This is a genomic window from Xanthomonas sp. NCPPB 3959 (assembly GCF_056675575.1).
The window spans coordinates 1-164,710 of the sequence record NZ_JBWWVR010000013.1 but is presented as its reverse complement, the minus strand read 5'-3'; the positions used below and the strand labels follow the sequence as shown (position 1 = coordinate 164,710).

Annotated in this window: 144 protein-coding genes and 3 pseudogenes; 73 read left to right on the top strand and 74 right to left on the bottom strand. The window is 63.1% G+C overall.

Translation table 11 applies throughout. The features are described from left to right. Window positions 1–286: 286 nt before the first annotated feature. On the bottom strand, window positions 287–1,684 hold the full coding sequence (locus tag AC1KVG_RS16215; RefSeq protein ID WP_481095065.1) for a site-specific integrase: 1,398 nt from the start codon (window positions 1,682–1,684) through the stop codon (window positions 287–289). A gap of 349 nt (window positions 1,685–2,033) precedes the next feature. On the opposite strand from AC1KVG_RS16215, the gene AC1KVG_RS16210 reads away from it, so the two are divergent. The 7 genes and pseudogenes from AC1KVG_RS16210 (at window position 2,034) to AC1KVG_RS16180 (ending at window position 8,819) form a co-directional block, all read left to right on the top strand. After that, window positions 2,034–2,165 carry a hypothetical protein gene (locus AC1KVG_RS16210; RefSeq protein WP_481095064.1) on the top strand — a complete coding sequence of 44 codons (132 nt, stop codon included), beginning with the start codon at window positions 2,034–2,036 and terminating at the stop codon, window positions 2,163–2,165. 166 nt (window positions 2,166–2,331) lie between these two features. Next, complete coding sequence (locus AC1KVG_RS16205) at window positions 2,332–3,075, top strand: hypothetical protein (protein WP_481095063.1); 744 nt, start codon at window positions 2,332–2,334, stop codon at window positions 3,073–3,075. Between the two features lie 252 nt (window positions 3,076–3,327). Continuing rightward, complete coding sequence (locus AC1KVG_RS16200) at window positions 3,328–3,822, top strand: sigma-70 family RNA polymerase sigma factor (protein WP_176342022.1); 495 nt, start codon at window positions 3,328–3,330, stop codon at window positions 3,820–3,822. Then, window positions 3,812–3,976: pseudogene (locus AC1KVG_RS16195) on the top strand (FecR/PupR family sigma factor regulator); the annotation flags it as partial. The gene AC1KVG_RS16200 and the pseudogene AC1KVG_RS16195, both read left to right, overlap by 11 nt. 93 nt (window positions 3,977–4,069) lie before the next feature. Continuing rightward, entirely contained in the window at window positions 4,070–4,795 is a 726-nt protein-coding gene (locus tag AC1KVG_RS16190) for a FecR family protein (RefSeq protein ID WP_481095069.1), read from the top strand. 71 nt (window positions 4,796–4,866) lie between these two features. Continuing rightward, a complete protein-coding gene (locus AC1KVG_RS16185; RefSeq protein ID WP_481095062.1) occupies window positions 4,867–7,629 on the top strand; it encodes a hypothetical protein in 2,763 nt (920 codons plus the stop codon). Window positions 7,630–7,667: 38 nt separating this feature from the next. After that, window positions 7,668–8,819, top strand: a complete 1,152-nt coding sequence (locus AC1KVG_RS16180) for a cytochrome-c peroxidase (protein WP_481095061.1) — start codon at window positions 7,668–7,670, stop codon at window positions 8,817–8,819. Between the two features lie 11 nt (window positions 8,820–8,830). On the opposite strand, the gene AC1KVG_RS16175 is transcribed toward AC1KVG_RS16180, so the two are convergent. After that, window positions 8,831–9,235, bottom strand: a complete 405-nt coding sequence (locus AC1KVG_RS16175; protein ID WP_481095060.1) for an energy transducer TonB — start codon at window positions 9,233–9,235, stop codon at window positions 8,831–8,833. A gap of 855 nt (window positions 9,236–10,090) precedes the next feature. Here AC1KVG_RS16175 and AC1KVG_RS16170 point away from each other — a divergent pair. Then, window positions 10,091–10,315, top strand: a complete 225-nt coding sequence (locus AC1KVG_RS16170; protein ID WP_047125868.1) for a hypothetical protein — start codon at window positions 10,091–10,093, stop codon at window positions 10,313–10,315. A 280-nt stretch (window positions 10,316–10,595) separates the two neighbouring features. On the opposite strand, the gene AC1KVG_RS16165 is transcribed toward AC1KVG_RS16170, so the two are convergent. Further along, window positions 10,596–11,042 (bottom strand): winged helix-turn-helix transcriptional regulator, encoded by a 447-nt coding sequence (locus AC1KVG_RS16165; protein ID WP_327197160.1) that lies wholly within the window; start codon window positions 11,040–11,042, stop codon window positions 10,596–10,598. A 213-nt stretch (window positions 11,043–11,255) separates the two neighbouring features. On the opposite strand from AC1KVG_RS16165, the gene AC1KVG_RS16160 reads away from it, so the two are divergent. Next, window positions 11,256–12,389 carry an MFS transporter gene (locus AC1KVG_RS16160; protein WP_481095059.1) on the top strand — a complete coding sequence of 378 codons (1,134 nt, stop codon included), beginning with the start codon at window positions 11,256–11,258 and terminating at the stop codon, window positions 12,387–12,389. Window positions 12,390–12,578: 189 nt separating this feature from the next. On the opposite strand, the gene AC1KVG_RS16155 is transcribed toward AC1KVG_RS16160, so the two are convergent. After that, window positions 12,579–12,995: a hypothetical protein gene (locus tag AC1KVG_RS16155; protein ID WP_481095058.1), complete on the bottom strand. Its 417-nt coding sequence runs from the start codon at window positions 12,993–12,995 to the stop codon at window positions 12,579–12,581. Beyond that, window positions 12,992–13,270 (bottom strand): hypothetical protein, encoded by a 279-nt coding sequence (locus AC1KVG_RS16150; RefSeq protein WP_223647820.1) that lies wholly within the window; start codon window positions 13,268–13,270, stop codon window positions 12,992–12,994. Before AC1KVG_RS16150 ends, AC1KVG_RS16155 begins: the two co-directional genes overlap by 4 nt. Window positions 13,271–13,752: 482 nt before the next feature. Here AC1KVG_RS16150 and AC1KVG_RS16145 point away from each other — a divergent pair, with 482 nt between their 5' ends. Beyond that, window positions 13,753–14,232, top strand: coding sequence for a JAB domain-containing protein (locus AC1KVG_RS16145; RefSeq protein ID WP_481095057.1), 480 nt, complete (start codon window positions 13,753–13,755; stop codon window positions 14,230–14,232). 102 nt (window positions 14,233–14,334) lie between these two features. On the opposite strand, the gene AC1KVG_RS16140 is transcribed toward AC1KVG_RS16145, so the two are convergent. After that, on the bottom strand, window positions 14,335–14,751 hold the full coding sequence (locus tag AC1KVG_RS16140) for a hypothetical protein (protein WP_481095056.1): 417 nt from the start codon (window positions 14,749–14,751) through the stop codon (window positions 14,335–14,337). A 147-nt stretch (window positions 14,752–14,898) separates the two neighbouring features. On the opposite strand from AC1KVG_RS16140, the gene AC1KVG_RS16135 reads away from it, so the two are divergent. Continuing rightward, entirely contained in the window at window positions 14,899–15,540 is a 642-nt protein-coding gene (locus AC1KVG_RS16135) for a DUF1629 domain-containing protein (protein ID WP_481095055.1), read from the top strand. Between the two features lie 35 nt (window positions 15,541–15,575). Further along, window positions 15,576–18,158 (top strand): XVIPCD domain-containing protein, encoded by a 2,583-nt coding sequence (locus AC1KVG_RS16130; RefSeq protein ID WP_481095054.1) that lies wholly within the window; start codon window positions 15,576–15,578, stop codon window positions 18,156–18,158. 171 nt (window positions 18,159–18,329) lie between these two features. On the opposite strand, the gene AC1KVG_RS16125 is transcribed toward AC1KVG_RS16130, so the two are convergent. Together AC1KVG_RS16125 and AC1KVG_RS16120 are read right to left on the bottom strand one after the other, a co-directional pair. Further along, window positions 18,330–19,574 (bottom strand): HNH endonuclease, encoded by a 1,245-nt coding sequence (locus AC1KVG_RS16125; protein ID WP_481095053.1) that lies wholly within the window; start codon window positions 19,572–19,574, stop codon window positions 18,330–18,332. Window positions 19,575–20,219: 645 nt separating this feature from the next. Next, window positions 20,220–20,546, bottom strand: a complete 327-nt coding sequence (locus AC1KVG_RS16120; protein ID WP_481095052.1) for a hypothetical protein — start codon at window positions 20,544–20,546, stop codon at window positions 20,220–20,222. Window positions 20,547–20,804: 258 nt separating this feature from the next. On the opposite strand from AC1KVG_RS16120, the gene AC1KVG_RS16115 reads away from it, so the two are divergent. Together AC1KVG_RS16115 and AC1KVG_RS16110 are read left to right on the top strand one after the other, a co-directional pair. Further along, window positions 20,805–22,403, top strand: coding sequence for a MobA/MobL family protein (locus AC1KVG_RS16115; protein ID WP_481095051.1), 1,599 nt, complete (start codon window positions 20,805–20,807; stop codon window positions 22,401–22,403). Window positions 22,404–23,052: 649 nt separating this feature from the next. Then, window positions 23,053–24,363 (top strand): hypothetical protein, encoded by a 1,311-nt coding sequence (locus AC1KVG_RS16110; protein ID WP_481095050.1) that lies wholly within the window; start codon window positions 23,053–23,055, stop codon window positions 24,361–24,363. A gap of 303 nt (window positions 24,364–24,666) precedes the next feature. On the opposite strand, the gene AC1KVG_RS16105 is transcribed toward AC1KVG_RS16110, so the two are convergent. From AC1KVG_RS16105 to AC1KVG_RS16085, 5 genes are all read right to left on the bottom strand, one after another. Beyond that, window positions 24,667–25,029 (bottom strand): hypothetical protein, encoded by a 363-nt coding sequence (locus AC1KVG_RS16105; RefSeq protein WP_481095049.1) that lies wholly within the window; start codon window positions 25,027–25,029, stop codon window positions 24,667–24,669. Window positions 25,030–25,229: 200 nt separating this feature from the next. Continuing rightward, window positions 25,230–25,901 (bottom strand): hypothetical protein, encoded by a 672-nt coding sequence (locus AC1KVG_RS16100; RefSeq protein ID WP_481095048.1) that lies wholly within the window; start codon window positions 25,899–25,901, stop codon window positions 25,230–25,232. Window positions 25,902–26,316: 415 nt separating this feature from the next. Then, window positions 26,317–26,907 carry a DUF4145 domain-containing protein gene (locus tag AC1KVG_RS16095; protein ID WP_481095047.1) on the bottom strand — a complete coding sequence of 197 codons (591 nt, stop codon included), beginning with the start codon at window positions 26,905–26,907 and terminating at the stop codon, window positions 26,317–26,319. 113 nt (window positions 26,908–27,020) lie between these two features. Then, the gene (locus AC1KVG_RS16090; RefSeq protein ID WP_481095046.1) at window positions 27,021–28,025 is read right to left on the bottom strand and encodes a reverse transcriptase family protein; all 1,005 of its coding nucleotides are present in this window, start codon (window positions 28,023–28,025) and stop codon (window positions 27,021–27,023) included. Beyond that, window positions 27,991–28,302 carry a helix-turn-helix domain-containing protein gene (locus tag AC1KVG_RS16085; protein WP_081004867.1) on the bottom strand — a complete coding sequence of 104 codons (312 nt, stop codon included), beginning with the start codon at window positions 28,300–28,302 and terminating at the stop codon, window positions 27,991–27,993. Before AC1KVG_RS16085 ends, AC1KVG_RS16090 begins: the two co-directional genes overlap by 35 nt. Window positions 28,303–29,856: 1,554 nt before the next feature. On the opposite strand from AC1KVG_RS16085, the gene AC1KVG_RS16080 reads away from it, so the two are divergent. Continuing rightward, a complete protein-coding gene (locus AC1KVG_RS16080) occupies window positions 29,857–31,671 on the top strand; it encodes a DUF885 domain-containing protein (RefSeq protein WP_481095045.1) in 1,815 nt (604 codons plus the stop codon). Window positions 31,672–31,840: 169 nt separating this feature from the next. Here AC1KVG_RS16080 and AC1KVG_RS16075 read toward each other — a convergent pair. Continuing rightward, window positions 31,841–32,134: pseudogene (locus tag AC1KVG_RS16075) on the bottom strand (methyl-accepting chemotaxis protein); the annotation flags it as partial. Window positions 32,135–32,227: 93 nt separating this feature from the next. Between AC1KVG_RS16075 and AC1KVG_RS16070 the strand changes: the two are divergent. Then, window positions 32,228–32,521 carry a hypothetical protein gene (locus AC1KVG_RS16070; protein ID WP_006449167.1) on the top strand — a complete coding sequence of 98 codons (294 nt, stop codon included), beginning with the start codon at window positions 32,228–32,230 and terminating at the stop codon, window positions 32,519–32,521. A 167-nt stretch (window positions 32,522–32,688) separates the two neighbouring features. Here the strand turns inward: AC1KVG_RS16070 and AC1KVG_RS16065 are convergent. Next, a pseudogene (locus AC1KVG_RS16065) lies at window positions 32,689–32,853 on the bottom strand (transposase); the annotation flags it as partial. A 405-nt stretch (window positions 32,854–33,258) separates the two neighbouring features. On the opposite strand from AC1KVG_RS16065, the gene AC1KVG_RS16060 reads away from it, so the two are divergent. Continuing rightward, a complete protein-coding gene (locus AC1KVG_RS16060; RefSeq protein ID WP_481095044.1) occupies window positions 33,259–35,187 on the top strand; it encodes an alpha-L-fucosidase in 1,929 nt (642 codons plus the stop codon). A 279-nt stretch (window positions 35,188–35,466) separates the two neighbouring features. Here AC1KVG_RS16060 and AC1KVG_RS16055 read toward each other — a convergent pair whose 3' ends face one another. Next, window positions 35,467–36,174 carry a TetR/AcrR family transcriptional regulator gene (locus AC1KVG_RS16055; protein WP_481095043.1) on the bottom strand — a complete coding sequence of 236 codons (708 nt, stop codon included), beginning with the start codon at window positions 36,172–36,174 and terminating at the stop codon, window positions 35,467–35,469. A 64-nt stretch (window positions 36,175–36,238) separates the two neighbouring features. On the opposite strand from AC1KVG_RS16055, the gene AC1KVG_RS16050 reads away from it, so the two are divergent. Together AC1KVG_RS16050 and AC1KVG_RS16045 are read left to right on the top strand one after the other, a co-directional pair. Then, entirely contained in the window at window positions 36,239–37,567 is a 1,329-nt protein-coding gene (locus AC1KVG_RS16050) for an NtaA/DmoA family FMN-dependent monooxygenase (protein WP_481095042.1), read from the top strand. A gap of 36 nt (window positions 37,568–37,603) precedes the next feature. Continuing rightward, window positions 37,604–38,344 (top strand): NADPH-dependent F420 reductase, encoded by a 741-nt coding sequence (locus tag AC1KVG_RS16045; RefSeq protein ID WP_481095041.1) that lies wholly within the window; start codon window positions 37,604–37,606, stop codon window positions 38,342–38,344. 115 nt (window positions 38,345–38,459) lie between these two features. On the opposite strand, the gene AC1KVG_RS16040 is transcribed toward AC1KVG_RS16045, so the two are convergent. Continuing rightward, window positions 38,460–39,509, bottom strand: a complete 1,050-nt coding sequence (locus tag AC1KVG_RS16040) for an SDR family oxidoreductase (protein ID WP_481095040.1) — start codon at window positions 39,507–39,509, stop codon at window positions 38,460–38,462. Between AC1KVG_RS16040 and AC1KVG_RS16035 the strand changes: the two genes are divergently transcribed. Then, the gene (locus tag AC1KVG_RS16035) at window positions 39,393–39,899 is read left to right on the top strand and encodes a TetR/AcrR family transcriptional regulator (RefSeq protein ID WP_481095039.1); all 507 of its coding nucleotides are present in this window, start codon (window positions 39,393–39,395) and stop codon (window positions 39,897–39,899) included. The genes AC1KVG_RS16040 and AC1KVG_RS16035 overlap by 117 nt on opposite strands. A gap of 43 nt (window positions 39,900–39,942) precedes the next feature. Here AC1KVG_RS16035 and AC1KVG_RS16030 read toward each other — a convergent pair whose 3' ends face one another. Continuing rightward, the gene (locus AC1KVG_RS16030) at window positions 39,943–40,860 is read right to left on the bottom strand and encodes a LysR family transcriptional regulator (RefSeq protein WP_481095038.1); all 918 of its coding nucleotides are present in this window, start codon (window positions 40,858–40,860) and stop codon (window positions 39,943–39,945) included. A 172-nt stretch (window positions 40,861–41,032) separates the two neighbouring features. Here AC1KVG_RS16030 and dctA point away from each other — a divergent pair, with 172 nt between their 5' ends. Continuing rightward, window positions 41,033–42,331 carry a C4-dicarboxylate transporter DctA gene (dctA, locus tag AC1KVG_RS16025; RefSeq protein WP_481095068.1) on the top strand — a complete coding sequence of 433 codons (1,299 nt, stop codon included), beginning with the start codon at window positions 41,033–41,035 and terminating at the stop codon, window positions 42,329–42,331. Window positions 42,332–42,359: 28 nt separating this feature from the next. After that, on the top strand, window positions 42,360–43,523 hold the full coding sequence (locus tag AC1KVG_RS16020) for a mandelate racemase/muconate lactonizing enzyme family protein (RefSeq protein WP_481095037.1): 1,164 nt from the start codon (window positions 42,360–42,362) through the stop codon (window positions 43,521–43,523). A 43-nt stretch (window positions 43,524–43,566) separates the two neighbouring features. On the opposite strand, the gene galA is transcribed toward AC1KVG_RS16020, so the two are convergent. From galA to AC1KVG_RS16000, 4 genes are all read right to left on the bottom strand, one after another. After that, window positions 43,567–46,134, bottom strand: a complete 2,568-nt coding sequence (gene galA, locus AC1KVG_RS16015; RefSeq protein WP_481095036.1) for a beta-galactosidase GalA — start codon at window positions 46,132–46,134, stop codon at window positions 43,567–43,569. Then, a complete protein-coding gene (locus AC1KVG_RS16010) occupies window positions 46,131–47,342 on the bottom strand; it encodes a glycoside hydrolase family 53 protein (RefSeq protein ID WP_481095035.1) in 1,212 nt (403 codons plus the stop codon). The genes galA and AC1KVG_RS16010 overlap by 4 nt, the downstream gene beginning before the upstream one ends. Before the next feature lie 160 nt (window positions 47,343–47,502). Then, complete coding sequence (locus AC1KVG_RS16005; RefSeq protein WP_481095034.1) at window positions 47,503–50,190, bottom strand: TonB-dependent receptor; 2,688 nt, start codon at window positions 50,188–50,190, stop codon at window positions 47,503–47,505. Between the two features lie 376 nt (window positions 50,191–50,566). Continuing rightward, window positions 50,567–51,952: a short-chain fatty acyl-CoA regulator family protein gene (locus AC1KVG_RS16000; RefSeq protein WP_115038339.1), complete on the bottom strand. Its 1,386-nt coding sequence runs from the start codon at window positions 51,950–51,952 to the stop codon at window positions 50,567–50,569. A gap of 125 nt (window positions 51,953–52,077) precedes the next feature. Between AC1KVG_RS16000 and AC1KVG_RS15995 the strand changes: the two genes are divergently transcribed. From AC1KVG_RS15995 to AC1KVG_RS15965, 7 genes are all read left to right on the top strand, one after another. Further along, window positions 52,078–53,583, top strand: a complete 1,506-nt coding sequence (locus AC1KVG_RS15995) for a CoA-acylating methylmalonate-semialdehyde dehydrogenase (RefSeq protein ID WP_481095033.1) — start codon at window positions 52,078–52,080, stop codon at window positions 53,581–53,583. A gap of 10 nt (window positions 53,584–53,593) precedes the next feature. Further along, entirely contained in the window at window positions 53,594–54,775 is a 1,182-nt protein-coding gene (locus AC1KVG_RS15990) for an acyl-CoA dehydrogenase family protein (protein WP_481095032.1), read from the top strand. After that, entirely contained in the window at window positions 54,772–55,569 is a 798-nt protein-coding gene (locus AC1KVG_RS15985) for an enoyl-CoA hydratase (RefSeq protein ID WP_481095031.1), read from the top strand. The genes AC1KVG_RS15990 and AC1KVG_RS15985 overlap by 4 nt, the downstream gene beginning before the upstream one ends. Further along, window positions 55,569–56,756: an enoyl-CoA hydratase/isomerase family protein gene (locus AC1KVG_RS15980; protein ID WP_481095030.1), complete on the top strand. Its 1,188-nt coding sequence runs from the start codon at window positions 55,569–55,571 to the stop codon at window positions 56,754–56,756. Before AC1KVG_RS15985 ends, AC1KVG_RS15980 begins: the two co-directional genes overlap by 1 nt. A 156-nt stretch (window positions 56,757–56,912) precedes the next feature. Beyond that, window positions 56,913–57,815: a 3-hydroxyisobutyrate dehydrogenase gene (gene mmsB, locus AC1KVG_RS15975; protein ID WP_481095067.1), complete on the top strand. Its 903-nt coding sequence runs from the start codon at window positions 56,913–56,915 to the stop codon at window positions 57,813–57,815. A 562-nt stretch (window positions 57,816–58,377) separates the two neighbouring features. Next, window positions 58,378–59,343, top strand: coding sequence for a cation diffusion facilitator family transporter (locus tag AC1KVG_RS15970; protein WP_481095029.1), 966 nt, complete (start codon window positions 58,378–58,380; stop codon window positions 59,341–59,343). Between the two features lie 169 nt (window positions 59,344–59,512). Next, the gene (locus tag AC1KVG_RS15965; RefSeq protein ID WP_481095028.1) at window positions 59,513–60,796 is read left to right on the top strand and encodes an aspartyl/asparaginyl beta-hydroxylase domain-containing protein; all 1,284 of its coding nucleotides are present in this window, start codon (window positions 59,513–59,515) and stop codon (window positions 60,794–60,796) included. Window positions 60,797–60,808: 12 nt separating this feature from the next. On the opposite strand, the gene AC1KVG_RS15960 is transcribed toward AC1KVG_RS15965, so the two are convergent. Continuing rightward, complete coding sequence (locus AC1KVG_RS15960) at window positions 60,809–62,311, bottom strand: sulfotransferase family protein (RefSeq protein ID WP_481095027.1); 1,503 nt, start codon at window positions 62,309–62,311, stop codon at window positions 60,809–60,811. Window positions 62,312–62,471: 160 nt separating this feature from the next. Here AC1KVG_RS15960 and AC1KVG_RS15955 point away from each other — a divergent pair, with 160 nt between their 5' ends. From AC1KVG_RS15955 to AC1KVG_RS15945, 3 genes are all read left to right on the top strand, one after another. Continuing rightward, a complete protein-coding gene (locus tag AC1KVG_RS15955) occupies window positions 62,472–62,930 on the top strand; it encodes a hypothetical protein (protein ID WP_481095066.1) in 459 nt (152 codons plus the stop codon). 40 nt (window positions 62,931–62,970) lie between these two features. Next, window positions 62,971–64,542, top strand: a complete 1,572-nt coding sequence (locus AC1KVG_RS15950; RefSeq protein ID WP_481095026.1) for a tetratricopeptide repeat-containing sulfotransferase family protein — start codon at window positions 62,971–62,973, stop codon at window positions 64,540–64,542. Window positions 64,543–64,942: 400 nt separating this feature from the next. After that, entirely contained in the window at window positions 64,943–67,795 is a 2,853-nt protein-coding gene (locus AC1KVG_RS15945) for a TonB-dependent receptor (protein WP_268212293.1), read from the top strand. 170 nt (window positions 67,796–67,965) lie between these two features. On the opposite strand, the gene AC1KVG_RS15940 is transcribed toward AC1KVG_RS15945, so the two are convergent. Further along, window positions 67,966–70,047 (bottom strand): 3-hydroxyacyl-CoA dehydrogenase NAD-binding domain-containing protein, encoded by a 2,082-nt coding sequence (locus AC1KVG_RS15940; RefSeq protein WP_481095025.1) that lies wholly within the window; start codon window positions 70,045–70,047, stop codon window positions 67,966–67,968. 235 nt (window positions 70,048–70,282) lie between these two features. Between AC1KVG_RS15940 and rpoE the strand changes: the two genes are divergently transcribed. From rpoE to recO, 9 genes are all read left to right on the top strand, one after another. Then, a complete protein-coding gene (gene rpoE, locus AC1KVG_RS15935) occupies window positions 70,283–70,903 on the top strand; it encodes an RNA polymerase sigma factor RpoE (RefSeq protein ID WP_043908138.1) in 621 nt (206 codons plus the stop codon). Further along, window positions 70,900–71,781 carry a sigma-E factor negative regulatory protein gene (locus tag AC1KVG_RS15930; RefSeq protein ID WP_481095024.1) on the top strand — a complete coding sequence of 294 codons (882 nt, stop codon included), beginning with the start codon at window positions 70,900–70,902 and terminating at the stop codon, window positions 71,779–71,781. Before rpoE ends, AC1KVG_RS15930 begins: the two co-directional genes overlap by 4 nt. A 109-nt stretch (window positions 71,782–71,890) precedes the next feature. After that, window positions 71,891–73,477: a DegQ family serine endoprotease gene (locus tag AC1KVG_RS15925; protein WP_481095023.1), complete on the top strand. Its 1,587-nt coding sequence runs from the start codon at window positions 71,891–71,893 to the stop codon at window positions 73,475–73,477. A gap of 190 nt (window positions 73,478–73,667) precedes the next feature. After that, window positions 73,668–75,458 carry a translation elongation factor 4 gene (gene lepA, locus AC1KVG_RS15920; RefSeq protein WP_006449892.1) on the top strand — a complete coding sequence of 597 codons (1,791 nt, stop codon included), beginning with the start codon at window positions 73,668–73,670 and terminating at the stop codon, window positions 75,456–75,458. Window positions 75,459–75,562: 104 nt separating this feature from the next. Then, window positions 75,563–76,363 carry a signal peptidase I gene (lepB, locus tag AC1KVG_RS15915; RefSeq protein WP_016903795.1) on the top strand — a complete coding sequence of 267 codons (801 nt, stop codon included), beginning with the start codon at window positions 75,563–75,565 and terminating at the stop codon, window positions 76,361–76,363. Beyond that, window positions 76,364–76,771 carry a DUF4845 domain-containing protein gene (locus tag AC1KVG_RS15910; RefSeq protein WP_026064646.1) on the top strand — a complete coding sequence of 136 codons (408 nt, stop codon included), beginning with the start codon at window positions 76,364–76,366 and terminating at the stop codon, window positions 76,769–76,771. It abuts the gene before it with no gap. Further along, window positions 76,761–77,441: a ribonuclease III gene (gene rnc, locus AC1KVG_RS15905; RefSeq protein ID WP_023903249.1), complete on the top strand. Its 681-nt coding sequence runs from the start codon at window positions 76,761–76,763 to the stop codon at window positions 77,439–77,441. The genes AC1KVG_RS15910 and rnc overlap by 11 nt, the downstream gene beginning before the upstream one ends. Beyond that, window positions 77,438–78,337 (top strand): GTPase Era, encoded by a 900-nt coding sequence (era, locus tag AC1KVG_RS15900; protein WP_023903250.1) that lies wholly within the window; start codon window positions 77,438–77,440, stop codon window positions 78,335–78,337. The genes rnc and era overlap by 4 nt, the downstream gene beginning before the upstream one ends. 27 nt (window positions 78,338–78,364) lie before the next feature. Next, window positions 78,365–79,087 (top strand): DNA repair protein RecO, encoded by a 723-nt coding sequence (recO, locus tag AC1KVG_RS15895; RefSeq protein WP_481095022.1) that lies wholly within the window; start codon window positions 78,365–78,367, stop codon window positions 79,085–79,087. 117 nt (window positions 79,088–79,204) lie between these two features. Here the strand turns inward: recO and AC1KVG_RS15890 are convergent, their stop codons facing one another. Continuing rightward, window positions 79,205–79,927: a response regulator gene (locus AC1KVG_RS15890; protein ID WP_023903252.1), complete on the bottom strand. Its 723-nt coding sequence runs from the start codon at window positions 79,925–79,927 to the stop codon at window positions 79,205–79,207. A gap of 157 nt (window positions 79,928–80,084) precedes the next feature. On the opposite strand from AC1KVG_RS15890, the gene rlmD reads away from it, so the two are divergent. Beyond that, complete coding sequence (rlmD, locus tag AC1KVG_RS15885; protein ID WP_481095021.1) at window positions 80,085–81,419, top strand: 23S rRNA (uracil(1939)-C(5))-methyltransferase RlmD; 1,335 nt, start codon at window positions 80,085–80,087, stop codon at window positions 81,417–81,419. Between the two features lie 70 nt (window positions 81,420–81,489). On the opposite strand, the gene AC1KVG_RS15880 is transcribed toward rlmD, so the two are convergent. After that, window positions 81,490–82,137, bottom strand: a complete 648-nt coding sequence (locus AC1KVG_RS15880) for a hypothetical protein (RefSeq protein ID WP_481095020.1) — start codon at window positions 82,135–82,137, stop codon at window positions 81,490–81,492. A gap of 95 nt (window positions 82,138–82,232) precedes the next feature. Between AC1KVG_RS15880 and AC1KVG_RS15875 the strand changes: the two genes are divergently transcribed. The 9 genes from AC1KVG_RS15875 (at window position 82,233) to AC1KVG_RS15835 (ending at window position 90,412) form a co-directional block, all read left to right on the top strand. After that, window positions 82,233–82,757, top strand: a complete 525-nt coding sequence (locus tag AC1KVG_RS15875; RefSeq protein WP_481095019.1) for a CYTH domain-containing protein — start codon at window positions 82,233–82,235, stop codon at window positions 82,755–82,757. Window positions 82,758–82,829: 72 nt separating this feature from the next. Beyond that, entirely contained in the window at window positions 82,830–83,513 is a 684-nt protein-coding gene (locus tag AC1KVG_RS15870; protein WP_316694500.1) for a DsbA family oxidoreductase, read from the top strand. A 15-nt stretch (window positions 83,514–83,528) separates the two neighbouring features. Further along, on the top strand, window positions 83,529–84,563 hold the full coding sequence (locus tag AC1KVG_RS15865; RefSeq protein WP_481095018.1) for an NAD(P)/FAD-dependent oxidoreductase: 1,035 nt from the start codon (window positions 83,529–83,531) through the stop codon (window positions 84,561–84,563). 4 nt (window positions 84,564–84,567) lie between these two features. After that, window positions 84,568–86,133, top strand: coding sequence for a cryptochrome/photolyase family protein (locus AC1KVG_RS15860; protein WP_481095017.1), 1,566 nt, complete (start codon window positions 84,568–84,570; stop codon window positions 86,131–86,133). 195 nt (window positions 86,134–86,328) lie between these two features. Next, window positions 86,329–87,333 carry a beta-N-acetylhexosaminidase gene (gene nagZ, locus AC1KVG_RS15855; protein ID WP_481095016.1) on the top strand — a complete coding sequence of 335 codons (1,005 nt, stop codon included), beginning with the start codon at window positions 86,329–86,331 and terminating at the stop codon, window positions 87,331–87,333. Continuing rightward, window positions 87,333–87,887 (top strand): hypoxanthine-guanine phosphoribosyltransferase, encoded by a 555-nt coding sequence (locus AC1KVG_RS15850; RefSeq protein WP_176340633.1) that lies wholly within the window; start codon window positions 87,333–87,335, stop codon window positions 87,885–87,887. The genes nagZ and AC1KVG_RS15850 overlap by 1 nt, the downstream gene beginning before the upstream one ends. Before the next feature lie 86 nt (window positions 87,888–87,973). Continuing rightward, window positions 87,974–88,726 carry an S-methyl-5'-thioinosine phosphorylase gene (locus AC1KVG_RS15845; RefSeq protein WP_115038373.1) on the top strand — a complete coding sequence of 251 codons (753 nt, stop codon included), beginning with the start codon at window positions 87,974–87,976 and terminating at the stop codon, window positions 88,724–88,726. 87 nt (window positions 88,727–88,813) lie between these two features. Beyond that, window positions 88,814–89,020 carry a transcription antiterminator/RNA stability regulator CspE gene (gene cspE / locus AC1KVG_RS15840; RefSeq protein WP_003488188.1) on the top strand — a complete coding sequence of 69 codons (207 nt, stop codon included), beginning with the start codon at window positions 88,814–88,816 and terminating at the stop codon, window positions 89,018–89,020. Between the two features lie 96 nt (window positions 89,021–89,116). Next, window positions 89,117–90,412: an FAD-dependent oxidoreductase gene (locus AC1KVG_RS15835; protein WP_481095015.1), complete on the top strand. Its 1,296-nt coding sequence runs from the start codon at window positions 89,117–89,119 to the stop codon at window positions 90,410–90,412. A gap of 78 nt (window positions 90,413–90,490) precedes the next feature. Here the strand turns inward: AC1KVG_RS15835 and pdeM are convergent, their stop codons facing one another. From pdeM to AC1KVG_RS15780, 11 genes are all read right to left on the bottom strand, one after another. Next, window positions 90,491–91,135: a ligase-associated DNA damage response endonuclease PdeM gene (gene pdeM / locus AC1KVG_RS15830; RefSeq protein WP_481095014.1), complete on the bottom strand. Its 645-nt coding sequence runs from the start codon at window positions 91,133–91,135 to the stop codon at window positions 90,491–90,493. Then, window positions 91,125–93,620: a ligase-associated DNA damage response DEXH box helicase gene (locus AC1KVG_RS15825; RefSeq protein ID WP_481095013.1), complete on the bottom strand. Its 2,496-nt coding sequence runs from the start codon at window positions 93,618–93,620 to the stop codon at window positions 91,125–91,127. Before AC1KVG_RS15825 ends, pdeM begins: the two co-directional genes overlap by 11 nt. Beyond that, entirely contained in the window at window positions 93,617–95,221 is a 1,605-nt protein-coding gene (locus tag AC1KVG_RS15820) for an ATP-dependent DNA ligase (protein ID WP_481095012.1), read from the bottom strand. The genes AC1KVG_RS15825 and AC1KVG_RS15820 overlap by 4 nt, the downstream gene beginning before the upstream one ends. Beyond that, window positions 95,218–95,451 carry a hypothetical protein gene (locus AC1KVG_RS15815; protein ID WP_481095011.1) on the bottom strand — a complete coding sequence of 78 codons (234 nt, stop codon included), beginning with the start codon at window positions 95,449–95,451 and terminating at the stop codon, window positions 95,218–95,220. The genes AC1KVG_RS15820 and AC1KVG_RS15815 overlap by 4 nt, the downstream gene beginning before the upstream one ends. Beyond that, the gene (locus AC1KVG_RS15810; RefSeq protein ID WP_481095010.1) at window positions 95,448–96,458 is read right to left on the bottom strand and encodes a ligase-associated DNA damage response exonuclease; all 1,011 of its coding nucleotides are present in this window, start codon (window positions 96,456–96,458) and stop codon (window positions 95,448–95,450) included. The genes AC1KVG_RS15815 and AC1KVG_RS15810 overlap by 4 nt, the downstream gene beginning before the upstream one ends. A 205-nt stretch (window positions 96,459–96,663) precedes the next feature. Further along, window positions 96,664–97,029 carry a hypothetical protein gene (locus tag AC1KVG_RS15805; protein ID WP_168958337.1) on the bottom strand — a complete coding sequence of 122 codons (366 nt, stop codon included), beginning with the start codon at window positions 97,027–97,029 and terminating at the stop codon, window positions 96,664–96,666. Then, window positions 97,026–97,601: a bactofilin family protein gene (locus AC1KVG_RS15800; RefSeq protein WP_317060137.1), complete on the bottom strand. Its 576-nt coding sequence runs from the start codon at window positions 97,599–97,601 to the stop codon at window positions 97,026–97,028. The genes AC1KVG_RS15805 and AC1KVG_RS15800 overlap by 4 nt, the downstream gene beginning before the upstream one ends. Window positions 97,602–97,698: 97 nt before the next feature. After that, window positions 97,699–99,408, bottom strand: a complete 1,710-nt coding sequence (locus tag AC1KVG_RS15795; RefSeq protein ID WP_481095009.1) for a diguanylate cyclase — start codon at window positions 99,406–99,408, stop codon at window positions 97,699–97,701. A 261-nt stretch (window positions 99,409–99,669) separates the two neighbouring features. Next, window positions 99,670–99,996, bottom strand: a complete 327-nt coding sequence (locus AC1KVG_RS15790; RefSeq protein ID WP_481095008.1) for an XAC1346 family secretion chaperone — start codon at window positions 99,994–99,996, stop codon at window positions 99,670–99,672. A 258-nt stretch (window positions 99,997–100,254) separates the two neighbouring features. After that, window positions 100,255–100,596, bottom strand: coding sequence for a hypothetical protein (locus tag AC1KVG_RS15785; RefSeq protein ID WP_039528386.1), 342 nt, complete (start codon window positions 100,594–100,596; stop codon window positions 100,255–100,257). A gap of 122 nt (window positions 100,597–100,718) precedes the next feature. Then, a complete protein-coding gene (locus AC1KVG_RS15780) occupies window positions 100,719–101,894 on the bottom strand; it encodes a thiolase family protein (RefSeq protein WP_481095007.1) in 1,176 nt (391 codons plus the stop codon). 173 nt (window positions 101,895–102,067) lie between these two features. Between AC1KVG_RS15780 and AC1KVG_RS15775 the strand changes: the two genes are divergently transcribed. After that, window positions 102,068–104,920, top strand: coding sequence for a S8 family serine peptidase (locus AC1KVG_RS15775; RefSeq protein WP_481095006.1), 2,853 nt, complete (start codon window positions 102,068–102,070; stop codon window positions 104,918–104,920). Between the two features lie 43 nt (window positions 104,921–104,963). Here the strand turns inward: AC1KVG_RS15775 and AC1KVG_RS15770 are convergent, their stop codons facing one another. The 3 genes from AC1KVG_RS15770 to AC1KVG_RS15760 form a co-directional block, all read right to left on the bottom strand. Continuing rightward, window positions 104,964–106,064: a Glu/Leu/Phe/Val dehydrogenase dimerization domain-containing protein gene (locus AC1KVG_RS15770; RefSeq protein WP_023903276.1), complete on the bottom strand. Its 1,101-nt coding sequence runs from the start codon at window positions 106,062–106,064 to the stop codon at window positions 104,964–104,966. Between the two features lie 156 nt (window positions 106,065–106,220). Beyond that, window positions 106,221–107,489, bottom strand: coding sequence for a 2OG-Fe(II) oxygenase (locus tag AC1KVG_RS15765; protein WP_481095005.1), 1,269 nt, complete (start codon window positions 107,487–107,489; stop codon window positions 106,221–106,223). A gap of 8 nt (window positions 107,490–107,497) precedes the next feature. After that, on the bottom strand, window positions 107,498–108,025 hold the full coding sequence (locus AC1KVG_RS15760; protein ID WP_074057006.1) for a YgjP-like metallopeptidase domain-containing protein: 528 nt from the start codon (window positions 108,023–108,025) through the stop codon (window positions 107,498–107,500). Between the two features lie 176 nt (window positions 108,026–108,201). On the opposite strand from AC1KVG_RS15760, the gene AC1KVG_RS15755 reads away from it, so the two are divergent. Next, on the top strand, window positions 108,202–108,375 hold the full coding sequence (locus tag AC1KVG_RS15755; RefSeq protein WP_006452844.1) for a DUF1328 domain-containing protein: 174 nt from the start codon (window positions 108,202–108,204) through the stop codon (window positions 108,373–108,375). Between the two features lie 196 nt (window positions 108,376–108,571). On the opposite strand, the gene AC1KVG_RS15750 is transcribed toward AC1KVG_RS15755, so the two are convergent. Continuing rightward, window positions 108,572–108,826: a DUF2789 domain-containing protein gene (locus tag AC1KVG_RS15750; protein WP_006452845.1), complete on the bottom strand. Its 255-nt coding sequence runs from the start codon at window positions 108,824–108,826 to the stop codon at window positions 108,572–108,574. Between the two features lie 131 nt (window positions 108,827–108,957). On the opposite strand from AC1KVG_RS15750, the gene AC1KVG_RS15745 reads away from it, so the two are divergent. Then, window positions 108,958–109,224 carry a DksA/TraR family C4-type zinc finger protein gene (locus tag AC1KVG_RS15745; RefSeq protein WP_115038393.1) on the top strand — a complete coding sequence of 89 codons (267 nt, stop codon included), beginning with the start codon at window positions 108,958–108,960 and terminating at the stop codon, window positions 109,222–109,224. A 15-nt stretch (window positions 109,225–109,239) separates the two neighbouring features. Here the strand turns inward: AC1KVG_RS15745 and AC1KVG_RS15740 are convergent, their stop codons facing one another. Together AC1KVG_RS15740 and AC1KVG_RS15735 are read right to left on the bottom strand one after the other, a co-directional pair. Next, window positions 109,240–109,833: a mechanosensitive ion channel family protein gene (locus AC1KVG_RS15740; protein ID WP_043889057.1), complete on the bottom strand. Its 594-nt coding sequence runs from the start codon at window positions 109,831–109,833 to the stop codon at window positions 109,240–109,242. A 72-nt stretch (window positions 109,834–109,905) separates the two neighbouring features. Next, entirely contained in the window at window positions 109,906–110,154 is a 249-nt protein-coding gene (locus AC1KVG_RS15735; protein WP_481095004.1) for a hypothetical protein, read from the bottom strand. Window positions 110,155–110,341: 187 nt separating this feature from the next. Between AC1KVG_RS15735 and AC1KVG_RS15730 the strand changes: the two genes are divergently transcribed. From AC1KVG_RS15730 to AC1KVG_RS15720, 3 genes are read left to right on the top strand one after another with little or no spacing between them, the layout of a single operon-like run. Continuing rightward, a complete protein-coding gene (locus tag AC1KVG_RS15730; RefSeq protein ID WP_481095003.1) occupies window positions 110,342–110,929 on the top strand; it encodes an RNA polymerase sigma factor in 588 nt (195 codons plus the stop codon). Continuing rightward, a complete protein-coding gene (locus AC1KVG_RS15725; protein WP_481095002.1) occupies window positions 110,926–111,462 on the top strand; it encodes a hypothetical protein in 537 nt (178 codons plus the stop codon). The genes AC1KVG_RS15730 and AC1KVG_RS15725 overlap by 4 nt, the downstream gene beginning before the upstream one ends. 11 nt (window positions 111,463–111,473) lie before the next feature. Further along, the gene (locus AC1KVG_RS15720; protein ID WP_481095001.1) at window positions 111,474–112,358 is read left to right on the top strand and encodes a DUF4097 family beta strand repeat-containing protein; all 885 of its coding nucleotides are present in this window, start codon (window positions 111,474–111,476) and stop codon (window positions 112,356–112,358) included. 74 nt (window positions 112,359–112,432) lie between these two features. Here the strand turns inward: AC1KVG_RS15720 and AC1KVG_RS15715 are convergent, their stop codons facing one another. From AC1KVG_RS15715 to AC1KVG_RS15700, 4 genes are all read right to left on the bottom strand, one after another. Then, a complete protein-coding gene (locus AC1KVG_RS15715; RefSeq protein WP_010366034.1) occupies window positions 112,433–112,618 on the bottom strand; it encodes a hypothetical protein in 186 nt (61 codons plus the stop codon). 232 nt (window positions 112,619–112,850) lie between these two features. Next, window positions 112,851–114,206: an Hsp70 family protein gene (locus AC1KVG_RS15710; RefSeq protein ID WP_481095000.1), complete on the bottom strand. Its 1,356-nt coding sequence runs from the start codon at window positions 114,204–114,206 to the stop codon at window positions 112,851–112,853. A gap of 124 nt (window positions 114,207–114,330) precedes the next feature. Beyond that, a complete protein-coding gene (locus AC1KVG_RS15705; protein WP_104549896.1) occupies window positions 114,331–114,804 on the bottom strand; it encodes an FKBP-type peptidyl-prolyl cis-trans isomerase in 474 nt (157 codons plus the stop codon). Between the two features lie 289 nt (window positions 114,805–115,093). Then, window positions 115,094–116,158 (bottom strand): cation diffusion facilitator family transporter, encoded by a 1,065-nt coding sequence (locus AC1KVG_RS15700; protein ID WP_481094999.1) that lies wholly within the window; start codon window positions 116,156–116,158, stop codon window positions 115,094–115,096. A gap of 115 nt (window positions 116,159–116,273) precedes the next feature. On the opposite strand from AC1KVG_RS15700, the gene AC1KVG_RS15695 reads away from it, so the two are divergent. Further along, window positions 116,274–116,609 (top strand): zinc ribbon domain-containing protein YjdM, encoded by a 336-nt coding sequence (locus AC1KVG_RS15695; RefSeq protein ID WP_115038409.1) that lies wholly within the window; start codon window positions 116,274–116,276, stop codon window positions 116,607–116,609. A 115-nt stretch (window positions 116,610–116,724) separates the two neighbouring features. On the opposite strand, the gene AC1KVG_RS15690 is transcribed toward AC1KVG_RS15695, so the two are convergent. The 3 genes from AC1KVG_RS15690 to AC1KVG_RS15680 all read right to left on the bottom strand — a co-directional run bounded on the left by AC1KVG_RS15690 (window position 116,725) and on the right by AC1KVG_RS15680 (window position 120,275). Further along, complete coding sequence (locus AC1KVG_RS15690) at window positions 116,725–117,516, bottom strand: hypothetical protein (protein ID WP_481094998.1); 792 nt, start codon at window positions 117,514–117,516, stop codon at window positions 116,725–116,727. A gap of 212 nt (window positions 117,517–117,728) precedes the next feature. Next, window positions 117,729–118,784: a L,D-transpeptidase gene (locus tag AC1KVG_RS15685; RefSeq protein WP_481094997.1), complete on the bottom strand. Its 1,056-nt coding sequence runs from the start codon at window positions 118,782–118,784 to the stop codon at window positions 117,729–117,731. A 372-nt stretch (window positions 118,785–119,156) separates the two neighbouring features. After that, complete coding sequence (locus tag AC1KVG_RS15680; RefSeq protein WP_481094996.1) at window positions 119,157–120,275, bottom strand: alkene reductase; 1,119 nt, start codon at window positions 120,273–120,275, stop codon at window positions 119,157–119,159. Window positions 120,276–120,496: 221 nt separating this feature from the next. Between AC1KVG_RS15680 and AC1KVG_RS15675 the strand changes: the two genes are divergently transcribed. The 7 genes from AC1KVG_RS15675 to AC1KVG_RS15645 all read left to right on the top strand — a co-directional run bounded on the left by AC1KVG_RS15675 (window position 120,497) and on the right by AC1KVG_RS15645 (window position 125,903). Then, window positions 120,497–121,702, top strand: a complete 1,206-nt coding sequence (locus AC1KVG_RS15675; protein WP_481094995.1) for an MFS transporter — start codon at window positions 120,497–120,499, stop codon at window positions 121,700–121,702. Window positions 121,703–121,851: 149 nt separating this feature from the next. Next, the gene (locus AC1KVG_RS15670; protein ID WP_104549902.1) at window positions 121,852–122,022 is read left to right on the top strand and encodes a hypothetical protein; all 171 of its coding nucleotides are present in this window, start codon (window positions 121,852–121,854) and stop codon (window positions 122,020–122,022) included. A gap of 226 nt (window positions 122,023–122,248) precedes the next feature. Then, window positions 122,249–122,704 carry a PA2169 family four-helix-bundle protein gene (locus AC1KVG_RS15665; RefSeq protein ID WP_023903298.1) on the top strand — a complete coding sequence of 152 codons (456 nt, stop codon included), beginning with the start codon at window positions 122,249–122,251 and terminating at the stop codon, window positions 122,702–122,704. A 268-nt stretch (window positions 122,705–122,972) separates the two neighbouring features. Beyond that, on the top strand, window positions 122,973–123,575 hold the full coding sequence (gene thpR / locus AC1KVG_RS15660) for an RNA 2',3'-cyclic phosphodiesterase (protein WP_481094994.1): 603 nt from the start codon (window positions 122,973–122,975) through the stop codon (window positions 123,573–123,575). A 35-nt stretch (window positions 123,576–123,610) separates the two neighbouring features. Next, window positions 123,611–124,216 (top strand): HD domain-containing protein, encoded by a 606-nt coding sequence (locus tag AC1KVG_RS15655; RefSeq protein WP_481094993.1) that lies wholly within the window; start codon window positions 123,611–123,613, stop codon window positions 124,214–124,216. A 62-nt stretch (window positions 124,217–124,278) separates the two neighbouring features. After that, window positions 124,279–124,461 carry an oxidoreductase-like domain-containing protein gene (locus AC1KVG_RS15650; RefSeq protein WP_023903301.1) on the top strand — a complete coding sequence of 61 codons (183 nt, stop codon included), beginning with the start codon at window positions 124,279–124,281 and terminating at the stop codon, window positions 124,459–124,461. A gap of 68 nt (window positions 124,462–124,529) precedes the next feature. After that, complete coding sequence (locus tag AC1KVG_RS15645; protein ID WP_481094992.1) at window positions 124,530–125,903, top strand: virulence factor; 1,374 nt, start codon at window positions 124,530–124,532, stop codon at window positions 125,901–125,903. Between the two features lie 1,155 nt (window positions 125,904–127,058). On the opposite strand, the gene mprF is transcribed toward AC1KVG_RS15645, so the two are convergent. Beyond that, window positions 127,059–129,623, bottom strand: coding sequence for a bifunctional lysylphosphatidylglycerol flippase/synthetase MprF (gene mprF / locus AC1KVG_RS15640; RefSeq protein WP_481094991.1), 2,565 nt, complete (start codon window positions 129,621–129,623; stop codon window positions 127,059–127,061). Between the two features lie 260 nt (window positions 129,624–129,883). Between mprF and AC1KVG_RS15635 the strand changes: the two genes are divergently transcribed. Further along, window positions 129,884–130,591, top strand: coding sequence for a DUF998 domain-containing protein (locus tag AC1KVG_RS15635; protein WP_481094990.1), 708 nt, complete (start codon window positions 129,884–129,886; stop codon window positions 130,589–130,591). 10 nt (window positions 130,592–130,601) lie between these two features. Continuing rightward, window positions 130,602–130,949, top strand: a complete 348-nt coding sequence (locus AC1KVG_RS15630; protein ID WP_023903305.1) for a RidA family protein — start codon at window positions 130,602–130,604, stop codon at window positions 130,947–130,949. A 246-nt stretch (window positions 130,950–131,195) separates the two neighbouring features. Here AC1KVG_RS15630 and AC1KVG_RS15625 read toward each other — a convergent pair whose 3' ends face one another. The 18 genes from AC1KVG_RS15625 to gloA2 all read right to left on the bottom strand — a co-directional run bounded on the left by AC1KVG_RS15625 (window position 131,196) and on the right by gloA2 (window position 150,383). Next, entirely contained in the window at window positions 131,196–132,266 is a 1,071-nt protein-coding gene (locus tag AC1KVG_RS15625; protein WP_481094989.1) for an SAM-dependent methyltransferase, read from the bottom strand. Window positions 132,267–132,283: 17 nt separating this feature from the next. Next, the gene (locus AC1KVG_RS15620; RefSeq protein WP_006451780.1) at window positions 132,284–133,066 is read right to left on the bottom strand and encodes a DUF1295 domain-containing protein; all 783 of its coding nucleotides are present in this window, start codon (window positions 133,064–133,066) and stop codon (window positions 132,284–132,286) included. After that, window positions 133,063–133,608 (bottom strand): DUF2878 domain-containing protein, encoded by a 546-nt coding sequence (locus tag AC1KVG_RS15615; RefSeq protein WP_481094988.1) that lies wholly within the window; start codon window positions 133,606–133,608, stop codon window positions 133,063–133,065. The genes AC1KVG_RS15620 and AC1KVG_RS15615 overlap by 4 nt, the downstream gene beginning before the upstream one ends. Continuing rightward, the gene (locus tag AC1KVG_RS15610) at window positions 133,605–134,900 is read right to left on the bottom strand and encodes an SAM-dependent methyltransferase (RefSeq protein ID WP_229009275.1); all 1,296 of its coding nucleotides are present in this window, start codon (window positions 134,898–134,900) and stop codon (window positions 133,605–133,607) included. The genes AC1KVG_RS15615 and AC1KVG_RS15610 overlap by 4 nt, the downstream gene beginning before the upstream one ends. Next, a complete protein-coding gene (locus AC1KVG_RS15605) occupies window positions 134,897–135,775 on the bottom strand; it encodes a DUF1365 domain-containing protein (RefSeq protein ID WP_481094987.1) in 879 nt (292 codons plus the stop codon). The genes AC1KVG_RS15610 and AC1KVG_RS15605 overlap by 4 nt, the downstream gene beginning before the upstream one ends. After that, window positions 135,775–137,025, bottom strand: coding sequence for an NAD(P)/FAD-dependent oxidoreductase (locus tag AC1KVG_RS15600; RefSeq protein WP_481094986.1), 1,251 nt, complete (start codon window positions 137,023–137,025; stop codon window positions 135,775–135,777). Before AC1KVG_RS15600 ends, AC1KVG_RS15605 begins: the two co-directional genes overlap by 1 nt. After that, on the bottom strand, window positions 137,022–138,020 hold the full coding sequence (locus AC1KVG_RS15595; protein WP_481094985.1) for an acyl-CoA desaturase: 999 nt from the start codon (window positions 138,018–138,020) through the stop codon (window positions 137,022–137,024). Before AC1KVG_RS15595 ends, AC1KVG_RS15600 begins: the two co-directional genes overlap by 4 nt. A gap of 223 nt (window positions 138,021–138,243) precedes the next feature. After that, window positions 138,244–139,080 carry an anti-sigma factor domain-containing protein gene (locus tag AC1KVG_RS15590; protein WP_162498257.1) on the bottom strand — a complete coding sequence of 279 codons (837 nt, stop codon included), beginning with the start codon at window positions 139,078–139,080 and terminating at the stop codon, window positions 138,244–138,246. After that, the gene (locus AC1KVG_RS15585) at window positions 139,077–139,640 is read right to left on the bottom strand and encodes a sigma-70 family RNA polymerase sigma factor (protein WP_023903315.1); all 564 of its coding nucleotides are present in this window, start codon (window positions 139,638–139,640) and stop codon (window positions 139,077–139,079) included. Before AC1KVG_RS15585 ends, AC1KVG_RS15590 begins: the two co-directional genes overlap by 4 nt. Window positions 139,641–139,698: 58 nt before the next feature. Then, window positions 139,699–140,067, bottom strand: a complete 369-nt coding sequence (locus AC1KVG_RS15580; RefSeq protein ID WP_023903316.1) for a hypothetical protein — start codon at window positions 140,065–140,067, stop codon at window positions 139,699–139,701. Window positions 140,068–140,152: 85 nt separating this feature from the next. Continuing rightward, window positions 140,153–140,938, bottom strand: coding sequence for a hypothetical protein (locus tag AC1KVG_RS15575; RefSeq protein ID WP_046931879.1), 786 nt, complete (start codon window positions 140,936–140,938; stop codon window positions 140,153–140,155). 117 nt (window positions 140,939–141,055) lie between these two features. Next, window positions 141,056–141,487 (bottom strand): Rnf electron transport complex subunit RnfB, encoded by a 432-nt coding sequence (rnfB, locus tag AC1KVG_RS15570; protein WP_481094984.1) that lies wholly within the window; start codon window positions 141,485–141,487, stop codon window positions 141,056–141,058. A 1-nt stretch (window position 141,488) separates the two neighbouring features. After that, window positions 141,489–142,079: an HAD family hydrolase gene (locus AC1KVG_RS15565; protein WP_481094983.1), complete on the bottom strand. Its 591-nt coding sequence runs from the start codon at window positions 142,077–142,079 to the stop codon at window positions 141,489–141,491. 315 nt (window positions 142,080–142,394) lie between these two features. After that, window positions 142,395–144,485: a methionine--tRNA ligase gene (gene metG, locus AC1KVG_RS15560; RefSeq protein WP_481094982.1), complete on the bottom strand. Its 2,091-nt coding sequence runs from the start codon at window positions 144,483–144,485 to the stop codon at window positions 142,395–142,397. Between the two features lie 249 nt (window positions 144,486–144,734). Then, the gene (locus AC1KVG_RS15555) at window positions 144,735–145,184 is read right to left on the bottom strand and encodes a DUF2147 domain-containing protein (RefSeq protein ID WP_006450214.1); all 450 of its coding nucleotides are present in this window, start codon (window positions 145,182–145,184) and stop codon (window positions 144,735–144,737) included. Between the two features lie 105 nt (window positions 145,185–145,289). Beyond that, a complete protein-coding gene (locus AC1KVG_RS15550) occupies window positions 145,290–148,880 on the bottom strand; it encodes an ABC transporter permease/M1 family aminopeptidase (RefSeq protein ID WP_481094981.1) in 3,591 nt (1,196 codons plus the stop codon). 12 nt (window positions 148,881–148,892) lie between these two features. Beyond that, window positions 148,893–149,786 (bottom strand): ABC transporter ATP-binding protein, encoded by an 894-nt coding sequence (locus AC1KVG_RS15545; protein ID WP_006450216.1) that lies wholly within the window; start codon window positions 149,784–149,786, stop codon window positions 148,893–148,895. Between the two features lie 207 nt (window positions 149,787–149,993). Continuing rightward, entirely contained in the window at window positions 149,994–150,383 is a 390-nt protein-coding gene (gene gloA2, locus AC1KVG_RS15540) for an SMU1112c/YaeR family gloxylase I-like metalloprotein (protein ID WP_481094980.1), read from the bottom strand. 410 nt (window positions 150,384–150,793) lie between these two features. Here gloA2 and mmuP point away from each other — a divergent pair, with 410 nt between their 5' ends. Together mmuP and mmuM are read left to right on the top strand one after the other, a co-directional pair. Further along, entirely contained in the window at window positions 150,794–152,191 is a 1,398-nt protein-coding gene (gene mmuP / locus AC1KVG_RS15535; RefSeq protein WP_481094979.1) for an S-methylmethionine permease, read from the top strand. After that, window positions 152,188–153,150 (top strand): homocysteine S-methyltransferase, encoded by a 963-nt coding sequence (mmuM, locus tag AC1KVG_RS15530; RefSeq protein WP_481094978.1) that lies wholly within the window; start codon window positions 152,188–152,190, stop codon window positions 153,148–153,150. Before mmuP ends, mmuM begins: the two co-directional genes overlap by 4 nt. A gap of 6 nt (window positions 153,151–153,156) precedes the next feature. On the opposite strand, the gene AC1KVG_RS15525 is transcribed toward mmuM, so the two are convergent. After that, window positions 153,157–155,097, bottom strand: coding sequence for a DUF885 domain-containing protein (locus AC1KVG_RS15525; protein ID WP_481094977.1), 1,941 nt, complete (start codon window positions 155,095–155,097; stop codon window positions 153,157–153,159). A gap of 151 nt (window positions 155,098–155,248) precedes the next feature. On the opposite strand from AC1KVG_RS15525, the gene AC1KVG_RS15520 reads away from it, so the two are divergent. Next, entirely contained in the window at window positions 155,249–156,145 is an 897-nt protein-coding gene (locus AC1KVG_RS15520; protein ID WP_481094976.1) for an AraC family transcriptional regulator, read from the top strand. Here the strand turns inward: AC1KVG_RS15520 and AC1KVG_RS15515 are convergent. The 3 genes from AC1KVG_RS15515 to AC1KVG_RS15505 all read right to left on the bottom strand — a co-directional run bounded on the left by AC1KVG_RS15515 (window position 156,111) and on the right by AC1KVG_RS15505 (window position 158,389). Beyond that, window positions 156,111–156,701 carry a LysE family translocator gene (locus AC1KVG_RS15515; RefSeq protein WP_481094975.1) on the bottom strand — a complete coding sequence of 197 codons (591 nt, stop codon included), beginning with the start codon at window positions 156,699–156,701 and terminating at the stop codon, window positions 156,111–156,113. The two genes, AC1KVG_RS15520 and AC1KVG_RS15515, sit on opposite strands and share 35 nt — an antisense overlap. A 232-nt stretch (window positions 156,702–156,933) precedes the next feature. After that, window positions 156,934–157,710, bottom strand: coding sequence for a queuosine precursor transporter (locus AC1KVG_RS15510; RefSeq protein WP_481094974.1), 777 nt, complete (start codon window positions 157,708–157,710; stop codon window positions 156,934–156,936). Between the two features lie 4 nt (window positions 157,711–157,714). After that, window positions 157,715–158,389, bottom strand: a complete 675-nt coding sequence (locus tag AC1KVG_RS15505) for a DUF502 domain-containing protein (RefSeq protein ID WP_023903330.1) — start codon at window positions 158,387–158,389, stop codon at window positions 157,715–157,717. Between the two features lie 155 nt (window positions 158,390–158,544). Here AC1KVG_RS15505 and AC1KVG_RS15500 point away from each other — a divergent pair, with 155 nt between their 5' ends. Then, window positions 158,545–159,912, top strand: a complete 1,368-nt coding sequence (locus AC1KVG_RS15500; RefSeq protein WP_481094973.1) for a hypothetical protein — start codon at window positions 158,545–158,547, stop codon at window positions 159,910–159,912. 902 nt (window positions 159,913–160,814) lie between these two features. Here AC1KVG_RS15500 and AC1KVG_RS15495 read toward each other — a convergent pair. Beyond that, window positions 160,815–162,389, bottom strand: coding sequence for an alginate export family protein (locus AC1KVG_RS15495; RefSeq protein ID WP_481094972.1), 1,575 nt, complete (start codon window positions 162,387–162,389; stop codon window positions 160,815–160,817). A gap of 342 nt (window positions 162,390–162,731) precedes the next feature. Here AC1KVG_RS15495 and AC1KVG_RS15490 point away from each other — a divergent pair, with 342 nt between their 5' ends. After that, complete coding sequence (locus tag AC1KVG_RS15490) at window positions 162,732–163,094, top strand: PadR family transcriptional regulator (protein ID WP_162498259.1); 363 nt, start codon at window positions 162,732–162,734, stop codon at window positions 163,092–163,094. Then, on the top strand, window positions 163,091–164,002 hold the full coding sequence (locus tag AC1KVG_RS15485) for a sensor domain-containing protein (protein ID WP_176340578.1): 912 nt from the start codon (window positions 163,091–163,093) through the stop codon (window positions 164,000–164,002). Before AC1KVG_RS15490 ends, AC1KVG_RS15485 begins: the two co-directional genes overlap by 4 nt. Window positions 164,003–164,710: the final 708 nt, after the last annotated feature.

Genomic DNA, 164,710 nt, shown 5'->3' with positions numbered 1-164,710 from the left:
GGTGCTTGCGGTGCTGCGAAGTGTTCGAAAGATTACTTTGCCAGGTCGGCGTTGATTGAGGAGAGATTGCAGATGTTCGGCAGTAGGCGTGCTGGTGATGCTCATGATTGAATTCCGAAAGGGTGGAGAAGGAAGGGTGGAGAAGGGCGTTGAGGTTTGAGCCGGCTGCGTCAGTCGTTTGGCCTCCGTCTTCAGTTGCCCAACAACGGGGGTCGAAGCAGGCGACATAGCGGTGGCGACAGCACCGCAACAAGGTTGCAAAACCGGACATCAGGGCAGGGCACGGTCAGGGGTAAAACTTTTGCTTGTCCCGCAACCGCTCCTTGAACTGCCCTCGCTCGTATTTCGGAAGCACCACCGGCGGGTTGAACCGTTGCAGCGCCGCCACTTGGCGGGCCCGCTCTTCGGGGTTCTCTGTGGTTTGATAGAGGTTCAACACAGGGAAGCGGTTGTTCTCGGAGTGCCCCGTAATCGTAGCCACGTCCTCCTGCGGAACCCGGGCATGCTTGAGCTTGGTGGAAAGTGTGTGGCGGAAGGCATGGAAACCAAGCCCTTTTCCAAAGCCTAGCTTCTTGAGGTAGGCGCTGAACTGGATGACCAAGCCTTGACTGTAGCGGGCATTGGTTTCCCCCGACGCCTCGCAGACACCCGCAGAGAGATGGGGAAACAGCCGCGGATGGCCACATGCTTTGATGTCCTTGATGAAGTCGAGAAAGCCGGCATCGAGCACCGCCTGATGGATGGGAATCCGCCGGAGGGCGGAGGCTCCTTTCACTGTCTGGCGTGTCTGGAAGTGTTCGTTGCCTGCCAAGTCATCGTCGACCGTGAGCTGGATAGCGATACACCAGGTCCCGTTCTCGTTCACGATGTCGTGGACCTTGAGTTGCGCGATTTCGTTGACGCGCGCGCCGCTGTAAAGGGCCAAGATGGGACACCACCAGCGATGGGGCCATTTCTTTGCCCAAGCGACGAACGCGTCGGGGTCGAAGATCTTCTGAAGTTCTGCTTCCTCCAGGAATCGCTCAGCTTTCTTGCCACGGCTTGGGTCGGTCACCAAGTTCTTCTTGATCTTCCCCATCGCCGTCATGGGGTTTCCAGGAATAGCGCGGGTAGCCACCAAGCGTCGGAAGAAGTTGGTCAGGCAAAGGTTGTGCTTCTTGAGAGTGGCGTGGGACACGCCTTGAACCCCGTTGGCTTGGCCCAGCGCAATCACTTGGTCGACCGTCATCGCGCGCAGTTTGGGATCCTGCAGCAAAGCGGAGGGTGCCCATCGCAAGAGGTCCCACAGGCGCTCAACGTGGGTGTGGTCAATACGGGAAACGGGGATGTCACCGCACGTCAGCAGCAGCAGGTTTAAGGTCCGGGCATAGTCCTTGACGGTGGCAGATTTCAAGTAACGGCGGCGCTGGTGCAATGAGAAGTCTTCGATCTCGATAGACAGGAGGCGACCAGGGCTGCCGGGCGGCAGCAGCTCGGCGTATCGCGTGCCGTGCTTGCCACTCCGGATGCGGGCAGTCTTGCTTAAAACCGTATTGATAAGGTCCTGGGCATTGAACGCGCCCTCGCGGTTGGTGATTGTGATCTTTTCAAACGTTACTCGGCCAATCTTGATCCCTTCCAAAACAAGGCCGCCGTTTGGTGTGTCGATGTAACTGCTGATGATGTCGTTAAGTGGGTGAGTCACTGCGTTGCTTCCATTGTTTACAATGGAAGTAGGGATACGACGATCTGCTCAAACGTCAATCGAAATTGAACGGCTTTTTATTTCCTCATGCAAACTCCGGGGGCGACTAAGTAAAGTCCTTCCTAGGCCGGAAGATCCGATCTATTTCGTTTGAAGAAAACTATGCGCAGCAAGGGTTTTCAAGGGTCAAGTGCTCGCGACTTATTAGTCATAAGCATACTGTTTAATTTTTATGGGCGAGCCAGAGGGGCTTGTTTGTTAGCTTATAATATGTACCATTCTTAAATTCCCGGAAATATTTGTTAGTATTATTTTGAGATACTGAGTGTGATTAAGGAAATTGACTAACATGGGTCGCTTCGTAGGCGTGGCATTGGACTACCTCCGAGCGGACCGCGCGCTGTTCGTCAACAGCCAGTGCTGCATCCAGCTCAACGAAGGTGCCAACCCGGACACGAGCGGTCCGCACTGCTATTGCTAGGTAACGGCATGCCGTGCGGGGAACTGGCTTTGAAATTTCTGCTAAAGGTCTCGGTCCCAAAGGCGATTCATGGTCATCATATACGTGCGCCATGGCTGCCAATGGCAGCGTGTGAGAAACGGCGTAATTGGTCATTCCATGCTGTCTAATTCGGTAAGAGGCGCCAATGTCTAATGAAGGTAAATGTCTGAATCACATCTTTCGCGTCGCTTTAGTCCTGGCGATTTGTATAACGCCACCTATCGCTCAGGCAGCTCCGGCTGATGGCATTCCAGCCGGTGATTGGCGCGGAATCCTGCCCGCTAGCGGGGCAGGGGGGGCGGTTTATGTCCGCTTGAGCGAGCGCGCTACAGGTGCCAGCGGCCCCCAGGTCGCGGACTTGCAGTTTGGGCCTCCCTTCAACTGCGCTCTTGAGTTGCGGGCGCAGAACGATGGTTACGTAATGCTGTCGCGCAAGGGTGGCAAGTTTTGTGATGCGCAGACTGGTAGACAGGCTCAGCTTCGGGTGTTGGATGAGACAGCAGAGAGCATAGAGCTCACACTGCTGGGACATGAGCAGCCTCTGGTCGTCACCCTGGACCAGAAAAGGGAAGGGTTGGCTGAAGCGGGTCGCTGGCGAGGTGCGGGCCTTATCGCCGCACAGTTAGAGATTGTTGCGACCAGCGTCCGGCCTGGGGACGTGCTTGGTCGCCTGCGCTATGGCGCTCCTAGGGATTGTCAAGTCGAGTTGCGATACGCCGGCCGCGTCGATGGTGCGTTGACCACATGGATCGGCGCTAATGACCGCGGATATTGCCGTCAGCTCAGCGACGGCCAAGCCGCCATGCAGATTCGTCCGGATGGCAGCGCGACGCTTTCGATGTTCGTCAAGGGTCAACGCGACACGCTACTTTTTGAGCGTGTGCCTTGATGCGCGCTAGGTATCGCTACGCACACTACCGCGCCAGCAATCACGTTCCTTGAGGATGCTGTGCCCTGGCGCTATCGTTCCTGGAACCGTGGTGCTTATGAAGATCCGACTGATCAGTGAAGAAACGCGCCAAACGCGTGTGGTGACCATCATCGGTAGTCAGACAATGCATGATGTGTCACAATTGAGAATCAATCTCATCTTTGGGTCAGCCACGTGGTTTGAAGCCGCCCTCGCTTTCAGGGGTTCTTCATGGCTGTCGACCACTCATTGCTTGCCTCGCTTTACCGCGATCATCAGCCTTGGCTACAGCGCTGGGTCGGTGGCCGGGTTGGGTCTCGAGAGGTTGCGCAAGACCTGACGCAGGACACCTTCACTCGCTTGCTCAGTGGGCGCGACCTTTGCGGATTGAATGAACCACGCGCGTTCCTAACGACGGTGGCCAAGGGCCTCATGGCTAATTGGTTTCGTCGCCAATCGTTGGAACGTGCCTACTTGGAAAGCTTGACTGCGCTTCCCGCTGCAATCGTGCCATCAGAAGAGGAGCGAGCGATCGTCTGCGAGGCGCTTTGCCTCATCGATGCAATGCTCGAAGGGTTACCTGTGGCTGTGCGTCAAGTCTTCCTGCTGGCCCAGTTTGAAGGCCTTGGGTATGGCGAGATCGGCTGCAAGCTTGACCTGTCGCTGAGCACCGTCAAGCGACATATGAAGCGTGCTTGGCTCGCATGCCTGGCCTATGCGCCCTGACGACACCAAGTCCCCAACGCCACTTGATCCCTGCGTGCTCGAGCAAGCCGCCGAATGGGTCGTGCGATTAGGAGAGCATGGTGGAGCTCAGGACCAAGCTGCCTGTGAGCGTTGGCAGCAACAGCACCCCGACAACGCACGGGCATGGCGAAGGGTTGAAGAGCTCTTGGGGACCATTAACGCGGTCCCACCTTCGATTGCACGTCCCGTATTGGATCGCCCCAAGCACCCGGGACGTCGCTTAGCCATGAAGCACTTAGGCGCCTGGCTACTCGCTGCCCCGGCTGGGTGGCTTGCCTGGCAACTGTGGGAACAATCGAACTGGGATCAACGCTTCACGACGGGCACTGGGGAGTGGCAGCACCAGCACCAGCAGCTCGCGGACGGAACCCAGATAGAGCTCGATTCCGGGACTTCGCTGGACGTTGCATATGGTGCAAAACAACGCCTGCTGCGCTTGCAACAAGGTCAGGTGCTGATCAGGACCGCGCCAGACACCATGCCCTCACCGAGACCCTTTCGGGTTGCCACGACGCACGGATATATGCAGGCATTGGGCACACGCTTCAATGTGCGCGTTGGAGAGTGTCGAACACATTTGGCGGTGTTCGACGGCGCGGTGCGCATTGAGCTTGGAGGGAAGACTCGCTCGTCCTGTCGAGTAGATGCGGGCTTTGCGGTTTGGTTTGACCGCGATCGCTGCGTCATCGCTCCGAAGCCAACCGAGCAATTGACAGGCTGGTCAAAGGGCCTGTTGGTCATCAATGCCGAGCCACTCGGACAGGTGCTTGAAGAGCTTGGGCGCTATCGCCATGGCGTGCTGCGCTGTGATCCGTCTGTGGCGCATCTCTTGGTGTCAGGTGTGTTCCCACTGGCTGATATCGACCAGAGCCTCGACATGATCGCCCAGACACATGGCTTGGCCATCGAGCGCCGAGCCAACGGCTGGTGGACGACGGTCGTCCCAAAATAAATAGCAGTCGGAATGACCCTTTTTTCAATCTCGCGGGGCAAGTGAAAGAACCCCTATTGTTGAGCGCTGTCATGCGTCGTTTTTGCCGCCCCCTGCGGATTCGTCTTCTAGTCCTGGCCCTGGCTACCGTCTCAAGCTCGGCGTTTGCCCAGGCAATGCCCACTCGATTGCCTGCGGGGCCGCTGGGCGCAACGCTCACCGCGTTTGCCACTGAGCGCGGGGTCGCATTGTCTTTCGATCCCGCCTTGACCGAGGGGCTGACTGCGCCATCGATCGAGGGCAGCATGACCGATCGCGAAGGCCTGGAGCGGCTGCTATCGGGTTCGGGACTGCGCTTGCTTGTACGCTCCAATGGAAGCTACACACTGCTTCGCGCACCTGCTGCGAGTAGCGGAATCATTCCACTGTCACCCTTGCGTATCGGAGCGCAGCGCACCTTCCCTTACTCGGAGGGAATTGCACTGGATCAAGCCTACATTGATGCAGCGCCTCGGGGAGAAAGCGATCTCGCCACGCTACTGCGCATCAACCCCTCAGTGCAGTTCAGCGACACAGCCAGAAGCTCGCGCAATGCCGGCGAGATCCGCCCGGCAGATTTCAGCATCAACGGCGCGCCGTTTTACCAGAACCTGTTCCTGATCGATGGCATCAGCTTCAATAACGACATCGATCCGGTCTTCAACAACGCTGACCACTATGCTGATGTCCCTAGCCAGTCACAGGGCATCGCGGTCGATACCGATCTGCTCGAAGGCGTCACCGTCTATGACAGCAACGTGCCGGCAGCTTTTGGCAACTTCACTGGTGGCGTGGTAGACGCACAAACCCGTAAGGCAGGCGACCGTTTACACGGCAAAGTCTGGTTTCGCATGGCGCGTTCGGTTTGGAATGACATCATCATCCCTCAAGGGCAGGAGCAGGACTTCGAGCAGTCAGCAACCAGCGATTTCCAGCCTGAGTTCGACAAGTTCAAATTCGGGGCGCGGCTGGAAGGGCGGACCAAGAGCGGCATTGGGCTGATTGGGACTGTCATGCAGACTCGCTCGGAGATCCCCCTTCGAGGCTATACCTCGGGGGATGTGAGCAGCAGCGATGCCAATAGCAAAACCCAAACCCGGCAGAACACAGCGACGTCCTTGTCGGCCGATTGGAAAAGCGATAGCGGCATTGAACTCGGCGCCAGCATCACCTATGCGCCGACCGATGATCGTTATTTCATCCAAAGCGCCAAGAACTCGTGGTTCGATCTGAAATCGGGTGGTCCTGTTGTCGCGCTGCGTGCCAACGTCGAGCGTGGGGCCTGGACCATGCGCAATACCTTGAGTTACAGCGATTTGGAAAGCTCCCGGCGAAGCCAGGTCGACTACTGGAAGTCATGGGCCAAGTCACGGGAATTCGATTGGGGGGTTAACAACAGCAGCCGGGAAGGAAGCTGGGGCAATGTCGATCAGCATGATCGCAAGTTGGGCTATCAAGCCCAGTTTGATCGGGAGCCCATTGCCTGGGGAGCGACCGAACACAATGTGCAGCTCGGCATGTCTTTTCAGCATCGAGAGGCGAACTACGAGCGCCTCAATGACCACTACAACTACCTGCAACCCTATGCCACCACAAGCTGCACCAGTAGCAATGGCGCAGTGGACACTGACAGCTGCTCGCTGTCACCGGTCCTGACCTCTGTCACCGGAACGGTTGTCGCCGGGCGTGGTCAATACTTTCGCCGGCAAACCACCTATCAAGCAGGAGAGTTTAAGGTCAGCGGGCAGGCTTATGCTGCGTGGCTCCAAGACGACGTGCGCCTTGGAAACGTGAGCCTTCGTGGTGGTGTGCGTCTGGACCAAGACAGCATTTGGGACAAGACCACGCTCTCTCCACGCTTGGCCGCGTCCTGGGATGTATTCGGCGACAAGACCACGATCCTGACGGGTGGGCTCAACCGCTATTACGGGCGAAACTTCTTTAGCTATCTGCTTCGTGAGGGACGTGAACGCCTGACTCTGGTCAAGACGCGCACGAGCGCGCGCACGGCATGGGAGAGTATCGAGGGCACATCTGCTGGTTCGACCAACCGGCTGAGCGATGTGGACATCCCGTATACCAATGAATGGACCATCGGACTGGATCAGCGTTGGAAAGGACTGGATCTGAGTCTGAAGTATGTCAGTCGTGATAACCGCGATGAGGTGCTGCGACAATCGGTTCGAAGTAACGATCCGTCCGGCGCATTCACCAGTAGCGTCTATGAGTATGTGAACAACGGGCGCAGCAGAAGCGATGTCTACACGCTGAGTGTGAGCCCTGAAAACAGCCTAGTCTGGGGTCCAAGTCGGACCCAAGTGCAGTTTGCCTTCGACTACACCGACACCCGGCGAAATTACAGCAACTACCAAACCAGCTGGAGCGATGAGAGCGACCAGTTGGTGCTCTACAAAGGCAACCGGGTTTGGCTCTACGATCTGCCGGCGACCGACTTCGCGCGCAAGTGGACAGCACGCCTGTCAACGCAGTCGCGCGTGGATATCGGACCAGGCGAACTTCTCTGGAGCAATTTTTTGCGGTATCGCGATGGGTTTCGCGACATCGTGCAGCAAGGAAGTGAAGACGTCGGTGGCGAGGTCTATGACGTCTATCGCGATGTGAGCTATCCACGTGCCTTCACCGTGGACACCACACTCGAATACAGCTTCCGCTTGCCATCCGAGCAGCAGCTCTATGTGCGTGTGGAAGCCATGAATGTGCTCAATCGCATCAACAAGGTTGCTGGCACAACATCGTCATCGTCTTACTTTGAGCAAGGGCGCAGCTACTGGCTGGAAGCGGGCTATCGGTTCTAATGAAGATGAGTCTGCCAATGCTGTTGGGTGGTTGAGAGGTGGCACGCGTTGAGTCGCCACGTTGGCGTTGGTGGCTGGTGCTGGCCGCATGCTGTGTTGCGGGCCCTGCCGTGCCGGAGAGGACGAACACGCTCGTTCCTTCGGACTGCCGGGCAACGCTCGCCTTGTCATCCAACAGCGTGGATGTTGCGTGTCTGCGCCTGGCTTACGCAGGGCTACAAGCGTCGTGGCCGAAGCCTGAGATCTCCGAGGGCGCGGTGTGGCAAGAACTTGCTCCCTTACCCGCGAGGGCCCCGGCACCCGCTGATAACCCAACAACAGCGCAGAAAGTTGCTCTTGGAAGAAAACTCTTCGAAGACCCCCGACTATCGAGCTCAGGACAGATCGCGTGTGCAAGCTGCCACGATCCAGAGCTTGGATGGGGAGATGGGCGCAGCGTGTCCTTTGGCCATGATCGACAACAAGGACGACGCAACGCGCCAAGTGTGGCCATGTCTGGTTTCGCCGAGTCACTCTTCTGGGATGGACGTGCCGGGTCGTTGGAAGAGCAGATCCGCCACCCCATCGAAGACGGCAAGGAAATGGCATTTTCGTCTCCTGCCATGGTGGAGCGACTCAATCGAAGTGATGACTATCCCGGCGAGTTCGGACGCGTGTTTGGTTCATCACGTATCACGGAGAAAGACATTGCTCAGGCGTTGGCAGCCTTTGAGCGAAGCTTGGTGCCTCGCGCCAATCGCTACGACCGATTTCTACAAGGGCAACGGGAGCTGTTGACCGATCAGCAGCTGTGGGGCTTGCATCTTTTCAGAACCAGAGCCCGCTGCATGAATTGCCATAGCGGTCCGACGCTTGCCGACAATCGTTTCCACAATCTTGGGCTTCATTTCTATGGACGTCAGCGCCAGGATCTGGGCCGGTATGAGGTCACCCAGGATGTTCGAGACAGTGGGAAGTTCCGCACGCCGTCACTGCGCAATGTGCGGAAGACAGGGCCCTACATGCATACAGGTGGTTTCGCGGATCTACGAAGTGTAATCAACGCCTACAACGCAGGCATGCCAAGGCCAAAGCCCAAAGGCGAGCAGGGCGATGATCCACTCTTCCCGAAACCTGATCCCTTACTGCGGCCCCTTGGCCTACAAAAAGAAGAGCGCGACGCCATCGTGGCGTTCTTGGAAACGCTTTGAAGGCCTGCTTCTTATTGCAAGAAAAATTCTACGGGCACTTCCAGTTCCACCGGATCGGGCAACGAGTGGGGCGGCCGAGGAAGCGGCTGTGCTCGGGCAAAGGTGCCTAAGGCTTCATCATCAAGGGCTAGGTAGCCGCTCCCAAGGTGCACCCGTGCGGCAAGCACCCGGCCTTGATGATTGACCAGAGCGCGCACGAAGACGACACCTTCTTGTCGATGTGCCCTGGCGGCAGTTGGATAGCGACGGAAGCGCTGCAAGCGTTCCAAAACGCGCCCCTCCCAATTTGGGTCTGTCATTCCGGCAGCAGGAGCTGGCGGAGCAGGGGGCGCGGCTGGAGCAGCAGCCTGCGTCAGGGCAGCGTCTTGCTCAAGTGACGCTGCCATTGAATGTTCGACAACATCGGACAGCGGCATTGGACTAATGCTGGGTAACGAGGTGGGCGTGGACTGCCGTGTCGCATGCTCGACAGGGGGCGCCTCTAAGCGAGGTGGGGACGAAGAAGTGGTCCGTGACTGTTGTGGAACTTGTTTGGGTGCCGGGACTGGTGCGACCGGTGTGGGTGGCACTGCTGCAGGAAGAAGGGTAATGCGCATTCGAACCTCTTCCTGAGTCGGAACGCTGGCGTCAAAGCGCGTCTGATCAAGCACAAGCCACGCAATGAGTGCATGGATGACAACCGTCGCAACGCCCGCAGTAAGCCTTTGCCAGCGACTCTCCTGTGTGGCAAGGGCATGGATGGAAGAAAGAGCGGTAGCGGAGGGCACGGTGTAAAATGCAAACGAGACTCGTTCTATTTTATACGCTGGGCACGTTAGGTGCGATGCGCTTTAAGCAGAAGTGTGTCTTGCGTGATGTATGTAATCGCATTTGAAGAGCATCAAGTCGCCAAGAAACGCGGCTGTAGTCCAAAGCCTCTGGCATAGATGATGGGCTGTGAGTTCGATCGCTTTGCGAAGGATTTCTCCGCCTGGATGACGCGTAGTTCAGAACTTCCTGACATCCCGAAGGGCGCGAGACCTATGGTTTCAGGAATGCCGGCGGCGCAATCTGATTCTGCCGGACGCGGGACCGATGGTCGCTCACCTCGCGGGACGCATGAGCAGCGTCGTGCCGGCAACCCACGAGTATTTCTGTTGAGGTTGCGTCCATGCGGTCTGGCGGCATCTGTGTGAAACAGAGCACCCAACTCTCGCCTACGTCAGGTCCTTACTGGAGGAGGCGCGGCCACGGTCTCAGGCGATGCGACAGCGCTGCCGATACTGGAGATCATGGACCGAGCCAAGTTGCGCATCCACCTCAATCAACTAGACGCAGCAGTGCCGGCACTTCGGGCATCGAGTCCTGATCGCCGCCACTTTTGGCGAGCTTTTACAGTTATGGCGCAGCTCATTGAAGCGAAGGCACAAACGTCGAAAGATGCTGAGTTCGTCAAACGACGCATCGACGAAATTTTGGCTTGGCATGGGCTAGCGGACACGGAAGGCGAAGGTTGAGGTCAGGCGGTTGTTAGGCCGCGCTTACTGAGCCTGTGCTCGACACATAGCACGCAGTCATCCAGTGCTTGGCGTAGTCATACGCAGCGCTTCGATCAGGGAAGGCAACACTGGGGACTGGGTAGCGGTGAAGCGTGATGCCGCCGGGCCTGGAAATTAAGAGCTCTGGAAGGAACTTTCCGTCAGACGGGGTGATGTCTGGGGCTTTTTTATGTCGGAGATATGGGGCTCATATTTGATCATCATCGAAGGGGAATTTTGGCAACTCAAAAATTTTTCCTTAGATTACCTTCCGAACTTGCATAGAAGCAGGCAGCAGCAGAGAGCCGTCTTTTGCCTGAAGCGTCATGCGCGGGACCTTCTTGCCCGTGCGCTTGTCGATCAGCACCGAATGACGTTCGCCTTGCTCAAAAAGATGGTCTTCGCCCCACTGTCGCAATGCCACCACGACGGGGAAGAGGCTGTCTCCCTTTGCCGTTAGCACGTATTCCTGATAAGCCGTGCCGTCAGATGCATCTTGCATTCCAAGGATGCCCGCATCGACCAGCTTGTGCAGCCGATCGGAAAGGATGTTGCGCGCCACACCTAAGCTTCGCTGGAAATCGCCGAAGCGGCGAACACCATCGAAGGCATCACGCACGATCAGGAGCGCCCATCGATCCCCAATGAGATCGACCGATCGCGCAACCGGACAATGCTCGTCACCAAGGCGCTTGCGAGGGGGCATGGAGTCTCCGAAGCCGGTAAACAAGAAATCAATGAAGTTGCACTTTAAAACCACATTGCTTAGCATTCAACTAGTATTGATTTGCAACTAGATTGGATGAAAGTCATGGGGATTTCTGTCGCATCACCACCGTCAAGCGGTCCTTCAACGGTTCCGTCTGCGAACATGCCCCGGCACTTGCTCTGGCTGTTTGCGGTTGCAAGTGGACTGAGCGTGGCAAATGTCTACTACGCTCAACCGCTGCTTGACACGCTGTCCCGAGACTTTGGCATCAGCTATGCGGCCGTGGGTGGGGTCGTTACAGCGACACAAGCCGGTTGTGCGCTGGCATTGCTGTTGCTGGTGCCGCTGGGCGACTTGGTGAATCGTCGTCGCCTGATGTCAATGCAGCTTCTGGCGCTGGTGGTCGCACTTGCCGTCGTGGCCATGGCGCGATCCGCGCCTGCACTGCTGGCAGGCATACTTGCCGTAGGCTTATTGGGCACAGCAATGACGCAGGGACTTATTGCCTATGCGGCCAGTGCCGCCGCGCCCCATGAACGAGGCCGCGTGGTCGGCGCAGCGCAAGGCGGCGTGTTCATTGGTCTGCTGCTGGCGCGGGTGTTTGCCGGTGGTGTTAGCGATTTGGCAGGCTGGCGCGGTGTGTATTTCTGCGCCGCTTTCCTGATGGTTGCGATTGCACTTCCGTTGTGGCGGTGGCTGCCAGCGTTGACACCGCCATCCCAAACGATGAGTTATCCGCGTCTGATCTCTTCGATGCTGACGCTGCTGCGTCAAGAAAAGGTCTTGCAAGTGCGCGGCATGCTGGCGCTGTTGATGTTCGCCACATTCAACATTTTTTGGACTGCGCTGGTGCTGCCCTTGAGCGCGCCGCCTTATCGCTTCTCACATACGGCCATCGGTGCCTTCGGTCTGGTCGGTGTGGCAGGCGCCTTGGTTGCTGCGCGTGCAGGGCAATGGGCGGACCACGGTCATGCTCAGCGCACCAGTGCAGCAGCGCTTACGGTGTTGTTCATGGCCTGGTGGCCTCTGTCGCTGATGGAGTGGTCATTGTGGGCGCTGGTCATTGGCATCGTGCTGCTCGATATGGGAGGCCAAGCGCTACATGTCACGAACCAAAGCTTGATCTTCCGCACCAGGCCTGAGGCGCATAGCCGCTTGGTTGGCCTTTACATGCTGTTCTATGCTGCAGGCAGCGGACTGGGTGCAATCGGCGCGACCGTCACCTTTGCCCATGCAGGTTGGCAGGGTGTGTGCCTACTGGGCGCGGCAGTCAGTCTTTTGGCACTGCTGTTCTGGTGGGCGACAAGGTGGGGCGACACCCGCATTGCGAGCATCGAGTCCTGACCGCTGCCATTTCTTGCGAGCGTTCGCGGGCACGGCTCAGTTCATTGAAGCGGATGTGATCATGTCAAAAGATGCTGAGTTCGTCGGACGATGTCTCAACGAAATCTTGGCTTGGCATGGGCTCACCAGCACTGACGAACCAAGCTAAAAGCGCAAATGGCCAAGGCGCTGCAAGTTGAACACGCTTGGCTACCGCCCGCCCTGAAACTTGAACGTGAAACGAGCGGCAGATGCTGGGACGGCCTCCCCACTGAGGGGCACGGGTGCGGCGTCCACCAGCGTCAACATGCCATCCGCCACAGGGACCGGCATACCCAACGTGAGATCGATCTGCTTAGACCAGCCGCCGCCCATCACGGTCGTCCTGACGATCAACCGGCCTGCCACGACGCATTGAACGTCGACCGGGCAACGACTGTCCTCAATGACGTGATCGGGGCGCACCTTGGGGCCATTGACCGCCGCAATCTCGCCCAGACGCACGGGGCCTTCGATGGGCGGGCTAGTGACGGGGCCAGTCGCTGCGCACGCGGCAAGTGAGGCAACCAAAAGCATCGAAAGCACCAAGCTGCGCAAGTGGCGGAAACGCTTCATGGCGGTGGTCATGCTCTTGTGTTGTGAAGATAGAAGCTGATGTTCTCGGCGAGCTGCGCATAGGCCTCGATCGCGTCAATGTGATGGAGCATCACGTCACCGTGGTGCTTGCGCGTGAGCGCCAGCATCGCGGTCTCAAACTCCAAGGCTTCAGCGGGCAGGCCAACCACCTCGAAGGCGGCAGCCAGTGCTAGATGAAAGCGCTGCTCGTCAAGCGGATGAAAGGTGTGCCACGTTTCCACGCGCATCCACGGGTCCAGGGCGGCCTTCAGTCGTTCATTTCCCATGTCTCGGTGCCAGTCCGAAGATGCATCGAGTGTCCCACAGCGTAACGATGTTTCGCTGAGATGCGTGCCTCAGCTACTGCGCCCGAAATGCGTTGAGCATGAATGCTTTTCGTGGGCCAACGCTCAAGGCTGCTGGCGCTGGCAGCTGGCAGCGGATTGCAAGCGGCGGGATACGGCAGTGGGCGGTAAGGCGAGTGCAGCAGATGGCAATGGCACGCGAGCAGCATGGCAGTCCTCTTGGTGTTTCAACCACGGCCATGAGAGTCGCGCATCACTAGCTCTCCATCAGCGCTGGGCCTCTGAAAGGGACCTTAGCTTCGCTGGCCCGACCGCAAGGACAGGCCTCCTTCTCGGCGCTGGCGCTCTGTTGCGGCCCTTCGCTGTGCGCCGCTTGCGCGGTGCTCGCTCTCGGGTGCGGTAGGGCCGAACGCTTCGCCTGTCGGTTCCCACGAGGCGCACAACGCGCTGGTGGAGAAGAACCGATGAAGCGCACCCAAGACCTGAAGGCTCAATACCAACTCCAGATGGACGAGGAGGGCATCTTGCTCGCCGCCGCGACCATCTTGGAACAGCGGCTTCAACGGCAAGGCCGCATCCACAGTCCCGACCAAGCTGGCAATTACCTGGTTGCCCGCTGCGCTCACCTCCCACACGAAGTCTTCGGGGTCGTCTTCCTGGACAACCAGCACCACATCATTTCTACCGAGCACTTGTTCACCGGCACCATCGACGGCTGCGAAGTCTATAGCCGGGTCGTCGCCAAGCGTGCCTTAGAGCTCAACGCCGTCGCCCTCATCTTGTTTCACAACCATCCGAGCGGCAATCCAGAGCCGAGCGAAGCGGACCGCAAGGTCACCCAGCGCCTGCAGGAAGCCTTGGGCCTTCTGGACATCCGAGTGTTGGACCACTTGGTCATCGGCGGCCAGAAGAGCGTCAGCCTGGCGGCAAGGGGGTGGGCATAGCCCGCCCCCTCATACCTGTCCCTAGAAGCAGACGACAGCGGCAGTCCCGTGCTGCCGCCCTCAAGGTTCACATCCACCAAGCCACGGCTCCTCTTAAGAGCCTTATTTCTTGCTCGGAATAAGGGCCACAACAAGCTTGGTCCCTTTGGGTAGTTCCGCGCGCAGTTGCGCTTCCATGACTCCATCTTTCAAGTCGAACCAAGGGTCCATGTAGCCGCCTGGAACCTTGAGCAGGTAGTGATAGCTCGCGTATCTGACCCGGCTGTGGATACACACGATGGTGCCGCTGGGCAGCTTCGCGGGAGGATTCCAGTCGGCAACAACCTTTACATCTTTCTTGTAGAGAGCATTGGCGATTTCATCGATCTCAAAGCCTTTTGGCTTATCGTTTATGCCTGCCGACTTTTCTTTCTCTAGCAAGCGCTTTGCCCGCTGGTATGAGATGTCCAAGATCGATGCCGCGCAGGCAGCCGCACAACCCCATTCGTCTTCCTGCGATACAAGTTCGTATTTCCGCATGCGTCCTATCCTTGTCTGAGGTTGCTGCATTGTATGGCTATCCATACAGCTGGAAACGGCCGCGCTCAGCTGTCCATGGCGAAGGGTAGGGCGGTAGACTCTTGGGCAGAGCAATGGGTTGACACCCCCATGGAGGAGACCGGATACATGGAAAAGAAGACGATCAACGAACCCAAGGTCGGTGAGTTCTTCCAGTTGCGTCCCGATGCCCGCCGAGGCGGAAAAGGCCACGGCGTGGTCTTCGAGAACGAGAAGGCATTGCTGTCGCCTCCGCGGCTCATCTTGAAGCCAGACGAGGGTGGGTTTCCTCCGTTGCGCGAGACTCCGCGCTTGGTCTACATCCCCAGCGAAGGGGAGTTGCCGCAGGACCTGGAGGGCGGCTTCAGTGGCTATTGGTTGGTCTCCCAACGGCTCCGCCAAGTGATGGAGTCTGTGGACGCAGATGCCTTCGTTTTCAATGACGCCGACTATCGCTTGGCCGATGGCTCCAAGGGGCCGACGGTCTTCCTCTGCGATGTCGTGCGGACGTTGGATGCCTTGGACGAGGACGCCTCCGAACTCGATATCAAGATCAGCGATGACTATGAGGACGGAAAGTATTACAGCTTGGCCGGCGGGAGTCGTTTGGCTTTCAAGCGTGACGTGCTTGGAAAGGCCCACGTTTTCAGGCTTCCCTTCCATGGTGGTGTTTTTTGCGATCGGGCGTTCAAGGACGCTGTTGAGGCAGCGGGGATTGGCACTGAAGGCCAATCAGACGGCCTCTGGTTCTACGACGTAGTGAACCGTTGACGCGAGCCGCAAGCCAACAGGAAGGAGCCTGAGTCATGCCGAACTATCGGACGCTTTTTCAAGATCACCACAACATCGAGCAGCAAACGCTCAAGAACAGCGAGTTGCTGGCGAAGCTTCAAGAGACGGGCCGGTTCGACATTCACGCCCCAGAGAATCGCCTGTTCTTGCCGTCCGATCCGCAGTTCGCTCAGGCGTTGGACATTACGCCGCACAGCGGCGGTCCTCTTGGTGCTTACCAAGATGGCGTGATTGAGCGCTTGGACGAACTCCAGGCGACGCGGGATGGTCGCGCCGCCTTGCGTGGCGACCCTGAGGCATTGGACCGCGTTGCCCAGCGTGTGGAGCAATTGCGCGACACCATCAAGGTCGGCTTGATCAATGGCGACTTGAACACCAACACGCCAGTGGGGCTTTCGCCCTCACAGGCGAGCGCGAAAGTTCAGAACTTTTTCCGTGACACCCCGGGCTATCACCAGGCCCACGCTCCACAGATCGATGCCCTGAAAGGTTTCACGGGAGTGGACCACGGCTGGGGAGGCGTGGCGAACTCTGAGTCCCGCATTGTCACCGCGCTTGATCAGATCCAGGTCAGCAATACGTCCATTGCGCGTGGCGGGAATCCAACGCTGCAACGAAGTGGGCTCTCGGTTGCCATCGCCAATGCCCATCACGGCGGACGTGTGGTGCTGTCAGAGCAGGGCATCCTCAAGGTTGAGCAAACCTTGGGTGAGGAAGCCGCACAAAACCTCCGTGTGCCGCGCGGGCAGCGCGGTGATGTCGCCATGCAGCTGTTGATGGGCGAGGCCTCTGCTCGGGGCCTGACCCGTGCTGGCGGACTTTTGACCACGGGCACGGATGCGGTCATGACCGCGCGCACGGCGTCCGCGCTGATGGAGCAGGGAAACACCACGGCCGCACAGTCGGAAGTTCAGCATGCCATTGCTCGAAACGCGGGCGGCTGGGCTGGTGGTGCGTCCACGGCAGCCGCGCTGGGCAGCAGCGGTGGCTTTGTGCCCGCGGCTCTGGTGGTCGGCGACGCCGTCTTGATGAGCAAGGCCTTTGACAAAGGCGCCGATTTGCTGGACAACCGCGCCATCTACCACCAGACCGACAAGGCCGGTGTGGATTGGCAATTCAACGGCCGGGATTGGCAGCGCCAGGGCGCTTTCGAGCGCGGGGCCGATGGACGAGACACTCCCAGTCAGGCTCCGGTGGGCGCCAGCTACGCCAAGTCCCAGGAACTGGGCGCCGTGGCAAACGCCAAGGCGGCCGAGTTGGCGCTGGGCAAGGCACAGCCGCCGCAGGATCCCTTCAATCTCCCGGCCAAGCCTGGGGACCAGACGGGACTGGACAACCAGAACTGGCAGCGCAACCCGGCTACCGAGTCCTGGGAGCGCCAGGTCAAGACCGGCGTAGCGGGGGCAAACGACCGGGGCATAGACGAGCAGCAGACCGCTACCCCGGCGCAGGCGCAGCGTTTGAATCAGGAATCCCTGGCTCGGATCGAGAACAACATTTCCACTGGTCGCGAGGCCATCGCCCAGGCCTATCTGGAAAACCATGCCGCTCAGCGGTCACAGGATTACGGGGTGGCGGTGCCGGCAGCAGTGGAAAGCGCCCGGGCCAAGCCCGACCAGGTCCAGGGCCATAACGGCCAGCTCTACCAGCGAAACGACACCGGGCAATGGGCTGGCAAGGACGGGGTGGCTACCGGCAACTTGGCAGTGGAGTTGGAACTCACCAACCAGATGCGCCAGCCCTCGCTGGAGCATGCCCAGGAGACCCTGACAGCCATCCAATCGCGGCCAGCGCCTACGCCGGCGCAGATGGAGCACAACGAGCTCCTGCATCGATACCGGGCCGCGGGTGTCGACCTCAATGCCCAGGAGAACAACCTCCAGGCGGTGGAGTTGGCCACCCAGCGCACCAAACAGGCCGAAGGCCTCGCTGGCCCGACGATGCAGCAGTTGAAGCCGAACGAGCAGGGGCAATACGGCTATGACAGCCCGATTGCCCACTACCAGACCGGACCCGATGGCGTTGCCCATCAAGTCGCGGTCACCACCGCTGAGGAGCTGCGCCAAGCGAAGGCTGAACTCGGCCAGCCTGCCATGGCGCATGTGCCGATGCTTGGAGCCGTATCGGTGACCGGGCCAGGGCGCAGCGAAGAGCAGGAGGCCGAACCGGCGCTGGAGAAGGCGGCGCCCAGCCAGATGCTGGCCGACAATCCCGCGCACCCGGACCACTCCACCTACCAGCAGATCCATTCCTGGGTGAGGGGCACGGGCAACTGGAACGAGGAAGAGAGTCGCAACGTGTCGGCGTCGCTCTACAAGCAGCAAGCCGAAGATTCGCTGTTGCAAAGGGTCGACCGGGTGACCGGAGGCCTGGGAGACAATGGCGCGCAGAACGTCTTCGCGGTCTATGCGCCCTTCGGGGACAAAGGACCGTTCTTCCATGCCCACGTGGATGGGCGCGAGGCCTCCCAGCAACCGGCCCAGCAGAACCTGCAGCAGGCGGAGGTCATCAAGCAGGACCAAGTGCGCCAGCAGGCATTGGAACAGACCCAGCAGCAGACAGCCCAGCAGGAGCAGGGGCCCAGAATTACGATGTAAAAACGGAATGCTCGCGCGGTTTCCATCCGATGGTGAAATAAAGATTCAACATGTTTGAGAGTAGGCAAAACCTGCGGGAGGCACCTGCTGGTATCAGGGGGCACCGCAGAAGAGGAAAAGCCACACCCTTGAAGTTGCAATAGCCCACAAGGTGTGGCGACTCCGAGGAGCTTAGGCGGTCACATGCAGTCCGCTCTTTGCCTTAGCCAGCCGGGCATGGTTAGCCAGGTGCTCCGGATTAGGATGCAATGAGTGAGCGCTGGGGAGACGCAGAAACTTCCCGTCTAAATCTTCGTAGTCGGTTCCTATCAGGGAGGGAGCTACTGCAATGTGGAACTCTGGGGTGACCCAAATAAGTCCAAGATCAAACAACGTGTGGATGTCTGCGCGTAAAAGCAGTCCGTTGTCTATCCGGTTCGTATGATCTCCTCTGTAAGGGCAAATGTGAGCAGCCTCTAGCACTGCTATTGCGTTGCTTCCAGTGATGGCGCAGCGTCGCTCGTAGGCCTCAAGTAGCTGATCCCTGAAAGTGGATTGGCCCCGCCGTTGGGCCACTGCTGTAAGGGCCCACACGCGCGCGTCATAATCCGAGTCGAGAGGCGGTAGGTGTTCAAATGCATGGCCCAAGGCCTCGGTCTCGGCCAAGACGATTTCGCTCTCTGGAAGCTGCACTGCTTCCCAGTCGCCTTCCCCGTTCCGTTGCAAATCCCAGTGCCCATGAATTTCTGGCCTGAAGACTTGATATGTCACGCTGCGACGCTTTCCGTGGCGGAACAGCCGGTCTCTTGGATGCCCGGAGTCAGAGTGCCAGTTCTTTCTTGATTTATCGAAATGCCGCCTATTGGCATCGTTAACCGTCAAAAAAGACAGATTGGCACCCAAGTCTGAGTGGTCTTCTTCGCGATAGTTTTGGCTCAGCCAATGTTGAATTTGAGCAAGAGAAGAGGGCTCTTGGAGTGCCGCCACGGCCTCAGCAACATGCCAATACTTCGCCGAGACTTTTCGCCGACGTTCGTCTTCGCCAATGGGTAGCTGGCCGGTATGCTCGAAGGTTAGCTTAAATCCGTCAGCTTCGAGCGTCTCAACCCGCCCAACCAACGTGAAGTCGGGTTCGAAATCGTTTGTCAAACGTGTGGCGTTTCCCAACTCGACCTCTCGTGGGTCATCGGACGATGCCACAACGACGCGGATGGGAATGTTCTGCTCAAATGACAGTCGTAGGTGCTTTAGAAACGTGTGCTTTCCGGCACCTTTCCAGTAAGTCGTGCCACTCTCATAGCTCAACCTTCCGGGCGAGAAGTCATGTTCCCAGAGGCTGACTATCACCTGCCTTGGCTCTTCTGAGATTGCCGAATAGGTGAACTGCGGATTGAGCAGCTCTACGCCGTATTGGCGGAAAGCTTGAGTGATGCGCATGCGATTCCCTTTTCTAAATGGCACCAAGCGACTGGTGGTTACATCAAAATAGGTTTGGTTTTTCTGAACTAGGTTTGAGCGGATGCCCGGTCATAATAGCGACGTCGGCGCAGGGACTACCATGGCGCATGATTTGAGATTCAACGAGCTCGGATGCCATTTGTTCTTTGCAATTTTTCGACTCACTCTCGCTAAGTAGGCCTCGGGCGAGGGTGGCGGCGTAATCCTATGCCGTCTTTGGTTGCACACAACGTGCGCAGCAACGACGTTCTCTGGCGTGTCACCTCCTCCATCTTGCTTTGCGAGCAGATGCTCCGCCGAGCATTGGAACGGCCGCGCAGAGCGCGGGCGCAAGCCCAGTTCGTCTGGCGAGGAGAGCCACATCGGACGGCGGCAGTAGAAGCAGCGGCCTGCCTGGGCGTGAAAGGCTTTGGTGCGAAGGGTTTTGAGGCGTTTCTTGCTCATGGGAAGCTCCGGAATCGAAAGGATTCCCGTGCCCCCATTGGGTGGACCTCGGGCACCCGGAGCCATTGGCTATGCGGGCACAACACCGGGGGATTTCCCACTTGCAGTCACTTTGTAGCTCAACTTTTGGAAGGCCGCAACTTATCGCCCCGCAAGCAAACGCGAGCTTTGAGAACCAGGTTAGTGCGTTCTTGGGCTTTCGTCGGCGCTGGCGACCGCCATTCGCAGCCCTCCAAGCGAACAGGCGTGGTTCCGAGTTGCGTGATCATTTCGATTTTCCACGTGGGCCAGCAACGCGCCTAACAACTCGTTGTCCTCTAGCGCTTCTGCCCCTGCTAGGAAAACAATCTCTGCAACCCGATTGCGTCGTTTGCTTTCCTCGCGGCGCTTCATTTCCTTCGCTTTCACGGCGTGACGCTGATTGGCTAAAAGCTCCTTCGCTTGAAGTTGAGCCAGTCGTTCCGTTGCGCGTTGAATTTGATCGTGATAGTGATTCGTGGTGGTCATGCGTTGCTCCGGTAGTCCAGCCTTGAGTGAACCAGGGAAAAGCGTCCCGTCAAGTTTCCAGCGGCTCCGAATTTTTCGTGTCGCCGAAACTGAAAAGATCTGAAAAATAAGAACTTTTAAGAACAAGCAAGAGCGCACTGATGCAATGTCTGCGACATAGCGCGCGCCAGGTGCTACGCCCCCGGACCCCCAAGCGCTCCGCGCTTGCGCAAATCAAAAGCCGCGGCATAAAGGGAGCAACCTCATCCGGAGCTGTGCATGGCCATCTACCACTCTCGCGTCAAAGTTTTTAGTCGTTCCCGCGGCGATTCCGCTGTCGCCGCTGCCGCTTATCGCGGTGGGCTGCTTCTCATCGATCACATCACCGGCCAGCGCCACGACTACCGCCGCCGCGGCGGTGTCGTGGAGACCATCTGCCTGGTCCCACAGGACGCGCCCGACTGGGCACTTGTCCCTGCCGTGCTCTGGCCGAAAGCCGAGGCGGCGGAGAACCGCAAGAACTCGGTGGTGGCCCGCGAGTTCGAGGTCGCCTTGCCCCACGAGCTCAACGACGAGCAGCGGTCCGTGCTCGCCACGGCCATCGGCCAAGCGCTTGTCGCCCGCTACGGGTTTGCTGTGCAAGCCAGCATCCACTCGCCGGGCTCCCGTGACGGCCTGAACCATCACGTCCACCTCCTCGCCACCACGCGGCGGTTGACCAGCGACGGCTTTGCCGAGAAGACGCGGGAGTTGGATGGCGGCGCGTCGGGGAAGATCGAGATCGAATGGGTTCGCCACACCATGGCTTCCACGATCAACGAGCACTTAGCTGCTGCCGGCATCGATGCTCGGGTCGACCATCGCCGCCTGGAGGTCCAAGCCGAGGAAGCTCTGGCTCGCGGTGACTGGGCTGAAGCGATGGTGTTGTCTCGTCAGCCCACCAAGCACATGGGCAAAGCGGCCTCCGCCCTCGAACGCCGGGGCGTGCTTACAGAGCTGGGCGCCGAGAACGCGCGCATCGTTCGAGAAAACGAAGAAGCTTTCGAACAATTGCTAGCTCGAGCTGAGCAAGAGGGCAGAGCAGTTCCAGGCTCCAATGGTCATAGCCATGACCAAGCGCAGCGCGACCGTCGACGCCGGGCGGGCTCCAAGAACGACCTCCGAACTTCTGTGCCTGGATTGGAAATCCACGGGCTTCGAGGCATGCGCCTGTCCGAAGCGCTTGGTTGGTCTGCAGAAGAGATGGAACCTCGACCAATGCGCTCCATCGGAGAGTTGGTCATGGAAGCGGCTCGTGACCTGGCAGAGATCCTCTCGACTCGGTCCGACCTAGTGTTGGTGGCAACTCAGCGATTGTTGCGGAACTGGACGGCGCAAACGGCGACGTTTGTCGACAACGCCGACCTTCGCCGAGGACTTGATGGGCTGGTCGAACGACTGGGCCGCCTCAAGCGCAGCATGGTGAAGTTCGCCCAACGAACCAGCGCCTTGGGGCGTGCGAAGAAGCTCTTCCACCTAGCTGAGCAGGCATGGGAGCAGTTCAACGGCGACCATCCCCGTCCCGATGGCGAGTGGTCCTCTCAAGAATGGGAAAAGCGACGAGGACGGCGGTTGGCCCTGCTGGAAAAACGCACAGCCGAACTGGCGACAGCCCGGTCAGCGGTCTCCGAGCAGCGGTGGAACGACTACGAGAACGAGATTGAGATCCGCGCGGCTCAAGTGGAACAGTGGAGCGAAGCGATGCTCGCACGTCCAGAGCCTGAAATCGTCCATGGCTCTGTTGCATCTATCGACGCTACTCCAGCCATGCCCAAGCCTTCGCCGATGCCAGTGTCAGTGCCAGCGCCGCAACTAACACGCCGCCGGCCGCGCCCCTGATAGACACTTGAAGCTCCACACTATGCGCCATAAGGCGTAGAAGTGATGCTATGACTAAACTAAGCCTATGGCGGCCGAAGCTGCGCCGAAGTTCAACCCACCTTCGAATGCATACTGTTTCCATATGCTTCATTGGCTCAATGTCAAGGATGAGGCTATTTCTAGCCAAACGCCGACGGTCTGGGGATGATCGAAGCTTGGTAAGAAGAATTGTGTTAGTTGGTTGACCATGGAATGTTCCACGTCAAGGCAGGCCAAGGCAATGTCGAGTCATGATCTGCGACCTCACCTGGACGTATGCTGCTTGCGTCGGCGAGTGCGTCAGAGTGAAGCGAACCGCTTCGCGAAACGTGTCGTGCAGTTAAGCTGCGCGGAAATTTGATGATCTCACCGCACTGCGTGACTAGAAGATTGCGATTCCGACTCTGGCCGCAGAGCGCCATCCGACCATTTGCAGCCTTCCCTAGCAATCGGCCATGTCGACCCCTCGATTCCTGCAGAAGGGAGTCTGCAAACTTGGTAATCTCCTAGTTCTGGGTTCTAGGCTCACGACTTCGTCCATAAACAAGACGTGTGCGTGAGAGTGCCAATTTATTGGAAAGTCAAGCCGAAAGTCGTCCCCATAGCGAAACGCTTACTGCAAACTGACATGTCTATCTATCAAGAACTTGCGATACCCCCTGAACTAGAGATTTTGATGGCTCAGGAACTCGCCGTCGCCTTGGCTGCCAAGTATGTAGGGTTTTGTTTTGAAGCATTCGAAGTTCAGTGGTCGGGCACCAGTCACGAGCCGCGCGCCTTATGTTCTGTCTCTGGCATTCATCTGCTGATCTCTGGCGAGCCGGAGCAGCGTCGGGCTTACATTGAAAAGCGAATAGCCGTTCTTTGCGCACGAGCTTATGCAGCTATGCTCGTCTTGACGCGCAGGGTAAATGCCGAAGGGCAGCCCCCCTCGGGTAATGAGTTCTGGCAAATCCTCCAAGATAACGGAGACCGTTTCCGTGTGGAAGAGCTGTGCGCAGCCTATTTGATAGAGAGCAAAGACAGTACAGAATCGAAAAATCTGGAAGAGGAATTTTTCGAAAGACAGAACCAATATATCCTCCGATTCGGCCTGGATACTCTCGCAAAATTGCTCACGGAGAAGGAATTTCTTTCCTTCGTTGAACAATCGCTGAGAAACTTTAAGCGTTCTAATGCATTGTTTCAGACAATGATCGACGCTGAACTTTTGGAGCGCTACGAGCCGGGTGTTCCTACGCTGGAGATCAGAGAGAGGGCGCGCCTGTCTGAGCAGCCAAGCTACCTCTCAACGGACTTTAACGGTCTGATACAGTCACGTTCCGAGGAAGATGATGACGCATCTCGACGATGCCTCGTGGCCCATGAGCTCGGGCACTGGCTGGCCGCTCGGTATGTCGAAATTCCTACATCGGGAGTTGAGTTAAATTTGGCAGAGTGTGTTGGGTTTTGCACCGTTTTCGTAGGTCTTCCTGCATTTCATTGGTCGCTTGAGTGCTACTTGAGCGCCCGTATAGCGGTGCTGTGTGCTGGTTCCTACGCTGACTGCTGGTTGCGCCATCCAGACAAACGCTGTGCCATCGGTGGCGTGTTTTATAGCACTTTGTGCCGTAAGACTGGCATGGGCGATTTCGCCAAGCTAATGGAGTTGTATCTGTTGTATAGAACAATAGCGCGGTCGGTTAATGTGCGGCGAGATTTGGCTTCTCCACCATGTGGTAATGAAATCCTTTCCGTGCTGACATCGTTACTACGGGAATTTAAGTTGTATGAGTCTCTGAGATCGCCGGGGTTCGAAAATTTTGCGAAACAGATATTCTGTGAAGCGAAGCTGTCAGGAATGATTTCTTCAAATGCGCCATCGCAATTTATTGAGTTTAAAACAGCGAGGCTTGATGCTTCCTGCGCCGAACATGGTATCTCAAGAAATGGCGAGTGAATTACGAACTTGAGTCGCCTTCGATGCAATTTGCGCCGACACGGAAGTAAGGCAGATTGGGGTCTGTAGGTATTGACGGACGGTTAATGAGTGATCTCCTTGCCGTAAGCGAGCACGTTCTTTCTGCCGCGCGTTGCACAAGCCTACGATTCGAAGCTTTTCTAAGCTGCCGGTCCAAAAATGTGGAGCTCCGTAACACGGGCGCTCCCCCTTGATTCTGTTAGTCCGTCTGACGTGTTCTTTGAGCACTTATGGATTATGGACATCAAAAGCCCAGCAAATGCTGGGCTTTCTTCTTAGGTCTTAACGCCGGGGGCGAGGACGCAGGTCTATGCGTTCAATCCCAGCGGGCTCCTTGGGGCGGGGGACGTTGTCCTTGTTCTTCTTTTTGCGCGCCTCTCGCCATTCCTCGATGGAAGCGGGCATGGTCGGCACAACGCTGCGATCGACAGCCGCTCGTTTGACGAGGATGGGCTGGGATGGGGCCATGGTCGATGCCTGGGTTTGACCGACCGGCCCTGGCCCGCCGAGCCTCAGCAGCTCGGCCGCCAGGTCGAGCGCGTATTGGATGTCCTCCACTTCTTGAGGGGGAAGGCGCGTAGTGCGTTGCTGAAGGAGGTGGCCGAGCAAGCGACTGGCGATCTGAATCTGCGTCTGGTGGTGCATGGGTGCTCCTGTGTTGGGTGAGCACTCATAAAATCAGTTAGCTCTTTTCACGCAAGAGCTCGCTTGGTGCGTCACTTCACAGATCCGTTGACTTTTTCCGCCGGAATTTTATGAAAGGTATTAGCTTCCTTCTGTCGCGTATTAGGCAATTGCTCGGTCCCGCTAATTCAGCACCGATACGAGTTTAGTATGCATCTCTGTCAAGACTGTTTTTTGTCCGACTCGATCCGATCAGCGGCGAGTGCCAATAACCCTGAAATTCGTTCAATCCTACCTGTGTATACAATCACGGCCAATGTGCCAAGCAGGATGCCAAGACTCCCAGAGAGGACGAATGGCGGAATAGCTTGGAGCTTGCCCCAAAGGGCCGCCTTCTCCCCAGCATCTTGTAAGTTGATCACCAACACCCCGATGGCAGTGAAGACGGTTGTCATGTTTGTCCGTCTCGTCAGCAACTTGACTCTCAAGTCGAATAGTTTCGAGCGCTCTCGCAGTTGAGCAGGGTCGCACCGAGCCCACTCTGTAATTGTGTCCTGATCTCTGCGGATGCCTTCGTCTATCTGCAAAGCCGCTATTCGAAAGCCAGATTTTAGAGATAAGAACAGATCGACAATCTGGGAAATAGCCCACGTTAGTGCAGTGATGACGATTGAGCAAATAAGAACGAGTATCAAAAACTTGGCAGTAGCATCAGAAATCAGCTCAAAGCCGACGAGTCCTGCAACGATGAGAAGTAAAACGGCGACAAGCGCCAATACAAAGAAAGCGACCAACTCTATTTTATCGACCGTAGAACGCCTCCTGGCTGGGGCCTTCGTCTTCATTAGTAGCTCAGCCGTGCTAGGGATTGGTGCAAAGAGGTGATCAATCATGCTTGTATCTCCGCAAAAAGAAGTTCATGAATTTTCGCTTAAGAATTTTATTACGGCTTCAGACCCACCGGCGGACACTGACTGAAAGTCTCAGTTCGAGTAGCGGCAGACCTGGCGGCTCAGGCGGAAATGAGCTGTCCTGTCCTGTAGCTTTGGCTTTTTTTGTTCGGTTCGCGCGCTATTGCCGCACAGGGCTCGGTATCGAGAGCAAGGCATCGCAGTAAACGATCGTTAGCCGGGCCGCGATGCTTGGCCGGGCTTCTATGTTGTGGCGAAGGGATGGAAATATCATGTTGCTTGACCAGTAATCAACCGATGGCTCTACGTCCCGCGATTGCTGCAATATGCGCATTCGTGAGGTCATCTAAAAAAGGAAGGGGCCTCGAAGATATTGCTAAGATTAGATGCGCTGAGGCTAGCTCTTCTTCTTTTTAGGGCGTTGAGGTATAGCGGCCGAAATCTGTCCTATGGGAAGTTCAAAGAAATTTCTTCGAAGGAACTGCTCTAGAACATGAAGCAGGATTGATAGTTGCTCGTCGTCCGGACTCCATCCGCGATGTGCAGCAGCGTTGCCCGCATTCACAGCAACTTGCATGTGCTCAGCCTCTACCTTTCCTAACCGCCCATCCTCCAATAGGGTTTCTATCTTTTTATTGAGTTCTAAGCTCTCTTCGATCCCGAGTAGGAACGTTGTCCTATCAAAGGCAGTCCGAAGGCCGATGGCCGTAAGGACGTTCAAGTTGTTGGCTTTGGCAACATACATTTCATGGACGACCTGTGAGAGGACGCTGTCCTTTCGATACAGATCCCATGTCCAGTCTGGCTTCTCAGACTTGGGCTCTGGCGGTGGGTAGACGGAAACCGTCTTCGGGTAGATCATTTCATCTTGACCGGATTCAGGATCAAACTTTACGTCCCAGTCTTCTGAGTGCCAACTCTCAATCTTGTAGAAAACTGTCTCGCATCCACGACAGCGGAGAAGTTGATGGCTCGCGCCTCCCCACATTGGATGCTCCGGATGCGTATGGTCTTCGCTCTCTTCTGTTAGGTCATGCAAAAGATCACAAGATCGCTCTCCACCGCATCGTGGACAGGGAGTTCGGACGATGCGTTGGTCACTCACGTTGCAATCTCCGGCTCGGTCTTGACTGGACGAGCAGCGGCTCGACGTCGACGCCTTGGCGGAGGTAGCGTGCTTCGTAGCTTCTTGGCCTCCGCCTTCAAGCTTTTTCCGCGTTCTTGATCAAGATTTCCTATGTTTTCGAGCTGACCTACCAGTCCACGTTTGGCCTTGATGGTTGCCCGACCGCTCTCAATCTCAGTCCGAGCCTCATGCATCTCCTTGTGCTTTTTGTTTGGGGCTCGACTGATGCCATGGCGAAACGCCCGGCCCGTGACGACCTTGGCGCGGGTCTTCCGAAATAGTTTTGCCTTCTCAACTTTCGAGCTAAAGCCGAACCTTCTCAGCAAACGATCCAGCCACTGGATATCGCCGTGTCCGATTGTGTCTCCAGTGATGGCGACATCATCCACATAAAGCGTGAAAGTGCCTCCCTGATTGGCTACACGCTGGGCGATTAGGTCAAACATGTCACGGCAGGCCCAAAAAGAGACAAGAACGCTGGCCGGGGATCCAGTTGCCAACTTCCCTTGATAGCAGACCAAGTCAGCCATCGCATCTGCAACATCTCCCGGGCATTGGAAGACGTTTCTGAAAAGCCTGAAGACACGTTGACGTGTGATGCTGGGATAGAAGTCGGAGACATCAACCGTTACGGTTGCCCCCGCCGCGAGCATGTGCTGCTCAGAGTTGGAGAGGTGAGATCGCTTGGGGATTCCTGAGTGAAGATAGTCCGGCACGCGGACTTGCTTGAGCAGCACGTTAAGCCGCTTCTGAAGCGGCTTGATGACCTCACTCGGGGCTTGAATCAGGCGCATCTTCCCCGTCCTTGGATGAGCCTGGTGGAACTCGCTGAAGTTATCCGGACGTTTGCACAGGGCACGAAGGGCACTCGGTGAGCCCTTCCATTCAAGAAATCTTGCGAGTGCCTTTAACGTCGGCAGCCGATAGAGCGCCGAAGAACTAACGTCATAGCGATTCGCGCTTTTTCGGGGAAGCGTCATGGTCGGTGTCCAGGGTCCATTCCAGAACTTTCATCAGCCTCTTGGCGTTCCTTTGTCGGCGCTCCGAGGGGCCCTCGATTGCTTCGGCGAAGCTTAAGAACGTCGAAGGTGGCACATCGAATACTTCTGCAAACTTGTGTAGAAGCTCCACTGACGCGGCTTTTTTTCCTGACTCAATCTCAGAAAGGTGGGAGCGTGATATGCCCAGGCGCTCCGCTAGCTCACCTTGTTGCATTCGGTGAACCTCGCGGACCGTCTTTAAAGCCTTGTGGAGCATTTTCCTCTCTTCCTGCATGCGTAGATAAAAAGGAGGGTGCTACTGATTGGTCTTAGAGTCCAAACTTTCCGCGCCGCGCTCAACGATCAACGTGGTCATACACCTTCCACACAATCATCAATAGACGGAACAACCAGGGACCGCAAAAAACTCGTTTGAACCATTTCAGCAGCAGCTGGCGTTTGTCATCTTTCCTGTCAACATTTGAAACCATGTTGGTGTCCTCGATGCACCTCACCGGGGTGGAGAGGCTCCGTTGCTACATCGAGAATGGGGGACGCCAGTTATTACCCTCCTCCAATCTATGGCTGCGAGCCGTTGCCGCAGCCACCTGACCCTTCCCGATGGTCCCGACCGTTGCCGGCCGCCGACGCGTCGCTCGGAGTGTTTTGGGCTCCTCGCCCTCGAGTAGTTGCCTACTCACGCCATGGCACGGATTGTTGCTCCCCTGGATGACGACGTCAGAGTAGCAGTCATTTGCTGAAATGTCGCTAAGAGCGACATGATGTCGTCAAATTTGTTCAGTGATCGGTCATTTTTATGTTGCGACCGTGTTGCGACAGGTTGGCATTGCTGGCTAGGCCTTTGCACAAAAGCCTTGCTGCACTAGGCTTCAGAGCAATACGATCACCATACGCCAAGAGTGCTTCATCAGCGGGGTGTGCTCGACTGCTCCGCTGGTGGTCTTGGATTTGTCTTTTGAATCAGTGCTTTGCAAGAAACGTCCTTCCAGGGTGTGCGGTCGATCAGGGCGGTCGCTGCGACAAGCGAGTTCCGTGTTGCGCCGCCGTTGCGGCGCCGTTGACGGCATCAATCGACGGTGCGACGCAGTGGGGAGAGCCCAGAGCAGCGTGTTGCATTGGAGCGGCAGACTGCGCGGCCCGGATGCAAGTTTAAGCGCACCGGCTTAAAAATCCTCGTGCCCGGCCGACAATGCGCCACGCGCGGTGCGGCGAACGACTCATGGCGGCGGATCGCGCGGCCTGAAGCGCTGAGGACGGCACGCGACCGGCGCAAGTTGGTCGGCAGAAAGCGTGCTCCGAGGCAGTCTGAGGGGCGGCATGTTGGCGGAGACGCGCCATCGAAAATCGAAGCACGGATGTCATCGTCGGCTCGCAGCCAGTTGACGCCTATTCGGGCAATGGGGCACCCGTTTGGACCGGAGTGCGAATCGCGGCGCCGGTCGAGCAGATGTGGCCAGTTGCTGTGACCGCCCGGCTGGATGCGTCGCGATCTCACAGCGTGTGCCGTCACTAGGTGATCAAAGCGGCGCGAGTGATGACTGGCTTCGTCCGCAAATGCGTGGAAGTGCCGCCTTTAGCAGTCGATGGCGCTAAACGCGAAGCCACGCCGACTGCGATCGGCCGCGCGATGACGACTGCTCTAAGCTGCGGTGATTGCACGAAGCCTGCCGATGCGGCTATGTGCCCGACGCAGGCATCCAGCGCGCGCGCGTGCCAGATCCAGTGGGTTGCGAGCAAAAATTTCGTGTGTTTTCGATAGCGCTGATGCGTGTAGCTGCGCATGGACCGTACGTGTTACTTGGAGTAATTCATGCATCTTCTACGTCCCCTTGCCGTCGGTCTGCTGACGGCCGCGTTGTTCACCGCCTGCAAGCCGGCGCCGCCTGCCGAAAACAAGGTGGCAACCTCAACACTCGGGCAGACAGCTGAACAGGCAGCCAAGGCCTTCGACGCGCTGCTTGACGCGCAGTGGCAACACCAGCTCAAGCAGGCCCCGGAGTTCGCGAGCACCATCGGCGACAAGCGCTACAACGATCGCTGGAGCGACTACTCGCTACAGGCCGTGCCTGCAGAGCGCAGCGCCGTGGCGGGTCTGCTCAGGCAGTTCGAAGCGGTGGATGCCGCAGCGCTGGACCAACAACGTCAACTCAGCCTGCAGATGATGCTCGGCCAGCTGCGCGACACGCTGGACGGTATCGACCTGAAGACCTACGAGATGCCGCTGGACCCGATGCAAGGCATCCATCTGACGCTTGCCGGCTACAGCGACAGCTTCCCCTTCGACACCGCCAAGGACTACCAGGACTACATCAAACGACTGCAGACGCTTCCTGCGGTGGTCGATCAAGTCATCGACGTCTCGCGGCAGGGCGCCAAGGATGGCCTGATGCCGCCGCGCTATCTGCTTGAGCGCGTGCCCGAGCAGATTGACGGAATCGTGGCTCAGCGTGGCGCGCAGAACCCATTTGCCTCGCCATTGGAAAAACTCGACGGCGTGGTGCCCGCCGATCAGCGCGATGCGCTCAGGAAGCAGCTGCTTGAAGCGATCGACCAGCAGGTCCGCCCGGCCTACGCCAAGCTGTCCGCGTTCGTGCGCAATGAATACGCCCCACAAGGACGTGCGCAGGAGGGGCTGTGGTCGCTTCCTGATGGCGAGAAACTCTATCAATACCTGGTGCGTACCCAGACCACCACCGATCTGACGCCTGAACAAATCCACCAGATCGGGCTGCAGGAGGTTGCGCGCATCGAAGGCGAGATGACCGTCATTGCCAAGGCGCAGGGTTATGCGGACCTGGCCAGCTTCCGCAAGGCGGTGGCAGCCGATAAGCGCCGCTTCGCGACCTCCAGCGAGCAGCTACTGGAGCAATACCGTCACTACGTCGCGGGAATGCAGCGGGAGCTTCCAAAGTTATTCGAGCAGGTGCCGAAAAAGCCCCTGGAAGTTGAGCCGATGCCGGCATTCCAGGGTAAATACCCGCCCGCCCGTTACCTGCAAAGCAACCCGGAAAGCAGCAAGCCGGGCGTGCTGAGAGTCAATATCAGCGACGTCGCTCACCGCACGCTGATCAACGTTGAAACTATTGCTTATCACGAGGGCGTGCCAGGCCATCACCTGCAGGTCTCGCTTACACAGACGCTACCATTGCCGCCGTTCCGCCAGCAGGGTGGGTATAACGCCTACGGCGAGGGGTGGGCACTGTATGCCGAGCGCTTGGGCAAGGATGTCGGGCTCTACAAAGATCCCTATAGCGACTACGGCCGGCTATCGGCTGATCTATTGCGCGCCAATCGATTGGTGTTGGATACCGGCGTGCACTACAAGCGCTGGAATCGTCAGCAGATGGTGGACTTCTTCCACGCGCATCCATCCGACGACGAGGCGAGCATGCAGTTCGAAATCGACCGCTACATCGTGTGGCCAGGCCAGTCGTTGGGATACAAGGTGGGGCAACTGCAATTCATGGCGCTGCGTGCAGAGGCGCAGAAAGAACTCGGCGATCGTTTCGACTTGCGCGCATTCCATACTGCAGTGCTCGGCGACGGCGACATGCCGCTTGCGATGTTGCAGCAGCGCGTGCGCCAATGGATCGCGAAGGTCAAAGCGCATCAGGTGGCAAAATAGGTGAGCCCGGTGTGCTCTTGCGTACCAGCTTGCGGCACATGCTGGTCGCAGTAGCACGGAGGGCAAACGGTCAAATGGTGCAGTTACCTGAGTAAACGAGGGCTGACGTCGGGCCGATATGTACCGACGCAAATCCCAGAGAAATCATTGATTGCTTGAGTCAAAAAGCCGAGCGTGCGGCAGCCGTTGCCTGTTCCACCAGCGCGGCATGCTGCTGCGTGGTTTCGTCCATCCGGGTGACAGTGAGGTCGACCTGTTCGCTACCGGCCGACTGCTTCTGCGATGTGGCGGAAATCTCGCCCATGATGTCGGTGACGCGCTGCACGCTGGCGACGATCTCGGCCATCGTGGTGCAGGCGCTGTGCACCAGTGCCGAGCCTTCGGCGACGCGCTCGACTGCATCGTCGATCAGGCTCTTGATCTCCTTGGCCGCAGCCGCGGAGGGTTGGGCGACCTTGCTGACGATGTCCCGCCCTGCGAGCCGACGCCGACTGCACAGTGTTCTTGCAGCCGCCGCGCTACAGTCACCGACCCACCATTACGTACGACACGCCGCATGGATAACCGCAATCAGGAATGGATGCAGGCCGTCACCGACGCACTCAGCGATCTGCTCGCCGCGCGCGTGGCGCAGGCCACGCTACTGGAAGCCATGCTGGTCTCGCATCCAGATCCGGTCGCCCTGAGAAAAGCATGGGACGAACTGTCGTCTCAGCGCATCGCAGTCGTTGCACAGAACAAGGCAGTCGCCTCGGTGGAACGGCCAATGGATGAATACACGCTGGAACAATTCCAGGCCTGGGAAGAAAAATTTCGCCGCTACTTTCCGCGTGATGTGGATCTGCGATAGGTGCACGATCTAGCGTTTTCGCTGTCGTCAAAAATGAAGGCGAAAGACGGCGCGCAGTGCATTTCCTTGACGCCTGCATGCTTGCGCCGATGGTGGAAGCTCTGCACAACCCGCCAAGATCGTTGAGGTTCAAATGGAACCGCCGAGTTGAAGCGTGTCGTCGGCTTGAGCTTGGTGAAACCACGCAAGATGGGGATCTCGTGCAGCGCTTCGTCCAGTGCTGGATCGCTCAACGCATACCGCCGCGATAGCAGATGCATCCGCAACATCGCCGCTAGTGTGTACGGCTGCCGGCCTGGGCGTTCTGATACCTGGGGGTGGGGCTCGGGCAGCTCGATCACTTGCTGCTACGCCACGATCTATGGACTCCCAGCAAGTCAGTGCCAGCCAAAATGAGAAGTCTACGGTCAATGTTGATGACAAAACTTGACAGGTGTTAGCCCGCTCAAGCTGTCGTGCGGTCTTTGTTGGTTGTCGTTGGCCGGACATTGTTTGTCTTGTTCGCGGAGCTCGCGTCGCGTGTGGAAAATGCATGGATATGCGAGCACCAACACGGCAGCGTGGGCCGGGGCAAGGCCGTCAAGCCACGAACGCTCGCGGCTTGCTTCGCATGCGCTTCAACGCCGGCCGTGCTGGGGGCATCCCGTGTGCGTGCACAGCCGTCTATTGCTTCGGAATGACGACTCTTCGCTGTTGGAAAAGCTAAGATCGAAGCTTGTGCAAAGTCGGAGGCGCTAATGATCGATCGTCGTACGTTTCTTGCCACGGGTGTGGTGGCCGCTAGCGCCAGCTTCAGTGCATCGGCAGCGCGCCTCGCGCAGGCGCCGCGCGCCAACGGGCCGGCACCGTGGGGTGCGCTGCCCAGCAAGCGACAGCTGCGGTGGCATCGGTGGGAGCAATACGCCTTCGTGCATTTTGCGATGAACACCTTCACCGACAAGGAATGGGGCTACGGCGACGAGGATCCGCGCAAATTCGATCCCAGCGATTTTTCAGCCGATCAAATCGTTGCTGCTGCCAAGGCCGGCAATCTGAAAGGGCTTATTTTCACGGCCAAGCACCACGATGGGTTCTGTCTTTGGCCGACACGCTTGACCGAGCATTGCATTCGCAACTCGCCCTACAAGAACGGCAAGGGTGACATCGTCGGGGAGATGGCAGCGGCGTGTCGACGCGCCGGCCTGGCGTTCGGCATCTACCTCTCGCCCTGGGATCGCAACCATGCCGAGTACGGCCGCCCCGGCTATCTCGACTATTTCCGCAAGCAGATCGTCGAGCTCTGCACCGGCTATGGCGACCTGTTCGAGTTCTGGTTCGACGGCGCCAATGGCGGCGACGGCTACTACGGCGGAGCGCGCGAATCGCGCAAGATCGATGCGCCCGCGTACTACAACTGGCCACGGATGATCGAGCTGGTGCATCAGCATCAGCCGATGGCCTGTACCTTCGACCCGCTCGGCGCCGATATCCGCTGGGGCGGCAACGAGGACGGTATCGCCGGCGATCCATCCTGGCCGACCATGCCCAATGCCCCGTATACCCAGGAAAACGGCAATTCCGGCGTGCGCGGCGGGGCGCTATGGTGGCCGGCCGAAACCAACACGTCGATCCGCCCGGGCTGGTTCTACCACGCCGATGAAGACGGCAAGGTGCGTAGCCCGGAGAACCTGGTGCGCTATTTCGACACCTCCGTCGCGCGCGGCACCAACATGAACCTCAATCTGCCGCCCGACCGACGCGGCCGCATCGCCGACCACGACGTGGCGGTGCTGCAGAGTTTCGGCGATGCGATCCGCGCCAGCTTCGCCATCGATCTGGCCAAGGGTGCCAGGGCCAGTGCCAGCGCGTCGCGCGGCCCGGGGTTCGAGCCGGCGCGCGTGCTCGACCGCCAGCCGGACAGCTACTGGTCTACGCCTGACGACGTCACCACGCCGACGCTGACGCTGGAGCTATCGGCGGTGCACAGCTTCGACTTGATCCGGCTGCGCGAATACCTGCCGCTGGGTGTGCGCGTTACCCGCTTCGCGGTCGAAGCCGAGGTCGATGGGCAATGGCGGCGGCTGGCCGAAGCGCAATGCATCGGTGCACAGCGCATCGTGCGGCTAGATCGCCCGGTTGCCGCACGCCGGGTACGCCTGATCGTGCTTGAGGCGCCGGTGTGCCCGGCGATCAGCGAATTCGCGCTGTTCCGTGCCGTTGCGCCAGTGCCGGTGGCGCGGCCGACGGCGAACGCGCCGGATGTGTTGTCCTCCGCTGGCTGGCGCATCGTCGAGGCCAGCGCGCCAGGGGCGGACAAGTTGCTCGACGACGATGCCGGCACGATCTGGATCACGCCCGCGCCCACGCCCGGCCATCCCGCGCAGGCGACCATCGACCTCGGCGCGCTGCGTCAGGTTGCCGGTTTCAGCCTGACGCCCTCGCGCACGGTGATGAACGGTGCGGCGCCACCGAAGGGTTATCGCGCCGAGACCAGCGCAGATGGCCAGCACTGGCAGCCGGCCGGCGCCGGCGAGTTGTCCAATATCGCCTATGCGCTCTCGACTCAGCGCCTGAATTTCCCCGAGGTCCGCCAGATCCGCTACCTGCGGCTGTCGTTCGCGGAAACGGCGGTACCCGCCGAGCGGCTGGCGATCGCGGGTATCGGTGCGTTCTCGCGCTTGCGATGAGGGCTTGCACTCCCTCGCGGCCACGCGCCGCGAGGGGAAGCATCCGGGTTGACGGAGTTTCGCGGAATTGAGACGCGTCAAGCGAGGCGATGGAGCTAGACGTCGCCGCATTCAGATCACGTGGCGAACCTGCATCGTGAACCGCCTTGTCCAGAGCTTCCCAGGCGTGTCCAAATTGCGCGGTTTGCGGGATTGCGCACCGCTTGCATGATGACGCGCAACCGCGCAACCGCGCAACCGCGCAACCGCGCAACCGCGCACTCGCTTTTGTTGGCCGCTCTAAGTCGGAAGCGCCCACCCTGAGCGCAAGACCTCCAGCAGCACCGGCCGGGCGTCGCTGTCCGCGCCGCCGCTTGCAGCTCCTGCCCATGCAATCGCAAGCGCGGCAAGAAAGATGTCGCGGCCGGTCAACGCTGCCCGCGCCTGACCAGAGCGCTGTGCAGCCGCAAGGAAAACGCTTGAGGCCTCGACCATGGAGGTGCACGTCGGCATCAACACCGAACTGGGTTGGGACCACGCGGCACGGAGCGGTTCCGGGAGGCCTTCGTAGGCGCTCATCCAGGTTCCCAGCGCTTCAATCCATCGCTGCAGCGCATGCCCTGGTTCGCGCTCTTCGGCGGTAATGGCGGTACGCACTTGCTCAAGGTTGGCGTAATGCGTTTCGAGTAGCGCTGCCAGCAGGGCGTCGCGGGTAGGGAAGTGGCGATACAACGTCCCCGGGCCAACGCCTGCTCGCTTGGCAATGCTGTCCATCGATACGTCGATGCCTTCCTCGGCAAAGGCTTCGCCGGCCACCTCAAGAATGTGGGTCTTGTTGCGTTGGGCATCGGCTCGGGGAGGGCGTGGCTGAACGTCGGGGGGCATGGTCGGCAGGTCTGGCGCTTGATATCCGGAGTGTATCTCCATATATTTCTTCGCAACAAACGGAGGGGCTCTCCTTTTGCGGGCGTTGTGCAACACAAGGCGTTGCAAACGAAAGATGGCCACGTTCGTCGACTCGCTGGCTAGTCGCCGGCCGACTCACGAACCACAGCCACAGGGTGAGAAACGCATGCGCACGTCCAAGACGATGATCATTGGCCTGCATCTGGGCAATGGCTACGGGTCCCAATCAGGGGCCTGGCGCATGCCGTGGGTCGACCCGACCAACTACACCAGCTTCGATGCCCGCGTGCGCCAGGCGCAAGCCGCCGAGCGCGGGAAATTCCAGTTCATCTTCCTGCCGGATGGCCCGAGTGCCGTTGCCGATATCGACAACGAAGCGCCGCACTTCAATCTGGACGTGATGATGACCCTGGCTGCGGTGGCGCGCGGCACCGAGCGTATCGGTCTGGTGGCCACCGGCTCAACGACGTTCAACGAACCGTTCAACCTTGCACGGCAATTCAAGGCGCTGGACATCATGAGTCATGGGCGTGCCGGCTGGAACGCGGTGACCTCCAGTGGCGAGGACGTCGCTGCGAACTACGGGCGAACACTTCCATCTAGCGCTGAGCGCTACGCACGCGCGCACGAGGTCGTGCAACTGGTGCAGGCCTTGTGGGGCAGTTGGGGAAAGGACGCCTGGTTGCACGACCAGGCCGCTGGGCGGTTTGCAGACGGCGCGCAAATAGCGCCGATCAACCTGCAGGGCAAGTTCGTCGGTTCCCGTGGGCCGTTGTATATCCCACCCTCGGAGCAGGGACAGCCGGTGATCTTCCATGCGGGCGGCGGCCCGAACGCGCTGACGCTGGCCGGACGCTATGCCAGTGCCGTGATCGGTGCCAGTTTCAGTATCGAAGACGCTCGGGCGCAACGTGCGGCGTTCCGTCATGCTGCCGAGCAGGCCGGCCGCGATCCGGACGAGATCAAGTTCATTCCAGGGCTGATGACGACAATTGCGCCGGACCGCCGCGCGGCATTGGATCGCCGGATCGCACTGACCGCGCAGACGTTTCCTCAGCGGCTGGGTTACCTGCAACAGATGCTCGGGGTGCGTTTGGATCCCACTGCGCTCGACCGGCCGCTGTCGCCGGCGCAACTGGCTGCGGCACGCCCGTCATCGCAGGATCCTCGCTCGCCAAAGGCGTTGCAGATCGCGCGTGAGGGTTGGAGCCCGCGCGACATTCTGGCGCATGGCGTCATCGATTATCACCCGGTGATTGTCGGCCCGGCGGTCGAGGCGGCCGATCACATGCAGGCCTGGTTTGAGGCAGATGCGGCCGATGGCTTCTGGATTTCGCCGGATATCAACGACGACGGCATCGATGCCTTTGTCGATGGCGTCGTCCCGATCCTGCAAGCGCGCGGTCTGTTTCGTCGCGATTACCGGGGCCGCACGCTTCGCGACCACCTGGGCGCATCTGCCCAATACGGCCGCGATCCACGCATCACTGCTTGAGCAACAAAACCCCACCTATTTTTGAATGGAGCGAACATGAAAATCGGCATCATTGGCGCAGGCAACATCGGTGGCACGTTGGCGCGCAAATTCGTAGCAGCAGGGCACATCGTCAAACTGGCTGGATCCAAAGGCCCCGACAGCATTCGCGAACTGGCCGAAAAGATCGGTGCAGAGCCTGTCACCGCTGCAGAGGCGGTCGAGGACGTGGAGGTGATCGTGTTGTCGATCCCGTTTGCCAAGATTCCCGAGGTTGCCGGCCTGTTCTCCACCGTGCCTGCGGAGGTGGTGGTGATCGATACTTCGAACTACTACCCGCAGCTTGGCACCCGGATCCTGGAAGTCGAGGACGGCAAGCTGGAAAGCGTCTGGTCGAGCGAGCAACTCGGCCGGCCCATCATCAAGGCGTTCAATGCCGTGCTCGCCAAGACGCTGGCCGAGCGCGGCAAGCCTGCAGGCACGGAAAACCGGCTTGCCATCCCGGTGGCGGGCGACAGTCTGGCCGGCAAGGCGATCGCGCAGCAGCTGCTGGACGATGCCGGGTTCGATTCGCTCGATACGGGGAATCTCGCAGATTCATGGCGGCTGCAGCCCGGCACGCCTGCGTATTGCACCGAGCTTTCGGTTGCCGCATTGGCGTCAGCGCTCAAGGCTGCGGTAAAAGGCGATGCACCGCGTCATCGCGACGCCTTGATGGCGGAGTTCTTCGGCGGCGACGCACCGCCAAGTCATGAGACGATCGTTGCGCGCAATCGCGCGGTGAGTGCGGCGCGCTGATCTCCGATGCGCAGAAGCGGTATCTGCGTCCCAGCCTCACGTTAGAGTTGATGAGCCACTGTCCTCAGCACAGCGGGGAGCGCGGTGCTGACGACTCGACTGTTCTGCCACCGTCTTAAAACGTGACCGCAGAAAGCATTCCCAGCATCTCGTCGTAGCTGCCGTTGGCTGCAGCATCGCGAAGGAATTTGGCACGTTCCACGACGATTTCCTTCGGTGTGGGTTCTGCATGCAAAAGCGCCAGCGCTTCGTCGAGGAATTCGTCCAGGGGCATGGCGTGCTCGTCGTTGCCTTGGCCATACAACTTGGTGCGAACGCCCGGCGGCACCAGCTCGATGACTTGCACGTTGCTGTCGGCCAGTTGCACACGCAAGCCTTCGGTGAAGGAGTGCACGGCGGCCTTGCTGGCGCTGTAGCTCATCGCGGCCGGGAACGGCACAAAGCCCAATGCGGAACTGACGTTGATGATGACGCTGTCGGTGTTGCCGGCAAGTTGCGGCAGGAATGCATAGGTCATGCGGATGGTGCCGAGCAGGTTGATGGCGATCGCCTCTTCGGCTGCCTTCAAGGAGTCCGGCTTGAAGACGTTCTCGCTCGGCATGATGCCGGCATTGTTGATCACGACATTCAAGCCGGGATAGCGCTCGGCCGCCACGCGGCTGGCCTGCACCACAGAGTCCGCGTCTGCGACATCGATTTCGATCGCATCAAGGCCCGGATGCTCGGCGGTGATCTGATCCAGCAGCGCCTTCTTTCGTCCGGAAACGATGACCCTGTTGCCGGCCTGCTGGAGCCGGAGTGCCAGCCCAAGTCCGATGCCGGAGGTCGAGCCGGTGATGAGGATGGTATTGCCGCTGTTCTTCACGGATGTCTCCTGATTGCGGATAGGGGTAAAATCAAAACGGACAGTCATCCGCTTCCAAAGACATTGGCGGACAACTGTCCGTTTGTCAACGAGTTCATTGAAGGGTGGGGTGTGGAGAAGCCAAAGCGATCTGATGCAGTGCAGAACCGCGAGCGCCTGCTGTCCGTGGCGCTTGCGGAATTGGTGCGCTCGGCCGATGTTCCATTGAGCGCAATTGCCAAGAAGGCGGGTGTCGGGCAGGGGACTTTCTACCGGCACTTCCCGACCCGGGAGGCCTTGGTGATCGAGGTCTATCGCCACGAAATGCTGCAGGTCACCGGTTTAGCCGAGCAGTTGCTGAAGACGCTCCCGCCGGAGCAAGCACTCCGCGAATGGATGAACCGCCTGGCCGAATACGCCATCACCAAGGCGGGTCTGGCGGATGCACTGCGGACAGTCGCCAACGCGAAAGAATGCGCGGGCAACGCAGGCTATGCGCCCGTGATCGCTGCCGCGCAACTGCTGCTCGATGCCAACGAGAAGGCCGGGACGATCCGTCCGGGGATCACCACAGACAAGTTTTTCCTGGCCATTGCGGGGATCTGGCAGATAGACGCCACCGAGAACTGGCAGCCCCGCCTGACCTGGCTGATGGAGACGGTCATGGAGGGGTTGTGCGCGGGAGCGCCGGGTCGGCCCGCAAGCGGATAACGGCGTTAGGTTTCCAGCCTGGAAGCGTGCAGCGCCACGTGTGTTAGTGCTGCAACTTGCCCTGCTTGAGCTTTTGCCACATGTCTTCGGCTTGCTGGGACAAGCTGCCGATGTGCCGTATCAGACAGATCTCCATGCTGATATCCCACTGCGTGTGTCCGGGCGCTGCATGGACGAGCCGCCCCTTGGCGATGTCCTCTTCCACCAGCGTGCGCGGCAGCCAGGCCACCCCGCCACCGGAGCGGCACATGGCCAGCAAGGTCGCGGCAAGATCGGAGGTGAGTGCAGGGGTCAGGCGCGCTTCCACGTCCTTGAACGCCGGATGCCCGGCGATGATGCGGCCCAGCCCGGAATCTGCGCTGTAAGACAGCAAGGGCATTGCATCGATTGAGGCCAGCGACCAGCGAGGGCTGCCGTCGCCATTTTCCTTCGGTGCACTGAAGGGTTGCAGCACATCGCTGCCCACCACAACTCGCTCGAAGTGTTCGGGATTCAGCCCAAGCGGCATGCGCGGATGATGGTGGCACAGCAGGAATTGCGCTGCCCCTTGCAGCATCAGTTTTTCGCACGCCCTGAGCGTGTCGGAGACCAGCTGAAATGCGCCGATGCCGGTATTTGATTCGATGCGTCTTACGAAGGCCGGAAAGAAGGTGAAGGAGAGAACATGTGTGGCAAGGAATGCCAACGCAGGCCGCTGTTGTCCCGCGACCTCAAGCGCTTCTTGCCGCGCGGCGTAAATCGCCGCGGCCAATCCGGATGCCTTGCGAACGAAGGCTTCTCCAGCCGGTGTCATCAGCACCTCTTTGCGCGAACGCGTAAACAGCGGCGTGCCAAGCCATTCTTCGAGGGCATGAATACGCCGACTGAAGGCCGGCTGGGTGACGAAGCGACGCTGTGCCGCGCGCGAAAAATTGAGGGTGTCAGCCAACGCCAGGCAGTCTTCGAGCCATGTCAGTTCCATGATGCCGATTGTGCATCAAGCGCATAAAAAAGGCATTGGCAGCGCTTGGGGAGTGACCCTTACGCTCTGACTCGAGCTTGCAACGCCTCGACACGCAGGTCGTCCAGCAAGCGGCAATTCCGGTGAATTCGCATGTCGACGGGAGCGGGCGATCATGCAGAAAAGAAGTGGCATGAGAGGGGTGTTGAGCCAACTCTATGTGCAGGTCTTGATCGCCATCGTCATTGGCGGCCTGGTGGGCTATGTCTGGCCGCACCTGGGCGTGGTCATGCAACCTGTTGCAGAGGGTTTCATCAAGCTGATCAAGATGCTGTTGGCCCCCATCATCTTTGGAACGGTCGTGGTCGGGATCGCCAAGATGGGAAGTGTCAGAGAGGTCGGAAAAACCGGCATCAAGGCGCTGATTTATTTCGAGGTCGTCTCGACACTGGCGCTGGCGATCGGTCTTGTCGTGGTGAACATCATCCGGCCGGGCGATGGCATGAACATCGATGTCGCCTCGATCGACAGCAGCGCGATTGGCCAGTATGTCGAGCGTGCAAAAGACGACGCGGGCATGGTGGATTTCGTGCTGAACATCATTCCCACCACGCTGGTGGATGCCTTTGCCAAGGGCAACATGCTGCAGGTCATTCTGGTGTCGGTGCTGTTTGCAGTGGGGCTGTTGCAGCTTGGCGAGCGTGGCAAGCCGTTGGTCGATCTGATCGATAACGGGCTGCAGGCGCTGTTCAAGATGATCAACCTGGTGATGCGGCTCGCGCCGCTGGGTGCCGGGGCAGGCATCGCTTTCACGATCGGCAAGTATGGCCTGGCCACCCTGTGGTCGCTTGGGCATTTGATGTTGGCCGTCTATGTGACCTCGGCACTGTTCGTCTTCGTGGTGCTGGGAGCGATCGCGCGGTGGACCGGCTTTCCGCTGCTGCGCCTTCTCCGGTTCATCAAGGACGAACTGCTTGTCACGTTCGGAACCTGTTCGACCGAAGCCGTTCTGCCGCGCATGATGATGAAGCTCGAACTGGCCGGCGTGCGCAAATCGACGGTTGGCCTGGTTCTGCCAACGGGATACACCTTCAATGCGGACGGCACCTGTATCTATCTGACCATGGCGGCCATTTTCGTCGCGCAAGCGACCAATACACCGCTGCCGGTCTATCAACAAATCGCACTGCTTGGGGTGTTGTTACTGACCTCGAAAGGGTCCGCTGGTGTCGCTGGCGCGGGTTTTGTGGCGTTGGCCGCAACGCTTTCCACCATCGACACGGTGCCTGTTGCAGGGCTGGTGCTTTTGCTGGGCGTCGATCGCTTCATGAATGAGGCCAGGGCGGTGGTCAATCTGATTGGCAACAGTGTTGCCACGCTTGCGATCGCCAAGTGGGATGGCGCGCTGGATATCTCCAAGACCCAGGAAATCATTCGTCGTCAACAGGCGGGCGAGCCAATGCCTGTCGCGGCCTCTTCAACCGACTCATAACTCACTACACCTCGCGGGAGACTACCCAATGCGTATCATCGATGTCGTTGAAATCACCAAGCCGATCTCCTCGCCGATCCGTAACGCCTACATCGATTTTTCCAAGATGACCGCCAGTCTGGTGGCGGTGGTCACCGATCAGGTGCGCGACGGCCGTCGGGTCGTCGGCTACGGCTTCAACTCCAATGGGCGCTATGGACAGGGCGGACTGATACGCGAGCGGTTTCGCGATCGCATTCTGGAAGCCGAGAGCGCTGCGTTGTGCAACGACGCCGGCGACAATCTGGATCCTTCCAGGATCTGGACGGCGATGATGTCCAACGAGAAGCCGGGCGGTCATGGTGAGCGCTCTGTGGCGGTGGGCACGCTGGATATGGCGGTCTGGGATGCCACCGCCAAGATTGCCGGCATGCCGCTATTTCGTTATCTGGCGCAGATGAAAGGCCGGCAAGCCAATCCCCGCGTCTTTGTCTATGCAGCCGGTGGCTACTATTACCCGGGCAAGGACAACAGCGCCCTGCGCAAAGAGATGCGTGGCTATCTGGATCGTGGTTACAACGTGGTCAAGATGAAAATCGGTGGCGCCTCCATCGACGAGGACCGCAGCCGGATCGAGTCGGTGCTTGAGGAAATTGGCGGCCAGGCGCGTCTGGCGGTCGATGCGAACGGCCGCTTCGATCTGGAGACTGGCATCGCCTACGCCAAGATGCTGCGCGACTACCCACTGTTCTGGTACGAAGAAGTCGGTGATCCGCTCGACTACGCGCTACAAGCCAGCCTGAGCGAATTTTATCCGGGGCCGATGGCGACGGGCGAAAACCTGTTTTCGCACCAGGATGCACGCAACTTGCTGCGCTACGGCGGCATGCGCCCGGATCGCGATTATCTGCAGTTCGACTGCGCGCTGTCGTACGGCCTGGTGGAATATCTCCGCACGCTGAAGGTGCTCGAACAATTCGGCTGGTCGCCCGCGCGTTGCATCCCGCACGGTGGTCATCAGATGTCGCTCAACATTGCCGCAGGGTTGGGCTTGGGCGGCAACGAGAGTTACCCGGATCTGTTTCAGCCGTATGGCGGGTTTCCGGATGGCGTAAGAGTTCAAGACGGACACATCGTGATGCCGGAATTGCCGGGCATCGGTTTCGAAGGCAAGTCCGATTTGATCAAGGTCATGCGCGAGCTCGCCGAGTAAGGACTGAGCCAGCCTCGCCCCGTGACCAACGGGGCGAGTTGCGTCAGGTGACTGCTGCGCGTGGTTTGGTCGCTTGGGCAGTCACGCGCAGGGTCGCTGGCGTCAGGCCCTGCGCAGTCGCTTGCAAGATGATGTCGCCGGGTTTTTTAGTTGCCTGAAGCAACGCCATGCACAAGCCATTGAACGCTTTGCGCTGCGGTGCCTTGTCGTCCTCATGACTACTGGGGTCGCCGTTGCCGACGCCGATCAGTTTGCCTGCGCCGCGTAAAGAGAATTGCACCAGCGTATCGGCGGTGGGAACGACGCGGCCCTGTGCATCGACAATTTCGACCTTTACTACCGCCACGTCTTCGGCATCGGCGCGCAATGCGTTGCGATCGCAACTCAAGCGGATCGCAGCCGGCTTGCCGACTGTCTCGCGGCGTTCGGTGAGCACCAGCTTGCCGCCGCGATAGCCGCGCGCTTCGATCACGCCCGGCGCATAAGCCACGCGCCATTCCACATGCCCGTAGGCCGGCACCTGTTGCAGGCCCTGGCTGACGCCGTTGACCAGCAGTTCCACCGCCTCGAGATTGCTATGGCACCAGACGGCGACGCGGCCTTTGTCGTCGGGCTGCAGCAGGCCAACCCAGTTCCAGTGCGGGAACAGATGCAGCACCGGTTCGCTGGTCCATTGCGCGCGGTAGTACCAGTAGTTGTCCTTGGGAAAGCCGCAACTGTCGAGCACACCGAACTGCGAGGCGACATTCGGCCAGCGGTTGTAGGGCGTGGGTTCGCCGCGGTAATCGAAGCCGGTCCAGATAAAGCCGCCAGCGATATACGGGCGTTGCGCGACGTAGCTCCACCAGGCTTCGGCAGTGCTCGCCCACCACGGGTGGTCGGTGTCGTAGGCACGTGTGTAGCCGCGGGTGTCGTCGCGCTGATAGTTGCCGCGCACCGACACGGTGCTGCCGGTTTCGCTGCCGTAGATGGGGATGTTGGGGTATTGCGCGTGGAAGCCGTCCATCTGGCTGGTGCGGTAGTTGAAACCGACCACATCGACGACCTGGCCAACACCATCGCCAAAGCCCTTGTCCATGGCAAAGGTGGTGGGGCGGGTGGGGTCGAGCTGACGCACGCGTTGCTGCATACGGCTGACGATGCGTGCGCCGCGCTCGGTGACCTGCTGCGGCTCTTCGTTGCCGAGCGACCACAGGATCACGCTGGGATGATTGCGCCCGCGCCGCACCATCGTCTCCAGTTCGCCCATCGCTTCCGGGTCGGTGGACATGCGCCGGGTTTCTTCGATCACGAACATGCCGAGGCGGTCGCATAGCGCGAGCAGTTCGGGCGTAGCCGGATTGTGCGAGCTGCGATAGGCGTTGCAGCCCATCGATTTGAGTTGGCGCAGGCGCCATTCGTGCAGGCTGTCCGGGATGGCGGTGCCGACGCCGGCATGATCCTGGTGGTTGTTGGTGCCGTGCAGTTTGAGCGGTGCACCATTCAATAAAAAGCCGCGCTGCGCATCGAAGGCAATGCTGCGTACGCCGAACGGCGTCGCTAGCGCATCGACCGCGTTGCCGTCGCTGTGCACGCTGGTGGTGAGGCTGTAGAGCTGCGGGTCGTCGATCGACCATAGCGCGGCCTGGCCGAGCGGCACGGTTTGTTCGACAACCTGCACCTGGCCCGGTGCAACGGTGACCGCTGCACTGACCGCTTGTGCGACGACGCGCCCATCCGGTGCTGTCACGCGCGCTTGCACGTTGCACTGGCGCGGGGCGGTGCCGTCGTTGCGGACTTCGGTGGACACCTGCGCGGTTGCGTTGTCGCCTTGCACAGTGCTGCGCACGAACACGCCGTCTTGCGGCAGATGCAGCGGGTCGGTCTTTTGCAACCACAGATGCCGATAGATGCCGGCACCTTCGTAGAACCAGCCTTCGCCCAGCGTGGCATCTACGCGCACGGCAATGAGGTTGGGCTTGCCGTAGTCGAGCACTTCGCTGAGGTCGACCTCGAAGCCGCAATAGCCGCTGGCATTGCGCCCGACGATGTGGCCGTTGCAGAACACGATGCAGTCCCGGAACACGCCGTCGAACACCAGGCTGATGCGCTTGCCCAAATCGCTTGCGGGAATCTGCAGCGTGCGGCGATACCAGCCCACGCTGTGTTCCGGAAAGCTCGTGCCCAGCGGTTTGTAGCCGTGCGCGGCGGCCGGGTCTTCTTCGGTGATGGTGGCCGAGATGGGTTCCTGCCGGAAGGGCAGGGTAACGGCCCAGTCGTGCGGCAGATCCAGCAGTTCCCAGGCACTGTCGTCGAAGGCGAGCTGCGCGGCGGTCGCGGTGTCCTTGCCAGCCTTGGCAAAGGTGCGCTGGAAGGTGCCGAACTCGAAGTCGCGCGATGCATCGCTGGCATGGCCGAGATGGAAACGCCAGCCGAAGTCGAATAACAGACGTTCGCGCGGTGCCAGCGTTGCATCGCCAAGCGCGCCAAGCGGCATGGCGTTCTTATCTACGGCTGGCGCTGCACCGGCGATGGCGGGCACTGACGCACCGGCTGCGCCGACGGGGAGAGCGGCGCTCACACCGCTTGCCAGCATGCCGCGCAGCAGCTCGCGACGATTGATGCCGGTCATGGCTGTGTCCTCTTGCTGGCGCCGGAAGCGGTGTCCTGCTTGAGCGATGCCGGCTTGCCTGTTGCGGGCTGACTCGATGCCGGCACGCTGGTATACGGGTGGCGCATGAAATCGATCGCCGGCAACACCTCGTTGTCATGCTTGAAATCGAAGAAACTGGCGTTTTCCCACGACGAGCCGGTGCCCCAGCGCGTCTTGCAGCTGCTGCTGGTCCATGCCGGTTCCCAATACACCACGCCGGCGCCGCCGGTGTCGATCACCAGCTGGGTGAGATCGATCATGTAGCGGGACTGGCCTTGCGGTGTGGCCGGGTAGCCGGGAATCAGCGAGTCTTCGCCGAGCAGATTGTGCGAGGTGTCGCCGGACTCCAGCGTCCACGGATACGCGGTTTCCACTACCACCACATCGGCGTCGTAGCGGCCGCGCAGGCGCTTGATGGTCTTGCCCAGTTCGGCCATCGATTGGGTCGACCATTTGCGGTAGTAGCTGATGCCGATCAGATCGTAGTCGGTGACGCCGGCCTTGGTGGCGGCGGCGAACCACGGTTCCACATTTTCCGGCTGGGCGATATGCAGCATCACCCGTGGCTTGATCGCCGAGCGTGCGCTGATATCGCGCACGGCCTTGATGCCGGCATTGAACAGTTTGGCGTTGCGTTGCCAGTCGATGGGGCGCTTCTTGTCCCAGGGAATGCTGTCCATCAGATCGGAATTGCTTTCGTTGCCCACCTGCACCAGTTCCGGCATCAGGCCGGCACGGTCGAGCGCGCTCAGCGTGTCGTAGGTGAAGCCATACAACGTGCGCGCCAGCTCATCGGTATCGGTGATGCTGGCCCAGGCCTTGGGAATCAGCTGTTTTTCGCCATCGGCCCAATCGTCGGAGTAGTGCAGGTCCAGCAACACCTGCATGCCTTGCGCGCGTGCACGCGCGATGGTCTTCTTGACGTCGGACAGGTCGCTGTAGCGGGTCCAGCGTGCGTCGTTCCACAGGCGCACACGCACCAGATTGGCACCGTGCGCGTGGAAGAGTTCGAACGGGTCTTTGACCACGCCGTTCTCGCGGTATTGCACACCGCACTCTTCCATCTCGTTGACGTAGGACAGGTCCGCACCGAGATACAACGTGGCGGGGGCCGGGGCGGCGTGTGCGAAGGTGGAGATGGCCAGCGCCAGTAGCGCGGGCGTCCAGAGGCGGCGTGTAGAGCGCATGCAATTCCTCGACAGAAAAACGTGGAGCGGGTGACAGCGTGCCGCACGCAGCGGTGCTGACGTGCGGCCGGTGCGCGGAATCGGAACGTCGATGACAGATCCGATTCCACGCACCAACCGCACCGGTGTCGCAGTCGCGCAGCGGTTGTGTCAGCTGCGCTTAGAACTTGTAGCTGGCTTCCAGCGCATAGCGACGGCCGAACACCTGGTAGCCACCGTCGTCCTGATTGGCCAGGCGGTTGGGCTTGTTGTCGGTGTAGGCGCGCAGCGGTTCGTTGGTGAGATTGCCGGCCTGGAAGCGGAAGCTGAGCTGCTTGCTGTACTGCCAGTTCAGGCTTAAGTCCACCGTGCCTTCGCTCTGCAGACGGGCAAGACGCGCCGCATTCCAGCCGTACACTACGGTGTAGGGGCTGTGGTACTTGTAACCCACACGCGCCTCGAAGCTGCCGTTGCTGTACCAAAGATCGAAGGTGCCGGTCTTGCGTGCCAGGCCGCTCAGCGGCAACGGGTTGTCGACCGGCGAGAATTCCTTGAGGTTGGAATCGACCAGCGAGAAGTTGGAATAGACGCCGAAGTTTTCCATGTGCGGGATGAAGTAGAACGGCGTCTGGAAGGTGAGCTCCACACCGTTGATATGCCCGCCGCCGCCATTGAACGGCGCGCTGACCAGGTAATCCAGGCCGTTGATCACTTCACGGTCGGTGCGGTAGCCGATGCTGGAATCCACTTCCTTGCGGTAGACCGCAATCGCCGCGAGCGCTTCCTTGTGGAAGTACCACTCGTAGGACACATCGACCTGGGTGGCCTTGAACGGATCCAGCTGCGGGTTGCCGCCGCTGCCGGTGAGCTGGCCGACGGTGACGGTGGGGTCGTCCAGGCGACGGCCGGTGCGCAGCTCGTCCAGCGGCGGGCGCGCGATGACCTTGGCCACTGCGAAACGCAGGATGCGTTGATCGTCGATCAGGAAGTTGACGGTGGCGCTGGGCAGGACGTCGGTGTATTCCTTGCTGTCGGTGCTGGCCTGCACGGTGTTGCCGACCGAATCGAAGCCGTCGCTGGTGGTCTTTGTGTTGACCAGGCGCACGCCGATATTGCCGGTGACATCGGTGCCGAACACCTGCGAGCTGAACACCGCTTTGGCGAAGGCTTCGCGCACGTCTTCCTTGACGTTCCAGTGGTCGAGCAGTTGTTCGTCGAGCGTGCTCGGATCGAAGCCGCCGAAGCCGATCTCGGCGATGGCGTCCATGTTGCCGCCGGTCAGCGTAGGCACGTTCAAGTCCGGCATGGTGACCGGATAGATCAGGCCCTGATACGCCGAAATCGGTTGGTCGTAGCCGGATTGATTGCTGATGAAGCGGCGGTTCTGCTTTTCGCGACGCGCGGCGCGTGCGCCGAATTCCAGCGAGGTGAACGGGCCGGCATCGACCGCGCGGCTGGCGTTGAGCGCGAGCGCGGCGATCTTGTCGCGCAGTCCCTGCGGCTCGGTCTGGCCGGCGATGCCGTATTCGGGCGTGTCCGAGCTGGTGCTGATGGTGGGGGTGACGCTGCGGCGGAAATCGAACGAGACAGTGTCCGGATTGCTGCCGAAGCGCACCGCCTGCCAGGTGTTGTCGCGCTTGGCCTGCGAGAACGACAGGTCGCTGCCCAGCGTCCACACATCGCCGCTCCACTTGGCGTTCAAACCACCGGCGGTGAGCGTCTTGACCTCGTTGTAGTGGCTGACCACATGGTCGACCTGCAGGTTCGAGTTGGCCAGCGTACCGGCGACCACATCGCCATCGACGATGGTGTAGGACGAGCCAGGCGTGGTGTATGGATTGGCACCTGTGGAGAACGTGCTGAAAGCCAGGCCGTTGAACCAGTTCTGCAACTGGTCTTCGTCGATTTCGATCCGCGAATACAGGCCGTCGAACTTCAACTCGAAGTTGCCCGAGCGCCATTGCACCGTGCCCATCGCACCGGTGCGGGTCTGGTCGGTCAGCTTGAGCTGGTCGGCCGCGCCGAACGGCGTGGGATCCACGGTGCCGTCACCATCCACATCGCGCGAGGTGGTGGCATCGGTGTAGCCCCAGCTGCCGATCGAGGAGTTGGAGTTCTTCTGCTTCTGATAGGTCGCGCCAAGCGCAACCGCCAGGTTGTCGTTGATCTTGTGCACCCAGCTGGCGCCGAAGCGGTTGCCCCACGGGGTGTAGCCGTCCACGTCCTTGGCGTGGTCGTAGAACACCGGGCCGGCGGTGCCGACAAAGCCCGGGCCGGTGTAGTCCAGCGGGCTGATGGTGGAGATGTCCACCGTTGCGGCAAGGCCACCGGCCACTAGGTCCGCCGACTGGGTCTTGTAGACCTTGACGGTGGAGACGATCTCGGTGGGGAACACTTCCCAGCGCACCGCACGGTTGGGTTCGGAGGAGGCGATTTCGCGCCCGTTGACGGTGCCCATGGTCATGCGCGGGCCCAGGCCGCGCACGGTGGCCAGGCTCTCGTTGCCGCGGTCGCGGGTGCCGTTGACGCCGGGCAGGCGCACCAGCGCTTCGGCCACGGTGACATTGGGCATCTGGCCCATGTTGTCGGCCGAGATCACTTCCATGACGTGATCGGACATCTGTTTGGCCTGCACCGCCTGATTCAGGCTGGCGCGCTGGCCGATCACGGTGATGTTGTCGAGCGTGACCGGTGGCGGCGCGGCGGCGCTGTCGCTGGCCGGCGCTGCGGCAGGCGCAGGCGCGCTGTCCTGTGCGTGCGCACTGAACGCGCTGGCCAGAACGAAGGCGATGGTGGTGCAGAGAACGTCGCGCGCAGGGGTGCGGCGCAGGCGCCGGCTGGCCGAGTGGCCGGTGTGGTGAACGGGCATCGTTTGATCCCTCCCAGGACAAAGTTACCGAATGGAGATGGTGGCCGTTGCTGCGGCCGTCTGGCGCAGGGGCGCTTCTGGCGCATCTGCGCGGGCATGACTGAGGTGGTGCGGTATTGCGGTGTGAAGCACGGTTCGTTTGCGTGACGCTGCAACGCTCATCGAGCGATCGCGTTGGCGTCCCCCTGTCCTGCATGTGTCCGCTTCAGGGTAGAAGCGCAAGCCATTCCATTCCAATGAAGCATTTTGCGTGAGCTATCTCACGTTGGAATGCTGCAGTGCAGCGATAACGATTGGCCCGTCACAGTTGCGGCGTAAGTGGCGACATAGCAACCAGAAGGTTGTGTTGGAGCGCCTGCGCAGCCTTGTCTGCTGCCTAGCGCGCGCTGGCCGGCAATCGAGGCAAGGCAGGGAACGCGCGCTGCACGCAGTCGCTGCGCTCGCAGGTCAGGCAGCCCGGGCCGATCGGCACCGCATCGTCCACCGCATCCAGGTCCCAGCCGCGTGCATACACCAGTTGATCGGCATGGCGCAGGTCGCAGCCCATCGCCAATGCAAAGGTCTTGCGCGGGCGGCCATAACCGGGCGCGCCACTGCTGACCTGCCGCGCAAGCCAGAAATAGCGCCGGCCATCGGGCATGCGCGCGATCTGGGTGAGGATGCGGTCGGGCTGATTGAAGGCTTCGTAGACGATCCACAACGGGCAAGCGCCGCCGACATGCGAGAAGTGGAAGTCGGTTGCCGAGTGACGTTTGGACACATTGCCGGCGCGGTCCACCCGCATGAAGAAGATCGGCAAGCCGGCCGCACCGCGCCGCTGCAAAGTGCTGAGCCGGTGGCAGACCGCCTCGAAGCCCACATCGAAACGATCGGCCAGCCATTCGATGTCGTAGCGGCAGGTCTGCGCGCTGTGCAGAAATTCGCCATACGGCATCACCAGGGCGCCGGCGAAATAGTTCGACAAACCAATGCGCGACAACGCGATGCGCTCGGCATCTTCGAATCCGGCATCGGCAATGCGCGCCTCCAGCAGCGGCGCACACTCCAGCAACGCCAATTGCGCCGCCATCTGGAAGGCCTGTTGGCCGGGGCGCAGATGCGCAGGCAGCCACAGCACGCGCGCCTGCGTATCCACGCTGCGTTTGTCGCTGAGCAGGTCGGTGGCGTCCTGCACCAACAAGCCATGGCGATCGGCCAGGCGTTGGCGCAGCCGCAGCGCAAGGTTGTCCGGGGTCAGCCCGAGTTCGGCATACAGCGCTTCGGCGCGCTCATCCAGTTCGGGCAGGTAGTTGTGCGCGCGATTGAAGTAATCGCGCACCTGCTCGCCGGGCGACAGCGAGGGCAGTGCGGCGTGGTCGGCACCGATCTGCAGTTCCAGTGCGGCATTGCGCTCGAGCAGATGCCGATGGGCGCGGTGCAGATCCAGCAGTGCCTGCGCCACCTGCGGCAGATTGCCGGTGAGCACGCGCAGCTCGGCAGCCGACAGGCTATGGCCCAGGCTGCGCAGCGATTCGTCCAAGGGTTCCACCAGCGCGGCGGGGTCGTCCAGGTCCAGCAGGCCTTCGAGGTCGCCCAGGGTGGCCTTGAGTCGCTGCTGGATCGCCAGCGTCAACGGGCGCTGGTTGCGCTCGATCTGGTTGAGATAGCTCGGTGACAACGCCAGCCGGCGCGCCAGTTCGGCCTGGGTCAGGCCATGGCGCTGGCGCAGCCGCTGCAGGCGCAGGCCGAGTTGGTGGCGCAGAAGTGGCTGCGTGTGTGGCATTCGCAAGATTCGCAAAATTGTGCCGCCAGCTTAGCGCGATTAAGCAATTGGCGGCTGGGAATGCCGGCGAGGGGTGCGAACAATGCGAAGCATCTGCATCGACCCCTTCTGCGAGCGAACCTGCAATGAGCGAATCCGTCCCCCGCGTGTCTCTGTTGATCGATGGCGAATTTGTGGTTTCCGACAGTTCGCACTGGCAGGACGTGGTCAACCCGGCCGACCAGTCGGTGCTGGCGCAGGTGCCGTTCGCCACCACGGCCGAAGTCGACGCCGCAGTGGCCGCCGCCAGCCGTGCCTTTGTCAGCTGGCGCAAGACGCCCATCGGCACCCGCGCGCGCGTCTTCCTCAAGTACCAGCAACTGATCCGCGAGCACATGCACGAGCTGGCCGCGCTGCTCAGCGCCGAGCAGGGCAAGACCCTGGCCGATGCCGAAGGCGATGTGTTCCGCGGGCTGGAGGTGGTGGAGCACGCTGCAGCGATCGGCAATCTGCAGCTGGGCGAACTGGCCAACAACGTCGCCAACGGCGTGGACACCTACAGCCTGCTGCAGCCGCTGGGCGTGTGCGCGGGCATCACCCCGTTCAACTTCCCGGCGATGATTCCGCTGTGGATGTTTCCGATGGCCATCGCCACCGGCAACACCTTCGTGCTCAAGCCGTCCGAGCAGGATCCGATGGTCACCATGCGGCTGGTGGAACTCGCGCTGGAAGCCGGCATTCCCAAGGGCGTGCTCAACGTGGTGCACGGTGGCGAAGAGGTGGTCAACGCGCTGTGCGACCACCCCGAGATCAAGGCACTGTCGTTCGTCGGCTCCACCAAGGTGGGCACGCACGTCTATCGCCGGGCATCGCTGGCCGGCAAGCGCGTTCAATGCATGATGGGCGCCAAGAATCATGCCGTGGTACTGCCGGACGCCAATCAGGAACAGACCCTCAACGCGATGGTTGGTGCCGCCTTTGGTGCCGCCGGCCAGCGTTGCATGGCGGCATCCACGCTGGTGCTGGTGGGCGAGGCGCAGCAATGGATTCCGGCACTGGTCGCCAAGGCCAAGACCTTGAAGCTGGGTGCGGGCAATGCGCAGGGCACCGACGTGGGCCCGCTGATTTCCTGCGCCGCACGCGAGCGTGTGGAAGCGCTGATCGCCTCCGGCGTGGAGCAGGGTGCCACGCTGGAACTGGATGGTCGCAGCCCGACCGTACCGGGGTTCGAACAAGGCAACTTCGTCGGCCCGACGATCTTCTCCGGCGTCACGCCGGGCATGCGCATCTACGACGAAGAAATCTTCGGGCCCGTGCTGGTGATCCTGGGCGCAGACACGCTGGACGACGCGATTGCGTTGGTCAACGCCAATCCCAACGGCAACGGCACCGCATTGTTCACCCAGTCCGGTGCTGCCGCGCGGCGTTTCCAGGAAGACATCGATGTGGGTCAGGTCGGCATCAACGTGCCGATTCCGGTGCCGGTGCCGCTGTTTTCTTTCACCGGCTCACGCGCCTCAAAGCTCGGCGACCTGGGCCCGTACGGCAAGCAGGTGGTGATGTTCTACACCCAGACCAAGACCGTCACCGCGCGCTGGTTCGACGACCAGACGCTGGGCCATGGCGTCAATACCACCATCTCTCTCAAGTGATCCGATCGCCATGAATGCAGCCATCCAGCTACACCCCAACGCGGCCGATTTGAACGACGAGCAGGAGGCCTTCCGCGCCGCCGCGCGCGACTTCGCCGACAAGGAACTCGCCCCACATGCCGCGCAGTGGGACGCAGAAAGCCACTTCCCGCGCGAGGCGATCGCCAAGGCCGCCGAGCTCGGTTTCTGCGGCTTGTACACCGACGAAGGCGTGGGCGGCCTGGGCATGCGCCGGCTCGATGCAGCAGTGGTGTTCGAGGAGCTCGCCACGGTCGATCCGTCCACCTCGGCCTTCATCAGCATCCACAACATGGCCACCTGGCTGATTGCCAGCTATGGCAATGACATGGTGCGCGCGCAGTGGGGCGAGGCGATGACCAGCGGTGCCAAGCTGGGCTCGTATTGCCTGACCGAGCCGGGTGCCGGCTCGGACGCGGCATCGTTGAAAACCCGCGCCCAGCGCGATGGCGATGCGTATGTGCTCAACGGCAGCAAGGCCTTCATTTCCGGCGCCGGCGCCACCGATGTGCTGGTAGTGATGGCCCGCACCGGCGACGATGGCGCACGCGGCATCAGCGCCTTCGTGGTGCCGGCCGACGCGCCCGGCATCAGCTACGGCCGCAAGGAAGAAAAGATGGGCTGGAACAGCCAGCCCACGCGCGGGGTGACCTTTACCGATGTACGCATCCCGGCCGGCAATCTGCTCGGCAAGGAAGGCGAGGGCTTCAAGATGGCGATGAAGGCGCTCGATGGCGGCCGCATCAATATCGCGGCGTGTTCGCTGGGGGCGGCACAAGGCGCGCTGGATGCAGCGCGGCGTTACATGGGCGAGCGCCGACAGTTCGGCAAAAAGTTGGCCGATTTCCAGGCGCTGCAATTCAAGCTGGCCGATATGGCCACCCAATTGGTGGCCGCGCGGCAGATGGTGCACACCGCCGCACGCAAGCTCGATGCCGGCAGCCACGATGCCACCGTGTGGTGCGCGATGGCCAAGCGCTTCGCCACCGACGCCGGCTTTGCCATTTGCGACGACGCACTGCAGATCCACGGCGGTTACGGCTATATCCGCGAGTACCCGATCGAACGCCTGCTGCGCGACAGCCGCGTGCATCGCATTCTGGAAGGCACCAACGAGGTGATGCGCATGATCATTGCGCGGCACCTGCTCAACGGCGAGGAGGAACTGCGATGAGCGATTGGGAAGGACGCACGCATACCGGCCTGCAGGTCGAGCGCGATGGGCCTGTCGCTATCGTCACGTTGAGCAACCCGCCGGCCAATACCTGGACCGTGCACAGCCTTGCAGCCCTACGCGATCTGGTACACGCGCTGGATGCCGACCGCAGCATCTACGCCTTGGTGATCACTGGCGAGGGCGAGAAGTTCTTCAGTGCCGGCGCCGACCTCAAGCAGTTTGCCGATGGCGATAAAGCCAACGCACGCGAAGCGGCGCGGCGGTTTGGCGAAGCCTTCGAAGCCTTGAGCGCCTTCCGTGGCGTGTCGATCGCCGCCATCAACGGCTATGCCATGGGCGGTGGTCTGGAATGCGCGCTGGCCTGCGACCTGCGCATTGCCGAGCAGCAGGCGCAACTGGCTTTGCCGGAAGCCAGCGTTGGGTTGCTGCCGTGCGCCGGTGGCACGCAGAACCTGCCGCGCCTGGTCGGCGAGGGCTGGGCCAAGCGCATGATCCTGCTGGGCGAGCGTATCGATGCCGCCACCGCGCACCGTATCGGCCTGGTGGAAGAGGTGGTGGGCAAGGGCGAGTCGCGCGCGCTGGCAGTTGCATGGGCGCAGCGTGCCGGCAAGCAGAGCCCGGTGAGCGTTGCGGCCTGCAAACGCCTGGTGCAATCCACCCGCCATGGCACGCACGCTGCGGCCTTGGTTGCCGAGCGCGAGGCCTTCGTCGATCTGTTCGAGCAAGCCGATCAGGCCGAGGGCGTCGCGGCATTCCTTGAGAAGCGCGCGCCGCAGTGGAGCAACGGCTGATGGTGGATGTCAACGCAACTGAAGAGACACCGGTGCTGTTCGAGCAACGCGATTGCGCGGACGGGCATCGCATCGGCATCGCCACCTTGAATTCGCCCAAGACGCTCAACGGCCTGTCGTTGCAGATGACGCGCCTGCTGGATGCGCAGCTGCGCGTCTGGGCCGACGATGCGCAGATTGCCTGTGTTGTGTTGCGTGGCGCCGGCGAGAAAGCGTTCTGCGCGGGCGGCGATCTGCATGGTCTGTACCAGAGCATGCGCGCGCATCGCGATGCGGTTCCTTATGCGCAAGAACGCATCGCGCAACCGCAAGGCAATGCGCATGCTGCAGCGTTCTTCGAAGAAGAATATCGGCTCGACCATCGTATCCATACCTATCCCAAGCCGCTGCTGTGTTGGGGCCACGGTATTGTCATGGGTGGCGGCATCGGCCTGATGTCTGGCGCCAGCCATCGCGTGGTCACCGAGCGCTCGCGTCTGGCGATGCCGGAGATCAGCGTCGGCTTGTTTCCCGATGTCGGTGGCAGCTGGTTGTTGCGCCGCGTGCCGCACGGCGCCGGATTGTTCCTGGCATTGACCGGCGCTCCGTTGGATGCCAGCGACGCAATCTACGCGGGGCTTGCGGATGTGCGCCTGGAACATGCGCAATACGCAGCGGTGCTGGATGCTTTGAGCGCGCACGCCTGGACGGGCAATGTGCAGGACGACCGCGGCCAACTCGGTGCGTTTTTGCACGGCATTGCGCAAGCTCTGGAGCCCGGCCCCTTGCAAGTGCATGCGGCCTTGATCGAGCAACTGGTGGCGGGCGACACGCTGGAAGAGGTGGTCGCTACGATCCTGGCACTCCAAAGCGAAGACGCCTGGTTGCAAGCCGCACGCGCAACGCTCGCAGCTGGCGCGCCCAGTTCCGCGCGCCTGGCCTGGGAGCTGCAACGTCATCCGGCTACAAGCACCCTAGCCGATACCTTCCGCACCGAATACGTGGCGGCGCTGCATGTCGCCGCACATGGCGACTTTGCCGAAGGCATCCGCGCGCTGCTGATCGACAAGGACCGCCAGCCGCAATGGCAACCGGCCTCGCTGGAAGAAGCGGATACGCAGTGGGCTGCTGCATTTTTCCAATCGCCCTGGCCCGCCGCAGAGCACCCGCTTGCCGATCTTGCTGCACGTGAACTCGGTGAACGCTGAGTGGCTGGCAAATGCGGTTGATGGCTAGCGCAACGCGGACGCGGCGGGGGAATCGCAAGGTTCGCATTGGCACCGGCAAGCCCGAAGTTTGCGATGGCCGCCTTGCGATCCAGCCGCCCGTCCATGGCCACACTAACTATTGATGATCGTTCTAACCTGGAAACCGACACCATGAGCAAGATCGCCTTTATCGGCCTGGGCAATATGGGCGGGCCGATGGCTGCAAACCTGATCAAGGCTGGGCACCAGCTACGCGTCTTCGATCTGGTGCCTGCCGCACTGGACGCCGCCGCCGCCGCCGGTGCGCATGCCGCCAGCTCGGCGCGCGACACCTTGGCCGATGCGGAGATCGTGATCTCGATGCTGCCGGCCAGCCGCCATGTCGAAGGGTTGTACCTGGGCGAGGCCGGCATTCTGGCGCAAATTCCCGCAGGTGCCTTGGTGATCGACTGCAGCACTATCGCACCGGTTACCGCGCGCAAGGTCGCCGCTGCAGCGCAGGCGCGTGGCCTGGCGATGCTGGACGCGCCGGTTTCTGGCGGTACCGCAGGCGCGGCGGCCGGCACGCTGACCTTCATCGTCGGCGGTGCAGCCGAGACGCTTGAGCGCGCCCGCCCAGTGCTGCAGGCCATGGGCAAGAACATCTTCCACGTTGGCGCCAGCGGCGCCGGCCAGGTCGCCAAACTGTGCAACAACATGGCGCTGGGCGTGATCATGGCGGCCACCGGCGAGGCGCTGGCGCTGGGCGTCGCGCAGGGGCTGGACCCGGCGGTGCTGTCGCAGATGATGGCGGTCAGCACCGGGCGCAGCTGGGCCACCGAAGTCTGCAATCCCTGGCCGGGCGTGTTGCCCAATGCACCGGCCTCGCGCGGTTACAGCGGCGGCTTCGGCAACGATCTGATGCTCAAGGATCTGGGGCTGGTCGCCGAATCTGCAGTGCAGGCGGGCGTGTCGATTCCGCTCGGCGAGCTGGCGCGCAATCTGTACGCGATGAACAGCCAGGCCGGTAACGGTGCGCTGGATTTTTCCAGCGTGATCAAGCTGGTGGCCAAGGTCTGAGGGCGGCTAATAGAGCTACTACGCCCACCACCAGGTGGGCGTCGCCGGCGTTGTAACTCGTATCCGTTTTGATGTAACTCGCATCCGTTTTGATAGGTGATCGAACGGGTATGCGTCGGGTGCAGAGCGGATGATTTGCGGCTTGGCTGCGCGGCCCTTGCCCGCTCACCATCGCGGGACACGCCGCAAGTACGTCCGTGTAGGCTCTTACGCGGCATCCATGCCGCGTAAGGTCCTGCGACGGTGAGCGGGCAAGGACCAGTCGAGAGTGTCGGTGTGCATGGTTGCAAGCAGGGCAAGTAGTGCGGCCGTCCGATGTGCGGTCTGATCGGCTCCTCTCGATCCGAGCAATGTCACTGCCACTAAGGCAGTGTGGCCACACGTTGCCGCCATCGCTGCGGCGTTCGAGAGCTTTTGTTAGCTGCTCCAAGTTGCCACCCGGCCTGTGGGCAATAAGGCACATCACTGCGCCCGCGTGATGTGATGTCATCACGCGCAGGTGTAATAGTCTCCGCCATCGCGTGCGCCTAAGGTGCGCGGATCGCACGAGGCCACCGCATCCATGGGACACGACCACAACCACGCACCTAGCGACATCCGCCACGAGAAACCGTTGTGGTGGGCTCTCGCGCTGACCGCCACTTTCCTGTTGGCGGAGGTCATCGGCGCGTTCATCACCAACAGCCTGGCGCTGCTGTCCGACGCCGCGCATATGGCCACCGACACCGTGGGTTTGATGATCGCTCTGGTCGCGGTGCGGTTGAGCCGACGCCCTGCCGATGCGCGTCGCACCTATGGCTATGTGCGTCTGGAGGCGCTAGGCGCGCTGGCCAATGGCGCGCTGTTGTTCGCAGTCGGCGCCTACATCCTGTGGGAAGCGGCGCAACGCTTTCGCGCGCCGCAGGATATTTCCTCCAGCGGCATGCTGTGGATCGCCGGCTTCGGCCTGGTGATCAACTTGATCGCGATGAAGCTGTTGCACGCCGGCAGCGGCGAGAGTCTCAACGTCAAGGGTGCCTATCTGGAGGTCTGGAGCGACATGCTCGGCTCGGTGGCGGTGATCATCGGCGCGCTGCTGATCCGCTGGACAGGCTGGCAGTGGATCGACCCGGTGCTGGCTGTGCTAATCGGCCTGTGGGTGCTGCCGCGCACCTGGGTGCTGTTGCGCGAAGCGATTAATGTATTGCTGGAAGGCGTGCCCAAAGGCATCGACCTGCCTCAGGTGCAGCAAGCGCTGAGCAGTTATCCCGGCGTCGAAGACGTCCACGATCTGCACGTCTGGGCGCTGGCCTCCAGCACTCCCGCACTCACCGCACACGTGGTGGTCAGCGAAACCACCGACCGCGACCGCCTGCGCGAGGCGCTTGGCGAACTCCTGCACGAGCGCTTCGAGATCACCCACGTCACCCTGCAGGTGGAAAGCGGCGACTGCGGCACCGAGCCGTGCGGGACGCAAAGCGTGTCGAAAGGCGCTGCGGAGCACGATCACCAGGGGCACGCGCACTCTCACAGCGGCCACTCGCATTGATGTTTTGTTGCAGGGCGTAAGCATCCTGAAGCGGCGCCGCTGGCAGGTCGTCGCTCACAGCAGCGTGTGCAGGTCGCGCACAGGCAAGGTGCTACGTAGCAGCCTGGCTGTTGCGATGCCGCTCAAGCCGTATGATCGAGCCGGGGAACGCTGACAGGCTGCGGGTGTCATGGCGGTACAGATCGAACAGACCAACGAACAGATCGCTGCGCTGATCGCCGAGGCAGGTGCCGCGGCATCGGCGGGGCAATGGCAACAGGCCGAGCAGTTATGGGCACAGGTGCGTCAATTGGCGCCTGCGCATCCGCAAGCCTTGTATAGCCTGGGCGTGCACGCCTATCAGCGGGGCGACACAACGGCAGCGTTGGAGTATCTGAGCGGCGCACGCGCAAGCAGCCCAGGCGACCCGATGATCGTGCTGACCATTGCGGTGGTGAAGCAGGCGCAGGGCGATCTGGATGGCGAGTGGCAGGCCATCAGTACCGCCTTGGCGCTGGATGCCTACTTCCTGCCCGGCCTGCTGGCCAAGGCGGCGTTTCTGCAAGCGCGCGGTCGCCCACGTGCGGCCGCCGCGGTCTATCGCGATGCTTTGAAAGTGGCACCGCCAGAACCGCAATGGCCGGCGGTGTTGCGCCGCAAGCTAGCCCTTGCCAAGCAAGCAGTGGAACAGGACACGCTGGAACTGGAAACCCAGTTGCGGACCTTGCTTGCGAGCCCAAGTGCAGCGGTTGATGCAGCGCTACAGGGGCGCTGGGACGAGGCCGCAGCGATCGCCTGCGGGCACAGTCGCCCCTTCCATTCCCAATCCAACCGCCTGTATGTGCCGCGATTGCCGGCCTTGCCGTTTCATGCAACGGATGCCTTCCCGTGGATCGATGCGGTGCAGGACCAGACCGACGCAATCGCTCAGGAGTTGCATGCGGTCATGCACGACGATCAACGCGGATTCGCCCCTTATATCGCCTACGCGCCTGATCAGCCGGTCAATCAATGGAAAGACCTCAATCATTCGCCTGCGTGGAGTTCCTATCCGCTCTGGGCCCATGGCAAGCCGGTGCAGGAGCATCTCGTGCGGTGTCCCGCCACTGCAGCCGCATTATCATTGGTCGACGCCGCGCAGATCGACGGCGTGTGTCCCAACGCGATGTTTTCGGTACTGGCGCCGCAGACGGTGATTCCGCCGCACCATGGCGAAACCAATGCGCGTCTGGTGGCGCATCTGCCGTTGATCGTGCCGGAGGGCTGCAGTTTTCGCGTGGGGTATGACTGGCGGCGCTGGGAGGTCGGCAAGGTGCTGGTGTTCGACGACTCGATCGAGCATGAGGCGCGCAACGAGAGTTCTCGGGTGCGCGTGGTACTGATCTTCGATATCTGGAACCCGCTGCTGACCCAGGAAGAGCGCGGCATGGTCAATGCCATGGAGACCGCCATCGCGCGCCACCGCGCTGGTTGAAGACGGCTAGGTTCAATCGGCAAGCGTCATGCCGGCTTGGGCAAGCGCGGCGCGCAGAGGAGCAAGTTGCGCAGCGTAGTGTCGCCAGCGCCCAGACGCATCCGCATGCAAGGGGCGACGCACCTGCCAGTAGCTGGCGGTTCTCACTGCTCCGCCTGCAAGGTGAAAGTCCAGGCAGCCTGGTTCCCACGGCAACTGCAGAAAGTCCATCAAGGCGCGCAAGGTCGGTTCTGGCGCGGCGACGAATGCGTCATAGTCGAAGGTATGGATGCTGTCCGGATACAGCGATAGCCAGTGCCCCATCAACCGTTGATAGTGCGCATAGAAATGGCCGATATCCTCCAGCCGACCCGCATAGCCAAACCCGTGCGGATTGAGCTGATGCATGAAGATCGACAGCCCGTTGTCCAGCGGATGGCGACGCGTGTGCACGATCCTGGCGGCAGGAAACAGCTGCTTGATCAAACCGATCAGCTGGAAATTATCCGGTCGTTTGTCGGTGATATAGCGCAGGCGTGCCTGCTCGGGAACGGCAGCTGCCACACGTTGCCGATAGCGTGTTGCCAACTGCGCCAGGGTTTGAGCGGGCAGCGCATGTGCGGCTTGCGGAAACGGCGACAGCGACTGTGCCACCAGTCGTGGCAGCGCATCCAGTTCACCGCCCGCCGCAATGCGGGGATGGCGCGATAAGGCCTGTTCGATCAAGGTGGAGCCGGAGCGGAACATGCCGCAGATAAACAGCGGCGACACCGCGTCGTGCTCAGCAACCTGCGGCAGCGGGGTGGTCGCGTCACCGGCTGCGGCAAATACCTGCGCGATGTGGTCGAAATGCTGTTGTGTCCGGAGCGGGTCGTAGCGCCTTGCCTGTGCATGAGCATGACGATTGCCGGCGCTTGCTGCATCGAAAGCGCGTGCGTGCAGACCGAGACGGTCGTAGGCGTGGGCAAGCGCATGCAGCACGCTGGCGACAAGCTCCGGATCCTGGTCGGGTGCCGAGACTGCCTGCCCGAGTGTGAGCAGGCGTATGTCCTCGGCGTGAGTAGGCGGATTCAGATGCAGCAGGCGTGCAGTGGCTTGCAGTTGCAGCGCGTGCGTAGTGGCGTCGGTATCGACAAGAGCGACAAGTCGGCAATAGGCCGCAATCGCCTGATCGCGTGCGCCCAGTTCCTCGTGCAGATTGCCCAGATTGAGCAGCGCCGGAGCGTAGTCGGGCCGGAAGCGCAGCGCCAGGTCGAGTTCGCGCAGCGCCGCCGCCTCCTGATGGAGATGGTCGCTATAAAGCGCGGCGCGATTGAGGTGGATCTGCTCGGGCGCTGTTGCGCCACAGACCAATGCCTGCGCATAAGCGTCCAGCGCACCGGACGCATTGCCGGTCCGGCGTAACAAGTACCCCAGGTTGTACCAGGCATCGGCCGAGCGCGGCTGCGTCTGCAGCACGCGCTGATACGCCACGATCGCCTGCTGCAACTGGCCCTGCTGCAGTAGTTGTGCGGCCTGCTGCAAAGACATGTTCAAGGCGTAATCCTGCGAGGAGGTGCGTCAGTTCAGACTCGCAGCTTAGAGGGCGCTTGCAGCCTCTTCAATCGATGCCAGGCAAAACAGCGCCGGCCTGTCTCTCCACCGCCGTCCGGTTGCCTTGTATGCTCAGGCGCAACCGACGATTGAAGATGCGCAAATGCACAAGCGGAGACTGTGTGGGCTGGCAATCATGTGTTGCACATGGGGTGTGGTGGCTCAGGAGACTCCAACGCATCGATGCGCGTCGGTACTTGAGCCATTGCCGCGGCTGGCCTGCTACGACGCCAGCTTCCCGCCAGCGCAGGCCGTACGGGCCGCAGAAGCCAGCAGGGGCGTGCGCGAGTTTGGTCATAGCGCAGATGAAGTATCTGCTGCTGCGGCGGCGAGGCGGTCCTCGCCTGCGCAACTGAGCGCAACAGTGCTTGCAGTGACCTATCAGGCAGACGGCACCCGCACGGTGTCTCTTGATACGCACCAGCGCTGGGCATTGACAGAAGCAAGCAGCCGCGGCCATTTGGCCGAAGGTGATGTGATAGTGCTTCGCAAGGCGGCAATGGGTAGCTACATGCTGGTGACCGCTGCCGGCGTGGCGCTGCGCGCGCGTCGTATCGACTAGCCAGATGACCGGTCACAGTGCACCAAACAGGGAGAATGGATTGACTGAGACACAGCTGCGCGCACTCTTGCGCGACGGATATCAATTGCTGCGTCAAGGCCGTTATGCCGACGCAATTGCTCTGGCCGATCGCGCCTGCGCAGACCAGCCTGACAACGCGCACCTGCTCGAATTCGCAAGCGAGGCCCGGTTGGCCAACGGTGATCCACACGCTGCAGCCGAGTGCATCGCCAACGCTGCAGCGGTGGCATCGTCGCCACTTCCCTTATTGATCAAATATGCCAGCCTGCTGATACAGCTGCGTCGTCGCCGTGAGGCGACGTTGGTCGCGCGTCAAGCGCAGGCGCTTGCAGCAGCGGATGGCAACGCGTGGTGGCGGATCGGCGCGCTGTACAGTGGCTGCCAGGACGTGGCTGCAGCCCGTGATGCCTATCAGCAAGCGCTGACGTTGCTGGGGGACCAGCCCGCCTTGCTGTACGACCTGGCGACCATGCAGTTCTTCGGTGGTGAATTCGATGCCGCTGAGATCACCGTGGAGCGGCTATTGCAACTTGCCCCAAATGCTGGCGATGCGCTGTACCTGCGCGCAACGCTCCGGCGGCAGACCGGGCAGCACAACCATCTGGACGACCTGCGCCACCGGCTGGCAACCACGCTATCGGAGCCATCTGCCAGGGCCGCAGGCCTGTACGCCTTGGCCAAGGAACTGGAAGATCTTGGGCAACATGCACAATCCTTCGAAACATTGACCGCAGCAGCGGCATGCAAGCGCACGACCTTGCAGTACGACGTGACCGCCGAGTGTGCGCATATCGCTGCGGTGCGCCAAGCCTATGCTGCGGATGCCCTACGCACGTTGCGGCCTGGTCACGACGGTGAGGGCGTGATCTTCATCGTCGGCCTGCCGCGGTCAGGCACCACCTTGTTGGAACGACTGCTCATACAACGCGGCGGCGCGCGCTCTGCAGGCGAATTGATGGATTTCGGAGCAGTTCTTGGAAGCGCCACCTCTGGCGTGATGGCGAGCAATCCCGGCCTGACAGCGGCGCAGGCGTCGCTGAAGATCGATTTCGCAGCAGTCGGCAAAGAGTATCTGCGCGGCGCTCGCGAAGTGGTGCACGACCATCCGGTACTCATCGACAAAATGCCGGTCAATTACCTTTACTGCGGCATGATTGCGGCCGCGCTGCCGCGGGCGCGCATCATCCATCTGGTGCGCGATCCGCTGGATACGTGCTATGCGATGTACAAGACCCTGTTCTACAACGCGTATCCGTTTTCATACGCGCTCGATGAGCTTGGCGACTATTACCTGGCGTACCAGCAGACCATGCGCCACTGGCACACGGTGCTGCCCGAGAAAATTCTCGATGTGCATTACGAAGATCTGGTGCGTGATACCGAGCATCAGATCACGCGGGTGCTGACGTGGTGTGGACTTTCATCGAATGAAAATACGTCCGAATTGAAAGGCGTAGCGTTTGTCACTGCCAGCGCTGCGCAGGTGCGTGGCGAGGTCCATCAACGGTCGGTGCACAGTTCTCGGCGGCATTTGAACGAGCTCGCTCCGTTAATAAAGCGGCTTCAAGCGGCGGGTGTGAGCGTGTCTTGAGTTCCAGTTTCTAGGGATTCGCCATCAACCATCAACAAGCCCAACTGGCACGTGGAAGCGAGCTCTAGCTTTTGTGGGATAGACAAAACCGCGATTGCGGAGACCAGCCTCTACAGGTCGTAGAGGTGCATCAAGGCAGTTTTTCCGTGACGGGCGCACTCTTTTGGGGCTTCAACGCACCTATTCAGAGCATTTCTGAATGGCGCTTTAACTTTCGTCAACATCGTCTTAACATCGGGTTGGCAACGTTTTTCGGAGCGCTCTTCGCCCGGCCGTTTGCCAGTGTGGCTACGCAGTTTGAATGCGTTCGCCAACGATGTCGCAGTCGATCCGCGCTCGCATCACTTCAGATGCCGACGCATTGCGCTGCTTTCCCCCGTTCGGACTTTCGGAGAGAAAGATGAGATTGAAGACCACCAAGTTGCGCGATGCCATCAGGGTGTCGCTCACGGTTGGCGCTGCTGCGCTGGCCTTGTCGGGAACCGTCATGGCACAGGAGCAGCCGTCGTTGGATGCCAAAAGCCTGGACACGGTCAATGTCACCGGCACACGCATCAAGAGCCAGACAATGACCGCCTCCAGTCCGGTGGCAGAAATCAACAAGGAAGAATTCCAATACTCCGGTTCGACCAAGGTCGAAGATCTGATCAATCAATATCCGCAACTCGCTGCGACCTTCGATAACTTCGCCAACAATGGGTCGGACGGCTATGCAACGGTCGATCTGCGCGGCCTCGGTGCGCAGCGCACGTTGACCCTGGTCAATGGCCGGCGCATTCCCAAGGGCATCGGCGAAAGCCCGGATATCAGCATCATTCCCGCATCATTGGTGCGCCGTGTGGATATCCTGACCGGAGGCGCCTCTGCGGTGTACGGGTCGGATGCCGTCGCCGGTGTGGTCAACTTCGTGCTGGACGACGAGTTCGAAGGCGTCAGTGTCGACATGGGCTACAACGCCTATCAGCACGACAATGGCAACAAGCTGATGCGCGGCCTGATGGATGATGCGGGATACGATTATCCGACCGGCAATTCCGGCTTCGACGGTATCTCGCGCAATGTAGACCTTGCCATCGGCGGCAGCTTCGGCGAATCGGGTCACGCCACCGCATGGGCGACCTGGCGCGAGAACGATCCGTTGCTGCAGGGGCAGCGCGATTACTCTGCGTGTGCATTGAGCAATCGCGGCACTGCTTGCGGCGGCTCGGCCACCGCCGACCCGGCAAACTTCTACGTCGTCGCCCCGTCTGCGGGTGCGTTCTACGTGCAGCCTTCCGCAGGCGGCACCTGGTCGCAGGTTGCATCTCCGAATCTCTACAACTTTGCGCCGGTGAATTACTACCAGCGCCCGGATACGCGCTATACCGCCGGCAGCAGCTTCAAGTACGAAGTGAACGAGCACTTCAAGCCCTACCTCGAAACCTTGTTCGTCAACCGCAAGAGTTCAACGCAGATTGCGCCATCGGGTGCGTTCTTTACCGATCTTAATGTCAATTGCGGCACGTCGGTGCTTGGCAGCCTGTGTAACGATGTCGGCATCACCGATGACGAATTCACTGTGTACGTTGCCAAGCGCAACGTCGAAGGCGGCCCGCGTATCACCAATTCGGACAGCAACAGTTTCAGCATCACCAGCGGTGCGCAGGGCGATATCAACGACAACTGGTCCTACGACGCATCGTTCACCTACAACCGCAGCACCACCAAGTCCGAGAACATCAACGACTTTGTGACCACCCGCGTACGCGATGCACTGCTGGGCTGCCAGCCAGGCTCGTTCGACGGCTGCGTGCCGTACAGCGTGTGGAACGATAGCGTCACCGCAGCCGAGGCAGAAGCCCTGCAGGGCGTGGGTATCGTCAACTACGAAACCTCGATGCGCGTGTTCAACGCCTACGTGACCGGCAACTTTGGCTATAGCCTGCCGTGGGCCGGCGATAACCCGATCAGCGTTGTCGGTGGTGTGGAAACCCGCACCGAAACCTTCAAGCGGGTGGCCGACAGCAATATGCAGACCGGCAACTTCACCGGTCTGGGCGGTCCCACTTCCAATGTATCCGGCGACATCAGCGTCAAGGAACTGTTTCTGGAAGGCGCGGTGCCGTTGTTGGCGAAGGCAGGCAGCCTGGACAACCTCGACATGCAGCTTGGCTATCGTTACTCGGACTACGACATCTCCGGGGGCGTCAGTACCTACAAGGTCGGTCTGGGTGCGACGTTTGTCGACGGTAAATACCACCTGCGTGCAGGCTGGAACCGTGCGATCCGCGCTCCGAACGTGACCGAGCTGTACAACGAAAACACGATAGGACTGTGGAGTGGTAGCGACCCTTGTGCCGGTGCCAATCCGGTATTTACCCAGGCCCAGTGCGCCAACACGGGCGTGACGGCGGCGCAGTACGGCCGCGTTGCAGCAAACCCTGCGGGTCAGTACAACGAAATCGGCGGCGGTAATGCTTCACTGCAGCCGGAAACGGCCAACACCTGGACCGTCGGTTTTGCTGCCAGCCCGATCAAGGGGCTCGATCTGAGCGTGGATTACTACGACATCAAGATCGACGATGCGATCCGGTCGATCGGCTCATCCAACATCCTGACGGCCTGCGGTGTGACCGGCAATGCGGATATCTGCAGCCGCGTCCGCCGCAATGCCACGACAGGCGATCTGTTCCGCGGTAGCGATGCGGACATCTCCGGTCTGATCTTCAATTCCCAGGACAATTTTGGCTCATTGCACTTCCAGGGTATCGATCTGACTGCGTCGTATGCATGGAGTGTCGGCCCGGGCCGCCTGACCGCCTCGATGATGGGTAGCTATGCCCTCAAGCAGGAATACGAGCCGGTTCCGGGCGTGCAGGAAGTGACCTACGACTGCGCGGGCGTGGTCAACGTGGCGTGCAACAGTGCCGAGTGGCGGCATGTGCTGAGCACGCGCTACAACTTCGATCGTTACACCGTCAGTCTGCGCTGGCGCTATATCGGTGAGCTGGACTACCAGAACACCGACGGCACGCCGGGGACCACCGACGTGCGCTTGGTCAACCAGGACAACAAGGTCTCTGCCTACAACTACTTCGACCTTTCCGGTTCGATGCAGTTGGGCGATTACGTCACCTGGACGCTGGGCGTCAACAACATCGCCGACAAGGAACCGCCGCTGGTGGGTGGCAGCCTGACCTACAACGGCAACTCGCTTGGTGGTTACGACCAGGCCGGCCGTTACTTCTTCACCAGTGTGGGTCTGCGTTTCTGAGTCGCTTCGTGACTGTGTAAAAAAGAACGGCGAGCCTTAGCTCGCCGTTCTTTTTTTGTTGCTTGCGACATGCGCCGCCGATGACGCGCTACTCCACAACCTCATGCCGTGTGATCGCCGCTAGCGGCTCGGCTGCGCGTTTGCTCGAAGTCGCAGCTGAAGTCAGCGTGTCACGCCACCGCTTCACGCAACAACGGCGACTCCCAACCCGGGCGCGGCGCAAAACGATCGCCGTAACGCGCATGCAGTGCCTGCAAACGTTCCAGTAGCGCGTCGGCGCCGACACTGCGGATGTGCTGGATCGGGCCGCCACGGAACGGGGCAAAGCCGGTGCCAAAGATAACGCCCGCATCGAGCAGATCGGCATCGGCCACTACGCCGTCGTGCAGGCAGGCGACCGCTTCGTTGAGCAGCGGCAGGATCAAGCGGTCCTCAAGATCCGCCGGCACCGCGTAGCCGCTGGCGACCTCGGGTTTGACCGCGCGCCCGTTCTCCCACTTGTACAACCCCTGGCCGTCCTTCTTGCCGCGCTTGCCCGGCTCCACGGTGGTCAGCGCCGCAGGAATCGGGAGGTGCAGGAACGGCGCGAGCTCCGCGCCCACGCCTGCGGCAACATCCAACCCAACGGTGTCGATCAATTCGATCGGTCCCATCGGCATGCCGAACTTCACTGCGGTCTTGTCCAGCACCGGGCCCGGCACGCCTTCGGCATACGCGGTGGCCGCCTCGAGCAGATACGGAAACAGCACGCGATTGACCAGAAAACCGGGTGTGCCCGCAACCGGCACCGGGAACTTGTCCAGCGCCTTGCAGAACGCGGCCAGGCGCGCGACGTTGGCCGGATCCAGCCCGTCGTGTTGCACGATTTCCACCAGCGGCATCATCGATACTGGATTGAAGTAGTGCAGGCCGGCGAATTGCGCCGGACGCTGGATGTGTCCACGCAACTCGGTCAACGGAATCGACGAGGTGTTGGTGGTCAGCAACGCATCGGGCTTGAGCTGCGGCTCGATGGATTGATACAGATCGCGCTTGGCCTGCGGATTTTCGATGATCGCTTCGATCACCAGGTCCGCCTGCGCCACGCCCGCACCGGCCAGATCGCCACGCAGGCGCGCCGCCACCGCCGGCCGCTTCGCCTCGTCCTTGACGCGTTTGGCGAACAACTCGCCGCCGCGCGTCAGCGCGGTATCGATGAAGTGCTGCTCGCGATCCTGCAGCGTGACCTCGAAGCCCTTGTAGGCGGCCCAGGCCGCGATATCGCCGCCCATCACGCCGGCACCGATCACATGCACATGGCGGATAGGGGCCAGCGCCGCAGCGCCAGCGTCCTTGCCGCCCAGCGCCTTCAAGCGCTCGGTGAGGAAGAAGATGCGGATCAGATTGCGAGCGGTCGGTGTGCTGGCGAGTTTCACCACCGCCTTGCGCTCGGCGGCCAGGCGCGCCTGGATGCCGCTGCCACCGGCGCGCTCCCACACGTTGATCAACGCATACGGCGCCGGGTAATGCTCCTTGCGCGCCTTGCGTGCGACCTGTTTGCGCATCTGTGGCGCCAGCAGCTTGCGCGCAATCAAGGTGTTGGTGGCCCACGCAGTGGCGCGTTGTTTGAACCGGCGTTTGCTGCCGGTGAGCGCCAGTGCGGCGGCAACATCCACCAGCACTGCAGGCGCGGCGACCTTGTCGATCAGGCCCATCGCGCGCGCGGCCTTGGCCGACACGGTGCGGCCGGTCAGCATCAGATCCATCGCCGCTGGCGCACCGATCAGACGCGGCAAGCGGGCGCTGCCGCCCCAGCCTGGAAAGATGCCGAGCTTGGTTTCCGGCAGGCCGATGCGCGTGCTGCCATCGTCGGAGGCCACCCGATACCGGCACGCCAGCGCGATCTCGGTACCGCCACCCATGCAGAAGCCGTGGATCGCCGCGACCGTAGGGCAGGGCAGTTCGGCCAGCTTCTGAAACACGCTTTGGCCGCGCTGGATCGCGTCGTTGACCGTGCCCTTGCGGTCGAATTCCTGAAATTCCTTCAGGTCGGCGCCGGCGATGAAGCCGTTGGCCTTGCCCGAGCGCAGCACCACGCCCTTGGGCGGCTCCAGTGCCAGTCGTTCGATCAGCGCGCCCAGTTCGAGCAGCACCTCCTGCGAAAACGCGTTGACCGGCGCACCTTGGCGATCAAGGCTGAGCACGACCACGCCGTCCTCGCGCAGGTCTGCCTGCCAATGGCTGAATCGGAGCCCGTCGAAACCTGGAAGCATGCGTCTGGCCGTCCGGAGATATAAGGAAAGATCGTTATCATCCAGAGGTTGTTTCCTTCACGTCAAATACCCATACCTGTCGACAAGGCGGCGTGCGCTTGGTGCGAGGCGTCGCCAGCGGCGCATCGGTGCCGCTACCCTGATGCGTGACGATCGTACGGATCGGTATGAACTTTTCTTTTCAATGGCGGTCTCATTGCCCGACTTCGGTGGGCTGACAGGAGTGCGGCCCGACATGGCCGAAGTCGATACACCTCAGGAGCTGGACCTGGAATTGGTCCGGCGTGTGCAGCGCGGCGAGAGCGCAGCGTTCGATGTGCTGGTGCGCAAATACCAGCACCGCATCGTTGCGTTGATCGGGCGCTACATCGCCGATTGGAGCGAATGTCAGGACGTGGCCCAGGATACGTTTGTGCGCGCCTACCGCGCGATCAACAGTTTCCGCGGCGATTCGCAGTTCTATACATGGTTGCACCGCATTGCCGTGAACACTGCCAAGAACCATCTGGTTGCGCACAACCGCCGTCCGCCCACCGACGACATCGAGATCAGCGATGCCGAGCAGTTCGATGGGGCGACACGCTTGCGCGACACCGATACCCCGGAGCGCGAATTGATGCGACAGGAGTTGGAACAAACGGTGATGCGTGCGGTCCAAGCCCTGCCGGAAGAACTCCGGTCGGCCATCACCCTGCGCGAGGTGGATGGGCTGAGCTACGACGAAATCGCGCGAAAAATGGATTGCCCGATCGGAACGGTGCGCTCGCGCATCTTCCGGGCGCGCGAGGCCATCGACATCGAGCTGCGGCCTCTGCTGGAGACCGAAAGCGCTACCCGTGAGCGACACCGCGTATGAGCCATACCCCTGTGATGTCCACCACCGACAAGTTCGAGCTTCACTATCGCCAGCAGTTGTCTGCGCTGGTGGATGGCGAATTGAACGCCGACGAGTCGCGCTTCTTGTTGCGCCGTCTGGCGCACGACGACGAGCTGGCCGGTTGCCACGAACGTTGGCAGCTGTGCGGCGACGTGCTGCGCGGTGCGGCCAGTGCGCCGGCACCGTTGGACTTCGCAGCGCGTGTGCGCACGGCTATTGCCGAGGAGCCCGCTCCACAGGCGCAATCCTCTACGCGCCCGGCGACGCGCTGGCGCTGGGGTGGTGGCGCGGCGATTGCGGCATCGGTCGCGGCGATCGCCTTGTTCATGGCGCGCGAGCGTTTGCCCGAGACGGCGCCGCCTGCCGTCCAGGTGCCGGTGTTCGCCTCGGCCGCGCAGATGCCCGCCGCAGTGCAGCCGCCGGCAGCACCGAAAGCGCCGGCGACACCGGATCCGGCCACACCCGACGAGGGTGTCGCGCTTGCTGCAGCGGTGCCTGCCGCTGCGCTGGCTTCCACCCGTCGCGGTGCGGCCACGCGCAATCAGCAGGCGGCCCGCAGTGTCGCTGCCCGCCAGCAGCAGGCGCCGACCCGCATGGTGGCCGCTGCCACGCCGGCACCGGTTGCTCCAGCTGTGCGCCCGGCCGCGCCGTCGAACCCGTTCACGCATTCCGAGATGACCTTGCAGGCGCGGCCCTGGCCACGCGCGGCCTTGTCCGGCGCTGGCGACAGTCCGCTCAATGCCAGCTTCAGTCAAAGCCGCCCGGGCCCGGCGTTCTATCCGTTCGAGCCTGCGCCGCAAGCGATTGCCAGCCCGTCAGCGAGCCGGCCGCTGCCGGTGCAGCCGCCGCAAGACTGATCCCGCCGCCAACCTTCATCGGTTCGGCGTCCTCCCTTCCGTTATCGTGCCGGACCCCTGCAAAGGCAGGGGCTTTGGCCCCTGTCGCCCTGCCATCGGAGGCAACCTGATGAACCATCGCATCCGCACCCAGATGTTCGGCCTGATCGCCATGACCCTGCCGTTGGCCGCCTGCGCGCAGCAGCCTGCGCCCGCCGCCAAGGACGCCGCACCGATTGCTGCCAACCGCAGCGCCACGCCGGCGCCGCAGCTGGTGGCGGGCCTGCCGGACTTCACCAATCTGGTCGAACAGGTCGGCCCGGGCGTGGTCAATATCGAAACCACCATCACCCGCAAGGACGCCATGGCGCGCCAGCGGCGCGGTGGGCCGGGTGGGCAGGACGGCGGCGCGATGCCGGGCGATGAGCAGATGCCGGAGTTCTTCCGCCGCTTCTTCGGGCCGGATTTCCATATGCCGGGCGGGCCGCGCCAGGGGCCTGGTGGCCCAGGGCAGGGCGATGACGATGGCGGCATCGCCGGCAAGTCGATGGGTTCGGGCTTCATCATTTCCGCCGACGGCTATGTGCTGACCAACCACCATGTGGTCGATGGCGCCAGCGAAGTGACCGTCAAGCTGACCGACCGGCGCGAGTTCAAGGCCAAGGTGGTCGGCAGCGACGAGCAGTTCGATGTGGCGCTGCTCAAGATCGAGGCCAAAGGCCTGCCGACGGTGCGCCTAGGCGATTCCAATTCGCTCAAGCCGGGCCAGTGGGTGGTGGCGATCGGCTCGCCGTTCGGGTTGGATCACTCTGTGACCGCCGGTATCGTCAGTGCCACCGGTCGCAGCAACCCGTATGCGGATCAGCGCTACGTGCCCTTCATCCAGACCGACGTGGCGATCAATCAGGGCAACTCCGGTGGCCCGCTGCTCAACACGCGTGGCGAAGTGGTCGGCATCAATTCGCAGATCTTCTCCGCCTCGGGCGGCTACATGGGGATCAGTTTTGCGATCCCGATCGACCTGGCTTTCAGTGCCGCCGAACAGATCAAGGCCACCGGCCATGTGAGTCGCGGCATGCTGGGTGTGGCGGTCGGCCCGATCGATTCGCTCAAGGCGCAGGGCCTTAGCCTGCCGGACACGCGCGGCGCGCTGGTCAACGACATTCCCGCCGGCAGCCCGGCCGCCAAGGCCGGGATCGAGGTGGGCGATGTGATCACCGCCGTCAACGGCAAGCCGATCGAGGCGGCCAGCGATCTGCCGCCGATGATCGGCCTGATGGCGCCGGGCACCAAGGTCACGCTGGATGTCCTGCGCGACGGCAAGCCGCGCAAGGTGACGGTCACCCTGGCGACGCTGGACAACCCGGCCGGCAACGCCGCACCGCGCACCGCTGCCGACGACAGCAAGCCCAGCGCACCGGCCAGTGTGGAATTGCTCGGGCTGCAGCTCGCCGATCTGACCGCCGCCGAGCGCAGTCGCCTGGGCCTGGAAGCGGGCGAGGGCGTGCGCATCGCCTCGGTCACCGGCGCGGCAGCGCGCAGCACCCAGCCGCCGTTGTCGCCGGGCCTGATCATCGCGCGTGTCGGTCGCACCAAGGTCGGCAGCGTCGCCGACATCAACCGCGCGCTGGCCAGTGTCAAGAAGGGCGATGTGGTTATGCTGCTGGTCACCGACGGCAAGGCGACCAGTTATGTGGCCTTGAAGGCTGGCGGCTGAGGGAGGCCGGGATTCGGGATCGGTGATTCGGGATTGGCAAGAGCAGGCTCTCGCTCGCGGGTGCTTGCTCTTGCTCTGCCTTTTCGAATCCCCAATCCCTACTCCCTAATCCCTGCCCCAAAGCGTGCGATAATGCTGCGTTACCCTGACGACGGCTCCGCCGGCGCCCACCTCAATGTCCTCAGATTCAATGCGGAATATCCGCAACTTCTCCATCATTGCCCACGTTGACCACGGGAAATCCACCCTGGCCGACCGGATCATCCAGCTGTGCGGCGGCCTTCAGGCGCGCGAGATGGAAGCCCAGGTGCTCGACTCCAACCCGATCGAGCGCGAGCGTGGCATCACGATCAAGGCGCAGTCGGTGTCCTTGCCGTACACGGCGAAGGACGGGCAGGTCTACCAACTGAACTTCATCGACACCCCCGGGCATGTGGACTTCTCCTATGAAGTCAGCCGCTCGCTGGCCGCGTGCGAAGGCGCGTTGCTGGTGGTGGATGCGGCCCAGGGCGTGGAAGCGCAATCGGTCGCCAATTGCTACACCGCGGTGGAGCAGGGCCTGGAAGTGGTGCCGGTGCTCAACAAGATCGACCTGCCCACCGCCGACATCGAGCGCGCCAAGGCCGAGATCGAAGCGGTGATCGGCATCGATGCCGAAGACGCGGTGGCGGTCAGTGCCAAGACCGGCTTCAACGTCGATCTGGTGCTGGAAGCGATCGTGCAGCGCATTCCGCCGCCCAAGCCGCGCGATACCGACAAGCTGCAGGCGCTGATCATCGACTCCTGGTTCGACAACTACCTGGGCGTGGTCTCGCTGGTGCGCGTGATGCAGGGCGAGATCAAGCCGGGCAGCAAGATCCTGGTGATGTCCACCGGCCGCACGCATCTGGTCGACAAGGTCGGTGTGTTCACTCCCAAGCGCAAGGAATTGCCCGCGTTGGGCGCCGGCGAAGTGGGCTGGATCAATGCCTCGATCAAGGACGTGCATGGCGCGCCGGTCGGCGATACCTTGACCCTGGCGGCCGACCCGGCACCGCATGCGCTGCCCGGTTTCCAGGAAATGCAGCCGCGCGTGTTCGCCGGCCTGTTCCCGGTCGATGCCGAGGATTATCCGGACCTGCGCGAAGCCCTGGACAAGCTGCGTCTGAACGATGCGGCGCTGCGTTTCGAGCCGGAAAGTTCCGAGGCGATGGGCTTCGGCTTCCGCTGCGGTTTCCTGGGCATGTTGCACATGGAAATCGTGCAGGAGCGGCTGGAGCGCGAGTACAACCTCAATCTGATTTCGACCGCGCCAACCGTGGTCTATGAAGTGCTCAAGACCGACGGCAGCGTGATCCCGATGGACAACCCGTCCAAGCTGCCGCCGTTGAACCATGTGGAAGAGATCCGCGAGCCGATCATTCGCGCCAACATCCTCACACCGCCCGATTACGTCGGCAACATCATCACCTTGTGCGAAGAAAAGCGCGGCAGCCAGATCGGCATCAATTACCTGGGCAGCCAGGTGCAGATCAGCTACGAGTTGCCGATGGCCGAAGTGGTGCTGGATTTCTTCGACAAGCTCAAGTCGGTCTCGCGCGGTTACGCCTCGCTGGATTATCACTTCCTGCGTTTCGATGCCGGCCCGTTCGTACGTGTGGACACGCTGATCAACGGCGACAAGGTCGACGCGCTGAGCATCATCGTGCACCGCAGCTACGCCGATCGGCGTGGCCGCGAACTGTGCGAGAAGATGAAGGAATTGATCCCGCGGCAGATGTTCGACGTGGCAATTCAAGCCGCCGTCGGCGCGCAGATCATCTCGCGCTCCACGGTCAAGGCGATGCGCAAGAACGTGTTGGCCAAGTGCTATGGTGGCGACGTTTCGCGCAAGAAAAAGCTGCTGGAAAAGCAGAAAGAAGGCAAGAAGCGCATGAAGCAGGTCGGCCGCGTGGAGATTCCGCAGGAGGCCTTCCTGGCTGTCTTGCAGATGGATAAGTAGCAGGGATTTGGGATGCGTGATTCGGGATTGGCAACGACGCGCCAGCCCTGAGCTTTTACGAATCCCCAATCTCCAATCCCGAATCCTGTTCCGAAGGAACCCGAATGAAATGGTTTGAAATCGCCCTGGTCGTGCTGACGCTGGGCACCGGCTTCATCTGGCTGCTGGACAAGTTGTTTCTGGCCAAGCGCCGCGCCGCACGTGCCGGGCTGCTGGACAGCGAGCCGGCGATCATCGATTACTCGCGCGCGTTCTTTCCCGTGTTGGCGGTGGTGCTGATCCTGCGCAGCTTCGTGGCCGAGCCTTACAAGATTCCGTCCAGTTCGATGATGCCCAATCTGCTAATCGGCGACTTCATCCTGGTCAACAAGTTCGCTTACGGCTTCCGTCTGCCGATCACCAACACCAAGTTCATCCCCACCGGCGAGCCCAAGCGTGGCGATGTGGTGGTATTCAAGCCGCCGCATGCGCCCGATCAGAACTGGATCAAGCGCGTGGTCGGCCTGCCAGGCGACAAGATCGGTTTCCACGGCGATACGCTGTACATCAACGACAAGCCGATGCGCTACACGGTCAAGGGCGAGTACATCGGCAAGGGCAAGGGCGCCGAGATGACCGGCACCACGTTGCTGGTCGAGGACCTGCCGGGCCGCACACACACCGTGCTGGAATGGGTCGATCGCAACATGCCGGCCGGGCAGGGCGACTGGACCGTGCCGGCCGCCAGCTATTTCGTGATGGGGGATAATCGCGACAACAGCGAAGACAGCCGATTCTGGACCCAGACGCACTTTCTGCCGGAAGCCAATCTGCGCGGCAAGGCGTTCCTGATCTGGCTCAATTGCGAGGGGTGGTTCTGCAAGGGGAGTTTCGATCCGTCGCGGATCGGGACCGGAATCCAGTAAATGCACGCACGGCGTGCCAGGGGAAGCACAATGAAGCGCAAGCAGAGCGGTATGACGTTGACGTCGTTCGTGGTGGTGCTGGCGGTGGTGGGGTTTGGCCTGTACTTGGGAATGAAGCTGTTTCCGATGTATCAGGAATATTATTCCGTGCGCACAGCGATGAAGGGTCTGGCCAAAGAGCCCGGCGCCGGCGAGATGGATCCGTCCAAGTTGCAGGATCTGTTCTTCCGTCGGCTGTACATCAATTACTCGGAAAACGTCAAAAAAGAAGACGTCAAGTTCGAGCGCATCGAAGGCGGCTGGCGCATGAAGGTCAACTACGAAGTGCGTCGCGAAATGATCGGCAATCTCGATGTGGTCGGCAAATTCGATACATCGCAGGACATGACTGGACGTGGTGGGCAATAGAACTTTCCAGCGTGGCGATCCGATCGGGCACGCGTTTGCCGATCCGGGTCTGCTCGCCCAGGCGCTGCGGCATCGCAGCGCCGGGACACCGCATAACGAGCGACTGGAATTCCTCGGCGACGGCATCGTCAATCTGCTGATCGCCGAGGCGCTGTATCAGCGCTGGCCCAAGGCCGACGAAGGCGCATTGACCCGTGCGCGCGCCGAACTCGTTCGCGAGGGGGCGCTGGCCGTCATCGGCCGCACGCTGAATCTGGGCGAGCGTTTGACGCTCGGTCCGGGCGAGCTGAAATCCGGTGGCCACCGGCGCGATTCGATCCTGGCCGATGCGGTCGAAGCGATCGTTGCGGCGATCTATCTGGACTGTGGCTTCGAGCGTTGCCGCGAGGTGGTGCTGCCCTGGTTCGAGCCTTCATTGGCTGCGCTGCCGGTGGGCAAGGCTGAAAAAGATCCCAAGACCCGGCTGCAGGAATGGCTGCAGGCGCGGCAACTCCCGCTGCCCAATTACGCGCTGATCAGTGAAAGCGGCGACGAACATGCCAAGCAGTTCCATGTCGCCTGCATTCTGGAACAGCCCGTCGCCCGCGCCGAAGGCCAGGGCACCTCGCGTCGCCTCGCCGAGCAACAGGCGGCCACCCTCGTCATCGCACAACTGGATTCAAACACGTGAGCGAAACCTCCTCCCCCCACCGTAGCGGCAGCGTCGCCGTGATCGGCCGTCCCAATGTCGGCAAGTCCACCCTGACCAATGCGCTGGTCGGTGCAAAGGTCAGCATCGTGTCCAACCGGCCGCAGACCACGCGGCATCGCTTGCTGGGCATTGCCACCTTCCCCGAGGGGCAGCTGGCATTGGTGGATACGCCCGGATTGCATCGCGAGCAGAAGCGCGCCATGAACCGGGTGATGAATCGCGCCGCGCGCGGCTCGCTGGAAGGCGTGGATGCGGCAGTGCTGGTGATCGAGGCCGGCCGTTGGGACGAAGAAGACACGCTGGCCTTCAAGGTCCTGAGCGATTCCAAAGTGCCGGTAGTGCTGGTGGTCAACAAGGTCGACCGGCTCAAGGACAAGACCGCGCTGTTCCCGTTCCTGGCGCAGGTCAGCGAAGGCCGCACCTTCGCTGCAGTGCATCCGGTGTCTGCGCTCAAGCGCAAGGGCCTAGAAGCGCTGGTCGGCGATCTGCTCAAGCTGGTTCCCGAAGCCGAGGCGATGTTCGGCGAGGACGAGATCACCGATCGCAGCCAGCGTTTTCTGGCTGGCGAACTGGTGCGCGAGCAATTGATGCGCCAGCTCGGCGAAGAACTGCCGTATGCCACCACCGTGGAGATCGAGCGCTTTGCCGAAGATGGCGCATTGCTGCGTATTGGCGCGGTGATCTGGGTCGAGCGCGAAGGCCAGAAGGCGATCGTGATCGGCAAGGGCGGCACCCGCCTGAAGGAAATCGGCGGCAAGGCGCGCCTGCAGATGGAACGGCTGTTCGGCGCCAAGGTGTTCCTGGAAACCTGGGTACGCGTGCGCGAGGGCTGGTCGGACGACGAAGCGGCATTGAAGGCGTTCGGGTACGAGTAAGACCGGGACCCGGTCCCGCCTGCCGCCATGCTGATCGACAACGAACGCGGTTTCGTCCTGCATGTGCGCCCCTGGCGCGAGACCAGTCTGCTGGTGGAAGTGCTCACCGAGCAGCAGGGGCGGGTGGGATTGCTGGCGCGTGGTGTGCACGCGCCGCGCAAACAGGCCTTGCGCGCCGCATTGCAGCCCTTGCAACTGATCCAGTTCACGGCGATGCAGCGCGGCGAGCTTGCGCAACTGCGCCAGGCCGAGGCCTTGGACACTGCACCGCGCCTGGCCGGCGAAACCATGTTGGCCGGTTTCTATATCAGCGAGTTGCTGCTGCGGCTGGCTCCACGCAACGACCCGGTGCCCGAGCTGTTCGATTGCTATGCGCGGGCGCGGGCGCATCTGGCCTCCAACCTGCCATTGGCCTGGGGGCTGCGCCAGTTCGAGCGCGATGTGCTCGATGGGCTCGGGTTTGCCTTCGATCTGCAACACGACAACGACGGCCAACCGATCGACCCGGCGGCACGTTACCGCCTCGATCCGCAGGAAGGCGCCTTGCGCGTGTTGAGCGAGCGGCTGGCGCAGGACCGGCGCGAGACCGTGACCGGCGCGGCGCTATTGGCGCTGGGCGAAGACGTCATGCCGGCGAGCGACGACATGCCGGGTCTGCGCCGCAGCATGCGTGGCGTGCTGCTGCATCACCTGGGCGGGCGCGGCCTGAAATCCTGGGAAATGCTCGAGGATCTGGCGCGCCGGCGCTGATCAGCAAGGTAGGCGCGCTACGCGGCTGGGCGCGTCATTCAATCGAGCTCCGTACGCACTCTCTACAACGCCGAGTCCTAGCCTGAGCGTCGCGTCGCGCAGCGACAGGCGCTCAGTTCAGTGCAGCAACGCCGCCACCGCCGCATGAAACTGCGTCTGCGCCGTGCTCGATTGCGGGTCGCCGCGCAGTAAACGCACCGCACCGGCAAGCCGCGCCGCACCGACAAACCCGCAACTGGCCTGTAGCCGGTGCAGATGGTTGCGCAGTGCCGGCTCGTCGCTGATCTGAAGGGCCGAATCCACCGCGTCGCGCGTGCCCGGCAACTCGGCCAGGAACAATTCGCGCAGCGCATTCAGATGGTGCTGCTGACCGTTGAGCGCGCTGAGTGCGGCCGCTTCGTCCCAATCGCTGGCGGCGATGTCGACCACGCCGACCGGCGCCACGCTGTAACGGCCGCGCGCCAGTCCGCGACGCACCGCCTGCAGCAGACGTTCGGAGCTCAGCGGCTTGACCAGCATTTCCAGAAACCCATCGGACTGCAGGCTGCGTTGCATGGTCATGGTGCCGTCGGCGGTGTGGGCGAGTGCGGGGACGTCGGGATGCAACAGGCGCAGTGCGCGCAGCAGCTCGCTGCCGGTGCCATCGGGAAGATTGACGTCGATCAACCAAAGGTCGTGACGATGTTCGCGGGCGCGGTCGAGCGCCGACGACAGCGAATCGGCGCAATCCACCCGGGCGGGCAGGTCTTCCAGGACGGCCTGGAGAAACCCGCGGCTGATCGGGTCGTCTTCCACCAGCAAGAGTCGTGGGTGGGGTTCCTGACGTGTCGCCATATTCATGCTGCCTCCTTGTCAGCGATGCCGCGTCGTGACCGCCGCGCGCAGCCGGAGTTTGCCTGTGTTTGCGGCGCACGACAATTGTCCCATTGCTGCAAGCGGCCTCCATCGATCGCATCTGCGACAATACGCACCCTTTTTGCCCGCAGCTCGTCGCCACGTGGCCAGAACCAGAAACCGTTTCGACCGTACCCCGTTCCAGACCGCCATTATCGACCTCAGTCACGACGGCCGCGGTGTTGCGCGCCGCGAGGGCGAGGGCGGCAAGGTCACCTTCATCAGCGGCGCCCTGCCCGGTGAGGTGGTGCGTGCCGAACCCACCGCGCGCAGCCGGCATTTCGATGAGGCCAAGACGGTGGAGGTGCTGGAGGCATCGCCGCAACGGGTGACCCCGCGCTGCCCGCATTTCGGCGTCTGTGCCGGCTGCGTGCTGCAGCATCTGGACGAGTCGCAGCAGATCGTGGCCAAACAGCGCGTGCTGATGGATAACCTGGAGCGCATCGGCCACGTCACCCCACAGGCGATCCTGCCGGCGTTGGTGGGCGACAACTGGGGCTACCGCCGCAAGGGGCGCTTCTCGGTGCGGCGGGTGGAAAAGAAGGACAAGACGCTGGTCGGTTTCCGCGAGCTCGATCCGCGCTTCGTGGCCGATCTGTCGGTCTGCTACACGGTGATCCCGCAGATCGGCGAGAAGATTCCGTTGCTCGCCGCGCTGGTCGAAGGTCTGGACGGCAAGCGCGACATCCCGCAGATCGAATTCATTGCCGGTGACGAGGCGGTGGTGCTGACCATCCGCCACATGCAGCCGCTCAGCGGGCGCGATCTGCAGGCGCTGACGGAATTTGCGCAGGCGCACGCGTTTGCGATCTTCCTGCAGCCGGGCGGCGTGGAGAGCGTGCATCCGCTGTGGCCGCAACAGGTGCCGCTGTCGTTCCGCTTACCGCAGTGGAACGTGGAGCTGGCGTTCCGGCCGCTGGACTTCATCCAGGTCAATGCCTCGCTCAACCAGAAAATGATTGCGCATGCACTGGCATTGCTCGACGCCAAGCCGGACGACCGCGTGCTGGATCTGTTCTGCGGCCTGGGCAATTTCACCCTGCCGCTGGCACGCGGCGTGCGCGAAGTGGTCGGCGTGGAAGGCGATGCCGGGCTGGTGGCGCGTGCGCGCGAGAATGCCCAGCGCAATGGCCTGGACAACGCGCAGTTTTATGCGGCCGACCTGACCCAGGATCAGCGCCATACCGCGTGGATGCGGCAGGGCTTCGACAAGCTGCTGCTGGACCCGCCACGTTCGGGCGCGTTGGAAGTGTTGCAGCAGCTGCCGTTGAAAAAGTTCGAGCGCATCGTCTACGTGAGCTGCCATCCAGGGTCGCTGGCGCGCGACGCGGGCTATCTGGTCAACGAACAGGGCTTCACGCTCAAGGCCGCTGGCGCGATGGACATGTTTCCGCATACGGCGCACGTGGAAAGCATCGCGGTGTTTGAGCGGCGCTAGGCCGTCATGTTCCGGGCGTCGGTTACCCGTCGCCCGCCTCGCGGCTGCGCAGTAGTTTTGTTAGCCGCTCTTAGTCTTTCTTGTCGACGGCGTTCTGCCACTGCCCGTCGACCAGCGCGAAGGCCATCGGCCGCGTGCCGCGTTTGCCCTCGGCCTCAACGATGACGTCGCACTCGACCACTGGCGCCTCACTGCCGAGTTTGCAGTGCTCGACACCGGAGACTTGCGCGGTACGCGCGGCGTCTTGAATGCGCGTGCGCATCGCCGCGTCGTTCTCCTGCGCAAGCATCTGGCTGATGGCTTCGCGCAGGAGCACCTGCACGCGATCCTGCGGCGGTACCGGCGCGGCGACTTCCATTTCGTTCTCGCTGTGCTGCAACGCCCACGCGTTATCGTTTGGGACAAACCGCAGCGTCATGTGCTTTTCGCTGGGCCCGGCCTGGCCGGTGACGATGCAATCGAGCGTCTCCGGTTTGGCGTCGACAGCCGGCAGGCAGCCGGTCAACGCGGTCAAGCGCGGACGGAACATGGCGGACATGAGCGCGTCGCCCTGCTCCTGCGGGTTGGCTGCCATGTCATCGGCGATGGCCGCATCCAGTGCCTGTTGCGCCTGGGCCAGCGAGAGCGTGGCTGCAGCAGCGCCGGCTGTGGCAGTTGCGCACACCAATGCGGCAGTGAGCGCCGCAATGTGCAGGGTGGAGTATCGGCTGACTGTCATGGCGTTCTGTCCTTGAATGAGAGGGGGCGGAGTGTAGAGGTCGCGAGGCTGCGTCGGCCAGGCATTTTTCTGCAGGTCCCGCCATACTTGTGGACATGGGCATTGAAATCGAACGTAAATTTCTCGTGACCGGCGACGGTTGGCGTAGCGCCGCGCATGCGGTGATCCCGATGGCGCAGGGCTATATCAACGACCAGGCAGCGATGCGCAGTGGCGCGCAGAACGCGTCGGTGCGCGTGCGCATCCAGGGCGAGAGCGCATTTCTCAATTTGAAATCGCGTGAGGTGGGGCATACGCGGCAGGAGTTCGACTACCCCATTCCGGTGGTCGATGCGCGTGCGCTGCTGGCGCTGTGTGTCGGCGGTTTGATCGACAAGCGTCGGCATCTGGTCGAGTGCCAGGGCCATGTGTGGGAAGTGGACGAATTCCTCGGCGACAACGCCGGGCTGGTCGTGGCCGAGATCGAACTCGGGAGTGCCGATGAGGCGTTCGCCAAGCCCGCGTGGATCGGTGCGGAAGTCACCGACGATGTGCGCTATTACAACCTGGCGCTGGCCTCGCATCCGTTCACGCAGTGGGTGGAGAGCCGGGATTCGGGATTGGGCATTCGGGATTCGTAAAAGCTGAGGTGATGCGTCGGACTTGGGCTTATGCTTTGCAAATCCCAAATCCCCATTAACGAATCCCCGCCCATGCGCATCGATATCTGGTCTGACGTTGTCTGTCCCTGGTGCTGGATCGGCAAGCGCCGTTTCGAGCAGGCGGTGGCCTCGCTTGGTGCGCAGGCACCTGCGCTGGACATCCATTACCACGCGTTTCAGCTGGATCCCGACGCCGGTCTGGAACCGACACCGTTGCGTGCTGCGCTGGCGCAAAAGTTCGGCGGTGCTGCGCGCGTGGATCAGATGCTGGCGCAGACGCAGGCCACTGCGCGTGCCGAAGGTTTGCCGTTCGATTTCGGGCGTGGGCAGGTGCAGGTCAGTACATTGCGCGCGCATCGGCTGATCTGGCTGGCCAGCCATGAGGGCGATGTCGAGGCCGTGATCGAAGCGCTGTTTCATGCGCATTTTGCCGAAGGCCGCAACCTGGGCGCGACCGAAACGCTGGTGCGTGCTGGAGCCGCTGGCGGTCTCGACGAAGCACGCGTGCGCGCACTGTTGGACTCCGACGAAGGCATCGTTGCCGTCGAGGCGCAATTGGCGCAGGCCACAGCACTGGGAATCCGTGCGGTGCCCAGTTTCGTGATCGATGGACGCAGTCTGATCCAGGGCGCACAGCCGCCGGAGAGTTTTGCGCAAGCACTGTTGCAGCTGGCGGCCGAATCGGCGCCGATCGGTGGTCCCGATGCCTGCGGGCCGGACGGCTGTGCAGTGTGAACTGCCGGCGGCGTCTTGCAACTCCCAACTCATGACGAGATGACACAGCCCGCCCGCCCGAAGACGGTTGCGGTGATCGGCGCCGGATTGGCAGGGCTTGCCTGTGCGCAACGGCTGCAGGCGGCGGGATGGACGGTAACGCTGTTCGAGCAGGGCGATGCACCCGGCGGGCGCATGCGCAGTTGCGCAGGCGATGGCTGGCAGTGCGACCACGGCGCGCAGTATTTCACCGCACGCGATCGGGCGTTTGCAGCCGTGGTGGATCAGTGGATTGCGGCCGGCGTCGCGGCGGCCTGGCCTGCGCGCGTCGCGAGTTGGGATGGCATCGAATTCCGTCCCTCGCGGAGCATTTTGGCGCGCTTTGTCGGTGTGCCGGACATGGCCGCACCGGCGCGTGCGCTTGCGGCAGACCTGGATGTTCGATCAGGCACCGCTGTGCGATCTCTGCAGCGCGACGGCGACACATGGTGTCTGGCTGTGTCGGGAGACGATACGAGACACGCCTTCGACACAGTGTTGTTGGCGGTGCCGGCGCCGGTAGCAGCTGCATTACTGGAGCACATCGCGCCCACGCTCGCGACGATTGCCGCTGGCGCAAACATGCAGCCGGCCTGGGCGGTGGTGCTGCATTTCGACACGCCGCTCGACCCTGGTTACGACGCCTTGTTCGTCAACGCCGGCCCGTTGCGCTGGGTGGCACGCAACGCCAGCAAGCCTGGACGAACCGGCAGCGAAACCTGGCTGCTGCATGCCAATGCCGATTGGAGCCAGGCGCATTTCGACGCGACGCCCGAGGCGGTGATTGCCAGTGTGTTGCCAACGCTGGCCGCGCTTGGGTTGCCAGTGCCGCAGTCCTGCGCTGCGTCTCGCTGGACAGTGGCCAGCACCGATCCGCCCTTGCAGATCGGCTGTGCCTGGGACGCGCAATTGCGTATCGGTCTGTGTGGCGACTGGTTGGCCGGCGGCAAGGTGGAAGGCGCCTGGCAAAGCGGCGTGACACTGGCGGAGCGTGTGCGCGCCAGCGATGCCATACGCAGCGATCGCGATTAATGCTGTGGCACGCGCAGCCGACCTCAACCCACAGGCACCCGCACACACGCTGCGCCTGATTCTGGGCGATCAACTCAATCTGCAGCACAGCTGGTTCGATGCGACCGATGCGGGCGTGGTCTACGTGCTGATGGAAGTGCGCGAAGAAACCGATTACGTGCTGCATCACGCGCAGAAGATTCTGGCGATCTTTGCGGCGATGCGCGCGTTCGCCGCGCGCTTGCGGCAGGCCGGTCATCGTGTGCGTTACGTGGCCATCGACAACCCCAGCAATCGGCAGTCGATTTCCGCCAATCTGGGCGCGTTGATGGCGCATTACCACGCCGCCCATCTGGACTATCAGGCGCCGGACGAATGGCGGCTGGATGAAGCGTTGCGAGACTGGTGCGCGCGCCAGCCATTCGCCACACGCATGGTCGACAGCGAGCATTTTCTGACCGAGCGCGATGAGGTGGCCGCGTGTTTCCGCCCCGGCAGCCAATGGCGCATGGAAGTGTTCTATCGAAAGATGCGCCGTCGCCATCGGGTCCTGCTTGATGCATCCGGCGAGCCGGAAGGCGGGCGCTGGAATTTCGACCACGACAACCGCGCGCCATGGCCGGGCGATCCGCCGGCGCCGCAGGACTGGCGCGTAGCGCACGATCATCGCGCGTTGTGGAGCTGCATCGAAGCGGCTGGCGTGCGCAGCTTCGGCGCACCGAACGACGACGCCTTGCCATGGCCGCTGGACCGTGACGAGGCGCTGCAGCACCTGGATGCGTTCATTACGCACGCATTGCCGCACTTCGGCCGCTACGAAGATGCGATGAGCACGCGCAGCCCGCGCTTGTTCCATTCGCTGTTGTCGTTCGCGCTCAACGTCAAGCTGCTGCATCCACGCGAGGTGATCGCGCGCGCGGAGGCCGCCTTGCATGACGGACATGCGCCGCTGGCATCGGTGGAAGGTTTCATCCGGCAGATTCTGGGCTGGCGCGAATACGTGCGCGGGGTGTATTGGTCGCAGATGCCGGGCTATGCACAGTCCAATCAGCTGGCGCAGCATGCGCCGCTACCGCACTGGTTCTGGGACGGGCAGATCGGCATGCGTTGCCTGGCCGATGCCATCGGCAATTCGCTGGCCAACGCGCATGCGCACCATATCCAGCGGCTGATGGTGATCGGCAACTTCGCGCTGCTGGCGGGGCTGGATCCGCAGGCACTGCATCGCTGGTACCTGGGCGTGTACATCGACGCGTTCGAGTGGGTGGAGTTGCCGAATACGATCGGCATGAGTCAGTTCGCCGACGGCGGCCTGCTCGGCAGCAAGCCGTATATCAGCGGCGCGGCCTATATCGACCGCATGAGCGATTACTGCGGCGGCTGCAAGTACCAGCGCAAGGCGCGGGTGGGCGCGCAGGCCTGCCCATACAACGCGTTGTACTGGGATTTCCTGGCGCGGCAGCGCACGCTGCTGCACGCCAACGAGCGGCTGGCGATGCCGTACCGGCAGCTCGACGACATGGCGCCGGAGGTGCTGGCCCAGGTGCAGGCGCAGGCAGCGCATTGGCGGGCGAATCTTGAGGTGCTCTAACAAGCAGTGCACTGGGCCTAACGCACGGTGCGCCAGTCGGGCAGCGCGGGGCGGGGACGCTGGCGCAGCTCATCGCGACACGACATAACGCCCCAATTCGGGCATCTGCCTGAATGCGCGATCTGACGCTGCAACGCGCATCTGCGACAATGCCGCGCTGCGCCAACGTGGCGCCTGGCCCGGGAGTCCCCCAACATGCTTCTGATCGGCGTTGCCGGTACCGAACTCAGTGCACAGGAGCGCGACTGGCTGCAGCACGATGCGGTCGCCGGCGTGGTGCTGTTCAAGCGCAACTTCGCCTCGCGCACGCAAGTGGCCGAACTGTCCGCGTCCATCCGCGCCGCGGCACCGCGCCCGGTGTTGATCTGCGTGGACCAGGAAGGCGGGCGCGTGCAGCGGTTTCGCGACGGTTACAGCGCCCTGGCGCCGCTGCAGAGCTTCGGCGCGCAGTATGCGCAGGACCCCGAGGCCGCCCTTGCTGCCGCGCGCGCGCATGCGCAGCTGATGGCCAGCGAAGTACGCGCCAGCGGGGTGGACCTGAGCTTTGCGCCGGTGGTGGATCTGGGCCGCGGCAACCGCGCCATCGGCGATCGCGCCTTCAGCGACGACCCACAGATCGTGGCCAGCTTCACCCGCGCCTATGTGCAGGCGCTGCACGGCGCTGGCATGGCCGCCACGCTCAAGCATTTCCCCGGCCATGGCACGGTGCTGGAAGACACCCATGTCGACCATGCCAGCGACCCGCGGTCGCTGGACGTGCTGCTGGCCGAGGATCTTGTGCCGTTCGTGGCCGGCATCGAGGCCGGTGCCGACGCGGTGATGATGGCGCACGTGGTCTACCCGCAGGTTGCGCCGGAACCGGCCGGTTATTCGCAGCGCTGGATCGAGCAGATCCTGCGCGGGCAACTGGGCTTCCGCGGTGTGGTGTTCTCCGACGACATCGGTATGGCGGCCTCGTTCAGTGCCGGCGGCGTGGCGGGCCGGGTGCATGCGCACCTGGATGCCGGCTGCGACGTGGTGCTGGTCTGCCACCCGGAACTGGTCGACGAATCGCTGCACGCCGTGCAAGGCCGCAGCCTCAATACCGCAGCATTGATCGGCCTGATCGGCCGCGGCGCGCTGGGCTGGGATGGCCTGCTCGCCGGCACCGACGCCTCATTCACCACTTCCCCTTCCGCCCCTTTCGGAACAATTGCCTGATGTCCACGCTCACCATTTCCCAGGCCCTGGCCCAAGCCGATCTGCTGGTCGACCGCCCCGCCATCGACGCGGCCGTCGGCAGCATTGCCGATGCGATCGCGCGCGATTACGCCGGCGAAGTGCCGGTGTATCTCACCATCATGCATGGCGCGCTGCCGTTCTCCGGCCAGCTCGCGCTGGAGCTGGGCGCACGTGGCCAGGACCTGCAGTTCGATTACCTGCATGCCACCCGTTACCGCGGCGAGACCACCGGCGGCGAGCTGGTCTGGAAGCATCGCCCGGCCACCGCGTTGTTCGGCCGCCGGGTGATTCTGGTCGACGACATTCTCGATGAGGGTTACACGCTGCAGGGCGTGCGCCAGTGGTGCCTGGAGCAGGGCGCTACCGACGTGCGTGTGGCGGTGTTGACCGTCAAGCGCCATGACCGCTGCGTGCCTGGCGTCGCTGCCGATTATGTGGGCGTGGAAGTGGCCGACCGCTACGTGTTCGGCTTCGGCATGGACGTCAACGAGCAGCTGCGCGGCATTCCCGCCATCTATGCGATGAAGCAGTAACTCCCGCAGTGTGCCCGCATCGCTGCGGGCAGCCAGGCGCGCCCGCGTGCGCGCGCCGTCATGTCTTTTCGTAGCAGAGGTCGGTTGTGTCCCCCAATTCCATCGCATTGGCCGTCATCGGCGGTACTGGTGTCTATAAGCTCGCGCAGCTGGACGAGGTGCAGACGCACCAGATCGAAACACCGTACGGTGCGCCCTCCGGCCCGATTCGCGTGGGCATGTTGCTGGGTCACCGCGTGGCGTTCCTTGCGCGTCATGGTGAAGGCCATTCGCTGCCGCCGCACAAGGTGAATTACCGCGCAAACATCGCTGCGCTGCAGCAAATCGGCGCTTCGCGCGTGCTGGCACTCAACACCGTGGGCGGCATCACCGAGCGCTTCGGCCCGCGCGTATTGGCGTGCCCGGATCAGTTGATCGATTACACCTGGGGCCGCGTGTCCACCTTCGGCGAAGAGCCGGGAAGCGAGGTGCAGCACGTGGATTTCGGCCATCCGTATTCGCCGATGTTTCGCAGCAAAGTCATTGCCGCAGCCAAGGTGACGGGTGTCACGCTGGTTGCCGATGGATGTTATGGAACCACGCAAGGACCACGGCTGGAAACGATTGCAGAGATCGCCCGCATGCGTCGCGATGGCTGCGATCTGGTCGGCATGACCGGCATGCCCGAAGCGGGTCTCGCACGCGAAAAAGGCCTGGAATATGCGTGTTTGGCGATCGTTGCGAACTGGGCGGCCGGCTGCGGCGACGCGCAGGAAATCACCATGGCCGAGGTGCTGAGTAACGTCGATGCGGCCTCGTCCGGATTGCCGGAGCTGATTGGCGAACTTGCACGCGGGTGATTGTCATTGGGGCATAAGCTTTGCATACTCGGCGCGTACGCATCGCCGTACACCACCCATTAATTATTGCAAAGGTCTCGCATCACCATGCCGAACGGTACCGTCAAGTGGTTCAACGACGCCAAGGGATTTGGCTTCATCTCACCGGAGGACGGCAGCGCCGATGTCTTCGCGCACTTCTCCGCGATCAACTCCAAGGGCTTTCGCAGCCTGCAGGAAGGCCAGCGCGTCAGTTATGACGTGACCCAGGGCCCCAAGGGTGCCCAGGCTTCGAACATCACGCCGGTCGAGTGATGTGACTCGATTGTGCGGTTGAAGAACCCCGCCACGGCGGGGTTTTTTTTGCACCGGTCCATGCGGGATCGGTGCTAGCGAAACAGAGCAGGGACGATGCAACGAGCATTACGGATTGCGGTAGTGGGCTATGGCACGGCGGGGCAGGCACTGGCGGTGCTGCTGGGCGCCGATGGGCATCGACTGGATGTGTTCGAGCGCGCTGCCGCGCCCGGGCCGGTGGGCGCAGGATTTCTGTTGCAGCCCAGCGGCCTGCAGGTGTTGTGGAAGATGGGATTGCTGTCGCAGGCGCTTGCGCATGGCGCGCCGGTGCGGCGGCTGTATGGCGAGACGCCGTGCGGACGCGCGGTGATGGACATGCAGTATCGCGATCTGGATACGCGGCTGATGGGCTTGGGCATGCAGCGCGGCGCCTTGTTTGCGCTGTTGCGCGACGCCTGGCCGGAGCATGCGCAGCTGCATGTGGATACGCAGATCACCGCGATCGATCACGACGGCGTGCGTGTGCAGGATCAACGCGGGCACTGGCATGGTCCCTACGATCTGATCGTCGCCGCCGATGGTTCTGCATCGACCTTACGCGCGCAGGCGCAAGGCACGCGGCTGGATCGAGTGTATCCCTGGGGCGCGCTGTGGTGTTTGTTGCCACGCGAGGATTGGCCATTCGTCGATGAGCTGCGTCAGCGGTATATCGGTGCGCGCAAGATGATCGGCTTGTTGCCAGTGGGCACGCGGCCCGGCGACGACACGCCGCGGCTGAGTTTTTTCTGGAGCCTGCCGTGCAGCGATTTTGCCGCGTGGGAACAGCGCGGCATCGTGGCATGGCGCGATGAAGTAGCGCAGATGTGGCCGGATGCACATGCGCGTCTGGAAACCGTGCAAGTGCATGGCGCACTGGCGCGTGCCAGTTACCGCGACGCGGTGGTGACGCGCTGGCATCGCGGCCGTTTCGTGCTGGCCGGCGATGCCGCGCATGCGATGAGCCCGCAGCTGGGACAGGGCGTCAATATGGCATTGCTGGACGCGTTGGCGATGCGCGATGCGTTGCGGGTTGGCACCGATCTGGATGCGGCCTTGCAGCACTATCAGCGCGAACGCCAGGCGCATGTGGCGATCTACCACCGCTGGAGCCGTTGGTTGACGCCGCTGTTCCAGTCCGAACGCGATCTATGGGCACACGGACGCGACCTGCTGATGCGCCCGATGGGCCGCGTGCCTGGCGGGCGCGGACATATGCTGCGCGTGCTCAGCGGTACCCAGCAGGGGTGGTTTGGCAAGCTGGCGTTGGCGCCGGAGTTTGTGGAGGCGTTGTCGCAACCAGTGCCGCAACCGCAGCTGTCGCCGCAGCTGCAAACACCTGCTGAGGACGATGGCGTTAAAGCCGTGATGTAGCGCGTGTGGGTTGCTGCGGGCCAGACGCGTGATCTATCTGATGCGTGCTGGCGTGATCGCGGTCGCACTGCTGTGTCGCTAGCGTACCGGCAATGCCACCGCATCGCCTTCCACACAGGCGACCAGGCGCTCGCCTTCGATCAGCGTTGGCACGATGCCGGCGGTGAAATGCGAGAACGCCGGCAGGATGGTGACGCGCTCGCGCAGCCAGAATGCCGGCCAGCGACGCGACATGCCGGGCAGCGCGGCCAGCGGATGCAGATGCCCGCACAGCACGTGCCCGGTAGGATGCGGCAAGGGATCGTGGCGCAGCACGAACGGGCCGTCTTCGACCTGCTCGCCGGCCGCTTCGATATGCAGATCCGCACCGGCCAGGGCGCGGTCGTGGTTGCCGCGGATGGCGATCACGCGCAACGCGCAGTGACGCTCGCGCCATGCGCTCCAGCGGCGATGCCAGGCCGCGCGCGGGGCAGGCCCGTGCAGCAGATCGCCGAGGATCCATAACGCCTCCACGTCGCGTTGTTCCAGCAACGCATCCAGCCGATCCAGATCGTGCGCGGTGCCGCCGGCCGGCATCCCGATGCCGGCGCGACGGAACACATCGGCCTTGCCCAGATGCAGGTCGGCGATCAACAAGGCGCGTTGTGCCGGCCGGTACAGCGCACGCTCGCCGAGCAATTCCACTGTTTCGCCGGCCAGCTGCAGTTGCACGCTATCGCCCATGTTTACGCTCCAGTTGTTCGGCAGCGCGCAGCACGCGGGCCTTCCAGTCTTCGGTACTCAGTTGGCCGCGCACACGTTCTGCCCATAACGGAAACGACAGGGGAGTCAGACTGCGCGGTTTGCACAGGCGTAGTTCGCGGCGTGCGCAATCTTCCAATGCATGCGCAAGCCGCGCCAGTTCGAGCTGGCCTTCGAACACTTCGCGCTCGGCTTGAGCAAGCAGCAGATGCTCGGGATCGAAGCGCTGCAAGACGTCGTAGAGCAAGCCGCTGGAGGCCTGCAGCTGACGCAGGCTGCGTGGTGCACGGCCAGGCAGCGCTGGCGACAGCAACCCGGCAACGCGGGCGATCTCGCGGAATTGCCGGCGTGCCAACTCACCCAGATTGAGGCTGTCGCGCAGATCGTCGAGCAACCCGGCTGGCGACAGCAAGCTCTGCAGCACGCTCGCATCGAGTTCCACATCCTGCGCGGGCGAGAGCACAAAGCCATAATCGTTGGCGGCGAAACTGAAGGTGTTGCGCTGACGCCGACCCCAGCGTGCGGCAAGCAGTGCAGCCAGCCCTTCATTGACCTGACGCCCGGCGAACGGATACACGAATACATGCCGGCCATCGCGCGCTTTGATGCTTTCCACCAGCAGATGGTCCGGGCCGGGCAGCGACGACAGCGATGACTGCAGGCGCAGCAACGGCGCAAGCGCCTGCATTTCCGGCGCATCGCCGGGATCGGCAAACACCGCTTCCACTTCACGGCCTAGTGCCGACGACAACGGCATGCGCCCGCCCATCCATTTCGGCACCACGCCACTGCCGCCCTTGGCCACGCGCACATAAGCGGTCATGTCTTCCAGCCGCACCAGCTCCAGCAAACGGCCGGCGAATTGAAAACGATCGCCACGGCGCAGACGGCCGACGAATTGTTCTTCTACCGCACCCAGGCGCCCGCCGCGCAGGAACTGCACGCGCACGCTGCCGTCGCTGGTGATGGTGCCGATGGACAAGCGATGCCGCAGCGCGACGCGCCGATCGATGACGCGATATACACCCTCTTCGTCGCGCACGACTTTATGGAAATCCGGGTAATGCGCCAGCGCGCTGCCGCCTTGCACGATGAAGTCGAGCACCGCTTGCCAGGTGGCTTTATCCAGCGCCGCAAAGGCATCGGTGCCGCGCACTTCTTCAAACACTGCATCGGCGTGGAAACCGCCGCCGAGTGCGAGCGTGACGCAGTGCTGCGCCAATACATCCAGCGACAGGCGTGGCGGTGGGCGCGCTTCGATATGGCCATGCACGATCGCGCGCCGCGCAGCGGCGTATTCCACCAGTTCCAGCGCATGCGAGGGCACGCACACCACGTGTCCGGATTCGCCCGGGCGATGACGCGCGCGGCCCGCACGCTGCAGCAAGCGGGCAATGCCTTTCGGGCTGCCGACCTGCAGCACCTGATCCACTGCCGGAAAATCCACGCCCAGATCCAGGCTGGAGGTTGCCACCACGCAGCGCAGGCTGCCGTCGCGCAAGCCGAGTTCGGCCGCTGCGCGCAGCGAGGGGTCCAGCGAGCCGTGATGCAACGCGAGCGTGGCCGGATCGTCCGGCCATACCGCGTTCAAGGCCTGATGCCACAACTCGGCCTGCGCGCGCGTGTTGGTAAACACCAGACTGGTGCGCTGCTGCATGATCTTCTGCAGCACGCGCGCCAGCTGCGCCAGGCCCAGATGCCCGGCCCAGGGAAAGCGTTCGCCGCTCTCCGGCAACAACGTCTCCAACGTCATCGCGCGCGGTTTGACGCCCGAGACCAGCGCAGCATCCGGGCGATGCGGCAACAGCACGTCGCGTGCCTGCGCCAGGTTGCCCAGCGTCGCCGACAAGCCCCAGATGCGTAGTGCCGGCGCCCAGCCACGCAAGCGCGCCAAGCACAGTTGCAGCAACACGCCGCGCTTGTTGCCGAGCAGCTCATGCCACTCGTCGACGATCACGCAGCGCAGCGCCGACAACTGCGGCGCGGTGTCCGGGTACGACAGCAACAACGCCAACGATTCGGGCGTGGTGACAAGTACATCGAGCTTGCCGCTGCGCGCCAGCCGCTTGTCGCGCGCGCTGGCATCGCCGGTACGCAAGCCCACCTGCCAATCCAGCCCCAGTGCTTCCACCGGTTCACGCAGGGCGCGTGCGGTATCGGCGGCGAGTGCGCGCAACGGGGTGATCCACAGTACCTGCAGTGTTCGTTGTTGTTGGCGGCGCGCAGTCGTCGTTGCGGATTTGGTCGACGTGCGGCGCCCGTGTGCGGTCAACGCTTCCAGCAGTGGCCCACCGAACGCCGCCAGCGTCTTGCCGCTGCCGGTTGGCGTATGCAGCAAGCCGGATTCGCCATCGAGATAGCGCTTCCACACATCGCGTTGAAACGGTAACGGCGCCCAACCGCGCTGCGCGAACCAGGCACGCCATTGCTGCAACGGCGTGCCGCGTGTCTGCTGCGCGTCGCTCACCGTGCCAGCGCCTGCAAGCTGCTCAGGTGATCGGCCTCGGCCATCGGTTTGTCCTGGCGCCAGCGCAAAATCCGCGGAAAACGCACCGCAATGCCGGACTTGTGCCGCGCGCTGCGATTGACCGCTTCGAATCCCAGCTCGAACACATGATGCGCGGTGACCGCACGCACCGGGCCGAAGCGCTCGGTGGTATTGGCGCGGATCCAGCGATCCAGCTGCAGAATTTCCTTGTCGTCCAGGCCGGAGTAGGCCTTGGCGATCGGCACCAGCTGGCCCTCGTGCCACAGCCCGAACGTGTAGTCGGTGTACAGCGTACTGCGCCGGCCATGACCGGCTTGCGCATACAGCAGCACCGCATCGATGGTGAGCGGATCGATCTTCCACTTCCACCAATCGCCGCGTCGACGACCGGATTGATACACCGAATTGGCGCGCTTGAGCATCAGCCCTTCCACGCCGCGCTCGCGTGCATCCAGGCGCACCTGCGCTGCTGTTTGCCAATCGCTCACCTGCACCAGCGGCGAGGTAACGATGCGCGGGTCGGCGAGTGTGGCCAGCACGCCTTCCAGCAGTGCGCGACGCTCCTGCAATGGACGTTCGCGTAAATCCTCGCCATCCAGCTCAAGCAGATCGTAGGCGACCACACGTGCTGGCGCTGCTGCCAACGTCTTTGGCCCGGGCTTGAGCCGCTGGATGCGCGTCTGCAAGGCAGTGAATGGCATCGGTAATGGCTGCTCCGGTTGCCAGGCCAACAGCTCGCCATCGATGACGGTGCCCTCTGGCAACTGCATCGCAGCCTGTTCGATTTCCGGAAAACGACCATCCAGACGTTCTTCGCCGCGCGACCACAGCGCCGCTTCACCAGCGCGTCGAATCAGCTGCAGCCGAATACCGTCCCACTTCCATTCCAGCAACCAGGCATCGACCGTGCCCAGTGTTTCGACCTCGGCTTCCAGTGGCGAGGCGAGAAAGAAGGGGTAGGGCTGCTGACGATCGCCAGGCAATTCTTCGGCGGTCAGCAGGTTGGCCAGATAGGTCGGATGCGGCCGCCAGCTGCCGAGCATGCGCTGCGCGATGCGCGCGATCTCTATCCCGGACATCTCGGCCAAGGCCTGTTGCACCAGTCGCTGCGACACGCCGACGCGCAGCGCGCCAGTCAGCAGCTTGTTGAACACCAAACGCTCGTCGAAGGCCAGGCTACGCCACGCCTGCACGATGCAGGCCTTGCGTACATCGACGTCTTGATTGGCGATCGGCAGCAACCGCTGTTCGATCCATTCTGCAAGCGGTAAATCGGCCGCTTCGGTGGCCGGATCATCCAATAGCAAGGCCAGCGTTTCAGCCAGATCGCCGACGTGGTCGTAGCTATCTGCAACCAACCAATTGGCAATACCGGCGGTTTCGGTGATCCATTCGCGCAACTCGCCGCTGCTGGCGATGCGCATGCGTGTGCTGGCCACCTTGCCGCCGGCCAGTAAATACAGCGCCCACGCCGCATCAAGCGGCGGCGCGCTGCCGAAATAACGCACCAACGCGGCACGCTTGTCGAGCGTGCCGGTACTGCGATCCAGGGTGCGGTACAACGCGGCAAATCGCTTCACGGCAGTGCCTGCGTCGTTGCGCATTTGTCTGCGGCGCGCAGTTTCATTGCGCGTTGCGTAAACGCACTCAAGCTGCGTATGCGACGCTGCGGCTGCGGCGGTCCGACAATGGCCGCAGGCGCAGCGCGATGAATGCGAAACGCCAGGGCGTGCCGACGAAACGCAAGCGCGCCGCTCAGGCGAATGCGGGGCCGTGCGCGAACATAACGACGTGCGGGCAGCGCGTTCATTCCTCGGCTCCGAAATCGGTGCGGAACGCTTCGGCTGCGACGCCGCGTTCCAGCAGATGCTGGATCAAGGCATCGGTGTTGCCGTGGGTGGCGATCACGCGCCGCGCGCCGGTCTCTTCGATGGTGCGCAACAGGTCCGGCCAATCGGCATGATCGGACACCACAAAACCGCGGTCGTAATTGCGCCGACGGCGATTGCCGCGAATGCGCATCCAGCCCGATGCAAAGCCCTGTTGCGCATGCCGGAAGCGACGGATCCAGGCGCTGCCGGCCGCCGAGGGCGGTGCCAACACCAATTGCCCGGCATAGTCAGCGCCGCGCGCGTGTTCGCTGACCGGTTGGGTGTCCAGCATCGCGATGCCGGCCTGGCGATACACCTCCACGCCCACCGCGATCGCGCCATGCAACAACGCCGGTTGCGTGTCACAGGCGCGCAGTTCCGCCAGCACCCGTTGCGCCTTGCCCAATGCATAGCAATACAGAATGGCCGCTTCGCCGCGCTCGGCGCATTCGTGGCGCCAGGCGACGATATCGGCTGCGACGTCTGAAGTATCCGGCCAGCGATACACCGGCAGCCCGAAGGTCGCTTCGGTGATGAAGGTGTCGCACGGCACCACTTCGAACGGCTTGCAGGTGGGGTCATGCTGGCGCTTGTAATCGCCCGAGGCGACCCAGACCTCGCCATCGACTTCGATGCGCACCTGCGCCGAGCCGAGCACGTGGCCGGCCGGATGCAGCGACACCTGCGCACGTCCCAGGCGAAACGCTTCACCATCGGCATGCGTGTGATAGACCTGCTCGCCAAGGCGCCACTGCAGGATCGGCAGGCTCTCGTGCGTGCAGTGGTATTCGCCCATGCCGCTGCGCGCGTGGTCGCCATGCCCGTGGGTGATCACCGCACGCGGCACCGGCCGCCAGGGATCGATATGGAAGTCGCCCTGCGGGCAATACAGACCCTCGGGCCCAAGCACCACCAGATCGCCAGGTTTGTCGTTGCCGTTGCGCATGCGGCAACTCTGGCCAAGCCGATGTGCAGATCCTGAGAATGGGAATGGCATGCATCGGCGTAGCCTCGACACGTGCTTGCACGGCGAGGTTCGGGTGGACGCGGAGGAGTGATCGGCATCCTCCGCGTTGATCCCGCTCCGATCCTGATCCCCGGCACGCCTGATCTCATGCACGTCTTTCACCTGGCGCTTGCCGCCCTAAGCGCTAATGCCGGGTACGTCGCCCGGGTAAGCGCACCGCAGTCGCTTCTACGGCCAGCGTAAATCCACGCTCTTCGCCGCCCTGCATTGCGCCGACATCCACGACCTGGCGGCGAATCTCTTCGCCCTTGCCGTTACGCACCGACACCACCACGGTGTATTCCCATGGATCGCCATCGGCAGGATGACGGATGGTGCCTTCGACCTTGAGCGGCACGATCGGGGCGGGCTGCGCATGTTGCACAGCTGCCGAGTCGAAGCGCAGGTGATGCTTGCACGCAGGGCAGACGCTGGCGCTTTCCAGAATCGTCGCCTTGCAATGCGGGCAGCTGCGCGTGGCACCGGGCGTGCCCGGGCGGGGTGCACTCATGTGGCGTCGCTGTCTCCGCTCACGATTGCCTTGCTCGTGCCAACCGGCTTGCCGGTGTCTTCGCCCCATCCGAAATCGGCCTGGCCGCGCATGCGGGCGCCCGACGCCACGGTGAGGCTACCGGCCTTGACGTCGCCGACCAGCACGCCGGAAGTCTGCAATTCCACTTGCGCAGCGGATTCGATATTGCCCTCCAGTTCGCCGGCGATGATCACCTTGTTGGCGCGCACGCCGCCGTTGAGCTTGGCACCGCGTTCGATGGTGAGATCGCCCTTGACGTTGACGTCGCCCTTGAAGCGGCCGGCCAGACGCACGTGCCCGGCACCTTCGATCTTACCTTCGATGCTGATGTCGGCGGCGATCAGCGATTCTTTTGCATCACTTTGGCGCTGCGGGGCCGCAGTGCTGGTTGCCGGCGTCACCGGCGCAACACTGGTCGGGGCGGTGGCGGGCACCGGCGGAGCGGGGCTGGCCTCGGCGGTGAACAGCCGCCCATCGGCGGCGGGGGGAACTTCGGGTGCGGCCGGAACGCCGTCTTTCTTGTTGGGACCTTGATCGCGCCACATCGACATCGGATTGCCTCGCTTGGGGGGTCAAGGCCGACTATCGCCGCGTCGATGGATCTTTTGTGTGACGAATTGCGCAATCCAACATCGACGGCGTGCGTGCTCAATCCACTGGGAGCGTGGCGGCGCCGTGCTGCTCGACCCGGTTACGTCCGCGGTGCTTGGCGATATACAGCGCCGCATCGGCTTTCTGGATCAGGCTCGATCCCAATTCGCCGTCGACCGGGAAGCTGGCCACGCCGATCGACGCGGTCACGCGCGGCAACGCGCGCTGGCCATCGCTGACCGCCAATGCGGCGATAAAGCCACGGATCTGCTCGGCCACGCGCATGGCTTCGGCGCCATCGGTCTCGGGCAGGATCACAGTGAATTCTTCGCCGCCGTAGCGGCAGGCCACATCTTCGGCGCGCAGGCGGGTCAGCAGCAGCTCGCCCACCGCTGCCAGCAGCAGATCGCCGCCGGCATGGCCCTGGCTGTCGTTGAACTGTTTGAAGTGGTCTACATCCAGCATCAGCACCGACAACGGCAGGTCACGCCGTGCGCAGCGCGCCAGCTCGTGGCTGAGCGATTCTTCCAGATAGCGGCGGTTGTACAGCCCGGTCAGCGCATCGCGAATGGATTGCCGCCGCAGCGATTCGCGCAGACGCAGGTTGCTCAACGCCAACGACAACTGCTCGGCGGCAGCCTCGGCGATTTCCAGGCGCGGCATCGGGCCAGGACCGGGCGAGGACAGAAACAGAAAGCCGAGCTGGGTGCCTTGCGCCGACATCGGCAGGCAGGCGGTAGTGATCGGCGCGGTGGTGTCGGGCACGGCGATATGCGCGCACAGTGCATCCCGGTGCAGGTCTTCGATGATGTGCGGCTGACCACGGCGCAGCGCCCAGCACTCTTCCGGCAGCAGATGCGGCGCGCTTTGCAGCAGCGGCTCGCCCCAGTGGCTGATCGCTTCGGCGCGATCCTGCGACGCGCGCAGCAGATACACGCTTCCGGCCACGCCGGGCAGCAGGCCGGCCAGGGTGCGGCTGGTCACCACCAACGCCTCTTCGGCGCTGATGCAACTCTGCAGCAGGCCGGTGTAACGGCTGAGCAAATTGAGATCGGCGGTACTGCGTTGCAACGCGTCGACACTCGCGCCCAGCTCGCGATTGGCCTGCGCCGCCCGCCGCTCGACCTGCGCGCGATTGCTCAGTTCGCGCATCAACAACCCGTAGACGGTGCCGACGACGACCAGCCCGAATGGAATGCCGGCCAGCGCCAGCACCAGCAGCAAGGTCGCACTTTGCCGGCTGCTGTCGGCGCGCTCCACCAACAGTTCCTGTTCGCGCTGCACCATGCTCAGCGACTGCTCGCGGATCGCACTGGTGGTGCGGAAAGCGTTCTGTCGAATGCTTGCGCGCGCCGGTTCCAGACCGCTTTGCGTATAGAGGTCGAGCGTATGCTGGATCTGTTGCAGGCGCGTCTCCACCAACTGCTGCAAGCGGTCCAGATGCTGTTCCTGGGTGGTGTTGTCGGTAATCAGCCTTCGCAGGTTGCCGAGCAGAATCGGCAGGCGTTCGACGCTGGTCTGATAGTCGAGCAAATATCCATCGTTACCGGTGAGCAAAAAGCCGCGCTGCGCCGACTCGGCATCCAGCATGCGCGCCTGGATCTCGTCGATCCGGCCGATCACTTCATGCGTGTGTGCCACCCACGCGGCATCGGCCAGCGAGCGGCGCGCACCGACGAAGATGCCGATGCCGATGGCGATAAAAATCAGCGCAGAAAAAGCCAGTGCAAGCTGATTGCTGCGGCGCGAGGTAAAAGAGGAGGGCATGCGCCGATGCTAGCCTGCCGTGCTCGACAACATGCGCTTTCTGCCGCCGACAAACGCACGCGCCGGCTCGATAAAGCCGGCGCGTGCGCAAAGTGCCAACGGGGTCACGCGGTGTTTCGGAGTGGCTGACAAGCGCGGCGAGCGGTCTTCAGGTGGGCGGTCGACGCGGATCGGATGAGCGGGCGTGTACGCGAAACATGCCGATTCCGCGCACCGACCTTACCCGCCTAGCGGTGAGCGCAGTCGTTGTGACAGTCGCTCTTAGTGTTCCGGATGCTCTGCGTCGTGCTTGTCGGCGTTCTGCTCGGCCTTGTTGGCCATCTCGCGGGTCTTTTCGGCGGTGGCGTCGGCGGCATTGGCGGTTGCGCGGCTGGCATCGGCCGCCAGTTCGCGAGCGGCTACGCGTGCGTCGGCAGTGGCAGCCTTGGCCTGCACGGCAGCGCGATCGGCGGCCTGCTCGGTGGCGGCAGCGGCGTGCTTGGCGGCGGATGCGGCATCGCGGCGCGCCTGCTCTGCATCAGGGCCTTGGCAGGCGGCGAGCGTAAGGGCGGCAATGGCGCTCAACGACAGCATGCGGATCGTCTTCATGGGTGGGTCCTGTTCCTGTTCCGGTGTTGGAAGGCGGAGCTTATGCAGGAGCCAATGCAGTGCGCGTCAATGCCGCACTGGCCATTCAGCCGCCGGGCGGGCATGCCGCTACGCGATGGCGAGTCATTTGTCTAAGGGCGACGCGTGATGCATCCAGTGCAGGCGGATCAGGAGCGGATTCCGGGAGAAATTTCAGGCAAAGAAAAAGCCGCTGGAAACCAGCGGCTTTCTCCGAACTCGCTTGGAGCTAAGAAGTGATTACTTCTTGGCTTCTTCGGCGGTGTCCTTAGCAGCTTCGGCGGTGTTTTCAGCCGTCTTGGCAGCGTCGGCAGCCTGATCAGCAGCAGCGTCGGTCGCGGCGCCGGAAGCAGCCTGGGCAGCGTCAGCAGCGGTGTCAGCCGAAGCAGCAGCGGTGTTGGCAGCAGCCTGAGCGGCGTCAGCCGACTGCGAGCCCGAGGCAGCAGCCTGGTCAGCAGCGGTCTGAGCGTCGGCAGCAGCTTCGTTAGCCGAAGCAGCAGCGTCCTGAGCCTGTTCCGGCTTCGAGCAAGCGGTCAGGGCCAGGCCCAGAGCCATTGCGATCAGCAGCTTGTTAATGGTCATTGTTTCAATCCTCGTCGTTAGATTAGGCAACGCGCTATTGCGCGCCCCCGACATGATGACGGCCACAAGACTAGTGTCAAGCGTGCGCGCATTCAGTTTTGCAAAATCGCCGTTAAAAACAATCAAATCAATTCGATAGCGATGGCAGTCGCTTCGCCGCCGCCGATGCACAGCGTCGCGATTCCGCGCTTGCCGCCGCGCGTGCGCAACGCGTTCACCAATGTCACCACCAAGCGCGCACCGGATGCGCCGATCGGATGACCGAGTGCGCAGGCGCCGCCATGCACGTTGACCTTGGCGTGCGCGATGCCCAGTTCCTTGATCGGCACCATCGGTACCACCGCGAACGCTTCGTTGATTTCGAACAGATCCACCTGGTCCAGGTGCCAGCCGATCTTGCCGACCAGGGTCTGGATCGCGGCCACCGGCGCGGTGGTGAACCACTCAGGTTCCTGCGAGTGGGTGACATGCCCCACGATGCGCGCCAACGGCGTTACGCCACGACGTTGCGCATCGTCTGCGCGCATTAGGATGGTGATTGCCGCGCCGTCGGAGATGCTCGACGAACTGGCGGCGGTAACGGTGCCGTCCTTCTTGAAGGCCGGCTTCAGGGTCGGAATCTTGGCCACATCGGATTTGCCGGGCTGCTCGTCGCTGTCCACGACGACCTCACCCTTGCGTGTTGCCACGGTGACCGGAACGATTTCATCGACGAACGCGCCGCTGCGCTGCGCCGCCTGCGCACGCTCGACCGAGGCGATCGCGAAGGCATCCTGATCGGCGCGGCTGAAATCGAACTTCTCCGCAGTGGCTTCGCCGAACACGCCCATCGCCTGGCCGTCGTACGGATTGGTCAGACCATCCCAGGCCATGTGGTCGACTGCCTGGAAGTTGCCGTAGCGGTTGCCGGTGCGCGAGTTGGGCAGCAGATGCGGCGCGTTGCTCATCGACTCCATGCCGCCGGCGACCACGATGCTGGCCGAGCCGGCCTTGATCAGATCGTGTCCGAACATGATCGCCTTCATGCCCGAGCCGCACACCTTGTTGATGGTGGTGGCGCCGGTGGAGGTGGGAATGCCTGCGGCAATCGCGGCCTGACGTGCAGGCGCCTGGCCGAGGTTGGCCGGCAGCACGCAGCCGACGATGACTTCTGAAATGTCGGCTGGTGCGATCCCTGATTGCGCCAGCGCACCCTCGATCGCGGCGGCGGCGAGCTTGGGCGCCGGCACGCCATTGAATTGGCCAAGGAACGAGCCGATGGCAGTGCGTTTGGCAGCAACGATGACGATGTCGGACATAGAAGAGATACCGTTTAAAGTGAAACGATTATCTGCCTCATGCTCCGTTCGCGCCAGCCGCGACATGCGCTACGCAGTTAGCTGCGACAGTGGCGTGACGATGCGTTATAAAGACGTCGTTCGGGTCCGGATTGGGCCCTATCCATGGAATGGGTTCGGGGAGAACAACGCAGATGAAGAAGAGAGACGTCGCCAGGACTGTCCTGGCCTCGGCGTTGGCTGTGGCGTTGACCGCGTGTGGCGGCGGTGGAGGTGGTGGCGGCATTCGTCCGACCACACCGACTGCACCGCCACCGACCTCGCCACCGCCGCCGCCGCCGCCGCCAACCTCACCGCCGCCACCGCCACCGCCGGTAGTGGCACCGCCGACGACACCGGAACCCGCATTCGACGCGCATCTGACGCTGACCAATGCGCGTGCCGCGCAGGCGTTGGGGTTCACCGGTGCGGGGTATCGCATCGGCGTGATCGATACCGGCATCAATACCAATCATCCGGCCTTGCAGGGGCGGGTCAGCGACAGCTTCATCTATGTCGATCCGCGCACCAACAATGTCGCTGCGGGCGATGTGGTGGGCCACGGCACCGTGGTGGCGCAACTGGCGGCCGGGCGTGCAGTGGGGCAGTGGCCGGGCGGCATCGCCAGCGGCGCAGGCCTGGTGTCCGCACGCATCATCAGCGATGAAGCGCCGGACGATGACGGTAGCGGCGAAGGCAACGAGGTCGATGGCCCGCTTGGACTGGCCGGCGTGCATGCCGACCTGATCAGCGCAGGTGTGCGCATCATGAATAATTCCTGGGGCGGGCTGTATTGGAACGACCCGGCGGTGACCAATCAGATTGCGCAGGAATACCGGCCTTTCATCATCGGCAACGATGGGCTGGTGGTGTTTGCGTCGGGGAATGAATCAAGACCGGAACCCTCCGACACTGCGGCGCTGCCCAGTCAGTTGGGCCCGAATGGAACGCTGCCGGCCGCCGATCTGGAACGCGGCTGGTTGGTCGTCGCTGCGCTGGATACCGCCAATCCAACGCAGCTGGCCTCGTACTCCAATGCTTGCGGCGTTGCGATGCGTTACTGCCTGGTGGCGCCGGGCACCTCGATGTTTCTCGACCCCGATGCCACCGCCAGCAACATCCGTTATTTCTATGGCAGCGGCACCTCGTTTGCCGCGCCGCTGGTGTCCGGTGCAGCCGCACTGGTGTGGGAGGCGTTTCCGTATTTCAACAATGATCTGGTGCGCCAGACGTTGCTGGGAACTGCCACCGATCTGGGCGCAGCGGGCGTCGATCCGACGTTCGGCTACGGCTTGCTCAATGTCGGCAAGGCGGTGCTGGGACCGGCACGTTTCGATTGGGGGACGGTGGATGTCACCGTCAATACCTTGCGTTCGACCTGGGCCAACGACATCAGCGGCAGCGGTGGCCTGACCAAGCGTGGGACCGGTACCTTGGTATTGACTAGCGATGCCAACACCTTTGCCGGCGACACCCAGGTGCTCGGTGGCACCTTGCAGACGGCCAGTCTGCAGAGTGCGCGCGTGGGCATCGCCAATGGCGCCAGGCTGGTCGGTGCCGGCAGGATCGGTGGAACGGTGAACAACGCCGGCACGCTGCAGATCAACAGTGCGGCGCTGTCTGTCACCGGCAATTACACCCAGGCGGGTGATGGCCGTCTGGCCTTGAACGTCGGCGATCGTTTGAACGTTGCGGGCACCGCGACGATCGCGGGCGATCTGCAAGTGCTCGGCCGGCGCGATTACGTGATCGACAACAACACCTACACCTTGCTGCAAGCCACCAACGGGCTGCAGGGCCGGTTCGATTCGCTCAGCAACGGGCCGGCAGTGACCTTCCTCGATGCCAATCTCAGCTACGACAGCAATAGCGCGTATCTGACGTTGCGGCGCATGGATGTCACTGCTGTTGCGGCAACGCTGGGCGTGATCGGTACTGCATCGATGGATTCGGCAGTGCGTGTCGAGCAGGCGTTCCAGCAGGTGGATGCGCAACAACTGCAAGGCAGCGGCGCGATCAGCAACGGCTTCATTCGCGCCGCAGCGGCCTTGCAGCAATCGCCCACCGCCAAGGCAGCAGCCGATTCGTTGCGCAGTCTGTCCGGTCGTGCGCATGCGGCTTCCGCAGCGATGACCTTCGACACCATCGATCTGGGCCGGCGTGCGTTGGCCACGCATTTCGATGGCTTGTCGCAGCAGCCGCGCATGCTCGGCGTCTGGCAACGCGCGCTCGGCGGGCCGGGCGAGGGTGGGGTGACCACGTCCGGATTCGCCACCTCCGGCTGGATGATGGGGAATGATCTGCGCCTGGCCTCCGGCGCGGTCGCGGGTTTTGCTTTCGGCGAAACGCGCTCCAACAGCCTGGGCGATCTGGATGGTGCGCGTGGGCGCGATCGTCAGGTGCAAGGTCAGCTGTACTGGGGCACCACGCTGGGCTCGGCGTACACGCTGGGTCAGCTGGGTTTCGGCAATGTCGATCGGCAGATCGAGCGCAGCCTGCAGTTCGGTGAAGAGCGCAGCAGCGCCTTCAGCGATTACAGCGGCAGTTACCTTAGCGGCAACCTGGAAACCGGCTACCGCTGGGGCGGTGCACGCGCATCGCTGACGCCGTATATGGGTCTGGATTACGTGCGGCTGCGTAGCGAGGGCTTCCGCGAAAGTGGTGGCGACGGCTTTGGCTTGCGTGCCGATGCCAGCACCTCCTCACGCACCCAGGTGCTGGCCGGTGTGCGTTCGGCGTATCGCTGGCGTGGCATCCAGTTGGGTGGTTATGCCGAATGGCAGCAGGCATTGAGCAGCGACGGCTTGATGCTGGATGCCAGCTTCATCGGTGTGGATGCGTGGGCGCCGTTGCGCGGCATGCAGCCGGCGCGCTCGGGTGGCCTGTTCGGCATCGCGGCCTCGGCGCCGTTCGGCAATCGGAGCCAGCTGCGTTTCGGTTACGACCAGCGGGTGGGCGAGCGCGGAGACGATCGCGCGCTGAGCCTGCGTTACAGCGCCGATTTCTGATCGGCGTCTTGCATGCCCAGGCACTGCTGCCTGGGCATGCGGATCACTCGCCGCGCAACTTGTGCAAAAAGCGCGGTGCGGTGCGGCCCAGCGGCAATTTGAGCTTGCTGATGGCCTCGATACGCGTTTCGGCAATCTGGTCGGCTGCCTGCTGCGGCGGTACGCCCAGTTGCGTGGACAGATCGAACACCTTTTCCAAATTGTGATAGATGCTGCGGATCAGCCGCATCGCGCGCTCGCGGTTGTAGCCGTCGATCTCCAGCGACACATTCATCACGCCACCCGCATTCACCACATAATCGGGTGCGTACAGGATGCCGCGCTTGTGCAACTCTTGCCCGATGGCGGCGCTGGCGAGCTGGTTGTTGGCAGTGCCGCAAATGATCTTGGCCTTGAGCCGTGGCAGGGTCTGTTCGTTGATCGCGCCTTCCAGCGCGCACGGCGCGAACACATCGGCCGGCACTTCGTAGATCTCGTCCACACGCACCGCTTCGGCGCCGTATTCGGCCACTGCGCGGTCCACCAGCGCCGGGTTCAGATCGGTCACATAGAGTTTGGCGCCGCGTTCCTTGAGCAGCTTGACCAGCTCCATGCCGATATGGCCCAGGCCCTGGATCGCGATGCTGGACTTGCCGACTTCTTCATGGCCAAGCCTGCGATTGAGCGAGGCCATCAGCGCCTGCAGCGCGCCGTAGGCGGTGAACGGCGCCGGGTCGCCGGAGCCGCGATGCACCTGATGCACGCCGGTGACGTACTCGCTCTCCAGGTAGATCTTTTCCATGTCGTTGACGTCGGTGCCCACGTCTTCGGAGGTGATGTAGCGCCCGCCCAGGGTGTCGACAAAACGGCCGAACGCGCGGAACAGCGCCTCGCTCTTGTCGGTCTTGGGGTCGCCGATGATCACCGCCTTGCCGCCGCCGACATTCAGCCCGGCCAGGGCGTTCTTGTAGGTCATGGTGCGGCTGAGCCGCAGCGCGTCGTCGAGTGCCGCTTCGCTAGTGGGGTACGGGCGCATGCGCACGCCGCCCAGTGCCGGCCCGAGACGGGTGCTGTGCAAGGCGATGATCGCTTTGAGGCCGGCGTCGCGGTTGTGACAGAAAATCACCTGCTCGTGGCCGGTGGTATCGAGGGTTTCGAAAAGCATCGAAGGCTCCGCGGGGCTGCGTGATGTGCCTTCCCTGAGGCCGGGTCTGGACCCGTGCAATGGGAAACAAAAAACGCGACGTCTGCAGACCCTGTCCGATCACGTCGCGCTGCAACATTTTAAACCACGTCGGCAGGGGCTTGTGTATGAATCTGTTCACCAATGCCGATAGCGCTGCTGCCGAAACCACAAGGTTCCCAGCCATTTGCTGCCCGTGGTGACCGGCAGGCCGGCGTGCAGCGAATCGGGGTCGGGGCGGCCATCGGCCTGCAGGTTGTCGAAGCACACCACCGACCCGGCACGCGGCTGTACACGGATGCCAGCAACAGGGAACTCGGTTTCGCCGCCTGCGCCGACATCGTTGAGATAAACGCATGCGGTGCGCAGGCGATTGCCGGCGCCAGGGCAGTCTGCGGCGATCGTGCCGGGCGGCAGGTAGTCGCGATGGGCGCGGTAGTGCTCGCCCGGCGCGTAGCACAGCACCGACAGCGCTTCGGCATGGGTCAACGGCAGCTGCGCGCAGGCCGCCACGCGCGCCTGCGCTGCACGCGCGGCGAAGTCTTCGAGGATCGGATCCAGCGTGGCGCCGCGGCTGGTGCGGATCGGCGCGCGGTGCGTGCTCGCATCGTTGGGGTCCACCACCTGCGAAGCACGCAGATGCGGCCGTGCCAGCAGCATCAGCAAGCGGCATTCGTCGGCAGACAGTACAGCGGAGACTTCCTCGATCATGGGCGCGTCGTGGCGCCGCGTCGTCACGTTTCTTTGGGGCGCGAAACTGATGTGGTCCTCGTCGCCAACGGGGTCGCCACCGGGATCGGGTGGCGAGATCCGCACATCGGGCAGTGCGGCGATGCCCAACGGTTGCAATTGCCGCAACAGCTGCGCCGCGGCCTCAGGCTGCGGCGGGACGCCTTCGCCGCGCAGCAGGCGCTCTGCCAGCAGTGCGGCCGCCAGCGCATCGCCGCCTGCGGCGGCGCGCTCCAGCAGGGCGACGCAGCGGCGTTGCTGTTGCGGGTCATCGATGCGGCCGTGCTGGATGGCCAGTGCGCGGAGTGCGAGTGGATAGTCGGCCGAGGCTGCTGCGTGCAGTTGCGCGTATGCCTGCGGCGCCAGCGCCAACGGAGTGTCGGTGACTGCCAGCGTTGCCAGCAGATAACGTGCTGCTGCGGAGTCCTGGCGCTCGGCCTGCTGCCAGTGCGCCCGCGCCTGGGCACTATCCACATCGCAACCGACACCGTAGGCCAGCATGCGCCCGGCTTCGATCAGTGCCGTGGGATCGCCGGCGGCTGCGCCGCGCGCGTACCAGACCAAGGCCTGCTCGGTCTGCCCGGCGCGCACCAGCGCCTGTGCCAAGGCATTCATTGCGGCGGGTTGTTGCCCGTTGGCAGCCTGCGTCAGGGCGGCGAGTGCATGCGTCTGTTCCATCGCGGCGATCAGCGGTTCGCCGACAGCGCCAGCTGGGTCAGATACAGGCGCAGATCGAACTCCAGTTGGTGGTAGTCACGCGTCATGTGGTTGCACAGCTGGTAGAAGGCCTTGTTGTGATCGGCCTCCTTCAGATGCGCCAGCTCGTGGGCCACGATCATCTGCAGAAATGGCTCCGGAGCGTCGCGGAACAACGAGGCGATGCGGATTTCGCGGCTGGCCTTGAGCCGGCTGCCGTGTACGCGCGAGATGGCGGTGTGCGTGCCCAGCGCATGCTTCACCACCTGCAGATGGTTGTCGTACATCGCCTTGTGCAAGGTGGGCGATGAGCGCATGTAGCGCTCCTTCATCGCTTTGACGTACTCGTACAGATGGCGGTCGGTGCGGATCTCATGGCGGTCCGGGTAGCGCCGCGCCAGCACCGCTGCGAGTTTGTCCTGCGCGATCAACTCGCGCACCTGATCCAGGACGGCGGGCGGGTAACCGGTGAGATAGCGGAGAGTGTCCATGCCGATCGAGTGCTGTGAAGTGCACATGATCACCGATGCAGGTGCCAGTGGCGAATCTGCGCGCGCGAATGTGGCGGTGTGTGTCAGGCGTATTCACGAATGCGGCACACCTGGATGCGTAGCGTGCAGCGCATGTTTTGCGGTGTGTTGCCGCAGGCACACGACTAAAAAGACGGCAGCGTGCCGGACGAGGAGACAACAACATGATCAAGTGGGCCATTATTTTCGCCATCATCGGACTGATCGCCGGTGCGCTCGGGTTTGGCGGTATGGCGGGCGCTGCGATGGGCATTGCCAAGTTCCTGTTCTGGGCCGGCATCATCATCGCCATCGTGCTGTTCGTGCTGGGTGTGACGATCGCCAAGAAGGTGACCTGACGTCCGAGTGCCTGGCGTCGGCGCGCGCTTCGCACGCCAGCCGCGTTACCCGGAATGCAAAAGAGCGGCCACTGGCCGCTCTTTTTTGTTACTGCAATCTGATCAATGGAAGTGGCCGGGGCAAGTATTCGGCCGGCGCAAGTAAAAGACCGCAGGCGAGTTCTACCGCAATGCTTTCGCTGCGCTCTTGCGCAGATCAGACGCCGGTGTCTTCGGCGGTGGTGTGCAAGGCGATGTTGAGTTGATCGATGGTCACGATCCAGTCGGCATCGTCGAGGCGTTCTTCACGCAGCAACTGTGCCTGTGCCGGAGTCCAGAAGGGCGCCTCTTCCAGACGCACATCGCCCGGCAATGGAGAGTGCTCATCGATAAAGTCGCGAATGCTGACTTCGTCCGATGGCAGACCCAACTGGGCGAATAATTCGGAGAACGGGTGGACAGGTTGTTCCATTGCAGCTTCCTCGAAGAGTGCGAATACCCCGATGCTAGAACACCCGATTTGAGCGCACTGTGCACGTCCGGCTTGGATTTGCCTGCGGGCATGCCCATATTCCACTCCTGAGCCAACAAGCCGAGGCGATCATGGCGACCGGATGGGCGGGTGATGGGGCGGTGCAGGACCAGATCGATGCAACCGTCGAGGATGCGATCAAGCGCGCGCGGAGCCAGCTGCATCAGGGCCCGAGCCTGACGCATTGCGAAGAGTGCGATGCAGCGATTCCCGAAGCGCGCCGCAAAGCAGTGCCGGGCGTGCACCTGTGCGTGAATTGCCAGGAAGCGCACGATCTCGAGCAAGCGGCGCAGGGCGGCTACAACCGCCGCGGCAGCAAGGACAGCCAGCTGCGTTGACAGCTGGTGGGTGTCTTAGTTGGTGTTGAAGTGACTGGTCTCGCGCCAGCGACGCGTGGTGCGTTGGAAGAACAGGCTGTTGGGGACCTGTAGCACGCTGCCGGCGTGATCGCCGGTTTCTTCCAGTGTCGTGTAAATCACGTTGATGTCGATCACGCGGCCTTTCAGGCCCGGCTTGTCGCCGCCTTCGAGCAATTCGATATGGTCGTGCAGGCGGAACGGGCGCGTGGTGATGATCAGGAACGTGCAGAAGATATTGGACAGCACGCTCCATGCCGCGAAAAACGCCACCGCACCGACCGCCGCGAACCCGGTGAACGCGGTCCACAAGGTGCCGCTGGAGACGCCAAGCACGTTCAGCACCGTCAGCACGGCGGTGACCGAGATGACGAAGCTGCCCACGCGCCGGATACCGATCATCATTTCTGCCGGCAGGCTGTAGCGCGTGCACAAGCGCCGCAGCAGTTGCCGCAGCAGCAGCCGTACCAGCGCGGCAACGGCGACGATCAACACGATCTGCACCGTTGGCACTGCGACAGCCAGCCACTGTGGATTCCAGTGCGGCAGCAGGCTACGGATCATGGTGGGCAACGCATCGGGCGCGGACATCACATCATGCAGGTTGGGCGTATGCCCATTGTAACGGGGCGCTCGGGGAAGACAGCATGCAGTTGCGGGTGGCTAGCGCGTGACACGCGCACTGGATGCGGAGAGCGCGACCAAGCGCTGCCAGCGCTGTTCCAGGTGACGCACCAGTGTCCATTCCCATGGTGTGCTCATCGCGACGCAAGACACCTGCTTGAGCGGTAAACGCAGCAGGCACAGCTCCAGGTGCGCCGGGGTCAGCGTGAGCTGCAGCGCATCCATCGGCAGCGGGGCCGGGCAGTGGGTGGAGCACAGGCTCAGGAGCAATCCAAGAACATGCGGCATGTGGGCTTCCGATCAGAATGCCTGCGCTTGGAGCGGCCGATGACCGTGCCCAGGCAAGCGATGCGACGCAGGAGTGCGCTATCGAAAGGATTGGATGCGCCGGCAGGCGAAAAGGTTTACGCCGCGCTCAAAGAAAAAGAGTTTGCCGGGTTTAAACCTTTGCGCTGTCTGGCGCATCGAACTGGATATGCTCGACACCGCCATGCCCACCGATGCCTCAGAGTGCGACAGCCCCGCCGACCGCGATGACGCCGGCTTGGCGCGTGCTGCTGCGCGCGGAGATCGCGCTGCCTACGAGACCATCTATCGCCGCCACTCGCCACGGTTGTATGCGGTGGTCTGGCGGCTGTGCGGCGGCAATGCGGCGCGCGCCGACGATGTGTTGCAGGAAACCTTCATCGCGGCATGGAAGACCTTGCCGCAATTCCGTTTTCAGAGTGCGCTGGGCACCTGGCTGCATCGCCTGGCGGTCAATACCGCCTTGATGGAGTTGCGTGCGCGCTCGGCTGCGAGCGATCACATGGTGGACGATGCCGACGGCGAGATTCTCGCGGCGATTCCCGGCGCAGCGCATTGCCAATCGACCCGGATGGATCTGGAGCGCGCGCTGCAAACATTGCCGCCGCGTGCACGCGCGGTGCTGGTGTTGCACGACATCGAGGGCTGGAAACATCAGGAGATTGCCGACCAACTGCACATGGCGGTCGGCAGTTCCAAGGCGCAACTACATCGCGCGCGCGGTTTGCTGCGCGCGCGGCTGGGAGACACCGTATGAACCACGATCACCATGATTCACACGATCCACGCGAGACCGATGACGCTGCGTTGTGCGCGCGTTTGCGGGCATTGCCGCAACACCGCCAGCCACCTGCGCAGGTGTGGGAGCGCATTGCGCCCGCATTGACGGCGCACTCCAACGTGGTCGCATTGACGCCACGCCGCCATCGCGCCTGGGCCTGGCCTGCATTGGGTGTGGCACTCGCCGCTGCGCTGGCGTTGGTGGTCATCGTGCCCGGGCTCGATCGGCAGGCACGCACGCCCGTGCCTGTGCAGCCCGCGCTGGTGGCGCAGGCACAGGCGATGGCCGGGCAGTACCAGCAGGCGATTGCGGCATTTCCAGTCCAGCAGGTACCGGTCGATCTACGTCCGGCGCTGGATGAGCTGGATCAGAGCGCACAGGCCATCCACGCCGCGATCGCGCAGAGCCCGGGTTCGGCATTTTTGTTGTCGCAGCTGCAGCGCACCTATGCGAAGCGGCTGCAATTGACCCGTCTCGCCGCACAGGGCGAGGCGTCTTTCCCTAGCTGAGGAGCATGCCCATGCGTTACGCCCATCTTTCCCTGTTGCTGCTGGCTGCGGTGTGCGCCGCGCCGGCAGCGGCGCAGACCACGCTGAAGCAGGCCCATCCGCTGGCGCGCGGCGGGCGCGTGGAGGTGGAAAACATTGCCGGGCAGATTCGCGTGCGCGGCTGGGATCGCGACGAGGTAGCGCTGACCGGCAGCTTGGGCGAGGGGCAGCGGCTGGATGTCGACGCAAGCCCGGACCTGCTGCAGCTCGAGGTGATCTACCCGCGCAACGGCCGCAACAGCAAGGGCGCTCAACTGGAGTTGCGGGTTCCGCGTGCGGCGTTGCTGGACGTGGAGGCGGTGAGCGCCTCGGTCGACGTCGATCAGGTCGATCTGGCGCGGTTGCAGCTCAAGTCGGTCAGCGGCGATGTGGTCGCCGGTGGGCGCGCCAAGGAGGCACAGCTGGAAACTGTCAGTGGCTCGCTGCGTAGCTCGGTGGCCAGCGGGCGGCTGACGCTGGGCACGGTGAGCGGGCAGATCGATGCGCCCTCGGGCGCCAGCGGGGTGATCTCGGTCGAGTCCGTCTCCGGCCAGATCCGGGTTGGCGCGGGGCAGGTGTCGCAGCTGCGTGCCGAGAGTGTGTCGGGGGGAACGGCGCTGACGGTGACCGGGCTGGCGCCTGGCGGCAGTATCGCGGCGGAGAGTGTCAGCGGCTCGATCACCCTGGGCGTGCCTCGCAATGTCTCGGCAGCGCTGCAGGTGGAGGTGTTCAGTGGCGACATCCGCTCGGTGGCCGGGCAGGTGGAGCGGCCGGAGTACGGCCCGGGCAAGAGCCTGAAAACCAGGCTGGGGGCGGGCAATGGTGACGTCAAACTTGAATCGCACTCGGGCTCGGTGCGCATCGATTACAGCAACTGATGGCTGAAACCTGACGTCTGAAACAAGCGTGCCACCTTGCGGTGGCACGTTGAGCAAACACTTCGGGGCAACGCTTAGGCGATCTTGTCGCCATCGTTGCGAGCGGGGCCGAAGTTGGTGGTGAGCACTTCAATCCTGCCGCCGGTCTTGCGGAACGCGGCGATGTCGGCAGCGATACGCTCACGACTGAGCGGCTGCGACTTGCCTTCGCTGCGAGCGATGCTGGGCTGGGATTTCTGCTTGGTCGCGGGACGTGCCATGTGGCCTCCTGTAGCGGGGAAGTGCAAGGACATCGCGTGCGGCTAGGGTGGCGCGCGCAGAAGCGATGTCGAGAGGTGCGATCGCGTTCGGTGCGCAATCGCGGCGGCACGGCGAGCGTGCCTTGCAGACAAGACGGCGGGGCGTCCGGCAGCAACCGTGCATTATATGGGAAGTTGCGCCGGATTGCGTTAACGCGTGCTGTGCACAGCTAACCGACCATCTAGCTGCCGCTTACCGCGCGGCAGCCCAGGCCAGGCCCTGGACCACACCGAAGGAGGGATCGCCCTGCACCAGGCGCGATTCCGGGAAGGCGGCCGCGACGGTGTAACGGATATAGCCTGCGCGCGACATGCCGCCGGTGAGGAACAGCGTTGCTGGCGGCGCGGCCAGGTCGGCACGCACCTGCGCGAGCAGGCCTTCCAGTTCGCCCAGATAGTTGGAAGCGGACGCCACCAGTGCGCTGGCCTGCACGTCCACGCCGAGCCCACGCTCGATGAAGTCCAGCGCCGCCTGGTGCTGGTCGCGCTCGCTGAGCGCGATCTTGCAGGCTTCCACGCCGCGATACAGGCGCGCGGTGTTGCCGGTGTCCTGCAGCGCCTGCAGACGCTTGTCGAACGGGGCGGGCACGTCCTGGTACTTGTGCAGGCGGAATTCGCGCTGACGGGTCATGTCCTGCACCATCGCCGCTTCCACGTAATGGTGGGTGGGCACGCGGGTGATGCCGCGGCCGAACAGCGGCATGTAGGCGGCCAGGCTCAGCGCAAGATCGATATCGGTACCGCCGCGTGCGATGCCCCAGGCCCGGTGCACCTGCGGTGCGTCGCTGCCGCCGACGCTGGCATGCGCGATGTCGGTGGTACCGCCGCCGATGTCCACCACCACGGTGTCGTGCCGGGTGTCGTGGCTGACGTGGTAGTGCATCGCGGCCGCTGCGGGTTCTTCGAGGAAATCCACTGTGTCGAAGCCCGCAGCGATTGCGGCGGTCTGCAGGATCTCCAGTGCCTGCGCATTGCCGGCCTCGCCGATCGAGCTGCGGAACTGCACCGGGCGGCCCAACGTGGCGCTGCGGATGTTGATATCGAACTGGCGCGAGGCGGTGAGCCGAATGTGTTCCAGCACATGCGTGGCGATGCCGGTGATGGTCTGGCGGGCACGCGGATGCAGGTTGTAGCCGAGCATCGACTTGGGGCTCTGCACCAGGCTGCCTTCGCCTTCCAGAAAGTAGGCATCCAGCGCTTCGTCGCCATAGACCGCGTTCTGCAGCAGGGCGGCGGAGCTGCGCGGTTCGCGCACCTGCTCTTCCATCCATTGACGGCGCACGATGCGGATCGCGTCGCGGCGCAGGCTGTCGTTGCTGGACGTGCGGCCGGCTGCGGCGGCGTCGCGGCGGCCCGAGTCGATCAGCCGTTCCACCTCGTATTCCAGCGCCGGGGTGAGGCTGAAATCATCCGGGTCGCGCATGGTCTCGGGGAAATACACCGTGGTGCGGAACTGCAGGTCCTGCCCGAACCGCACCGGCACCACCTGGCCATCGACGATCGCCGCAGCGGCGGAATTGCTGGTACCGAAGTCGATGCCGAGTTTCATGCAGGCGGGCCTATGAGCGGGCCGCGCACTTTACTACTTCTGCCGTTTGCGTCGTGGGCAAGGGTCCGCGCGCAGGTCGCAGCAGCCGAAGCGCCGTGCACCCGCAGGCGCACGGCGCGATGACTCATGCCGCAAGGTTGGCGACGTGACCTTCGTTCAGTTCTTCGGTGGTGGCTTCGCGCACTTCGATGACTTCGACCGCGAAATGCAGGGACTTCCCAGCCAACGGGTGATTGCCGTCGACGGTGACATGCTCCGGGCCGACGTCGGTGACCGTTACCAGCACCGGTCCTTGCTGGGTGCGGGCCTCGAACTGCACGCCCGGCACCACTTCGATATCGGTGGGAAAGGCATCGCGCGGCACCTGCTGGATCAATTGCGCATGGCGCGGGCCATAGCCTTGTTCGGGCGCCACATCGGCGGTGAGCGTTTCGCCCAGGCGCTTGCCATCCAGCGCCTGCTCCAGGCCCGGCACGATATTGCCGGCGCCGTGCAGATAGCTCAGCGGCGTGTCCGGCGTGGAGCGGTCCAGCACCTGGCCCGTGTCGTCGGAAAGAGTGTAGTGAATGGTCGCAACGCGACCCTGGCTGATTTCCATTGGAAACCTCCATGACGGTGATCGAGTGGAATGCATCGGCTGATTCACGATGCGAAGAGATGCTGCACGCCCACCGTAGGCAATCGCCTTCGATCATGCAACCGCAGCCGATCCGGCGGTTAGGGCGAGGATCAGCTTGGTCGTGGTGGTGTCAGGTTGGCCATGCCTGCAGCCGCAGGTCATGCGTCGACTGTCTGACTGTACTGGAACTACGCGGCGGATGTTTTGCATCGCACGTCAGCAGGTGTTTCGCATGTTTCAACGTGCACCCAAACGCACGTGCTGCGCGCTAGTCGGGTTGTGCGCCGCGTTCGATCTCGGAGCGACGTGCATGCCAGGTTTCAGGCGTTTGCGGCTTGATGAACAGTGCGGTGAGCTCGGGGTGCTGGCGTTTGGCGGCGGCCTCGATGCGCCCGACGCAGGCTTCGATCTGCGGCGTGGTGCGGCTGTCTTCGAACTCGGCGCTCAACGCAGCCACCACTTGATTCGGGCCCATCTGCATGGTCAATACGCCGTTGGCGGCGCGCACGTCCGGGTCGCTGGCGGCAATGCGCAGCAGCGATTCGGTGACGTGCGCATGTGCGGGCTCGCCGATCAGCAAGCCCTTGGTTTCGCGCGCCAGCAAGAACGCGGTGACCGCCAGTACGCCGGCGATGCCGATCGAGGCGATGCCATCGAGTTCGGGCATGTCCAGCAGTTGCGCGCCGGCCAACCCCAGCACGGCCATGAACAAACCGATCAATGCGGCGCTGTCTTCGAGCAACACGGTGAACGTGCTGGGATCCTTGCTTTGCCGAAACGCCTGGAAATAGCCCATGCGGCCCTTCTTCGCGCGGAACTCGCGCAAGGCCACCACCCAGGAAATGCCTTCGAACACGATCGACACGCCGAGCACGATGTAGGCGATCAGATGGCTCTTGGCCGGCTCGGGATTGCGCAGATGCACGATGCCTTCGTAGAGCGACACACCTGCGCCCATTGCAAACACCAGTAGCGCGACGATGAAGCTCCAGAAATACAGCTCGCGTCCGTAGCCGAACGGGTGCGTGGGCGTCGGCGCCTGCGCTGCGCGCCGCAGACCATAGAGCAGCAGCACCTCGTTGATGGTGTCTACCAGCGAATGCACGCCTTCGCTGAGCATCGCCGAACTGCCGGAAATGCCGGCAGCGATGAACTTGGCGATCGCAATCGCCAGATTGCCGGCCAGCGCCACGTAGACGACCAGATGCGAGCCGGTCTTCTTTGCGGCATTGGCCTTTGCCCCGCCGGGTCCGGTGGACCCAGGCTCGGCAGCCCGATGCTCTGCAGATTCGGGCGCGCCGCTGGGCGTATTGGAGACCGATTGATTGGACACGCGCGACCTGCAAGGCATTCGACAAGCGCCGCACTATCGCGCCACCGCCGTGCCGGAGACGTGATCGCGCGGCCGGGGCGCTACAATCCACGCCCGTTTTGAGCTTAGGAATCGCATGTCCACCGTTCCCGCCTGTCCGCAATGTGGCCTGGACAACACCTATGTCGACGGCGCCTTGTCGATCTGCGCAGACTGCGGCTTCGAATGGAGTGCGGGCGACTCCGCCGCGACTGCGACGGTGGTACGCGACAGCAACGGCAATGTGCTGCAGGCCGGCGACACGGTGAGCGTGATCAAGGACCTGAAGGTCAAGGGCTCGTCGATTCCGCTCAAGCAGGGCACGCTGATCCGCAATATCCGCCTGGTCGAGGACGATGCCGAGCACATCGAAGGCAATTCGGAAAAGATCAAGGGCCTGGTGTTGAAGACCTGTTTTCTGCGCAAGGCGTGAGGCGGTTGCGGCTGCTGCAATGCCGCACGTAGTGTGTAGGAGCGCGCTTGCGCGCGATGAGGCGTTATCGATAACGCTTTATCGCGCGCAAGCGCGCTCCTACCAAGCGCCACTTTCAATCGCGCGGGTAGACCGCTGCAACCGTGCAGCTCTGGCGCATCCGCGCAGCCAGGCCACCGCGTGTGGCGCTCAGGTCGCTCTGCTGGCCGGATCCGGCAGCCGCGCCGGCAAGCGCCATCTCGTCGAGCACGTCGACCTTGTCGCCGGGATTGCCGCAGATGGCATTCAAGCCCATGCCGGACACAAAGCGGATCGGCGGCGCGCCGCTGAGTTCGCGGCAGCTGTCCATCAGTTCCACACGGTAATGGCGGTGCGTGCCGGGATGACGTGGCGAGACTTCCACCACCAACCCTTGGCCATCTTCCGACCAGGAGCGCAGCATGCTGGGATTGAAGCAATAGCTGGATGAGCCGGCGAAATTGCGCCGACGCGACTCGCGCACGCTGATGCCTTCCAGGGTCGGTACGCCGCTATGGTCGCGTTGCCTGGCTGCGCTGGCGTACTCGCGCGCATTGAGCATGGCGACCTGGCTGATTGCGCAACGTCGCTGGGCGGTGCTGACGTACGCCTGCGCACCATTGCAGACCCAACCATGTGCGGCCAGCAGGCTCGCGTCCGCTTGCGCGGCAAGTTGCGGGCAGTCCTGCGCCAGGGTGAGGCGGAACAGTCGTCCGCCGTGTTCGGCCACGGCCAGCGTGCGTGCATCGACTTGATGTAGCTCGGCCAGCTGGCGTGCATCCAGACACTCGGCGTTTGGTGCGGCCGGGCGCACCGGCTCGGCCGCTGCAGTAGATAACGCGCAACTGAAAAACGTGCTGCCGAGCAGAACCGCAGTGAGTACACGCATCACGCACATCCTTGGCAATGAGGTATGGCTGCATCATCTGCCAAGCAGGCTGCGCTGACAATCGCAACGTGCGACGCGTCGAGCGTTCGACAAAACCGTGCGGGCGGCCTGCGCGGGACATCGCCAGCGACCATGTGCGCGCGCAACCTCACGCGCACCTTGCACCTTGCACCTTGCACCTTGCTGCTGCGATAACGCTGCGCAGCTTGCGCTCAAGGCGCCTCGGGCGGATCCGAATTCAGCACCTGCAACTTGCCGCCGGTGGTCTCGGGAAGAATGCGCTGATCGGTGGCCACCAACACCACGCCAGGCGTCAGCAGCGGCAGCAATCCAGCCAGAAATGCCGGCGGAACCTGCAGCCGCGCGATGGTGTCGGCGTCCAGTGCTTGTCCTGCCGCAGCGCTGCTGCCGGGGATGCCGATGCGCATCCAGTTGGGCATGCGCTGACCTGGCAGGCCGGGCAGTTCGCCGGGCAGAAACCCCTGGCCGACGATAAAGGCCTGCGTGCCCAGCGGCGCGGCGCTCGGTTTCGCATGCAGGGCGACTTGCGCACGTCCGATTTCCACACCATTGCGATACACCACCAGTTGCTGGTCGCTGCTGCTGACCAGCATCGAGATCGGGCCGGTGGGCGCCAGTTCCGGTTGCCATGCAAATGCCTGGCCGTTGGGTAGCGGCAGCAATGCGCGCTGCGCGCCGGTGGTCGGGTCGATCGGGCTGAGTGCGCGTGGATGCACCACTGCGTCGGCATCCACGCCCGCCTGCGCGACCACCACCACCATGCCCATATTGGAGTTGTCGAACAGCAGCCGCGCGAATTCCGATGGCAGGTGCACGCAGCCATGCGATTCCGGATAACCGGGCAAGCCGCCGGCATGCAGGGCCACGCCATCCCAGGTCAGCCGTTGCTGATACGGCATCGGCGCGGCGTTGTAGATGTTGGAGCGGTGGTCCTTGTCCTTCTGCAGGATGGTGAACACACCGGTAGGCGTCTCGTGCCCGGGCTTGCCGGAACTGATGGTGGAAACGCCGATCAGGATGCCGTTGCGATACGCATAGGCGCGTTGTTCGGTGAGGCTGACGATCACCGCCATCGGCCCCCAGCCCTTGCTGACGCCGCCCCAGATCCATTCGCCCGGTTTGAGCTGTGCAGGCGCGGTTTCGGCGGGGCTGGATTGGCGCGCGCCCCAGAACGGCACGGCAATCGCGTGCCCGCAGATCAGCAGCGTGCACAAAAGAACGGAAGTGAGCAGGGGCCGCATCGGCATTCCAGAAAAAGCAGTGTCGGCACGATCCTAGCGGGGCAGGGTGTGCGCGTCATGTGGTTGGTGTTGGTGTTGGTGCGCGATGCGAAGGTGCCGGCGTTGCGACGGGCGCGATGTGTCCGCGGTTGGGTATTCAACGAGCCTGTTGCGCAACCAACGCATATGCGTTTGGCCTTGCACGCTGGGTCAACGATTGACTTGCAGACGCAAGATGGTCGCCCAATCGCGATGGCAATCGCGCAGAGGTCCGCGCTGCGCTCACCTGAGGAGTCGGCGGGCGATGTGCTCAGAGCCGCAGTGCGCGCATGTACAGGCAGATCTGAAGCATCGACTGCGCTCGCTTGATGCTGAGCGCAGCCGGTGTGCCAGCCGGGCTTAGTTCGGCAATGCGGGGTAGTCGATATAGCCTTCGGCACCGCCGCCGTACATGGTGGCCTGGTTGAAGTCGGCCAGCGGGGCGTTTTCGCGCAGGCGACGCACCAGATCCGGGTTGGCGATGTAGGGGCGGCCGTAGGCGATCGCATCGGCATAGCCGCTGTCGATAGCCTTCTCGGACAGCGCCTTGTCGTAGCTGTTGTTGGCGATCCAGGCACCGTCGAACTTCGCGCGCAGCGCGGCGTAGTCGAAGGCCACGTTGTCGCGCGGACCGCCGGTTGCACCTTCGATCACGTGCACGAAGGCCAGCCCGCCGATCAGGTTGAGACGCTCGACCGCACGCTCGAACAAGGGCTGCGGATCGGAGTCGTGCATGCCGTATACCGGTGTGACCGGCGACAGGCGCACACCGGTGCGCTCGGCGCCGATCTCGTCGGCAATGGCCTGCACCACTTCGGCCAGCAGGCGAGTGCGGTTTTCGATATCGCCGCCGTACGCGTCGGTGCGCTTGTTGGAGCCGTCACGCAGGAACTGGTCGAGCAGGTAGCCGTTGGCTGCATGCACTTCCACGCCGTCAAAGCCCGCATCGATGGCGTTGCGCGCGGCGATGCGGTAGTCCTCGATCAGGGCGGGGATTTCGTCCAGCGCCAGTGCGCGCGGCTCGGACACATCTTCAAAGCCGTTCTTGGTGAAGGTCTTGCCTTCGGCACGGATGGCGCTGGGCGCAACCGGCGATTCGCCCGGCGGCAGCACGCTGGTATGCGACACGCGGCCCACGTGCCACAGCTGCAGCACGATCTTGCCGCCGCGGCGATGCACTTCCTCGGTGACCGCCCGCCAGCCTTCGACTTGTTTCTTGCTGTGGATGCCGGGTGTGTCGAGATAGCCCTGACCGAGCGGGCTGATCTGGGTGCCTTCGGCCACGATCAATCCGGCGCTGGCACGCTGGCCGTAATACTCGGCGGCGAGCGGCGAGGGCACCTGACCGGCGACGGCGCGGTTGCGCGTCAGCGGCGCCATGATCACGCGGTTGGCAAGATCCAGCGCGCCCAGGCGCACCGGGGAGAACAACGGAGATTCAGTGGATTTGGACATCAGCAACCAGTTGAAGTTGATCACGCGCCAGGCGCGACACCGCGCCGATCGCGAGTGCCCCCTAGCGATGGTGGCGGACCCAAGCGGATTCGAGCGATGCCGATAGGACACAGCGTCTTTCATTGCAGTGGAAGGCGCTGAACTGTGACGTGTTGGGGCTTGGCGCTGAATCGCTGCAAGCGGCATCCTTTCGCTCGATGCTGCATTGCACAATAATAAGCCGCCCCGTCATTCTGGAGTCGGGCATGTCCGATATCGCTCTCTCACCGCCGCCCGTCTCGCGGCGCGATTACGTGCTGATCCTGTTTGCGCTGGCAATGGGCGGCTTTGCGATCGGCATCAGCGAATTCTCGACCATGGGGTTGATGACGCAGATCGCGCAGGGGCTGCAGATCAGCGAGCCGCAGGTCGGTCACATCATCAGTGCCTATGCGTTGGGTGTGGTGGTCGGGGCACCGTTGCTGGCGATTCTTGGCGCGCGCTGGCCACGGCGCACCTTGTTGCTGCTGTTGATGGTGTTTTACGCGTTGGGCAACCTGGCCAGTGCGTTGGCGCCGAGCTATCACACGATGTTGCTGTGCCGCTTTATCGCCGGTTTGCCGCATGGCGCTTACTTCGGCGTGGCCTCGTTGGTGGCCGCATCGATCAGTCCGCCCCATCAACGCGCCACCGCGGTGGGCCGCGTGTTGATGGGCCTGAGCATCGCCTTGCTGGTGGGCAATCCGCTGGCGACCTGGCTGGGCCAGATCGTGAGCTGGCGGTGGGCGTACGCGGCGGTGTCGGTGCTTGCGCTGTGCACGGTTGCCGCAGTGGCAGCGCGCTTGCCACCCGCGCCGGACGAGCCACGTCAACAGCCTTTGCGCGAGCTGCGCGCGTTCAATCAGCCGCAGGTGTGGCTGGCATTGGCAATCGGCGCGGTGGGTTTTTCCGGCATGTTCTGCGTCTTCAGTTATCTGGCGCCGACCTTGACTGCGGTCACCGGCGTGGAGCCGGCGCGGATTCCGTTGGCCATGGTGGCGTTCGGTGTTGGCGGTGTGCTCGGAAGCATCCTGGGCGGCTGGTTGTTCGATCGCATGCAGTTCCGCGCGGTGCCGGTGCTGTTGGTGTGGTCGGTGGTGGTGATGCTGACGTTTCCGTTGGCCGCGCAATCGGGCCTGTGGGTGTTCGTCTCCATCGTGGCCGTGGGCACCATGGGCGCGTTGGCGCCTGCATTGCAGACACGTCTAATGGATGTGGCAGCCGAAGCGCAGACCCTGGCGGCGGCGTCCAACCATGCGGCGTTCAATACCGCCAATGCCTTGGGCCCATGGCTGGGGGGCATGGCGATCACCGCAGGCTGGGGCTGGACGTCCACCGGGTATGTGGGTGCGGCAACCGCGCTGGGCGGTTTGTTGGTGTACGCGCTGGCGGTGTGGCAGGAGCGTCGGCAACGTGTGTTAGTGGCGAGCTGATCCGCATTGCCGCGTTCGGTAGCTCGTTTTTCTGGGGCTTCAACGGCAATCGGTCACGCGATGCAGCACAGACGCATCGGGTATCCACAGCCAACTCACGGCATCGCACCGAGACTGCAGGCTCGAACACAAGCGGACCGAACAGTGCCATGACCGAGTTCACTCCACCGCCGTGGAAGCGCCCCAATCCCAAGCGTAAATCTGCTTCCACTCCACTGAGCGATGCGCAGAAAGCCGCGGCCAAACAACGTGCGGAAGAAGCAGGGCGGCCGTATCCCAATCTGGTCGACAACATGTGGGCAAGCCGGCAACCCAAGTGAGTTTTGACTTCGCGTTGGCATGGATGAATCGCTATTCATTGCCTGCATGACCGCGTGAGGAAGCGGCCCACATAACTCACATGCGGATTATGCCCGCGACGCCACTATGGGGCCGTACACACCAACACTGCAGCGCAATCAACGCATCGATTGCCTCATCCCAAAGCCGGCGCGACCGCATCTGCTAGACGACGCAGCGCTGGCCCACCGCAACAAGGAGCGACACATGAGCATTCAGAGCAAGACCGAGCATAGCCTCAACGACCTCATCGCCATTTCCCGCGACGGCAAGGACTTCTACGATGAAGCCGCAGCCAAGGTCGACGATGCAGAACTTGCAACGCTGTTCCGCCGCATCGCTGGCGTCAAGTCCGACATCGTCAGCAATCTGAGCACTGTTGTTGCAGCCGCCGGCGGCGAGCCGAAGACCAGCGGCACGCTGGTCGGCAGCATGCAGCAGTTCTACGGCAAGGTCCGTGCAACGCTGGGCGACACCAAGTATGGCTACGTGGCCGAGCTGGAAGAGTCCGAAGACCGTCTGTTGAAGGCCTTCGATGAAACCATTGCCGACCAGGATACTCCGGCCGCTGCACGCGACGCCGCACTGCGCCTGCTGCCGGAAGTGCGCGCATGTCACGACGTAATGCGTAACCGCAAGCACGCGATGAAAAGCGCCGCATAAGTTGCGTGCGTGACCGCAGCGCATCCAGGTGATGCAGCTCGCGGAGTAAACCGATAAAGGCGGAAACGGGTAGCGCAAGCTGCCCGTTTCTCTTTGTGTGGCGCATGCAGGCGCACATGCAGATACGGCGCACGTGTTCTGTTCCACGCCACCGTGCGCGTTCCACGTTGCCAGCCATGTTTTTGCGTGTGTCAGACACCCGCCCGGTCTGCTAGTATCCGCCGCCCTTCCTCCGGCAGGCCCGCATGCGCGGTCGTGGACTCACCCCATGAAACAGCAGTTCCTGTACCTGTCATCGGCCGAGGCGCAGTTGTCGCTGGGCCTGGGGGAAGAGAAGACCACCGAGCGTCTGTTTTTTGCGGTGATGGCCGATGCGCGCACTGCCGAGCATGCGGCAACCATCGCCGAAGGGTTGCTTGGTAGCGGTCAGGTCGATGGCAAGCCGCTTGCGCGCGAGCGGCTGCATGTGACCTTGCATCATCTGGGCGATTACGCAGGCGGTTTGCCGCCGTCGTTGGTGAGCCGTGCGAGCCAGGCGGCCGAGCGCGTGATGCTGGATGCATTCGACGTGGTGTTCGATCGGGTGGGTACCTTCGGTGGACGGCGTTCGCAGTTGCCGTGCGTGTTGCGCGGCGAAGAGCAAGTGCGCGGCTTGTATGAATTGCAAGGCGCACTGGGTCGGCAACTGGCGCATGTGGGCATTGCCGGCGATGCGCAGTACACGCCGCATATGACGCTGCTGTATTGCAATCAGGCGTTGCCGCAACGGCGCTGCGATACGCTCGCCTGGACGGTGCGCGAGTTCGCGCTGGTGCGCAGCTTTCTCGGCCAATCGCGTTACCAGATCGAAGGCCGCTGGTCGCTGCGCTGATGTGCAGGCGGGCGCGCACGCGGTAGCCTGCGTGCATGGACGTCACCACACCACTGCCATTGCAGGCCGAGCACCTGGCCGCGCTCGAACAGGCCTATGCCACGCCACCGCGCGCCTACCATCACTTCGGCCATGTGCGCGCGCTGCTGCAGCATTACGCCGAGGTCGCCGCCGGGCCGGGCTGGCAGCAGCCGGCCGAGGTCTGGCTGGCGGTGTTGTTTCACGATGCGGTGTATCAGCCAGGACGCAGCGACAACGAGGCGGAATCTGCCAACTGGGCGGCGCAGTGCATTCCGCGCTGGTGGCCGCACGCGCAGGTGGATGTGGAGCGCGTGCGGAGCCTGATTCTGCTGACCGCCCGTCATGGGCAACTGCAGCCGCAGGACGTGGACGCCGAAGCGGCGTTGTTTCTGGATTGCGATATGGCGATTCTGGCCGCACCGGCAGCGGTGTTCGATGCGTACGACCGTGCCATTGCCGCCGAATACCGCGGACATGTGCCAAGCGTGCTGTTCCGGCTCAACCGCCGGCGTTTTCTGGCCGGCCTGCTCAAGCGCCCGCGCATCTTCTTGAGCGATGACTTCCATGCGCGCTGTGATGCGGCTGCGCGGGCCAATCTGCGCCGGCGGCTGGGTCGCTGATCCGGTGCCGATGATCCTGGCGGTTCATCCAGGCACAGCAGCAGCGCACGCTACAATGGCGCATGCACGACAGCGCCGTTTCCGCCACCGATCCACGCCCGCAACCCCCCGAGCCGCCTGCGCCCAACGAGTGCTGCGAAAGCGGTTGCCCGTTGTGCGTGCATGATCTGTACGCCGAGGAACTGGCGCGCTACCGGCAGGCGCTGGCAGCCTGGGAAGCGCGTCAGCAAGCGGGTGCTCCGTAAGCGAAGCGTCCGCTTCGCGCTGCAGCCTGGAACGATTATCTTTGAACCACTTTTTCCGATGGTGCGACATGCGACGACTTGAGATGTGGAGCGCGCTCTGCGGCGCGGCGGTGTTGGCGCTATCGGGCGCGGTCGCCGCACAGGCGCCGCAACCGGTAAGCCATGGCCGTTTCGAACAGGTGCCGGTGCTAATGCCCAAGGGCGAGCCGCAGCGTGTGGTGATCTGGCTGAGCGGTGCCGGCAACGCCGCCAAGCGCCAGGCGCAGGCAGAAAGCTTGCGCGCCGATGGCGCGATGGTGGCGATGGTGGACACTGCGCATCTGTACGCGGTGCTGCGCAAGGCCGGCGGTACCTGCGCGTTCTCGGTGGGCGATGTGGAGAACTTTTCCCGCTATCTGCAGGCCTTCTATCACATCCCCACCTACCGTCTGCCATTGCTGGTCGGCGACGGCGATGGAGCGGCACTGGCTTATGCGATCGGTGCGCAAGCCAAGCCGCATGTGCTGGCCGGCGTGCTCACCGATGGGCTGTGCCCGGCGGCGGTCTCCGACCAGGCGATCTGCCAGCCGGGCGTGCGTCCGGGCAGCAACGCGCTGCTCCCGGTGCCGCTGCAGATCCCGTGGGTGCTGGCCGGCAGCCAGGACGAGCGTTGCCCGGCCGCGACCGAAGATAGCTTCCTCAAGCAGGTGCCGCAGGCGCGCACGTTCACGCGTTCCGCCCAGGGCGATATCCTGCCGGGCCTGCGCGCTGCCGCTCGCTCGTTGGGCGAGCAGAAGGGCGTGGCGCTGCCGCCGCCGCCGGGCGGTCTGGCCGATCTGCCAGTGGTGGAAGTGCCGGCCAAACCCGACGGCGACAGCGACGACGACACCTTTGTGATCTTCGTCTCCGGTGATGGTGGCTGGGCGGGTCTGGACGAAGAAGTGGCCGACGCGCTGGCCGCGCAGGGCATTCCGGTGGTCGGCCTGGATTCGCTGCGTTACTTCTGGACAGAACGCACGCCGCAAGGCTTCGCGACCGATCTGGACCGCATCGCGCGCTTCTATGCGCAGCGTTGGCAGCGTCAGCGGGTGGTACTGATCGGCTTTTCGCAAGGCGCGGACGTGTTGCCCGCAGCGATCAACAAGCTACCGGCGCAGACCAGGCAGAACATCCGCATGACGGCGCTGTTGTCGGTGGGCAAGCTGGCCGACTACGAGTTCCATGTCAGCAACTGGCTGGGTTCGGACGACGATGGCCTGCCGATCGCACCGGAAGTGCAGCGCCTGCCGGCCGGCACTACGGTGTGCATCTACGGCCAGGACGATGAGGACGCGCTTTGCCCGAGCCTGCCGGCGCAGGCGGCCAAACGGGTTGCGCTGCCGGGCGATCATCACTTCAAGGGCGATTACGCCACCTTGGCCAAGGTGATCATGGAGCAGTTGCACGGGCTGTCGAAGCCGTAAGCGAGCGGTGCATCTTTCCATCCGCAGCTTTTCCTTCAGCCGCCGACAATATCCCAAGGTGCTTGCGCGCGTGCCGGCATGGGACCTTACGCGGCATGGATGCCGCGTAAGAGCCTACACGGACGTACTTGCGGCGTGTCCCATGCCGGTACGCGTGCAAGTGCCCGCAGCAAACCGAAGCATTCCCACGAAACCAGCTGACTTCGTCTGCTTGTTCGGCTTGCGCGCGGTGCCGCATCCAATGTCGGGACACGCCGCAAGTACGTCCATGTAGGCTCGGTGGCGGCATCCATGCCGCCACACGGTCCCGCCCCTGGACGCGGCACCACGCTGCCACTTTTCGCGCTTGCTGATCGGCAAGCAATGACTTTGTGTATGCGTAATGCCTGCAGATTCCGTTGTCGATAGTCGACGCAGCCTTTTGTCTATCGCTTTGTCATGATTTCGCCAGCGAAGGCCACGCTTCAATGCATGATCAATCAACTAAGCAACGCTGTTCCTTCAGCTACCGACGCCAACCGAAGGTGCTTGCGCGCGTGCCGGCATGGGACCTTACGCGGCATGGATGCCGCGTAAGAGCCTACACGGACGTACTTGCGGCGTGTCCCATGCAGGTACGCGTGCAAGCGCCCGCAGCAAACCGAAGCATTCCCACGAAACCAGCTGACTTCGTCTGCTTGTTCGGCTTGCGCGCGGTGCCGCATCCAGTGTCGGGACACGCCGCAAGTACGTCCATGTAGGCTCGGTGGCGGCATCCATGCCGCCACACGGTCCCGCCCCTGGACGCGGCACCACGCTTCCACTTTTCGCGACTGCTGATCGGCAAGCAATGACTTTGTGTAGGCGTAATGTCTGCGGATTCCGCAGTCGATACTCGACGCTGCCTTCGTCTATCGCTTTGTCATGGCTTTGCCAGCGAAGGCCACGCTTCAATGCATGATTAATCAACCAGGCAACGCTGTTCCTTTAGCTGCCGAAAACGACCGACACTAACCGTTGGTGCTTGCGCGCGTGCCGGCGTGGGACCTTACGCGGCATGGATGCCGCGTAAGAGCCTACACGGACGTACTCGCGGCGTGTCCCATGCCGGTACGCGCGCAAGCGCCCCTCAGTAAACCGAAGCATTTCGCACAAAGGCGCAGGCATCACGCGACCTTATTCCTGCCGGCCAGGATCCACCGAGATCAAGCGGGTCACATCCAGCAACGCCGCCGGCAAGTGCATGCCGCCCGGCGCGACCAGATAGCGCGGGCGCCAGGTCGGCGCGAACTTCGACTTGAAGCGGCGCAGGCCGCTGAACCCGTAGAAGCGTTCACCGTGCCGCGCGACCAGGCTGGCGAAGCGGTTCCAGCGGCCGGCCAGGCGATGCTCGGCCATGCCCGACAGTGGCGCCATGCCCAGCGAGAAGCGCGTGTAGCCATTGGCCTGGCCCCACAGGAACAGCTCGATAAACAGGAAGTCCATGGTGCCCTTGGGCGCATGCGCACTGTGGCGCATCAGATCCACCGACAGCTCGCCGCCGGCCGGCGCCCACCACACGTTGGCGAAGGCCATGATCTGCCCTTCTGCCTCGGCCACCGCTACCGGGAACCGACGCAGGTACTCCGCATCGAAGCTGCCCAACGAAAAGCCTTTCTCTTCGCCGGCTTTTTCTTCCAGCCACTGCTCGGAGACTTCGGCCAGCTGCGGCAGCACCGCCTCCACTTGCTCGGGTTGCAGCATGCGGAAGGTCAGGCCGCCGCGTTTGCCGCGGTTCCAGGCCTGGCGCAGGTCGGCGCGGTCGCGGCCTTCCAGGGTGAAGCCTTCCAGCGGCACCACCGCTTCTTCGCCCAGCTTGACCAGGGTCAGGCCCATGTCGAGATAGGTCTGCCAGTATTTTTCGCCGACCTGGTAGAACACCGGGCGCAGGCCCATGTGGTCGGCCTCTTCGCGGAAACGCCACATCAATGCGCGCGCGACCTCCGGCGGGCCGACCGGGTCGCCCATCGAGATCAGCGAGCCGCCGTAGCGCTGCATCATCACAAACCCACGCCCCTGCTCATCGAGCAGAAACGCTTTGTCGCCGGTCAGCGCCAGGCAGGCCTGGGTGTCGGTGCTGATGGCCAGAATCGGTGCCAACGTCTGCAGCGTCTGCGCATCGGCGGCCGGCATCGGGCGGCGCCCGCCACGCAGCAGGCGCGCCATGCCGAACACGATCACGCCCACGCACAGGATCAGCGCGGCGCGCAACGCACGCGGCGCATTGGCCGAGGTGGCGAACTGCCACCACAGGTCGTTGCTGTATTCGACATGGCTGTAGACGAAGAACAGCAGCCAGAACGTGGCCACCAGCACCAGGCCCAGATTGCTCAGCCAGCGCCACGACCAGGCCTCGTCCAGCAGCGCGCCCTGGCGATAGAACTCGCGGCGTGCCGCCCACAGCGCAACCGCCGCCAATGCCGCCGACAGCGACACCGAAATATGGCTGCCGCGTAACAGAGACAGCGGCGGCAACAGCACGCACACGCCCAGCGCCAGCGCCCAGGCCGCATGGCTGCGGCGCTGCAGACCCTGGCCGATCAGCAACAACAACATGCCGCCCAGGCTGACCAGCAGATGCGAGGTTTCGATCAGCGGCAGCGGCGCCACTTCCTGACGCGCGCGCGGGGTGGGCAAGGTGCCGTCGATCATCAGCGCCGCACCCACCGCAAACACCGCCAATGCCAGAATCTGCGGCAGCCACGGGCGAAACGCCTTCCACACCGTGCGTGCGGTGCTCGCACTGGCGCGTACTGGCGCACCCAGGCCGGAAGCTGCCGCCATTGCCACCGAGATCAGCAACGGCACGATGTAGTAGGTGACCCGGTAGGCCAGCGCCGCGGCCAGCACCGCGGCGGGGGTGACATGCGGCAGCAGCTTGAGCAGGCTCCACTCGAACACGCCCAGGCCGGCCGGCACGGTGGAGATCAGACCGGCGACTACCGCCACCAGCCAGATGCCGATAAAGCCGAAGTAGCCGGTGCCCGGATCCGGCGGCAGCAGCACGTAGAACGCGGCCGCAGCCAGGCCCAGTTCGACCACGCTCAGCGCGGTCACGCCGAGCACCGTGGTGCGATCGGGCAGCCAGAAGCGATGGCTGCGGATGCCGAATTCGCGGCCCTGTCTGCCGACCAATGCCAGCATCGCCACATAGCCGACCAGCAAGGCGATGCCGGCAATGCGGATGCCTTCGGCAGCGATCGGCAGGGCGCGTGCGGCCGCTTCCGGTTCCAGCATCAAGGCCAGGCCAAGCAGCACCCAGGCGCCGAAGATGAAGCCCAGCGTGCTCATCAGCACCACCTGGCCGATCTCGGCCAGGGTCAGCCCCACGCTCCCATAACCGCGCAAGCGCACCGCGCCGCCGGTCAGTGCAGCAAAGCCCAATGTCTGCCCGACCGCGTGCGCCATGAACGCGGTGATGCCTACCCGCGCCGGATGCAAGCGCTTGCCGGTGCGCTTGAGTCCCACCCAGTCAAAGCCCACCAGGCAGGCGTAGCTGCTCAAGCCCAGCAGCAGGGTGAGCGCGATCTGGCCGCCCCCCAGTTCACGGAACGCCTGGCGGATCTGCCGATAGCCGTGGTCAGTGAACTGAGAGGACAGCGCGTGCAGCGCCATCGCCAGGATCGCCAGGCTGATGATCACCGGCAGGGCGCGACGCCAACCGCTGGCGGGCGTTTCGGAAGACACGGGGGTATCCGTCATGAGGGCAACGGGATCTGCTTGAGGGAGAGAAGGTGCATGCACGGAATGTGCCGCGCGCGCGGAGGGTCTGCATGGGCCGGTCGATTGAAGTGCGTGCAGCGTGATCGCGTCAATGCAGAAATGAAGTGAACGCTAAGGTTCGGCCATACCGATATTTGTCCGCGCATGGCGGCCGCGCGCATCATAGGGCAAAGCCACGCGTACGTGCCGTCGGGGAGCCGGATGGATCAGATGACAGTTGCAGGGGAGACAGGCTGTTGATGGGGAATGCATGCGATCACCGCGCTGCTGCGCAAACTCGGCGGCCATGTCCGCCACGCTGGAGCGGTTACGCCGGTGCGATCACCGCAGCGACGGGCGTGGCCTTCATCGCTCTGGTGGTGTTGCTGCAATGGCTGCGCGGCGATCTGGACTGGATCGATGCACAACTGAGTGCCTACCTGCACGGCGCTTACGGCTTGCTGCTGCGCACCGCCTATTGCCTGCTGGCCGCAGCCATGGCGTGGCTGGCGCTGGGCCTGTACGCGGCGCTGGCGCCGGTCGCATGCAGTCGCACGGTGGTGGGCTTGTTCTGCATGGCGGCAGTAGGCCTGAGCGCGGTGGCGATCGGCGACAGCTGGATGCCGGTGCTCGCCCCCGACGCGGCGACGATGGTGCATCTGTTGTCGGCGAATACCGCATTTCTGTGCGTAATTGCAGCGATATTGCTGCAATCCTGGTATTTCCGTCGTGATCGTTGGTGGCGCCAGCATTTCGTACCGGCATTCGGTCTGGGCTTGGTGGCATTTGTGCTGTTGTTGTTCCACGTCAGCGTGACCAGCGCGCCGCCGGGTATCAGCCAGAAGAGTGCCATCGTGGCGATCGTGTCCTGGATGGTGCTGGTTGGGCGGTGGTTGGCGTGCGACGTACGTGCGCAGGCTGCATGTTTGCCGCATTCGCGGGACAATGCCCGGGTCAATCAACCGTAGGAAGTCTGAAATGGTGCAGCGATTCGATACAGGTCCGCGGATGTCCGAAATGGCCGTGCATGGCGGCGTGTGCTATCTGGCCGGCCAGATTGCCGAGGACACCAGCGAAGACATCACCGGGCAGACCCGCCAGGTGCTGGGCGAAATCGACAAATTGCTGGCGCAGGCGGCCAGCGACAAGACCAAGATCCTGCGTGCGGAAATCTTCCTGGCCGACATCGCCGATTTCGACGGCATGAACAAGGCCTGGGACGAGTGGGTGCCGCATGGTTTTACGCCCGCACGTGCCACTGTCGAAGCCAAACTGGCGCGGCCGGAGTGGAAGGTGGAAATCGTGATCACCGCTGCGGCGGGCTGATCACCTGGCAGCGCGCGGATCGCCGAGCGATCGCGCGTTGCAGCTATGCGATCTGCAAAACATTGCAGCCGCCTCAGCAGCCAGTTACGACAACCTGGTTGCGTGCGAGCTGGCATTGTCAGCCAACGCACTGATCTGCGTGCCAGCATTGTTGAAGAGCCGAGCTGAAGCCGACACATCGCGGCCATCTGTTGGCCGCGATGTCGTTTTTGACGCGCGCTGCTGCGTCGATCAGCCTTGCTTCGATCAACGCTTGACGAAGCGATAGTGCGCCACGCCCCATTCGCGGCCCTGGTCGTAACCGAACAGCTCCGCGCAGGCCAGCCAGAACATCCGCCAGCGTTGCCACCAGCGCTGCGCATCGTCGCCGTAGGTCTGCTTCAGCAGCGGCATGATCTGCTCGCGGTGGCGGTCCTGATTCTCCAGCCAGGCATTGGCGGTCTTTTCGTAATGCTCGCCCGACAGCACCCAGCGCTGTTCGATCACCACGTCCTGCTGGAAATGCAGCAAGGTATCGGTGGCCGGCATCAGCCCGCCGGTGAAAAAGTGCCGCCCCATCCAGTTGTCTTCGCCGGCCACTTCGAACGGGTAGGCCAGATCGCGATGACAGAAGACATGCACGAACAGCTTGCCGCCCGGCGCCAGCCAGCTGCCGACGCGCGCCAGTAAATCACGGTAATTGCGCATGTGCTCGAACATTTCCACCGACACCACACGGTCGAAATTGCCCGGCGGCAGCGCCAGCGCATTGACGTCGGCAGTGATGACCTGCACGTTGCTCAAGCCGCGCACGCGACACTGTTCCAGAATATGCGCGCGCTGCGGGCGTGAGTTGGACACCGCTGTGATGGTGGCGCCGGGATAGCGTTCGGCCATCCACAGGGTCAGCGAGCCCCAGCCGCAGCCCAGTTCCAGAATGCGCTGGCCGTCGGCCAGCTCGGCACGCTCGCCGTACAGCGCCAGCATGCGTTCTTCGGCGGCATCCAGATCCGGCGTGGTGGCGTCCCAATAGCAGCTGCTGTATTTGAGCCGGCGCCCCAGGCACAGGGTGAAGAACTGCGGCGGCAACTCGTAGTGCTGGCGATTGGCGGCATCGGTTTCGATCGCGATCGCGCTGGCACGCAGGCTGTCGATAAACGCGCGTTGACGTTCGCCGCTGGCATCGGCGCCGTCGCCGCGCTCATCGCGCAGGCGCTGCGCGCACAGTCGGCGGATGCCGTAACGCAGCGCGGCATCGGGCAGCAGGCCGGATTCGGCCAGCCGGGTGGCGAAGGATTCTTCGGGCAGCGAGGAGGGCGGGATGGTAACGGTGGACATACGACTCTCCAGGCGACTCAGGACGAAGGGGGGAACGGGAAAAATGCGCTGGTGCTGCGTTGGTACTGCGCATAGTCCTCACCACGCGAGCGCAGCGCCTGCTGCTCGGTGTAGGGAATGCCGGTGAAGCGATACAAAAACACGAACATCACCACCGGCCCAAGCGCGCACAGCGCGACCGGCCACGGGCCGGCGCCGACAGCCAGCGCCAGATAGGCAAACCAATGCACGAACTCGAAGAAATAATTGGGATGGCGCGAATACCGCCACAGCCCGCTGCGGCAAGTGACGCCGCGATTGGCCGGGTTGGCCTTGTGCGCAGACAGTTGCCGGTCCGCCAGCGCTTCGCCGCCGACCGCGATCAACCACACGGCGATTGCCAGGCTGCTCCACACGCTCCAGGCCGGATTCGGGTTGCTGGCAGCGGCCAGAAACGGCACCGAAAACAGCACCACCACCACCGCTTGCGCCAGGAAAAAGCCCAGGAATTTGCGTTGATCGCCATTCCAATGCTCGCGCAGTGCGCGATAGCGGCCATCTTCGTGCGGGTCGCCGAACACGCGCACGCCCAGATGCAGCGCCAGGCGCGCGCCCCACACGCCGCCGAGCACGGCCACCAGCACGCGCGGTAGCAGCGCGCCATCGGACATCCACGCGCAATACGGCGCAGCGACGGCCAGGCACGCGGCCCACAGCACATCCACCGGGCCGGCATTGCCGCTGCGGCGCTGCCACAGCCAGCCGATCACCATCACCACACTCGCAAACACGCCTACATGCAGCAGTGGCCAGACAGTCATTGCAGTTCTCCAGTGATGTGCTCAGGCGATGGTCGCGCCAGGCGGCGTGCATACAGCGACAACACGCCGCAGGCCACGCCCCAGCCGATGCCGACCGCAACCACTGCGTGCAGCTGTGGCGGCTGGAATTCCACTGCGTGCCAGCTGCGCTGCGCCAACCAATACGAGAACGGCCCGAAGATGGCGCCCAGCAGTACCGCCAGCCATGGACGTTGCATCACCGTGGCCAAGGAATGATTGAGGGTGAGCGCAAAGCCCAGCCACAACGCCAGAATCCACGGCGGTGCCAACGGCGTGCCCGGCCACGGTGCGGCGTAACGCACCCAACCGCCTGCAGCCAGCGTGGTATCCAGCAGCAAGCCCAGCGACAACGCGGCGATCAACAATTGCAGATCGCCCGGCGCGCGCCGCGGCGGCCACAGCTGATACAGCGCAAATAGCGCCAACACCAGCAGTGTCGGCCAGATGCGCGCCTGCGCGGCGGCGCTGACCGCCACCACCCATAGCACCTGCAAACCGAGATAGTTGCCGAGCTGCTTCATGCGTCGGCAGGCAGGCCAGGCACGAACTGAGGCGGACGCGCGCCCGGCTTGCTCAGCCACAGATGCACATCGCCGATCGAGCGCTCCAGAAAACCGGCTTCGCAATAGGCCAGATAGAACTCCCACATGCGGATGAAGCGCTCGTCGTAGCCCAGCGCGCGCACCTGCGGCAGCTGCGCCATGAAGCGTTGCCGCCAGGCACGCAGCGTCAACGCATAGCTCGGCCCGATGTCTTCGAGATTGAACAGGCGCAGATCGCTGGCGCGTGCGATGGCACCGGTCATCGCCGCCACCGAGGGAATGAAGCTGCCGGGGAAGATATGCCGCTTGATGAAGTCCACCGAGTGCAATGCCTGCGCATAGCGATGGTCTTCGATGGTGATGGCCTGGATCAGCGCCTCGCCATCGTCGGCGAGCAGGCTGCCGACCTTGGCGAAATAGGTGTCCAGATACTGATGGCCGATCGCCTCGATCATCTCGATCGACACCACCCGATCGTAGCGGCCGTCCAGATCGCGATAGTCGCGCAGCAACACCGTCACACGATCGCTCAAACCGGCTGCGGCGATGCGTTGGGTTGCCAGATCGAACTGCTCGCGCGAGATGGTGGTGGTGGTGACGCGGCAGCCGTGCTCGCGCGCGGCATGCAGGGCGAAGCCACCCCAGCCGGTGCCGATTTCCACCACATGGTGCTGCGGGCCGAGCCGCAGTTTCTGGCAGATGCGTTCGAGCTTGCGCGTGGCGGCGCGTTCCAGTGCCGCTTCGCCTTGCGCCTCTTCGCCATCGACGAAGATCGCCGACGAATACATCAGGTTTTCATCGAGAAATAGGCTGAATAATGGATTGCCCAGATCGTAATGCGCGGCGATATTGCGCCGGCTGCCGCTGCGGGTATTGCGCGCAAAGGTGTGCAGGCTGCGCATCGCCCAACCACCCAACCGTGCGGTGCCAGTTTCCATCGCATCCAGGCGGTCGCGATTGCGCAACAGCAGGCGCATCAGGCCGACCAGGTCGTCGCACTGCCATTGCCCATCCATGTACGACTCGCCGGCACCGACGCTGCCATTGAGCGCGGCCTGCCGATAGAAGCCCGGATCGGTGACGCGCAACTGCAGTTGCAAGGCATCCGCGCCGCTGGCATTGCCGAGGGTGGTGATGCCATCGGCCTCGTGCAGCTGCAATTGCCCATCGCGCAGGTCGCCGAGCGTTGCCAGCAGGCGCTTGCGCAACAGGCGATCCGTCCAGGAAGCTGCGCGCGGAGCAGTGGTGTCGGGCAGGGACGTGGCGTTCATCGGCGTTCTCGCACAGGCGGATGGGGGGTGTCGTGCACAGGGTTGCCGCGCAGCCACAGGCGCAAGGCCTGCCAGTGGATGGCGACCACCACCTGCACGGTCATCAAGGGGTAGGCCAGCAGCGTGCGCGCCAGGGTGCGCGCGGTCAGCGGCTGGCGCTGCAGCACCAGGGTGGCGTCAAAACGGCGGGCGCCGCTGTCGTTGCCTGCCGCGTCGGCATCGGGCGCATCCAGCACGTCCATATGCACGCGCAATTGCGCGTCCGGCACGCTGAAACGCCAGTCGTACTGGTGCTGCATGCCCATGAAGGGGGAGACGTGGAAGCGCTTGTCGAAACGCCAGGCATGCACGTCGCGATGGGTGCGCGCCTGCGCCACCGGCAGCACGTAGGTGTGGCGCTGCTGCCAGGGCGTGTTGGTGATTTCCGCAACGATCCAGCGCAGGCCGTCGTGACGATCGAAACAGTAGTAGAAGCTGACCGGATTGAACACATGGCCGAAGTAGCGCAGATGCGTGAGCAGGCGGATCGCGCCGTCGGGGCGCTCGCCGGTGTGGGTCTGCACGCAATCGCGCACTGCTTCATCCAGTGGAATAGTTGGGTCGCCGAGATAATCGCTGCGACGGAACTGCGCCAGGTTGGCGCGCCCCACCGACCACAGCCAACGCTGCGCAAACACCCGATCCAGTTCGGACAGATCCAGATACATCAAAAACAGCTTGTAGCGAAAATCCAGCGGTTTTGGCGCAAACCGACGGTGCCGTACCCAACCGGTATAGATCGCGCTGCGCAACGGGGCTGCCACGCTGCCGGCGCCATTGCCCTCGGTCGGGGGCAACGGCACCGCATCGGTGCTGGCTTCGCGCAGCAGCTGCATCACCACGGCACTCCCAGGCCGTGGGCGACGTCCACGCCGCTGCGCAGGCCATCTTCGTGAAAGCCGAAGCCCCATGCCGCGCCGGCAAACCAGGTGTGCTGGACGCCTTGAATATCGGCCTTGCGCGTCTGCGCCGCGAGTGCGGCCGCGTTCTGCACCGGGTGGCGATAGCGCATGCGGCGCAGCACCTTGTCCGGGTCGATGTCGTGGTCGCGATTGAGGCTGACGATGAACGGCTGTGGCGCTTCGATCGACTGCAGCGCGTTCATCCAGTAACTCACCGTGCACGGCGCCTGCGGGTCGGCCGGCACATGCGCGTTCCACGCTGCCCAGGCGCGGCGATCGCGCGGCAACACGCGCGCATCGGTATGCAGCACGGTGTCGTTGTTCTGGTAGGTGATGCCGCCCAGGATCTGTTGCTCGGCCGGTGTGGAGTCGCTGAGCAATGCCAAGGCATCGTCGGCGTGACAAGCCAGGACCACGTCGTTGAAATGTTCTTCGCCGCGCAGCGAGCTGAGCACCACACCATTGCTGACGCGCCGGATCGCATGCACCGGGGTGGACAGCCGCTCCAGTACCTGCCAGCGCCGCCGCAGCGCGCGCACATAGCTGTTGGAGCCACCACGCACCACCTGCCACTGCGGCCGCCCGCTGAGTTGCAGCATGTGGTGGTTGGCCATGAAGCCGATCAGCTGGCCCATCGGAAATTCCAGGATGCGCTGCGAGGGTGAGGACCACAGCGCCGAGGCCATCGGCACCAGATGCTGGTCGCGAAACGCCGCCGAGTAGCCATGCCGCTGCAGATACTCACCCAGCGTGCTGAACTGCTCGTCGCTGTGCAGCACCGCCGGTGCCTGGCGATAGAAGCGGCGCAGGTCGGACAACATGCCCCAGAAGCGCGGGCTGAGCAGATTGCGGCGCTGGCAGAACAGCCCGCCCAGGCTGCCGGCGTTGTATTCGAGCCCGCTGCGCGCATCGTGCACGGAGAAGCTCATCGTGGTCGGCTGCGCGGCCACATCGAGCTCGGCGAACATGCGCGTGAGCAACGGATAGTGCTGCGGGTTGAACACGATGAAGCCGCTGTCCACCGCGTAGCGCTGGCCTTGCAGCTGGATGTCGTGCGTGTGCGTATGCCCGCCGAGATAATCGGCGGCCTCGAACAGAGTGACTTCATAGCGCCGCGACAACAGCCACGCCGCGCCCAGGCCGGCGATGCCACTGCCGACCACGGCAATCCTGCCCTCGCTCATCGGCGCACCCGCTCGGCGCGCTGCGTGAGCATCTTCGGCATCGGCTTGAGGTCCCACACCAGGCCCACCCACGACATCGCCGTGAGGCCGTACCAGGTCATGTCGTACTCCCACCAGCGCAGGCCCTGGCGCGCCGAGCCGGGGAAGAAGTGGTGATTGTTGTGCCAGCCTTCGCCGAAGGTGAGTAGCGCCAGCAGCCAGTTGTTGCGGCTGTCGTCGCGGGTATCGAAGCGCCGGCTACCGAAGCGATGCGCCAGCGAGTTGATGGTGAAGGTGGCATGGAACAAGGCCACGGTGGAGATCACAAAGCCCCATACCAGCAATTGCGCGCCGCTGGTCTTCAGCGCGGGCGCGGCGGTGGCCAGCCAGTCGCCGAGCAGGTACAGGCCCAGCGCCAGCACCACCGGCATCACGATGTCGAAGCGATCCAGGAAGCGCAGCTCGGCAAAGCGGCGCAGATCCGGGATGACCTCCCAATCGGTGCGGAAATTACGCGGGGTCAGGAACCAGCCGGTATGGCTCCACCAGAAGCCGTGTTGTGCCGGCGAATGCGGGTCGCGGCCGGTGTCGGTATGCCGATGGTGGTTGCGATGATGCGCGGCCCACCACAGCGGCCCGCGTTGCACGCAGGTAGCGCCGATCGCGGCGAACACGAACTGCAACACGCGCGAGGTCTTGAAAGCGCGGTGCGAGAAATAGCGATGATAGAAGCCGGTCAGCGCGAACATACGCAGCGCATACAGCGCCACCGCCATGCCCACCGCAAACCAGGACGCGCCCACCCAGATCACCGACAGGCAGGCCAGGTGCAGGGCGATGAAGGGGATGGCGCGCAACCAGTCGATGCGGTCTGCGCGCGCTTCGTCCAGCGGTTCGTCGGTCTGCGAATCCACCCAGCGGCGCAGGCTGCCGATACGCATTGCCAACCAGCCACGGGGATGTGGGCTGGTGGGCTGAGGCGTTGCAGCGTTGGGGTCGACTCCGGTACTCGGCACGCGTGGTTCTCCGTCGTTGGTCGTGACCCTTTACGAACGCTGCCGGCAAACAGATGCACCAGCGCGCATGATCGTCGCATGCGTGTGTAAGGTTCGTCTGATCACACTGATAATTCGCGCAATCGCGCACACAATTGACCACACGCCGTATCGCTGGCGCGCATGAGGTCGTTCGTGAAACGAGCTTGCCTGCGAGAGCCTCGCAGGCAAGCTCACCGCCGGGTCAGGGCGCCATTGCCAGCGTGCTGATGCCGCCCTTGGCCACCACGGTACCGGTGGGGATGCCACCTGGCGCACCGCCCAGTGGTTCCAGGGTGACGGCCAACAGAGCCTCGTTGCTGAGCATGGGCATCAGCTGATCGGGGATCTGCGCGCGGCGTGCGCGTTGATCGTCGAACGTGCCCATCGAATGCGGCTTGCCGTCTGCGGTGATCAACCACAGTTCGGGCACCTTGTCGGCGGTGGCGGTGCGATCCAGCGGCGTCACCGTGATGGTGTGCTTGTCGGCATCCATCAAGGCCACGTAGCCCGGCCGGCCGTCTTCGGTCGCCAGCGTGGCGGTCATCGCGATGCCGGTGGCAGGCGGGGTGGCCGGGGTTGCTGGAGTCGTGACCGGCGGTGCCTGTACCACCGGGCCAGTGGCTGGCGGCTGCACCGGTGCGGGCGGCGTGTTCACGTTCAACAAGGCAAGCACGCACACCGCAGCAGTGGCCAGGCCACCGGCACTGGCCCAACGCCAGAAGCGCACGCTGTTCCACAGTGGCGTGGCCGGTGTGGTGGTGGTGGTCGATGCTGCCGGCACTGCGCGCATTGGCGTATCGAAGCCCAGCGTCTGGCGGATGCGCGTCCAGAGTTGATCGGACGGGGTCACCGCCGCGATTTCGTCCAGCAGCGGCATCAGATGTTGCTGCCATTGCAGAACCGCCTGGTCGAACTGGCTGTCGGTGGCGATGCGTTGTTCGGCCGCCAGGCGCTCGTCGGCGCTCAGCAGGCCCAGCACGTATTCGCCGGCAAGCACGTCGCGCGGCGGTTCCTGGTCGATGGGGAATGGCGTGCTCATCGTTCCAGACATGCCTTGAGTTTGGCCAGGCCACGACGGATCCAGCTCTTGACCGTGCCGATCGGCGTGTCGGTGCGCGCCGCCAGTTCTTCGTAGGTGATGCCATCGAAGAAGGCGGTGCGGATCAATTCGCTGCGCGGCGGTTCGAGTTCGGCCAGACAATGGTCGATGCGGTGGCGCGTGCTGGCGCGCTCGGTGCGCTCCAGCGGTGAGGCATCGCTGGCACGCAGGTCGCCGGCATCGTCCAGGGTCACGTTGCGGCGCTGCGGTGCATTGGCGCGCAGATGGTCGATCGCCTTGTTGCGCGCAATCATCGCCAGCCACGTCAGCCCGCGTGCACGCGCCGGATCGAACTGCCCGGCCTTGTGCCAGATCAGCGTGAACACGTCCTGCAGCACTTCTTCGGCTTCGGCGCGTTGCGGAATCATGCGCAAGCACACCCCGAACAGCTTGGCCGAGGTCTGCCGATACAGCGCTTCGAAAGCATGCCGGTCTCCGCCCGCAGTTGCGGTGAGCAGGCGTCCGGTTTCATCGTCGTCGTGGCCAGGAATGGCACTCATGCGGTCGGGCGTTGAGTAAGGTGGCGCCGATCCTACCGGACTGGCTACAGCGTGTCTTTCACTTGTGCCGGAACCACAGCAGCACAGCGGCGAGCAGCAACAGGATTTCCACGCCTGCCAGCGCAACCGTCGGTGCAGAGACCGGCCACAGCCGCGAGAGCGCGACAGTGCGGAACAGCACGATCGGGACGTAGAAGGCGAGTGCCACCAACAGCCCGGTGCGCGGTTGATCGATCCAGGCGAAGTAACCGAACAAAAACGCCATGCCCAACTGCAGGCCGCCGTAGATGACCAGGTATTCCGACTGCCCGGCCGGCGAAAGCTGGGTGTAACCGACCGCATTTGCGGTCTTGGCCGGTGAGAGCGTGCACCAGATCGCCAGGACGACGTAGAGCACTGCGTTGATCCAAAGATAGGCCTTGGCCATGAGGATGTTCCTGCGTGGGGAATGGGTGCCCGGGCCGTTTTACGCAACGGCGCGTGGTCGAACGTGAAGATGGCGCGTGTCTGGTTCACGGGGCGCTGCAGCGCTTGGCCAGCGGCTGCTCGCGTGCCTGGCGCAACTCGTCCGCACTGGCGGCACGCGCAGCGGTGTCCGGGAAAACGATGCGCACGTGCGGATAGCGGCCGCGCTCGTCGCGCAGGTTACCGACGCCGCGGAATTCGAGCAGGCGCTTGTCGGCGATGGAATAGCGCACCTCCAGCGACGGCACTGCGGCGCCGTACCAGGCATCCAGGCTGAGCCGATAGCGACGCTGGCCGGCGCTGTCGCCGATCCGTTCGACCTTGAAGGCCAGCTGGCGCTGCAGACTCGGCAGCACGAAGTCGACGCGCTGCGTTGCGCTGGCGAGTGCGTCCCATTGGGTGCGCAGATAGGCATCGAAACCGGCATCGATCACGCGCGCGCCTTCGCTGGCGGGCAGCGCAGTGCGGCGTTCGGCCTTGCCGGGTTCCTGCTGGAACATCTCGCGCACGCCATCGCGTTGGCGCACGCCTTCGCGGTAGCCGTCGCGTCCATCGAGCAGGCTGAAGTTGGGCGAGGGGCCGCCGCCATCGACCAGTTTGCGCGCGAACGGGCGCCCGTCCGTGCAGCGATACAGCACCACCCGGCCGCCGTCGTCGAGCAGCCAGTGCGACTCGCGGTAACGCAGCGCGCCGCTGTCGCCGTCGAAGGCATCGCCGTCCACACGGGTGACGGCTGCTGCGCTGAGCGGCGAACAGCCCAGCACCAGCAACAACAACGGCGGGATCGGCCGGCAGCGTGCGGCTAACGTGGCAAGGGCGGCGAATGGGCGCATCGGCGGATTCCTCGATGGGAGTACACACCAATACGAGCGCGTCCGCAGCACGGATGCGCCGGATGCGTCAGGACGTTCCTGACGGAAGGTAGGAGTTGGAGGCCTTTTGCGAGCCGTCTAGCCGATTGTGCGCAGCTCGATGCAATCCACCGGGCAGGCTGGCAGGCAGAGCTCGCAGCCGGTGCACAGCGGCGCGATCACCGTGTGCATGTGTTTGGCGCCGCCGACGATGGCATCCACCGGGCAGGCCTGGATGCATTTGGTGCAGCCGATGCAGTCGGCCTCCACGATCCACGCCACTTGCGGTGGCGTGTGGGTACCGCGGGTGCGGTCGTACGGGCGTGCAGGAACCTGCAGTGCGTGCGCCAGCGCGCGGGCACCGGCGTCGCCACCGGGCGGACAATGATCGACGTCGGCGTGCCCATCGGCCATCGCTTGCGCGTAAGGGCGACAGCCGTCGTAACCGCACTGGCCGCATTGGGTCTGCGGCAGCAGGCGGTCGAGGCGTTCGACCAGATCAGTCGTGGGGGCGGGCGTTGCAGTGGGCATGTCAGTGCAGCAGATTGCCGCGATACCAGCGCTGCTGCGCCAGTGCCAGCATCGGTGTGTCTTCGCGGCTATCGCCATAGGCATGCACGCACTCGTACTGCGACAGGTCGTAGCGCAGGCGGATCTGCGTGGCCTTGTGCGGGCCGCAATCGGCATCGGCATAGCGTCCGCTCAACACGCCGGCATCGTGTTCCAGCCGATTGCAGATCAACGACAGGTCATGCAGCGCACACCAAGGCTGCAGATACAGATCCAGCGACGCCGACACCAGCACCACTTCATGCCCCTGCGCCTGGTGCCAGTCGATACGCTGCATCACGTTCGTGCGCAACATGCCAGGCAGATCGTTGCGTGCATACGCCGCCCCGTGCATGGTCATTTCTTCCAGCGAGCGAGCGTTGAAGACCATGCGCGTGACGCGTGCGCGCAAGGCCTGCGCGGAGATCAACCCAACCCGATAGCCCAACACCCACGGACCCACCTGCCACTTCGCCGCAGCCAGCTGCGCCGGCGTTGCCACCTTGCGCAGGAAGCGCGCATAGGTGTCGCAGGTAGTGATGGTGTGATCGAAGTCGAATAGGGCGAGCTGCATGGGGCTGGGAGGTGGGATTGGGGATTTGGGATTAGAGATTGGTTAAAGGCGCGGTGTTTTTCCTTCTCCCACCGGGAGAAGGTGCCCCGAAGGGGCGGATGAGGGTACGGGCGAAGCCACGTGCAGTTGGAACGACACCAGGGCTTCGCACCGTACCCTCACCCCAACCCCTTTCCCGCAGGAGAGGGGCTTAGCCTCTTCCTTCTCCCACCGGGAGAAGGTGCCCCGTAGGGGCGGACGAGGGTACGGGCGAAGCACTCGTATCAGGTCTCCCTCAACAATCAGGTCTTGCTTTTACGAATCCCGAATCCCGCCTCACCGAACCGGCATCCCCGGCTGCGCGCCACCATCGGCATCCAGCAGTGCCAACGCGCCGCCATCGAAGCCGGCCGACAAAATCATGCCTTCGCTGATGCCGAAGCGCATCTTGCGCGGTGCCAGGTTGGCGATGAACACCACGCTGCGGCCGACCAGCGTTTCCGGCTCGCCATAGCTGGCACGGATGCCCGAGAAGATCTGGCGCTTGCCCAGCTCGCCGGCATCCAGCTCGAAGCGCAGCAGCTTGTCGGAGCCTTCCACGAATTCGCACACCAGCACCTTGCCGATGCGCAGGTCGAGCTTGGCGAAGTCATCGATGCCGATGAGGCTGGGAGTGGAGAGTGGGGATTCGGGATTCGCAACGGCGGCGGGCTTTGTGTCGGCCTTGGACAGTGCGGGTTTGGCGGTGGTTGCGGCGGGTGCTGATGCGGTTGCGGCTAGTGTGTCTTTTGAGGCGTCGGTCATGGCGTCGATCAGTTTGGGGTCGATACGGGTGAACAGGGCGGTGTAGGGCTGGATCGTGTGCGCGGTCAGTGGGCGCGCGACGTCTTCCCAACTGGTCATCGGTGCCGACAGGAAAGCCTCGGCCTCGGCGCAGGTGCGCGGCAGGATCGGCTTGAGTGCGGCGACCAGAATGCGGAACAGGTTCAAACCCTGCGTGCATACCGATTGCAGCTGCGTATCGCCACCTTCCTGCTTGGCGATCACCCACGGCTTGGTGTCGTCGATGTACTTGTTGGCCTCGTCGGCCAACGCCATGGTCTGGCGGATCGCGCTGGCCGCATCGTTGCGCTCGTAGGCCTCGCGGATCGGCGCCAACGCGGCGACGAAACGCTCGTATTGCGCCGGGTCGGGCAGGGTGTCGGCCAGCTTGCCGTCGAAGCGCTTGCCGATGAAGCCGGCGCAGCGGCTGGCCAGGTTGACGAACTTGCCGACCAGATCGGAGTTCACCCGCGTGACGAAATCGCCCAGATTCAGATCCAGATCATCCACGCCGCCAGAGGACTTGGCCGCGAAGTAATAGCGCAGCGCTTCCGGCTCCAGGCCCACGTCCAGAAAGGTCCGCGCCATCACGAAGGTGCCGCGCGACTTGGACATCTTGGCGCCGTCCACCATCAGATAGCCGTTGACGTGCAGACGGGTCGGCGCGCGATGGCCGGTGCCGTGCAGCACCGCCGGCCAGAACAGGCCGTGGAAATTGACGATGTCCTTGCCGATGAAGTGATGCAGCTCGGTCTGCGTGCCGGCGACTAGATGCGCGTCGAAGTCTTCGCCCATCTGCGCGCACAGCGTCTTGAAGCTGCACAGGTAGCCGATCGGCGCGTCCAGCCACACGTAGAAATACTTGCCCGGCTGGCCGGGAATCTGGAAGCCGAAGTACGGCGCATCGCGCGAGATGTCCCACGCGCGCAGGCCGCCTTCGGTGTCCAGCCATTCCTTGAGCTTGGCCTTGACGCCCGGTAGTGCGACATCGCCAGCCAGCCACTCGCGTAAGAAACCGTCGAAATGGCCCACTTCGAAGAAGAAATGCTCCGAATCGCGCAGTTCGGGCGTGGCGCCGGAGATCACCGATTTGGGCTCCTTCAGCTCGGTCGGGGCATAAGTGGCGCCGCAGACTTCGCAGTTGTCGCCGTATTGATCGGCGCTGCCGCAGTTGGGGCAGATGCCCTTGATATAGCGATCCGGCAGAAACATGCCCTTGGCCGGGTCGTAAAACTGTGCCACCGAGCGACGGCCGATGTGACCGGCGGCCTCGAGCTTGGTGTAGAAGGCCTCGGTGAGCTCGCGATTGACCGGCGAATTGGTCGAATCGTAATGATCGAAGGTCACCCCGAACGCGGCGAAATCACGCTCATGGCTGGCCTGGATGTTGGCGATGAAGGCTTCCGGGGTCACGCCGGCCTTTTCGGCGGCGAGCATGATCGGCGTGCCATGGGTGTCGTCGGCGCAGACGAACCAGGTCTTGTCGCCGCGCAAGCGGCGCGCGCGCACCCAGATGTCGGCCTGGATATAGCCGACCAGATGGCCAAGATGCAGCGGGCCGTTGGCGTAGGGCAGGGCGGTGGTGACGAGTGCGGTGCGGGTCATGGCAGGCGTAATGCGGGGGACGGGCGATTATCGCATTAGTCGTGAGCCGGGATTGGGGCTGGGAGATTGGGGATTCGTCAAAGCAGGATCAGGTCGCCTGCATGTCCAGACGCGCGGCGTCAGCCATCGCTGCGGCACCAGCAGCCAATGATCCCGCCCAATAGAACAAGCCCCCAAAAAATCGCCAACGCACAAAAAAGGCGCCCCGAAGGACGCCCGCTCTTGCGAATCCCCAATCCCCAATCCCAGCTATTCACGAATCCAGGTCTGAGTGCGGCCCAGCGCCTCGATGCCGACATAACCGCGCATCTGCAGCTTCTTGCCGCCGTCGGTCAGGGTGACCTTGGCCTTGTAGGTCTTGCCCTTGGCCGGGTCGAGCACCGAGCCGCCGCTCCACACCGCAGTGCCGTCGGGCTTTAGGCCCCACAGGATGGTCATGCCCTTGATCGGCTTGCCTTTCTGGGCGCCATCGCATTTGTCGCAGAGCGGGTTCGGGCCCTTGTCCGATTGCAGGATGTCCACCACCTTGCCGCTCAGCGTGCCGTTGCCGGTTTGTTCGATCTGCACCACCGACTTGGGCTTGCCAGTCTCGTCGTCGATGGTCTTCCAGCGGCCCACCGGCGAGTCGGCGGCCTGGGCCAGCAGCGAGGCCGCAGCCAGCGGCAGGGCCAGCATCAGGGTCTTGAAGGTCTTGCGCATGTGTCCCCTCCCAGGGATTGCTGTGGCCGCCGTCGGCGGCCTGATCGCAATGTATACCGTGGAGTATGGTGGCGGAAAGACGCGCTGCGGCATGCGTTCATTCGGCTATTGCAGCGTCACCTGCTTGCGGTTGTCCTCCGGCACGCGGTCGATCAGCTTGTTGTCCGGGTCGAAGCCGGCTTCGGCAGGCAGGCCGTCGACCATGACCGTGAAACTCGGCGCGACGCTGGTGATGTGCTGACGCTGTAGATACAGCACCGGTGCTTGCGCGTCCTTGCCAGCGGCCTTCCCGTAAATCGCCACCTCGATCCAGTCGTCCAGTGGCACTGCGTGCTCCTTGCCCTTGCCGTCGGCCTGCAACTTGGCCGCATGCGTTTGCACGGTGACCTCATAGCGTCCATCCGGGCGCTTGCGTGCCTGTGCGCTCACCACGCGGTTGTCGTAGAAGGTGATCTTCTCGAACAGGTCGGTGATCAGCCCTTGCTGGTCCGGGCGCGCCTCGGCCCGAATGGTCTGCAGCAGCTCGGCCGAGGTGGTGTAAGGCGGTTGTTCGAACGCCTTGGCGGCCAGGAAGCGCTGCAACGCGCGGTTGAGCGCCTGCTCGCCGATCTCTTCGCGCAGCCGGTAAAACGCCAGCGAGCCCTTGCGGTAGTGGATGTATTGCTGGTCTTCCACGCGATACAGCGGCAATTCCTCGATGGTTTCGCCACCACGGCCTTCCAGATAGCGGTCCAGTTCGTACTTGAGAAAGCGGCGCATGTGGGCGCGTCCGTACTCGCGTTCCATCACCATCAACGCCGAATACTGCGCCAGCGATTCCGACAGCATGGTGGCGCCTTGCACGTTCGCGCCGATCACCTGATGCGCCCACCATTGATGCGCCACTTCGTGGGCGGTGACATAGAACACGTAGTCGATATCGTTCTTGTCGCGCAGATCGGCAATGAAGCCGATCGATTCGGAGTAGGGAATGGTGTTGGCGAACGACTGCGCAAATCGCGCGTAGCCGGGGAACTCGATGATGCGCACCTGATGGTGCTGATACGGGCTGAAATTGGCTTCGTAATAGGCCAGCGATTTCTGCACGCTCTCGATCATGCGTTGCACGTTGTATGGGTGCTTGGGGTCGTAATAGATTTCGATGGGGATGTTCTTGTAACGCGCCTTGCGCACTTCCCAGCGTGCCGACAGGTAGGCGTAGAAGTTGAGCATCGGGCGGTCCATCACGTAGCGGAAGCAGCGCCTGCCATCGCGTTGGAATTCTTTCTGCAGATAGCCCGGTGCCAGGGCGATCTGATCCGGTGCGGTGCAGACGGTGCTGGCAAAACCGAGCCAGTCGGCATCGTTGCTGACGTAGTTGTTGGCACGCGCGGCCTGATCTTCCAGCTTGGGCATGCGCGTGGGTTCGCCCAGGCCGCGCTTGCGGCGGTCGTTGCGGTCGGTGATCTCGGTCTGCGTGTTGTAGCCGAACCAGGGCAGCAGGGTATTGTTGAAAAAGCTGCCGTTGGCGACTAGTTCGGTTTGCGCCTGTTCGGCGGTGAGGCCGTGCGGATGCTGGTCCACGCGGAAGCGGAACACGCGCTCTTCGCCAGGTTGCAGCGGCTTTTGCAGGCGATAGATGCGGTAGCCGGCCGGGACGTCGTGCATGGTCAGGGTCTGCCCGCCTAGATCCACCTTCACCAGGCTTCGGTCGCCAGTGCGGCCTTGCATGCCGATGTGCACCTCGCTGATCGGCGCGGTGTGGGTGTTGCGCACTGTCCAGGTGGCATCGATGACGACCGACTGGGTTTCTGGATGCAGATCGACATGGTTGTCGATCGCGACGATGCGCGGCTGCGGCAGATCCTTGTACTTGCGGTAATCGCGCTCGTAGCGCGCCTGCAGGTCCAGCCGCTGTTCCGGCGACAGGAAGCTGTTGTAGACGTTGGTGTTCCAGTACAGCCAGCCGCCAACCGCCGCGAAGCCGAGCAGGCTGGCCGCCAATGCCGCACCGGTCGGGCTGCGCAGGCGCCGCAACGCCAGCCGCACACGCTGTCGCAACCCGTGGCCCACGCCGCGTGGCCAGAATGCCGAGGACAGCAACAGCAAGGCCAGCAGGAACACGCCCCAATAGCCCTGGAACCACAATTGCCCTGGCAAAAAGTGCCCGTAGCCGTTCATGTCCGAATACGGTGCGTTGGGCCAGCCGCCGAAGTTGTAGAGGTTCTGGGTGTAGTCGAGCATCGACAGCACCGATTGCCCGATCAACACCAGCATCAGCAGCGCATAGCCGACGAACTTGTTGTTGCTCAGCACCTGCAGCGCCAAGGCCATGCCGCCCATCAGCACGTACAGCACCGAGCCCAGTGCCAGGGTCTTGAGATACAGCAGCGGTTCGATGCTGGTGTAGCCACGGCCAAGCTGCAGCGCGATCGAGGTCAGCGCACCGGCGAGCTGGAAACTGGCGATCACCGCCAGCAAAGCGACGAATTTGCCAAGCAGCGGCACCCAATCCGGTACCGGCATCGCGTCGGTGATGCCGTCGATGCGGTTGCTGCGCTCCTTCCACACCAGCTCGCCGGCATAGAACAGCACCACGATGATCAGCAGAAAGCTGTAGCTGTTTTGCAGCGCCTCCAGCATCAACGAGGTCACCGGCAGCACGGCGGTGCCGTAATTGCGCGAATTGAACAAGGCGGTCGGGATGAAGTTGGCCAGGCCCAGCATCAGCAGCACCACGAACGGCGCACTGCGCAGCACGCCGAGCGTGTCGAAGCGGATCTGCCGCAGCAGCTGCTTCCAGGCGGTGGCCGCACCGAAGCTCGGCGTGACCGTCAGGCGCGTGGTGGTGACGCGCGTGCTGGTGGGCGCCGTATCGGCAGGCGCAATCGCGCTAGCGCCACGGCGGCGACGCGTGCCGCTGCGCTCGGTGCGAAACAGCGCGAAGGTGGCAGCGAACAGCACACCGCTCATGCCCAACCACACCGCGCGATTGGCGAGCAGATAGCCGGTCAGTGGCGGCAATTGATGATTGCGCTGGTCCACCGACCAGTAGCGCAGCGTCTGCGACAACGCGCGGATGCCGAGCGGGTCGGACAGCGTGGCGATCCACACATTGTCCAGGTCGGCCATCAGCGCACGGCTCACGCCATACAGAACGAAGAACACGATCACGCCGATATAGACCCACAGGATGCTGCGCGTGGTCACCGCCAGCACCGACAGCAGCGCGGTGGTGAACAGCAGATTGGGCAGCACCAGCACCAGCAACGACCACAGATAGGGCAGTACTGCGACCGGGCCGAGCCGTGCCTGATCGATCCACGGCATGAATTGGGCCGCGAACATGCCCAGCGCGATCACCACGTACATCACCATGCCGGCGATCAGCGCCGCGCCGATGCGGCCAAGCAGATAGTCGCGCCGCCGCACCGGTGTGGAAAACACCAGCTCGGCAGTGCCCAGGTCGAAGTCGCGCAGCAATGCATTGCTGACGAACAGGGTGATCACCAGCAGACCGAGCAGGCTGAAAAGCCCCAGCAGCGTAGCGATCACGGTCGGCGCATTGCGCAGCACGTTGCCGATGCCGCCACCGATCTGCACCGCATCGCTGGACAGTGCGGCAAACGCCAGCAACGCATACAGCGCAGCCAGCAGCCACAGGAAGGGCGAGCGCAGTTGTTCGCGCAGCTCGAAGCGCAGGAACGCCAGGATCATCGCAGCGCTCCGTCAGGCAGCCAGCGCTTGCTTGCGCAGGCGCTGGAAATAGACATCCTCAAGATCGGGAGCGACCTGTTCGAAACCCGGCTCCGGGCAGTCGGCGCTGAACACGTGGATCACCGGGTGGCCGGCAATCAGGCGCGTGGACAGCACGGTGAAGCGTGCCTCGTAATCGGGCAACGCCTGCTTGGCGACCTGTTTGCGCCAGACCTGCTGTTGCAGCATGTCGATCGCATCGGCGGGCCGCCCGGTCAGCAACACCTGGCCCTTGTTCATGATGGCCATCGTCGGGCACAGGTCGGTGACGTCTTCGACGATGTGGGTGGACAGGATCACCACCACGTTCTCGCCGATTTCGGCCAGCAGATTGAGAAAGCGATTGCGCTCTTCCGGATCCAGCCCGGCCGTCGGCTCATCGACGATGACCAATTGCGGGTTGCCCAGCAGCGCCTGCGCAATGCCGAAACGTTGCCGCATGCCGCCGGAATAGGTGCCGAGCTTGCGCTTGCGTGCGTCCCACAGATTCACTTGCTGCAACAGCCGCTCGACCACCTCCTTGCGCTGGCCGCGATGGCTGAGCCCCTTGAGCACGGCGAAGTGATCGAGCATGTCCAGCGCGCTGACTTTGGGATACACACCGAAATCCTGCGGCAGATAGCCCAGCCGGCGGCGCAAGGCGTCCTTGTCGGTGAGCACGTCGATGCTGCTGCCGTCGGCGCCGGTCAAGCTGACGCTACCCGAATCTGGCTCCTGCAGCGTGGCCAGCGTGCGCATCAACGACGACTTGCCGGCGCCGTTTGGCCCAAGCAATCCGAACATGCCGCGAGGAATGTCGAGGGTGACGCCTTGCAGCGCATGCACGCCATTGGCGTAGGTCTTGGACAATGCACGGATCTGCAGCATGTACGGTTCCTGTGTCCTGGTGTGGTTCGATCTTCATGGCGTTACCGCATTGCCGCATCCGCCGAAAGTCACAGCGACCATCGACTACCAGCGGCTAACAAAACATACCGAGCGCCCGCCTGGCGGCCGCGCAGTAGCTTTGTTGATCGCTTTGATTCTTCGACGTGCCTCCGTGGCAGATGTGACCGAACCTGCCGGGTCTGCTGCTCAACCGACTTCGTAGAGCTCCAGCGGCAAGTCGTCCGGATCGGCAAAGAAGGTGAAGCGACGGCCGGTGTACTCGTCGATGCGGATGTCTTCGGTGGCCACGCCGTGCGCGTTGAGATGCGCGACGGCCGCGTCCAGCGCTTCGACCCGGAAGGCAAGATGACGCAGCCCGCGCGCTTCCGGGCGGCTGGGGCGCAGCGGTGCGTCGGGAAACGAAAACAGCTCGATCTGGCCGCCGTCGGGCAGCGCCAGATCCAGCTTCCAGGAATCGCGCGGCTGCCGGTAATGCTCAGCGAGTACGCGCAGGCCCAGGACGTTGCAATAGAACTGCTTGGAGCGCGCATAGTCGCCGGCGATGATCGCCACGTGGTGGATGCCGGCGAGCATCATGCGGCGCCTCGCACGCGATGGGGGAGCTGGCGCTGCCCCGCGTCGCTAGCGGCCAGCATGGATGCGCGACACGCGGCGACAGCGATGGCGATGGCGTCTGCGATACGTGCAGGCAGCGAGGATGCACTCCAGCGCTGCGTCTGCGCGTAGGTGCGTGTGTGCAAGTCGTGTGGCATGTCAGCGGTCCGGATGAGCAGTGGCGAGGATACCGCCCGGGTGCCCGGAGCGTGTCGTGCAGACCAGGCCAGGCCGGGCGCGGCGCGCGCTGGAGCGCATCGAGGCAGAACGCCCCGCGCGGTATCGCCGCACGGCATCGCGGATTGTTGGTGCCGCGTCACGGCTGGCCAACGCGTGGCTGTGCTCGCCTGCGCGCGCATGGCAGGATGCTGGGCCACCGACCCGTCCTGCCGATGCCCGAACCCACCTCCAACGCCGCACCGCAATTCCAGCGCAGCATGCAGGTGCGCCATCTGGTGATGCTGTCGCTGGGCGGTGTTATCGGCACCGGACTGTTTTTCAACACCGGTTACATCATCGCCAGCACCGGTGCATTGGGCACGGTGATCGCGTATCTGATCGGCGCGTTGGTGGTGTATCTGGTGATGCAGTGCCTGGGCGAGCTGGCAGTGGCGATGCCGCAGACCGGTGCCTTTCACGTGTATGCCGCGCGCTATCTGGGTCCGGCCACCGGCTACGTGGTGGCGTGGTTGTATTGGCTGACCTGGACAGTGGCGTTGGGATCGAGCCTGACCGCTGCCGCGTTCTGCATGCAGTACTGGTTCCCGCACACACCGGCCTGGCCGTGGTGTCTGTTGTTCTGCGCGCTGATCTTCGGCTTGAACACGGTGTCGGCGCGCTGGTTTGCCGAGGGCGAATTCTGGTTTTCGTTGATCAAGGTGATCACCATCCTGGTGTTCATCGTGCTCGGTGGTGCTGCGGTGGTCGGCGTGTTGCCGTTGGCAGATGGTTCGCCGGCCCCCGGGCTGCGCCACCTGCGTGCCGATGGCTGGTTTGCGCACGGCACCTTGCCGATTTTGATGACGATGGTGGCGGTGAACTTCGCCTTCTCCGGCACCGAGTTGATCGGTGTTGCCGCCGGCGAAACCGCGCAGCCTGCGCGTGCGATTCCGCTGGCGATCCGTACCACGCTGGTCCGGTTGGTGGTGGTGTTCGTCGGCACCGTGCTGGTGCTGGCCGCACTGTTACCGGCCGAGCAGGCAGCAGTGGAGACCAGCCCGTTCGTGCGCGGCTTCGAATTGCTGGGCATTCCGTATGCGGCCGACATCTTGAATGCAGTGATCCTCACCGCGATCCTGTCGGCGGCCAATTCCGGCCTGTACGCAGCCGCGCGCATGCTGTGGTCGCTGGCCAACGAAGGCACGCTGCCGGCGCGGCTGGCGCGCCTGACCCGGCGCGGCATCCCGTTGCCGGCATTGGCGTTGAGCATGCTCGGTGGCCTGTTGGCGCTGCTCACCGGCGTGTACGCGGCCGACACCGTGTTCGTTGCGATCTCGGCAGTATCGGGTTTTGCGGTGGTAGTGGTGTGGCTGAGCATCTGCGCCTCGCACTACTTTTTTCGGCGCCAGTTGCTGCGCGACGGCATCGCGCCGGAGAGCCTGGCATATCGCGCTCCGTGGTATCCGTGGACGCCGATCCTGGGGTTTTCGCTGTGTCTGCTGGCCTGTATCGGGCTGGCATTCGATCCGCAGCAACGCGTCGCGCTGTGGTGCGGCATCCCGTTTGTGGCGCTGTGCTACGGCGCCTACGCACTCACACAATGGCTTGCGGCCCGGAGACAGCACGCATGACGATTCTTCCCCGCCGGCCGCGTGCCGACGCGCCTTTCAGCCAGGCCCTGCAGCACGATGGCTATGTGCTGCTCGATGGCGCGCTCGCCACCGAACTGGAACAACGCGGCTGCGATCTCAACGATGCGCTGTGGTCGGCGCGCGTGCTGATGGAGCAGCCGGAGCTGATCTATCAGGTGCATCGCGACTACTTCGCTGCCGGCGCGCAGTGCGCCATCACCGCCAGCTACCAGGCCACGCCGTTGGGCTTTGCCGCGCGCGGGCTGGACCTGGCGCAGTCGCAAGCGCTGATCGCACGCAGCGTGGCATTGGCTGTGCAGGCGCGCACCGATCATCTGCTTGCCCATCCACAGGACGCGCCGTTATGGGTGGCTGGGTCGGTCGGGCCGTATGGCGCGTATCTGGCAGATGGCTCGGAATATCGCGGCGACTACGCTCTGCCGTTGGCACAGCTGATGGACTTCCATCGTCCACGTATCGCCGCGTTGGCCGAGGCGGGTGTGGATGTCCTGGCCTGCGAGACGCTGCCGTCGGCTAACGAGATCGTCGCGCTGCGCCTGCTGCTGGAAGAATTTCCACAGCTGCATGCATGGTTTTCCTTCACCTTGCGCGATGCCGCGCATCTGAGCGACGGCACGCCGTTGGCACAGGTCATCCCGGCGCTGGATGCCTGCAAGCAGTTGATCGCAGTGGGCATCAACTGCATCGCGCTGGAACATGTCACCGCCGCTTTGCAGACGTTGTCCGCGCTGACGTCACTGCCGCTGGTGGTGTATCCCAATTCGGGCGAGCACTACGATGCCGACGACAAACGCTGGCATGCCGGCAGTACGACGGCATGCAGCTTGGCCGACCAGCACGCGCAGTGGCTGGCGGCCGGCGCGCGGTTAATCGGCGGTTGCTGCCGCACCACGCCGCGCGACATCGCCGCGTTGGCGGCTGCGCGCACGGCGGGCTGAGCTGCCTCAGCCTTTTTGCGTGGCGATCCAGCGCTGGATCTTGTCCTGCAGGATCTCCAGCGGCACCGAGCCATCCTTGAGCACTTCGGTGTGGAAGGCGCGCACGTCGAAGCGTGGCCCAAGTTCGCGTTGCGCCTGTTCGCGCAGCTGCGCGATCTTCATCTCGCCGACCTTGTAGGCCAGTGCCTGGCCGGGGATGGCCATGTAGCGGTCGACCTCGGCTTCGGCATCGGTGCGGCTCATGCCTGAGTTGTCCAGCATGTAATCGATCGCCTGGGTGCGGCTCCAGCCCTTGCTGTGCAGGCCGGTGTCAGCCACCAGGCGAATCGAGCGCCACAGCGCGTTCTGCAGATAACCGTAGGTGTTGTACGGATCCTGATACAGACCCAGCTCGCGCCCCAGCGACTCCGCGTACAGGCCCCAGCCTTCGATATACGCCGTCTCGCCGCCCAGGCGGCGGAACTTGGGCAGATCGGTCAGCTGCTGCTGCAGCCCGAGCTGGAAATGGTGGCCGGGAATGGCCTCGTGCAGATACAGGCTCTCGGCCTCCCAGGTCTTGCGCGAAGGCAGGTCGGAGGTGTTGACGTAGAAGATGCCCGGCGTGCTGCCGTCGCCGTTGGGGCGCATGTACGAGCCACTGGCGGCCGCCTGCGCGCGCTGGGGTTCCACCACGCGTACTTCCAGCGCCGGCATGCCCTGGACATTGAACAGGCGCGGCACCGCCAGCTGTACACGGCCTTGCAGGCCACGGTAATAACCCAGCAATTCGGTGTCGCTGCGGAAGGCGAAGCGCCTGTCGGTCTGCATGAACTTGTAGAACTTGGGCAGGTTGCCGCGGAACTTGACCTGCTTGGCCAGCGCGGCGATCTCGCCCTGCAGGCGCGCCACCTCGTCCAGCCCGATCTGATGGATATGGTCCGGGGTCAGCTCGGAGGTGGTGCTCTGACGCACGTCGTAGGCGTACCAGGCCGCGCCATTGGGCAGCGCCGTCAGTCCGTCGGTATCGCGGCAGGCCGGCAGGTATTCGGTGGCGATGAAGCCGCGCAGCTCCCGGTAGGCCGGCATGATGCGCACTTCGATCAAGCGCTTGTATTCGGCGGTGATGCGCTGCTTGTCGGCCTCGGGCATGTCTGCCGGCAGGTTGCGCACCGGGCCCCAGAACAGGCTGTCTTCTGCATTGCGCGCGATGATCGCATCCAGCTGCGGCAGCACTTTTTGCATCAGCACCTTCGGCTGCACCACGCCGGCCTGCATGCCGGCGCGCATATTGCTGATCGCCTGGTCGAACAGCTCGGGGATGCCGACCGCACGCCGCGACCAGTTGTCGTAGTCCTTGACCGTCTTGAACGGCTGCGCGCCGGTGCCCGAGCCCAGCACCACCGCGATGCTGGCGATGTTGTAGAACTGGTTGATCGGCAGCATCCAGCTGGGGAACTGCTCGGCCGCCAGTGCGCTGCGCGCATCGCGCACGAAGATCTGGTAGCTGAGCAGGTCCTGCCCGCTCAAGCCGTCCGGCCCCAACGCTTCGGCCTTGCCCAGCCACAGCACGGTGAAGTCGTGCGACTGCTGGCGGAACGCCGGCGACAGGAAGTTGGGCAACTGGTCGTTGTAGCGGGTTTCGCCCTGGAAGGTGGCCTGCAGCGGGTTGAGCTTGAGCGAGGCATCCCAGTACTGGTCGTAAAGCAGGTTGAGCTGCTGCGCCTTGGTCAGCACCACGGGCGGGGCGACGACACGCGGCTTGGCCCTGGCGGCTTTGCCCCCTTTGGCAGCCTTGGTGGTCCTGGCCGCCGGCTTGGCGGTCTTCTTGCCTTTGCTCGCCTTCGCGCGCGTTTGCGAGGTCTGTGCCTTGCCGGTTTTCTTCTTGGCCGCATCGGCGGGCGCTGCCAGCGACAGGCTCATGATGGCGGCCATGGCCAGGGACAGCAGGCGGGAAAAGCTGAGGGGCATTACCGGCTCCGGGAACAAGCGAGCGGGGAGCTTGCCCGATCCGCACCGTTCAAGCCACCCACCCAGCCCATGGGGCGCGCCTGGAATTCATGAAGCCCGCGTTGCAGATGGGCGGCGCACACGCATGTTGCAGTGCGATAGTCTTGCGCGCATGCAACAGGATGAATCGACACGCGGGACGCAGTTGCCCCTGCAAGGCGGGCAGGGGTTCTGGCGCGATGCGGCATTGCCCTTCGTCGAACTCCGCCAGGTGATCAACAGCCGCACCCTCTGTTATGCGGCGCATACGCACGAGCAATGGTCGGTGGGTGCGGTGGATCGCGGGCTTGCGCGTTACCGCAATGGACGCATGCGGGCGCAGGTGGGGGCGCAGTCGCTGACCTTGATCAACCCAGGCGATGTGCATGCCTGCAATCCGGATCCGCAGCAGGACTGGTCGTTCCGCATGCTGTATCTGGACGTGGCGTGGCTGCGCGAACAACAACGCGCACTCGGTTTGGCCGCCAATACGGATGTGCACTTGCTGGCAGCGCCGTTGTGCCAGACACCGGCAGCCTACGCCGCTTTCGACCGCATGCATGCGCTGCTGATCGACGACAACGCCGATGCGCTTGCACGTGAGAGCGCATTGATCGCGTTCGTGGCGCGGCTGCATCTGCATGTGGAGCCGATGAGCCGTGCGGTTGCGGTCGATGCCGGGCCGATGCGGCAGGTGGCCGAGTATCTGCAGACCCATCACGCGCGTGCGGTGTCGCTGCGCGAACTGTGCACGCTGGCCGGGATGCCCGCGCCGCGCCTGATTCGCGGTTTTCGTCAGGCCCATGGTCTGACCCCGCACGCGTATCTGCTGGACTGCCGGTTCCAGCGTGCGCGTGAGGCCTTGCGTCGCGGTGGCGGCATTGCCGAGGTCGCCTATGCGCACGGGTACGCCGACCAAGCGCATCTGCAGCGCAGCTTCAAACGCGCCTGGGCGGTGACACCCGGGCACTATCGCAGTGCCGGACCCCATGTCCTCAGCAGAAGTCCATCAGCAGATAGACGGCGCTGAGCACCAGCAGCGCGGCCAATACCCGGTTCAACCGCCGTAGCTGTTTTGGTACCTGCACATGCCGCCGCAGCACTGCACCGGCCAGCAACCAGCACGCCAGCGAGGGATAGCAGATCAGCGCATACACCGCCGCAAAGCCGGCCAGTTGCGTGGTGCCTGCCGTTGCATACAGCGCCACGCCGGAGGTCGCCGCCAGCCAGGCTTTGGGGTTGAGCCATTGCATCGCCGCGCCGTTCCAGAACGAGGCGCTCGGGCGCGGCCTGGCAGCATCGATGACGCCATCGTCGCGCAGCAGGCGCCACGCCATGTAGAGCAGAAACGCTACCCCGGCCAGATGCAATGCGCGTCCGAGCAGCGGCCAGCGCACCAATGCCTGCTGCAGCCCCATGCCGACCAACAACAGCAGCGCCACGAAGCCCACAGTGGCCCCGATCACATGGGTATGCCCGGCACGCGCGCCGGCGCTGGCGCCGGTACTCAGCGCGACCAGGTTGACCGGGCCGGGCGAAATCGAGCACACCAACGCGAAGCTTGCCATTGCCAAAAGATGCTCCATTGCGCGACGTCCATAGCGGGGCGCAACAGCATGGCCAGCGAGGGCGCTGGCGGATTGAACAAAATTTCGACGGACGACTTTCGTCCGCTCGGAGTGGCTGACAAAACGTAGCTGGCAGTCGTGATGTGCACGGAAGCGTGTTCTCGGAAACACGACGGTCGAGTGCGACACGCCGTTGCGGGCGCCAACTGCGCGTACCCGGCGGTGAGCGCATTCGTCTTGCCGGCCACGCTCAGTCGGCAGCGGCTTCCTCACGCAACTGCTCGGCGCGCGCAGTGCCCAGATACGCGCCGATGGCGCGCCGGGCCAGATACAGCAGCGGGATCAGCGCGATCGCAAAACCCATCTTGTAGACGTAGTTGAGCGTGCTCACCGCCAGAAACTGGTCGGTAGACCAATGCTGCGGGCCAAGCACGAAGGCGATGTAGATCACCACAAAGCTGTCCACCAACTGCGACACCGCCGTGGAGCCGGTGGCGCGCAGCCACACGTGTTTTTCGCCGGTGGCGCGGCGGATGCGGTGGAACACCGAGACATCGATCAATTGGCCGAACAGAAATGCCACCAGCGACCCACCGATCGTCCACAACCCTTGCCCGAACACCGCCGCGAACGCCGCCTGATAATCGGGCACGCCCTGGCTCTGCGCCGCAGTGACCCACCAACCGGCCGGCGCCAGCGCGATCGCCGCGAACGCAAACACGAAGCCGTAGCCGATCAGCGCCACCGCCACCCACGAGATGAAACGCACCCCGCGGCTGCCGAAGAACTCGTTGATGGTGTCGGTCATGATGAACACCACCGGCCACAGCAAGGTGCCGGCGGTGAAGCTGAGCGAGCCGGTCTGGCCGAACAGGTTCCAGTTCAACGGCGCGATGCCGAGCGTGTCTTCCAGCGCAAAGATCTTGACGCCGATGAACTCGGCCAGCGCCGCGTTGACGCAGAAGAACGCGGCCAGCGCAATGAACAGGCGGACCGCACGATCGTCGAGGGTACGCACCTGTGTCATGGCGTTAGCGATCCGCGGTACGGGTGAAGGGCACCGACTCCGGCGCCACCGCGCCGCCGGAGATGATGAAGCTCATTGCCTGATCCACGGTCCAGTCGGTCGGTGTGAGCAACTCCACCGGCACGATCTCCAGATAGCCGGAGGTCGGGTTGGGTGTGGTCGGCACATACACCGCCGCCAGCTCGCGGCCGGTGCCTTGTTCCTTGATCACGCGCGTGACCAGGCCCACCGACTTCATGTCGCGATGCGGGAAGTCGATCAGCACCACGCGTTGGGTGCTGCCGGGCTGGGTCTGCAGGATGTCGAGCAGTTTGCGCGCGCTGTCGTAGACCACGCTGGCCAGCGGGATGCGCCGCATGATCGCTTCGAACCAGCGCAACAGGCGCTGGCCGATCACGCGCCGGCTCAGGATCCCGACGAACAGGATCACGCCCACGGTGGCGATCAGCGCGATGGTGTTCTGCACCCACAGCGCCTTGATCCAGCCCAGATAGTCGGGGAACGAGGCGGCGATGCGTTCGGACAACGGCACCACCCACGGGCTGCTGATGCCAGAGAGCAGCGAGAACACGAACTTCACCACCACCCAGGTCAACCAGACCGGCAGCAGGGTGAGCAAACCGGTCAGAAAGACCCGTTGCAGGGAAGGGCGGGGATGCGGAGTGGGGGATTCGGACATCCGCGCATTGTAGGCACTCGGCCGGGTCCGGTGCAGACCCGAGGCAGTGCTTGTTCGCCCGGGAGACGGCAAGTGCGCATACGCGTTATGGCACGCGTGAGCCGGTGCCTGCCGCTCTAAGATGGCGCAGTTCATCCACGGAAGGTTGCAAACGCATGCTCGCCAGATTCCTCAAGTCGGCCCTGCTGGGGCTCTGCATTCTGGTTGCCCTACTGGTGGCCCTGTACGCGATCTCCGCACGCTGGCCGATTCCTGAGGCACAACGCCAGGCGTTGGCGCAACTGCGTCAACCGCCGCTGCCGCTGCGTGGGCCCAACATGTTTGTCGCGCTATGGTCGTTGCCGTACGCGGTGCCGGATGCACAGCGTGAAGCGCTGCTTGCGCAGGATGTGCAGCGGTTCGAAGGCTTGCCCGCCGGCATGCTGTTGCAAAGCGCCGCCACACGCTATCCACGCCGGCCGGATTGGCCTGCGTCGGCCCCGGAACTGTGTACGCGCTATGACGGGTGCCTGGACCGCGTGCGTCAACGGCCGCAAGCCTATGCCGACGCGCTGGCCGCACAGAGGCCGCAGTTGATCAAGTTGCGCGATCTTGCCGGCTATGCGGATTACCGCAGCCCGTTCCCGCCCAGCGCCACCGCCCCGCTACCCACACTGCCGCAGTTCAAGCTGTCGATGACCAGCAACGCGTTGGACTTCGTACAAGGACGCACCGAGCAGGCGCTGGCGGGCGTCTGCGCCGATGCACGGATTGCGCGGGTACTGCTGCGCAGCGGCGACAACCTCATCATGCCGATGGTTGGCGCGGCGATGCTGCGTACCAACGCGCATCTGTTTGCTGAAATGCTGGCCGAGCTGCCTACGCAGCATCCATTGCCCGCGCAATGCCTCACTGCATTCGCGCCGCTTGCGGTCGATGAGGTCTCGCTGTGCAATGCCTTGCACGGCGAATCGCGAATGGTGCTGTCGATGCTCGAGACAGAGGTTCGCAAGGACCCGGCAACCGACCTGTCCTGGGACGATCTGTTGTCGCTGCGTCTGCTTGACCACGAGCGCACCCGTGCGCTGATGGCGCCGACCTATACCTGGGCGTGTAGCGCGCCGGTGCGGACCCTGCTGGCGCAGGATCAAGCGGTGCCGCAGGCAATGATTCCAGTGCCGGACACGGTATCGATGTGCTGTATTGCCAATGCGGTGGGGTGTCTGTTGGCGGGTATGGCACGCCCTGACTATGCGCATTATCAGCACAAGCTCCAGGACACCGCGGCCGCATTGCGCGCGCTGTCGGCAGTGCTGTGGTTACGCGATCATTCCAATGATGTGCAGGCACTGGAGCAGCGCCTTGCCGGCTTGCCGCCAGCGCTGCGCGGACAAGCGCGACCACTCCAGCCCGGTGCCGATGGCTTGAGCATGCAACTGCGTCAATACGCCAGGCGCGAGGAGAATGTGGTGGAAGATCAGTGGCCGCTGGCCGGCAGCAAGCGGCCGCCTGAGCCGGCGGCGATATCGATCAAACGGAGTTAGTGGCGTTTAGATGCAGTCAAAAACCGAGTCGGTCGAGTGCGCGGTGCCCTCACCGCTCGCGGGACACGCCGTGAATCCGTCCCTGGAGGCTCGGTGGCGGCATCCATGCCGCCACACGGTCCCGCAAGCGGTGAGGACACCGCACCAGAAAGTTTGTAGGTTGCTTTGTTGAAAGCCTGCCCATTGTTTTGACTGCATTGAGAAGATGATCGGACACGCCGTTATCTAGGCAACGCACGTCATGCATTGCTTGCACCATGCACACCGACACTCTCGACCGGTCCTTGCCCACCTACCGCCGCGGGACCTTACGCGGCATGGATGCCGCGTAAGAGCCTACACGGACGTACTTGCGGCGTGTCCCGCGACGGTAGGCGGGCGAGGGCCCTGCCGCCAAGCCGGAGACCGTCGGCTCTACAAGCGATCTATCCGCACTGTCCAACTACTCAAAGCCAATCAATCTTTCGATTCGGTGCGTCGTCGTAGGTGCAGTCAAATGCTTAGGTCAAAAGCCTGGGTAGTCGAGCGCGCGGTGCCCTCACCGCTCGCGGGACACGCCGCAAGTACGTCCATGTAGGCTCGGTGGCGGCATCCATGCCGCCACACGGTCCCGCAAGCGGCGAGGACACCGCACCAGAAAGTTTGCTGGCTGTTTTATTTAAAGCTACGCACACCGACCATCTTGACTGGTCCTTGCCCGCCCACCGTCGCGGGACCTTACGCGGCATGGATGCCGCGTAAGAGCCTACAGGGACGTACTTGCGGCGTGTCCCGCGATGGTGGGCGGGCAAGGGCCCTGCAGCAAACCCGCAGATCAGCCGCTATAAAAACCGACACATTCATCGCGTCCGATTGCAGGGCGCAGATCAGTTCAGAACAACGATCGGGACCGTACCGCTTGCTCAGAACCGGAAGTTCAACCACCCCATCACGAAGGTCGAATCGCCGTAACCGGCCTTGGTCAGCGCGGGGCCGGCGATCAGGTGTTCGGCGCGGAAGGTCACCGACCAGTTCGGGTCGATGTTCCAGGTCGCGTTAATGCGCGGCATGGTGCCGATGCGGCGCTCGCCGGTGCTCTGCGTGCGTGCATAGGCGCGCGCCTGGTTGTTGTAGATCGCATCGCTGGTGGTCTGGCGCCACAAGGTTTCCCACTCCAGATTCACGGTGAGCTTGGGCGTGGGCGAGAAGATCAACGTCGGCGCGGCGGTGACCAAATTGACCGGGCCGAAGAACGTCGCCCAGCTGAAATAGATCGTGTTGCCGTAGAGAAAATTGTTGTTGCGCAAGGTGCCGGTGCCGGAGGTACCGCCGCCACCGGATGCGATTTCGCTATGAAACCCCACGCGTGGCTTCCAGCCGCTGTCGCTCAACGTCCAGGCGTTGGAGGTGCTGGCCATGTAGGCACGCAGATCGCGTCCGCCAAAACTGCCGCGCTGCACGGTCACGAACGAATCGGTGCGCAGCTTGCCCACATTGCCCCATAGGCGCAGGCCGTAGTAATTGCGGTTTTCTTCGGCGGTCTGCCGGCCCCACAACTGATTGTCGTTACGGAACTGATAGAAGAACGGCTCCAGATACATCGGCTTGGCGGTCGGCAGGCGATACCCGCCAACCACGCCGCGGAAATGCCGCGAGCGGTCGATGCGATCGTCGCCCAACCCTTCGGTGCCATCCAGATTGAAGTTGAAATCGAACACGTCCACACGGGTCTTTTCGCCGATCGCCCAGGCGCGCACACCGTTGAAGGTCACGAAGATATCGGTGTTGTCGCGCAGCGCCATCAATGTGGTCGGGCCGTCGACGAACACCTGACGGCCCACACGCAGACCGGTGTCGGCGCCGCCGATGTTGCCCTTCACGTCGAAGAACACCTGCTGCAGGATCGCGTTGTTTTCCTGGGTGCCGGTCTTGGCGCCTTCGTTGCGCCCATCCAGACTGCCGTGCGCCAGTTCCGTATACAGACGGAAGTGCTCGCCGACATGGAAGTCGGCGCCGAAGAATGCACGGAACAGATACTGCTGCTGCGAATGGCTGCCCGGAATCAGGCCGGGATTGGTGATGGTGTTGCTGCGTACGCGCAGCTCGTTGCTGAGCGACACATACACATCGCCGGATTCGCTGAGCGGGATGTACTTGAGCGGATCGAACGGGCTCTTGCGCTTGGACGGATCCTTCAGATACGACCAGTCTTCGACCCAGCGCACCTGCCACATATTGCCGCCCTGTTTGGCACCCCAGCCCTGCGCTTCGAGCGGGTAACCCTTGGATGCAGCGGGCGCAGCAGGGACAGCTGGTGCTGCAGCAGGCGCTTGCGATTTGCTGGTGTCCGGCTGAGTCTGCTCGGCATTGACCGGCGCTGTCTGCGCCTGTGCAACGCTCACGCCAGGCAGCGACAACCCGATCGCGAGGCAGAGGCGCCGGGTGGTACCAAAGGAAGTGTCAGCCATGGCCGGTCGTGCCAAACGCGCAAGTCGCATCGTGTCGCCCTATCTAAAAGTGAGTCGCCTGAGCACGGTGTATCGGCTCAGTGACCAAGGACTGTAGTGGAGCCATGCCGTAAAGGCAGTAACCCAATGGTTCTAAGTACATGAGCCGGAATTTGTCATTGGGGATTGGGGATTCGCAACAGCGGGCATGTCGATTGCTGTGCCAATTCTTCTCCAGTTCGCTTGAGTCGATACACGGAAATTCTCGGCCGGCATGCCTTCGCGAATCCGGAATCTCGAATCCCGAATGACATAACCCGGCTCCATGACTAACAGCACATCCGCTATACCTAACTTCTCACTAGTATCGTCTTCGACCTAGCGGAGATGGTGATGAGCGAGCCGGATGCCTACCTACGAAAATTTCAGAAAGAACTGAGCGCCGGCACCGTGTCGCTGGCGTTGCTGGCAGTGCTGGCGCAGGCCGACGAGCCGCTGTATGGCTACCTGATCGCCAAGCGCCTGGAGCGATTGGATGGCGTGCTGAGCGGCAAGCAGAGTGCGCTGTATCCGGTGCTGCGCAATCTGGAAGCGGCAGGGCTGCTGCAGAGCCATGTCGAGCCCTCTGCGTCCGGTCCGCCGCGGCGCTACTACCGCATCACCCAAACCGGGCGTGATTGCCTGCGCGACTGGACCGCCGCCTGGCGCGCCACCCGCGATTCCGTTGATTCAGTGCTGGAGGGGACTCACCCATGACGACCATTGCGCAGACACGTCCGTTGCCGACCACCATTCCCGATTACCTGACCCAGTTGCGCCAGGCCCTGGCCGGCGCGGACCCGGCGATGATCCAGGACGCACTCTACGACGCCGAGGAATACCTGCGCGCCGAACTTGCCGAGCAGGCTGGCAAGAGCGAGGCCGAGGTGATCGCCGGCGTGGCCAGCAGCTACGGCGCGCCGGATGAAGTGGCCGAGATCTATCGCGAGACCGAAGTGACGGTGACGCGCGCACTGCGTCCGCCGCTACCGCCCAAACGCAGTTCCTGGGTGGGCAAGTTCTTCGGCGTCGCGGCCGACCCGCGCACGTACGGCGCATTGTTCTACATGCTGCTGTCGCTGGTCACCGGGGTGTTCTATTTCACCTGGGTGGTGACCGGCGCGAGTCTGTCGGCGGGCCTGTTGATCCTGATCATCGGTGTGCCGCTGCTGGTACTGTTTTTCGGGTCGGTGCGTGTGCTGTCGCTGGTGGAAGGCCGCGTGGTGGAGACGCTGCTCGGTGTGCGCATGCCGCGTCGTCCCGCCCATCCCGGGCCGCAAGGTGGCTGGCTGCAACGCATCGGTGCGATGTTCACTGATGCGCGCACCTGGAGCACGATGCTGTACTTCCTGCTGATGCTGCCGCTGGGCGTGATCTACTTCAGCGTGTTCACCACGTTGTTGTCGCTGTCGCTGGGCTTGGCCGCTTCACCGTTGGCACTGTTGTTCGATAACACGGCGGTGCTGACCTGGGATGGCGTGGATGTCACCAGCCCCTGGCTGACGCTGCCGTTGTTTGTCGTGGGCGTGCTGCTGCTGTTCGTCACGCTGCATCTGGCGCGCGCCTTCGGCAAGCTGCATGGCATGTTCGCCAAGCATCTGCTGGTCAAAAGTGGCGAAAGTTGAGTGCACTGCGTGATTGCGTGTTGTGCGACACGCGGCTGCGATCGCTGCAGTACCAAGTCGGCGGCGCTCGCAGTTTCAACGAAACAACCAGCAATCTTCCAGGTGCGATGAGGGCTCCGCGCGCTCGATTGACTGGCTTTTGACCTGATGACACTACGACTTGAAATTCAGGTTGTCGTGGAAGTGACTGGACAGTGCGGATAGATCAGTTGCAGAGCGGTTGATCTTCCGCCTGGCTGCAGGGCCCTTGCCCGCCCACCGTCGCGGGACACGCCGCAAGTACGTCCATGTAGGCTCTTACGCGGCATCCATGCCGCGTAAGGTCCCGCGACGGTGGGTGGGCAAGGACCAGTCGAGATGGTCGGTATGCATGGTTGCAAGCAAGGCATGACATGCGCTGTCTGGATAACTGCGCGTCCGATCAGCTTCGCAACGCAACGAGATCAAGAGGCAGGCTTTCAACAAAGCAGCCGACTAACTTTCTGGTGCGGTGTCCTCGCCGATTGCGGGACCGTGTGGCGGCATGGATGCCGCCACCGAGCCTACATGGACGTACTTGCGGCGTGTCCCGCGAGCGGCGAGGGCACCGCGCGCTCGACTAACTAGCTTGTGACTGTATCTAATGACGCTACGACTCGAAATCTCGGTTGTCTTGAACGCATGGAGAGTGCGGATAGATCAGTTGCAGAGCGGTTGATCTTCCACTTG

Coding starts and splice junctions, on each gene's coding strand:
- lepA (WP_006449892.1), top strand. CDS start 73,668: ATGCGGAATATCCGCAACTTCTCCATCATTGCCCACGTTGACCACGGG.
- AC1KVG_RS15635 (WP_481094990.1), top strand. CDS start 129,884: ATGGGGAATGCATGCGATCACCGCGCTGCTGCGCAAACTCGGCGGCCA.
- AC1KVG_RS16190 (WP_481095069.1), top strand. CDS start 4,070: ATGAAGCACTTAGGCGCCTGGCTACTCGCTGCCCCGGCTGGGTGGCTT.
- AC1KVG_RS15965 (WP_481095028.1), top strand. CDS start 59,513: ATGGCGGTACAGATCGAACAGACCAACGAACAGATCGCTGCGCTGATC.
- AC1KVG_RS16080 (WP_481095045.1), top strand. CDS start 29,857: ATGCATCTTCTACGTCCCCTTGCCGTCGGTCTGCTGACGGCCGCGTTG.
- AC1KVG_RS15515 (WP_481094975.1), bottom strand. CDS start 156,701: ATGGAGCATCTTTTGGCAATGGCAAGCTTCGCGTTGGTGTGCTCGATT.
- AC1KVG_RS15745 (WP_115038393.1), top strand. CDS start 108,958: ATGGCGACCGGATGGGCGGGTGATGGGGCGGTGCAGGACCAGATCGAT.
- AC1KVG_RS15490 (WP_162498259.1), top strand. CDS start 162,732: ATGAGCGAGCCGGATGCCTACCTACGAAAATTTCAGAAAGAACTGAGC.
- AC1KVG_RS15995 (WP_481095033.1), top strand. CDS start 52,078: ATGAGCGAATCCGTCCCCCGCGTGTCTCTGTTGATCGATGGCGAATTT.
- AC1KVG_RS15645 (WP_481094992.1), top strand. CDS start 124,530: ATGCGACGACTTGAGATGTGGAGCGCGCTCTGCGGCGCGGCGGTGTTG.
- AC1KVG_RS15495 (WP_481094972.1), bottom strand. CDS start 162,389: ATGCGACTTGCGCGTTTGGCACGACCGGCCATGGCTGACACTTCCTTT.
- AC1KVG_RS15805 (WP_168958337.1), bottom strand. CDS start 97,029: ATGAGTGCACCCCGCCCGGGCACGCCCGGTGCCACGCGCAGCTGCCCG.
- AC1KVG_RS15575 (WP_046931879.1), bottom strand. CDS start 140,938: ATGCGCCCATTCGCCGCCCTTGCCACGTTAGCCGCACGCTGCCGGCCG.
- AC1KVG_RS15875 (WP_481095019.1), top strand. CDS start 82,233: ATGGGCATTGAAATCGAACGTAAATTTCTCGTGACCGGCGACGGTTGG.
- AC1KVG_RS16090 (WP_481095046.1), bottom strand. CDS start 28,025: ATGACGCTTCCCCGAAAAAGCGCGAATCGCTATGACGTTAGTTCTTCG.
- AC1KVG_RS15690 (WP_481094998.1), bottom strand. CDS start 117,516: ATGCGTGTACTCACTGCGGTTCTGCTCGGCAGCACGTTTTTCAGTTGC.
- AC1KVG_RS16010 (WP_481095035.1), bottom strand. CDS start 47,342: ATGCGCTCTACACGCCGCCTCTGGACGCCCGCGCTACTGGCGCTGGCC.
- AC1KVG_RS15545 (WP_006450216.1), bottom strand. CDS start 149,786: ATGCTGCAGATCCGTGCATTGTCCAAGACCTACGCCAATGGCGTGCAT.
- AC1KVG_RS15720 (WP_481095001.1), top strand. CDS start 111,474: ATGCGTTACGCCCATCTTTCCCTGTTGCTGCTGGCTGCGGTGTGCGCC.
- AC1KVG_RS16020 (WP_481095037.1), top strand. CDS start 42,360: ATGCGTATCATCGATGTCGTTGAAATCACCAAGCCGATCTCCTCGCCG.
- AC1KVG_RS15890 (WP_023903252.1), bottom strand. CDS start 79,927: ATGAATATGGCGACACGTCAGGAACCCCACCCACGACTCTTGCTGGTG.
- AC1KVG_RS15910 (WP_026064646.1), top strand. CDS start 76,364: ATGCACGCACGGCGTGCCAGGGGAAGCACAATGAAGCGCAAGCAGAGC.
- AC1KVG_RS15715 (WP_010366034.1), bottom strand. CDS start 112,618: ATGGCACGTCCCGCGACCAAGCAGAAATCCCAGCCCAGCATCGCTCGC.
- AC1KVG_RS15590 (WP_162498257.1), bottom strand. CDS start 139,080: ATGAGCACGCCATTCCCCATCGACCAGGAACCGCCGCGCGACGTGCTT.
- AC1KVG_RS15850 (WP_176340633.1), top strand. CDS start 87,333: ATGTCCACGCTCACCATTTCCCAGGCCCTGGCCCAAGCCGATCTGCTG.
- AC1KVG_RS15750 (WP_006452845.1), bottom strand. CDS start 108,826: ATGGAACAACCTGTCCACCCGTTCTCCGAATTATTCGCCCAGTTGGGT.
- rnfB (WP_481094984.1), bottom strand. CDS start 141,487: ATGCCCACTGCAACGCCCGCCCCCACGACTGATCTGGTCGAACGCCTC.
- AC1KVG_RS16210 (WP_481095064.1), top strand. CDS start 2,034: ATGGGTCGCTTCGTAGGCGTGGCATTGGACTACCTCCGAGCGGACCGC.
- dctA (WP_481095068.1), top strand. CDS start 41,033: ATGAGAGGGGTGTTGAGCCAACTCTATGTGCAGGTCTTGATCGCCATC.
- AC1KVG_RS15835 (WP_481095015.1), top strand. CDS start 89,117: ATGCAACGAGCATTACGGATTGCGGTAGTGGGCTATGGCACGGCGGGG.
- AC1KVG_RS15670 (WP_104549902.1), top strand. CDS start 121,852: ATGACCGAGTTCACTCCACCGCCGTGGAAGCGCCCCAATCCCAAGCGT.
- AC1KVG_RS16050 (WP_481095042.1), top strand. CDS start 36,239: ATGCGCACGTCCAAGACGATGATCATTGGCCTGCATCTGGGCAATGGC.
- AC1KVG_RS15810 (WP_481095010.1), bottom strand. CDS start 96,458: ATGCGCAACGGCAACGACAAACCTGGCGATCTGGTGGTGCTTGGGCCC.
- AC1KVG_RS15985 (WP_481095031.1), top strand. CDS start 54,772: ATGAGCGATTGGGAAGGACGCACGCATACCGGCCTGCAGGTCGAGCGC.
- AC1KVG_RS16145 (WP_481095057.1), top strand. CDS start 13,753: ATGAAGCGCACCCAAGACCTGAAGGCTCAATACCAACTCCAGATGGAC.
- AC1KVG_RS15525 (WP_481094977.1), bottom strand. CDS start 155,097: ATGCCCCTCAGCTTTTCCCGCCTGCTGTCCCTGGCCATGGCCGCCATC.
- AC1KVG_RS15990 (WP_481095032.1), top strand. CDS start 53,594: ATGAATGCAGCCATCCAGCTACACCCCAACGCGGCCGATTTGAACGAC.
- AC1KVG_RS15740 (WP_043889057.1), bottom strand. CDS start 109,833: ATGTCCGCGCCCGATGCGTTGCCCACCATGATCCGTAGCCTGCTGCCG.
- AC1KVG_RS15695 (WP_115038409.1), top strand. CDS start 116,274: ATGTCCACCGTTCCCGCCTGTCCGCAATGTGGCCTGGACAACACCTAT.
- AC1KVG_RS15725 (WP_481095002.1), top strand. CDS start 110,926: ATGAACCACGATCACCATGATTCACACGATCCACGCGAGACCGATGAC.
- AC1KVG_RS16105 (WP_481095049.1), bottom strand. CDS start 25,029: ATGCACCACCAGACGCAGATTCAGATCGCCAGTCGCTTGCTCGGCCAC.
- AC1KVG_RS15550 (WP_481094981.1), bottom strand. CDS start 148,880: ATGATCCTGGCGTTCCTGCGCTTCGAGCTGCGCGAACAACTGCGCTCG.
- AC1KVG_RS15870 (WP_316694500.1), top strand. CDS start 82,830: ATGCGCATCGATATCTGGTCTGACGTTGTCTGTCCCTGGTGCTGGATC.
- AC1KVG_RS15945 (WP_268212293.1), top strand. CDS start 64,943: ATGAGATTGAAGACCACCAAGTTGCGCGATGCCATCAGGGTGTCGCTC.
- AC1KVG_RS15755 (WP_006452844.1), top strand. CDS start 108,202: ATGATCAAGTGGGCCATTATTTTCGCCATCATCGGACTGATCGCCGGT.
- AC1KVG_RS15940 (WP_481095025.1), bottom strand. CDS start 70,047: ATGCTTCCAGGTTTCGACGGGCTCCGATTCAGCCATTGGCAGGCAGAC.
- nagZ (WP_481095016.1), top strand. CDS start 86,329: ATGCTTCTGATCGGCGTTGCCGGTACCGAACTCAGTGCACAGGAGCGC.
- mmuM (WP_481094978.1), top strand. CDS start 152,188: ATGACGATTCTTCCCCGCCGGCCGCGTGCCGACGCGCCTTTCAGCCAG.
- AC1KVG_RS15880 (WP_481095020.1), bottom strand. CDS start 82,137: ATGACAGTCAGCCGATACTCCACCCTGCACATTGCGGCGCTCACTGCC.
- AC1KVG_RS15630 (WP_023903305.1), top strand. CDS start 130,602: ATGGTGCAGCGATTCGATACAGGTCCGCGGATGTCCGAAATGGCCGTG.
- AC1KVG_RS16110 (WP_481095050.1), top strand. CDS start 23,053: ATGTCTATCTATCAAGAACTTGCGATACCCCCTGAACTAGAGATTTTG.
- AC1KVG_RS15500 (WP_481094973.1), top strand. CDS start 158,545: ATGCTCGCCAGATTCCTCAAGTCGGCCCTGCTGGGGCTCTGCATTCTG.
- mprF (WP_481094991.1), bottom strand. CDS start 129,623: ATGACGGATACCCCCGTGTCTTCCGAAACGCCCGCCAGCGGTTGGCGT.
- AC1KVG_RS15615 (WP_481094988.1), bottom strand. CDS start 133,608: ATGAAGCAGCTCGGCAACTATCTCGGTTTGCAGGTGCTATGGGTGGTG.
- AC1KVG_RS16060 (WP_481095044.1), top strand. CDS start 33,259: ATGATCGATCGTCGTACGTTTCTTGCCACGGGTGTGGTGGCCGCTAGC.
- AC1KVG_RS15980 (WP_481095030.1), top strand. CDS start 55,569: ATGGTGGATGTCAACGCAACTGAAGAGACACCGGTGCTGTTCGAGCAA.
- AC1KVG_RS16150 (WP_223647820.1), bottom strand. CDS start 13,270: ATGGGAAATGAACGACTGAAGGCCGCCCTGGACCCGTGGATGCGCGTG.
- AC1KVG_RS16070 (WP_006449167.1), top strand. CDS start 32,228: ATGGATAACCGCAATCAGGAATGGATGCAGGCCGTCACCGACGCACTC.
- pdeM (WP_481095014.1), bottom strand. CDS start 91,135: ATGGGCGATAGCGTGCAACTGCAGCTGGCCGGCGAAACAGTGGAATTG.
- AC1KVG_RS15970 (WP_481095029.1), top strand. CDS start 58,378: ATGGGACACGACCACAACCACGCACCTAGCGACATCCGCCACGAGAAA.
- AC1KVG_RS16205 (WP_481095063.1), top strand. CDS start 2,332: ATGTCTAATGAAGGTAAATGTCTGAATCACATCTTTCGCGTCGCTTTA.
- AC1KVG_RS15485 (WP_176340578.1), top strand. CDS start 163,091: ATGACGACCATTGCGCAGACACGTCCGTTGCCGACCACCATTCCCGAT.
- metG (WP_481094982.1), bottom strand. CDS start 144,485: ATGACCCGCACCGCACTCGTCACCACCGCCCTGCCCTACGCCAACGGC.
- AC1KVG_RS15760 (WP_074057006.1), bottom strand. CDS start 108,025: ATGTGCACTTCACAGCACTCGATCGGCATGGACACTCTCCGCTATCTC.
- AC1KVG_RS15685 (WP_481094997.1), bottom strand. CDS start 118,784: ATGCCGATGCGGCCCCTGCTCACTTCCGTTCTTTTGTGCACGCTGCTG.
- AC1KVG_RS15800 (WP_317060137.1), bottom strand. CDS start 97,601: ATGTCGATGTGGCGCGATCAAGGTCCCAACAAGAAAGACGGCGTTCCG.
- AC1KVG_RS15710 (WP_481095000.1), bottom strand. CDS start 114,206: ATGAAACTCGGCATCGACTTCGGTACCAGCAATTCCGCCGCTGCGGCG.
- AC1KVG_RS16005 (WP_481095034.1), bottom strand. CDS start 50,190: ATGCCCGTTCACCACACCGGCCACTCGGCCAGCCGGCGCCTGCGCCGC.
- AC1KVG_RS15770 (WP_023903276.1), bottom strand. CDS start 106,064: ATGCTTTTCGAAACCCTCGATACCACCGGCCACGAGCAGGTGATTTTC.
- AC1KVG_RS15735 (WP_481095004.1), bottom strand. CDS start 110,154: ATGCCGCATGTTCTTGGATTGCTCCTGAGCCTGTGCTCCACCCACTGC.
- AC1KVG_RS15815 (WP_481095011.1), bottom strand. CDS start 95,451: ATGAACGCGCTGCCCGCACGTCGTTATGTTCGCGCACGGCCCCGCATT.
- AC1KVG_RS15520 (WP_481094976.1), top strand. CDS start 155,249: ATGCAACAGGATGAATCGACACGCGGGACGCAGTTGCCCCTGCAAGGC.
- rpoE (WP_043908138.1), top strand. CDS start 70,283: ATGGCCGAAGTCGATACACCTCAGGAGCTGGACCTGGAATTGGTCCGG.
- AC1KVG_RS15650 (WP_023903301.1), top strand. CDS start 124,279: ATGCACGACAGCGCCGTTTCCGCCACCGATCCACGCCCGCAACCCCCC.
- AC1KVG_RS16200 (WP_176342022.1), top strand. CDS start 3,328: ATGGCTGTCGACCACTCATTGCTTGCCTCGCTTTACCGCGATCATCAG.
- AC1KVG_RS16030 (WP_481095038.1), bottom strand. CDS start 40,860: ATGGAACTGACATGGCTCGAAGACTGCCTGGCGTTGGCTGACACCCTC.
- AC1KVG_RS15930 (WP_481095024.1), top strand. CDS start 70,900: ATGAGCCATACCCCTGTGATGTCCACCACCGACAAGTTCGAGCTTCAC.
- AC1KVG_RS15655 (WP_481094993.1), top strand. CDS start 123,611: ATGGACGTCACCACACCACTGCCATTGCAGGCCGAGCACCTGGCCGCG.
- AC1KVG_RS15730 (WP_481095003.1), top strand. CDS start 110,342: ATGCTCGACACCGCCATGCCCACCGATGCCTCAGAGTGCGACAGCCCC.
- AC1KVG_RS15620 (WP_006451780.1), bottom strand. CDS start 133,066: ATGACTGTCTGGCCACTGCTGCATGTAGGCGTGTTTGCGAGTGTGGTG.
- AC1KVG_RS16000 (WP_115038339.1), bottom strand. CDS start 51,952: ATGCCACACACGCAGCCACTTCTGCGCCACCAACTCGGCCTGCGCCTG.
- AC1KVG_RS15580 (WP_023903316.1), bottom strand. CDS start 140,067: ATGGCCAAGGCCTATCTTTGGATCAACGCAGTGCTCTACGTCGTCCTG.
- AC1KVG_RS15795 (WP_481095009.1), bottom strand. CDS start 99,408: ATGCCCTCCTCTTTTACCTCGCGCCGCAGCAATCAGCTTGCACTGGCT.
- AC1KVG_RS15555 (WP_006450214.1), bottom strand. CDS start 145,184: ATGCGCAAGACCTTCAAGACCCTGATGCTGGCCCTGCCGCTGGCTGCG.
- AC1KVG_RS15585 (WP_023903315.1), bottom strand. CDS start 139,640: ATGAGTGCCATTCCTGGCCACGACGACGATGAAACCGGACGCCTGCTC.
- AC1KVG_RS15675 (WP_481094995.1), top strand. CDS start 120,497: ATGTCCGATATCGCTCTCTCACCGCCGCCCGTCTCGCGGCGCGATTAC.
- AC1KVG_RS16155 (WP_481095058.1), bottom strand. CDS start 12,995: ATGACCACCGCCATGAAGCGTTTCCGCCACTTGCGCAGCTTGGTGCTT.
- gloA2 (WP_481094980.1), bottom strand. CDS start 150,383: ATGATGCTCGCCGGCATCCACCACGTGGCGATCATCGCCGGCGACTAT.
- AC1KVG_RS15955 (WP_481095066.1), top strand. CDS start 62,472: ATGCACAAGCGGAGACTGTGTGGGCTGGCAATCATGTGTTGCACATGG.
- mmuP (WP_481094979.1), top strand. CDS start 150,794: ATGCCCGAACCCACCTCCAACGCCGCACCGCAATTCCAGCGCAGCATG.
- AC1KVG_RS16185 (WP_481095062.1), top strand. CDS start 4,867: ATGCGTCGTTTTTGCCGCCCCCTGCGGATTCGTCTTCTAGTCCTGGCC.
- AC1KVG_RS15665 (WP_023903298.1), top strand. CDS start 122,249: ATGAGCATTCAGAGCAAGACCGAGCATAGCCTCAACGACCTCATCGCC.
- recO (WP_481095022.1), top strand. CDS start 78,365: ATGCTGATCGACAACGAACGCGGTTTCGTCCTGCATGTGCGCCCCTGG.
- AC1KVG_RS15565 (WP_481094983.1), bottom strand. CDS start 142,079: ATGCAGCTCGCCCTATTCGACTTCGATCACACCATCACTACCTGCGAC.
- AC1KVG_RS16130 (WP_481095054.1), top strand. CDS start 15,576: ATGCCGAACTATCGGACGCTTTTTCAAGATCACCACAACATCGAGCAG.
- thpR (WP_481094994.1), top strand. CDS start 122,973: ATGAAACAGCAGTTCCTGTACCTGTCATCGGCCGAGGCGCAGTTGTCG.
- AC1KVG_RS15505 (WP_023903330.1), bottom strand. CDS start 158,389: ATGTCCGAATCCCCCACTCCGCATCCCCGCCCTTCCCTGCAACGGGTC.
- AC1KVG_RS15925 (WP_481095023.1), top strand. CDS start 71,891: ATGAACCATCGCATCCGCACCCAGATGTTCGGCCTGATCGCCATGACC.
- AC1KVG_RS16125 (WP_481095053.1), bottom strand. CDS start 19,574: ATGCGCATCACTCAAGCTTTCCGCCAATACGGCGTAGAGCTGCTCAAT.
- AC1KVG_RS15705 (WP_104549896.1), bottom strand. CDS start 114,804: ATGGAAATCAGCCAGGGTCGCGTTGCGACCATTCACTACACTCTTTCC.
- AC1KVG_RS16115 (WP_481095051.1), top strand. CDS start 20,805: ATGGCCATCTACCACTCTCGCGTCAAAGTTTTTAGTCGTTCCCGCGGC.
- AC1KVG_RS16175 (WP_481095060.1), bottom strand. CDS start 9,235: ATGCCGCTGTCCGATGTTGTCGAACATTCAATGGCAGCGTCACTTGAG.
- AC1KVG_RS16140 (WP_481095056.1), bottom strand. CDS start 14,751: ATGCGGAAATACGAACTTGTATCGCAGGAAGACGAATGGGGTTGTGCG.
- AC1KVG_RS15625 (WP_481094989.1), bottom strand. CDS start 132,266: ATGTCCACCGTTACCATCCCGCCCTCCTCGCTGCCCGAAGAATCCTTC.
- AC1KVG_RS16045 (WP_481095041.1), top strand. CDS start 37,604: ATGAAAATCGGCATCATTGGCGCAGGCAACATCGGTGGCACGTTGGCG.
- AC1KVG_RS15780 (WP_481095007.1), bottom strand. CDS start 101,894: ATGTCCGACATCGTCATCGTTGCTGCCAAACGCACTGCCATCGGCTCG.
- galA (WP_481095036.1), bottom strand. CDS start 46,134: ATGACCGGCATCAATCGTCGCGAGCTGCTGCGCGGCATGCTGGCAAGC.
- AC1KVG_RS15775 (WP_481095006.1), top strand. CDS start 102,068: ATGAAGAAGAGAGACGTCGCCAGGACTGTCCTGGCCTCGGCGTTGGCT.
- AC1KVG_RS16095 (WP_481095047.1), bottom strand. CDS start 26,907: ATGTGGGGAGGCGCGAGCCATCAACTTCTCCGCTGTCGTGGATGCGAG.
- cspE (WP_003488188.1), top strand. CDS start 88,814: ATGCCGAACGGTACCGTCAAGTGGTTCAACGACGCCAAGGGATTTGGC.
- AC1KVG_RS15605 (WP_481094987.1), bottom strand. CDS start 135,775: ATGCAGCTGCTGCGCGAAGCCAGCACCGATGCGGTGCCGTTGCCCCCG.
- AC1KVG_RS16165 (WP_327197160.1), bottom strand. CDS start 11,042: ATGCCCCCTCGCAAGCGCCTTGGTGACGAGCATTGTCCGGTTGCGCGA.
- AC1KVG_RS15785 (WP_039528386.1), bottom strand. CDS start 100,596: ATGACCATTAACAAGCTGCTGATCGCAATGGCTCTGGGCCTGGCCCTG.
- AC1KVG_RS15510 (WP_481094974.1), bottom strand. CDS start 157,710: ATGACACAGGTGCGTACCCTCGACGATCGTGCGGTCCGCCTGTTCATT.
- lepB (WP_016903795.1), top strand. CDS start 75,563: ATGAAATGGTTTGAAATCGCCCTGGTCGTGCTGACGCTGGGCACCGGC.
- AC1KVG_RS16170 (WP_047125868.1), top strand. CDS start 10,091: ATGGACCGAGCCAAGTTGCGCATCCACCTCAATCAACTAGACGCAGCA.
- AC1KVG_RS16085 (WP_081004867.1), bottom strand. CDS start 28,302: ATGCTCCACAAGGCTTTAAAGACGGTCCGCGAGGTTCACCGAATGCAA.
- AC1KVG_RS15600 (WP_481094986.1), bottom strand. CDS start 137,025: ATGAGCGAGGGCAGGATTGCCGTGGTCGGCAGTGGCATCGCCGGCCTG.
- AC1KVG_RS16135 (WP_481095055.1), top strand. CDS start 14,899: ATGGAAAAGAAGACGATCAACGAACCCAAGGTCGGTGAGTTCTTCCAG.
- AC1KVG_RS15610 (WP_229009275.1), bottom strand. CDS start 134,900: ATGAACGCCACGTCCCTGCCCGACACCACTGCTCCGCGCGCAGCTTCC.
- AC1KVG_RS15790 (WP_481095008.1), bottom strand. CDS start 99,996: ATGAAGACGATCCGCATGCTGTCGTTGAGCGCCATTGCCGCCCTTACG.
- AC1KVG_RS16100 (WP_481095048.1), bottom strand. CDS start 25,901: ATGATTGATCACCTCTTTGCACCAATCCCTAGCACGGCTGAGCTACTA.
- AC1KVG_RS15765 (WP_481095005.1), bottom strand. CDS start 107,489: ATGGAACAGACGCATGCACTCGCCGCCCTGACGCAGGCTGCCAACGGG.
- AC1KVG_RS16120 (WP_481095052.1), bottom strand. CDS start 20,546: ATGACCACCACGAATCACTATCACGATCAAATTCAACGCGCAACGGAA.